Source organism: Labrenzia sp. 011, assembly GCF_003075075.1.
Classification (GTDB): Bacteria; Pseudomonadota; Alphaproteobacteria; order Rhizobiales; family Stappiaceae; genus Roseibium.
Genome location: NZ_QCYM01000002.1, coordinates 1 through 230686, shown reverse-complemented (window position 1 = coordinate 230686; position 230686 = coordinate 1). Strand labels below are relative to the sequence as shown.

Genomic DNA, 230686 nt, shown 5'->3' with positions numbered 1-230686 from the left:
GCCCGGGCAAAAGCGGCCGATGCGGTCAAGGCAGAGGACTTCGAAGGGGCGATGGAAGCCCTATCCATGCTGCGGGCACCGGTCGACCGGTTCTTCGACGACATTCTGGTGAATGCGGATGATCCGGTCCTGCGCATGAACCGGCTCCGGCTCCTTGCGGAGATCCGTGATGCCACCCACGTGGTGGCAGATTTCTCCAAGGTGGCCGGGTGATCGGCTGACACCGAAGCGTATTTCGCACATCGGATACGTCCGGAAGCCTCTGGCGAGGCTCCGGTTGGCGGCCGCTGTTATTCGGCCGCCTGCTGCATCAGTCTTGCCACCGGTTTTTCCTCGATCGGCCAGTGAACGATCGCCGCGAAGATACCGAGGGCGATGCCCAGCCACCAGATGCCGTCATAGGACCCGGTTTCGTCATAGAGCTTGCCGCCCAGCCAGACCCCCAGGAAGGCGCCGATCTGGTGGGAGAGGAAGACGAACCCGAAGAGCGTTGCCATGTAGCGCGGCCCGAACATGACGGCGACCAGGCCGGATGTCGGCGGCACGGTGGACAGCCACAACACCCCCATGACGCCTGCAAAGACCAGCACGGAGAAGGGGGAAACAGGCAGCATGATGAAGGCGAAAATCGCGACGGACCGGCTGAGATAGATCGCCGACAGGAGCAGCGGTTTGGAATAGCGGCCGCCGATATAGCCCGCAATCAGCGAGCCGGCGACATTGCACAGACCAATAAGCGCAATGGCCGTCGCGCCCCATGCCGGATCGAGGCCCAGGTCGGCGATATAGGGCGGCAGGTGGACGGTGATGAAGGCGACGTGAAAGCCGCAGACGAAGAAACCGAAGGTCAGCAGAATGAAGCCGCGGGTGCCGAAGGCCTCTGCCATGGCTGACATCAGTTTCTGATTGTTCGCCGGATTGCTGTCCGAGGGCGGTTCCGACTTGCCTTTGAGCGCGACGGCGAGAAACGGGATCACGGCCACGAGTCCGGTGAACACGATCAGCGTGTCCTGCCAGCCGATATTGGCAATCAGTGCGCCACCCAGCGGGGCGAACAGGAACTGGCCGAGAGAGCCCGACGCGGTTCCGATACCGAAGGCAAGCGACCTCTGCGCCGGCGTTACGGCCCGCCCGAAAGCCGCCAGGACCAGAGAAAACGACGAAAAGGCGATGCCGAGTCCGATGAGCACGCCCGCCGACACATTCAGCGCCACGGCGCTTTCGGCGTCGATCATCAGTATGAGGCCGGCAGCATAGAGAGCGGCGCCGACGGTCATCGTTTTCCAGGTGCCGAAGCGGTCGGACATCATGCCGGCGATCGGCTGGCCGATGCCCCAAAGCAGGTTCTGGACGGCAAGCGCGAAGGCGAACAGCTCGCGGCTCCAGTCCCGGGCCTCGGTCATGGGCTGGAAAAACAGGCCCATCGCGGAACGTGGACCAAAGGATATCAGCGCGATCAGACAGCCGCAGGCGATGATGAGCGGGATGTTCGGACCCGCGCGTGCGGGTGTTTCTGCAGCAGTCATCAAGAGAGTCCCATCGTCAATTTACGATAGGATACGCGGACAGCGACGCTTCGCCAAACGCCTAATTTTGATCGATGGATCAATGAATGGAATGATTGTTTTTGCTGTTTCCATCACGGTCGCAGTCGATTAGCCGCCTAGGAAACATGCGATGACCCCTAAATTAAGTTACTGTAAATAAAGGGAGAAATAAGTATCGACTCGATTTGTCAGGAAAGTGATGGATTTTTAGCCGTGCGCCCATTATATAAGCTCTGAAAGAGCAAAAGGGTGTGGGCCTGTGAGCCCGTTTTCTTTTGCATCTAATATGCTCAAACTGAGTATAATAGCGGCGCGGGCGAGCGAACCCCGGTTCCTGCCTGCAAACATGAGGGAGGTCGTCATGACCATTGCCCAGACATCCGTACCCGATGGCGCACCGATCGCAAATGGGCTGACCGCCCTGGACCGGTTCGGCAGACTGAACCGTCCGGACCTGCGCTATACGCCCGAAGTTGCGGAAGCAACCGCGCCGATCTACGAAAAAGTCAAACATATCATCCCGGCGATCGAATGGCCGGCCCTGGCGCCGACCATTCACGCGATCAATACGCTCAAGAAGGAACGCAATGCGGTCATTCTGGCGCATAACTACATGACGCCGGACATCTATCACGGTGTGGCCGACATCGTCGGCGACAGCCTGCAGCTTGCCATCGAGGCGACGCGGACGGACGCCGATGTGATCGTCCAGTGCGGCGTGCACTTCATGGCGGAAACCTCCAAGATCCTCAGTCCGGAAAAAACGGTGCTCATTCCGGACATGCGGGCGGGCTGCTCGCTGGCGGAATCCATCACCGGGGCCGACGTGCGCGCCCTGCGTGAGCGCAATCCCGGCGTCCCGATCATCACCTATGTCAACACCTCCGCCGAGGTAAAGGCGGAATGCGACATCTGCTGCACCTCGTCCAATGCCTTGCAGGTCGTGGAAAGCTTCGGGGTCGACAGGGTCTTCCTGGTTCCGGACAAATATCTGGCCGCCAATGTGGGCAACAAGACCGATGTGGAAGTGCTGGTCTGGGACGGCGCCTGCGAGGTGCATGAGCGCTTCACGGCGCAGGAACTGCGCGATTACCGCAAGATTGAACCGGACGTGAAGATCATCGCACATCCCGAGTGCCCGCCCGAGGTGGTCGCGGAAGCCGACTTTGCCGGTTCCACCGCACATATGATCGACTGGGTGAAGACCCGGAGGCCGGAAAAGGTGATGATGGTCACCGAATGCTCCATGGCCGACAACGTCGCCAGCGAGACGCCGGGTGTCGACTACATCCGTCCCTGCAATCTGTGCCCGCACATGAAGCGGATCACCCTGGACAAGATTCTCGATGCGCTGGTAGAGATGAAAGAGGAAGTTTTCGTCGATCCGGCCATTGCGGTAAGGGCCCGCACCGCCGTCGAGCGGATGATCAACTTGAAAATCTGATCCCGGTTGGCCTAAACAGCAAGAGTGATCTCTTCCGGGCCGGGCGACAGCCTGGCCCGGAAGTCTTTCGGGCAAAGCCCATTCTGTTTCCAGGAAGTACCCATGGCCATGTCGCTAGAGGATTTTGCACCTGCCCACCTGGGCAAGGATGTGGATGATGTCGTCATTCTTGGAGGCGGCCTCGCGGGCCTGTTCTGCGCGCTGAAGCTCAGTCCGCGCCCGGTGACCGTCATCACCAACGCATCGATCGGCGAGGGCGCGTCTTCAGCCTGGGCACAGGGCGGGATCGCCGCCGCCATTTCCGAACAGGATTCGGTCGAAAAGCATCGCGACGATACGCTGGCGGCCGGTTGCGGCATCTGCGAGGATAAGATCGTCGAGCAGATGACCCGCGAAGGCAGCGCCCGCGTCCACGACCTGCTTTCCTACGGGGTGCCTTTCGATCAGGACCTCGAGGGGCGGCTGAAATTCTCCCGCGAGGCGGCCCATTCCCGCAGCCGCGTGGTGCGCGTGCGTGGCGACATGGCCGGCAGGGCGATCATGGATGCGCTCATCACTGCCGTTCGCAAGACCCCGTCCATCCGTATTCTGGAAGGCTATATCGGCGAGAGCTTTCTCGGCGAAGGCCGCTTCGTCACCGGCGTGCTGGCACGCAAGCGCGGCGGCATCGAACGCCTTGTCTTTCCGGCCAAGGCCGTCGTTCTCGCCTCCGGCGGCATCGGTCATCTCTTCGGGCTGACGACCAATCCGCATGAAGCCAATGGCCACGGCCTCGCCATGGCGGCGCGCGCCGGAGCGGTGATCGCCGATGCCGAATTCGTCCAGTTCCACCCGACAGCTCTGGATGTCGGCAAGGATCCGGCCCCGCTTGCCACGGAGGCCTTGCGCGGAGAAGGTGCGACGCTGGTCAACAAGGCCGGCGACCGCTTCATGCAAGGCGTGCATCCGGATCTGGAGCTGGCCCCGCGCGACATCGTCGCCCGCGCCATCCACAAGGAAATCGCCGAAGGCCGCGGTGCGTTCCTGGATTGCCGCCAGGCCATCGGGGCGAAGTTCAAGGACGATTTCCCGACCGTTTTTGCCGCGGCGATGGCCGCCGGCATCGATCCGGCCAGGGATCTGCTTCCGGTCGCGCCCGCCGAGCACTATCACATGGGCGGCGTTCTGACGGATGCGAACGGCCGCACCTCCCTCGACGGTCTGTGGGCGGCCGGGGAAGTGGCCTCCACCGGTGCGCATGGGGCGAACCGTCTGGCCTCCAACTCCCTTCTGGAAGCGGTTGTCTTCGCGGCGCGCATCGCCGAGGATATCCAGGGGCTCATGCCGACACCGCGCAGCGCCTACTGGAACGAGATGGATGACGAGCCGGGTCTTCCCAGCCAGCGCAACATGGAAGAACGCGAGGCCATCACGGTCCTGCGCACCACATTGTCCAGAAATGTCGGGGTCCTGCGGGACGAGGACGGCCTGAAATCTGCCCTGGAAGAGATTTCGAACATGGAAAAGATCTGCGTGCGCCAGTCCATCAGGAACATGATGGTGACGGGCAAGATCATCGCGGCCGCGGCCCTCAAGCGCCGGGAAAGCCGGGGCGGACATTATCGCAACGACTACCCTGCGGAAGATCCCTCTCTGGCCAGACGGTCCTACACCACTTTGCAGGAGGTCGAGGCGATCACCGCCGAGGCTCTGGAAACGGCTTGAGCAAAGAGGCGTCATGACCTGGAAAAACCTGCCGCAATTGCCGCAACTGATGATCGACGATGCGGTCAAGGCTGCCCTGTTCGAGGACTGGGGCCGGGCCGGAGACGTGACCAGCCAGGCGACGCTGCCGCCCGGCGCCCGGGCGACGGCGGTGATTGCCGCCCGCAAGCCCGGCGTTCTGGCCGGGCTCGGATTCGCGCAAAGCGCTTTCCGGCAGACGGATGCCGCGCTGCGTTTCGAGCCGGTCAGGGAGGATGGCGACCGGCTTGCGGCGAAGGATGTGGTCGCCCGCATCGAAGGCCCTGCACGGGCGCTGCTGTCGGCCGAACGCGTGGCACTGAACTACCTCGGCCATCTGTCCGGCATCGCGACGGCGACATCCCGCTTTGCCGATCTGATCGCACATACGAAAGCCGATATCGTGTGCACCCGCAAGACGACCCCCGGACTGCGGGCGTTCGAGAAATATGCGGTCAGATGCGGGGGCGGCGCGAACCACCGCTTCGGTCTGGATGACGCGATCCTGATCAAGGACAACCACATCGCCGTGGCCGGGGGAGTCGCCAGGGCCGTCGAGGCGGCGAAGGCATTCGCCGGGCATCTTGTGAAGATCGAGGTGGAGGTCGACACGCTGGAGCAGCTTCACGAAGCGCTGGCGGCCGGGCCGGATGTGGTCATGCTCGACAACATGCCGCCCGAGATCCTCAGGAAAGCCGTGGACATCACGGGCGGCAAGGTGCTTCTGGAAGCATCCGGTGGGATCGAGCTCGACACGGTCAAGGCTGTCGCCGAAGCCGGAGTAGACCTGATTTCCTCAGGCTGGATCACTCATTCGGCTCCGGTTCTCGATCTCGGGCTGGATATCGAAATTTCCTGATCAGGCTGCGGTCAGATACAGCCCGCCCAGGGCCGTCAGCGCGCCGATGCCGCGGATGATGCGTGTGGCCGCGGCCGGATCGTTGCGGGTGGCGATATTGGCCCCGTAGCCGATCAGCAGGCCGGCGGCATGGAGCAGGACCGTGGCGAGAACGAAGCCGGCGGCATAGCCGAGCACACCTGCCGCACCCATCTCACCGCCATGGGCGTAGCCATGGCAGAGGCCGAACGTCGCGACCAGGGCAGCCGATGCTCCGAGCGGCAGCTGCACGGCCAGAGCGACCGCCACGCCGAGCACGATCACGGACGTCAGAATGACCGGCTCCACGGAGGGCAGCGGCAGACCGGCGAGCGACAGCGCGAATCCGGCGATCATGGCGCCGACAAAAGCGCTTGGCAGCGTCCAGATCGCGCGGCCACCCAGCAGGGCCGCCCACAGACCGACGGCGATCATTGCCAGAACATGGTCCGTGCCGAAAACCGGGTGGGTGAAACCGGCGGCAAAGGACCCGTGTTCGGACGGGTCCAGGTGTGCGAGGGCAGGAGACGCGGCGAAAAGGCCGATGGCGGCCGCCAGAATTATGCGGAATATCATGAAACGATCCTTCGGTTGGTCACTCCGGCGCCCCGGTATGGGTCACGCCGTTCATGCGTTTCTCTGAAACACGTCCGCACCATGCCCGATTCCGGACAGCATGTGAATTATGTCGATGGTCAAGTCCGGAGGGATCGGGGAAGACGCGTCGGGATCCGAAACGTGTCGCGTTTAAACGGATTCATGGCTGCTGAAAGACGCCGAGGGCAGCGTTTGCATCGCAAATGCGTCCGGGGGTTTCCTGAATTCAAATCAACGCGAGATGCACTAGTTCCAGCCGCCCGCAAGGGTCTTGTAGAAGATGTGCTGGCCGACCTGGCCTCGCTTGGCCATGGACTTCGCCCAGCGCGGCTTCACATAGGTGGCATGATAGTGGGTCGAGGCGTCGACCATCTTCAGATACTGCTTGCCGTCCAGAACTTCCCTTGCCAGCCGCTGCGCGGTTTTCCACGCCACAGGGCTGGAAATCCGGTCCTTGATGCCGTCGCAGGCGAAGGAGAACTGGCAGCGGTTGCGCTTGTGGCGGTTCTGGTAGACGACGCCGCAGATGGACCCGGGATAGGCCGGGTTCTTCACCCGGTTCAGCACCACCTGGGCAACGGCAACCTGACCTTCTTCGCTTTCGCCGCGGGCTTCGAAGTAGATGGCTTCCGCGAGGCAGCGCTGCTCCTTCTTCTCGCTGACCGAGAGGGGCAGGGGCTTTTGCGCCCACCAGTGCGGGTTTTCAGGGTCCTCCGGCGGCGGCAACTCCTGTTCGTATTTCGCCGAGCCGAACAGCGCATTGAACGGCTCTTTCGTTTCCCGAACGCTTTCAGGCGCATAGGCGGAGACGAGCGAGAAACTGGCGGCGGCGGCGTTGCGCGCCATCATCACCTTTTGCAGGTCGAGCGGACCGTCCTCAAGCAGGCCGTCCTTCTTGGCCTTGGCAAGGAGGGAATCCGTCTCCCTGGAATTCAGCGGCTGGGCCTTGACGAAGGAAACGCGGGGAAGATCCTCGTGCTTCTTCTCGGTCGAGATCATGCTCGCCATGGCGTAGATATTGCCGGAAGCCATGTCGACGGTCTCCCAGTCCGGTGCCACCGTGATCAGACGGTCGCCCTTGCTGGTCTTGTTGGTGGTGATCTTGTCCGGCAATTCTGTCGGCCGCACGCTTTCGGCCACATCCTCAAGGCCATAGAGCGGCCTGGTCTCGAATCCCTTGTCGGCGGACGTCAGGGTCAGCATCGGTGTGCTGGCCAGGCTTGGCGGTGGCGTGGTCCCCAGCGCCAGTTGCGGAGTGATCTTTGAAGTGAAATTCGCCGGTTCAAGCGCCATCATCCAGCGCGGCGTCTCAGTCTCGCGCGCATTGACAAGAGCAAAAATGTCCTGCTGGCCGACACTGCCGCCCAGGGCCACATAGACCAGGGGACAGGCAACAAGCACGCGTTTGAGCCGGCGCATACGCGCTCGGACCGGGCCGTATTCTTGTGTCACTTTATGAGAAAACCGCTCTTTGTTGCGGGACCTAGGGCCAGACATACGCAGCCAACTCCAACTCGATACACATCATCCCGAAACGCCGGATGACCGGTGCTGGCACCGGGTTAACGGCAGCACTGAAATTGAAGATGTCCGCTTAACCTTGAAAGAGCGTTAATGAGCGAAGAATTCGCGGAAATTGGTGGAAGTTTTCGCTTCGCTGAAGGAAATATGGTTAATAGCCTTAAGTAGTTATGACCATGACAAGGAAAAATCGGTCCGAAATGGGACTCCTAGCGGCCGCCGACTCGCAAGCCGGGGGCGGGGCGCTCGCTCATCAGCTGGTGGCGGAAACGGAACAGGGCCGCCGGCCGCCCTCCGGTCGCCGTGGAGGTTGCGCCGGTCGGCTCCACCAGATCCGCATTCTCCACCAGACGGCGGAAATTCTGCTTGTGCAGATGCCGCCCGGAAATGGCTTCGACGGAATTCTGCAGCTCCGTCAGGGTAAAGGTTTCCGGCATAAGTTCGAAGATAACCGGCCTGTATTTCAGCTTGCCGCGCAGCCGGGAAATGGCGGTGGCCAGCACCCGGCGGTGATCGAAGCGCATTGCGGCCCCCAGAAACGGCAGCGTTTCGCGCGCAAGTGCTGCGGGCCGTCCGTCCTGCCGGGCCTCCAGCAGAAGCCCGGCCTCATAAAGAAGCTCGTAGCGTTCCAGCGCGCGCTCCTCGTCCCAGCTCGTGCTGCCGGTCCCGAAGGCAAGGCGGATGCGCTCGCTGCGGCTGAGGGGCTTGGGCGCTTCCCCGGCGCTGGGCGGATTGCGTGCCCAGGTGTCGAGCGCAGGCAGGATTTCGCCGTCCAGGAGAGCGGGACGGCCGGCGCGCCAGTCTTCCCAGGGAAAATAGTCATACCAGGAACGCCAGGCGGAATTGTGCCGGGCAAGCATGCTTTCCGAGCCCTGGGTTTGCCGTGTCAGCGCCAGATAGCCGACCGACACCACATGCGGCCCCTCGTCACCGGACAGTCTGTGGCGGCCGCGATCGCCGAAGGTGTAAAGCTGTTCCACATAGCCCAGGCGCAGCGCGGTCTGGTTTTCCACCCAGGAACGCAGGCCGATCTCGAAGGTTCTGTGGTGGATGGGATCGAAGGGGCCGAAAGGCAGGCTGTCGAGAGAATTGTCCTGCGCATCGTTGACGTGAACGATCTGCGGCATGCCGTCGGCGACGGAAACGATGACAGCGTTCAGTCCGATCTCGATGCTGGCTTGCCTGTGCGGCATGGTTTCTCCCGGTGTCCTGGTCAATCAATAATAATACAGGCTGTCCGATCAAACGGACTGATCATCTAGCGGCATCATGAATGGTGTGCCTTCGAAGGCGTTGGCGCCGCGGCCGATGCCGCGGATTGCATCGATCATGCGGCCTTCCCGCCCCAGCAGCCTGTCACCCATCGCGACGATGCGCGCATTGGGAGTCGCGGAAGGGGAGCGCTCGCGCAGCAGGGCGGCCAGACGGTGTTCGCTGGCCTCCGGTCTGAGCGCGCAGGCCGCGACATAGGCGCCCGCCGTCGACCGGCTGATGCCGGCCCAGCAGTGAATGACGAGAGGAGCGCGCCTGTCCCACGCCCGGATGAAGGCAACGAATTCGCTGATATGCTGTTCGCTGGCCGGAACCAGTCCGTCCACCGGGGTGACAATATCGTTGAAGGTCAGGAAGAGGTGCCGCTCCGGCGCAATACCTGCCGGCGTGGGCACATCCATTTCGGCATTGATCAGGGTGACAAGAGACCTTGCACCGGTCGCCGCGATGGTTTCGGGAAGTTTCGAAAGAGAGCACACATGCAGCATGGCAGAACCGGATTGATCGTTGTCACGGATAAACTAGGGCCATTCGCTGCCAAGGTCACCTGCTGGCAGACCGGCTTTCCCGTTTGTTCCCAGCTTCGCGCAGGGCCTCTATCTCGTCGAAACGCTTCATGAACATCTCCTGCGCCCTGGCAACCGGTAGAGGCTGCAGCCCGTAGTGCAGCCGACCGTCGCTGTTCAGCGGGAACCCGCGCGGTTTGCCGAAGATCTTGGCCGCTTCCCTTTCATCGAAACCGGCAAGCTCCACCGCCTCGAAATAGGCGCAGATGATGTCGGCCCGTTTCGCCAGTTTCTTCACGGCCTGGGGAATTTCCGCAGGCAGGCCGAACCGCAGGTGGATGGCTGCCTGCAGGCGCGCCTCGACGCCCTTGTAGGCTTCGCCGATGACGGCCTTGAACGGTGAGATCATGTCACCGATCACATATTCCGGCGCATCGTGCAGCAGCACGGCCTGGCGCCAGTGCGGCGGCAGGTCCGGCTTCAGCATCACCGCGATGTCTTCCACGATCAGCGAATGTTCGGCGACGGAAAAGGCATGGTCACCGTAGGTCTGGCCGTTCCAGCGTGCCACCCGCGCCAGGCCGTGGGCGATGTCGGAAATTTCCACATCCAGCGGCGAGGGGTCCAGCAGGTTGAGGCGCCTGCCGGACAACATGCGCTGCCATGCGCGGGGCGGCTGATCGGTCGGGGCGGAGGGCATCGGTCCTCGTATGTCACGCGGTTCAGTCCGCGGTGGTGGGCTCCGGCCAGTCGAATGTCGCCCAGTCGGGGAGACTTGCCTGAAGGACCGCATCACCGCATTGAAGAGGGATGTCGTTCTCCTTGGCTTGGGCAACCTTGTCAAGACGCAGCAAGGCCAGGGCAATGGTCTTTCCCTCGACCTTCGCACTGGAGCCGAGGGTGCCAACACTCTTGCCGCCGGCGGTGACACTTGCGCCCATGGGGGGCAGGGCGCCGTCGCTCTCCACCGGCAGGAACCGCTTTCGGGCGGTGCCGCGGTGCTGTACGCGCGAAACAACTTCCTGTCCGACAAAACATCCCTTCCTGAAGGAGACACCGTTCAGCTGGTCGAGATCCGCATCGTGGGGAAAGATGTCCGAATAGGCGTAGTCTTTCAGCCCTTCCGGCACTCCGAGGCTTATGCGGTGAGCGTCGTAGGCAGCCAGGCCTTCCTGCGCCGCCGGCAGGTCCGCAGAAGCGGCGGCAACCGACCGCCGTCCGAGAGCGGGCAGGCGCGGGTCGGTGACGGTCAGCAGCGCGTCGGGCATTTCGCTACCGCCTTCACCCAGGGCGAAGACTCCCGTTTCCGCCGACAGCGGCTCCAGCTCAACCTTCGCACGCAGCCGGTAGAAGGTGAGGCGCTTCAGGAGGTCGGCCGCAGCCGCGGCGGGCACGTCGAGCAGATAGGCGTCTGCGGCCTTGTAGATCAGGAAATCGAACTGGATCTTCCCCTGGGGCGTGAGAAGCGCCGCCGAACCAGCCCCCGTGCGGTCGACGGCTTCCATGTCCGCCGTCACCAGGTTTTGCAGGAAATGATGCGTGTCGGAGCCGGAAAGCCGGATCAGGGCGCGGTCGGTCAGAAGCGTGAAGGCAGGAGATGACACAGGCATTCCTTGGAACATGAGTGCGGGATTCTGAAAGTGCAGATAGGCACTTTGCCCTCATAGGACAAGAATTGGAATTGTCATGCGCTCTCTGGTTCTTTTCACGGGGGCCGCGTATAAGCCCGGTGAACCCGAGACGACTGAGCCGAGATACATGCCGGAGGGCCCCATGAGCGCGACCTATGACCTGATCCTGAAGGGTGGAACCGTTGTCAATCAGGATGGCGAAGGCTGTCGCGATGTGGCGGTCAGGAACGGGCGTATTGCCGGGATCGGATCCTTCGACGCGGCATCAGCCGGCGAAGTGATCGATTGCACGGGGCTGCATGTCCTGCCCGGCGTCATGGACACCCAGGTTCATTTTCGTGAACCGGGTCTCGATCACAAGGAAGATCTGGAATCCGGCTCCCGGTCCGCGGTCATGGGCGGTGTGACCGCCGTTTTCGAAATGCCGAATACCAATCCGCTGACGGTCACCGAGGCGGCGCTGGCCGACAAGGTCCGGCGCGGGCATCACCGCATGCATTGCGACTTTGCCTTCTGGGTCGGCGGCACGCGGGAGAATGTTGCCGACATTCCCGAACTCGAGCGCCTTCCGGGCGCGGCCGGCATCAAGGTGTTCATGGGATCGTCCACGGGCGACCTGCTGGTGGAAGACGATCAGGGCGTGCGGGATATCCTGTCCGTCACGCGCCGCCGGGCCGCCTTTCACTCGGAGGACGAGTTCCGTCTTCGCGAGCGCATGGGCGAGCGGGTCGAGAACGATCCGGCGTCCCACCCCGTGTGGCGTGACGAGATCGCCGCGCTGAAATGCACGCAGCGGCTGGTTACCATTGCCCGGGAGACTGGCGCCAAAATCCATATCCTGCATCTGTCGACAGCCGAGGAAGTTGATTTCCTGATCGACTACAAGGATGTTGCCTCCATCGAGGTCACGCCGCATCACCTGACCCTGACCGACGAGGCCTACCACCGTCTCGGGACGCTGGTGCAGATGAACCCGCCGGTGCGTGCCCCGCGTCACGCGGAACGCCTCTGGTGGGGGCTGCAGCAGGGCCTGCTGGATATATTCGGGTCCGATCACGCCCCGCACCTGCTGGAGGAAAAACGCAAGCCCTATCCGGCGTCGCCCTCGGGCATGACCGGCGTGCAGACGCTTGTTCCCATCATGCTGGACCACGTCAATGCCGGACGCCTCACGCTTGCGCGCTTTGTCGACATGACCAGCGCCGGCCCGGCCCGTCTGTTCCAGACCGCCCGCAAGGGCCGCATCGCCCTCGGTTACGATGCGGATTTCACCGTTGTCGATCTCAAGCGCAAGGAAACCATTCGCAACGAATGGATTGCATCCAAATGCGGCTGGACTCCCTACGACGGCAAGCAGGTCACCGGTTGGCCGGTCGGCACGGTCGTTCGCGGCCGGCGCGTCATGTGGGAAGGGGAGTTGACGGATCCCGCGAAAGGGGAGGCCGTTGTCTTTCTGGACGGCATGAAGGGATAATTTCGGGTCGCATCGGGCAACCTTACATTTTGTGACGTGAATAACAGCGCAAAGCCGGATAATATGGAACTTTGTAGATAACGGTACGGAAACCAATGGGTAACCTTGTTTCCTAACCTGATTTACACACGTCACGATTAGAGTTTGAATCGAGCTTTATGAGTATTTCGTTGGGGAGCTCTGGAATGTTGTTGCATAAGTTTTATACTCGGAAACGGCGGGCGAGCACCCTTGTGGGCCTTGCTGGCGCCGCGCTTCTGTCGGTCACGGCCTTGTCGGGAGCCTTGGCGCGCGATGCCGCGTCGGCAACGGATGAAATCCAGAATTCGCAGCCGCCACTTCACATGCTGGTTTCGCTGGATGATCAGCAGATCAAGGTCTATCGCGGCCTCGATCTGATCGAGACCTCGCCGATTTCGTCGGGAAAGCGCGGGCACAGTACGCCGACCGGTGTCTTTTCCATTCTGGAAAAGCGCCGCAAGCATTTTTCAAATCTCTATGACAATGCGCCGATGCCGCTCATGCAGCGCCTGACGTGGTCCGGTGTGGCGATGCATGTCGGCCGGCTGCCCGGATATCCGGCCTCGCACGGCTGTATCCGTTTGCCGAAGCCTTTTGCCCAGTCGCTTTACAAGATGACCGATCGCGGCATGCATGTCGTCGTGACTCGCGAACCCGCCGATCCCGTGCGCGTGTCTCACGCGGTTCTGCCGCAGCCCTATGCACCCGCTACGGAAGTGGCGAGCCTGTCGAGTACCAACCTGGCATCCGACCCCGCCTTGCGTGGTGCGATCCGGGATACGGAGCTGAACGCCTCCCTGACGGTGGGCCTGCCGGAGAATCCGGATTTCGACCAGCCCCTGCGCATGATCATTACGCCGCAGAAGCAGCCGGGACGGATCCAGGTGCTGCAGGAGCTACTCAACCAGATGGGGTTCAACGCCGGTCCCGTTGACGGTGTCATGGGCCGCAAGACCCGCGCCGCCATCAGCTTGTACCAGGAAGGGGCGGATCTGCCGGTCACTGGACGGATCACTGCCGCTCTGGAAGCCCGCATCCACGCGGATGCCGGCTACGAGGAACCGCAGAACGCCGTGCTGCGGGTCCGCCGCAAGTTCCGCGACATCTACTCGGCTCCGGTCAGCGTGAAGGATATCGACCGGGACATCGGCACCCATGTCTTCACCGCACTCGATTTCCGGCAGGGGGATTCCTCGGTGGAATGGATCGCCGTATCCGCCGAGGGCGAACGTGGCGGGGCGCCTGCCGATGTGCTCGACCGGATCGAAATGTCCCCTAAGGTTGCCCAGGATCTCGCGAAGATGCTGACACCGGGGACCTCGCTGACGGTCACCGACCGCAGCTTTGCCCGCAATACAGGCCTCGGCACAGATTTCGTCGTGGTCACCCGCTGAAGCGGACATCTGTTCAACCGCAAGAATATCAGCCCCCGCTTCGGCGGGGGTTTTTATTATCCGGATAAACGGCCGTTTCTCCCGGAACGTCACCAAACTGTCGTCTCTCTGACGTATCGGAAGGCAGTTCATCGCGCGGCTGACACGGGAGAATTTCATGGCGCACGGCACGCTGACGGCTTCGAAAAAACGGCTCAGGAATGCGGTGCACCGCTCTGACGCCACGTCCCGCGACGGAATTCTGGAACGGCTTTTCACCTTCGCCTTCAAGGGGCTGGTCTATCCGCAGATCTGGGAAGATCCGGATGTCGACATGAAGGCCCTGCGGCTCACCCCTGAAAGCCGCATGATCGCGATTGCATCCGGTGGCTGCAATGTCATGTCCTATCTCACCGCCAATCCGGCCGAAATCACGGCGGTTGACCTGAACAGGGCGCATGTGGCGCTCGGACGGCTGAAACTGGCCGCGGCGAAATATTTTCCCAACTACGAAACCTTCTACCGGTTTTTCGGCGAAGCCGACGAGAAGGCCAACGTGGGCGCCTATAACCGTTTCCTGAAGGACAATCTGGATGCGGATACGGTCGCTTACTGGGAAGGCCGCGATGTGGCCAACTGGGGGCGCAAGCGCATCACGCTGTTCTCCCGCGATCTCTACCATCACGGTCTGCTCGGCTATTGCATCGGCGTCGGACATCTGGTCGCCCGCCTTTACGGTATTGATCCGAAATACATGGTCAAGACCAGATCGCTTGAAGAGCAGCGCAGCTATTTCGACTCGGCACTGGCACCACTTTTCGACAAGCGCCTCGTGCGCTGGGCGACATCGAAGAAAATGTCGCTCTATGGGCTCGGCATTCCGCCCGCGCAATATGACGCCCTGGTCTCGGCCAACGCGGACGGCAATATGTCCGCCGTGCTTCGGGAGCGCCTGGAAAAGCTGGCCTGCGATTTCTCCATGCAGGACAATTATTTCGCGTGGCAGGCCTTCGGCCGGGGTTATGCGCCGCAGGCCGGTGAATCCAGCGGGCCATCCGGTCCGCTGCCGCCCTACCTGAAACGCGATCACTTCGAGGCGATCCGCCAGCGTGCCGACCGCGTCCGGGTTCTGAACCGGAATTTCACCGAGCATCTTCAAGGCGTGGATGACGATACGCTCGATGCCTATGTACTGCTCGACGCGCAGGACTGGATGACCGATCATCAGCTCAACGCCCTGTGGACCGAGATCACCCGCACCGCGCGTCCGGGTGCCCGGGTCATCTTCCGCACGGCGGCCGAACCGACCCTGCTGCCCGGCCGGGTTGCCGACCCGATCCTGGACCGCTGGACCTATGAGGAAGCCGAAAGCCTGGAGCTCGGGCGTCAGGACCGCTCGTCAATCTATGGCGGCTTCCATCTTTACGTGTTCAATGGCTGACGGAAGTCGCGGATAGAAGAATGACCGAAACCGTTGAAACCGCGAGGCTGATGGATGCCGTCTATCGCCGTCAGCGTCACTTTTACGACCTGACTCGCAAATACTATCTGCTCGGCCGGGACCATCTGATCGATCGTCTTGCGCCGCCCTCCGGCGGAGCGGTCCTGGAACTGGGCTGCGGCACCGGCCGCAATCTGATTGCGGCCGCGAAGCGCTATCCGGATGCCCGTTTCTACGGCCTCGATATCTCCCGGCAGATGCTGGACACGGCGGAGAGGAATATCGCCCGTGCCGGCCTGAGCGACCGCATCACGCTGATCCAGGGAGATGCCGCCAACCCGGCGGCGACCGGTCCTCTCGGTGTCGCCGCCTTCGACAGGGTATTCTATTCCTATACGCTCTCGATGATCCCCGTCTGGCGCGAAGCCCTGGCCGCCGGTGCCGCACGCCTTGGGGACGACGGGCGTATCCATGTGGTCGATTTCGGCCAGCAGGGAAGATTGCCGCGCTGGTTCAAGGCACTCCTGTTCGCCTGGCTGAAGTCCTTCCACGTGAGCCCGCGCGAGGATCTGGAGGCCGAGCTCGTACGTCTTTCGCAAGGAATGGAGGCGGACCTGACGTTCCGCCATCTTTACCGTGGCTATGCGGAGTACGCGGAGTTGATACCAAAGCCGGTCGGATGAGCCGCGATTCATCGCGGCTGATTTTGGCGATTGCGTCTGGCGTCAGTCCCCTGCCACGAAATAGTGCAGCGTCCCCTCCGGTCCTATGCCGACGCGGTAAAAGGTCCAGGCGCCGAAATCCTGCATTTCGGCGAAATCTCCGGCCGTGACGATACGGAAGAGTTCGACCTTCTGGTCCGGGGTCAGATTGAAGAGCGGATAGCGGGCGAAATACGGCCAGATATACATTTCGTGGGGCGTCCCCGCATCCACATGCAGGAAACCGGCATCAAGGACGTCCGCAAGGATGGCCAGGATCTCGAAGCCTTCGCCGTCGCCGGAGCTGGATTTGAGAAACTCGATCGGATCGCCGATCTCGCCGAAGGACAGGGTAGGGGGAAGTTCGTTGCTCTCAAGGACCATGCGCAGCCGGTCCAGGCTGCCGGCGAGGGCGGCCTGCCGCAGTTGCGCATGCATGCGCGCCACCGGCCTGGGCAGCATGTCGGTGTTGTAGAGCACTTGCGGTTCGTCCGAACCGTCCGCAGGGACGGCTCCGGTGTCCCGCAGGGTACCGGCACCGCCTTCCGATAACGGTACGTCCTGCGGCATTTCAGCGGCCGGACGGATCGTCTCGGTCTGAACGGTCTTTGCCAGGGCCGCACCCTGAAAAAGACAGGCAGTCAGTATCGCAGCCGCGAATAATCGCGCCATTTGGCCTTCTCCCGGTTTCAGTCTCTCAGACATAGCCCGGATCGACCCGGTTTCCCATGCTTCCTTTCGAAAGCGGCCGATCCGGCGTCATTCCTTAAACAATTCGTGCATATGTGGAAACGGGGTGATTGGAATTTTCCATTCTTGTCATGAGACCGCCGGGCCGGTATCGAGGGGCGAAATTGCGTTTCACGACAGATTTGGGGTTCACCGAAGAGGACAGTTTGTGACATTCGTGGAATATGTTCTGATCGGATATTTCGTCGGGGTTCTCATCACGGCGCCGGTCGGCCCGGTCAATGTCATGGCCATTCAGCATGCGGTGCATGGCGGGTTCCGGCAGGGGGTCTTTGTCGGGTTGGGGGCTGTTCTGGCCGACACGATCTTCGCATCCGCCGCAATCTTCGGCATTTCCGCGATCACCAATTTCATCGAAGGCCAGATCAATCTCATCGAAATCGTCGGCGGTGCCCTGCTGATCGTCTTCGGTATCAAGATCTGGAACACCCATCCTCACCTGGACAGGGACGGCAACGGCTGGCACCGGGGATTTCTGGGGGACGCCACGGCCGCGTTTTTCATGGCGATCACCAATCCGGGCGCAGTCATTGCCTTCGTTGCGATATTCGGCGGTCTGGGCGAATTCCGTCCGGCCCCAGGCGACCATATCGGCGCGTTGCTCATGGTTGCGGGCGTGGCCAGCGGTGCGACCTCCTGGTGGGTCGTCGTCTCTGCGGCGGTGTCACATTACAGGGCCCGGATCGACGACCGCTGGCTTGACCGGGCAAATCACATCGCCGGTTTCGTTCTGGTGGCCTTCGGCGCGCTGATCTATCTGAAACTTGCCCTGAGCCTGACGCTTCTGAAATAGAGCCGTTTCAGGAAGGAGCCTCACCCGCGTTGCAATCCGCACAGGTCTGGAATCACAAAGGCCGGACGTGCCGGCCTTTGTCGGGAAAGCGTTTCGCGACCGTTTACTGAAGGACGCGGTTGACCGTGTAATCGCCCTGCAGGATGCGGTCGGGCAAACCTTCGGCCAGTTTGGCGACAGCGTCTTCGCCATAGGCAGCCACAAGGTCTGCAAGGGCCGTGAACATCGCCGCGTGAGCAACCGCGTCTGCATCGACGCCGTTTGCAATGGCTTCTGCCCAAGCGTCGGAGATGAAGCCGAGCGCCGCACGCCTGATGTCTTCATCTTCCGCAAACTCGGCTTCCATCGCCGCTTCGGCATAATCGTCGTTTATCATTCGCTTCCTTACCGGTCCTTCCCCAACGCTTTGGAGTCAACTCCAACGTGTTGCTGCCCGAATCTGATGACTTGATCCTAGCACGGTGGACCGCGCTGATAAGCAACCGTGAACGTAAACTTAACGGCCACCCACAAATTTGATTCAAAAGGTTAACCGACCCGTAACAAATTGAACATTTTCCGCAGGGTTATCGGCCGTAGCGGCTGGTGACGTCGCTGATAATGGTCTCGCCCTCGGTCAGATATTGTGCCATTGCGATACGCGCGGCCTCCGTGCAGTCCCGGTAAGCGACTGAAAAACCGCGATAACCCTGATTGAAACGTTCGATGAACCGGCGCCGCCGCTTCTCGTCCAGCGTTTCGGCGTCCAGGAAATCCTCCATCTGGTCGCGCCAGCTTGGCGTATCGTCCTTGCCGCAGAGCGGACGGAGAAAATGCAGGGCGCCGAAGATTTCGGACAGGCGCATGAGCTGCTGCTCATAGGGAGGCTCGCCGGTTGAAGCCTCCTGTGCGGATACAACCTGACCTGCGCCCGTCAGGCAAACGACCGCAAGGACGGCAAGGCAGGCGGAACGTATGCACAGTTTCATCATGGGCGGATCATGCTCAACGGCAGGGCGCGCTGCAAGCTCTATGAATGATGATCCCAAGAATTGGCCGGAACTGTGCCAGGCGGCCCCGGAACGAGAACCATCGGCATTGTGCAGGGAGGATATTGGGGGAGGGCCTTCGCAGCGGGCGTCGTGTTCCGCCGCGTTGATACAGGTGGGACTCAAGAGCCCTGATCACACCCGTTCAGCAGGCGGCGGACACGCTCCGGTGTGCCCGGTGTGGTCAGCCTGTCGTCCAGACGGTCCGGCGCGACCCACTCCAGGGCGGCGGCATCGTCACCGGCCACGGCAGTCCCGGACAGATAGGCGCCGCAGAAGACGGCGAGAATGAAATGGGCGCAAACGGTGCCGTCAGCGTCGCGCTGGATGGAATCGAAGGTTTCGGCTGGATCTTCCAGGTGCGCCTTCACACCTGTTTCTTCAAGAAGCTCCCGTTCGGCGGCCTCACGCAGGGTTTCGCCCAGTTCCACGAGCCCGCCGGGCAGGCTCCAGTGGTCCTTGTAGGGCGCCTTGCCACGCTTGATCAGCAGCACCTGTCCGTTCCTGTGACACAGGACGCTGACACCGACACGCGGGGCATCTGGATAAAGCCTGGACATGGAGTGCCTTGAGATCGCCTCAGGCGAACAGCGCGTCGATTTCCGCCTGGGCGCCTTCGCCTTCGTGCTGGGTTGCTTCCAGGTCAACATGACCATGGATGACCGCGCCGGCAATGGAAATCAGCGGTTTGATTTCATTGGTGGCCATGTCGGCGATTTCCGCGGCAACGTCCGAAGCGCCCGGTGACTGGCGGAGCCGGTCCTGGATCTGGCAGACCCGCGCGTTGATTTCCGCGACCTGTATTTCCAGATGACTGCGCAAACTGGCGGGGGCGGCCTGATAGGCCAGGATGGCGAGTTTCTTGTCCTTGAAGGTGGAGTTCTCGAAATGCCCGACGTAATCCAGCGGTTTCCAGTCAAGCACATCCCCGGCGCAGTCCGGCATGGCGGGGAGCATTTCCAGAAGCATCATTACTTCGTTGAAGTGATTGAGATAATCCGTGGCAAGACCGGTTTGTGGGTTGATGTTCGCCAGTTCCAGCCTCTCGGCTGCCAGATCTCCGGCGCCCAAAACTGGATGCAAACATTCCATACCCGTCCCCCGATTTTCGACTTTACGCCGTAGGCTACTTCCTTTTTATTTCCAATTACCTAACTTGTCAGGGCCCAATGGAGGGATGTCTGGCAACGGAGAAACACAAGATGTGCGGCCGCCTCGCGCTTACCACACCGCCCGATGCCGTGCGGGCATTTTTCGGCTATGACGACCGGCCGAATTTTCCGCCGCGCTACAATATCGCGCCGACCCAGCCCCTGGCGGTCGTCCGTCAGAACCTCGGCGGCAAGCGGCAGTTCCACCTTGTCCGCTGGGGGCTGATCCCCGCCTGGGTCAAGGATCCGGCAAGTTTCACCCTGCTCATCAATGCAAGGGCGGAGACCGCATCGCAAAAGCCGTCCTTCCGCTCGGCCATGCGCCATCACCGCTGTCTGGTTCCCGCCTCCGGGTTCTACGAGTGGCGGCGGACACCTCAGGGCAAGCAGCCCTTCTGGATCAGGCCGGCGAACGGCGATGTCATGGCCTTCGCGGGGCTGTGGGACACCTGGTCGGATCCCGATGGTGGCGATATCGATACCGGCGCCATCCTGACCATTGGCGCCAACCGGATGATGTCCGCGATCCATGACCGCATGCCGGTGATCCTCAAGCCTGACGCTTTCGATACTTGGCTGGACATTGCCCATGTGGACCGGCGCGAGGCCGAAAAGCTGCTTCGGCCGGTGGAGGACGATTTTCTGGTGGCCACGCCGGTGTCCAGCCGCGTCAACACGGTGGCCAACGACGATGCGGATCTGCTCAAGCCGATGGACATCGACGAATCGCAGGCCGGCACCGGGAAGGACGCCGGAGCGAAGCGGCCGGCCCGGCTGGACCTGGACGACAGTCAACTTGACCTGTTCTGATCCGCTACCGGTGCCGACTGCAGGGCAGATTTGCCGTGCAATCGGGTCGGGACCGCTGTAGGGGAAGGCTCTCCCGGTAAGGATGACGACATGAGCGACAACGACAACTTCGCCCCCTTTGAGCAAGATGCGACGGAAAACGAAGCCCTCGCGGAAGCCTACAATCGCGGCCTCGAGCTTCAGAAGGCAGGCGATCTGAAGGGGGCGGAACAGGCGTTCCGTCACGCATTGACCCTTGACCCGTCGGATCCCGGTGGTGTCAGCATTCGCCTGGCGGCCATCGGCGCGCAGGAGGCCCCGGGAAAGATGCCCGATGCCTATGTCGCGACGCTGTTCGATCAGCACGCGGATGTGTTCGACGACATCCTGGTGGACGCGCTGGGCTACTGCGTTCCCCTGCTCGTGCAGGATCTGATCCGCCGCCTGGAGATCGGGCCGTTCACCCGCCTGCTGGATCTGGGATGCGGCACCGGCCTGACCGGCATGGCTCTGACCGATTGCACTGTCCACCGGACGGGGGTCGACCTGTCCGAGCGTATCGTCGAACTGGCCTACGACCGGCAGGTCTATGACGATCTCTATGTGGGCGAGGCGGTGGAATTCCTGCAGGATTTCGAGGACGAAGACGGCTCGTTTCCGCTTTGGGACCTGATCACCGCCACCGACGTGTTTCCCTATCTCGGCGCCGTCGAACCGTTTCTTGCGGGCGCCGCCGGCCGGCTTGGCCCGGGGGGCTGCCTGGCATTCTCCACCGAAACGCTTCCCGAGGAAGTTCTCGGAGGGCGGGCTTATATGGTTGGCGCGAAAAACCGCTTCGCTCAGGGCGAGACCTATATCCGGACGGCGCTCGACACGGCCGGATTCGACATCCTTGCGATGGAGCCCATCACCGTACGTCTGGAGGAAAACGATCCCGTCCCCGGCCATCTCGTCATGGCGCGCCGCCGCTGACGGCGGTGCATGGGGGGGCGATGGCTGCGACAGTCGTCGTGGTGCGCGGTTCCATGAATTCAGGAAGAGGCCCGAACGCCTTTGCTGTGCAAAGGCGTTCGGGCGATCTCCTGAATTCAGTTTAACGCCACCGGCTTCAGACGATACGTTTCATCTTCAGGTGGGGTTCGCCATCCGACGTTTTCTGCACGGCGACTCCGTCCTGACGAACGACACAGGTCACCCGGCTGCGATGGGCGGAAAAACTGTCGAAAGTCACCACGTCGACCGGTTCGTCGAACTGCAGGGTCACACGAAGATGTCCTGACTGCCCGATACGGGACAGCCCTCTGATGCCTCCGGTAAAGGCCTGCTGCATGTAGAGACCGGTGACCCGGTCGCCAACCGAGAAGGGCAGGTCGGGGCCGGTTGCGGATGCCGCGGCGCAGGCCGTGTTCCAGTCCTTGTAACCGTATTGGGCGGAAAGCAGCTCCAGTGCCTGGCTGTGCGAGAGCACCTGCCCCTTGGCGGTGAGAGCTGCGCGCAGGCGCCTGGCCTGGGTCTTGAGCGCGTCAACGCTGGGAAGCGTCATGGGAAATACCTTTCAGGAATGTCAGGCAATCACAATGGGGCCCGCATTGCCATCAGCCTGCACTTCCTGGTGAAAGGTCGCTCAGCACAGCGAAACGGAGCTTCGCCGGAGGGATTCACCATGGCGGTCTGCCTGCGGGCGGCCGGTTCCCTCGAACCGGCGTCAGGCATAGGCACACAGGCTGGTGCTGTCAACGCGCAAAAAAAGCCGCAGGCGCGGCTTTGGCGGACGTTCCGCGGAGTATCGCGGACGCCGGTCTGCGGAAGCGGGTGTCCCCGCTGCCGCAGATGGTCTCCGGGGCAAGACTGCTCCCGTGGGGGATCAGGCCTGAATGAGCCGCTTCAGGAGCTCGATTTCCTGGGAAAGAACCGGATCCTTGCTCACCATGTCGCCGATCTTGCGCACGGCGTGCAGAACCGTGGTGTGATCGCGATTGCCGAAGCGGCGACCGATTTCCGGCAGCGAGCGCCCGGTCACCACCTTGGCGATATACATGGCGATCTGACGCGGACGGACCAGGACCCTTGCCCGGCACGAGGAAAGAAGGTCCGCCTTGGTAACGCTGAAATGCTTGCAGACGACCTGCTGGATTTCCTCGACCTTGATCAATCTCGGTTCGCCGATCCGCACCAGGTCGTGCAGGGTCTTTTCGGCTAAGTCGAGGGTGACCGGTTGCCGGGACAGCTGGTTATGGGCAAAGAGCCGGTTCAGCGCGCCCTCCAGATCCCTGGCCGAAGCGATCACATAGCGGGCGATATAGTCCGAAACCTCGTCCGGTACGGAAAACCCGGGATGGGTCTTGCGGGCCGAGGCGATGCGCTTGTTCAGGACGTCCAGACGCAGGGCATAATCCGTTGCCTGGATACCGATGACTTCGCCCTTCTGGATGACCTGGCACAGGCCGTCGCCGAGCGTATCGAGATGCTCCGGCGGACGGTCCGCCGCCATGATGACCTGCGAGGGGAATTCCATCAGCAGTTCGAGCGTCTTGCTGAACTCTTCCTGTGCCTGCTTGCCGTGCAGAAACTGAAGGTCGTCGATCAGCAGAAGGTCGATGGATTTCATGGCCTGGCGCAGCACCGGGAAGGCGGGGGTGCGCAGGGCGGGAACCAGATGGTACATGAAGAATTCCGCCGACAGATAGGCGACATGCCGGCCGGTTTTGCGCGCCTGGCTGGCGGCCGCCTGCAGCAGATGGGTCTTTCCGATGCCGGTGGAGGAATGAATATAAAGCAGATTCAGCGTGCCCTCATGGCCGCCGGCCATCTGGCGCACGGCGGCGCAGGCCAGACTGTTGGAGGCGCCTTCCGAGAACGTGTCGAATGTCAGTTTCGGGTTCAGCGCCGCGCCGCTCAGGAATTCGGCTGCGGATTCCTCACCGGTGTCCGCAAGACACGGGATCGAGGCCGTCCCCGATGCGGCACTGAATTGCGGTGTGCCGTTGAAAGGGGCAGGGCGACCGCTGATCCGGCGGGCCGTAATGGCCTTCGGCTCCGGGGAACCTCCGATCTGCCGGGGGCGCAATGCCCCGCGAACGGTTAGCTCGATACGGTTGATGGCGTCCTTTTCCCGTTTCCACAGACCGACAAGCTGCTGCTCGTAATTGCTCTGGATCCAGTTCTTCAGGAAGCGGGTCGGCACGGAAAGACGGACCGCATCGCCCGTGGTTTCCTCGTGGTTGACCCGGCCAAACCAGTTGGAGAAAATATCATCTCCCAGTTCGTTCCTAAGTTCTTTCTTTACGCGATCCCAGGGATCTGACTCCGCTATAACCTGAAGCTGCATGATGGCCTCCTTCATGGGGAGGGCGTGTAACGCCCCTCTGTGCACTGTGTTTGGGCTGCGATTTCCGCTTCGCTGCCCGTTTGTTGTTTTCGGACTTTGGACCATCTGAAGATCTTTTGACCGGTACGGCTTTTTGCCGCCTATGAAATGACATTAACCTTTGATTTACCATCTTTACAAATAGCTTATTCTTATAAGGTCATAGATCGTTCACATAGTAATTTTTGTAGATGTTTTTGGGCTGATATGTAGAATTTACATAACGAATCTTGAACTCCATTAACGTCAAAATGAAGCCAAGTTTTAACGAGGGTGTTTTCCTCTGATTGATTCTCAGATGACTTTCGGTCAGGAGAAAAATTTAGCAAAAATTTAACTTTCAGAAGAATTTTCTCAGAGTTTTCAAAAGACAGATACAAAAATAGTGAGTTTCAACAGGTCTGTTGTCATCGAAATGCTGAATGACAGGTCATTTTTGACAGAGGCCTCGCGGACGCCGATGCCTTGCCGATGAGGCTTTCAACCGGGAATCGGTGCAAACAGGTTCATCCCGCTCGCCGCGCTCTGCGAAGGTGGGGAAAACTTTTGGGCAAAATCAGGGGGATTTGACTGAACGGCCGGAAAAAGGGACGGGCAGGACAGCGGAAAAAGACATTCCGAAACAGGCGTCTGTCCTGAGCGCTGAAGGCGGGCCTTGTCCTGATCCCTTTCCCCCCTCGTGTGGACCTTATCCACACGAGGGGGGAAAGTGTGGCAACAGGGTAAGGCTACCAATTGATCTGTCGCGTCGGACCTGCCGTCACCGGCGACCGGGGCGGCGGCAGAAGAAGATGCGGGAAGCGCAAAGAAAACGCCAGGTGAGGAGACCGGTCCGGCAAGCAAAACCCCGTTCGACCGTGACTGGCAACTCCTCTGAAGCCTCGCGCCGGACAGTCTTCAATCGCGGTCGAACGCGATCCGCTTAATTACTGCCGCTCTCACACGACGCGGCCGGGGCTGAGAAGGTTCTTCGGATCCAGCGCGGATTTGATCCGGCGCATCAGGTCAAGCTCGATCTCCGGCTTCACCTCCGCGAGGAGATTGCGCTTCAGGCGTCCGATGCCGTGTTCGGCGGAAATGCTGCCACCGAAGTCGAGCACGATACCGTGCACGACCGCATTCATGGCATCCCAGCCGGCGATGTAGTCGTCCTTGTCGGCGCCGACCGGCTGGCTGACGTTGAAATGGATATTGCCGTCGCCCATGTGCCCGAAAGGCACCGGCCTGCAGCCGGGAACCAGCTCCTCGACCGCGGCCATGGCCTTGTCGAGAAAGTCCGGGATGACGGCAACGGGAACGGAGACATCATGCTTGATGGAGCCGCCTTCCGGTTTCTGTACCTCGGACATGCCGTGGCGAATGTGCCAGAAGTCCTGAACCTGGGACAGGTTCTGCGCGAAGGCCGCATCCTCCACCAGGCCTGCCTCGAAGGCTTCGCCCAGAATGCTCTCCATCAGGTCGCGCACCGGAAACGCGTCGGACGCGCTGGAAAGTTCCATGAGGATATACCAGGGATGCGTGCCTTCCAGCGGATCGCGGCTCCCCTCCAGATGGCGCAGGCAGAATTCGATGCCGATGCGCGGCATGATTTCGAATCCGGTCAGTACCGGTCCGGCCTGGCCCTTTGCGAGCGAGAACAGCTTGAGAGCGGCCTGGGGATTCGGCAATCCGATAAAGGCGGCTTCCAGCTTCTTCGGTTTGGGAAAGAGTTTCAGCGCAGCGGCAGTAATGATCCCCAGGGTGCCCTCTCCGCCGATAAATAATTGTTTCAAATCATAACCGGTATTGTCCTTGCGAAGGGTCCTCAGGCCGTTCCAGATCTCCCCGGTGGGCAGGACGACTTCCAGGCCCAGGACGAGGTCGCGGGTGTTGCCGTAGGACAGCACGGCGGTGCCGCCGGCGTTGGTGGAAATGTTCCCGCCGATCTGGCAGGAGCCCTGCGAGCCAAGCGAAAGGGGGAACAGCCGGTCGACCTTTTCGGCTTCGTTTTGCAGTGTTTCCAGCACCACTCCGGCTTCCACCGTGATGGTGAAACCGGCCGGATCGACGGACCGGATCTTGTTGAGGCGCGAGAGGGACAAGACGATTTCATCCCCGGTTTCCTGCGGGATTTGTCCGCCCACCAGTCCCGTGTTGCCCCCCTGGGGAACAATCTTCAGCCCCTGTTCGTGGGCATATGTCATGACCGCGCTGACCTCCTGTGCACTGCCCGGGCGCAGCACCATGGGCGTGACGCCCTGATATAGATCCCGCCACTCCGTGAGGAACGGAGCCTGGTCGTCCGGGTTGGTCAGTACATGTGCCGCGCCGATCATTTCGGCGAAGCGGTCGGCATGGGAAGAGCGCTCCATGAGCGGGGTCCTTGTGACGATTGACGGTAAAATTCGGGCGCCAACATAGTGGCTGAAGGCGCTGCCGTCGACGCTTCATTCAGGCAGCTGCTCACTTGAAGGACGAAACCCCTTGTGCCATAGGATGCCAGCCCTCGGGGGCGGTACAGGATCTTTTTCGGAGATGACGATGGCGGAAACGCGCGGACTGATGAACGGCAAACGTGGCCTGATCATGGGCGTGGCAAACAACAAGTCGATTGCCTGGGGCATTGCCAAAGCAGTGGCCGACGCGGGCGCCGAACTGGCGCTGACCTATCAGGGCGATGCGCTGAAAAAGCGTGTCGAACCGCTTGCCGAGCAGCTTGGCGCCTTTGTTGCCGGTCACTGCGATGTCACCGACGCTGCGTCGATCGACGCGGTGTTCAGTGCCCTGGAAGAAAGATGGGGCAAGATCGATTTCGTTGTTCACGCCGTTGCCTTCTCCGACAAGGCCGAACTGACCGGCCGCTTCGTCGATACCTCCTCCGACAATTTCGCCCGGACGATGGACATCTCCTGTTACTCGCTGACGTCCATCACCCAGCGCGCCGAAAAGCTGATGAGCGGCGGCGGCTCGATTCTGACACTGACCTACTACGGTGCCGAGAAGGTGATGCCGCATTACAATGTGATGGGTGTTGCCAAGGCCGCTCTGGAGACCAGTGTCAAATATCTGGCCATGGATCTCGGTCCGCAGAACATTCGCGTCAACGCGATCTCCGCCGGGCCGGTCAAGACCCTGGCTGCCTCCGGCATCGGTGACTTCCGCTATATCCTGAAATGGAACGAATACAATTCGCCGCTCCGCCGTACAGTGACCATCGAGGAAGTCGGCGACAGTGCGCTGTTCCTCTTGTCGGACCTGGCCCGTGGCGTTACCGGTGAAATCCAGCACGTCGATTGCGGCTACAATATTGTCGGCATGAAGGCCGCCGATGCTCCCGACATCTCCGTGGTCAAGGACTGATCGTTTCGGGGCCGTACGCATTCGGCCCCGCTTTCGTCAGACAGGTTCGCATTGCCTGTGGTCGGCGCCCGTCGGTCGGTTTCCCTTGTCTGTTTCAGCTCCGTCCGGAGCTGGTGCTCCCGAATTGCCGGTATGAGAATATGACGATCCTGAGCTCCGCCCCCGACCTGCTTCCGAAGCTTCACAATCCGGAGCTCCTGATCTTCGTCCGTCACGGTCAGACGGACTGGAATGCGGAGGGGCGCATGCAGGGGCAGCGCGACATTCCTCTCAACGCCACCGGGCGGCTCCAGGCCGCCGGCAACGGCGAGCGGTTGAAGGCCTTCCTGGAGGCACAGACCATTCCTTCGGAAGGCCTCGATTTCGTTTCCTCTCCCCTGGGGCGGACCCGCGAGACGATGGAGCTGCTGCGCAGCGCGATGGGGGAGGCGCCCTCTGCCTACAGGCTGGACGACCGCCTCAAGGAAATCACCTTTGGTGACTGGGAAGGTTTTACCCTGGAAGAACTGGCGGACAGGGAGCAGGATCGGGTTCTCCAGCGGCGCGCGGACAAATGGGGCTTCGTGCCCCCGGGTGGTGAAAGCTATGAAATGCTCGTCGGTCGCATCGGGCCCTGGTTGCAGACGGTCGACCGGCCCACGGTGGTCGTCTCCCACGGCGGTGTTTTCCGGGCTGTGCGCGGATTGCTGGAGGGACTGGAGAAATCCGCGGTCCCGCGGCAGGATGTGCCCCAGGACAAGGTTTTTGTCTGGCGCGACAGCCGCTTCGAGGTCATCTGAGACCTAGGCGTCCTCCCTGAAGGAAGACGAAACGGTTTTAGGCGGTTTCGCCAGCGGGTCTTGCCGTATACAGGGCAAGTTCTGCGCCCCGGGGAATGGCGGCGTATGGAAATTATGCCCCGATGTGATCGGATACGGCCGTAACGGCGTAATCTGTATGCCCTCGACGACCATGCTGCAGGATCCCCTGAGACGGTCGGCGTCAGGCCGGGAGAAGACGTCGTGTCCGCGGATGATTTTTACAGTGCCCTGCCGAGTTTTTCGGATTTCAGTTCGGTTGGCGAACTGGACGGCTACCGTCCCGTGCCGGACGACTGGTATGTGCTTGCTGCCGACATCGTGCGCTCGGGAGATGCGGTTGCCGCGGGCCGCTACAAGGAAGTCAACATGGTGGGGGCGGCAGTGATTGCCGCCGTCGTGAACCGCCTGGGGCACGACCGGGTCCCCTTCGTCTTCGGCGGAGACGGGGCCATGCTTGTGGTGCCCGAACAGGATGTGGCGGCGGGCCGCGAAGCGCTGGCCGGAGTTGTCGGCCTTGCCCGCAAGGTCATGGAACTGGAGCTGCGAGCGGCGGCCATCCCGGTGGCGCATCTGAGAGTTCTGGGTGGTGACATAAGGCTGCGCAAGTACCGGCTCAGCCCGGGCAACCATCTGGCAATGATCCTGGGCGACGGCCTTGGTATCGCCGATCGCATCCTGAAGGACCCGCAAGCCTGTCTGCCTTTCGCGATAAGGCAGCAGGATGCCGCACTTCCGCCGCTGGACGGTCTGTCCTGCCGTTGGGAGCCGTTGCCGGCGGTGAACGGTCAGATCGTTTCCCTGATCATCAAGCCTTCCGGCACCAGATCCCTGCCTGAAGTCATGGACGCCGTGGCGGAGAAACTCGGTTTCAACCCGCTGACCGACGACAGCCGGACAAGGCTGGCAGAGAAAAGGCGGTTGCGGTTCAGCTTTCCGCCCGCCAGTCTCCGGCTGGAAGCCCGGATGTCTTCGGCCGGCAGCACGCTGCGCGGCTGGGCGACAGGGCTTTTCGAATGCCTGGCCTTCGTCCTGAGTACTTCCACCGGCTGGCGCATCGGCCCCCTGGAGCCCCAAAGATACATGCGCGAGCTGAGCCTCAACACCGACCACAGAAAGGTCGGCGACAGTCTGCAGCTTGTGCTCGATCTCACCTCCGACCAGCTTGCGGCGGTTGAAAGCTGCCTGGAGACGGCCTTCGGGGCCGGTTTCCTCGTTTATGGACTGCATGTCTCCGACTCGGCGCTGATGACCTGCTTCGTGGAAGATCTCGGCAACAGCCGTCACATCCATTTCGTCGATGGGGCCGACGGGGGGCTTTCGCTTGCGGCCGAAGAGTTCAAGACCCGACAGGTAGCGCAGGCAGCGGCACCGGTTCCCGCCCGCGACACATGACGGTGCATGAAATGACGTGAAGCGGGAGCCGCCTCATCCGCGGATCAGTGATCCAGGCCCAGAACCGCCTTGCGCGGGGCCGGTGCGCTCAGGGGCATGAGGAAATTGTGCTTCAGGATGAGGGCCAGAAGCTCGTCTTCCGGGACGGCTTTTGAAATCAGGAATCCCTGAATATCGTCACAACCGTTCTGCTTCAGCCACTCCAGTTCGCCCGGTGTCTCCACGCCTTCGGCAAGCACGCGGATATCGAGGCTCTTGGCGAGATTGATCAGCGCGCTGGTAAACTTCTGCAGGTCCGGGTCCCTGTCCACGCGCGAGATGAAACTGCGGTCGATCTTGACCCTGTCTACCTTCAGGTCCCGCAGGCTGGAAATGCTCGAGTGGCCGGTGCCGAAATCGTCCAGTTCGATGAAAAAGCCGAGATCCGACAGGCGGGCGATGTTTTCCTTGATCGGCGTGACCGTACGCTCGTCGATCATCACGGCTTCGAGGATTTCCAGGCTTATATGGGCGGGGAGCAGGCCCATGGAGCGGACCTGACGGTCCAGTGCATCTGCGGCCTCGGAGCTTTTCAGGAGATCGGCGGACACGTTCAGACCGAAGTGGATCTGGTGCAGGGTCTTGCCGCTGACATGGGCCGCAAGCCGGATGGCATGCGCGCGGACGGTTTTCTCGATCAGGTTCATGTAACCGGCGTCGATGGCAGCCGGAAGGAAGGAGCCGGGCGTGCGGATGCTGTCGCCGTCGATCCAGCGCACCAGGGCCTCGGCACCGATCAGCGTTCCTGTATGGATGTCGACCTGGGGCTGATACCAGGGGAGGATGTTGCCCTCCTGCAGCGCCTTGAGAAGTTGCTTGGCGGTTTCGCCGTCCTCTTCGAAGGCGTCGCGCATGTCGGAGGTGAAGAAGCCGAGTTTTCCGGGACCGAGTTTCTTGGCCGAACGCAGGGCGAGACCCGCATCCACGAGGGTCTGGTCGCTTACGCCGGTGCCGGGCGGACTGACGAACAGTCCGGCGTTGCTTTCGACCGTCACCTTGTGGGACCCCAGATGCCGTTCCCTGGCCGTTTCGTGAACAAGCCCGGCCGCGAGGTCTTCAAAGGACTGCAGGTTCTTCAGCTGTCGGCGCAGAAGCATGAATTCGGTGCCGCCGGTCCGGCTGATGAAATCGTCCGGCCCGGCAACCTTGGTCAGCTGGTCGGCCACTTGCCTGAGAATGGAATCGCCGCATTGATCTCCGAACAGGTCGTTGATCTTCTTGAAATGACGCAGGTCGAAGACCAGGAGACCGGTGCTCGTGTTCTCGTCTCCAACCGGTAGATTTTGAATGGTCTTCAGGAGCGCGCGGCGATTGGGCAGGCCGGTGAGCGGATCGTGAAATCCGAGACTTTCGATTTCCTGCTGCGTGCGGTCGGCAAGAACATGGCTCAGAGCGACGGCAATGGCGAAAGCGGCAAGGATGACGATACTGCCTGCCAGCCCGGCAAGCGTCACGGCAAACAGGGTTTCCGTCCGCTGTTCCTGCAGATCGCGTTTGAGCACCTCCAGGGCGGCCTGCCACAGCAGGAAGGAAGCGCGAACCAGTTTGGGCTGTTCCGCGATCAGGGGGGCGGCGCTGATGTCCGCCCCTGTGTCGGCCTTGAGGATGGACGTCAGCAGTTTGGCCCCTGCTGCCTGAAAGGCCAGGCTGCTCTTGCGGTAGAGCTGCGCCTGATTCCGAAGCAGCTCCGCGCCGGGTCCGTCCATTTCGGTGAAAAAGGCGGCGGTATCATCTGCGGCTTTGTCCGCGGCTGCCTTGAACTGGCCGGCTTGCACCGGGACAAGCATTTTGTCCCATACATTGATTTTGTCGCGGCTTGCCATGCGGCTGGCATCTTCAACCATATTGGCGGATTCAATGACGACGGACAGAAGCGTGTCCTGTACCAGCCGGGGAAGCCGTGTCATTTCGGGGGAGGTGGATGAATCGATTTTCGCCAGTTGCGAGATGGAGGACGTCAGATTGCGGAGTCGCCGCAGGGCGAGAGGGGTCCCGGGTTCGGAGGTGAAGCCTCCCAGGTCCTCGAGCAGAATCCTGGAATCGGCTTCTCCGCCGAACGCCGCGAGCTGTGTGCGAAAATAGCCGGAAAGATCCGGCACCTGGCCAGTCAGGGCCTTTTTCTGCATTGGCGGACCGAGGGCCTCGATCAGATGCAGCCCGTCCAGGCTGTGATCGATGGCACGCACGTTTTCGATCTTGCTGTAAAACCAGAGCGACGCGAACAACAGGCTGGGGGCCAGCATGAACACGATCAGTCCCGTCAACCACCCCCTGATCCGCACCTGCACGCCCCACGACTAAGTATCATTTGCAATGTACAGTAATGGTGGAGGTTTAAGAATTTGCAAATCTATGGTGGTGGACATGCCTGTTTTATTCAGGGAACCTGCTGGTTTTTCTGAATATTTTCCCGTTCTTGAAGTTGAAACTGTTCTTCAGTCAACATTTCCGGGTTCTGCGGGTGACGGTAATATTCACGGCGCAAACCGCGGGCCGGGGCGTCTCCCGGGGGCGGTGGAAGGACTTGAGCTTCCCTGCAGTATGGCGTATCGCTCGGCGCCTGACATTTTTCACGTGAGATCGGTAGCCGTTCATGTCGCACAACAGTTTTGGGCATTTGTTCCGGGTCACAACCTGGGGGGAGAGTCATGGTCCCGCAATCGGTTGTGTCGTCGATGGCTGCCCGCCTCTGATCCCGCTCACGGAATCCGATATCCAGGGCTTCATGGACCTGCGCAAACCCGGCCAGTCCCGCTTCACGACACAGCGGCGGGAAGCCGATGAAGTGAAGATCCTGTCTGGCGTCATGGTGGATGAGGACGGCATCCAGAAGACGACGGGCACGCCGATATCGTTGATGGTGGAAAACACCGACCAGCGCTCCAAGGACTATTCGAAGATCAAGGACCGCTACCGTCCGGGCCATGCCGATTTCACCTATGATGCCAAATACGGTATCCGCGACTACCGGGGCGGCGGGCGCTCGTCCGCGCGCGAGACCGCCATGCGGGTCGCTGCCGGTGCCGTCGCCCGCAAGGTGGTTCAGGGCGTGAGTATCCGCGGCGCACTTGTCCAGGTCGGTCCGCACAGGATCGATCGCGGCAACTGGGACTGGGACGAGATCGGCCGGAACCCGTTTTTCTCGCCCGATCCCCAGGCGGCTGCCCTGTGGGCCGACTATCTGGACGGCGTCCGCAAGGCGGGATCGTCTGTCGGTGCGGTCATTGAGGTCGTCGCCGAAGGGGTTCCAGCAGGTTGGGGCGCGCCGGTCTACGGCAAGCTCGACACCGATCTCGCCGCGGCGATGATGTCGATCAATGCCGTGAAAGGTGTCGAGATCGGCAACGGGTTTGAGGCGGCAAGCCTGACCGGGGAGGACAATGCCGACGAGATCCGCCTGGACAATGCCGGACGGCCCCGGTTCCTGTCCAACAATGCGGGCGGAGTCCTGGGCGGAATCTCGAGTGGCGATCCGGTGGTCGTGCGCTTCGCGGTCAAGCCGACCTCCTCGATCCTGACCGAACGCAAGTCCATCACCCGTCAGGGCGAGGAAGTCGACGTGAAAACCACCGGGCGGCACGATCCATGCGTCGGAATCCGGGCGGTTCCGGTCGGCGAGGCCATGATGGCCTGCGTGCTGGCCGATCACTTTCTGCGCCACCGGGGGCAGGTCGGCTCCTGAGCCGAGGTGTGCCGGTTACATATTGTTACAATTCTGCAGAGCCGCGTGCTGGACCTCCGTCGGTATTCTCCTAAGTTACTCAGGCATGCAGAGGCTCGAGTAGTTAGGAGTGACGACATGAATGAAATGACACCCGTCCGCCGTATGACGGCGAAGGATTTTCCGCAGGAACTTCTGGACCTTTATGATTTCTATGCGCACGGCAGGATAACCAAGCGCGAGTTTCTCAGTGGGGCCGCGAAATTCGCCGTTGCCGGTGTGACCGCCGCGATGCTGCTTGACCAGCTGTCCCCCGACTACGCCCTTGCCCAGCAGGTGGCTCCCGACGATGCGGATATCGTCACCGAGCGCATCACCTATCCTTCTCCCAACGGTCACGGCGAGGTCAACGGGTATCTGGTGAAGCCGGCCGGGGCCACCGGCAAGCTTCCCGCCGTCCTGGTGGTGCATGAGAACCGCGGTCTGAACCCCTATATCGAGGACGTCGCCCGCCGCCTCGGCAAGGCCGGCTTCATGGCGCTGGCGCCGGACGGACTGACGTCGGTCGGTGGATATCCGGGAACGGATGACAAGGGCCGCGAGCTGCAGCGCACGGTTGACGGCACGAAGCTGATGAACGACTTCTTCGCCGGATTTGAATATCTGCTCCACCGCGACGACAGCACCGGCAAGGTGGGAGCGGTCGGATTCTGCTACGGCGGCGGTGTGGTCAATGCGATCGCGGTGGCCTATCCGGAGATGGCCGCGGCCGTGCCGTTCTACGGACGCCAGCCCGACCCGGCGGACGTGGCGAAAATCCAGGCCCCGCTGATGCTGCAATATGCGGAACTGGACGAGCGTATCAATGCCGGCTGGCCGGCATATGAAGAAGCGCTCAAGGCTGCGGGCAAGGATTATGTCGCCTATGTCTACCCGGGCGTGAACCACGGTTTCCACAATGACACCACGCCGCGCTACGACGAGGAAACGGCAAAGCTTGCGGAAGAAAGAACGATCGAGTTCTTCAAGACCAACCTGATGTAGGGGAGAGTGGCGGCAGCTCGTTCGCGCTGCCGCCGCCTGCCTCCGGCCTGCGTTCGGGCGAGCCGCAACGCCGCCTGATCGAATTCAGACAAACTTGAAGGCGCGGATGCGATCCAGGATTTCGTCGGGGTCGGCGGCAAGGGTATGCAGGTCTATGGCAATCAGCTCCCGGCCATGTTCGCGCCGCGACCGCTTCCAGTTCCGTTTCATGTATTTTTTCCAGAACGGAGCCGACTGGGCCCGGGTGACCGCGTTGTCGAGGGGACGGGTCAGCAGCACGTCCAGCCGGACCTGTTCGACATTTCTGACGGTTTTGCGTTTGACGTCTGTCATCCGGATGGCTGACCAGTCAATGAAACCGATCCGTTCGACGTAAAGACCCTCCTCGTTGGCGCCGAGCTGCGGTTTGCCCCTTTCGATCATCGGATAATGCCAATAGGCAATCACGATGGGAGCCGCTGCGGCCATCGCCAGCAGGTAAATCCCCGTAAAGGCGCTGATTGCGGCGAAAACAACGCCAAGCACGAGGCATCCGTAAAATATGACTTCGCTCTGACTTCGGTTGAAGCTGACCGTGAATGGCATCGCCGCTTCGTGTTCACTGTCTTCCGGTTTTTGCGCCTCTTTCCCAGTCGCCATGAATGACTACCTCTCGAGAGACCTCAGGTATCGAGGATCTCCGTCTCATCAATTTTGATGTCGAACCCCTCCAGCCCCACGTAATGCCGTTCACGCGTGGCCAGGAGGCGAATTGAGCTGACACCCAGATCCTTGAGGATCTGTGCACCCAGTCCAACCTCTCGCCATTGTTCCTGTCTAGCTTGCGCGGAGCTGTGGTCCTCGTTTCCGTCGCCATCGTAATCGGATCGGGTGCGCCTGGACTGCTGGGCGACACCGACCGATCCCTCGCGCAGATAGACGATCACACCCCTGCCGCGATCCGCGAAATGTTTCATGATCTGGTCGAGCGGCCTGTTGCCGCCGAAGACGTCATCGAGAACGGATTCCAGCTGCAGGCGTACCGGCACACTGCGGCCGTCGAGAATGTCGCCGTAGACGATGGCAAGGTGGTGCATCGGATCGTAGGGCGTGGAATAGGTCATTGCATAGGCGGTGCCGGCGGCGGTTTCGACCGGTTGTTCGTTGATCCGCTCCACCAGCCGTTCCGTGCGCTGGCGCCAGGCGATCAGGTCGGAGACGGAAACCATCTTCAGATCGTGTTCGGCCGCGAATTCGGCAACCTGCTGGCCGCGCTTGACGGTGCCGTCGTCATTGACAAGTTCGCTGATGACGCCGACCTGTTCCAGACCGGCGAGGCGGCACAGGTCGACGGCGGCTTCCGTGTGGCCCGAGCGGATCATTACCCCGCCTTCCTTCGCGACCAGCGGGAAAATATGCCCCGGCCGCACGAAGTCGTCGGCCCCGACATTGGAATTGGCGAGCGCCCTGACCGTGGAGCAGCGTTCTTCGGCGGAAATGCCCGTCGACAGTCCGTGCCGGTAATCGACGGAAATGGTAAAGGCGGTCGATAGCGGCGCATCGTTTTCCGCGACCATCGGGTCGAGCCGCAGGCGACGCGCCTGGGCCACCGTCATCGGGGCACAGATGATCCCGGATGTGTGCCGCACCATGAAGGCCATTTGCTCTGGCCTGATCTTGGAAGCGGCAACGATCAGGTCCCCTTCGTTCTCACGGTCGTCATCATCGGTCACGACCACCATTTCACCACGTTCAAATGCACGGATTGCTTCTGCGACACGGGCCTGGGACACGGGATGCTCCTTGGTTGTAGACAGTCCGAGAAAGTCGTTTGGAGTGACCTCGCCGTTCGTGGCGATGGCTATTTTGCGGGCCATGTCCCGCGAGACCCACACATTGGGGTCATTGCATAAAGCCGTTACGGAGGCGGGGGACAGGTTGGCGCGGCGCGCGAAGGCGCTGCGGCTTTCTCCGGTCTGCAAGAGCCATTGATCGAGTCTCATGCGACAGGATATAGCCCTGTTCGACTTCAGTCTCAAGAGAAGTCAGGTTAAAAATTCAGTGTCACTGAACGGAGTGACCGCTTTTCCGGAATTCCGCCACACGCGATACGAAGGCAGGCACCATCCAGCTCTCTTGCAGGTCGTTGTCCGCACATAGTCCCGTCAGGTCTTCACGGAGATAGGATGTAAAATAGGGTTCGTGAAAAAGCTGCGGAAAGACCGACAGAAGTCCGTCATAGGCCGGCACGTCTCCGGTCTGCAGGCTGTCGACAAAGAGGAATGATCCCCCCGGCTTCAATACCTGCGCCACCTCGGCGATCACCTGCCTGCGGATTCTTGGCGGCAGTTCGTGAAACAGGAATACGCAGGAGACGACATCGAGGGAGTTGTCCGCGAACGGCAGGTCCTCGGCCATGGCGGTCACGTAGCTGGCGCGCCTGGATGGGGTCCGTTCCCGCGCGACCTTCAGATAAGGTTCCGACAGATCCAGTCCGGTTCCCCTCAGACGCGGGAAGGCGGCAAGGGCAGGGTGCAGCAGCCCGCCTGTGCCGCAGGCAAGATCCGCATAGGCAACCTTGCGCTGGTCCTTCTTGCGCAGGATCTCCGCAAACGGCACAAGCGCGCGGCGGCGCATGGCGGCCGTTGCGCCGGAAAACAGCACGTCGACCTGGAAATCGTAGAGCCTGGCGCTGTCTTCGGAGAGCCAGCCATCGGTCTGGAAATGAAAATTCTGGCGATAGTAACGCGGCAGGGCGTCCGCAAGGCCCTCTGTGCGACCATTTACTTCCTGATGCGCGCCCGTTGCCCGCCGGCGCGCGACATCCGGCACGTCCCTGAAAAAGGCCCGGCTGGTGGCGATGAGCTCGCGCGGCGACATGGTGCCGTCCGTGGGCATCGGATAAAGACCGTCCTCGACGGCCCGCAGATCCTCGGCAAACAGTCTGACGATATCCGCCAGCATGCGCCGCTGCCCGGGCAGGGGCCCGTCGGGTACGACTTCGGGCGTATCGGGAAGGTCTTTCTGCAGCCGACGGTTCATGCGGCGCATGACTTCGGAGTGCAGCGTGTACAGGGCAACCCGGCTGCCTTGCTGCAGCGTGTAGCGTGAAAGACGGGCAAGAGACAGGAGAGGCGGACGTCCGCGGGAGCCCCGGGAAGGCCTGGAATCATCGTCCGCCGCACGCATGGCTCACTCCCTGTTCAAGACTGCCACCACCTCAATATGGGGCGAAAACCTGAACTGGTCCACCGGTGTGACGCTTTGCAGCGCATAGCCGCCGTCGATCAGGACCTTCAGGTCGCGGGCGCATGTTGCCGGATTGCAGGAAACGGCGACGATGGTCCTGACCTTGGACAGGGCCAGTTGTTCCACCTGGGCCTGCGCACCGGCCCGCGGTGGATCGAAGACAACCGCCTCGAAGGAGTCCAGTTCATCGCGCACGAGCGGGCGGCGCGACAGGTCGCGCCGCTCGAAGGTCACCTTCTTCAGGCCCTGCGGCTTGCGCAGCGCCTTGTCGAAGGCTGCCATGGCCGCCGCATCGCCCTCGACCGCATGGACATTGGCGCGTCTTGCCAGGCGCAGCGCGAATGTGCCGGCGCCCGAATACAGGTCGGCCACCGTCTTGGCCTTGCCGACGCCTGCCAGCACCAGCCGGGACAGGGCCTCTTCCGCAGCAAGCGTCGCCTGGGTGAAGCCGCCGGGCGCGGCCACCAGGCCGACCCCGCCCATGTCGAGCATCGGCGGGCGGATCTCGAGGATCACTTCTCCGTTCACGGACAGGCGGGCGAGATCGAGTTCGACCGATTTTTGCGAAAGGGCGGGAATCTTGCGGTCATAGCCCTTGTCGGCCTTGTCGACGGCAACGTCCAGACCGGCGGTCGTGTTCAGAACGGTCAGGCGCAGTTCGCCCTTTTTCGGCAGGACTTCCGCCGCGAGGGACTTCAGTCCGGGAAGGGCCCTGACGATGGCGGGATCCAGAACCGGGCATTCGCTGATATCGACCAGCCGGTGGCTGGCCTTCTGGTGATAGCCGAGCAGCGTTTGGCCTCCGGCGCGGCTTGCGGTGAGCACGGCCCGTCGGCGTCCGCCTTCGGTCGCGGCAACCGTGTCCGCCACCGGAAACTCGATGCCCCGGTCGCGCAGCGCGTTCACCACAAGACCGCGTTTCCACTCCAGATAGGGCTTGTCCGCCAGATGCTGCATCGTGCAGCCGCCGCAGGCTTCGTAATGCCTGCACACAGGCGCGATCCGCTCCGGAGAGGGACTTTCGACAACCGCGTCCAGGGCGCGGCCGTTTTCGACCCTTGCCCGCACGATTTCCCCCGGCAGCGCGCCCTCGACATAAACCGGGCCGTTTTCGGTCCGCGCGACGCCGTCGCCGCGGTGACCGAGTTCCGTAATTGTCAGCTCTCTCTCACTCATGGCAGAGCGATAGCGTCAAGCGGATGAATGAGCAAGCCGTTTGAGGGCAAGGCGGAAGAGGGGGGGCGGCGGCCCTGAGTCGGGCCTTGGTATATTTAACCTGAGAGAACAGGTGTTTTTCAGGTTGCGAATTGCGCGAAATGCAAACGGGCGTTGATGTGCTCGGGATAAGCACCTAGCATCGATTGCGTCAGGAAAGGACAACAGAGATCTATCGCCCTGACATCTGGGAGGAAAGCATGAAGACAACCTTGACGACACTGGCTGCAATGTCGCTGTTCGCCGGAACGGCGCTTGCGCAAACCGCGGGCTTGCCGGACAATCTGGCGAAACTGGGCGCTTTCAAGACAACGGGGGTCATGGATTTCACCGTTGTCGAACAGACCGGCCCATTTGCCGACGGTATCAGGAAAAATCTCGAGCGGATCACGTTGCCCGACGGGTTCAAGATCGAACTCTATGCGGTCGTACCGGATGCGCGTCACATGGCGGTCGGTCCCCAGGGGATCGTGACCTTCGTCGGTACCCGTAAGACCGAAGTCTGGGCGGTTACCGATCGCAACAAGGACCGGGTGGCGGATGAGGTGAAGAACTTCGCTCCGTCCCTGACCAAGGCGATCCCGAACGGGCCCTGTTTCACCAAGGACGGCTTCCTGATCATCGCCGAACAGAACCGCGTGTTGCTCTATCCCGCAGCCGAGTTCTTTTATGAGAGCCCCGACGTGGTGGCCGTGCCGATCGTTCCGGGTGGCGAGTTAGTTCCGCCGGATGAGGAGAGCTACAACCACACCGCCAGGGTCTGCAAGATCGGCCCGGACGGTAAGCTCTATATCTCGCTTGGCCAGCCTTTCAACGTCTTCGCGCCCGAGAAGATGGACACTTATGCCGAATACGGCATGGGCGGCATCATCCGGATGAACACGGATGGATCCGATCGCGAGGTCTACACCCGGGGAATACGCAACTCGGTCGGGCATGACTTCCATCCGGTGACCGGCGACCTGTGGTTCACCGACAATCAGGTTGACGGAATGGGGGACGACATTCCTCCGGGCGAGCTCAATCATCAGACGGAAGCCGGACAGCATTTCGGCTTTCCCTGGTATGGCGGCGGGAATGTCCGCACCAATGAGTACAAGGATTCCGAGCCGCCGGCAGATGTCGTGTTTCCCGCCGTGGAAATGACGGCCCACGCCGCCGATCTCGGCATGACCTTCTACTCTGGCAAGATGTTCCCGGAGAAGTACAAGAACGCGATCTTTTCGGCCCAGCACGGTTCGTGGAACCGGACGACGCCGGTTGGTGCGCGCGTCATGGTTACCTTCATGGATGACGAGGGCAACGCGACCAGTGAACCCTTCGCCGAAGGCTGGATCGACGAGAACGACGAATATCTCGGCCGGCCGGTGGACGTCGCGCAACTGCGGGACGGATCGCTTCTGGTCTCCGACGATCTGGCCGGTGCGATCTACCGCATCAGCTACGGCGAATGATGCGTATCGTGATCCTGAGCCTCGGCGTGGTCGTCCTCGCCGGGGCCCTTCAGGCCGCTGACTTTCCGAACGGCGATCCGCAAGCCGGCAGAAAGCTGGCGGGGGCGTGCCGGACCTGTCACGGGATTGACGGTTTCGCAAAAATTCCAATCGCTCCGCATATCGGCGGTGAACCGGCCGCCTATATAGATCGTCAGCTCAAGGCCTTTCGCGAGGGGACGCGCGTCCATGAAATGATGAGTGTCGTGGCCAAAAACCTCGATGACGGGAAAATCGCCGATCTTGCGGCCTGGTATGCCGGACATGAGGTCACCGCAACGCTGACCCTGGACGAAAGCGGCGCCCCTCAGGATTGTGTTTCCTGCCATGGCGTTGATGGTATTGCGGTCATCGAGGATGCGCCCAATCTGGCCGGAGAAAGCAGTATCTATGTCGACACCCAGCTGAAAGCCTTTCGAACAGGCAAGCGCACCCACGACATCATGAGCGAGGTCGCCGCAGGCATGAGCGATGCGGATATCCGCGCCGCTGCCGACTGGTACGGATCGGTGAAGATCGAGATTACGCCCCTTGGGCGATAGGGGGCGGGAGATGAGTTGGGGGGCGGCGACCGCGCGTTCAAAGCGGAGTTCGTGATATTTTCAAAGCATATTTGTTGTATGGCGAATAGGGGTTGCCTGGGGAGACGTCTCAGGACTTCTTTCCGTAAAGCAGCCACTCGTTGTTGCCGTCTCCGCCTTTGACGGGCGACGGCAGGAGGTCGCCCGCCTGCCAGCCGGAAATCGTCCCGAGCCAGGTCTGCAGGTCTCTGGCCGTTTCTTCCGCGATTCCCGGTTCGACCAGTCCGCCCTTGCCGATGTTGCCCTTGCCGGCCTCGAATTGCGGCTTGACGAGGAACATGCCTTCCGCGCCGGGAGCGGCAAGGTCGAGCGCGGGCGGAAGGGCAAGTTTCAGGGAAATGAAACTGACATCGGAAACGAGCAGGGTCGGGGTATCGCCGTCAAGATGTGCGCGGGTGAGGTCGCGTGCGTTGAGCCCGTCCCGTGCAACCACCCGGGGATGGCCGAGCAGTTTTTCGTGAAGCTGGTCGTGGCCGACATCGATCGCATGCACCTTCAAGGCGCCGCGTTCCAGCAGAACCTGGGTGAACCCGCCGGTGGAAGCGCCGATATCGAGGCAGATCCTGTCCGCCGGGTCGATGCCGAAGCGGGAAAGCCCCTCGATCAGCTTCAGCGCGGCACGGGAGACATATTCCGCCGCCGGATCGTCCACCTGAAGCGCCGCATCCGCGCCGACCTTGCGCGCGGGCTTGGTGCAGACACTGCCGTCCACCTGCACCGTGCCGCGCAGGATCGCGTCCCGTGCGCGGGCGCGGCTGGCGAACAGGCCGGTATCGACAAGATGCTGGTCAAGGCGTTGTTTGGACATGCGCAGCGGGCTTCAGAAGCAGCCGGCGATGGCGGAGATCAGCCGGTCCGCGAACACCCGTTCGCCGGAATACAGCCACAGAAGAACCGAAAGCGCGACGAGGCTCGTCGCGCCGACGGTCAGTCCGATGTAGAGCGGCATGCGCATCGATCCGGTTTGCTCCGCGGCAGGATCAGCTGGAAGCCGGCGCCTTGCCGATCAGGCGGCGAAGCTTCTTCAGCGCGTTTTCCTCATCTTCACCGTAGGCAATGGTGCCGACGAACCGGTTGTCCGCGTCCATCAGGTAAACGGCCGCCGAATGGTCCATCGTATAGTCACCGTCGTCAAGCGGCACTTTCTTCGCGTAGACCCGATAGGCCTTGATGATCGCATCGATCTGTTCCCGCGACCCGGTCAGCGGTGTGATGCGCTTGTCGAAGGCCCAGACATAATCGCGCATCACCTCAGGCGTATCCCGTTCCGGATCCACCGTCACGAAGGCATAGTTGAGCTTGGCCGCATCCTCGCCGAGAGCCTCCATCCAGCCCTGCAGTTCGGCCAGGGTGGTCGGGCACACGTCGGGGCAATAGGTGAAGCCGAAGAAGAACAGCGACGGTTTGCCGGCGAAGGTCTGGTCCGTGACCGTCTCGCCATCGCCATTGATCAGTTCGAACGGCCCGCCGATGGCGCTGAGCGGTTCGATCAGGGCACCGGAATTCTGGTTGCCCGCCGTTTGCTGATAGACCAGCACACCGGAAACGACGGCCAGGGCGGCAACTGCCGCCCAAGCCACGTACCGGAAGAGTTTCAGTCCAGACATGGGGTGTCCTCTTCCCGCAATGTTTATTTGTTGTCGTGGTCCATCTTGCTGTGGTCCATTTTGCCATGGCCCATCTTGCCGTGGTCTCCGTGACCGCCTTTCATGGATTTGGCGCCCATCTTGGCCACGTCAAGTTCAACAGCCACGTCACCGGCGGTCTCGAATGTAAGCACCACCGGCACGGTGGTGCCTTCCTTGAAGGGCTGATTCAGTCCCATGAACATGATGTGCAGGCCGCCCGGCTGCAAGGCCACGGTTTCCCCGGCCGGAATCTCGATGCCATTTTCCTTTTCACGCATGGTCATGACACCGTCGGTGACGGCCATTTCATGAAGTTCGACCTTGCCGGCCACGTCGGATGCCGCAGCAATGAGCCGGTCGTCTTCCGTGCCGTTGTTGGTGATCTCGATGAAACCGCCGCCGGCCTTGGCTTTGGGCGGCGTGGCGCGGGTCCAGGCGCTGGTGATGGTCAGGTCGCCGACCTTGTAATCCGCGGCCAGGGCGGAAAGGGAAAAGACCGTGAGAGCCGTCGCAGCGGCGATGGATGTCCAGAGTTTCATTTGCAATGTCCTTGATTTCTGAATTGGGGGTGTTTTCAGATCAAGGAAAGGGGAGGGCCCCGGATGGCGGCTGACCGGATCAGGGGCGGATGGACATCGTCCCGGCCTGCCACTGGCCGTTTGATGGTTGTGGCGGGCACAAGCAGCACAGGCAGCGCAGCGGCACCGGAAAGGCCGGACTGAAGGGCGCAGCCATGGGCGCAGACCGGTCCGCAATGGCAGGCGAGCGGATCGTGAAGGCCCGGCAGGGTCTGCTGCTGGCCGGAGGGCTGGCACAGGCTCGTCAGACCCGCGGCCGCTGCCGCGTCGGGCGAGAGGGCCGACACCAGCACGAGCAGGCAGAAACGCATGGCAAAGACAAGCGCGGTCAGCGCCACCATCGGGTGACGCTCCATACGGAACGCTTGCATGGGCGTGATACGCGCGGTCATGCTGCGGCTATAGGCTCAAACGCGCCGCATGTCGAGCGGCGAAAGGGCGCAGTCACGGGCACACTACCCGCTCTTTTGCGGTGTTCCGTCGGCATCGCCATCGGGATCTTGCCCGTTGCCCGCATCCGCCGGATCTCCATCCGCCTCCGCCTCCGCCTCCGCCTCCGCGTCGGTCTCGTCGTCTTCGCTGTCGTCCGCGGAAACGGTGTCGAAGTTGTAGATGTCGTCCTCATAGGCCGGGAAGTCCTCGGGCGCGATGACATATTCTTCCGACTCCGCATCCAGCGGTTCGGCGGAAATGACCGTACCGACCTGGGCTGTGGAAGCGTATTCGAAGTCCGTCTTTTCTTCCGCCGAAAGCGCGTCGCGAGTGAGGACGCGGGTCAGGATGAAGGCGACCATCACCACATTGACCACGACGATCATGATGTAGAGACCGGACGGCCCGGTCCTGCTCATGATCAGCGAGGCGATCAGCGGTCCGGCGATGGAGCCGATTCCGAAGGAAAGCAGCATGCCGGAGGAGGTCTCGACAAAATCCTCGTGGGCCGCGTGGTCGAAGGCATGGGCAACCGCAATCGCATAGAGCGGCTGGCAGAACATTCCCACAATCATGGCGCTCAGGATCGCGAACTGGAACTCCTTGGGCGCAAGGAGCACGATCGCCAGGGCGACGGTGGCCGTTCCGCTCCCCAGTCCGGCCAGGACAAGACGCCGGTCGAGCTTGTCCGAGAGCCGGCCGACAGGCCACTGGGCGATCAGGCCGCCGCCGATGATCGCGGCGGCGTAGAAGGCGGACTGATTGCTCGACAGGCCGATCTGCGATCCGTACAGCGGCGACAGGGTCAGCAGGGCGCCCTGCGAACAGCCGATGAACAGAACGCCGACAAATGCGGCGGGAGAGTTCCTGTAAAGCTGTGCCGGACGGAAGCGCACAAGCGTGATGGGTGCGGGCTGGTTGGAGGTGGTCAGTGCGACCGGCATCACCGCAAGGCTGACCATCACCGAGGCAACGGCGAAGGGCAGGAAGGTGGATATGTTCATCGTGGCGATGGAGACCTGTCCCATCATCAGGGCGCCGAACAGGATGAGAATATAGACGGACATCACCGTGCCGCGGTTTTCGTTCGTTGCGGTCTCGTTGAGCCAGCTTTCCACGATCATGTAGAACCCGGCGAGGCTGAAGCCGGCGATCATGCGGATGATCATCCAGGCATAGGGATCGATGAGCACCGGGTGCAGGATCGCCGCTGCGGACATCAGGGAGACAAGCGCGGCGAAGGCGCGGATGTGGCCGGCCCGCATGATCAGCAGCGGCGCGCCGAGGCAGCCGATCACCATGCCGAAGAAATAGGCGGAGGAGACCAGACCGATCTCGAAATCGGAGAAGTAGTACCTGTCGGCCGCCAGGGGCAGCAGGGTCGTCTGCAGGCCGTGGCCGAAAATCAGAAGGGCAACGGACAACAATAGAGCGGACACGGAAAGAAGCGTCTGAGCCACGGCTGCCTCCTGAAGATCTGGAATAAAACAAAGCGCCGGTTTGAACCGACGCGTTTTATTCTGTCATCCAGCCTTTTCAGGTAAGGGAGCCCGTGTCAATCAGCTTCTCTGCGCCCTCCCCACGCAAACCCGGGCAGGACGCTTTTGTCACTTGCCGTGCCGCTTTGACAGCCGGGAACCGGCTGTTCAGGCCCGCTGCGGCGCGCTCAGGGCCGACGTGCCAAGGGCGGTGAAGACGGTTTTCATGATGCCGTCGCAGTCAAGACCGGCCCTTGCGTACATGGCCTCCGGCTTGTCGTGATCGAGATAGGCATCCGGCAGGGCGAGGGTGCGCACCTTCAGGCCGTTATCCAGGAGACCTTCTTCGGCAAGTCTGGTCAGCACATGGCTGCCGAACCCGCCTGGGGCGCCTTCCTCGACGGTCACGAGGACTTCGTGCGAGCGCGCAAGGCGTCGGATAAGATCCATGTCCAGCGGCTTGGCGAAACGGGCGTCTGCGACGGTGGTCGAAAGACCGGCGGCGTCCAGTTCGTCGGCCGCCTTCAGGCACTCGCTCATCCGGCCGCCGAAACTGAGAAGCGCGACCTTCGTGCCTTCCCTGCGGATGACACCCTTGCCGATCTCGAGGACACTGCCGCGTTCCGGCATCTCCAGGCCGGTGCCTTCGCCACGCGGATAGCGGAAGGAAATGGGACCCTCGTCATAGGCGACAGCAGTTGCCACCATGTGCCGGAGCTCCACCTCGTCGGCCGCCGCCATGACGACGAACCCGGGCAGGCAGGAGAGGAAGGCGGTGTCGAAGGCTCCCGCATGGGTCGGGCCGTCGGCCCCCACCAGCCCGGCACGGTCGATGGGGAAGCGCACCGGCAGTCCCTGGATCGCCACGTCGTGGATCACCTGATCATAGGCGCGCTGCAGGAAGGTGGAATAGATGGTGGCGAAGGGTTTGAAGCCTTCGGTCGCCAGACCGGCGGCGAATGTCACCGCATGCTGCTCGGCAATGCCCACGTCGAAGGTGCGCTCCGGGAAGGCCTCGCCGAAGAGGTTCAGGCCTGTCCCGTCCGGCATGGCCGCGGTGATCGCGACAACCTTGTCGTCGGTCTCCGCTTCCTTGATCAGGGACGTGGCGAACACATTGGTGTAGCTCGGCGCGTTCGCCTTCGGTTTGGCCTGCTTGCCGGTCACCACGTCGAACCTGGCGACGCCGTGATACTTGTCCCTGGCCCCTTCCGCCGGGCCGTAGCCCTTGCCTTTCTGGGTGACCGCATGGATCAGCACGGGCCCCTGATGGGTGTCGCGGACATTCTTCAGGATCGGCAGAAGATGCTCCAGATTATGTCCGTCCACCGGGCCGACGTAATAAAAGCCCAGTTCCTCGAACAATGTGCCGCCGGTCCAGAACCCGCGGGCATATTCCTCCGCCCGGGCGGCCTTTTCGAACAGCGGCTTGGGCAGATTCTTGACGATGTTCTTCGCCGCGCCGCGCAGGGACTGGTAGGTGGGGCCCGAGACCAGTTTCGCCAGATATGCGGACATGGCTCCGACGGGGGGCGCGATGGACATGTCGTTGTCGTTCAGGATGACAATCAGCCGCGATCCGAGATGACCGGCATTGTTCATCGCCTCATAGGCCATGCCCGCGGACATGGCGCCGTCGCCGATCACCGCAATCACATTGTTGTCGCCGCCCTTGAGATCGCGGGCCGCGGCCATTCCCAGGCCTGCCGAAATCGAGGTGGAAGAATGTGCCGCGCCGAAGGGGTCGTAGATGCTTTCCGCGCGTTTGGTGAACCCGGACAGCCCGTCGCCCTGACGCAGGGTGCGGATGCGGTCACGGCGCTCCGTCAGGATCTTGTGCGGATAGCACTGATGGCCGACGTCCCAGATGATCCTGTCGTCGGGCGTGTCGAACACATAGTGAAGCGCGACGGTCAGCTCCACAACGCCGAGCCCGGCTCCCAGATGGCCGCCGGTAATCGACACGGCGTCAATTGTCTCAGTGCGCAATTCGTCGGCAAGCTGCTGAAGATCGGCTTCGTCCAGCCCGCGCAGATCCGCGGGTGAGGCAACCTTGTCGAGAAGGGGCGTATGGGGTTTTGAAGTCACGCTGCAGACGGCTCCGGGAGTTGAAACATGGCGGGCAGGCATACACCAACCGTATATAGGGCGCAAACGCGTGTGAAGGAATGTGCCACAATGCCCATGATTCCGGAGTGCCGCAGGCCGCGATCCTGTCCGTCACCCTTGCCGTCGGGAATCTGCCCGGAACGGAAATGGATTACGCTCTGACGCCAAACGGCGCCGGGTTCACCGCTGCGCCCCTGCATCCGCCAACGGGTCAAGGGAGGCCGTGTGCGGGAGGCCTCGAGCATGGTGACAGCAGCTGCATTTAGGGGTTGGATTGTGAAATTCATGCAACTTTCTTCGAAATTCCCTTTTGTCACCCTTTTGGGTGATGCATCTGTTCCGGATCTGTCTTAATGGATTTGCCGTGGTCGATGGGGCCACGTGCACAGTGATCAACTCGGGGTCGTATTTATGCGGCCCCGTTTTTTTGCGCAGACCGTCTCCAGGGAGCGCGAATCTGTCCGGATCCGGCGCGAAAATCACCCGAAACCGCGCTGGAAACCGTGCAGAACGCAGCCGTCTGGCTCTGCCGTTCTGTGCCGGTTCAGAACAGGCTTGCCAGCTTGTGAACCAGCCTTGCCAGCTGAAGTTGCGTATGCGCACCGGTTTTCTCGTAGATGCGGCGCAGATGCGTCTTGGCCGTGTTGCGCGTGATGCCGAGATGGTCCGCAGTGGCGTTCATCGAACCGGTCATGGTCAGATGTCTTGCCAGATGGGCTTCCGACAGGGACAGGTCGTAATGGTCGTGGAGGATGCTCTCGACATCCTCCGACAGCGGGGTGGTCTCGGCGATGCGGATCAGGAAAAACGGCCGCACGATTTCGCCTGACCCGTAAGCGGGCGGGGCGACGGTTTGAATGGACACCCGTTTGGGGCAGCCATTCCTGCCCGTGATATAGACCGACGGGGTTTTCCGTGGCGGGTTCTCGTGATCCGACACGAGCAACTGCAGCGCGGTTTCGATCTGCCTGTTGTTGACCTGCAGCTTGCGGCCCGCTCCGGTGGCCAGCCCCAGCTCCTCCAGCATTTTCAGCGCCGCCGGGGTCTGGACCAGTATCTCCCGTTCGAAATTGACAAGGATCGCGGGGGTGCCCAGGGCGGACAGCAGGGTGCGGTGAACCTGGATCAGCGACCGCTCCTGTTCCAGCCTCAGATAGCCGTGCAGGCCGGGCGTCAGCGCCTTGACCATCGTCTCGAATGTTTCGAACGCGACGGTGGTGTCGATTGTGTCCGGGGTATGAGCCGTGAACAGACACGCGAACAGGATCGTTGATTTTTCGGTGCGCCGGAGAGGGGCGACGAGACCGGGGGCACCGGACAGCAGCCTGTGCTGCTGCGCCGTCTCCTCCTGGCAGGCGGTGGGTGGTTCGACCCGGTCCGGATCGTGGACGATCCCCCCGTCCGGTGAGGAAGTACCGTCGGCGCATCCCTTGTCGATCGACGTTTTGCAGTAGGGGTGGAACAGGGACGCTTCGGCGAGCAGAAATTGCAGTGCGCTGCGCCCGTTCGACATCCGGATGTTCTGAAAGACCTCTCCCAGCTGCCGGGCTTGCCGGTGTCTGCCGAACGTCCGCGTCGGATTGCCCTGCTGATCGAATTCCGCGAGAAACGCTCTGCAGTTCAGCTGTTCCTCAATCAGTTCCAGAATAGAATGCCACCCATCAGGCTGTGGCGAGCACTCTAGGATGCGAAGAAGTAGTTTTGCTTCGCCTGATTTGCTGAGTTCGGGCATGATGCGCTTTGTCTACTAATAATTACATACGTTCCCGTGAACTCTCAAATATTTCTACCAATGAATGAATATGGGCGCAATGGAAATAATTACGGAAAACTGAAGTGCCGTGAAGAAATGCTCAGCACCCGTGTAAACTTAATCTGCCTTGTCTTGCTTGCCTTGTGCAAAAAGCAAGTGTCCGGCCAGCATTTCATTCAGGACAAGTGTATCGGACGACCAAAGCTGCGGCACAGTGACGCCGACGCTGCAAATCCGGCGCGCCGCCGGCGCATGTCAACTCGCATGAGCGGCAGAAAAACCGGTTTTACTGGGGATCCAGGGCGCCGGTTCCGGTTGCTTCGCCGTTCTGCCCAAGCTGGATTTTCTCGACTTTCGCTTCGGCGGATTTCAAAAGCGCGTCGCAGTGTTTGCGCAGGGCATCGCCGCGCTCGTACATGTCGATGCTCTTCTCGAGTGGCACATTGCCCTGTTCCAGCTCGCGCACAATGGTCTCCAGCTGCTTGAGCGCCTCCTCGAAGGAGAGGCCGGAAATGTCGTTGGCTGCATCGCTCATCGCTGCTGTCCCCGGTTTCGATTTCAGGATTTCGGTTGCACCTGAAGGGAAACTTGCGGTCCACGCAGCACAGGTCAAGGTTTGATTTCAAATTCCGGTCAATGATCCCCGTGCTTTTGCCGTCCGCCCGGGGAGGCTCAGCCGGTCATGAGCGTCAGCACATGGGCGGCAACGGAACGGGCGAGGCCCTCCAGATCGTATCCGCCTTCCAGGATCGAGACCACGTGGCCGTTGCTGTGCTTGTCGGCAACATCCATGATCGCGCGGGTCGCCCATGCGAAATCGGCCTCCACCAGATTGAGGCCGCCCAGGGGGTCGCGTTTGTGGGCGTCGAAGCCGGCCGAAATGATGATCAGTTCGGGCGCATAGCCTTCCAGGCGCGGCAGGATGATGGCTTCGAAGGCTTCCTTGAAACCCGCGCCGTCCTCTCCTGCGGCAAGAGGCACATTGACCATCGTGTTGGCCCCACCGCTTTCAGACGCCGCACCGGAGCCGGGATAAAGCGGCATCTGGTGGGTCGAGCAATACATCACGTCGGGATCATCCCAGAAGATATCCTGGGTTCCATTGCCGTGATGGACGTCGAAATCGACGATGGCGACCCGTCCGATACCGTGGATCGCCTGCGCATGGCGGGCGGCAACGGCGGCATTGTTGAAGAAGCAGAACCCCATCGCCCGTTCTTTTTCGGCGTGATGGCCCGGAGGCCTGGAGGCGGAAAAGGCATTGTTGACCTTTTTGGTCAGCACTTCGTCAACGGCCAGACAGGCAGCGCCCGTGCCGCGGATCACCGCTTCCCAGGTGCCGGGCGACATGGTCGTGTCGGCATCGACCCTGGAGGTGCCTTCCGACGGAGCCTGCCTGTGAAGGCGGTCGACATAGCTCATCGGGTGTGCCCGCGCGATGTCCTCCAGGGCACCGACAGGGGCAATGTCCCGCTCCAGCGACTGGAATTTTTCATGTTCCAGGATCCGGTCGATGGCGCGGATCCTGTCCGGTCGCTCCGGATGGCCGACCGGCGTCAGGTGATCGAGATACGAGGAATGGTGGAGAAAGAGCGTGGACACTGGGGCGTTTCCGGACGGCTTGTTATGGAGATGACCCTTTGAAATGGGCCTTTCGCCAACCCCTTTTGGCGGTTCCCTATGGACCGGGGCCAGCAGGACCTATCAGAGCGGTCGCCGGAGCGTCTGTCAATTGAAGATGGGAGGGGGCCGAAACGGTCAGGTTTCGGCAGCCGGACAAAAAAAGGGCCGGCAATTAAAGCCGGCCCGTTCAAAGGTGCGAGCACCGTAATGCCCGAGGGGAGGTCCGCTGCATCTCAAATCCAATTACAGACTACGTGATTCCGGTAAGCTTTGGCGAGTTTTTACTGTTAATCGTTTGGGTTGCATTGTTGAAAAGCCGAAAATTGAACTGAAATTATCAAGTAGCATTGACGGAATTGCTTAGTCATATTGACAATGCAAGCCGCTGTGCTTGACCTCTTCAAGGAGGGCGGCAAAACGGCGCACGGGATCGACTGGCCGCGCCCGGGGTTGCGTTCCGCAAGGATAGTTCATGCTGGAGTTGCTGATTTTTAAGGCTTTTTATACGGCTGGTGAATTTTCCGCCACATGCGGTTCTCCGGCGCTGCCGGGGGAAAGCCGGAGCGCGGACGGCTTCCGGTTCAGTCGCGCGGCGCCGCTGCCCGGCGCAGGCGGTCGTTGATCGCCTCGCCCAGCCCAAAGTTGGGGATAAGCTGGACCCGGATGGTGCCGGCGCCGCTCGCATCAAGGGTGCGCATCGCCTGAAACAGGGTGGCGGCGGCTTCCGTGAGATCGCCTGACGGGCTGAGATTGACCTCTGCCAGGGCTTCGGACGCCCCGGGGAGACTGTCCGGGCCGAACGAAAGCAGGCCTTCCTCGGGGTGCACGCGTGAGGCGTTCAGGATCACCTTTGCGTCAGGCGCATAATGCGAGGACAGCATGCCCGGTGCTGCCGGGGCGTCCGCACGCATGTCGCTCGATGCCCCCTGAAGCGGTTCTCCGAGAACCTTCTCGATGGCCTGGCGGGAAATGCCGCCCGGACGCAGCAGGCGCGGCGTGCCGTCACCCAGGCCGACAATCGTCGATTCTATCCCGACCTCGCAGGGGCCGGTGTCGATGACGAAGCTCAGGGACGGACCGAGATCCGCGATGACGTCTTGAGCGCTTGTCGGACTGATCCGGCCCGACCGGTTGGCGCTGGGCGCTGCCAGCGGTCGGCCGATCCTGTCGGACAGGTAGCGCATCACCGGGCCGGAGGGAACGCGCAGCGCAACGGTTTCAAGGCCCGCTGTCGCGAGATCGGAAATCGGACTGGTTCTGCTTTTGGGAACCACAAGGGTCAGCGGTCCGGGCCAGAACGCTTCTGCCAGCGCCAGGGCCTGGGCGTTGAAAATACCGTGATCCGTTGCCGCTTCCAGGGAGGCGACATGGGAAATCAGCGGATTGAATTGCGGTCGTCCCTTGGCTTCGAAGATCTTCGCGCAGGCCACTCCACTGGTGGCGTCCGCGGCCAGGCCATAGACCGTTTCGGTCGGCACGGCGACCAGGCCTCCACTCACCAGTGCAGCGCAAACGGCGGCCGCTTCGGGGGTGTCCTGCCAGTCCCGGGTCTTCAGATCGGGCGTCCAACGCTGCATGGCCGGTCTCTTCTTGACGGTTGCTCCGGTTTTCTCACAAAACGCGTGCACCTGCCGCTGCGATATGGGTTGACGTTTACGTCAACAGGGCTACTGTCCTGTCAAACCGCTGTCTCATGCGCCTTTTGCGGACAAGCATTGCCGCCGTCAAGCTTCGAGCAGGGAAAACAACCGGTTGCCAGCTGAGGAGGAGCGGGCCGGCCGGGGATCGACAGGCTTTCCTCGCACACGCGGAGATGCCATAAAATTGAATGATATGAGTATGTTGGAGCATTCCGCGGTCCTTCTGACGCCGGGGGATGCGCTATGGAGGACCTGAATGTATCGCGCCCCGGTCGATGAGATTGCCTTTACCCTGAAACATGTCTGCGGTCTTGAGGACCTGCAAAAAACTGCGCGCCATTCGGAGCTTGGCGACGATCTCGTCGAGGCCATTCTGACCGAAGCCGGCCGGTTCGCCGCCGAAGAAATCGCGCCTCTGAACAGTGTTGCCGATACCTGTGGGACGCCTCTGAAAGACGGCGAGGTCACGACGCCTCCGGGATGGAGGGACCTGTATCATGCCTGGATCGAAGGCGGCTGGAACGGTCTGTCGGCTTCCCCGGAAACGGGCGGGCAGGGCCTGCCCCAGATGCTCTCCGCCGCGGCCCTGGAAATGTGGAATTCCGGTTCGATGGCCTTTGCGATCGGTCCGACCCTGACCATGGGCGCGATCGAGGCCATGGAAAAACACGCCTCTGACGAACTGAAGGCCAGATATCTGGAAAAGCTGGTTTCCGGCCAGTGGATGGGAACGATGAATCTCACCGAACCCCAGGCCGGCTCCGACCTCAATGCGCTCAAGGCCAGGGCGGAACGCAATGGCGACGGGACCTACCGGATTTCCGGCCAGAAGATCTTCATCACCTATGGCGATCATGACCTGACCGACAACATCATCCATATGGTCCTGGCCCGCCTGCCCGATGCACCTGCGGGCACAAAGGGCATTTCGCTGTTTCTGGTGCCCAAGTATCTTGTCAATGACGACGGGTCGCTGGGGGCGCGCAACGATGTCCGGGTCGCCGGCGTGGAACACAAGATGGGCATTCACGGCTCGCCGACCTGCACCATGATCTACGGTGACGACGGCGGAGCGACCGGCTGGCTGATCGGTGAGGAGAACCGGGGCCTGGCCTGCATGTTCACGATGATGAACAACGCCCGTCTCGCCGTGGGCATCCAGGGGCTCGGCGTGGCGGAGCGTGCCTATCAGCATGCCCTGAAGTATGCGGTCGAGCGCAGACAGGGCAGGGCGCCGGGGGACAAGGGCGACGGCATGAGCCCCATCGCCCGCCATCCGGACATCAAGCGCATGCTGCTGGCGATGAAATCCAGAACCCAGGTCGCCCGGGCCATCTGCTACGCCTGTGCCCATGCCATCGACATGGCGAATGTGGCCGGGGATGACGATAACAGAACATTCTGGAGCGAACGGGCCGGTCTGCTGACACCGATCGCCAAGGCGCTTTCCACCGATTTCGGTGTCGAGGTCGCCTCGCTCGGGGTCCAGATCCACGGTGGCATGGGCTACATCGAGGAGACCGGCGCGGCCCAGCATCTGCGCGACGCGCGCATCGCCCCGATCTATGAAGGCACCAACGGCATCCAGTCGATAGACCTTGTCCTGCGCAAGCTGCCCTTGTCCGATGGGGAGCACATCAAGGGATTCATCGCCGAACTCAAGGCCGTTGCCGATGAGGTGGCCGCCAGCAACCGGGCGGAATTCGGCGCGACCGCCGAACGCCTGATGGCGGGCATCGCCGACCTGAGCGAGGCGACGGACTATATGCTGGCGGCCCGCTCCGAAGGCCGCATCGCCGACGCCCTGTGCGGAGCGACGCCTTATCTGCGCCTTGCCGGACTGGCGCTCGGCGGTGTGCTGCTGGCCAGGGGCGCCTTGCGCTCCACAGGCGAGGCGGCGTCACGGCTGGCCGAGCGGACCCTGCTGGCCCGCAATTTCTGCGAGACCACCCTCTGCGAAACCGCCGGTCTGAAGGCGGACATCCTGCTGTCGGCCGAAGCCATTCAGGCCTTCGATGCAGAAGCTCTGGCGTCCTGACGCGCCGTACAGGAGAACCGTATGATCCGGAAATCTAGTGAAGACGGCGTCCAGATCCTGCGTCTGGACCGGCCGGAAAAGAAGAACGCCCTCACGGGGGCCATGTACACGGATCTCGCCGAGGCGCTGGAAGCGGGAAATACGGACGACAATGTGCGCTGCCATCTGTTCTGCGGTCGGCCGGAGGTCTTCACGGCCGGCAATGACATCGGCGATTTTCTGCAATATGCGGGCCGGTCCGGCATGAGCGATGCGCCGGTGGTCCGCTTTCTGCGCGCCCTGGTGTGCAACGAAAAGCCGCTTGTCGCCGCGCTTGACGGCATTGCCATCGGGGTCGGGGCAACATTGCTGATGCATTGCGACATGGTGTTCGCCAGCCCGCGCACCGTCATCCATTCGCCTTTCGTGGACCTCGGCCTCGTGCCGGAAGCCGGGTCCAGCCTGCTCGGACCACGGCAGATCGGTCATGCGCGGGCGTTCGAACTGCTGTGTCTCGGCCGCCCCTTTTCGGCGCGAAAGGCGGAGATGGCCGGCCTCGTCAACGAGGTGGTGGAAGGCGACGTGGATGCCGCCGCCCTGGCCTGTGCCCGGGAGATCGCGGCCAAGCCGCCGGAAGCGATGGCGCTGTCCCGCAGGCTCCTGCGCGGCGACACCGGGCAGCTGTCCGAACGGGTGGAAGAGGAAATCCGGATTTTCGCAAGCCGGCTGAACTCGCCGGAAACCATCGCTGCCTTCCAGGCGTTCATGACGAAAAAGAAGGCATAGGACGGCAACCTGCCGGCCAATGGGGGCTTTGCGGGGTGTCATTCCCCCGCAAGCCGGGAACCGGCAAGCTCCGGGGGGACCTGAAGGGTCGCCGGGCGGCTGCCCCGCAACCGGCAGGCCGGAACGGCATTATTCAGGAGGAGAAACAATCATGTCCCTGAAGGGCAAAACCCTGTTCATCACCGGGGCCTCGCGCGGAATCGGCAAGGCGATTGCGCTGAAGGCGGCGCGGGACGGCGCCAATATCGCGGTTGCCGCCAAGACCGCCGAGCCGCATCCCAGGCTTGAGGGCACGATCTACACCGCCGCCGAGGAGATCGAGGCTGCAGGTGGCAAGGCGCTGCCGGTGGTGCTCGATGTGCGCGACGACGAGGCGGTCAAGGAGGCGATCGACCGGACGGCGGATCATTTCGGCGGTCTGGACATACTGGTCAACAATGCCAGTGCCATTCAGCTCACGCCGCTGGCGCAGACCGACATGAAGCGCTTCGACCTGATGCACCAGATCAACACGCGCGGCACGCTGGCCTGTTGCAAACACGCCATGGATCACCTGAAGAAGGCGGACAATCCGCATATTCTCATGCTGTCTCCGCCGCTCGACATGCAGGAAAAATGGTTCGCGCCATTCACGCCCTATTCCATCGCCAAATACGGCATGAGCCTGGTGGTGCTCGGACTTGCGGGCGAACTTCGTTCCAGCGGCATCGCGGTGAACGCGCTCTGGCCGCGCACGACGATCGCCACCGCCGCCATCAAGAATATTCTCGGCGGCGACAAGCTGATGCAGCAGAGTCGCACACCGGATATTCTCGCCGATGCCGCCCATGAAATCTTCACGTCGCCGTCGAGGGAACTCACCGGCCGGTTCCTGATCGACGACACGTTTCTTGCAAGCCGCGGCGTGACCGATTTCGACAGATACCGCGTCGATCCGGGCCTCGCCCTCGCGCCGGACTTCTTCGTGCCGGACGACAGTGAGGCGCCCTGTGATCTGGGGCCCGTGAAGGCATGACAAAACGTCCGGGCCGTTGCGCGACGGCCCGGTCAGCTCAGCTCAGCGCATTGTCTTCAGGGCGGTCGCCCATTTGGACAGTTCACCAAGCATCAGACTTGCGCCCTCGCCGGTCTTGTCGTTGGGGCTGAAGACCCCGTCATCACCGATATGTTCGGAGAAGAAGGGAACCGGCACGACCTGCGGCAGCGCGACGGCGCTCACATTCGCCAAAAGTTCCCGCAGGACCTGGGATGCCCTGAGACCGCCCGAGATCCCCCCATAACAGATGATGCCCGCCGGCTTGTAGTTCCATTCGCGGTAAAGCACCTGGATGGCATTCACCAGCGAGGCCGGCGGGAAATAGTCGTATTCGGGGGTTACGAAAACGAAGGCATCGGCATCCGCGATCACGCTGCTCCAGCGTTTGGTATGCTCATGGGTATATTGCTGCGCGGCCGGATGGGCGGGTTCGTCCAGGAGGGGCAGGCCGATCTCGGCGAGATCGATGCTGTCCACCTCGAATGAGCCATGTGCCCTTGCCGCTTCCGCGGCCCAGGCCGCGATGGTCGGCCCGACCCGCCCGGGGCGTGTCGATCCGGTGATGACTTTCAGTTTGAGCGTCATGATCCGTCCTTTGGAGAAATGTGTGTAATCTGGTCTCCGGGAGATACTACGGTATGAATTGGAAACCGTTCTGAAGGTAGTCAGGACGGGCCCGAGCGCAAGACGGCACTTTTATGAAACCGAGGTATCCTTGATGAAACCCCTCCCGCGTCATGACAACCCGAGATGTGTGCCCGTCCGCAGGCTGTTGCAGACTGTCGGCAGCAAATGGTCGGTGCTGGTCGTCTCTCATCTGGAATTCGAAGCCAAACGGTTTACCGAACTGAAACGCTCGATCGGTGATATCACGCAAAAGTCCCTGACCGCCACATTGCGGGAGCTGGAGAGGGATGGCCTCGTGGAGCGCATCGTCACACCCAGCATTCCGCCGCGCGTGGACTATGCCCTGACGCCTTTGGGAAGGACGCTGCTCGGGCCGTTGAAAGCCCTCTCGGAGTGGGCGATTGAAAATGAAGCGGCCGTGGCCGCCGCCCGCGAACGGTTCGAGAGGGAAAACGAAGTCGCATGATGCGGCGATTGATTTCCCCGCCCGCCGGTCCGATTTCACCGGCTGGGACGCCGTCTCCGTAAAACTGACAGGTTTGGACGTGGGGTCGGGCGAAAAGGTTGGGGACTTTGCCGGTGACCGCGGATTCCGCGCCAAATCCTGCATATGGTCAAGGCCGGTTTCCGAACGGAGGAATGCGATATGGAAGATGCCATGGACCAGGTCAGTGTTTACGCCCCGCTGCTGATCAACGCGCTCAAGGCCGTCATGGTCCTCGTGATCGGGTGGTTTCTGGCCGGTTTCCTGTCGGCGCTCGTCAAGAGGAGAATTGTCAGCCACCCGCGCATTGACGATACCATCGGCGGATTTGCCGCTTCGGTGGTACGCTGGCTGGTCCTTCTGGTCACACTGATTGCCGTCCTGCAACTCTTCGGCATCCAGGCAACCAGTCTCGTGGCCGTCCTCGGTGCCGGCACGCTGGCGATCGGTCTCGCCCTGCAGGGCACCTTGAGCGACATTGCAGCCGGGGTCATGCTGATCATCTTCCGGCCTTACAGGATCGGCCAATATGTCGATATCGGCGGGACCAGCGGGACGGTGAAGGACCTCAACATATTCGTGACCGAGCTGGTGACGCCGGACAACGTGCAGATCATCATGCCGAACGGACAGGCCTGGGGAACGGTGCTGACGAATTACTCCGCCCATCCCACCCGCCGCCTCGATCTGACTTTCGGAATCGACTATGGCGACGACGCCGACAAGGCCATCCAGATCATTCTGGACGTGGCGAATGCGGACGGGCGTGTCCACAAGGATCCGGAACCCTGGGTGCGCGTGACCAACCTCGGCGACAGCTCCGTGGATCTCGGCGTCCGCATCTGGTGCGAGGCAGCCGACTATTGGGAACTGAAGTTCCACATGCTCAAGTCGGTCAAGGAAGCCTTCGACGCCGGCGGGATTTCCATTCCCTATCCGCATGCGGTGGAGATCAGGAAAGACGCATAAGGGCGGAGCGACTCCGGGGAGAGCCCCGGCCTCAGGCGGGCTCGCTCTCCTTTTTCGGCACGGGGGCTGCCGCATCGTCCTCTGCCGGATCGGCAGCGCCTTCGCCGGCTTCGGACGCGGCATCCGTACTGTCTGTATCCATATTGTCTGTATCTGTCAGGCTGTCCCGTGCTGCGGCATCCGGATCTTCCGGCGGGGCGAGTGCCTCGGGCTGCCCGTTGTCGGGTGATCTGGCGAACATCGGCACGACCGGATCTTCAAACTCGTGATCTTCCGGGTCGGTGTTCATCATCTGCCGTCTCAGGGCGAGCCTGGAAACGTGATCGCGCAGGCCGGGGTGCTGCTCCATCAGGTTCTTGAAGTCCTGCGCCTTGAGGCTCAGCAGCTGGCAATAGCTGAGCGCGTAGACGTCGGCGCTGCGTCGGCCGCCCGTCATCAGGGCGATTTCGCCGAAGACGTCCCCCCGGCCCAGCCGGACGTTGTGTGTCGGCGCGCGCACCTCGACGGCACCGGACGCGATGAAATAGGCCGCATCTCCCCGGTCGCCCTTGCGGATCAGTTTCTCGCCGGGCGTGGCAAATTGTGGCCGCATCGTTTTCTGGATGGCTCTCTGCTGCTTGCGCGGCAGGTCGACGAACAGCGGATGGGCGCTGACCAGCTCGCGGGTCTTCAGCCCGAGGTCGAGTTTCGGGCGCGTGTGACAGGCGCGCCACATCTGCTCCACTTCCCGCAACAGGTTGCGGTGCAGCTCCGTGCCGATCAGCATCTGGCTCTTGGCGTCGTCGTAGGCTTTTTCCTCAAGGCGCACGCCGGCTTTGCGCAGGAACTGGTTTTCCAGCGCGTCCGCATAGTCCGGATACTGCAGACGCAGGGCCTCGATCGCCTGAACGGTTTCTTCCCGGCGGATGTTGAGCGTGTCCTTGAGAATGTCCGAGATCCGGTCCCCCAGCAACGGGCGGATCTGGCGGTCGTTGAACTCGATGAGTTCGTCGGCCAGGATCCGGTAGACGAGCAGAAACTCGAAACGGTCGGCAAGGCGGATGGCAAGCGGCCGGGATATCCGCAAATGCCTTTGTAGTATCTGCGCGACCCGGAAACCGAGCCCGAATTTCAGCGGCTGGCGGGCGGCCTTGTTGTAGCCGGACCGGCCGTCCGCCCGTGTGAGGTCGCCGGTGCGTCCGGTCAGGGCGAGAAAGCGGGAAACCGACCTGCCCGAAATCGTCTTGTCGTGAAAATGCTCCAGGACGAGCTGCTGTTCCCGGTCGGCCAGGGCGACCAGGCCGATGCGGACACGGTCCCAGTCCTTGAGCTCCTCCAGCTTGTTCGTCTCCGCGGCGGCGGCGGCGGATCTCTGGCTGTAGTCCTTGAGGACCTCGCCGGTCACACGCGGCTCTATATGGTATTTCCCGGCGGCGGATTCGATTTCGTGGCGCACGTTGGACAGGGCCAGGGCGAGAAACTGGGTCCGAACGGCTTCGTCACGGGGATTCAGGCGATCCAGGCCGAGGAGGCGGATCAGGGGTTTCAGGCTGGTGCCGTAGACCAGCAGCGTGAAGAGAACGAAGCCGGTTGCCAGTTTGGTGACGAAGTCGGACACCTCGTTGGACAGGCCGGAATGCTCGGAAACGCTGAGTGCCAGTGTGAGGGTGACCGCACCGCGCATGCCTCCCCACAGCATCACGGTCTTGAACCGGTTGTTGACGGACTGGCCGGCGCCCAGGGTGCTCAGCAGCGGCAGCAGCCCGAAAATCACCACGGCCCGCGCCGCCAGCGCGGCAATGATGACCACAAGCAGCAGCAGAATGTCGATGGGGCTGAAGCCCTCCACGAAGCGCGGAATCAGAATCGCCGACAGCAGGAAGATCAGCGATGCGGCCCAGAAGGAAATCTGTTCCCAGACAGAATGGAGGAACTGCCAGCTTGCCGGTTGAATGCGGGCGGGGCCGTAAAGATTGAAGACGGTTCCGGCACACACCACGGCGACCACGGCGGACACATCCGCGAACTGGTCGCTGAACACATAGGTGCCGTAGGGCAGGGCAAGACTCAAGGTAACCTGGGCGAGCGGCAGGTCGCGCATCAGCGGCAGCAGGGCCACGGCAATCCGTGCCAGGACCATCCCGACGACGACACCGCCAGCGAAAGAGCGCAGGAACGCGATGATGGTTTCATTCGCGCTCAGGGCTTGCTGGCCGGTGAGGATCTCGACGAGCAGGACGAAGATCACGATTGCCGCCGCATCGTTCAGGAGGCTTTCACCTTCAACGATGCGCCCGAGCCGTGCCGGCGCCCCGATATCCCGGAAAATGGCGACGACGGCGATCGGATCGGTGGTCGCCACGATCGAGCCCAGCAACAGGCATGCGACCACCGACATGCCGGACAGAGGATAGAGCGCGAAGCCGATGAAGAACGTGGCGACAAAGACGGCGACCACCGCCATGAGAAGGATCGGAGCCATATCCTCCAGAATCCGCCGGATATCGAGCGTGAGCGCGGTCTGGAACAGCAGGATCGGCAGGAAGATGTAAAGGATCATCTCCGAATCCAGCGGCGGATTGACGAAGACATTGGCTATCGTGTTGAAGGCGTCGGTTCGCGGCGTATAGAGCAGATAGGTCGCCAGAATGCCGATCAGGGTGCCCACCATCGCCAGAAGCACGCTGGGAGCGATCCCCAGACGGCGCGCCAGGGGTTGCAGCAGCGATATGGTTATGAGCAGCAGCGCGAAAGCGCCTGTGATCAGGGGTGTTTCCATGAACCTATCGTGCCTTGCGATTGCGGCAATTTCAAACCTGCCTCCACTCGAATTCGCCGGATTGGCCCGCCATCAGGTTGAGCTGCATGAAAGCGGGAAGGTGAACAAAATAAGCAGTCTAGCCTGCCCGGAGGTGTCGCCGGAAGGCTCGGCCGCCATCGACACGCGCGGCGGTTGCGCCAATGCGGGGCCTCATGACGGCTCTTCCTGCAAAACGATAGCAGCCTTTCTGCTTAAGAAGCGTAAAGGCGAGCGTTTTTGGGTGCGAAATTTTTGATGCTGGACGCGGTTGGCCACGCCCTGCGGGCCTGGTGGCTCCTGCGGCCCGGGGAGGGATTCGTGGTCTTGAAAAGCGCGTCCGGTTCCGGGGCTACCGGGCTCTGCCTGCAGCCGTCCCGCCTTGCCTGGCGGCTGCCTTGCGTTCCGAAAGCCAGATACCGCCCAGAACCAGGGTCAGGGCCAGGCCGTGATGCCACCTGAAGGGTTCTCCGAGGATCGAGACTGCAAGAATGGCTGCGAATATGGGAACGAGATTGATAAAGACACCGGCCCGCGCCGGACCGATCAGTTCCACGCCTCGCATGAAGAAGATCTGTGCCAGGCAGGACGGAAACAGCGAAATATAGAGGACAACCAGCCACCCCTGGAGGGTCGGCCATTGCGCCGTGCCGGATGTCAGTTCGAAGACAAGGCCGGGTATGGAGGTAAACGCCGAAATGACCGAGAGCACGGAAAAGAATACGAGTCCGGAGACCTGAGGCCTGTTCCTGAGCGCAAGAGTATACCCCGAATAAAGCACGCAGGCGATCAGCATGACGCCGTCGCCCGGGTTCACGGCGAGCACCAGAAGGGTGTCGAGATGCCCCTGTGAGGCAACCAGTGTCACACCGGCAAGCGTCAACAGGATGCCGAGGACCTGCAGCACCCGGACGCCGGTGCCGAATGCGATAACGGAACCGATCAGTACGAAAATCGGAATGGATCCCTGGATGATCCCGAGATTGACCGCCGTTGTCCGCGTGGCCGCAATGTAGAAAAGGGTGTTGAAGCCGACAAAACCGAAAACCGCCATCAGAACCATGCGCAGCAGATAAGGCCGCATGACGGGCCATTCCGCGCGGATACGTCTCCAGAGGAACGGCACGAGGACACCGACGACAATGACCCAGCGCAGGAAAACCACCACCATGGGGGAAACCTCGCCAACGGCCAGTCGTCCGGCAACGGTGTTGCCACCGAAGAACAGGGCGGTGAGGCCAAGCATCAGTATGGCGTTGCCGTATGTCAGCCCGCCAAGTCGTCTCGCAATCGCAACCATAGGAACCTTTCCGCGAAATGCGGTGTTGATACTGACATCGGTACTGGAAGTTTGAAGGGACCGAAAGGGCCTTCTGTTCAAAATCGAACCCGTCCCTGGGGCGATAATGGTGCGGATTGTTTCTGAAATGGAAAAAGTCATGGGCGAAGCCGGCCAATTGACGCCCGCCGTCTTTCACCCCACAACACAGGCAAAGTGAAAGATCGACTGACCTGCGCCGAAATCGGTTGCCGGTCCGCAAGTCGATCGGTTTTAAAATGGCGGAGCAGCCCGGGGCGTGACCCCGGACCATGCGGATTGCAGGGAGACAAACATGACCGGCCGGATCGATGTCCATGGATTGAAAGTCGCCGAGGTTCTCTTCGAGTTCATCAACACCAAAGCCCTGCCGGAGACCGGCGTCGATCAGGAGCATTTCTGGAAAAGCCTCTCCGCGCTGATCCACGACCTGGCTCCGGTCAACCGGGCTCTGCTGGAAAAACGCGACGCCCTGCAGGCAAGGATCGACGCCTGGCACAAGGCCAATCCGGGCGTTCCGGACATGGGGGCCTACAAATCCTTCCTCGAGGAAATCGGCTATCTGGTTCCGGAAGAGGGCGATTTCGAAGTCGGGACCGCCAATGTCGACCCGGAAATCGGCGAAGTGGCCGGTCCGCAGCTCGTCGTCCCGGTGATGAATGCGCGCTATGCCCTGAACGCGGCCAATTCCCGTTGGGGGTCGCTCTATGACGCGCTCTACGGGACGGACGCCATGGGCAGCCGGCCGCAGGGTGGCGGATATGACGAAGCGCGCGGTGCGGAGGTCATTGCCTTCGCCCGCAAGGCGCTGGACGAGGCGGCACCGCTCACCCATGGAAGCTGGTCGGGCGTCACCGGTCTGGCCGTGGACGGTGGAGCGCTGCAGATCACGACGGAAAGCGGTGCGGCGTCTCTGGCCAACGCGGAACAGTTCGTCGGGTTCTCCGGCGAGGCAAGTTCGCCTTACAAGGTTCTGCTGGTCAAGAACGGCCTGCATCTGGAAATCAATATCGATGCGCGCCATCCGATCGGCCGCACCGACAAGGCCCATATTTCCGATATCGTTCTGGAATCCGCCATGTCGACGATCATGGACTGCGAGGATTCCGTGGCCGCGGTCGATGCGCAGGACAAGGTGGTCGTCTACAGCAACTGGCTTGGCCTGATGAAGGGCGACCTGGAAGAGACCTTCGAAAAGGGCGGTGAAACCGTGACCCGGCGCATGCATGGGGACCGGCACTACACGGCCCCGGACGGCAGCGCCGTGACGCTTCACGGCCGCTCGTTGCTCCTGGTGCGCAACGTCGGTCATCTGATGACCATCGACGCGGTGCTCGACAGGGATGGCAACGAAGTGCCCGAAGGTCTTCTGGACACGATGATCACGTCGCTGATCGCGCTGCACGATATCGGCCCGAACGGGCGGGAAACCAACAGCCGCGCCGGTTCTGTCTATATCGTCAAGCCGAAGATGCACGGCCCGGAGGAAGTGGCCTTCGCCTCGCGGATTTTCGACCGGGTCGAGGATGCGCTCGGCATGGAGCGCAATACCCTCAAGATGGGCATCATGGACGAGGAACGCCGCACCACGGTGAACCTGAAGGAATGCATCCGCCAGGCGAAGGATCGGGTGTTCTTCATCAACACCGGCTTCCTGGACCGGACCGGCGACGAAATGCACACTTCCATGGAAGCCGGGCCGATGATCCGCAAGGGCGACATGAAGGCATCGACCTGGATCACCGCGTATGAAAACAACAATGTGGATGTGGGACTGGCCTGCGGCCTGCCCGGACATGCCCAGATCGGCAAGGGCATGTGGGCGATGCCGGATCTGATGCATGCGATGCTGGAACAGAAGATCGGCCATCCGCTGGCGGGGGCGAACACCGCATGGGTGCCGTCCCCCACGGCGGCCACTCTGCACGCCCTGCATTACCACAAGGTCTCCGTCGCGCAGCGGCAGGCCGAGCTGAAATCCCGTGAAAGCGCAAGGCTGGAGGACATCCTGTCCATTCCCATTGCCGCGCGGCCGAACTGGACGCCGGAGGATATCCAGGCCGAGCTCGACAACAACGCCCAGGGCATTCTGGGATATGTCGTGCGCTGGGTGGAGCAGGGCATCGGCTGTTCCAAGGTTCCCGACATCAACAATATCGGCCTCATGGAAGACCGGGCGACCTTGCGTATTTCCTCGCAGCACATCGCCAACTGGCTGCATCACGGTGTGGTGAGCAGGGACCAGGTCATGGAAACCATGAAACGCATGGCGGCCGTGGTCGACGGTCAGAATGCCGGCGATCCCGATTACCGTCCCATGGCAGCGGATTTCGACGGGTCCGTCGCCTTTCAGGCGGCCTGCGAGCTGGTGCTGGAAGGGACGAAACAGCCGAACGGCTATACCGAGCCGGTCCTCCACCGCCGCCGTAGTGAGTTCAAGGCCAAAACGGCGGTCTGATGCACGGGTGCCGGGCGCGTCTGACGCGCTCCGGTTGCGCCGGTCCGGGCGTTCTGGCCTGACCGGCTGACGATGGGCTGGCAGAGCGGTCTGCCCTTCGTCGGGGCGAATGGTAAATACCTAAAATTTGAGCCAATACGGTGCTGCGGGGAAATATGTTCCCGCACCTGGATAGCCTTTTGATTTCATGGGGTTGTGTTGCTTTACCTTTCGTTATTGATGTCGTCTTTCAGAGAGGGCTCTTTACAACTTCCGTAGGAGAAAAAGGTAGTCTGGATCTTCTGGAGTAAAAGATGCTGACTGTCCTTTCCTGCATTGCTTTCGAGCATGACCCGATTTTTGTTGTCCTGGCTGTATTAATACTGACAGTCGGCGCGGCTCTGTCCATCCATCTTTACACAAGAGTCCGCCGCACGCAGGGGGCGCTCAAATACATGTGGCTGCTGCTGTGCGGTCTGATCGCCGGAGGCGCGATCTGGAGCACCCATTTTGTCTCCATGATCGCCTACGAGAGCCCGTTCATTCTGGGCTACGATCCCGGGATGACCGCAGTCTCGCTTCTCGTTGCGGTGTCCGGCACGACTGCCGGACTCCTGATCAGCAGCCTCTCGCAAAGATCGGCGCTGATCGAGTTGGGCGGGCTGGTGTTCGGCGCGACCATCGCGGTCATGCACTTGATCGGCATCGAGGCAATGAAAGTCTCCGGGTTCCTCACGTTCTCCACACCGTTTCTGGTCACCTCCGTCATCCTGTCCTGTGTATTCGGAATGATCGCCACCAACCGTGTGGCGCGACCGACGACGCGTTTCTGTAAATACGGTGCGGTGCTCAGCTTCATGCTTGCCGTCGCCAGCATGCATTTTGTCGCCATGGCCGGAGTGGAGGTCGTTCCGCTGCGGCTGGACGGCGGCGTCAAGGACCTCGTGTCCAACCAGCTTGTCGGAATAGCCGTCGTGTTCACCATGGCAATCCTCATGCTGTCGGCATTGATCACCTATTCGATCGATTCCGCGAACGCTCAGGATGCCGACAACAAGCTGCATTACATGGCCCATCATGACCCGATGACCGGTTTGCCGAACCGCCGGGCTCTCGACAGGCATCTGGAGGGTCTGCTTTCCAGGACCGGCAATGACAATGCGCGCGTCGTCGTGATGAACTGCAATCTGACCAGATTCATGGAGATCAACGAGGTTCTCGGCTATTCCGGCGGCGACGCATTGCTGCGCCATGTTGCCAGATGCCTGTCCGGAAATCTGGATCCGGGCGAATTTGTTGCCAGGCTCGGCGGGGACGAGTTCGTCATAGTCGGAAAACCTGTCTACAACCGAGGTTATATACTCGAATTCTGCAAGCGGGTGCAGGCGCTCGTCTCCCGGCCGATGACGTGGCAGGACGAGGAAATCTGCATTGGCGGCAGTGCCGGTTATGCCATTTATCCGGATCATGCGTCGTCCGGGGGGCAGCTTCTGGAGGCGGCGGAACGGGCGATGCGCCGTGCCAAGAGGGACGGCGGCAACACCGCCGTCTGCTACGATGCGGATCAGGATCAGCAGACCCGCGACCGCAGCGCTCTGGCCATGGATCTGCGCAATGCGCTGAAAAACGGTGAATTCGAACTCCATTATCAGCTGCAGAACAACGTGGTGACACGGGACGTGACCGGCACGGAAGTACTGCTGCGCTGGAATCATCCGAGGCGTGGCAAGGTGCCGCCGTCAGAGTTCATTCCGATTGCGGAGGAAAACGGGCTCATCCCCGATATCGGCGCATGGGTTCTCCGCACGGCCTGCCTTGAGGCGGCTTCCTGGCAGACACCGCTCAAGATCGCCGTGAACATCGCTCAGATGCAACTTTCCGACGGCAAGTTCCCGAAATTCGTGGAACGCACTCTTAAACGCAGCGGGCTGGATCCGGCCCGTCTGGAACTGGAGATCACCGAAACCGGCATCATTGCCGACACGTCTCAGGCCCTTCAGATCATTCACCAGCTTAAACGCCTGGGGGTCGGTATCGTCATGGACGACTACGGCACCGGATACTCCTCGCTTGCCACCCTGCAGGCATTTCCCTTCGACAAGATCAAGATCGACCGGGACTTCGTCAAGGATCTGGGCCTCAACAAGCAGTCCGAAGCCATCGTGAAGGCGACGATCATCCTGGCTGAGAGCCTCGACATCCCGGTTCTCGCGGAAGGCGTGGAGACGGAGGAGCAGCTCTGTTTCCTGGCCGCGCAGGGGTGTGACGAAGTCCAGGGGTTCCTGTTCGGAAGGCCGATGCCGGTCGACAAGATCCGGCAACTGGTCGCGGGGCCCGAGGCGAACCGGTCCGTGGATGCCACCGCTGGCAAGACAGACAAAATCCGCTTCGTCAGCCAGGTCGCATGATCTCGCGGCCCTCCGCCGGTCCCCGGCGGGAAGACCGACTTCAGCCTTCCTCTGGGCACCGCCTCCGGCTGGCCGGCCTAAAGCGGCAGGGCAGGGCTTTCCTGAAGTCCGAGATGCAGCTCATCGCCCGTATAGGGATTGGCGCGCGCGACCTCTTCGTTGAGGTCGTGTCCGAGCCCCGGCTCGCCTGACGGAATGACGTAGCCGTCCTCCCAGCGGATCGGCGTTTTCAGAAGATCGGCATAGAAACCGTCGAAGGTGCGGATCGATTCCAGCACAAGGAAATTCGGGCTGCAGGTGGCCAGCTGGATATTGGCCAGGGCGACCAGCGGACCGCAGTAGAGATGCGGCGCGATCTGCGCGGAATGACATTCCGCCATGCCGGCGATCTTCTTGCCCTCCAGAAGCCCTCCGACCCGGCCGAGGTTCATCTGGAGAATGGCCGCAGCTCCCGTCTCCAGAACCCTGGAGAATTCGTATTTGGTGCAGAGCCGTTCGCCGGTTGCAACGGGGATGGATGTGTAGCGGGCAACTTCCGCCATGTCCTCGGGCCGTTCCGGCGGAATGGGTTCTTCGAACCACAGCGGATCGTAGGCTTCCAGCCGGCGCGCCATGCGCTTGGCGCCCGAGACGGTGAACTGGCCGTGGGTGCCGAACAGCAGGTCGGCCCTGGTTCCGACGGCGTCCCGGATCGCCCGGCAGAAGCCTTCCGACCGGTCTAGATCCTCCAGGCTCGGCTGATGGCCGTCATAGATCGTGTAGGCGCCGGCGGGATCGAACTTCACCGCCGTGAAGCCCTGGTCGACGGCCTTGAGCGCAACGGCTGCGGCCATGTCCGGATCGTTGTAGACATTCGGCAGGGCCGGGTCCGGATAGACATCGCCGTCGGCCGGGTAGAGATAGGTGTAGGTGCGCAGCCGCTCGTGCACCTTGCCACCCAAAAGTTCGTAGGCGGGCTTGCCGGCCGCCTTGCCGATGATGTCCCAGCAGGCCATTTCCAGCCCGGACAGCACGCCCATCACCGTCACATCCGGCCGCAGCGTGTAGCCGGCGCCATAGGTCTTGCGCCAGAGCTTTTCGATATGATGGGGATCCTCGCCCTCGAACTGGCGCCGGAAGACGTCTTTCGCCATTTCGGCCACGAGATGCGGGCCGAAGGTGGCGTTGTAGATTTCGCCGTAGCCGGTGATACCGCAGGCCGTCACCAGCTTGACGAAGATGAAATAGCGGCCCCCGTGGCGCGGCGGAGGGTTCTGGACGACAAAGGTCTCGATTTGGTCGAGTTTCATTTGGAACCGTTTAGCTTGCGTTGCTGATGGTGATCGATTTCACCTTGGTATATGCGTCCAGGCCTTCCCAGCCCTTTTCGCGTCCGTAGCCGGATTTCCCGTTGCCGCCGAAGGGCAGTTCCAGGCCGCCTGCCCAATAGTCATTGACGGAAACCTGCCCGCAGTCCAGGGCTGCGGCAACACGCATCGACCGGCCCACGTCACGGGTGTAGACACTGGCGACCAGACCGAAGTCCGTGCCGTTGGCGAGCATCACGGCTTCTTCTTCCGTCTCGAAAGTCTGCACGGCCAGAACCGGTCCGAAGATCTCTTCCTGGACGACCGGGTCACCGGGCTCCAGATCGGCAATGATCGTCGGCTCGAAGAACCAGCCCTTGCCGGTCTCCGCATCGGTTGTCATGTCGCCGCCGGTGAGGATATTGGCGCCGCGAGCCTTGGCGGCGTCAACATGAGCCTTGATGCGGGACAGATGCAGGTCGGAATTGATCGCCCCCATGTCCGGGGCGCTCAGGCCATGCCCGGTCCTGATCTTCCGTGCCCGTTCCGTGAGAATGGCAAGGACCTCGTCGCGGATCGAGCTGTGCACGACAAGGCGCGACCCGGCCGAGCAGATCTGGCCGGAGTTGGAGAAAATCGCCCAGTAGGCACCGTCGGCGACCTTTTCCGGATCCGCATCTTCGAAAGCGATCAACGGCGACTTGCCGCCGAGTTCCAGCGTCAGGCGGGTGATATTCGGGGCGGCCATGCGTGCCACATTGACACCGGTCGTGACGGAGCCGGTGAAGGTGAGCTGCTTGATGCGCGGATCCTGGGCCATCTGCGCGCCGACATCGGCGCCCAGTCCGGTCACCACATTCACCAGCCCGTCCGGCACACCGGCTTCCGACAGGAGCTGTGCCATCACCAGCGCCGTGAACGGTGTGGTTTCGGCGGGTTTCGCCACGACGGAACATCCGGCGGCCAGAGCGGGGGCAACACCGCGCGCGAAGGTCGAGGTGGGATAGTTCCAGGGAATGATATGCCCTGTAACTCCGACCGGTTCGCGCACGGTGAAGGCGGTATAGGGCGGGCCCAGATTGACGGACCGGCCATCCAGCTTGTCGGCGGCGCCGGCGTAATATTCGAACAGGCGTGCCGATGCCTGAACGTCGCCGGAGGCCTCCGCGAGGGTCTTGCCGCTGTCGACCACTTCCAGGACCGAAAGCCTGTCGGCATTTTCCCGCAGCACACGGGCGGCGGCGTTCAGGATGCGGCAGCGTTCGGCGGGCGCAACGGCGCGCCAGAGTTTCGCGGCCTTGTCGGCGGCGGCAATGGCCCTGTCCATGTCCGCCCCGGTGCCCAGTGAAAACTCGGCGAAGGCTTCCGCGCGCGCGGGATCGTAACTTGCCATCTTCCTGTCGGAGGCGGGCGTGACCCGGCCGTCGATGAAATGGCCGTCGGGCAGGGACGGCAGCTTTCCCGTTGTCAGATAGTCTTGGGCGATGTCCTGGACCGTCATTGTATGTCCCGTCCTTGGTCTTCGAGTATGAGATCTGCCCCCTTGAGGGCCAGCATCATGGTGGGGGCGTTGGTATTGCCGGAGGTGATGTTCGGAAAGGCGGAGGCATCGACAACACGCAGCCGGTCGATGCCATGGACCTTCAGGCGGCTGTCGACGACGGCCGTCTCGCGGTCCTCGCCCATGCGGCAGGTGGAAACCGGATGGAAGACGGTGCTCGCCCGGCTGCGGAAATCAGCCAGGATGCCGTCGTCGTCCAGGTCGGACAGATGCGGCGCAACGGAGCCTTCCACGAGTGCGCTCAGCGCCTTGCTGGACATCAGCTTCTGGCACAGTCTGCCGCCGTCGATGACTGTCTGCCGGTCCTCTTCCGTCGCAAGGGAATTCGGCCGGATGGCCGGCGCAACCGTGCTGTCGGCGCTCCTGATCTCGATACGTCCCCGGCTGGTTGGCCGCGCCGGCTGGGCGCAGATGATGAAGCCGTTGAAGGGATCGACGGTCAGCCGTGAGCCGCTCCGGGAGGGCACCATCCGGTAGCTGATCGGATTGAAATAGAGCTGCTGGTCCGGCCGGTCGAGGTCGTGGCGCGACCTCAGGAACCCGCCGCACTGGTTCACCGACAGTGAGAGCGGTCCCTTGCGGGTCGCCGCATACTGGAGGGCGGCGAGGGCCTTGCCGAGCAGCGGGCGCAGCACGGCATTGAGCGTCGCTTCCCGGGCACGGAAGGTGAAATTGGCAGCCAGATGGTCCTGAAGATTGCCACCGACATTCTCATTGTCATGCAGCACCGGAATGCCGAGCCCGTTCAGCAGCCTGCCCGGACCGATACCGGAAACCTGCAGCAGCTGCGGCGATCCGATGGCCCCCGCTGACAGGATCACCTCGCGCCGGGCGAAAAGCGTCTCGCCGGTGAGCAGCTCGATACCCTGCGCGGTTTTGCCTGAAAACAGGATGCGCCTGGCCTGGGCATTGGTGCGGACCGTGAGGTTGCGGCGGGCAAGGGCTGGCCGCAGGAAGGCGCGGGCCGACGAACAGCGCCGGCCGTCCCGGGTGTTGATATGATAGATGCCGCCGCCTTCGGGATCGTCACCGTTGAAATCGTCCGACCAGGGCAGGCCGATCTCCCTGACCGCCGCATGAAAGTGCCGGTTCACCTTGTGAATCTGGTTGGTGATGTTCTGGACATGGATGAGCCCCTTGCCCTGCTTTTCGCCGAGCGGGGTCACCTTGGTTTCAAGGCGCTCGAAGGCGGATTTCACGTCTTGCCAGGCCCAGCCGACGGCGCCGGAGCTTGCCCAGTCCTCGAAATCGCCGGGCAGGCCACGGCAATAGACCATGGCGTTGATGGATCCGGATCCGCCCACCAGACGGCCGCGCGGCCAGTAGATACTGCGTCCGCCCAGACCTTCGTCCGGCTCCGTCATGAAGCGCCAGGTCCGCTTCGGGTCGGTGGTGAGTTTGCCATAGCCGAGCGGCAGGGACACCCAGGGAGATGTGTCCGGCCCTCCTGCTTCCAGAAGCAGGACGCTGGTTTGCGGGTCGGTGCTTAACCGCTCCGCCAGAATGCATCCGGCAGACCCCGCTCCAACGATGATGTAATCGACCTTTTCCATGTGCCGGACTGCCATGATGACTGCTGTGGAAGCGAGTTTCCGGGAAGCGCGGCAAAACATGAAACGAAAAATTTTTTGATATAGCCTTGAAAAAATTTGAAAGAGAAAGCTGTTTATATGCGGATGATCCGATGAACGTGCACGAACCGGAGATGGAAAGAATGCGCACACCGGGATACCGGCATGGCCTATAATCTGCCCCCGCTTTCCTGGCTGCGCGCCTTCGAGGCGTCCGCCCGGCTCGGCAATTTCACCCGCGCGGCGGAAGAACTGCTGATCACGCCCGCGGCTGTCAGCTACCAGGTCCGCCAGTTGGAGCAGCAGCTCGGTTATCCGCTCTTCGACCGTGTACACAGGGAAGTGGTTCTGACACGGCTTGGCCAGACCTATCTTCCCAGCGTCGAAAAGGCCTTTTCCGATCTTTCCATCGCAACGGTCTCGGTGTTCGGGGAACGGCATCGCAAGCCGGTCCGGTTCCGCTGCCTGAACAGCTTCGGCCACCTGTGGATGATCCCGCGCCTGAAGGCGTTTCAGGACGCGCATCCGGGAATTGACCTTCAGATGATTTCCGCCTCCTGGGCGGAAGTTCTCAATCCGGACCTGTTCGACATCGACGTGCGCTTCGGGGATGGGGCCTGGACTGATGGAGCAGTGGAATTTCTGCACAACGACCCGGTGATTCCGGTCTGTCATCCCGATCTGGCGCTCGACGCGGGGCCAAGGGAAGTGGACGCTCTCGCCCGGGCAACCCGTCTCGACATCATGGGAGTGGTCGATACCTGGGAAAGCTTCTTCAGGAGTTTCGGTCACGCGGTGCCGTCGCGCAACGGCTTGCAGGTGGACCAGAGCCTGTCGGCTCTGGAGCTTGCCGCCCGGGGGCACGGCCATGCCCTCGTTCTGGAGACCCTGGCACAGCCCTATCTGGAGGACGGGCGCCTGGTCCGCTCGTCTTCCAGGCAGCTCAAGAGCCGGCACAGCTATTTTCTGGTCACCTCCGGACCGCTCCAGGCACTCAGTCCGGACGCGCAGCTGTTCTGCAACTGGATGATCCGCGAAATGAAGGGCTGAGGGGCGAGCAGTCCCCCGCCTGGATCTGGCTTCCGGGGCCGCGAGTGCTGCGGCAGGGGACGAGCGCTTGCGCGGAGTCAGGCGGCTGGAGGGCTCCCGGGCCGGACAGACAAACCGGCCTGCGGAGGCTCAGTCCTCGTCCTGTTCGGGGGCGGGCGGGGAATTTCGCGACGGATGGTCCGGCCCCTTGTAGTAGTAAAGGAACGACCAGCCCGCATAGACGGTGATTCCCAGCGTCAAATAGAACCAGGTGGTGCTGCCGAAATAGTATTCCACACCGGCCCAGGCGGCACAGACGGCCACGAGCAGATATCGTCTCCAGAGCGGATCGAACCAGGGATGTTCAACAGGACCGAACACGGCGTTGCCTTCCTTTCGGGTCTCGGCAGCGGTGCTGCGCTCAACCTGACGTTAGGGGAGGATCAAGAGCTTGCAAACGCACGCGAATACCTTCCCTCCGTAAACAGATTTCATCTTGAAACTGAAATCTGAACAAGGGAAGGTGATGCCTTGGACCGGGCAACATATCAACCTTATTATAACAGCGGTCCAAAGGAGTCGGTGATCGCACATGTTCACAGCGCTTGATCTCCTGACGGCGAATGATTCTCCCGGCCAGCATGCCCCATCCTATTATGCGGCAACCGCCAACTGGCAGACATCGCATCCGTCTCTTCATGGTTCGCAGTCCTGCGATGTCTGCGTGGTCGGCGGCGGCTACACGGGCCTGTCGGCGGCGCTGCATCTGGCAGAACGGGGACTGGATGTCTGCCTGCTGGAAGCCAACCGGATCGGCTGGGGCGCATCCGGCCGCAACGGGGGGCAGGTCGGTTCGGGGCAGCGGGTCGAGCAGACGGTTCTGGAAGAACGGCATGGCAAGCCCCATGCGAAACTGCTGTGGGACCTTGCCGAAGAGTCCAAGGCGCTGGTGAAGCAACTGATTGCCCGGCATGACATCGCCTGCGACTATACCCCGGGGGTTCTCCATGCTGATCACCGCAGGAGCTTCGTCGAGGACACACGGGACTATGTCGAGCATCTGCGTCTGGCCTACGGCTACGAGCACATCCGCTTCATTGACGGCGACGAGATCGGCGAGCTTGTCGGCAGTCCGCGCTATTTCGGCGGTGCGCTCGATACGGGCGCCGGTCATCTCCATCCGCTCAATTTCGCGCTCGGCCTTGGCCGGGCGGCGGAAAGCGCCGGCGCGAAGCTGTTCGAGGAAACCCGGGTCACCGGCATCGAGGGGGAGGGCCGGGGACAGGGGCGTGTCACGGTCAAGACCGACCGGGGGGAAGTGCGTGCCGATCATCTGATCCTGGCCTGCAACGGCTATCTTGGTCGGCTGGATCGGAAGACGGCTGCCCATGTGATGCCGATCAACAATTTCATCGTCGCGACGGAGCCTTTTTCGCCGGACGAAGCGGCAGGGATCATCCGCAACAATGTTGCCGTGGCGGACAGCAAGTTCGTCATCAACTATTTCCGGCTTTCCGCCGACCGCCGCCTGCTGTTCGGCGGCGGCGAAAACTACGGCTACCGTTTCCCCAAGGACATCAGGTCCTTCGTACGCGGACCGATGCTGGAGATCTTCCCGCAGCTCAAGGACGCGGCCCTCGACTATGGATGGGGCGGGACCCTGGCGATTACGCCCAAACGCATGCCGTATTTTGCCCGGCCCGCCGCCAATGTTTTCACGGCTTCGGGCTATTCCGGCCACGGGGTGGCCATGGCCACCCTGGGCGGGCAGATCCTGGCGGAAGCGGTCGCGGGAACGGCCGGCCGCTTCGAGGCTTTTGAAAAACTCGGCATACCGGCATTCCCGGGCGGCGATCGGCTCCGCTTTCCGCTGCTGGTTCTGGCGATGACCTGGTTTTCCCTGCGCGACAGGCTCGGGATCTAGGTTATGGGGCTTACAACGAAATCGGGACGGTTTAAAACGATTTACACTTTCAGTAGAAACCAAAGCTCAGGAAATATAGGTCATTTTGACAGGGGTTGTACGACGGAGAAAAAACGGGAAACCCCGATCAGGAGGGCATGGAAACCCATGTTTCCTCCGAGCGTCCAAGCTTCTCAGGACAGGGAGGCGTCCTGCTTCGCGGCAGGTTCTCCTCATGCAATCACCGTTATCCATGGAGCCATGACCTGATGCTGCAGACTCAATCGGAAACGCGCCGCACGGTTGGCAGTTACTGGGAAGCCAGCATCCCCCAGCCCCGGACCGACCGGCAACTGATCGGCAACGCATTGTTCGATGTTGCCGTGATCGGTGGTGGCTACGCCGGTTTGAGCGCAGCGCTGAAGCTGGCTCAGGCGGGTGTCTCGGTCTGCGTTCTGGAAGCAGAACATGTCGGTTACGGTGCGTCGGGCCGCAATGGCGGTTTCTGCTGCATGGGTGGCACCAAACTCGACTCGCATCAGTTGCTGCGCAGGTTCGGCCTTGAGGAAGCCCGGAAATTCGTGGCCTATCAGGTGGCCGGGGTGAATCTCGTCGCCCAGCGTCTCGACAGCTGGAGCGTCGATGCCGCGCGTCATTCGAAGGGAGAGATCTATCTCGCGCATCGCCCGAAAGACGCCGCCGGACTGCGTTCCGAACGTGATTTTCTCAAGGAGACCTTTGGTATCAAGGCCCGCTATCTGGCAAGGGAGGAACTGGAGGGCGAAGGATATGGCGGTCCCGGATTTCACGGCGGGCTGCATGTGCCCTACGGATTTGCGCTGAACCCGATGGTCTATGTCCAGGCGCTGGGCGAACAGGTGCGCAAGAGCGGTGGCAAGATATTCGGCAAGTCTCCGGTCACATCCCTGAGCCGCGACGGCGACCGCTGGCGACTGGAGACCGAACACGGATTTGTCCGCTCGCGGAAGGTGGTTCTGGCGGGCAATGGCTATGCGAGGGAGGATGTCCCCAAATGGCTGCACGGCCGCACGATGCCGGTGATGTCGTCGATCCAGGTGACACGTCCGTTGAGCGATGATGAACTGGCCGCCCAGGGATGGCGGTCGGAGACGATGGCGGCGGACACCCGCACGCTCCTGCATTATTTCCGGCTGCTGCCGGACCGGCGTTTCCTGTTCGGAACCCGGGGCGGCCTGTTCGAGAACGCCACGGCGCTGACGGCGATGAAAAAGCGGGCCCGCTCCGATTTCGAAACCATGTTCCCCGCCTGGGCGCATGTCGAGGCGGACTACAGCTGGCACGGACATGTCTGTCTTGCCCGCACGCTGATGCCCTTCGTCGGTGAGGTTCCGGGTGCGGCCGGCCTCTATGCCGCGATGGGCTGGCACGGCAGCGGCATCGCCATGGCCTCCATCTCCGGCGAGAAGGTCGCCGGCCTGATCATGGGCAAGCTGCGGCCGCAGGATTTGCCGTTGGCCTTGCAGAGACCGTTCAGGAGATTTCCGTTCCCGGCTTTCCGCAAGCTTTACCTGCAGGGCGCATATTGGTGGTACGGCCTGAAGGATCGATGACCGGACCCGCGCCGGCTTTCTTGAAGATCCGCCCCGCGTCGGATTGTCGATCCGGCCCCTGAGGCTTCACATCCCTCGGCAGTCCTGAAAGGGACGATAACAGCGGCGCTTGAGACAGCACGCTCATGATCTGTGACGAACCACCGCCACATTCACCTCCTTGAGAATTTCAAAGCCGAGTTTGCGGTAAAGGACGATCGCGCCGTGGTTGTCCGCATAGGCATGCAGGAAGGGCGTATCGCCCTGGGCCCTGATTGCCCCGGCGACATGGCGGGAAAGCTTGGAGGCCAGCCCTTGTCCACGGAAATCCGGATGGGTGCAGATCCCGCTGACCTCGGTGAAGCCGGCCACGCTCAAACGGGTCCCGGCCATGGCCGCCAGCCGCCCATCCTGCTTCACACCCCAGAACCGCCCGAGCTCGGGCGTCCCGGCGGTGAAGGGGCCGGGTTTTGTCAGCTCCGCGAGAGCAACCATCTCCGCGATGTCGTTGGCTGTCAGCGGAACAATGCCGGTGTCCGTCCCTGTCGACCCAGCGGGACGCTGCTCCGTCATCAGGACACCAAGCGCCGTGACCTCCGCTTCCAGCGCATCGGGCAGGACAATGTCCTCGGCCTGCAGCAGGTAGACATGATCCTCCCCCGGGGCAATCAGCTCCGCCAGGGCCTCCAGCGCCGAACGGGAATTGTCCCGGGAGGCCGCAAAGGGGGAAACGGCGGGATCGAACCTCTTGGCGAGGGGACCGCCGCGCGAAAAGGAGCTCTGTCGTGACGTCAGTGCCGACCAGACGGTGCGGCTGAACACCTGTGTCATCGGGCGACCTCCTTCGACGGGCCGAAACGGCTCCAATGGGGCAGCGGCGTGTCCGGCTGGCGCCCGGTGAGGGGGGTTTCCGAAAGCGCATCTTCCAGTTGGGCAAGCTGGTCCAGCAGTGGCCCTTCGAGCCCCGCGCAGGCATCCTGCACGGCTAGAAAAGCTGCGGGCCAGAGCGTCGACTTCAAATGTGCCACCAGGCGCGCGCCCGCGTCCGTCAGGGAAATTCGGCTCACGCGCCCGTCCTTTTCGTCGGGCAGCGCCACGACGAGCCCGTCCGCTTTCATCCTGTTGACCATCCGCGTCACACCCGGCTGGCTCTGCCCAAGTGCGCGGGCAAGATCGCCGATGCTCAGGGGACCGTGCCGGTCCAGGGCCGCCAGCACCGGGTTGTGCGGCGTCGGCAGATCCGTATCCCCCAGAACCTCCGCCAGCTCCTGCGTCTGCGCTTGCAATTTCTCCCCGATCCGCTTCAGCCGGCTGCCGAGAGTGGTATAACCGAGCGCGCGGACGACATCTTCAACCATCCGGACCTCCATCAATATAACATTGTATATAACAGGTTATCATTATAGGTAAACCCATCCGTTTTTTGGCGAATTGTATTGAGGTGGACGCAGGCGTGAATTGCCGTTGTCGTCCCGGTGCCGGCTCTGATCTGCAGACCAAGCGTTCTGGTTTCAGCCCCACCGCGGCCCCGGCGCGAGGCCGGGGCTGCGGTGGGGTGGATAACGTCAGTCGAACTCGGGACCGCGGGCGCGATAGGGCGTGATTTCCTTCCAGGCCTTCATCAGGGTTTCCAGCTCGTCGTCGCTATGAGGCGGCATGACGATCTGGAGCTTGACGAGAAGGTCGCCGTGGCCGCCGGTCTTGGTCGGCAAGCCCTTGCCTTTCAGCCGCATGATCTTGCCGCTGGAGGAATTGGCCGGAACCGTCAGGTTGACCGCGCCCGTAAGGGTCGGCGTCCTGACCTTGGCGCCGAGCACGGCCTCGTAAAGGGTTAGCGGCAGGTCCAGGAGCAGGTCCGAGCCCTTCACTTCAAACAGCTTGTGCGGCCGGAAGCGGATTTCGACCATGGCGTCCCCGTTGGGGCCGCCGTTCTCGCCCGGATAGCCCTGGCCCTTGAGACGGATCTTCTCGCCTTCCTCGACTCCCTTGGGCAGGGTGACATTCACCGTCTTTCCGCTTGGCAGGGTGACCTGCGTCTTGCCGGAATTGACCAGGTCTTCCAGGGACACGCGCGCGACGATCTCCGCATTGCGGCCCTTGGTTTTCGGAGGGGCCTTGGTGCGCGCACCGGCAAAACCGGCGCCCGGTCCTGCCCCGGGGCCGGCGCCGGGCCGGGGGCCCGACCGCGCCCGGCCGCCACCGAAGCCGCCGAAGATGTCGTTGAGAATATCGTCGAAACTGCCGCCGGCCGAGGCCTTGAAGCCACGCGTCGCACCTGCGGGACCGGCATCATCGTAGCCCGAAAAGCCGTCGAACCCATGGGCCTGGAAGCGCTGCTTGCCTTCCGCGTCGATCTCGCCACGGTCGAACTGGGCGCGCTTTTCCTTGTCGCCGATGATTTCATAGGCCTGGTTGGCCTCGGCAAAGTTCTTCTGGGCCTCCGGATCGTCCTTGTTCTGATCCGGATGGAATTTTTTGGCCAGTTTTCTGAAGGCCTTCTTGATGTCGCTCTCGCTGGCGGATTTCGCCACCCCGAGAACGCTATAGGGATCACGCATTCGTCTCACCAGGTTTCCAAGATTTTCCTGCCAGCCACCTCACGCCGATACGCCGCGGATGGATGCCCGTTTCCGAAGCGTGTGCTTTTTCGAGGACCGACCTGACAGGACTTATCCTTTATATCGGGATGGAACCGGAAAAAATCCAGATCCTTGTCCCTGGAACAAGGGATAGCCGGTCTGAATCGACCGGTCATCCGGAAGTTGATCGTTTCAATTTACCGCAACATCCCGCATTCGGCTGAAGGCGGGCTGCTCTGGGCCACGGACCCATGCATGAAGATGGAATGGCAGGAAAGGGACCTGCATTTCCCTCATGGGCGCGCCGGATACGGCGCGGTCCGTCCCAATCATTCCATTTTCAACCATGAGTCTGCGACCCGGGACCGAAGATAGTATGTTTTTAGCTGGTTTTGTTGCCTGTTCAAGCGTCTGCGACAGAAAGCGTCGTTACGGCGAATTTCTTTACCACGTCGCGGCAGGCCGTACCGGAATAAAGCTTGATGCCGGCGATGGTATTCGCCGTGGTCTCGAAGGACACGCAGCCGGTTTCCCCAAGGGAGCTCGCATCGAGTTTCGACAGGGTTCCGGAATTGCCGCTGATCGCATTCAGCCAGGGCAGGGTAAGGTCTTCGATCGTGGTGCCCGCCGTCAGCTCCGGTGCGATGGCATCCAGGTTTTCCGCGATCACCTTGCGGTCCTCGTCGTCGATGTCCGCATAGGCGACATCCGAGGACGACTCGATGGAACCGGTCAGAAGTGTGGGGGTGTCGACATTGTTGCTGCCCATCGGCATGGAGACCGTGCTGCAGCCGGCAAGCGTGTTGCCTGCGGTCAGAAGCAGCGCCACAAAAAGTTGGATCTTGAGGTTCCCGGCAGTATATGAACGCATACGAAACATCTTCAGGCAGCTCCCGGGTCCGGCTGATCCTTGCCGTGCTTGAGGCCGCATGTCCCTCGGCAGGTTACAAATGACAGATCTCAAAGATCCTCGCGAAGAGTTAAAAAAAGGTGACTTTACGGAGGTCAAGAACCCGTTTGATCTTTTCGGTAAATGGCTTGAGGACGCAAAGGCGTCCGAGCCGAACGACCCGAATGCGGTGTCCCTGGCCACGGTCGACGAGACCGGACTGCCGAATGTGCGCATGGTGCTGCTGAAGGATTTCGATGAACGCGGCTTCGTGTTCTACACCAATTTCGAAAGCGCCAAGGGACGGGAGCTTCTTTCCGCCGGCAAGGCGGCCATGTGTTTTCACTGGAAGTCCCTGCGCCGTCAGATCCGCATCCGCGGTCCGGTGACGGAGGTCCCCGCGCAGGAGGCCGACGCATACTACCGCTCCCGGCCGCGCGGCAGCCGGATCGGCGCCTGGGCCTCGAAACAGTCCCGGCCTCTGGAGAGCCGCTTCGCGCTGGAAAAGGAAGTTGCCCGATATGCCGCGAAATTCGGCGTCGGCGACATCCCGAGACCGGAATACTGGTCCGGCATGCGCCTTGTGCCGACATCGATCGAATTCTGGCACGACAGGCCGTTCCGCCTGCATGACCGGGTGCTGTTCACCCGCACCGCACCCGATGAGCCCTGGTCAAAAGACCGGCTCTATCCGTGACGTCCGGCGTGTTGCGTGTGAGCGGGAGCCTGATTCCGGACAGAGCTCCGAAGGCGTGTGGGCATTGCGAACGCGTCCGGAGGATTGCCTGAATTCAATTCAGAGCAACCGTTTCCAGCGGAAAAACACGAAGGTTGCGACGACGGAGACGAACATCAGGCCGATCGAGAACAGGAACCCCTGTTCCCACCGCAGCTCCGGCATGTTCACGAAGTTCATCCCGTATATCGAGGCAATCAGTGTCGGGGGCATGAAGATCAGCCCCAGAACGGTGAATATCTTGGCAATCTGGTTCTGCTCGAGGGTCACCAGGCCAACGGTGGCATCAAGCAGGAAGTTCAGCTTGTTGTCCAATGCATCGCCATGCTCCTTGATGGAGTGGATGTCCTGGCCGAATATGCCGCAGTCGGCCGACTGTTCCTCGGACAGGCCGATGCGTTTCGCGTGGGTACTCAGGAAAAGCAGTGCCCGCGCCATGCTTGTGCACACATCGTGCAATTTCGCCACATGCAGTCCGATCCGCCCGATGCGCTTGATGGCAATCTGATAGCTGTCGGTCTTGCGGGTGTTGAGGCCGACGCCGAAGACCTCGACTGATAGCTCGTCGAACTCCCCGGAGGCGCTTTCCATTTCGTCGGCGCAGCGGGAGACGATGGTGTCCAGCATGGCAAACAGGATCGCCGGTCCCACATGCGGGATGCTCGGGTCGGACTGGACCCTGCCGGAAACGATCTGAATGGATTTCGGGTCGCCGTATCGGACCGTGACGAGCTTTTCGGCATTGAGGACGAAAGTGACCGATGAAACCGTCGGATCGATTGTCCGCGTTGCAATCGGCATGTGAACAGTCATCACCACCGCGCCCGGTTCCACGTAGAGCCGCTCGGAGGTTTCAATCGAGGCAATTTCGTCGCGCGTGGGTATTTCCGCGCCCATCAGCTTCTCGGCGGTCTTCTGTTCCTCATCCGTGGGAGAAACGAGATCGATCCACACGGATGTGGGCGGCAACGGCGCACCGGGAGCAAGCTCGATGCGCGCCAGACCATTGGCGGAAGGGCAATAGGCAAAAATCATTTGTGGCAAATCTCCGCAGCGACACATGCGGTGTCGCAATCAGCGGCAGTTTGCCCAACAGGCCCGGTTACGGCAACCGTCTATGCGGCAGCGGAGGCAACAGGCAGCCTATTTGGCCTTCTTGGCTGCCGGACTCTTGCAGCAAAGCGCTGCCGCAGTAAGCGCGGCGATGCCGACAGGCTTGTAGTAATTGATCAATTTGGCTCCATCCGGTGCTTTGGCGATCGGGCGGGCTGCTGCTTCAGACATTGTCTCGGGTCCATTTTTCTGTGCCCGCGGTCTCATGTTTCTGACTTTGGGGCTTGCGGGCACATGTGCATGTCGTATCCAAATAAGGCATTCCAAGGGCAGACTGAGATTCCCTGAATCCTGTTCTTACTTGGATGGCTAAGTATGCGCCTCTTGTTGATACCCGGCCAGTCAAAAAGAATAACAGGATGTAACGATATCGACAGGAAATTGAGAGGTCTGGGTAAGTATTTGTTTACCGGTTATCTTCGCTATCCGGATTCCTGTCAGGGTATCGGGGACACGGACGCCGCGTGAACGGTCGGGACTGTCGGCGTTTTTCCCGCAAGAGCTCCTCGCCATGCCGGACCAGAAAGCGGTCGCGGTGAAATTTTGGCTGGCAGGCAGGGAAAATGAGGTTCATTTTGACAATTCACATTTAAATTAAGACATAATCGTTACGACGGCCCGAGCGATGGATCGCGGGGCATTCAAGTGGGAAAGAGATGAAGCGCTACGCCGCATACAAGTCAGTTTCGGCCCCCGCCAGCCGGACAGCCGGCGCCGTCGGACTGGCCGTGGCCGTCACCGCCCTGCTGGCCCAGCGGTTCGGTGTGATCAATGCGGATGTTTTCGTCCTGTCCCTCATTGCCGCCGCCGCAGTGGCTCTCGTGTCACTCGGCCTGGCCATATCCGCCCTTTACCGCATCTGGTCCTACGGCGGATCCGGCATCCCGGCGGCGTTGCTGGGCGCGCTCTTCGGCGGGCTGGCGCTCGTTCCTTCCGCCATGGTCGTTGGGCTGCTGGTCATCCGGCCGGGCACGAGCGATCTGTCCACGGACCGCGTCGACCCGCCAGACCTGAAAGTGCAGGCGGTGTCCGAAGAGCAGCCTTTCCTCACCTGGATGAACGCGATGGCGCTGGAACACGTCTGGCCGATCCTGTCACCGACGGCCGGTGGCGGTTCCGCGGCAGGCTCCGGTGCCGAGCCGCTCTATCCGGATATCGTATCGCGCAGATACAGGATTGCTCCCGCCCAGTTGCACGCGGCCAGCGCAAAGGCTGTCGAGGCCTTGAACTGGACGGTGGTCGACGAACTGCCGCCCGATCTTCTCGATGCGCCCACCCGGCTTCAGGCGGAGGGCACTTCCGGACTTCTGGGGCTGAAGCATGACGTGACCTTGCGCATTCGTCCCGACCCGGTCGGAGCGCTGCTGGATGTCCGCGCCAGATCGCGAACCCCGCTGAGGGACCTTTCCGGAAATCCGGACCATATCCGGGCCGTTTTCGCAGGCATCGATCAGGTGCTCCTTGAGACCTACGGCGACCTTTCGCGATTGTCCGTCGAGGAAGACGGTCTGTCGCCCGAAGACCTTGAGCCCGTGCCGCTGGAAGAGCCTCGCGAGAGCGCGCCGCTTCCGGGCTTCAAACCCTATTTCGAAGAAGAGGACGCCCCGGTCGCCGATGATCTCGGCCTGACGGATCTGGAAGGGTGAAGGACCGGCTCTTCCCGCGTATCAGGAAGAGCGCAGACGGAAGGTGGCGTTCAGCGCCAGGGCGGGGGAGGCGGCAACCAGACCGCGCTCGGCAAGATCCTCCAGATGGGCGAAAACCGACAGGCCGGCTGCCCGATGCAGGGCAGGGTCCACATCCGCATAGAGGCTGGCGACGATCTGCGCAATTGTGAGCGGCGCCGCGGCCAGTTCCCGCAGGACCGCGGCTTCCCTGCCCAGCCGGTGCCGCTTCAGGTCCCGCACATGGGAAAGCGCGTCGTTGATGACGCCGCCATGGCCCGGCAGGTAGATCTGTTCCCGCCGGTCCAGGAGCTTGTCGATCGAGGCCATATAGTCCCGCATGCTGCCGTCCGGCGGCGCGACGATGGATGTCGACCAGCCCATGACATGGTCTGCGGACAGAAGGACATCTTCTCCGCCAAGGGCGAAGCACAGGTGATTGGCCGTATGACCCGGAGTCTCGACGGCGTGAAGGGAAATCCCGGCCGCGCTGAAGACGTCGCCCTCCCGCAGCTGCCGGTCGGGCGTGTACTCCTTGTCGCCGCTGGCGTCGAGCGGATTGATCTCGTTTTCCATCAGGGCGCGCGCGGCCCGGTGAACGCCGCAGCCGACGATCTGTGCCCCCGTTTTGTCCCTGAGCCGGCGGGCGGCGGGCGAATGGTCGACATGGGTATGGCTGACCACGATGGCCTCGATGGGCGCGCCCGAGGCCGCCTTCAGGATGTTCTCGACATGCGCCTCGTCGGCGGGGCCCGGATCGACGACGGCAAGCCGGCTGGTGCCGAGCAGGTAGGTGTTGGTTCCTAAAAATGTGAATGGCCCGGGATTCCTGGCCGTCAGCCGGCGCAGACCAGGCATCAGTTCAACGGCTGAACCGTAATTCGGGTCGAAATCTCGATCGTGTTTCATGTCTGTATGCGCCGCGCATTGAGGGAAGACAGGGACCGGTGGACCGTGAGCCCGTGTGATGCGCAAGGCAATGGTCACCTCGTCCGTGGTCCGGACACCCGCTCCGCCGCTTGCGGCCGGCATGGTCAGGCATGTCATGTATAGGACGCTCGAATCGGCTAGGGAAGCCCGGCTTTGCCAAGCCGGGCGTTTCTATGGGAAACTGTCTGGCACCTGATCCGATTCATCCTGGCGGAATGCTATGGCGCAAGAAACTGAATGCCGGTTCGAGAGTTTGCTGGACCTGCCGCGCGAACAGGCCTTTTCCCTGTTTGTCGACCGGGCGGATCTCTGGTGGACTTCCTCCTTCGACGGATCGACACCGGGCAAAAGCGAGACGGAAATCGAGCCTTTCGCCGGTGGCTGCTGCTACGATATGGACGCCCAGGGCCGTCGCCGGATCTGGGGAACGGTTCTGTCCATCGAAGCTCCGCTCTATGTGCGACTGGCCTGGCAGATCTCCCGCGACGGCAGTGAAGTTGCCGATCCCGCGGCGGCGAGCCGGGTGATGGTCAACTTCCGGGTGGCAGGGGACGTGACCCGGCTTGAGGTCGTGCACAACGAATTCCTGCGGCATGGAGAGAACGGCGCGGACTATATGGACCTCATGCGCGGGCCCGGAGGCTGGCCGCAAATCATCAAGAATCTGCAAGCTGCCGCGCGAACCTCGCAGCGGGGGTGAAGGCAGCGGGGATACCGGGCGCGCTGCCCGGAACGATCCTTGCGGCATCAAAGAGAACAAAGTGGCTGTGCTGTCGCCTGGATGACATGTTCCTCGTGTTAATTGCAGGATCCACCGACGCCCCGTTTCACCGATTTCGGTCTTGCGCATTTACTTAGGCGCCGAAATAGTGTCTTCCCTTCGGGGCGTGAATTTCTGGCAGGCGATCCTCTACGAATCCATGACCCTATCTCCGTCGTCTTTTGAGGAAAACTCCGAGGCAGACACCACTGCTTCACCGCTCACGCGCATCGGCGAAGCACGGTGGATACTCGTGACTGCCTTCTGCGCGGCTGCCATTGCCGTGATTGCCTATGATGTTCCAATTCTGCCCGCGGCCGCAGGGCTGGCCGTCCTGGCCCTTGTCGCCACCCTGGCGCCGCGGCGGTCCACCAGCCGCAGGTTCAAGGTCAACGCCCAGCGGGAGATCCGCAGGATGTGGCCGGGCACAGGAATGAAGGTGACCGTCGACGCGCTTCCCACCCCCTGCTTCGTGGCCGATGGCCGTGGAATAACCCGTTATGTCAATGCGCAGGCCCAGGCAATCTACAGCGGTGTGAAGCCGGGGGACCCACTGTCGTTTTCCCTGCGCGCGCCTTCCCTGCTGGAGGCCTTCGATCGCGTCTGCAGCATGGGGGGAACCGAGCGGATCAGCTGGATCGAGAAGGTGCCCACCGAGACTTGGTACGAGGCTCATATTGCCCCCATCTACATGCCCGGCACCGGACCCCAGGACCGCAGGCACGGTCTTCCGGATTTCATTCTGGTCGTCATCCAGGATCTGACGGAGAACCGGCGTCTGGAGCGCATGCGCACCGATTTTATCGCCAATGCCAGCCATGAGTTGCGGACGCCGCTGGCATCCCTGACCGGCTTCATCGAAACCATCCAGGGACCTGCCCGCAACGACCCGGAAGCCCAGGAGCGGTTTCTGGCGATCATGCTGGACCAGGCCGGCCGCATGCGGCGCCTGATCGACGATATCCTCTCCCTGTCCCGGATCGAGCTCAAGGCCCACGTCCGTCCGGCAAGCGTCGTGGACCTGTCCGAGATCGTCCGTCACACCAAGGACGCGCTGAGCCCGCTTGCGGCGGATCTGGACGTGGAAATCCGCATCCACGTTCCGGAGAGCCCTGTCAAGATAAAGGGCGAGCGCGACGAACTCATACAGGTGATCGAGAACCTGATCGAGAATGCGCTGAAATACGGCAGTGCCGGCAAATATGTGGATGTCAGCCTGGAACAGCAGTCCGATGCCGATAGTGCGCCCTTCTGGGTTCTGTCCGTGCGTGATTACGGCGAGGGCATTTCGCCGGAGCATCTGCCGCGCCTTACGGAGCGGTTCTATCGCATCGATGTGGAGTCCAGCCGTGCCCTGAAAGGCACCGGGCTCGGCCTTGCAATCGTCAAGCATATCCTGACCCGGCACAGGGGACGGCTGGAGATCGAAAGCGAGCCGGGCAAGGGCGCGACCTTCAAGGTGAAGCTGCCACTGCTCGAAAGCGGCGAAGGCGCTTCCGAAAAGACCGCTACCAAAGAGACGTGAACACGGCTGACCCGGCCGGACGAGATTGTGGCGGTCCAGAAGTTTGCCCGCATGGCGGTATGGCGTCGGCGGCAAGGACCACATGCAGACCGGCCTGCTGCGCCGGTTCCGAGGCAAGACATGCAGCCGCATTCCAAAGCGGAAGCGAGAATGGTTCGCTGTCGTATTTCTGAAACCGTGGGCTGATAACAGGGACTGGCCGGGCATGGCCTGTCCGTTTGCGGGTGGGAGCGTGGCTTTGACGGTCGGCCGCGCGCACGTGGCGGGAACCGGGAATTTTCAAGGAGTTCTCTCGTGGCAAGGAATTTCGCAGCCGGGTCTGTTGTCTGTTGCTCATTGTGTCTGGCCTCGCTTGCCGCAGAGGCGCGGGACCGTCTTCTGATCGTCGGGTCCTCCACGGTGTTTCCCTTTGCGACCGCAGTGGCGGAAAACGTCGGGCGGGAAGGGATGAAATATCCCGTCGTCGAGTCGACCGGATCCGGTGCCGGCTTCACGCTGTTCTGTCAGGGGGTCGGCCTGGATACACCCGATATCACCAACGCCTCACGACGCATGAAGCCGTCGGAGCTGGAAACCTGCGAGACAAACGGCGTGACGCCGGTGGAGGTCCGGATTGGCTATGACGGAATCGTTTTGGCCAATTCGATCCACGGTCCGAAATTCAGCCTGACGATCGACCAGATCTTTCAGGCCCTGGCTGAAAGACTGCCGCGTGACGGAGAGAACCGCGACAATCCCTTCACCAACTGGTCCGACATCGATCCCGCCCTGCCGGACGAGAAGATCGAGGTGCTCGGCCCGCCGCCGACCTCCGGTACCCGGGACGCCTTTGTCGAACTGGTGATGGAGAGGGGCTGCGAATCGGTGAGCGGACTGGAAGGGCACGCCTGCGCCCGGATCCGTCGCGATGGTAGTTTTGTCGAAGCGGGGGAAAACGATGACCTGATCGTGGCCGAGCTCGAAGCCAATCCTCTCAACGTGGGTATCTTCGGCTATTCGTTCCTCATCGGAAATCTGGACAAGATCCAGAGCGCCGCGGTGAACGGTGTCGAACCGGCCTTCGACAAGATCGCTTCCGGGCAATACCCGGTATCGCGGCCGCTTTTCTTCTACATCAAGAAGGAGCATGCCGGTCTCGTTCCCGGGCTGGAAGAATATGTCGCGGCCTTTACCAGCGAAGAGGCCTGGGGGGAGGACGGCTATCTCGCCGCCAAGGGGCTGATACCGCTGCCAGCGGATGCGCGCCGGATACAGGCGCAAGGGGCCGCTGAGCTCAAGGCGCTGCGATTCTAGCGCGGTCTGCTTTCTTCTTCTTCCTTGGCCGGGCAGCCTGTTCCCGGGACGGGCCTGTACTGGTGGAAACAAGTTGCAGGCCCGGGGACGCGTATTGTGTCGCCAATTTGACCGGATTTGCGACAGAAAAACGTCATTTATGAAATTTCACCTTTGTTTTCAATCGCTTGAATTGTCATAAAACTGAAAAGCAACTGTCATAGAACTCTCATCCGAGGGGCCTAGTGTCCCGGCATCGCTCTCGCATAGTCATGCGCAGTGATCCTCTAGAAACCTTGACATTCAAAGGGAGTGGTCAAGTGAAATTTACGACCCTCGTTAGTGCAACTGCCCTGGCCGTTGCTTCCACTGCATTCGTTGGTGCCGCCCAGGCTCGTGACCAGGTTCAGGTCGCCGGTTCCTCCACTGTTCTGCCGTACGCATCCATCGTTGCGGAAGCTTTCGGCGAAAACACCGATTTCCCGACACCGGTCGTTGAATCCGGTGGGTCCTCCGCCGGTCTGAAGCGCTTCTGCGAAGGTGTTGGCGAAAACACCATCGACATCGCAAACGCTTCCCGCAAGATCCGCGAGAAGGAAATCAAGGCGTGTGCCGAAGCCGGTGTGAAGGACATCATCGAAGTCCGTATCGGCTACGACGGGATCGTCTTCGCTTCCCAGAAAACCGGCCCGGCCTTTAACGCCTTCCAGCCGGCCGACATCTTCAACGCTCTTGGCGCCAAGGTGCTCAAGGACGGCGAACTCGTTGACAATCCGTACAACAACTGGGCTGAATTCAACGCCGACCTGCCGGACGTCGGCATCGCCGCCTTCATTCCGGGCACCAAGCACGGCACCCGTGAAGTGTTCGAAGAAAAGGTTCTGGCCGTCGGCTGCGAAGCCACCGGTACCCTGCAGGCCATGATCGACAGCGGCATGTCGGAAGACGACGCTGAAGACGCCTGCATCGACGTGCGTGCGGACGGCAAGTCCACCGACATCGACGGCGACTACACCGAAACCCTGGCTCGCATCGAGTCCAACCCGAACGGTATCGGCGTTTTCGGTCTGGCGTTCTACGAGAACAACACCGACAAGCTGAAAGTCGCGACCATGGGTGACGTGGCTCCGTCCACCGAAACCATCTCGTCCGGCGAATATCCGGTTTCCCGTCCGCTGTTCTTCTACGTCAAGAAGGCGCATATCGGCGTGATCCCGGGTCTGAAGGAATACGCCCAGTTCTTCATCGCCGACGAAATCGCCGGTCCGAGCAGCCCGCTGGCTCAGTACGGCCTTGTTGCCGATCCGGAACTGGCCGCCACACAGGCTGCCGTGGCAGCCGAAGAAACCATGAAGTAATCGAGCCTCGGCTCGATCCGGGGGCGGCGCCACCTGCCGCCCCCTTTCATTTCAGCAATTTCAAATCTTTCGGGGGACCACATGTCCTTGTTCTGGCTCGTCGTGATCGTGCTTGCCATCGCGTCGGTTGGCTACGTTGCCGGGCGCGCGCGCGCCCTGGCCAGCGTCGGGGGGGATATGCGGGATCTGCATTCTCTTCCCTCCTATTATGGGGCAAACGTGGCGATGAAAGCTGCGGTGCCGGCTTTTCTGATCCTCGTTGTCTGGTTGCTGGTGCAGCCTTTCGTCATACACGCCAGCATATCCGGCATGATCCCGGAAGATGCCGTTCAGGAGGGATCGTCCCTCGGGCTGGTGATGGCCGAAGTACGCCGCACTGCCGAAGGGCTCGAGAATGCCGTCGCAAGCGGTCAGATGAACGAAGATTTCGCGAGCAACGCCCGCGCGGATGTCAATGACATCACCGCCCGCCTCAAGGAGGCCGGGCAAATCGTGACGTCCCGGATCACGCAGCCTGTCATGCGGGCCGCGCAGTCCTACCGGGTCATGGTGTCGGCCGGCGATCTCTACATGACGATTGTCGTGCTTCTTGCCGCGATCGCGGGCGCGCTTTGGGGCATCCGCGAAACGACGCATGAATTCAGGGCGCGCAACACCGTTGAGCGCGGCATTCGCGTCATTCTGTTCAGCGCCGCGCTGATCGCCGTCCTGACGACGCTCGGCATCGTTCTGTCGCTGGTCTTCAACACGGTGGAATTCTTCCGGCTTTATCCGGCGATGGATTTCTTCTTCGGGCTCACCTGGTCGCCGAGCTTCTCCGGTCGCGGCGGATCGTCGGAACTTGGGATCCTGCCGCTCCTGTGGGGCACATTCTACATTTCCTTCGTGGCCCTTGCCGTGGCGGTGCCGGTCGGTCTGTTCGCCGCCGTGTATCTGTCCGAATATGCGGGATCGAAGTTTCGGGCGGTGGCCAAGCCGATGCTCGAAATCCTGGCGGGCATCCCGACCATCGTCTACGGCCTGTTTGCCCTTCTGACCGTGGGGCCGATGCTCCTGTCGGTCTTTGGCGACGACGGCCTGGGGATCATGAAGGCGGGCACTGCGGTCATGACCGCGGGCCTGGTCATGGGGATCATGCTGATCCCCTTCGTCAGTTCGCTGTCCGACGACATCATCAATGCCGTGCCGCAAGCCATGCGGGACGGCTCCTACGGACTGGGCGCGACAAAGTCCGAGACCGTGAAGCAGGTCGTCCTCCCGGCGGCGCTGCCGGGGATCGTCGGTGCCATTCTGCTGGCGGCCTCGCGTGCCATCGGTGAAACGATGATCGTGGTGCTCGGGGCCGGTGCGGCCGCGCGGCTCAGTCTCAATCCCTTCGAGGCCATGACCACCGTTACCGCGAAGATCGTCAGCCAGCTCACCGGGGACGCCGATTTCGCCTCTCCTGTCGCGCTGGTCGCCTTTGCCCTGGGGATGACGCTCTTCGTCGTGACCCTCGGTCTGAATATCGTCGCGCTCTACATCGTGCGCAAATACCGGGAGCAGTACGACTGATGACTGATGCAACTCAATCTCCCGAAACCGGCCCCGCACAGACAGGGGCGCCGGTGAAGTCGAAGTCGCTTTACGCGCTCGACAATCTGACCCGCAAGCGCAACGCCGCGGAGAAACGGTTCAAGTTCTACGGTCTCGGTGCGGTTCTTGTCGGCCTGTTTTTCCTCGTGGTTCTGGCCACGGCGATCATCTCCGAGGGAATTCCGGCGTTCACCCGCACGATTGTCGAGGTCGAGTTCACGCTGACGCAGGACCAATACGACACGGCGGAGAAGGAGCTCTTCAAGACCAAGGCCTACGAGCAGTTCTTTATCGGCGCGCTTCAGAAGCAGCTCGAGGAAAGCGGCATGAGTGTCCCGGTCGACGCCGCCGCCATCGAGCGTATCGTCGGCAAGACCGGCGGAACCATCCGGGAATATTTCAAGGCCAATCCGGGGGCTCTCGGCGCGCCGGCGGAATTCGAACTGGCGGCGTCCTCGCGGGTTGACGGTTACATGAACGGCCGTGTCACCCGGGTGGAGATGACCGACAGCCGGTTCCTGCAGGCATCCGATCTCGACATCGTCGACTCGCTGGTCGAGGCCGGTATCATCAAGACGGTGTTCAACTGGAACTTCATCACCGGCGCCGACTCCGGTGTCGACAATCCGGGCGGTGCGGGCATCGGGGCCTCCGTCGTCGGGTCGTTCTTCATGATGCTGGTGGTTCTGTTCCTGTCGCTGCCGATCGGCGTCGCCGCCTCGATCTACCTGGAGGAATTCGCACCGCAGAACAGGTTCACGGACCTGATCGAGGTGAACATTTCCAATCTGGCGGCGGTCCCCTCGATCGTCTTCGGTATCCTGGGTCTGGCGGTGTTCATCCAGTTCATGCATCTGCCGCAATCGGCGCCGCTGGTGGGCGGGCTTGTCCTGACGCTGATGACTCTGCCGACCATCATCATCTCGACGCGCGCGTCGCTGAAGGCCGTGCCGCCGAGCATTCGCGACGCGGCGCTCGGGGTCGGGGCGTCCAAGATGCAGTCGATCTTCCATCACGTGCTGCCTCTGGCCATGCCCGGCATTCTGACCGGCACCATCATCGGTCTGGCCCAGGCGCTCGGCGAGACGGCACCGCTGCTGCTCATCGGCATGGTCGGGTTTGTCGCCCGCGGCTATCCTGACGGAGTGATCGCCGGCTTCATCGATCCGAATTCGGCCATGCCCGCACAGATCTATACGTGGGCGGCCCGTGCGGACTACGCATTTTACGAAAAAGCCTGGGGTGGCATCATCGTTCTGCTGGTGTTCCTCCTCACCATGAACATTCTTGCGGTCATTCTGCGCCGCAGGTTCGAACGCCGCTGGTAAGGAACGATCCGATGAACGAGATGCCGAATTTGGAGCAGGCGAGCGCCATGACAACAAGCAAGATTTCTGCAAACAATGTGCAGGTCTATTATGGCGATACCCATGCCATCAGGGACGTGAACATTGAAATTCAACCGCAGTCGGTAACCGCCTTCATCGGCCCTTCGGGCTGTGGCAAGTCGACCTTCCTGCGGACCCTGAACCGGATGAACGACACGATCGACATCTGCCGGGTCGAGGGGACGATCACGATCGACGGAGAGGATATCTACAACGCCAAGGTCGATCCGGTGCAGCTTCGCGCCAAGGTCGGAATGGTGTTCCAGAAACCGAACCCCTTTCCCAAGTCGATCTACGACAACGTGGCCTACGGTCCCCGCATTCATGGCCTTGCCCGCAACAAGGCGGAGCTCGACGACATCGTCGCCTCCAGCCTTCAGAAGGCGGGTCTGTGGGAAGAAGCCAAGGACCGTCTCGACGAACCGGGTACCGGCATGTCGGGCGGCCAGCAGCAGCGCCTGTGCATTGCCCGCGCGATTGCCGTCAGCCCGGAAGTGATCCTGATGGACGAACCGTGTTCGGCTCTTGATCCGATCGCAACCGCCAAGGTGGAAGAACTCATCGACGAACTGCGCGAGAACTACACGATCGTCATCGTGACCCACTCCATGCAGCAGGCCGCCCGCGTCTCCCAGCGCACGGCGTTCTTCCACATGGGGGTTCTGGTTGAGGAAGGCCCGACGGAGGATATCTTCACCAATCCGAAGGACAAGCGCACGCAGGACTACATTACCGGCCGCTTCGGCTAGGCGAATTGCGAAATTCTGAAAGGGACACAGGATGTCTGAACATACAGTCTCGGCATACGATCAGGAACTGACGGAGCTGGCCGGCAAGGTCGCCGAAATGGGCGGTCTGGCGGAAAAGGCCTTTTCCGATGCCGTGTCGTCGCTGGTTTCCCAGGATCTGGAGCTGGCGAAGGTCACAATTCAAAAGGACGAGCGCCTCGACACCCTTCAGCAGGAAGTCGAGGTCAAGCTGATCGAGATCATCGCGCGCCGCCAGCCCATGGGCCAGGATCTGCGCGAAATCACCGCGGCGACCCGTATCGCCAACGACCTGGAGCGGATCGGCGACCTGGCGAAGAATGTGGCCAAGCGCGTGATTGCGATCGACAGCGACCTGCAGTCGAAGAAACTCGCGATCGGCGTCGAGCACATGACGGAACTCACCCTGTCCCAGCTCAAGCTGGTCCTGGATGCCTATACCCGCAGGGACGCCGAAGCGGCGCGCCGCGTGCAGGAAGCCGACGCCGAGGTCGATGCCATCTATACCTCGCTCTTCCGCGAACTGCTGACCTACATGATGGAAGATCCGCGGGTCATCACCCAGTGCGTCCATCTTCTGTTCTGTGCCAAGAACATCGAGCGTATCGGCGATCACGCCACCAACATTGCGGAGAACGTCTACTACATGGTCACCGGCGAACGTTTGCCGGAAGACCGGGTGAAAATGGACGAGACAACTTTTTCCGCCTAACCGCCTGACCTTTCGTGCGGAAAAACGATCCGGCCGGCGCCCTGGCGCCGGTTGAGGAAATTGGAGCGAAATTGCATGCCGAAGGTGCTCATCGTTGAAGACGAAGAACCGCTGAGCCTTCTCTTGAGGTACAATCTGGAAGCGGAAGGATACGCGGTTGAATCGTGTGTCCGGGGGGATGAAGCGGAGCTCCGCCTGCGGGAAAGTCTTCCCGATCTCCTGCTTCTGGACTGGATGCTGCCGGGCCTGTCGGGCATCGAGCTGTGCCGCCGTCTGCGCGCACGGGAAGATTCAGAGCGTCTGCCGGTCATCATGCTCACCGCACGCGGCGAGGAAGCCGAGCGCATTCGCGGCCTGTCGACGGGGGCCGACGACTATGTCGTCAAACCGTTCTCCGTGCCGGAACTTATGGCACGTGTGCGGGCAATCCTGCGCAGGGCCAGTCCCGAGGTGGTCTCCTCGATGCTGCGCTCCGGCGACATCGAACTGGACCGGGAAACCCATCGTGTTCGCAGGAACACGAAGGAGATCCATCTCGGACCGACCGAATTCCGCCTGCTGGAATTCCTGATGACGTCACCGGGCCGGGTGTTCTCCCGCGAGCAGTTGCTCGACGGGGTCTGGGGCCACGATGTCTATGTGGACGAACGCACGGTGGATGTCCACGTCGGCCGGTTGCGCAAGGCGCTCAACAAGGGCAAGGCGAAGGATCCCATCCGCACCGTCCGCGGTGCCGGCTATGCCTTCAACGACCAGTTCACCACGTTGGGCTGAGCGGACAGCAGGCGCATCGGACCTGGCACTTTCACGGAACACAAAAAGCCCGCCGGATCGGCGGGCTGAATAAACGGATGTTCGGGTGAGGCGTTCAGACACCGGATGGTGGCTTGAAGTCGAACCACCGGAAGTTCCCCGCGTCGTTCAGACGGGCCGGGGTGTGCGCGGACTGTTAGGCCCTGCGCACGGTGGCAGTGGCGTCAGCCTGCCTGCGCCACGACCTTGCGATTGCGACGGTCGGAGACCGGCTGGTAGGCGATCTTGCAGTGGTGGGTGCAATAGGGAACGGCCGGATCGGACTGGCGGCCGCAAAAATAGAAGTCGTCCGTCGCCGGGTCGCCGATCGGCCATTTGCAGGTGCGCTCGGTCAGGGTGAGGATCGTTGCGCGCTGTGAAATCGGCACCAGTTCGGCAATCGGTTCGACCTGCGGCCTGGCTTCGACCGCCGGGGCCGGCGCGAAATCGGCCTTCAGGGCGGTTGCCCCTACGGATTGCGGCTGCGAGGCCGGCCGTTTCGGTGCGGTCGCATTGCCGGTTGCCGGATTGGGGCGCGCACGGCGCGGCTTGGAAGCGGTTGACGTCGTCTTGGCGCGGCCCGACAGGCCCAGCCGGTGCACCTTGCCGATGACCGCGTTGCGGGTGACTCCGCCCAGCTCACCGGCGATCTGGCTTGCGCTCAAGCCGTCGCTCCAGAGTTTCTTGAGAAGCTCAACCCGTTCGTTTGTCCAACTCATTGCCGCACCCTTTTAGTTTGACCGCCTGACGGCCATTAACCTCGTGTTAGGCAGCCAAGCGCGTGCCTAATAGGGCATATCTAGTGCCTCTAGCTGATGTGCCTCACGAGATCTCGTGTCTGACTGCCCAGAGGTTACAATAGTGTTAATTTGTCAGGCAACCATCCGACCCAAACCAGTTGGGGATGAAGCAACTTTTCCCCAAATAAGGAGAGGTCATTGAGATTTTTCGCAAAATCCCGATTTCGGGCAAATGCGCCATTTCCATTGACAGGCATCGGTAGAGGCGTTGTATAAGAATAGCGTTGCGTGCCGCCTTTCCGGGCGGCACGTTGCGTTTTGGCCTTTCCGTACGGTTTTCAGGTGAAAAACCTCAACAGGTGGGAACACCCTGGGGCGGAAAAGGCATTCAAAGGAGACAATCGGGGTTATGTCCGAGAGTGCATTATTCGGAAATTACGCGAGATCGAACCTGACATTCGATCACGGTGAAGGCGTCTGGCTGATCGCGAGCGACGGCCGACGATTTCTCGACTGCGGATCCGGTATTGCCGTCAATGCGCTCGGGCATTGCCATCCGCATCTTGTCGAGGTGCTGCAGGACCAGGCAGCCAGGCTCTGGCACGTTTCGAACCTGCATCAGATTCCGGATGGGGAACGGTTGGCGCAGCGTCTGTGCGCGGCAACTTTCGCCGACAAGGTCCTGTTCGTGAATTCCGGCGCCGAGGCGATGGAGGCGGCGATCAAATGCGCGCGCCGTTACCATTATGACAACGGACAGCCGGACCGTTTCCATATCGTGACCTTCGAGGGGGCCTTCCACGGCCGGACGCTGGGCACCATCGCTGCCGGCGGCCAGGCGAAATATCTGGAAGGCTTCGGACCCAAGGCACCCGGTTTCGATCAGGTGCCGGTCGGTGACCTGGAGGCGCTCAAGGCCGTGATCGGACCGCATACCGCGGCGATCGCCATCGAGCCGATCCAGGGAGAGGGCGGTATCCGGGAAATCCAGACCGACTTCCTGCGCGCCTTGCGCAGGATCTGCGACGAGAACGGCATCCTGCTGATCTTCGACGAGATCCAGACCGGTGTCGGCCGTACGGGCAGGCTGTTCGCGCACCAGTGGTTCGGCGTCGAACCCGACCTGATGGCCATCGCCAAGGGGATCGGCGGCGGCTTTCCGATGGGCGCCTGCCTGGCCACGGCCGAAACGGCGCGGGCCCTGGCGCCCGGGACCCACGGCACGACCTTCGGCGGCAACCCGCTGGCCATGGCCGTCGGCAATGCGGTTCTGGATGTTGTGCTCGGGGACGGGTTCCTGGAGGACGTCAGGAGAAAAGGCCTTGCCTTGAAGCAGAAACTCGCCGGACTGGTGGACGGACATCCCAAGGTCCTCGACGAGGTTCGCGGCGTCGGGCTGATGCTCGGCCTGAAATGTGTCGTGCCCGCCGGCGACTATGTCGCGGCGGCCCGCGAGGCCGGCCTGCTGGCCGTTCCTGCGGGTGACAATGTGGTGCGCATCATGCCGCCGCTGACCATGAGTGAAGATGAAATAGACCTTGCTGTGGAGCGCCTGGACGAGGCTGCCCGTGCAATCGAGGCGAAATTGGTGGAAGGAGCGGCCGAATGACCGCCGGGCAAACCTACCGGAATTTTCTGGATCTGACGGAAATCGAAAGCGACGAGCTGCGCGCCATCCTGGAAACGGGAAAGAAGATCAAGGCGACGCGTGACGGCGTTCACCGCGGCCATGGGCCGCTCGCGGGCAAGGTGCTGGCGATGATCTTCGAGCAGCCGTCGACGCGTACGCGGATCTCCTTCGATGTCGGCATGCGCGAACTCGGCGGCGAGACCCTGATGCTGACCGGTGCGGAAATGCAGCTGGGACGGGGGGAGAGCATTGCCGACACCGCGCGCGTTCTCTCCCGTTTCGTCGATGCGATCATGATCCGCATACTCGATCACGGCGAACTCCGCGAACTGGCTGAAAACGCGACGGTGCCGGTGATCAACGGCCTGACCAAGGTCTCGCATCCCTGCCAGATCATGGCAGACCTGATGACCTTCGAGGAACATCGCGGACCGGTCCATGGCCGAAGCATCGCCTGGACCGGCGACAGCAACAATGTGCTGGCGTCCTGGATCCATGCCGCCCCCCGTTTCGATTTCGAATTGCGCATTGCAACGCCGAAGGAACTGGCGCCGCCGCAGGACCTGATCGATGCTGCCCGCAGCAAGGGTGGTTCCATTCTCGTGACCGCGGACCCATATGAGGCAGTCAAGGGGACCGATTGTGTCGTCACCGACTGCTGGGTGTCCATGGGAGACGATGACAGCGAAACGCGTCATAATCTTCTCAGCGCCTATCAGGTGAACAAGCGGTTGATGGCAGAGGCGAAACAGGATGCCCTGTTCATGCACTGCCTTCCGGCCCACCGGGGAGAGGAAGTCACCTCGGAGATCATGGACGGTCCCAATTCGGTTGTGTTCGATGAAGCCGAAAACCGGCTCCATGCCCAGAAGGGTATTCTGGCCTGGTGTTTCGGCGCAGTTTAAGGCAAGGCCAAAGTGGCACTGAATCTCGATGACCTGGGCATTACGCCTGCAGGGCTGGACGCTGTCCGGCCCTTTGCCGTGGAAGGGCTGGATGTGCGCGGTCGCGCCGTCGCGCTCGGCCCTGTCCTGGAAACCATTCTGGGGCGGCATGACTATCCGGAACCGGTCTCCCGCCTTCTGGCGGAAGCCATCGTTCTGACCAGCCTGCTCGGTACGTCGCTGAAATTCGACGGCCGCTTCACGCTTCAGACGCAGACTGACGGGCCGGTTTCCATGCTGGTGGTGGATTTCGCCTCGCCGGATGCGATCCGTGCCTGCGCGACCTTCAACGCCGAACGGGTATCGGCACTGACGATGGCCGGCGAGGCCACGCCCGAGGCATTGCTTGGCCGGGGTCATCTCGCCATGACCATCGACCAGGGCAAGCACATGCAGCGATACCAGGGGCTTGTGGAGCTGGACGGGGTGTCCCTCGAGGAAGTTGCGCGCCGTTACTTCGAACGCTCCGAGCAGATCCCCACGGAAGTGCGCCTCGGTGTCGGCGAACTCTTCACCCGCCGGGAAGGGGAAGGCCATGCCAGGTCCTGGACCGCGGGCGGTGTTCTGATCCAGTTCCTGCCTGAAGCGCCCGAGCGCATGAGACAGGCCGATATCCACCCCGGTGACGCTCCGGAGGGCACCGGCCAGCACGAAGTCGAGGAAGACGATGCCTGGGTCGAGGCCAAGGCGCTGGTCGATACGGTCAAGGATGTCGAACTGACGGATCCGGAAGTCAGCGTCGAAATGCTGCTTTTCAGATTGTTCCACGAGCGTGGCGTCCGGCTCTTCGAAGCGCAGCCACTTGCCGACCGATGCCGCTGCTCACGGGAGAAGATCGAAAACGTGCTCGCCGGGTTCTCGGCGGAGGAAATCGAAGCGGTAACGGTTGAAGGCAAGATTGTCGTGACCTGCGAGTTCTGCAGCACCAGATACACTTTCGACAGCTGATTATCGCATGCCGGCGGGTCTATTCAGGCCCGCCGGCAACATTTTGTTACACTTTTCCACGTGCCAATACGGATCGCCGACATTAAGTCCTGCTGATATGCTGCAGTGCGAAGCATGCCTGTTTTGCATGCAGACCCCCAATTCTTCACGTGTCTGGTGAGCGGAAAATGTTGCAGTCTTTACATTCAGAAGCCGGAAACCAGTCCGTGGCCGAAGTGCTGCCGCCTGCGGACGCACATGGGCGGAGACGATCCAGGCGCGTCATTCTGGCCCTGCGGGCACTGCTGCAGACCGTTGTCGCGCTCGTCATTCTGTTCGGTGCGGTCAAGGGAATGAACTATCTGGTGGGCACCAGGCCAGAGCTTCCCAAGCGCCCCGTGCAGGAAAAAAGCTATGCAGTCGAAACCGTGACGTTGGTGCGTGGCGATCATGCGCCGCAATTGAATGTCTACGGGGAAACGTCTGCCGGACGCGAGGTCGAACTGCGATCGCTTGTGGCCGGTGAAGTGATCGAGGTGCATCCGAACCTGAAAGCCGGTGGCGCCGTATCGAAGGGCGAGGTTCTGGTTGCGATCGACCGTTTCGACTTCGAGGGCGCCATTACCGAGGCGCAGGCCAATCTCGCCGAAGCCCGGGCGGCTCTCGTGGAAAGCGAGGGACGCGTCAAGCTTGAAACGGCCAACGAGCTGCGTGCGCAGGAACAACTGGAATTCGCCCGCAAGGACCTTGAGCGGGCCGAGGAGCTGCAGGGCAGGGGAACGGTCACGGAACGCACTCTGGACGACCGCAAGCTGCTCGTCTCCCAGCGTCAGCAGACATTGGAACAGACACAGAATTCGCTGGCGCTCGAAGAAGCCAGGGTTCTCCAGCAGCAGGCGGCGATCCGCCGTCTCGAGTGGCGGCTTGAAAATGCGCAGCGCCAGCTGGAAAACACCATCCTGCGCGCGCCGTTCGACGCCATCGTCCGCTCCGAATCCGTCGAAGTGGGCCGGCTCGTCGGTGTCAACGACGAGGTCGTCTCCCTGTACGGCAGCGATGCGTTCGATGTCCGGTTCACCCTGTCGGACAACCAGTACGGACGCCTTCTGGCGGAAAGCGGAACGGTCGTCGGGCGTCCGGTCGAGGTTACCTGGTTTCTCGGCAATGAGCCGGTGACCTACCCGGCCACGGTCACGCGCATCGGTGCGGATGTTGCCAGCACGCGCGGCGGGGTCGATCTGATCGCATCGATCGACAGTTCCGCCACCCAGGTCCCGCTTCGTCCCGGTGCCTTCGTCGAAGTGAGCCTGTCCGACCGGTCTTATACGGACAGTTTCCGCATTCCCGAAGCGGCCTTCTATGGCGAGGGAACGGTTTATGTCGTCAGGGACAGCCGCCTGGAGCCGCGCGAGGTGAACGCGCTGGCGATCGATGACGGCTACATTCTTGTCGAGGGGGCGCTGGAGGACGGCGAAACCCTTCTGGCCACACGCATTCCCGAGGCAGGCGCCGGTCTGCTGGTGAAGGATGTGAACGCCGATCCGGTCGAGCCGGACGACGTGGCCCCGCTTTCGGGAACCGGCAGCACCGGCCAGAGCGGCTGAGGGAGCGTATCATGGCGCCAGACGCAATAAACCGCAGCTTTCTCGAACAGATCGTTCGCCACTCGAATGCGGCCAATCTGATCATGGCCGTCATGGTCCTGTTCGGAGCCTATGGTTTTGCGAAGCTGAACACGCAGTTCTTTCCCACCGTTATGACCGACCGGATCACCGTCTCGATCACCTGGGCGGGCGCAAGCGCGGAAGATGTATCGGCGAACATCCTCGAGGTGATCGAGCCGGAGCTGCGCTTCATCGACGGGCTGGACGAGATCGTCTCCTATGGCCGGGAGGGCGGCGCCGCGGTGCAGATGGAATTCGTCGAAGGCACCAACATGCAGCAGGCGCTGTCCGACGTGGAACAGGCCGTTTCCGGGGTGACCACGCTACCGGTCGACAGTGAAACGCCGGTGGTCTCCGCATCCACGTTCACCGACAGTGTGGCGACCCTGGCCCTGCGCGGCCCCTTTTCGGAACAGGCGCTCAAGGTCTTTGCGCGCCAGATGCGCGATGACCTGCTCGCCCGCGGTATCGACAAGGTCGAACTCTACGGTTACCGGTCACCGGAATATCTGGTGGAGATCCCGGAGCGCGAACTGCACCGGCTGGATCTGACGGTCTCCGATGTCGCCGCGCAGATCGCGGGCAACACAACCGATCTGCCCGCCGGAAGTCTCGACGGCGCCGTCGAGCGGCAGATACGTGCCCTGTCGGAAGCACGCTCGCCCGAAGCCGTCGGCCGGGTCGAGGTCAAATCCTTTTCCTCTGGCGAAAAGACGCTCGTGAAGGATATCGGAACCGTCGTGCGGGATTTCGATTCCAGCGAGAACCAGGGGTTTTCCGGTGGTACGCGGGCGGTTGAAATGCAGATCCTGCGCGCGGAAAAAACCGACACGCTGAAGGCCGCGGCAATCGTCGATGAGTATCTCGCCGAAATCACCCCGCAACTGCCCGGCACCCTCGAAATCCTGAAATACGACGTGAGCGCCGATGCCGTCAGGGGACGTATTTCCCTGCTCATCGAGAACGGTCTTTCCGGTCTTGTTCTGGTCGTTGCCATCCTGTTTCTGTTTCTCAATGCACGGATCGCCCTCTGGGTTGCCGCCGGGATACCGGTCGCGATGATGGCAACGCTCGGCATCATGTGGCTGATGGGGGAGAGCATCAACATGATCTCCCTGTTCGCCCTGATCATGATGCTCGGGGTGATCGTCGATGACGCGATCGTGGTCGGTGAGCACACGGCGACGCGGCAAAGCCTCGGCGACACGCCCCAGGAAGCCGCGATCAACGGCGCGACCACCATGCTGGCGCCGATCCTGGCCGCAAGCCTGACGACAATTGCCGCCTTCCTGCCGATCCTGCTCGTGGGCGATGTTCTCGGACAGATCATGGGCACGCTCCCGGTGGTCGTCGTGGCGGTGGTGATTGCCTCGCTGATCGAGTGTTTCCTGGTTCTGCCCGGGCATCTCTCCCACGCGCTCGGCAACCGTCCGGGCTGGAGCTGGTGGCGCGTGGTTCTGATTGCCGGGGCCCCGGCTTTTTTCCTCACCGCACTTGTCGCGCAGCCGGACATGGCCGTGCCGCCCTATCTCGACCTGGTCGACGATCCACTGCGCAGCCTGAAGGAGGTGGTCGGGACCTTCGCCTTCGAACTCATCGTCGTCGTCGCATGCTTTCTGCTGGCGCTCGGACTGGAAACATTCCTCATGGCGTTGCGCCGCAACGGTCAGCCACGCGAAGACAATCCGCAGCCCGGCTGGTTCCGCCGGACCTTCGACAGGGGCTTTGACTGGCTGCGGGATTATCCCTTCCGGGCCATGGTCTCGGCGGCCGTGCAATGGCGCTATGTCACGCTGGCCATTGCCATTGCCGCCATGATCCTGGCTGTCGGCCTGGTGCGCGGCGGCCGGATCGGCTTCACCTTCTTTCCCTCACCGGAGGCGGAAAATCTCACCGCGTCGATCTTCTTCCATGCCGGTATCCCCGAGGACGAGGCGATTGCCGCGATCCTGCGCATCGAGGAGGCGCTGGAAGAAGCCGAGGCAGAGCTCACCGAAGGTACGGAGCAGAAACTGGTGCTGGCGACCTATGCAACGCTCGGAAAAGCCGGCAACAGCCAGGGCGACAATGTCGCCAACATCACCGTACAGCTGACCCTTTCGGAGGAACGCAGCGTCCGTACCCCGGAAATCGTTCGGGCCTGGCAGTCCTTCGTGCCGTCCATTCCCGGAACGTCCCGGATCGCCATTGCCGAACGCCGGGGCGGACCTCCGGGCCGCGACCTCGACATTCGGCTGACCGGCGCGCCGCTGAAGGAGCTCAAGGCCGCCGCGCAGGAGCTTCAGCAGGAACTGTCCGGCTATCCGGGCACGAGCGCCGTCGAGGATGACCTGCCCTACGGCAAGCCCGAGCTGGTGGTGGAACTGACCCCGCGCGGGCGGGCTCTCGGTTTCACGGTCGAGAGCGCGGCCCGTCAGATCCGCAATGCCTTCGAAGGCAACATCGCGCAGCGCTTTGCCGAAGGCGACGAGGAAGTCGCAGTCCGGGTGAAGCAGGTGTTCGATCAGGACGGGACCGCCGCCTTGCGCCAGCTTTCCCTGAAGACCCCCGCCGGGGATTTCGTTCCCATGACCGAAATCGTCAATCTGACGGATGCGCAGGGGTTTTCCGTCATCCTGCGGCGGGACGGAAGGACCGTGGTCACCGTTGTCGCGGATGTCGACAGCACGGTCACGTCCAACAACAGCATCATCTCCGAGCTCGACAGCGCCTTCCTGCCGGACCTCGCGGAGCGTTACGGCCTGGAGTATTCCTTCGCCGGCCGGGCGGAAGAACAGTCGAACGCCTTTTCGGAACTCCTGACCGGGGTGCTTCTGGCGGTGGCCGGAATCTATATCATCCTGGCGGCGATCTTCGCGAGCTACGCACGGCCCATCGTGGTGATGTCCATCATACCGTTCGGCATCGTCGGAGCGATCGTCGGCCACTATCTGATGGGCTACAACCTGACCATTCTCAGCCTGATCGGTCTGCTTGGTCTTGCCGGGATCCTGGTCAACAACTCCATCATTCTCGTTGCGCGGTTCGAGGAACGCAGGGCGACCGGAGAGGATCTGGACACGGCGGCCGTGAGTTCAAGCTGCGACCGGTTGCGGGCCGTTCTGCTCACCTCGCTGACCACCATCGGCGGCCTGCTGCCGCTGATGTTCGAAACCAGTCTCCAGGCGCAGTTCCTCCTGCCCATGGCCATCACCATCGTTTTCGGACTGGGCACGGCAACGGCCCTCGTTCTGGTGCTGGTGCCGGCCCTGATGAAGATCGGTGACGATATCGGCGGGCTCGTCCGTCTGCGGCCGAAGCGGGCAGGGACCGGGCTCGTCGGCAAGGGGCGCGCGCTCACGCCGGCGGAGTAGGCGGCCGGCCGTGCATGAGCGCCCGTGAAGGCGCGCCTGTCAGGAATTCACAGTGATCGAATGAAATCGGCGACGGCCCCGGCCGCCACCGCGAAATTTCCGTCAAGCGTCGCGGGAGATTTGCCGCGCGGACCGAAATCGTGGCTGCCGTCTTCCAGATAGGTCAAACGGACATGCGCGGGCAGGGACGCATCCTCCAGTTCGGCTCGGGAGCCGAAAGCGTCGCGGTCGCCCTGCAGGATGAGCACAGGTCGCCGGGCTTCTTCCAGCGGTGCCAGACGCCATTCCGCGTCCGGTTTGCCGGTCGGATGGAACGGATAGCCGAAACAGCAGATACCGGTCACGCGGCCGGGCAGGGACGCGCCGCCTCCCAGCATGGCCGCGACGCGCCCGCCCATGGATTTGCCACCGATCAGCAGCGGACTGTCCGTCTCCTGCATCACGGTCTGAAGTGCGGTCTGGAATTCCCCGATCAGCTTGTCCGCGCGCGGCGGCGGCTTTTTCGAACCGCCCGTGCGGCGTCCGGCCATATAGGCGAATTCGAACCGGGCCGTGGCGATGCCTTCCACCGCCAGCGCGGCGGCCAGCTTGTTCATGAAGGCGGAGTCCATCGGCGCGCCGGCGCCATGGGCGAGCAGCAGCGTTGCCGCGGGCGGCGTTTCGGGGCGGGTCCAGAGAAAGGAAGTCATGATGCTGTCATCCGTCGCAGCGGCAATGGAAGGGAAATATGCTAGAAAGCATATCGCCTATAGGGCCTTGGAACCATTGGCAAGCGGTTCCGCAGTGGACAGAGCAACCTTGAACCATGTTTGACCAGATAGACATCAATCAGATCCGCATGGCGTGTTTTGTCGGCATCTTCCTGCTGATGGCCCTGCTGGAAGCCGGCCTGCCGAGACGGCAGCGGACATCCGGCCGCCTGAAGCGCTGGCCGGCCAACTGGGGTCTGATCTTCCTGGATGCGCTCGTGGTGCGGCTGATCTTTCCCATCGGCGGCGCCGGGCTGGCACTCCTGGTCCTGAACAACGGCTGGGGGCTCTTCCCGCTGCTGGGCTGGTCGGGCGTGCTCGCCGGGGTGCTCACCTTTCTGGCGCTCGATCTTGCCGTGTGGTTCCAGCATCTCATGTCCCACAAGATCCCGCTGTTCTGGCGCATCCACCGGGTTCATCACGCCGACAGCGAGGTCGATGCAACCACGGCGCTGCGGTTCCACCCGCTCGAGATCCTGCTGTCCTTCGTCTGGAAGGGACTTGTGATCGCCGCCCTGGGCGGTCCGGTCGCGGCGGTGCTGATCTTCGAGATCGTGCTCAACGGGTCGGCTGTCTTCAGCCACGCCAACCTGCGTCTGCCGCTGTGGGCGGACCGGCTGCTGCGCTACGTGATCGTGACGCCGGACATGCACCGGGTGCATCACTCCGTCTACCGGCGCGAAACGGATTCCAACTACGGCTTCTACCTGTCCATCTGGGACCGTCTGTTCGGCACCTATGTCGACCAGCCGGAAAAGGGTCATGACGGCATGGAGATCGGGCTCGGTCCCGCCCTGACTCCGAAAGCCCATTCCTTCCTGTTCAGCCTTGCCATTCCGTTTCTCAGGCAGGGACGGGGGCCGGACGAAGACGATCGCTGAAGGCTTGCCGGTGCGGGTCAGTAAAAACTGAGCGGAAAATAGCGCAGATAGAGTTCCCGGTAGACGCCCTTCTGGTGCAGCTGGCGGAGGGCGTAGTTGAGCGCGGCGGCCCGTTCCGGGTCGTCCCGCCGGGTGACGATCGCCATGCCCTGGTCGAAATAGCCGGCTTCCAGCCAGGGACCGCCCGCAAAGGAACAGCATCCGTCGGCGGCCTCGCTCGGCAGCCAGAAGGAAAGGCTGAGGCCGTCGCCGAAATGCGCATCGGCCTCTCCGGTCCTGACTGCATCCCTTGCGGCATTTTCATCATCGAGGCTGAGGACGTTCGCCGCGGGCCAGAAACGGGTCACGAAGGCCTCGTAGCGCGAGCCGGCTTCCACGGCGATGGTCTTGCCGCTCAGATCCTGTTCGTTGAAACTCTCTGCCTGATCCACCGGGACCACGAAGCGTGCCGGCAGCTTCAGATAGTCGTCGGTGAAATTCAGGCGCCGCGTCGACGGCAGGCTGCGCGACAGGCCGGAAATGACGGCATCGCCTTCCTCTTCCTCCAGGGCGGGCAGAAGAACCTCGAAATCCTTGATTCTGAGAGAGCACGAACTGCCGAGCTCCTGGCACAGGGCGCGTGCCAGATCGACATTGAACCCGGTCAGCCGCCCCTGCGGGTCGCGGAAGACGAAGGGCGGATAGTCATCGGTCGCCAGAAACTGGATCTTGTCGGGAATGGACGCCGGCCGGTCGTGCACAGCCTTCGGATCCCAGAAATTCGGCACGCGCACCTGGGCGTCCTGGGCGGCTGCCGGTGCTGCCGGCAGGACGGCGCCGGAAACAGCCATCCACACACCCGCCAGAAAGCGCTTGAGGGCGGGGCCGGGAACCCGGGCGATGGACAGTCCAGTGATCACGCAGCATTCCTGAAACGGATTTGAGAACGGCTCGCCGCCATCGGGCAGCCGGGGAATCGCACCCGCAGAATATCGTGCCCCTGTCCTGTTTGTCAGCCAGGAATTACGCCGGATGGCGCGCGCAGGTTTGTGGGGGTGTTTTGCGGGATACTGCGAGGCCGTCCGGCGGTGGCAATCGGCCGGATCCGGTGTAAGCTTTTGCGCTGAATGGCGGGCGCAGGGATTTGCGGCTATTCATGGGAGCAGGGAGGCCGTCCGTCCGGTTCGGACACGCGGTGCACGACAAGGACGGAGCAGGTGGCGGGATCCGATGATCGAACCGTTGTCCGCACCGGAAAATTCAGGGAGCGGGACACAGGATGAGCCGGGCGAACGAACTGGAGGGAAGCTACGACTATGTCATCGTCGGAGCAGGAACGGCTGGCTGCGTTCTGGCCAACCGCCTGACGGAAGACCCGTCCGTGCGGGTTCTTCTCCTGGAAGCCGGTGGTTCGGACAATTACCACTGGGTGCATGTTCCGGTCGGTTATCTCTTCTGCATCGGCAATCCGCGCACAGACTGGATGATGAAGACCGCCGCCGAACCGGGGCTCAACGGACGCAGTCTGGTCTATCCGCGCGGCAAGGTTCTCGGCGGCTGCTCTTCCGTCAACGGCATGATCTACATGCGCGGCCAGTCCGCCGACTACGACCACTGGCGGCAACTCGGCAATGCGGGCTGGGCCTGGGACGACGTGCTGCCCTATTTCCTGAAATCGGAAGACCACCATGCCGGAGAAACCTCCATGCATGGCGGTGGCGGCGAATGGAAGGTGGCCAGGCAGCGGCTGAGCTGGGAAATCCTGCGCGCGGTTCAGGAGGGCGCCCGGGAGTTCGGTGTCGAACCGCGCGCGGACTTCAACGACGGCAACAATGAAGGCAGCGGCTTCTTCGAGGTCAACCAGAAGGGCGGCGTGCGCTGGAGCACCGCCAGGGGCTTTCTGCGCCCGGCCCTGAAGCGCCCGAATCTGAGGCTGATCACCCACGCGGAAACGAGATCCGTCCTGCTTGAGGGCCGGCGCGCCGTCGGTGTGGCGTTTTCCCACAAGGACAAGGACGTGACCGTCAGGGCGGAACGTGAGGTGCTGCTGGCGGCCGGGGCGATCAACTCGCCCAAGATCCTGGAGCTTTCCGGTATCGGCAACGGCGAAGTTCTGGCCGCTCACGGTATCGAGTTGCGCCATGAAAGCCCCGATGTCGGCGGCAATCTCCAGGACCATCTGCAGATCCGCACCGTCTACAAGGTACAGAACACGAAGACCCTGAACACCATGGCCAACAGCCTCTTCGGCAAGGCGGCGATCGCGCTGCAATACGGATTGACCCGCTCCGGTCCGATGGCCATGGCTCCGAGCCAGTTCGGCATGTTCACGAAATCCGACCCGTCGCTGGACATGCCGGATCTGGAGTATCACGTCCAGCCGCTCTCCACCGACAAGCTCGGCGACCCGCTGCACAGCTTCCCGGCCATCACCGTATCGGTCTGCAACCTGCGCCCGGAAAGCACCGGTTCCGTGCATATCCGCAGCCGGGAAACGTCAGACCAGCCCGATATCCGGCTGAATTACCTGTCTGCGGAAAAGGACCGCCAGATTGCGGTCACCTCCGTGCGCCAGGCCCGCCGTATCATGACCGCCCATGCTCTTGCGCCTTACCAGCCGGAAGAGATCCTGCCCGGTCCGGCGGTCGAGAGTGACGACGATCTGCTTGCCAGGGTCGGCGATATCGCCACGACCATCTTCCACCCGGTCGGCACCTGCCGCATGGGCGTGGACGACAGGGCCGTGGTCGATCCGGAGCTGCGGGTACGCGGCCTGGACGGCCTGCGCATCATCGACGCGTCGGTCATGCCGAAAATCGTCTCGGGCAACACGGCTTCGCCCGTGGTGATGATCGCCGAGAAGGCGGCGGACATGATCCGCGGTGCGGCGTGAAAGTCTGAAAATCTGGAGCGGGTGAAGGGAATCGAACCCTCGTCTTAAGCTTGGGAAGCTTCTGCTCTACCATTGAGCTACACCCGCCGAGATATTTGAGCTTTTTGCTCCCACTTGCCCGACCTGTCAAGCGGGCTTTTGACCCGTCGGCATCTTGCACTGCAGCGCCGGAAACGCCATCTTTCGCCCGGCGCATGAAGGCGCATCTCAGGTTGGGTCACAGTCCAGGGCAGGTAAATGCGAAATCGGATCAGGGCGCTGGTCGCCTCGCGCGATTGGGAATACGCGATCGTCGCCATCATCGTCGTGAACGCGGTGACGCTCGGGCTGGAAACCAGCCCCGCCGTCATGCGCGAGATGGGCGGCCTGCTGCTGTTTCTGGATCGCCTGATCCTCGGCATTTTCGTGATCGAGCTCGCCCTGAGGCTCTATGCCCACGGATTGAAATTCTTCAGGGATCCGTGGAGCGTCTTCGATTTCACCATCGTCGCCATCGCGCTGATGCCGGCCAGCGGGGCGTTTTCCGTCCTGCGGTCCCTGCGTATTCTCAGGGCGTTGCGCCTGATTTCCGTCGTGCCGTCCCTGCGCCGTGTCATCGGCGGCCTCGTCGCCGCGCTGCCCGGCATGGGCTCGATCATGGTTCTGATGGCGCTGGTGTTTTATGTCTTCTCCGTCATGGCCACCAAGCTCTATGGCGAGGCCTTTCCGGACTGGTTCGGCACCATCGGCCGCTCGCTCTACACGCTGTTCCAGGTCATGACGCTGGAAAGCTGGTCCATGGGCATCGTGCGGCCGGTGATGGAGGCCTTCCCCTTGGCCTGGCTGTTCTTCGTGCCCTTCATTCTGTGCACAGCCTTCACCGTGCTGAACCTGTTCATCGGCATCATCGTCTCGGCCATGCAGGAAGAGCATGATGCGGAGGCCGACGCCAACCGTCAGGCCATCCATGATGACACGGGGCTGATCCTTCAGGAGATGAAGGCGCTGAGAGGAGAAGTGAAGCAGCTGCGTGCGGAAATGGGACGGAAGGTCTCCTGATGACCCTGCCGGTCGCGAATCACGCCTCGAGCTGTCCGATGAGATCTTCCGGTCCTTCGACCGTCAGGGACACCCCGGTCTCGGTATAATCGCGCGACAGCACGGTCAGGCCGAGCGTCTCGATCTTCCGTTCCAGCTCCGAATTCGCCGCGAAATCCGCACTGACCTGCCGGGTAAGGATCTTCCGGAAGGGCACAAGCCTGGCGTTGTTGATCGCGTCCTGCGCAGCGCCTGAATAGGCGCGGGCGAGCCCGCCGCCGCCGAGTTTCGTTCCGCCGAAATAGCGCACGATCAGCACGGCGCAATTGATCAGCTCGGCACCCTGCAGCACCCGCAGGGTGGGCATACCGGAGGTGCCTGCCGGTTCGCCGTCGTCCTTGCCGCTTTCCTCGATCCGGTCGTCGTCCAGAAGGCGCCGGTGGGCCGTGACGATATGGGCCGCCTTCCGGTGCTCCTTGCGCAGCTCCTCAAGGCGCTGTTCGAAGCGGTCCATCGGAACCAGATGCGCAAGAAAGCGCGATTTCCGGTCTTCCAGAAAGCCTTCGAACTCGCGGGTGATCGTCTTGAAAGCCATGTGGTGTCAGGCGGACATCCTGAAATGCTTGGAGAGCTTCAGTGCCTGTCCCTGGTAGTTGGAGCCGATGCCCTCGCCGTAAAGCCGCTCCGGCCGTTCCGCCATATGCTCGTAGACAAGGCGGCCGATGGTCTGGCCATGCTCGACGATGAAGGGCACGTCGTGGGATCGGACTTCCAGCACCGCCCGCGATCCGATGCCGCCCGCGCCCGCATGGCCGAAGCCCGGGTCGAAGAAGCCCGCGTAATGGACGCGGAATTCGCCCACCAGCGGATCGAAGGGCACCATCTCGGCGGCATAGTCCGGCGGCACATGCACCGCTTCCTGGCTGACCAGGATATAGAACGCATCCGGATCGAGGATCAGTTCCGCCGTCCGGCGGCGATAGATCGGTTCCCAGAAATCGAGCGGGTCGTGCGCGCCGACCTTGTCCACGTCGATCAGGCCGGAATGCTGTTTGGCGCGGTAGCCGATCAGGCTGCCGGGACCGTCGCCCTCAAGGTCGATGGACAGCTGGACACCGTTGCCGATACGCTCGTTGCCACCGCTCATCAGGGTGTGCGCCTTGTGGACCTCTTCCAGCCGGGCATCCGGGATCAGCGAGTGCCCGCGCCGGAAACGGATCTGGCTGAGCCGCGAGCCGGTGCGCACGAGGATCGGGAAGGTGAGGGGAGAAATCTCCGCGTAGAGCGGCCCCGTGTAGCCGGGCGGCACCGTGTCGAAGGCAAGGCCGTTGTCGGTGATCACCCGGGTGAAGACATCGAGGCGGCCGGTGGAACTTTTCGGATTGGCGGTTGCCGAGATGTCGGGCGCCAGCGCCAGGCTTTCCTGAAGGGGGACGATATAGACGCAGCCGGTTTCCAGCACGGCGCCGACCGCCAGGTCCACCGTGTGCAGCTTGAGCTGCTCCAGCCGGTGGGCGACCCTGATCCGGGGGCCGGGCAGGAAGCTGGCGCGCACGCGATAGGCGACTGCGCCCAGGCGCAGGTCGAGACTGGCCGGCTGCACCTGACCACTCACCGGTGGCTCGGGTGCGGAAATCTCTCCGCCGGCGAACATGGCATGGATGACACGCTCGGGCAGTATGCCCTCGGCTGAAAGAGATGCGCTTCCGTTCAGGGGCTGAGCCGTTGTCACATTCATCTGGGTGTCCCGCATGATCTTCTTCCTACCGTCCTTAACGGATGCGGCGGCCCGCGCCAACAGGGTTTCTGGTTCTTTGTCCAAGGTGATTGACCCGCAAGCGGTTTTCGCTTACGACAATTGCGTGTTGTGGTGATTTGGGCCGGCCGGCTTGCAGCCACGTTAAATAAGTTGCTAAAAAGGCCGGAGGTGCAAACCCCGGTCCTTTGGCTGGGGTTTTTTGCATTTGGAGTGGACTGAAGATGACTGAGAACACCAAGACCGGAAGTAAAAACTGGCGCCCGTCAACCACGCTGGTTCACGGCGGGACCATGCGGTCACCCTTCGGTGAAACCTCCGAAACCCTGTATCTCACTCAGGGCTTCGTCTATGACGACGCGCAAGCCGCCGAAGCCCGTTTCAACGGCGAGGACCCCGGTTACGTCTATTCCCGCTACGCCAATCCGACCGTCACCATGTTCGAGGATCGCATCAAGGCGCTGGAAGGGGCGGAGGCCGCCAGAGGCACCGCCAGCGGCATGGCCGCCGTCACGCTGGCGCTGATGGCCTGCGTCAAGGCTGGTGACCATGTGGTCGCCGCCAAGGCGCTCTTCGGGTCCTGCCGCTATATCTGCGAAACCCTGCTGCCGCGCTTCGGTGTGGAAAGCACGCTCGTGGACGGCACCGATATCGAGCAATGGAAGGCCGCCGTTCGCCCCAACACCCGGGCGATGTTTCTGGAAAGCCCGACCAATCCGACCCTCGAAATCATCGATATCGCCGCGGTGGCGCAGATCGCCAGGGAGGCCGGGGCCCGCCTGGTCGTCGACAATGTCTTCGCCACGCCCCTGTTCCAGTCGCCCCTGAGCCTCGGCGCCGATGTGGTCGTCTATTCCGCGACCAAGCATATCGATGGCCAGGGCCGCTGTCTGGGCGGCGTCGTTCTTTCGGACGAGGAGTGGATCTCCGACGAGGTGATGCCGCTGATCCGGCACACGGGTCCGCACATGAGCCCCTTCAGCGCCTGGGTGCTGCTGAAGGGCCTGGAAACCCTGCCGATCCGCGTTGCCCGCCAGACGGAAACGGCCGGACAAATCGCCGATTTCCTCGCCGGACAAAACAAGGTGAAACGGCTGATCTATCCCGGCCGCGACGACCATCCGCAGGCGGAGGTCGCCCGCCGGCAGATGCGCGGCGGGTCCACCATGCTCGCCATTGAAATCGACGGTGGCAAGGAAGCCGCCTTCCGCTTTACCAATGCGCTGGAAATCGTCAGGATTTCCAACAATCTGGGCGACGCGAAAAGCCTCATCACCCATCCGGCGACCACGACCCACCAGTCGGTCGGCGAGGAGGCCCGCGCCGAACTCGGCATCACCGACGGCATGTTGCGCCTTTCGGTCGGCCTGGAAGACCCGCTGGATCTTCTGGAGGATGTGGAGAAGGCGCTGGCGGCGGTCTAGCTCCGCAACGCCTTGACTCCGATCATGACCCGGGCGCCTGCGGAGATGAAGCAAACGCAGGCAAACCCCCAGGCGAAAAACGGGAACCAGCCGGGCAGGAGCGCCATCAGCAGGAACAGCGCGATGGTCTCCGTGCCTTCGGCAAGGCCGCCGAGATAGTAGAGCGATTTCTGCCCCTGGGTGTCAGTCGTGAGCTTGTTCTTTTCCGCCATGATGGCGAAGGCGAGAAAGGCCGAGCCGTTGGCGTAGAAGCTTGCCAGCAGCGCGGCGGCGGCAAGTGCATTGGCGTGCGGGTTCTGGACAGCGAAGGCCAGCGGGATCGCGCCATAGAAGAAAAAATCCAGGGTGATATCCAGATAACCGCCCAGATCCGTCTTCCGGGTGGCCCGGGCAACCGCACCGTCCAGACCGTCGGCGAGCCGGTTGAGGGCGATCAGGATCAGGCCGGCCAGCCAGTAACCGCCGGCAATCGCGGCCGCCGAGCCCATGCCAAGGGCGAAACCGGTCAGGGTCACGGTGTTCGGACCGACACCGCCTGCCGCCAGCAAGCGTCCCATCTGGTTGAGCGGCGGATCGATCAGCGGGCGCAGGCGGGCGTCGAGCATCTGGCGGCGTGTCTTTCGTGAATTGTCTGCCGTCTACATGCAAAATCCAGCTGTAAATCACAAGCAAATCCGGCTCCGGATCAAACAACCCTCTTTCACGCTTGTGTCATTCGCCCTATAAGCCCCTCCTGAATGAAAGGCTCAGAGCCTGAACCCAGAAGGAACAATCGTGTCCGGCAGTTATTGCGCCACTACCGAAGGGATCGAAGTCTCGGTCGAACCGTTTTATCTGGACGATGAATCGAAGCCGGATGAAAGCGAGTTCATCTGGGCTTACATGGTGGAGATCCACAACGGCGGCACCGAGCCGGTGCAGCTCAAGACGCGCTATTGGCAGATCACCGACGCCATGGGCCGGCAGGCGGAAGTTCGTGGTGACGGGGTCATCGGCGAACAGCCGGTGATCGAGCCCGGCGAGACCTTCGAATATTCGTCCCACTGCCCGCTGACCACCGATTCCGGCATCATGGAAGGCTCCTATTCCATGGAACGGCCGGACGGCACCCTGTTCGAGGTCGTGATCCCGGCGTTCTCCCTGGATCTGCCCGACGCCATTCACAGCCTGAACTGATCCGGCGTCAGATACTCGCCAACCCGACCAGAAATCCGATCAGCAGCCACAGGATCCACTTCTGGCGGTCGAAGGCGGTCAGCAGGGTGATGGAAAGCGCGGCGAAAATCACATAGATCGCGTGGCCCGCGAAGCCGGTTCCCAGAACGACGGAAAAGAGTTCCGGGTCCCTGTCCTTGGCAATGTGAAAGTGGTCGTTGGCGAACATCACCAGCGAGTCCGCAAGAATGGCGCAGATCCAGCCGGCCAATGCGATCAGCAGGCGGGTGCCCCAGCGGGATTTCTCCCGGGCTGACTGCATGCGCACTCTTGTGCCCGCAGGATACGCGGGGCGAAGCATGCCGACCTGTTGCCGGTGTCGCCTCAACGGATAGCGCACATTCGCGTGGTTTCTGACAGATCGGATGGTCAATTCCCGGTCTCCGCACAGATCGGTGTCATTTTCAGCTGCGCCCGAAGGCAGGTCAGGCCTCGTGTAGATTCATAAAGTGCGGCCCGCTAGTAGCCCGTTAAGGAAACATGTCCAATTTGAGCTTTCTCACCGGTCCGGGTATCGAACATCGTCACAAGAGCAGAAATTGACCGGTCTGGCCTGCGCCACGGGATCCGTCGGGCACGGAAGCGTCATCTTGAGGAGAGCTGCATGAAGAATGAGCCTGTGGGACGCATATCCGGCGGTCATGTCCCGGTCTTTCGTATTGGGGGACGCACACGAGATCATGTCATGGAGACGGCGCGTGTCCGTGGCAGAGCGGGCGACGCCGGTCTCCGCAAGGAGAAGCGACATGGGTGAAAAGCACAGCGATCTGAAATCGCTCGCGGCAAGGATCGGCTCCGAGATCGGTCTCTCTGACTGGCAAGCGATCGATCAGCTCCGCATCGACGAATTCGCCCGGATTACCGGGGACAGACAGTATATCCATACCGACCCGGAAGCCGCCGCCCGTACGCCCTTCGGGGGAACCATCGCCCACGGCTATCTGGTGCTGTCGCTTCTGTCGTCGATGTTCTACGAGGCGGTCGGCGAGATCGAGGGGACCTCGATGTCGATGAACTACGGTTTCGACACCGTCCGTTTTCTCGCCCCGGTGCGCTCCGGCAAACGGGTTCGCGGCCGCTTCTCCCTCAAGGAATTGGCCGCACGTGCCCCGCAGCAGACCAGGCTGACCTTCGCCGTCACCGTGGAGATCGAGGGCGAAGACAAACCGGCGCTGGTCGCGGACTGGATCGTGCTGATCCAATAGGCGCGGTGAGGGCTCTAGACGGTCCGGTAGCGGGCGATCGCGCCGCGCTCGATGGCGGAAACGGTCAGCTTGTCGAGGCGGAACCGGTCACGAAGCAGCTGCAGAATCCGCAGTTCTTCCTGATGGATCTCCAGATCCGCGGCAGCCACTTCGACTGCAAGCGCATAGGCGGTGTCGTAGAGCTTCACCGGCAGAATGTCGCCGACGAGTTCCAGGACGAGGGACAGGCCGTTTTCTTCCTGAAGAATGTCACCGCAGCGCTGGGCCGCCGGAATGATGCTGTTGCCGTCATAGTCCTTGAACACCGGCAACATCTTGATCATGTCGCCAATGGTGGCCAGTTCCTTGTCGGTCATCGAATTGTCCGACGCCGAAACGATGACCATGACGTAGATGAGGGCTTCCTGAACGCTGATCGGCTCATTCTTAGACACTATGCATTCTCCAGTGACGCCGGTTCAAAGGCTGATCGAAGGCCCGGTGTATAGGCTTGTCGCCAAAGCTTCAAGTCACGGACTTGCGACATTTGACTGCGCGCCCGCCCTCGCATTCCGGCGCTGCCCGCAAGGGCGCACGCGCGGACGGGCGGACTCGGGCTTTCAGGCACATTCAACTTCCCTGCTTTCATGCGATTGCACATGAATGCAGGTTGATCTAGTGTCGCGCCGCAGCCGCCGGCCCAAGGGTTTCCGCGGATGCCGGACCTGCGCCCAACCCAACAAAACAGAAGAACGATATTCGAAAATGACCGACCAATCCCTGCCTTCGCTCGACCTTTCGCAAGAGTTTGTCGAAGCGGCCCGGAAATCGAAAGCCTGGCCGTTCGAGGAAGCACGGAAACTGGTCAAACGGATCGAGAAGCGGGAGTCGGACAAACCGGTTCTTTTCGAAACCGGCTACGGCCCTTCCGGTCTTCCGCACATCGGCACCTTCGGGGAGGTTCTGCGCACAACCATGGTGCGTACCGCCTTCCGCCTGCTGACGGAAGACAGGATCCCCACCCGCCTGCTGTGCTTTTCCGACGACATGGACGGCATGCGCAAGATCCCCGAAAGCGTGCCGGACCGCGCGGCGATGGAGCCCTATCTGCAGATGCCCCTGAGTGCCGTGCCGAACCCGTTCGGCGGCGACTTCGAAAGCTTTGCTGCCCATAACAACGCCATGCTGCGCCGCTTCCTGGACACCTTTGGCTTCGAGTACGAATTCGCGAGCGCCACCGAGTATTACAAGTCCGGAAAATTCGACGATGTGCTGATCCGGGCAACCGAAAGATACCGGAAGATCATGGATGTGATGCTGCCGACCCTGGGGGCGGAACGGCAGGCGACCTATTCCCCGTTCCTGCCGATTTCGCCGACGTCCGGCCGCGTGCTCTACGTGCCGATGAAGGATGTGAATGCGAAGGACGGCACGATCACCTTCGAGGACGAAACCGGCGAAGACGTCACGGTTCCTGTCACCGGCGGCCGCGTGAAGCTGCAGTGGAAGCCGGATTTCGGCATGCGCTGGGCAGCGCTCGATGTGGATTTCGAAATGTTCGGCAAGGACCACCAGACCAACGCGCCGATCTACGACAAGATCTGCAACATCCTGGGCGGCAAGGCACCGGAACACTACGTCTATGAATTGTTCCTGGACGAGAACGGCGAGAAGATCTCCAAGTCCAAGGGCAACGGTTTGACCATCGACGAATGGCTGACCTATGCCGCGCCGGAAAGCCTTGCGCTCTACAACTTCCAGAAGCCGAAGACGGCAAAGAAGCTTTATTTCGACGTCATCCCCAAGGCGGTCGATGAATATTACACCTTTGTCCAGAAGTACCAGCAGATGCCGGTTGAGCAGAAGCTGCAGAATCCTGTCTGGCACATTCACTCCGGCAATATTCCGAAGATCGACATGCCGGTGACCTTCGCCATGCTTCTGAATCTGGTGTCTGCCTCCAACGCGGAAAACAAGGACGTGCTGTGGGCATTCATCTCCCGCTACGCCCCCGGTGTGACGCCCGAGACCCATCCCGAACTGGACGACCTGGTCGGCTACGCCATCCGCTACTTCGACGATTTCGTCAAACCGTCGAAATCCTTCAAGACACCCGACGAAGTGGAACGCAAGGCGCTGGAAGAGCTGGACAGGACCCTTGCGGCCCTGCCGGCAGAGGCGGACGGCGCCGCCATTCAGGACGCGGTCCTCGATGTTGCCCGGTCCATCGAGCGCTATCAGGATCCGTCAAAGAAGGGCCCCGATGGCGGTCCGGGCGTTTCGATCGCCTGGTTCTCCGCGCTGTACCAGCTTCTGCTCGGCCAGGAAAAGGGCCCGCGTTTCGGTTCCTTCGTGGCGCTTTACGGTATTGCCGAGACACGCGAACTGATCCGCAAGGCGCTTGAAGGGCAGCTCGCGGCATAGGGTATCGCTGCATCCTCCATTCGAGGCTTTCAAAGGGCCCCTCAAGGCAGGGGCCCCGCAGCGATCCGTCGCTCAAGGACTTGGGAACGGCTATTGCGGGCGCTGATCCTCGGGCGTGTCAGCACTGAAGGGCGCCTGCTCCGGCTGCTCCGGATCCGCGCGCAGGCTCCACTCGACGATTTCCGGTTCCAGATCCTCCAGGCCGGGCAGGGCGGCGGTCGGGTCGTTTTCCCAGTCAGACTTCGGCAGTTCAGCGAGCCATTCCGACTGCCACTTGCCGACCTTGCGGTCCCGCGCCTTCTGGGCGAGTTCGGTGATGTGCGAGGGGGCGCCGGGTGCCGCGTCGGCCCAGCCATAGCGTACCAGCCGGGCGCTGAGATCGATATGGCCGCGTCGGCAACTCCCGAGAATCTGCCTGGGCCCCAGGTCCTCTATCTTCTCGCAGGTGATCTTGAATTGCCGGATCAGGCCCCGGAGAAACGTTCTGGCCCGCGCACCGCAGGGCCAGCTGCCGCCAAGCCGGGAAATGCAGGTTTCGTCGATTTTCAAAGGCCGGATGTGTGCGAGCGTGACCACAAGCCGGTCCGACTGGATGCGGCCGCCGTCCAGCACCTGGACGCGGGTCAGTTCGACCGGCCCGTCCGGGACCGGTTCCACGGGCGGGTTCTTGAGTTCCAGATAGCGTTTTGACGGTTCCACCCGCTTGAGGCTGCCGCTGACCTTCGGTGCCGAGACGCCGTGGGGGGAGACATTGCGGATATCGCCGGGAAGCGGCGCCGTCGAGGCGGACCGCTCCTGCGCCGGTTTCGCTGCATCCGGGGAGGGGGCCGCGACCGGCGCCGGACCGGAGAGCGCCTTCGCGGCGGTCGTCTCATTGCGGATTTCGGGTGGGTCGCTGAGCATCAGCCAGGCGAAAAGCCCGCCGGTGACGGTCAGAAGAAGTGCTGGCACCACAAGAGGCCGAAGCTTCATTCCAGGTTCTCTCGCTGTTGCCGGTGCGCCTGGACAGTCTCAGGCGCCCGTTCGGTGGCCGTGTGCTCCGCGCATTGGGTCCCGGCCTCTCCTGCCATATTACAGGACATCCTGCAAAGATCGGAAAGCCTTCTTGTCCGGCCGATCCCCTTTGAGTAGTGTCCCAGCCGGTTGAGGGCAGCGGGCCACGGCCGGTGTCGAATACGGATGGAACCGGACAAAAGCATGACATTGATATTCAAGATCGTCCCCAGGCTTCTCTGGCAGGAGGCGGTGAATGCCGGTGTGTTCGCCGGAGCCCCGGTCGATCTTGCCGACGGGTTCATTCATTTTTCCACCGCAGATCAGGTCCGGGAAACAGCCGGCAAACATTTCGCCGCACAGTCGGATCTGCTGCTGGCAGCCTTTGACGCCACCAGCTTCGGCGACCGCCTGAAGTGGGAACCGTCGCGGGGCGGGGCGCTGTTCCCGCATCTTTACGATCAGCTTGACCCTGCGTCAGTGGTCTGGGTGAAGGATCTTCCCCTGGCGGCGGACGGCGGCCATGTTTTTCCGGACCTCGAGCGATGATCCGGCCCTGGCTTGAAAAGGCGGCCCTCAAGGGGCTTCACTGCCTGGACGCGGAGACCGCCCATCGCCTGACCGTGCTTGCCTTGAAAACCGGCCTGATGCCGGGACAGGGGCCTGGCGCCGATCCGCGCCTTGCCGTGAGGCTCTGGGACCTGATGTTTCCGAATCCTCTCGGGATGGCAGCAGGGTTCGACAAGAACGGCGAAGTGCCGGACGCGCTTCTCAGGCTGGGGTTCGGCTATACGGAAGTCGGGTCCGTCACGCCCAGGCCCCAGCCCGGCAATCCGCGTCCGCGGGTTTTCCGCCTGCCGGCCGAACAGGCGGTCATCAACCGTTACGGCTTCAACAACGAAGGCCATGACGCGTTGCGCCGCCGTCTGGAGGCCCGGAAGGCTCCGGGGGGGATCGTCGGCATCAATGTGGGGGCAAACAAGGAGTCTGCCGACCGTGTCGCCGATTATGTCGCGGGCATTCTGGCCTTCGCGGATATCGCCTCCTATTTCACCGTCAATGTGTCCTCGCCGAATACGCCCGGCCTCAGGGATCTGCAGGCGCGCTCCGCGCTCGCCGAACTTCTCGCCGGGGTTATGTCCGCCCGGGACGAATGCACTGCACGACACGGCCGTCGCGTCCCCGTGCTTCTCAAGATTGCGCCGGATGTGGCCGATGAGGACCTGCAGGGCATTGTCGAAGAGGTTCTGGCCAGGAATGTCGACGGGCTGATCGTTTCCAATACGACCATCGGGCGCGAAGGTCTGAGCGGTTCCGCTCTGGCCGGGGAGGCCGGCGGCCTGTCCGGCAGGCTGCTGTTCCGCAAATCCACGATCGTTCTGGCGCGTGCCCGCAGGCTTGCCGGGCCGGATCTGCCGATTGTCGGCGTCGGAGGCATCGACAGTGCCGACACCGCCTGGACCAAGATAACCGCCGGGGCCGATCTTCTGCAGCTCTATTCGGCCCTGTCCTTTCAGGGGCCGGCCCTGATCGGCGAGATCCTGACAGGCCTCTCCGCCAGACTGGACAGGCACGGCCTGTCCTCCTTGCGCGAAGCAAGGGATGTCAATGCAGAGGCCTGGGCTGCGGAGACGGCCTGAACGTTGACCATGGGGCGTCCCGGCTGTGCTCAGCAGGCCGGGGAAAACGGGGGAAGGGTTCGTCCGTTGGTTCCCTCAGGCATCCGCGAAAGTCTGCGCTGCCCGCTTCCGGCAGGCTATAAGCAGGGTAATGCCGCGTATCCCCAGGAACAGCTCCAGGGCCAGCCAGAGGCCGTGATTGCCGAGAATCGGGAAGAGGATGTAATAGGCCGCGATATAGGCCACCAGCGAGATCAGCATCATGTTGCGCATGGTGTCCGACCAGGTGGCGCCAATGAAGACGCCATCCATCTGAAACGCCAGAACGCCCAGTAGCGGCGCCATGACGGCCCAGATCAGATAGGTGTCGCCGAGCTCCCGGACTTCCGGCACGGTGATCATGAAAGCGATCAGGACCGGTCCGAAAACATAGAAGATGACCGCGAGGCCACCGGCCAGGGCAAAGCTCCACAGAGCCGTGAGCTTCAGTGTCCTGTCGAACGCCGGCCGGTGCCGGGCGCCGACCGCACGGCCCGCCAGTTGTTCGGCGGCTGTGGCAAGACCGTCCAGAAAATATCCCGAAATGAGAATGAATTTTTCCAGAACCGCATTGGCGGCCAGCATCGCGTCGCCCTGATCGGCCGAGCGGGCCATGAAAAAGGCATAGGCATAGAGCAGGGCGAAGGACCGGATCATGATGTCCCGGTTCACCGCCATCATGCGCATCAGCAGCTGCCGGTCGAAGATCACTGCAAGGGACGGCCAGGAGCCCCGTTTGACGTTGTTGAGTACCACGACAAGGCCGAGCACCATTGCCGCGAATTCACTGAAAACGGTGGCCAGTGCCACCCCTTCGACACTCCAGTTCAGCCCGATGACGAACCAGACGCTGAGCGCGATATTGATGCTGTTGAGGAAAAGCTGCAGCACCAGGGCAGTTCCGGCCCGCCCGAGGCCGATCAGCCAGCCCAGAATGGCGTAATTGGCGAGCAGGAACGGGGCGCTGTAAATCCGCACGTCATAATAAAGTGTTGTCGCGGCCTGCACTTCGGAACTGCCGCCGAGAAACCACAGGCCCGCCTCGCGGACCGGGACCTGCAGGGCGATGATCGCCAGGCCGCCGATCACTGCGAGGATAAGGGCCCGCAGAAGCGTTGCCCTGATCTCAACGCTGTCCCGGGCGCCCAGAGCCTGTGCGGTCAGCCCGGTGGTTCCGGAGCGCAGGAAATTGAAGCTGGTGAAGGCCAGGTCGAAAATGACACCGCCCATGGCAATGCCGCCGAGCAGGGCCGCATCGCCGAGCCGTCCGATCACCGCCATGTCGACGAGACCGAGCAGGGGCGTTGACAGATAGCCGAGGGTCATGGGAACCGCGACGGCAAGCACCGAGCGGTGTGTTACCGTGAAGGCAAGTCTCGACGGATCATTGAGGGGCGTGGACTGGGTCATGAAAGCTCGTGTGGGCGGAAAGGCCTTCTTGTCCGGCTTTGTCCGTCTCGTCAATCGGTTTTCATGCCATAGCGCACCCTGACACAAAGAACGAGGCTATCTGGCCTTCAAAAGGATGCCAGAACGGAAATCCCGCCATATAGTGCCTGGGATGCCCCTGCCGATTGTCCACCATCCGGCCTATTGCGCCGACCTGCCTGCCAATCACCGCTTTCCGATGGACAAGTTCCGCGCGGTCGCCGAACGGATCCGCACGGAAGGCCTTCTGGACGGCGGCAGTTTCTATCGGCCCCGGCCCGCACCCTTTGAATGGGTCGCCCTGGCGCATGATCCCGCCTATGTGGACCAGGTCTTCAACGGCACCGTCCCGGACAGGATCGCCCGCGAGATCGGGTTTCCCATGCGCGAGGACATCGCGCTGCGGGCCCGCTGCGCGACGGGCGGCACTGTCCTGACCTGTTATCTGGCCCTGGAACACGGACTGGCCTGCAACACGGCCGGCGGCAGTCATCACGCCCGCAAGGCGCATGGAGCGGGCTTCTGCGTGTTCAACGATGTCGCCGTCGCGCTCCGGGTCATGCAGGCGGACGGAGCCATCGGCAAGGCGCTGATTGTCGATCTCGACGTGCATCAGGGTGACGGAACCGCAGATATCTTTCAGGGCGACCCGGACATCTTTACCTTCTCGATGCATTCGGAACGAAACTATCCGGTCCGCAAGGTCCCGTCGCATCTGGACATTGGTCTGCCCGACGCGACTGCCGATTCCGATTATCTGCAACGGCTCGCGGCGGTTCTGCCGGACCTTCTGAAACGGCAGGCCTGGGATATCGTGGTCTATAATGCCGGGGTCGATCCCTACGAACATGACCGGCTGGGTCGTCTGGCGCTCACGCGCGAGGGACTGCACATGCGGGACCGCTTCGTGATCAGCACGGTCGCGGCTGCCGGCATTCCTCTGGCCGGCGTGCTCGGGGGCGGGTATTCGGCCGATATCGAGGAACTCGCCGACCGGCACCTGACGTTGCATCGCAGCGCCAGGGCGATCCTGGACAGCACGGGCGCTCACGCCGAAATGTTCGGGTGACGGCGTTTGCGTTGCGCAGCACGCGCGCCCTGGCCTCCGATCAGAGGAGGCGAAGCAGACCTATGAGTTTCGGCAACCGGGGCTTACCGGTCCCTGCCCATGGACAGGATCCGGGTCAGCAGCCAGATCGGCACGACGACGATCGCACCGATCAAGAGATAACCGCCAAGGCGTCCGATGGCATGGAAGCCCATGTTCCACAGCCGTTCGACGAATTCGACGGTCATGTCGACAAGATCGAGCGGATCCAGGTTCAAGGCCGACAGCACGATGCCGACCACAAAGGAGAGGAACACCAGCCGCAACAGCACCTGCGCGGGCGAGCCTCCCAGAAAACGGCTCAAGCCGGTGTCGGACATAAGTTTCTCCTGAATGACGTCGGTGACGAACTTCTGAGCGAAAGTTAGGAACAATGGGCCCCGATTACAATGTGCAAGCGCGCCGCCACCTCATCGCGGCTGGTCGGCAGGCGCTTCGCGCACCTTCCTGGGGGAGACGCCGAACCAGGTCTTCACGGCTCTGGAAAAGGTGCTCAGTTCGGAGAATCCCAGCAGAAAGGCGATCTCTTTCATCGGCAGTTCCGTACTGCGCAGATATCTTTCCGCAGCGGAGCGCCGTATTTCCTCGCTGAGTTTGCGGTAGCTCGTACCTTCCTTTTCCAGCACGCGCTGCACGGCTCTCTGGGACATGCCCAGCTTGGCCGCGATCTGCGGCAGCGTGCAAGAGCCGTTCGACAGGCTCGAAGCGACCTCATTGGCTATCCTGGAAAGCGGCGATTCCAGCCTGTCGAAGGAGTTCAGCTCGCTGGTGGCGGCCTTCAGGATGATTTCGTACAGATGCGGGTCGTTGCGGCGCAGCTGCCGGGAAAGCAGCGTGCGCGGAAAGGAGATCCGGTTGTGCGGGGCGCAGAATTTCAGGCGCCCCTGATATTTCTTCTGAAAGGCCGAAGTGTTCTTCGGCGGGGACGTCGCCAGTTCGATCAGGATCGGCGGAACATGCATGTCCGTGGCGTGTTCCATCTGCTGGGCAGCCCAGCCGATACGGCCGAACATGTTCTGTTGCCATTTGCCGCGCCCTTCCAGGATGGGCCATTCGACATAGCCGCCTGTATCCGTTTCCTGGAAACTGAGCCGGTAGGCGTTCGAGCGGATCGGCATGAACTTCACCCAGGCCTGACAGGCGTCCCGGAAAGTGGGTGCGCAGGAAAACAGGTAGTCGAAGATCGAAAAACAGCCGATGTCGATGTTGTTGAAAAGGTCGAACATCACCGCGTCGTTGCCCAGGGTTTCGGCAACATGTTCGAAGACGCCAAACCATGCGGATATGGGCACGACACCACGTGGATCTTCGAGACTGGAAAGTTCGAAATTGTAAAGCCGCGCCATATGCGGCCAGTCCAAATTCTCGTTTGAACAGATATCGCGCAAGACCCGGAAAACGTCAGCGCGTGCCCACTCGCCTTCTAACGGCATCTATTTCTCCACCCCAACCGTGCACAACGGTAGACCTGAACTGTGCATGACGACATGAGATGGATCAAGTTTTGTCGTAATTCGCTAACACCTATTGCGTATGAAATAGGCAGAAATATCGATGCCACCCTGCGTGAAGGCAAGGGCGGCATCGTCATTGCCGTCAGGCGGCGTCCTTCTGTTTCTGCTCCGCTTTGGGCGGAAACCTGCCGTAGAAGGTTTCGTTTTCCCGGGCCATTTCCCGCAGCAGGCGGTTCGGTTTGAAACGCGGTCCCCATTTGCGGGTGAATTTCTTGCACAGCTCGAGAAAGGCGGGAGTCCCCATCGTGTCGATGTAACTCAGCGTTCCGCCCGAATAGGGAGCGAAACCGAAACCGAGGATCGAGCCGACATCGGCCTCGCGCACATCCGTCAGGCATTTTTCCTCGAATATGCGCGCGGTCTCCAGCGCCTGCATCACCAGAAGCCGTTGCTTGAGCTCCTCGATATTGAAGCTTTCCGCGGGCTTGGGCTGGCCGGTGACCTCCGAAAGGCCCGGCCACAGGCTTTTTTCCTTGCCCTTGTAGTCGTAAAAGCCCTTGCCGTTCTTCCGGCCGAACCGTTCCCTCTTGACCACCATCTCTTCCAGGATGTTGTCGAGCGGTCCCTCGAGATATTTCACCCCCAGGTCCTTGCGGGCAGCCGACACGATTTTCCAGGCTAGGTCGAGGGCGACCTCATCTCCCAGCGACAGCGGTCCGACCGGCATGCCGGCCATCCTGCCGGCGTTTTCGACCATCGCGGCCGGAACACCGTCCGCAAGCATCATCAGGCCTTCGCGGATATAGGTCATGACCACACGGGACGTGTAGAAACCGCGGCTGTCGTTGACCACGATCGGCGTCTTGCGGATCGCCTTGATGTAATCCAGCGCCATGGCCAGCGCCCGATCCGAGGTCCGTTTGCCGAGAATCACCTCGACGAGCATCATCTTGTCGACGGGAGAGAAGAAGTGGATGCCGATGAAGTTCTTCGGCCGCTTCGAGGCCTGTGCCAGCGAGGTGATCGGCAAGGTGGAAGTGTTCGAGGCGAAGATCGCCCGGGACTTCATCACCGCTTCGGCGTTTTCGGTCACCGTCTTCTTGATGTCGCGATCTTCGAAGACCGCCTCGATCACCAGGTCGCAGTCACCGAGCGCATTGTAGTCGGGGGTCGCGTTGATCCTGGAAAGCAGCTTTTCCTTCTGCCCTTCGCTCGCCCGGCCGCGCTTGATCGCCTTGCTCATCAGCTCGTCGCTATGGGCCTTGCCCTTGTCGGCGGCCTCCTGGTCACGGTCGATCAGAACCACATCGATCCCGGCCTGGGCCGTGACATAGGCGATGCCCGCTCCCATGAACCCGGCGCCGATAATGCCGACCTTCCTGATCCGGTTCGGACGCTGGTCCGCCGGCCGGCGGGCCAGCTTGTTCAGTTCCTGCATGGAAACGAACAGCGAGCGGATCATGTTGGCCGCTTCCGGCGTCTGCAGAACCTTGGCGAAATACCGGCTCTCGACCCGCAGGGCCAGATCCATCGGCAGCTGCAGGCCCTCGACCACCGAACGCAGCAGGTAGCGGGCGCCCGGATAATTGTCGTGGGTTTCCCTGCGGTAGATGGCATTCGCCGCCGGCCAGAACTGGAACCCTGCCGGGGAGTAGACCTTGCCGTTCGGCAGCTTGTAGCCCTTCTTGTCCCAGTCCTTGACCGGATCGAGGCCCGCTTTCAGCATCTTTTGCGCGGCAGCCACCAGCTTCCTGGTCGGGGTGACCTCGTCCACCAGCTTCATCTGCCTGGCTTGCGGCGCGCGCAGGGTGCGGCCCTGCAGCAGGAATTGCAGGCCCTGCTGGGCGTCTGTCATGCGCATGACGCGCTGGGTGCCGCCTGCGCCCGGGAAGAGACCGATCTTGACTTCCGGCAGGCCCATCTTCAGGCCTTCGTCGGCAACCCGCCCGTGACAGGCCAGCGCCAGCTCCGTCCCGCCCCCCATGCAGGTGCCCGATACGGCGGCAACAAACGGTTTGCCGCAGGTTTCCAGCTTGCGGTAGACCTGCGACAGTTTGCGGGAGCCCTCGAACAGCACTGTCGCTGCGGCCTCGGGATCGTTGCCACGCTTGATGTGAAAGTCCTTCAGCAGACCTTCCAGCATGGTCAGGTCGGCACCGCCGGAGAAGGCGGACTTGCCGGAGGTGATAATGGCGCCTTTGATACCCTCGTCGCCTGCAACCTGATCGACAATGGCGTCCAGTTCGTCCATGACGGTGAGATCGATGACATTCATCGACTTGTCCGGCATGTCCCAGGTGATCAGCGCGAAACCGTCTTCGTCGGTCTCAAGGGTGAAATTCCTGTAGCTCATTTGAAGGTCCTCCTCGCGTCCGCGGCGCCTGCCTGCGGATGGGCGCGGTGCCGCGCTGCCGTTCCGGTGCCTGCCGCAATTGCGTCGCCCATGTGTGTGGTCACTGCCGGTGCGAACAGCATTGCCCGGCAATTCCTGTCGATATCGCGTCCCATGATCAGACCCGTTCGATGATGGTCGCGGTTCCCATGCCGGCACCGATGCACAGGGTGACGAGGGCGATGTTGAGATCGCGCCGTTCCAGTTCGTCCAGGACCGTGCCGAGGATCATCGCCCCGGTTGCCCCGAGCGGGTGCCCCATGGCGATCGCACCGCCGTTGACGTTGACCGTGTCGGGGTCGCGATCGAAGGCCTGCTGATATCTCAGAACGACGGACGCGAAGGCCTCGTTGATTTCAATGAGGTCGATGTCCTTCATGTCCATCCGGGCGTTCTTCAGCAGCTTTTGCGTGACATCCACCGGGCCGGTCAGCATCAGGGCCGGCTCGGAGCCGATATTGGCAAAGGCCCTGATCCGCGCGCGCGGCTTCAGGCCGCAGGAGCGGCCGGCAGTGCTGGAGCCGATGAGCACTGCGGCCGCACCGTCCACAATGCCGGACGAATTGCCTGCATGGTGCACATGACGAATGGTCTCGATCTCCGGATGGGCCTGAATGCCCACCGCATCGAAACCACCCATGCTGCCCATGATCTCGAAAGAGGGGTTGAGAGACGCCAGCGACTGCATGTCGGTATCCGGTCGCATGTGTTCGTCGCGGTCCAGAATGGTGATGCCGTTGACGTCCTTCACCGGTATCACGGAACCGGAGAACCGGCCTTCGTCCCAGGACGTCTTGGCGCGCTTCTGGCTCTCGACCGCATAGGCATCGCAGGCGTCGCGGCTGAACCCGTATTTGGTCGCGATCAGGTCGGCGGAAACCCCCTGCGGCATGAAATAGGAAGGGATGGCGACCTGCGGCTCGATCGGCCAGGCGCCTCCGGAAGCGCCGAGGCCGACACGGCTCATGCTTTCCACGCCGCCCGCCACGACCAGCTTGTGCTGGCCGGACATGATCTGTGCGGAAGCCATGTTGACCGCGTCCAGGCCCGAAGCGCAGAAACGGTTGATCTGAATGCCGGGAACCGAAGTGTCGTAATCCGCCGCGAACACGGCCGCACGGGCGATATCGCCACCGGCCTCGCCGACCGGGTCGACACAGCCGAGCACCACATCGTCCACCTTGGCCGTATCCAGGCCGTTGCGGTCGCGGATCGCCTCAAGCGCGGTGGCCGCCAGGCGGACGGCGGGCACTTCGTGCAGGGCACCGTCCTTCTTGCCGCGTCCGCGCGGGGTCCGCACGTGATCGTAGATATAGGCTTCGGGCATCAGATCCTCCTGTGGACCAATCTGAAGTTGGTCGATTTGAAAGTGACCGGGCATCCGGCGGTCCTTCGAGCGCCGGATGCTCCGGATCAGATCCTCCTCATTTGGCGTCCGGCAAGGGATGGCCGGGCATGAGGTCGTAGGGATGTTTCCAGCCGGGCAGGGACTTGATCCGTGCCAGCCATTTCGTGACGTTCGGATAGGCGTCAAGGTCGAAACCCAGCTCGCCGTCATAGAAGAGATAGCTGCACAGGGAGAAGTCGGCGATGGTCGGCTTTGCACCGACGGCGAAGTCGTTGCCGTCGAAATGCTTGTCCATGATGGCAAGTGCCGATTTCGAGCGGCTGTCCAGAAACTTCGTCACGTCGGTTTCACCGGTCTTGGCAATCGTTCGCATGAACCGCAACGGGCCGATCAGTCCTGAAACCTTCTGGTTGTCGAAGATGGTCCAGCGCAGGATTTCCCGCCGTTCTTCGTCATTGTCCCAGCCGAACTTGCCGAATGTCCCGAACAGATAGTCCATGATGACGGCGGACTGGGTCAGGATCTTGCCCTTGTGGTCCAGCACCGGCACTTCGCCCATCTCGTTGAGGGTCTTGCGGAACTCTTCGGTGCGGGTTTCGCCGTTGAAGAAATCCACCCACCTCGGCTTCCAGTCGGCACCGCACAGCTCCAGCATCAGGGCCGCCTTGTAGGAATGCCCGGACTGCGCCATGCAATGAAGAAGGTATTCAGTCATAACTTCAAAATCTCCCTGTCAAATCCGATGGAAGCGTGACTATAGCCGCGCCGACCGGTTTGCGAAGGCCAATTTCGCTCCATTTCGTTCGGGCAGGGGCCGCATCAGTATGCCTCGGCGGACACGGACATGAGGGTGTCCGACCCGGAGGAGATGCGTGCCAGATGGGCAGCGGTTTCCGGCAGGGTCCGCTGCATGAAGACCGTGCCGAAGGCAAGCTTGTTCTCGAGCCAGGCGGCCCGCTCTCCCGCTCCGGCGGCCAGCTGCTCCTGTGCGGTCGCGGCGATCCGCGCCCACATGTAGCCCAGGGCGGCCAGGCCGAAGAGATGCATGTAGTCGTAGGAGCCTGCCCCCGCGTTGTCAGGGTTTTTCACGGCGTTGTTCATGAACCACATCGTTGCGGCCTGGAGATCGTCCATGGCCTTCTTCAACGGCGCAGTGAAGGCGGCAAGGTCTTCTCTGGTCTCGGTTTCCTTCAGGAAGGTGTTGACTTCGTTGAAGAAACCCATGACGGCACGGCCGCCGTTGGCCGGCAGCTTGCGGCCGACAAGGTCGAGCGCCTGAATGCCGTTCGCGCCCTCGTAGATCATGGCGACGCGGGCATCGCGCACGAACTGCTCCATGCCCCACTCGGCGATATAGCCGTGACCGCCGAACATCTGCTGGGCGTTGACCGCATTGGCAAAGCCCGTGTCGGTCAGGACGCCTTTGAGCACCGGCGTCATGAGGCCCATCATGTCGTCCGAGAACTGTCTGGTCTTTTCGTTGTCCGAACGATGCGAAACGTCGCCGTTGAGGGCGGTCCACAGGACCAGCGCCCGCGCCGCCTCATTGAAGGCACGGATGGACATCAGCGTGCGGCGGACGTCCGGGTGCACGATGATCGGGTCGGCCGCCTTGTCAGGGTTCTTCGGCCCGCTCAGGGCGCGGCCCTGCAGGCGGTCCTTCGCATAGGCGGCCGCATTCTGGTAGGCGACCTCGGACTGGGCCAGTCCCTGCACCGCAACGCCGAGGCGGGCCTCGTTCATCATGGTGAACATGGCGCGCAGGCCCTTGTTCTCCTCACCGACCAGCCAGCCCGTCGCATCGTCGTAGTTCATCACGCAGGTGGCGTTGCCGTGAATGCCCATCTTGTGCTCGATGGAGCCGCAGGAAACTCCGTTCGCATCGCCGACCGAGCCGTCCTCGCCGATTCGATTGCGCGGCACGACAAACAGCGAAATGCCCTTGGTACCTTCCGGGGCGCCCTCGATCCGCGCAAGCACCAGATGAATGATGTTTTCCGCCAGATCGTGTTCGCCGGCGGAAATGAAGATCTTGGTGCCGGTGATCCGGTATGAGCCGTCCGCCTGGGGGACGGCCTTTGTCCGGATGAGCCCGAGATCGGTGCCGCAATGGGGCTCCGTCAGGTTCATCGTGCCGGTCCAGGTGCCGGCGATCATCTTCGGCAGATACTGCTGTTTCAGCGCGTCCGTGCCGTGCAGGCTCAGTGCGGCGACCGCGCCGGCGGTCAGGCCGGGATACATGGCGAAGGCCATGTTGGCGGAAGAGGCGAATTCGTTGAAAATCGTCGCCAGCGTGTGCGGCAGGCCCTGGCCGCCATAGTCCGGATCGGCGGAAAGGGTGCCCCAGCCGTTCTCGCAAAAGGCCTTGTAGGCGTCGGCAAATCCCTCGGGTGTGGTCACCGTGCCGTCGTCATGCCGGGTGCAGCCCTGCTGGTCGCCGCTCTGGTTCAGCGGTTGCAGCACCTCTTCGGCGAATTTGCCGCCCTCGCGCAGAATCGCTTCCACCAGATCGAGCGGAGCGTCGGAAAAGCCCGGCAGGTCGGAAAACTGTTCGTAGCCGAAGACGTCCTTCAGGAGAAACAGCGTGTCATCGACGGGCGCGGAATAGCTCGGCATGGAAACCCTCCCAGATCTGCCAACTTCCTTTGACATTACGTTTCCGTAAACGTCAACCTGAGTCCTGTATACCTAGCTTGAATGGCTCGGGCAAGTGGTATCCCAAGGGAAGGGATGACAAAAAAATACGTCCAAAACAGGCCTGGGGGACTGAGTCCGGAACCCCTGGCGCACAAATTCGTGCGTTCCTAGGGCAAATTCCGGAATTTCGCGAACCAGGGTCGTGCCCAGCGGGTCCGTAGACCATGCGGCTGTGGGGCCCGGTCACGAAAAAACCGCCGGTCGGTCGACCGGCGGTTGATGGGCAGCGAACGCTGGGGAAGGGGCTGTGGCCACTGCTTCCGGCACGGCCGGATCGCCTAAGGAGCGGTTCAGCCTTCCTCGGCTTCCTTGTGCTTGAGCATCCCGGAAACAATCTCGACGGTGCGGGAGAGTTCCTCGATCGCCTGTTCGATGTCCTTGCGCTGGTCTTCCAGCACGGCGATCTGTTCGTTGAACTTCGACAGGGCAACCCGGAGCTGGGTGACCTGTCCGTCGCGCAGGTCGTACAGGTCGAGCATGTCCCGGATTTCGGAAAGGGAGAACCCGACGCGCTTGCCCATCAGAACCAGTTTGAGACGTGCCCGGTCCCGGCGATTGTAGATACGGTTCAGGCCGTCACGTTTCGGGTTCAGCAGGCCCCTGTCTTCGTAGAACCGCAGGGTTCTGAGGGTGCAGCCGAATTCCTTCGCCAGGTCTCCGATCGTGAACTGGGTCTTCTTTGTGCTGTCGTCCGCCGCGGATACGACGTCCACCAGATTGTCTTCATTGAGGATAGAAAGCGCTTCGCTCATATCAGTTGGTGCTCATTCTTCAGCCGTTGTCCGGCTCATTGTTGATATTGGTGCGGTTTTTGAAACCGACGCCGGGAGATCCGTTTCGGCAGTGTCGCTGGAGCCGCGGTCTGGTGGTGCAGTGGGCCGGTTTCTTGATAACCTTGTAGCTTACGTTTGCGTAAACGTCCAGTCGCGGCGGTTTCGCGGCAGGAAATGCGTTGACGCCGATACGGCGATTCGAAGCGTCTGCGACGCGTCGCCGGGATGTCCGCGGCGCGAAACGGCCGGTTTTCGCATTTGGCAAGCCCGATTAACGGCCTGTTTACCCTAAACCGACAAAGTCTGTTGAAACGCTGCGTCCGTTCCATCTTCGGGAAATGTCGATGCAGTCTGTTCCATCAGCGGTTGGAAAAAGCCGTAAGCCCAGGGTCAAGATATGCCGGCTTGGAAGAAACACGAGGCAGGAAGCCGCGGTCGCGATGCGTATGAAGGTGACGACTTTTACGGGTCCCCGCGCCGCGAACATGCTCGTGACCGTATCGAACGGCTGACTCGTACCGCAACGGCACTGGGCGGCGGCCGCGAGGCACGCGACGATGAACGGGATGGGGATCTCGACGCCGTGGCCGATGAACTTGACCGGTTGTTGTCCGAAAGCTCCGAGCCGCAGTCTCCCGCCAGGTCCGCCCGTCCAGCCCGTCGGGGGCCGCGCTCCCGTGCTCCGGAGCGCGAAAGCGCGCATGATACCAGGGTGGACGAGGTGCTGGGCGCTCTCGACCGACTGGATGAACAGGTCCAGGGCCTTGAAGGCGGCAGGGGATCTGAGAAGCCCCATGACGCGCACACAGGTTCGCGCTCGCGGCCCGGCCGCTACGCGATCGACAGCCTCCGGGACGAACGTTATCAGGCACCGGCGGATCCCTATTACGATGACGAGGCGGAAGAGGAGCTCCGGGGTGAGGAGGACTACGACCGTGCTCCGCCGCGCCGGGACCGCGCCGCCCGTGAACGGCACGACGCCTCCTTCCATGTCTACAAGGATCTCGGCCGGCGCATTGACGCCCTGAGGGCGCCGCAGGAAAAGGTCCTCGGCCAGGTCCGTGAGGAAATCGGCTCCCTGCGCGATGCCCTTGGCGGCATTTCACAAGGCACCAGTGAAACGGTCAACCGGCAGAACGCGGAGCTGCGGCGGCTCGCCGACATGGTGGAGCGTCTGCGGACCGACAAGAAGACAGACCATCTGGCGCGCGAGATCCGCAAGGAAGTCGCCGAACTCAAGTCCATGGTCGGCCGTACCAACGTGGAAGGCGCCCTTGAGACGCTTGAGCATGGATATGCCCATATCCTGCAACGCCTGGACGAGCTTTCGCGCGCCTCCGTCGACCCCCGGGTGCTGAGCAGCGTGACCGCCCGCCTCGACGAAATTGAAGATGCCTTCGCGGCCCTGCCGCGCTCCGAGCACATGGTGGTGCTTGAGGACCGGATCGTCACGATTGCCGAACGGGTGGAAGAACTGCTGCAGCGCAAGGATCATGCGCAGATTGAGCCCCTGCGGGCGGAACTGCGCGAAGTGCGCGGTTTTGTCGAGCAGATCGATATCAAGGGTCTCGTTGAAGGCATCGACGACCGGATGAAATTCGTTTCCGGACGGCTGGACGATCTGGAAGTCCTGGCGCGCGAGCAGCGTGGCCTCGACAATCGTCTGTCCGCGATGGAAGACCGCATGCCGGAGCCGGAAACCATTGCCCGGCTTCAGGGGCGGCTCGAGGACATCGTGGGCATGATGTCCGACGACCGCGCCGAACCGTCGAGTGACGAGCATCTTGCCCGGGTGGACCGGCGCCTCGATGAAATCGTCGACCGTCTCGAGCGCATGGAACATGCGGAGCCGCTGCCTTCGGCCAATGCCGGTGCATTCGAGGCCCTTGAAAAGCGGCTGGAGATGATTTCCGGCAAGATCGACGCCATCGAGAAGAAAACCGCCCGCCCGCGCCGGACGAATGCCAAGGCGGGGGCCGAACCAGACACCGAGTTTCTGTCCCAGATCCAGGACCGCCTGAGCGATCTGACAGCGCGGCTCGAGCAGCCGTCCGATACCGTGACGACGGCGGATCTCGACAAGCTGCGCGAGGAAATCGGCTCCATGCGCGCCAGCGTCGCCGCGCCCGCGTCGACAGAAGCGCTGGAGCAGCGGATCGCCGATCTGGCGAATGTCGTCTCCAGGGGGGGCGAGATTTCGGATGACGGCCGTTTCGAGCAGCTTGGCGAAAAGGTCGCGGCGCTTGCGGAACAGCTCGAAAGCTCCTCGGCCAGGGGCTTCGATGCCGATCAGTTCTCGCCGGTTCTGGAACGCATAGAACAGGGCCTTAAGCAGACCCGCGCCGATGTTGCCGAAATTGCCCGCGAAGCGGCCAGGGAAGCCGTCGCCAATCTGCCCGAAGTGAAAAACTCGCAATATGACGAGGCCATCCATGCCTTGCAGGGCGACCTTCGGCGCCTGCTGGATGCGGCCGAGGGTGGCGAAGAGCGCACCCGCAACACCTTTGACGGGGTCAAGTCCGTTCTTGGCTCCCTGACGGAGCGTCTGGACAATCTGGAACGCTCGGAACATATCGCGGCGTCTCCTGCCGCTGGCTTCTCACGGCTGAATGCCGGCGATCCGGCTCCTGTCTATACCAAGCCCGTTCTGGCGGGGAATGGGGAAGACGGCGGCAAGGACAACGCGGCCGGCGACAGCGCCCGGCCCGATACGCGCGTGCGGGATCGCAAGGCCGATTTCATTGCTGCGGCCCGCCGGGCGGCGCAGGCGGCCTCCGCGGAGGCTGCGCAGCTCGACAAGAAACCGAAAGACCGCGCCGGAGCGGAGCCCGCCGACGAGGAACGCGGCAAGGCTCGCGTCGGCTGGCTGCGCAACGTCCTGAAGCGGGAAAAACCGGCTGCATCTGCCGACACCGGAAAGGGCGCGAGCGAGGATCTGGAACTCGGCGTCGAGGATATTGCCGACCAGAACTTTCAGGCACAGGACTCGCCAGTGCTGCCGGGCGACCGTCCGGCGCCCGAGTTTGCGCCGTCCTCCGGCGGCCGCCGCCGTACCATTCTCTATGCCGCTGCCGCCGTTGTTCTTCTGATGGGCACCTTGCAGGTCTACCGGATTGCCACCAGCGGATCCGGGGACGGCGAGCAGATCGCTGCCGCAGCAGAGGAAACGGTAGAGACCGTTGAAGCGCTGCCCGGTGATGTCGAAACGGATCTGGCCGCCGCTGCGGCGGAGGCTGCCACCGCCGGGCGTGCCCTTGAGCCGCAGTCGGCATCCGGCACTCGCTCCGGGGCCGCTTCCGAAACGCAACCGGCGCTCGCATCTGCCGCGGCGCCGACGGCGCCTGCAACGGCCCGCGCCCTGTCGGCGCCCCACAGCGACGCCTCCACTGCGCCTGCAGCGACCGCATCCGTGTCCCCGGCGCCGTCCGTCCCGGCATCCGGCAAGGTTCAGGCAGCCTCTGCCACCGGTCCCCAGGCCGCCGACACGGAGCTGACCTTTGCACCGCCGGCCGGAGTGGCCAGCAGCTTCGGAACGGGAGCGCCGAAAAACCCGGCGACCTTCTCCCCGGCTGCAGGCGGCGTTGCCGGACCCGATGTCACCGAAACCGAAACGGTCGTTGCGGGGATAACCCCGAGCGGTCTGATTGCGAACCTGCCGCCCGAAGGGGTCGGCCCGATGGCCCTGCGCAGTGCCGCCGCCAGCGGCGATCCTGCGGCAGAGTTTCTCATCGGCGTGAAATACACCGAAGGCAGCGGCGTTCCCGCCGATCTGGAAACGGCTGCCGTCTGGTACCAGAAAGCCGCCGAAAAGGGGCTGGCGCCGGCCCAATACCGTCTGGCCAGCCTGTATGAAAAGGGACGCGGCGTCGAAAAGGACCTGGCCAAAGCCAAGGCCTGGTACATGAAGGCGGCGGAAGCCGGCAACGCCAAGGCCATGCACAATCTCGCCGTTCTGTTTGCCGAAGGCGGCGGCGGAGAGCCCGATTATGCTGCCGCGGCCAAATGGTTCGAGAACGCCGCCAATTTCGGCGTGAAGGACAGCCTGTTCAACCTGGGCATCCTCTACGCGGGCGGTATCGGCGTCGATAAGGATCTTGTGGCCAGCTACAAGTGGTTTGCCATCGCCGCCGACCAGGGTGACCCGGAAGCCGCCAAGCGCCGCGATGATGTCGCCAACATGATGAACCAGGAAACGCTGGCCGACGCCCGGCTTGCGGTGGAGAGTTTTGCGCTGAAGACGCCGGATGCGGCCGCGAACAAGGTCACCATGCAGTCGGAATGGGCGGACAGCGCATCGCTTCCAGCTTCCCAGGCGGCGGTCAAGACGCTCGACAATACATCGATGATCCGTGAGGCGCAGGACAAGCTGAACTATCTCGGCTTCGAGACAGGTACGCCGGACGGCCAGATGGGCCCCCGCACGCGCAGCGCCATCCGCGCCTTCCAGCGCAGTCTCGGCCTGCCGGAAACCGGTGAAGTCGACGCTCGCCTGCTCGAAGAGTTGAAAAGTCAGGCAATTTGATCCCAAAGCGCCTGAGATCGGCATAAAATCGCCGCACCGAACGGAAGTCTCCCGTTGGCTGGTTGACACGTCGGCACGCACGGGTCTTTAACCATTTTGATCTAAACATCATGCAGTCCTGTCTGCAGTCTGTTCCGGCGTGATCCAGTGCAATTATATCTGCCCATAGCCGAGATTCCGGTGAATATCTTCGTGATATTCGGCATGGGCGGTGCCGTGGGCTTCCTGTCGGGCCTGTTCGGCATCGGCGGCGGTTTCCTGCTGACGCCGCTTCTGATCTTTTCCGGAATTCCCCCGGCGGTCTCCGTTGCAACCGTCACCACCCAGGTCGTGGCCTCTTCCGCATCCGCCGTCGTCACCTACTGGCGCCGCAAGGCCATTGATCTCAAGCTCGCGACCATACTGTTGGCCGGCGGTGTTTTCGGATCCCTGATCGGCGTGGTCCTGTTCGAGGTCCTGCAATCCGTCGGACAGCTCGATCTCGTCATCTCCCTTTCCTATGTGACCTTTCTGGGCGCCATCGGCAGCCTGATGCTGTTTGAATCGGTTCGTGCGATCCGGCGGCGCAAGTCCGGCGTGGCGCCGAAGGCCCGCAGGCCCGGCCAGCACAACTGGATTCACGGCCTTCCCCTGAAGGTCCGGTTCCGCCGCTCCAAACTTTATGTGAGCGTCATCCCCGTTGTCGGTCTGGGCGCGATCATCGGCTTTCTGGGGACGGTTCTGGGCATCGGCGGCGGCTTCATGATGGTGCCGGCGCTGATCTATCTGCTGCGGGTCCCGACCAACATCGTGATCGGCACCTCGCTGTTCCAGATCCTCTTCACCATGGCCGCGGCAACCATCTTTCATGCCATGGGCACCAAGACGGTCGACATCGTTCTGGCCATGACGCTGATGATCGGCGGTGTGATCGGTGCGCAGTTCGGTGCTCGCATGGGACAGAACCTGCGCGGCGACCAGCTGCGGCTGCTGCTGGCGCTGCTGGTGATGGGTGTCGGGCTGCGTTTTGCCATCGACCTGCTGCTGGTGCCCGAGGACTTCTATTCCATCGCCATCCGCAAGGGGGCGGGCGCATGAACGGCCGCAGATTCCTACAGCCGCTGCTTGCCGCCGCCGTGCTGTTTGCGGCCTGCCATGCCTCCGGCGCACAGAACAACAACGACCTGGTCACCTCCCTGTCTTCGGACGTGATCTCCATCCAGTCGAACTTTACCGGCACGGAAATCGTGATCTTCGGGCAGGTCCAGAACATCGAGCGCCAGCCGAACGATCCGAGCAGCCTCGATCTGGCCATCGTGGTCGAAGGCCCGCCGCAGGATATCACCACACGCAGGAAGGGCCGCTTTCTCGGCGTATGGGTCAACCGGGAGGCGGAGCGCTTCCAGGAGGTTCCGTCCTTCTATGCGGTGGCCAGCAATACCAGGATCGGGGCCCTGGCCGACCGTGACATCCTCGACGATCTGGGCATCGGCCTCAATCACATCAATCTTGCCGTTTCCGGTGCCTCGAATGTGCCGCTGGCGGACCGCGACGATTTCCGCAAGGCCTTCATCCGCCTGCGTGAGGAGGCCGGTCTCTATTCCGAACAGGAAAGCTCCATCCGCTTTCTCACGAACACGATGTTCCGCACAAACATTCCCCTGCCGGCCAATATCCCGGTGGGCGAATACAAGGTGAAGAGCTTCCTGTTCGAGAAGGGTGACGTGATTTCCAGCACCGAGGAAACCATGGCGGTCGCCAAGATCGGTTTCGAACAGATCACCTTCAAGCTGGCCCAGCAATATCCGCTGGTCTACGGTTTTCTGGCAGTGGGCCTGGCCATTTTCACCGGCTGGCTGGCAGGCGTGATTTTCCGCAAGGATTGAAGACGGCGCACGAGCGGGCATTCCGCTTGGGTTCAATGCGCTTGGCGGCCGCACGTGGCACGGTGCCGTTCCTGCGGACGGACCTGCCGGTTCGGCTCAGTCCCCCACCAGCCGTGAAGCGGTGAAGGGAAACAGGCGGTCGTTGCCGAGCAGGAAGACGGAGAACTGGCGGCGGCGGAAGATCATGCTGTAGGCCGCGTCGGTCACGTTGAGACCGCCGGTGAGGGCACCGAAGGCGGGCAGGACCAGACGGGTGCCATCGGTCGCGAAACAGGACCGGCGGATGGACCGGCCGAAGCGACGCACGCGGGCGGCCGGATGCAGGTGGCCGCAGATTTCCCCTTCCGTTTCCTCCGAACCGATTTTCTCGATCGGCTCGTGACGGAAGGTGAGCGGCCCGAAGGATATCTCGTCGACGGTTTCGCCGCAGAGCCGCACTGGTGCGACCGGATCGTGATTGCCGGTGACCCAGATCCATTCGCGGCCGAGCTGCAGGGTGGTCAGCATGGCGCGGTAGGGAGCAGGCAGGCGGTCGGAGCCTTCTGCGTCGTGAAAGCTGTCGCCGAGGCAGATGACCCGCGCCGGATCGAAGGCGTCCATCACGCCGGCAAGTTTTTCCAGCGTGGCACCGGTATCATAAGGCGGCAGCATCACGCCGCGCCGGGCATAGCTGGACGCCTTTTCCAGGTGCAGGTCGGCAACGACAAGGGTATTTTCGTCCGGCCACCACAGCACGCCGCTGTCGTGCAGGCCGACAAGCTGGCCGTTGATCGGAATGTCATGACACACGGGCGCAGCCGTATAATTGCGCAAATGTGACGTGAGTGCACTCATTCCAAGGCCTCCAGAACCAGCTCTTCCGCCGCCTCCTCCAGAATCCTGTCCATGGCTTCCCCGTAGACAGGCTCTTTTCCTATCTCCAGGAGAATGGGCACGGCGAGGGGGGAGACGTGCGGGAGGCCAGTATGCGTGATTCGTCCCCGGATCCGGGCAAGAAGTTCTCCCAGACGGGAGATATCCAGAAGTCCTTCGGACGCGTCGTTCCAGGTGGCCCTGAGCAGGATGTGGTCCGGTTCATGGGCGCGCAACACATCATAGATCAGGTCGGATGACACGGTGACCTGACGGCCCGTCTTCTCCTGGCCCGGATGACGGCGCTCGATAAGCCCGGCAATCACGGCACAATTGCGGAAGGTGCGCTTCATCAGACTGGACTCCGCCAGCCAGGCGTCCAGATCGTCGCCGAGAATGTCCTGTTCGAACAGCTCTTCCAGCGAAATGCGACCGGAGGAAAACAGCGCGGACAGGTCGCGCAGGCCCCACACGGCAAGCGCATAGTCGTTGGCGACGAACCCCATGGGCTGTGCGCCCATCCTTTCCAGCCGTCTGGTCACGAGCATCCCCAGGGTCTGGTGGGCGAGCCTGCCCTCGAAGGGATAGCAGACCATGTAGTGCTTGCTGGCGCGGGGAAAGGTCTCCACCAGCAGTCCATCCTGTTGCGGCAGCACCGATTTGTCTTTCTGGATTTCCAGCCAGTCGCGCACCTGAGCGGGAAGGTCTTTCCAGCTTTCGGGATCGGAGAGCATCGCCCGCACGCTTGCCGCCAGATAGGTGGAGAGCGGAAACTTTCCGCCCATGTAGGAGGGGATCATCGGATTGTCGGTTTTCGCCCGCGAGACATAGGCCTCGTTTTCCCGGATCGCCTCGAAGCGCAGAACTTCGCCGCCGAACAGGAATGTATCGCCCGGTGCCAGCTGTTCGATGAAATATTCCTCGATCTCCCCCAGCATCCGTCCGCCGCGGCCGACGGGAGCGCGTCGTCCGTCGGCCCTGGATTTCACCAGCCTTACCTTCAGCATGGGGGCTTCGACGATCGTGCCCACATTCAGCCGGTATTGCTGCGCGATCTTCGGATGGGCGATCCGCCACAGGCCGTCCTTGCCTTTCCGCAGCTTGGCGTATTGCTCGTAGGTCTTGAGCGCGTAGCCGCCGGTGGCGACGAAATCCAGCACCTTCTCGAAGGTCTCCCAGTCGAGATGGCGGTAGGTTTGCGAGGAGCGGATCTCTCCGAAGGTGGCCAGGGCGTCCAGCGGATCGGCGCAGGCAAGCCCCAGAAGATGCTGGGCCAGCACGTCGAGCGCACCCTTGCGCAGGGGCGGGGTGTCCTGCTCGCCGCGCCGGGACGCGGAAAGGGCCGCCTGGCACTCCAGCACCTCGAACCGGTTGGCCGGGACCAGGACGGCCCTGGACGGTTCGTCCATGCGGTGATTGGCGCGGCCGATCCGCTGTGCCAGACGGCTCGCCCCCTTCGGCGCACCGATGTTGATGACCAGGTCGATGTCGCCCCAGTCGATGCCCATGTCGAGGGAGGAGGTGGCGACCACGGCCCGCAAGCTTCCGGCGGCCATCGCCGCTTCCACCCGGCGCCGCTGGCCGACATCGAGGGAGCCGTGATGCAGCGCGATCGGCAGCGTATCGTCGTTGATGCGCCACAGTTCCTGAAACACCATCTCCGCCTGGCTGCGGGTGTTCACGAACAGCAGGGACACGTTGTGCTGCTTGATCAGGCCGTAGATGTCCCGGATTGCATAGCGCGAGGAATGACCGGACCAGGGGAGGCGCTCCTCGGAGTCCAGAATGGAGATGTCAGGCCGGGCGCCGCCCGTTACCTGGACCAGATGAGACAGCGCCCGTGCCTCCGTGTCGGGCTGCTCCACCAGATAGGCGCGCAGATCGTCCGGTTCGGCGACCGTCGCCGACAGGCCGACTGTCCGGAGGCCGGGGGCAAGACGCCGGAGCCGCGCCAGCCCCAGGGCCAGAAGGTCGCCGCGCTTGGAGGTGACCAGCGCATGCAGTTCGTCCAGAATGACGGTCTTCAGCGAGGCGAACAGCCGCGCGGACACCGGATCGGACAGAAGCAGGGCGATCTGCTCCGGCGTGGTCAGAAGAATGTCCGGCGGATTGAGTTTCTGCCGCTGGCGCTTGTGGGACGGCGTGTCGCCGGTGCGGGTTTCCAGGCGGACCGGCAGGTCCATGTCCGCGACCGGCGCTTCCAGATTGCGGGCGATGTCGACGGCGAGCGCCTTCAGCGGCGAGATATAGAGCGTGTGAATGCCGCCGCCTGCCGCGCCGGGCTTGCGTGTGCCGCGCCGTTCCAGTTCGACAAGGCTCGGCAGGAAGCCGGCAAGGGTCTTGCCCGCCCCGGTCGGAGCGATCAGCAGGGTGGAATGACCTTGCGAAAGATGGTCGATCAGTTGCAGCTGATGCGCTCTTGGGGTCCAGCCCCTGGAGGCGAACCAGCTTCGGAACCGATCGGGAAGGTGGGGTGCATCCATGCCCCCTTTCTAGGGCACGGTCTGCGAAAAGGCGAGAGGAGGGTGATCGGAATGTTCCCTTTGTGTTCCGGAGCTCCCTTCAGCTGATCTCCCGCCGGCCTGTTGGAGCCGCAGGTGAGGTCAAGGCATGGCAAATCGGAAAATCGGACCTATGTAGCGACCAATGGACGATCCTCTCACTCTCACGCCGGAAGGCCTCTATTGTCCGGACGCCGGCGCTCATATCGATCCCGTGCGGCCGGTCGACAAGGCGATCATCACCCACGGGCATGCGGATCATGCCCGCTCCGGCCACGGCGCCGTGCTGGCGACCCGGCAGACACTCGAGATCATGGCGACCCGGTATGGCGAGGATTTCTGCGGCCAGACGCAGGCCATCGGTTATGGGGAAACCCTGCGCGTCGGCAACGTCGCGGTCTCCCTCCACCCGGCCGGCCATGTACTCGGTTCTGCGCAGGTGCTGCTTGCCGCCTCCGGGCAGCGCACGGTCGTCTCGGGAGACTACAAGCGTCAGGCCGATCCGACCTGCGCGCCCTTCGAACCCGTTCCCTGCGACACCTTCGTCACCGAAGCCACATTCGCCCTGCCGGTGTTCCGTCATCCGCCGGCGCGCCAGGAGGTGGAGAAACTGTTGTCGTCATTGGATCTGTTTCCCGGACAGACCCATCTGGTCGGTGCCTACGCCCTTGGCAAGGCGCAGCGGGTGATCGCCGAACTGAGAGCGGCAGGCTACGGCAAGGTGATCTACCTCCACGGCGCTCTGGAGAAACTGACGGCCTACTACGAGAGCCAGGGGATCCGCCTCGGACCGGTGGAACCGGTCGGCACACGCGGCAGGGAGCTGCAGGGGGAGATTGTTCTGTGCCCGCCCGGCCAGCTGAACGACCGCTGGGCGCGGCGCTTCGGCGATCCGGTCACGGCCATGGCCTCCGGCTGGATGCGGGTGCGTGCCCGTGCCCGCCAACGCGGCGCCGAGCTTCCCCTGATCGTTTCCGATCACGCCGACTGGGACGATCTCTGCCGCACGATTCTGGAAACCGGGGCCGAACGGATCTGGGTCACCCACGGGGCGGAGGAAGCACTTGTGCACTGGTGCGAAATGAATGGACGAAACGCCCGCCCTCTCCATATGATCGGCTATGACGACGGCGAGGATGCCGACACGGTACGGGACGCCCAGAACGTAAGTGAATTCGAAAGAGAGTGAAAAACTTGCACCATATGAGCATGCCGGAACAGATTTTTCACAAGGGGGCTCGCACTGCCCGCGCGGGAGGCCGTCATGGCGGATGAAGGTATTTTTCCGGGCGCTGGCGAGGGAAATGGCGGCAACGGCTCGGGCCCGGGGGAGACCGGAGAGGCCGAGGAGGCGATTGCCCAGCTGTTCGATGATTATCTGGCGGGATTCAACGATTATGACGTCGACCGCATCAGCGACTGTTTCGCCCTGCCGGCAATCATCTGGCAATTCGAGAAGGGGCATGTTTTCAACGATGAGGAAGAGCTGGTCGAAAACATCGAAGCCCTTTTGAAGGCACTGGAAAAGGAAAAGGTGACCCAGTCCGATTTCCATGTCGTCTCCAGCCATGTCAGCGGCGCCGCTGCGCTGGTGACACTCGACTGGGTGCAGGAAACCGCCGACGGCGAAGCCGTCTTCGAGTTCACCTGTCACTACCAGCTCGTTCAGAACGGGACGGACTGGGTGATCGCCGGCATCGTCAATGACTGATACCCGGGTATGAGGTTCAGCTTCGGAAGGTCTTGATGCCGTCAGTCCTCGCACCGTGTATCTTTGCCCTCTGCGCAGTCCTGGCCGGGTCGGTTCAGGGAGCGCCGCTTGCTGGCGCACCGCCGCGCGGCGCCCTGACGCCGGCGCCTAAGGTGCTGAGGGAATGTTCTCTTCCGAAGATCGAGGCAGGAAGGAACCTGCTGCAGACGGACTGTCGATACACGGACGGCATCGTCATTGCCGCAAGCAACGTCACCCTCGACTGCCAGGGGGCCCTGATCACCGGCATGCACCGGCGCGCGATCATCATCCGGCCCGGCCTGAAGAACGTTACCATTCGTGATTGCCGTCTCGACGACACGGGCGGAATTCTGATCGAGGGTCAGACGCCGCAGGACGATCCGGCAGCCCGGGACCGGGCCCGGGCGACGTCGTCGGAAGATGTGGTACTGGAGCATCTCACCATTACCCGGTCCTATATGACTGGAATCTTTGTCGATCACTATGTGGTCGGGGCGACGATCCGCGATTCCATCGTTGCAGACGGCCATCATGTGGGCATCTACCTTGAGCACGGATCGCAGAGGAATACCGTTTCCGGCAATCTGATCCGAAACAATGGCCTGTTCACCAACAGGGGGATCCGGCGCATCGGCCCGACGCGCCGAGAAGGCCTGTCCATAGACGGGTCCGCCTATAACCTGGTCGAGAACAATATTTTCGAGGACAACGCCTTCGGCGGCATCTTCCACTACAGGAACTGCTGGGAATTTCATACCACCAATCCGGAAAGCCGCCCGCGCCTTCAGGGCTCGAACGGCAACATCATCCGCGGCAATGTCTTCCGCAACATGGATATTGGCATCTGGGTGGCGTCGCGTCAGGCGCGTGATCTGGTGATGTGGGATTGCGGCGACACGAGTCCCTATGACAATCCGGTATCTCTCGAGCTGATGATGAAGGACCGGCCCTGGGGACAATCCGACGAACTGCTCGGTTATCGTTTCAACCCCGAGCTGATCGCCGGCCTTGTCGACAAGCGCGCACCTGCGCCGCTCTGGCCGTTCCCGATGGCGCTTCACCTCTTCGAGGATTTCGCCAGGGACAATCTCTATGAAGGGAATTGCTTCGAAAATCTGAAAACCGGTATCCGCATCGAGGATGACGGCAATGCCGTGAAGGACAATCTGTTCCTCGGCGATTTCGAGTATCTGTATCTGGGCAGTCCGTTCCGGGCGGCTCTTCTGGATCACCCGGTCACGGGAACGCAAGTCATCGGCAACAGGAACCTGTCACCGGCCGGCAGAACCCTTCTGGAAAACAGCTTTCTCGCCGAAGGCGAGCACAGTCACACCGTGATGGACCAGCCTGCAAACACTGCGGAAAAAGTGCCCTCCGGTGCCCGCTGCCGGCCCGGCGGCGGTTGAGCACCCTGCGTTCAGGTGAACGCAGGGTATCCGGTCAGCTTTTCGCCTTGGTCGCCTTGCGCTCGGAGCGGGTCGGCTTGTTTTTCTTAGGAGCCTTCTTCTTGCCCGCGGCCGGCTTGGCAGATGCCTTGCTGCGCGGCTTGCGGCGCTCGCCATCACCGGTCTCCGGTGCACGGGGCTTGCGGGCCGCAGGCTTGTCGCCGCCGTCCAGATCCCGGGCGAGGGCGTTCATGTCGAGCGGTTCATAGGCGGGATGACTGGGGACCGCGTCCCCGTCGTCGGGCCGGCGGCGCGGCTTGCCGCGCGGGGCCTCGAAGTCACGCTTGGGCCCGCGTTTCGGCCGGCCGGACTTCAGCGTGTCTTCCTTGCCCATGGTTTCGTAATCCGGCGCGTCGGACTTGTACGGGCGCCGCTTGGGCGGTCCGCCGCGTCCGCGCCGGTCATCATCTTCCTTCGGCGGAGCCGGGATCTTGCCGCCACGGGCATCCAGAAGGGTGATGGTGACATTTTCCTCGCCGGAACCGTCACGCTTGATCACCTCGGAGAAACGCTCGCCGTGGCTGCCGGCGATCTCGAAATAAAGCTGGTTCTGGAAGATCTTGATCGCCCCGACTTCCTTCTTGGTGACGTGGCCCGCCCGGCAGATCAACGGCAGGATCCACCGCGGTTCCGCGCGCTGGCGGTGTCCGAGCGAGAGCGAGTACCAGACACCGTCCTCGAACTTGCCGGTAATCTCGGCGGTGCGGCCGCCACGTGATCCGGCATCCCGTCCCTTGAGGGAGGTCTCGTTGAGTTCGGCGACATCTTCCGGGGCCGGCAGGCGCGACTGGCGCAGCTTGACGAAGGCGGCGGCAAGCTGTTCCGGGCTGTGCAGTGCCAGAAGTTCCTGGGCGATCGCCCGGTCCTCATCCTCCAGCTCCACGCTGAGGGCAGGATCGGCCAGCAGCCGTTCCTTGTCTTTCGCGCGGATGTCGTCCGCGGTCGGCGCGCCCTTCCAGGTCGCCTTGATCCCGGCGAACTGCAGCACGCGTTCCGCCTGACGGCGGCGCGGGAAGGGAACCATGAGAACGCAGGTGCCCTTGCGCCCGGCGCGCCCAGTACGGCCGGACCGGTGCAGAAGGGCGGATTTGCCGGTGGGCAGATCCGCATGGATGACGAGATCGAGATTCGGCAGGTCGATGCCGCGGGCGGCCACATCGGTGGCCACGCAGACCCGGGCTCGGCCGTCCTTGATGGCGGCCAGGGCGCTGGAGCGCTGCTCCTGGCTGAGCTCGCCGGACAGCGAGACGATGGAAAAGCCCCGGTTGGCAAGACGCGATGTCAGCCGGCTGACGGCTTCACGTGTGGAGCAGAAGACGATCGCCTTTTCGGAATCATGCAGCCGCAACACGTTGATCAGCGCATTTTCGCGCTCGTTCGGAGAAACCGGATGGGCGATATAGTCGATATCACCATGCTGCTCGCGGGCGTTGATGGTCGACAGCCGCACCGCATCCTTCTGGAAGCGTTTGGCAAGTTCGGCAATCTGCTTGGGTACCGTCGCGGAGAACATCAGCGTCCGCCGTTCCCGGGGGGCGGCGTCGAGGATGAATTCCAGGTCCTCGCGGAAGCCCATGTCGAGCATTTCGTCGGCTTCGTCGAGAACGACGGCGCGGATCTCGGAAAGATCCAGGGCGCCGCGCTCGATGTGATCGCGCAGGCGGCCGGGAGTGCCGACGACAATATGGACGCCGCGATCGAGGAAGCGCCGCTCGGTCCGCGGATCCATGCCGCCGACGCAGGATGTGGTGACCGCATCGGCTTCGGCGTAAAGCCAGGCCAGTTCTTCCTTCACCTGCAGGGCAAGTTCACGGGTCGGCGCAATGGCCAGCGCGATGGGAGCGCCGGCCCGGCCGAGCTTTTCCTCGCCGCGCAGCAGGGTCGGGGCAAGGGCCAGACCGAAGGCAACGGTCTTGCCGGAGCCGGTCTGGGCGGAAACGAGGAGGTCGGCTTCGGGCGGAATGTCCTTCAGGACGCTTTCCTGCACGGGAGTGAGGCTTTCATAGCCTCGTTTCGCCAGCGCGGCCGACAGGGCCGGGGCGATAGACGTCAAATCAGTCATAGGAATCTTTCAACTGCTCCGGATCTTCTGCATGCCAGTCAGCAGTCTACCGGATCGGGCTAGAATTTCATCAGCCACGGGATGGGCGCGGCTTATACAGGCAAATACCCGTCCCGTCCATCCCGCAGACAAATTGATTTCCATCGCAACCATGCGCGGTCATTTTGCCGGACGGGCTTGAAATCGCAAGACCCGCCCGCAAGTTCTATCTGCATGCAGGCATTTTCCCGACTTCTGGACAGACTTTCCCTTGAACCGCGGCGGGTCGCCAAGGAGGCGCTTCTGGTGCGCTATTTCAGGGAGACCGCCGATCCGGACCGGGGATATGCCCTGGCGGCTCTGACCGGCAGCATCAGCTTCAAACACGCCAGGCCGGCCCTGTTGCGCACGTTGATCGGCGCGCGTGCGGATGCGCGGCTGTTTGCTCTGTCCTACGACTTTGTCGGCGACCTGTCCGAGACCATCGCGCTGATGTGGCCAGAAGGGGACGGCAACGGGGAGGAGGCGCGGGAGCAACCGGAACCGGTCCTTGCCCTGTCCGATGTGGTCCTTCGGCTGGAAGCCGCCGGCAAGACGGATGTTGCGGGATTGCTGGCCGCATGGCTGGACCGGCTGGATGAAACCGGGCGCTGGGCCCTGCTGAAGCTGGTCACCGGAGGTCTGCGCGTCGGGGTCTCGGCACGCCTCGCGAAAACCGCGGTCGCCCGCCTGGGGGATCTGGAAGTCTCCCAGGTGGAGGAGGTCTGGCACAGGCTGGCACCGCCCTACGAGGCACTGTTTGCTTGGGCCGAGGGCAAGGCAGGCGCTCCCGACAGCGACGATCCTGCTCCTTTCCGTCCCGTGATGCTGGCTCATCCTCTGGAGGAGGGCAAGGGCCGGGAGCTTCCGGGCGCCGGGGACTTCGCCGTCGAGTGGAAATGGGACGGCATCCGCATCCAGGCCTCCGCCGGCCGCGCCGGCGACGGTGACACCGTGCGGCGCCTGTACAGCCGGACCGGTGAGGATATTTCCCGGGCCTTTCCGGATGTCGTCGATGCGCTGACATTCGATGCCTGTCTTGACGGTGAGCTGCTGGTGATGTCAGAGGGCAGGGTCCACCCGTTTTCCGATCTTCAGAAGCGGCTCAACCGCAAGACGGCAGGGCCAAAGCTCCTCAGGGAGTATCCGGCCGGAATCCGGGCCTATGATCTGTTGTTCCTGAAGGGGGAGGATCTTCGCGATCTTCCTTTCGCGCAGCGCAGGCAGCGGCTGGAAGCGTTCCTTTCAGAGCTGGATGACCCGAGGATCGACCTGTCACCCATGGTTCCCGTGGTGGACTGGACGGCCATCGCTGCCGCGCGGGCTGAACCTGGGAAGCATCTCGATGCCGCCAATGCGGAAGCGGTGGAAGGCGTGATGCTCAAGCGCTGGGATTCGACCTATGTGACCGGACGCCCGAAAGGCCTGTGGTACAAATGGAAGCGTGACCCACTTCTGGTGGATGCGGTGCTGATGTACGCGCAACGCGGTCACGGCAAACGCTCCTCCTTTTACTCCGACTATACCTTCGGGGTCTGGAGGCAGCGCGAGGGGGAAGACGAACTGGTGCCGGTCGGCAAGGCCTATTTCGGGTTCACCGACGATGAGCTCCGCGAAATCGACCGCTTCGTGCGCAACAACACGGTCAACCGCTTCGGGCCGGTGCGGGAAGTCGCCCATGGAGCGGACCGGGGGCTGGTGCTGGAAGTCGCCTTCGAGGGGCTGAACCGCTCCACGCGGCACAAGTCCGGCGTTGCCATGCGGTTTCCGCGCATATCCAGGCTGCGATGGGACAAGCCGCCGTCGGAAGCGGACAGGCTCGAGACCCTGGAAGCTCTGCTGCCCGCAACCGGTGCGCGGTGATACCATCGGGCCGGAATCGGGATCGGTGCGGTGGCAATGTACCGGAGGGACGGCAAGATGCCGTGCGCAGGACGGCCCGATTGGCAAAAAACCACGTTCAGCCGTGCTTTGGCCATGGAATCGTGGCAAGCATCAGGCAAGGAACACTTGGCAAGCTTGCGTTGCCGGAAACTTTAAGAGGCGTTCATGACCTTCTGCAAAACCCTGTCGGCTTCCATTGCGGGAAGCGTGCCGGTGCTGGCTTTTCTGGCTGCGGCGGCCATCGCCCAGGATACTGTCGATCCGAAAACGTCCCAAGCCGTGACCGACGGGCAGCCCGGCCGCTATTCGCTTGTGGCCGTTGATGGTGAAATCCTGAGAATCGACCGGCAGAACGGCACGGTCTCCGTCTGTGTCGAGCAGAGCGACGCCTGGCGCTGCAATCCGGTTCCCCTGGCTGAGGAAGCCTATCTCGCCGAGATCAACGAACTTTCGGAAGAGGTCGATCGGCTGGCGGCCCGTATCGAAGAGCTGGAAGACGGTGATACGGACAAGCTACTGCCCCCTGGCTCGGCTCTCGACAGGCCGAAGTCCGGCGATGAGGGCAAGGATCTGCCCCTGAAGCTGCGGGAGGAGGACGAGGAAGAACTCGACAAGGTCCTGACTTTCACCGAAAGCGCCATGCGCCGCTTTTTCGGCATGGTCCGCGACCTTCAGAAGGATTTCGAGGGCGAGAGCGAAGACAGCGCCAACTGACGCGACACGCTTTAGGAGTTCACACCCTAGTCGATCAGCATCTTGTTGATGCTTTGATGTGCCTCTGGAGGCAACTCGACGGCGGTGCGTGTCGACAGGTCCATGGTCAGCGCCACGACGTCCAGGGTCGCCGCAAGGCGGCCTGTCCGGCTTTCGAACAGATGATGGCGCATCGTGAATATCTTCGCGCCGACCCCGGTGAAGCCCGTTGCAATCGCCACGGTGTCGCCGGTTTTCAGCGGTGTGACCCAGGTCAGTTTCATTTCCGCCGCGACCCGGCCATAACCCTTTTCGTTCAGATAGGCGTGGGTCATCGGAGTCCGTTGCCAGACATGGGCGACGCCATCCGTGCAGCAGGACAGGGCATATTGATCGTCCGCCTTGCCGTCGACGCCGATATCCCGAGGCAGAACGGTTCCCCGGTAGCAGATTGCCGCGCCCTTGGCGGTAAGGCCTGAAAGGGTCGCACGCAGTCCGGACGGACCGGTCTGAATACCCCTGGGAGTGGCCTCCGCGAGCATCGTGCACTGGAAATCCTTGAATCTCTGGCGCAGGGTCTTGGCGGAATTCGCGCTGGGCTCATAGCCGTCGAGCGCCGTGGCCGCAAGGATGCCGGTGCCGGCATTGCGCATTTCATGCACAACCGTCAGCATGTGAGGTCCATCGAATGCAACGCAGGAATGAACAGTTATAAGATCGCCGGTGCGAAGTTCCGCGTGGTAACGCACATGGCGGACCCGGCGTGCGCCGACGAGGGTCTCGCTCAGACCGGACGCCAGCCGGAACTGACGGTCGGCCTCTTCGAACCGGCTGAAATAGAACTGTACATTCAAGTGATCGTTTTCGTCGCATTCCCAGCGGTTTACGAATGAAAATAAAGTTGCCTGGAGTGTCATACTTAAATTTCGTGCGCTCAGCGATTTTGATTATGTCTACATTTTTGACAAATTCATTTGTTGCCGTCTTTGCGTTAATTATCAACTAGAAAAGCACTCTGTGGAAAAAATGTATGGTTGGGGCCGGTCTAAGCGTAGGGTCCTCAGGAGTTCTTCTGCGGAAGGTTTCGAATAAACCTTAAGTTGCCGTGACCGGAATTGCTCCGGGCCTGAGTTTATACTTAGCGGTAGGCGGGGCGGCCTCGGGGCCGGACATTATGTCATGATACGGCAAAATAAAGAATGTCGGCTAAAAGCATGGTTTGACTTGCGTGCATTCATTGTTGCAAACATACTTGAACAATGCCGCGACGCGGGGTGGAACCCGGCCGGTCAAGCGGCTTCGCAGCGCACAGGGAGGCTGGTGCGTTCGGCAATTCAGGGTAGTGAAGCGGCGAAAAGACCGTTGAGGGAGGAAAGTCAGCGTGTCGGTGACATCGTATCGGTTTATTATCGCGGATGACCATCCGCTGTTCCGGGGCGCTTTGCGTCAAACGCTCGAAACGCAGTTTCCCGAAGCGTTCATCGAGGAGGCCGGTGCGCTCGAGGATGTCACCGCCAGCCTGGAAAAGGACGGCGATGTCGATCTGATCCTTCTGGATCTGACCATGCCGGGAATGCGCGGCTTTTCAGGGCTGATGTATCTGCGCGCGCAGTATTCCGGCGTTCCGGTCGTTGTCGTTTCCGCGAACGAGGACCCGCAGGCCATCCGCAGGGCCGTTGAATTCGGAGCCTCCGGGTTCATTCCCAAGTCACATGGCATCGAGGTGATCCGCCAGGCCATATCCGAAGTCATGTCCGGAAACATGTGGACGCCGCCGGATGTCGATCTGACCGCAGATGACGGCAGCGGCGATCTGGTGCAGCGGCTTTCGACCCTGACGCCGCAGCAGGTGCGCGTCCTGATGATGTTGTCCGAAGGCCTTCTGAACAAGCAGATCGCCTACGAACTGTCGGTTTCCGAGGCCACCGTCAAGGCGCATGTTTCCGCCATCCTGCAGAAACTGGGCGTGGAAAGCCGGACCCAGGCCGTCATCGCCGCCTCGAAGATCGAAGCCGGACAATGGCAGATCGGCGGCGAGGCGCAGCAAACCGCGCAGGCCTGACGCGGCCCGTTTCTTTCCGCCCGAAAAATATTTCGAACTGCCCCTGAGATCGCCCGGAAACGCTTGTCCGGGATGGAAAAGGCGTGCGTCGTGAACGGGTTGGACGCTTTGCGATGCCGAAGGTGCACGCTGCGCAGAAGAGCAGAACATCAAGAATACCAGCAGATTCGCACCATCGTTTTTACCGGAATTTCAGGGAATGCCGCTATCCCGTGACGCGGGGGGCCCATACGGCATGAAATCAACGGGTAGCGATTGTGAGATGAAATGGGGCTGAGTGCCAATTGGAAACTGATCCTTTGGACAGTCTGCATGGCATTTCTGTCTCCGGGTTCCCAGGGCAGGAACCGCAACTGGCATCAGTTGATCGGACCGAATGGATCGTCAGGGGACGAGACCGGCCGTGCGCTGGTTCTGGCGTTCGGCTATCCGGTGGTCGAGGAGCTGCTGGCCCGGCGGGTTCGTGCAGCGCAGATTGCCGGCATCCTTCGTCTGACGCCTTTCATCGTTGCGGCCACCATCATCAACGCGGTTGTTGTGGCTCCGGTGTTCCTGCAGTTCCTGCCGACACCCTACATCGGCACCTGGATGGCAGCCATCGCCATCCTGCTTGGCGTCACCCTGTTCAAATGGATAATGATCAAGGGGACGCCGATTGAACTTGCCTCCAGCAGGGACCTGACCAGGACCGTTCGCTACGCGACGATCTTCGGTTTCCTCTGGGCGGTCGTGCCGATTGCAGCATTTGCCAACGGCAATACCGCCGGAATGTGGATCGCTTCCTGCGTGACGACGGCGATGATTTGCAGCGGCGGCTTTGCCCTGGCGACCGTTCCCCAGGCAGCCTTTCGCTGGGTGGCCATCCTCTTTCTTGCCTCGTCGATCACACTCGCCATCCATGGCCATGCCTACATGTGGCCGCTGTTCTTCCTTCTGTTGAGCTGCACGCTCGTGGTCATCGGCAGCGTCACCGCCTCCGGCTGGCTGTTCGCCTCGCATTTTCTTGCCGAGGCGGAGCTGAAACACAGGGGTGAGCTGATTGCCCTACTGCTCAACGAATTCGAGGAAAAAGCCAGCGACTGGATCTGGGAAACGGACGCGGCCGGCTGTCTGCGGAATGTGTCGGGCCGGTTCCTGCATGCCAGCGGGCGTTCCCGGCAGGCGCTTCACGCCCTTCGCATGGTTGATCTGGCCTCTTCGCTCGACGACGGCGATGCACGCGCGGCGGTGGCGGACCTGGAAAACGCCCTGGCTTCGCAGGAAGCGTTCCGGGATATCGTCATCGGTGTCGATGTCCAGGGCGAAGGCCGCTGGTGGTCGCTGACGGCCCACCCGGTCTTTGACGACACGGGCGCGTTTGCGGGCTATCGGGGCGTTGCCTCCGATATTACCGAGGCCCGCCGGGCCAGTGCCCTCGTCTCCCACCTTGCGGAACACGATTCCCTGACCGGAATCGGCAACAGGAGCTGGTTCCTGAAGCAGTCCGAATTGCTTCTGGAGGAACAGCGCCGGTCATCGACTGCCAATGTGACCCTGTTCCTCATCGACCTGGACAATTTCAAGGTGGTCAACGACACCAGCGGACATCCGGCCGGCGATGAATTGCTCAGGCAGGTTGCGAAGCGCTTTGCCCAGCTCGGCGAAGGCAGCACCATGCTGGCGCGCTTTGGCGGTGATGAATTCGCCGCGCTTGGCCGGTTTGTCAGCGACGAGGCAGCCAGGGCGTTCGCCGAGGACCTCGTCAATGTGACGCGCAAGCCCTTCCGGATCGGCCGGCGGGATTTCGCTGTCGGCGCGACGGTCGGCTTTGCCCGCCTGGGAGACGGCGGCGACACGATCGACGACCTGATGCGCAAGGCGGATATCGCCCTCTACAAGGCCAAGGAGGGAGGCCGGGGCAGGGCGCTTGAGTTCGAAAGCGAGATGGAAAGGGAGGTGCGCGAGCGCCGCGCGCTGGAATCCGATCTGCGCGAAGCCTTCGATCTGGGCAAGTTGAATGTGGATTTCCAGCCGATTGTCGATGCCCGGTCCGGCAAGGTGGTTTCCAGCGAGGTGCTGGTGCGCTGGCTGCATCCGACAAGGGGAGAGGTCCCCCCGGATACCTTCATTCCGATCGCCGAGCATGCCGGCCTCATCCTGCCGCTCGGAAGCTGGGTGCTGCGCAAGGCCTGTGCCGCTGCCGCGCAGTGCCCGGAGCTGGAAAGCGTCGCGGTCAATCTGTCTTCGGTACAGTTCATGGACCCCCATCTCGTCGAGCACATCATGTCCGTGCTGGCGGAAACAGGATTCCCGCCCGAGCGTCTCGTGCTGGAAATCACCGAATCCGTTTTCCTGCAGGACTACGGTTCCGCCTCCCGGAAGCTGGAGACATTGCGCGGTCACGGTATCCGGATTGCCCTGGATGACTTCGGCACGGGCTATTCCTCATTGTCCTATCTGCGGCAGTACAAGTTCGACAAGATCAAGATCGATAAGTCCTTCGTGGACGAGATCGGCGAACGCAGCGATGGTCTGGCCATCATTTCCGCCGTCATTGCTCTTGCGCATAATCTCGGACTTGAAGTCACGGCCGAAGGGGTCGAGCATCAGTTGCAGGTCGACGCCCTGCGCACGCTCGGCTGCGATACCATGCAGGGCTATTATTTCGGCAAGCCGCAAGCCAGCCCGGTGCAGATCGCAAGGATCAGAAAAGAGGACTGGCAGAATCGCACACCGAGCACGGCGCCCCGAAACCCTTCGGCACTCGGAACGGCCGATCCCCAACCGGACGCGATGGAAGGTCTGAAGGTCGACCGCTTCTGAACGGCTTCCCGGCTTGTCAGGCCGAGCGGACAGCCGAGACGCGCTGGTCCTGACCGGGTACGGGAAGCTGCCTATTCCGCCGCGTGCCCTGCCTGAAAACGGGCCAGATAGGCCCGCAGGGCGGCAGGCTTGACCGGCTTGTTGAAGAAGGTGATGTCCTTTTCGCCGGCTTCCGTGCGAACCGACCGGCTGCGATCCGCAGTAATCAGAAGCGCCGGGATCTGGGCGCCGAATTTCCACCGCAGTTTCAGGATCGCCTCGATGCCGGTGCCGTTGTCCAGGTGATAGTCGGCCAGGATAACATCCGGCGTCACTGAAGCCTGGCTCAAAAGCGCGGCTGCTTCGACATCGTCGGCGGCGGCGATGACATGGCATTTCCAGCTGGACAGCAAATGGCGCATGCCGCTCAGGATGTCCGGTTCGTTATCGATCGCTACCACGACGAGACCGTCCAGATGGCCGGAAATCGCCGGAGCCTGCTGGACGGGGGGCAGATCAGGCAGGGCGGTCGAACGCGGCAGCTCGACGGAAAAGCAGGAGCCGCGATTGGCTTCCGAGCGCAATTCCACCGGATGATCCAGCACATGACTGATCCGTTCGACGATGGACAGGCCGAGCCCGAGACCCTTTGCCATCCGCATTCCGTCGTCCAGCCGGTGGAATTCCTGGAAGATGGCTTTCTGCTTGTTCTTGGGGATGCCCATTCCCGTGTCGTGAACCTCCACAAGCACACGATTGCCCCGCCTGCGACAGCCGACCAGAATCTTGCCCTGCTGGGTGTATTTCAGCGCGTTGGACACAAGGTTCTGGAGGAGGCGGCGCAGAAGACGCCTGTCCGTCCGCACACTGAGGTCGGTCGGCACGATCCTGAGGTCCAGCCCCTTTTCCTCGGCGACTGGCCGGAAATCCAGAGCCAGGCCGCGAAAGAGTTCATCGAGACGGAACACGGTCGGCTCCGGTTTCAGGGCGCCTGTATCCAGGCGTGAGATGTCGAGCACGGCTCCCAGAATGTCCTCGACCGATTCCAGGGCCGATTCCACGTTGCTTGCGAGATTGCCGTCACCGCCGTCCTTGAGCTTGTCGACCAGCACGGAAGCGTAGAGGCGGGCGGCGTTCAGCGGTTGCAGGATGTCATGCCCGGCCGCAGCCAGAAAGCGCGTCTTGCCGATATTGGCTTCTTCCGCCGCCCTTGTGGCCTCGACAAGGCGCTCGTTCACGTGAGTGAGCTCCTCGGTTCGCTCCCGGACCCGCCGTTCGAGGGTTTCGTTGGCCCGCGCGAGCGCTTCTTCCGCCATGACCCGCTCCGTGATGTCGGTATAGGTCGTCACGATGCCGCCATCGGGCATCGGGCTGATCCGGACTTCGAAGACGGACCCGCTCGATGTCAGTTTTTCCTGGAACGTTTCCTGGATCATGACCAGTTTCTCGAGCCGGTCCGCGACAATCGCCTCCACAGGGCCCGGCCCGTGCTCGCCGCGTTCCGCGTTGTAGCGCAGGATTGCGTCGAGGGAGGTGCCGACCTGGCCGTATTCCGCGGGCAGGCCGAGCAGGTCCCGAAACTGGCGGTTCCAGCAGATCAGCCGCAGATCCTGATCGAAAACGCCGATGCCCTGACGCACCTGGTTGAGCGCGGTCTGAAGCAGGTCCCGGTTGTATTGAATGGCGATGGACGCATCGTCCAGCAGCTTGACGGCCCCCTTGGTCGAGGGATCGTGCCGTTTCAGCATCAGCGTCAGCACCAGGCGCGACGACGCCGCGCCGATCGCGCTGGCCAGAATCTGTTCCGAGAACCGCAGCAGATTGGCGTCGGCCAGCGTGTTGGGATCGAGCTGGATCCCCCTTTCGCTGGCGAACCGCTTGAACGAACGCTCGGTGCGTTCTTCGCCGAGATAACGGGCAACCGTCGCCTGCAGATCGCCGGCCTTAACCGATGTCCGCCAGTAGCGCAGATTGGGCGAGGGCGTCAGTTCCGCCGGAACGAAGACATTTGCCTGAAGGGTTTCAGCCGGAAGCGGCTTCCTGAGGAAGGAGGCACCCACGAACAGGATGATGTTGACGAACAGGCTCCAGAGCGTTCCGTGTATGAAGGGATCGATCTCGATCCCCAGTAGCGACTGGGGATTGAGCATGCTGATGCCGAAGGGGCCGGTCTGCAGAAAGCCGCCGGTGATCAGGCCGCTTTGTGCGAATGTCGGCAGCAGGAGCGTATAGGCCCACCACAGAAATCCGCCGCTGAGTCCGGCGAGAGCACCGAGGGATGTCGCCCGGCGCCAGAACAGCGCGCCGACAAAGGCCGGTGCGAATTGTGCGATTGCCGCGAAGGACAGCAGGCCGATGGAGACCAGGGCGGCGGTGTCGCCGGCTGCCTTGTAATAGGCATAGGCCAGCAGCAGGATTGCGAAAATGGCCAGGCGCCGGATCGTGAGAAGCTGGCTGCTCATGTCCTTGCCGCCGGAACGGATGATTTCCTCCTCCCCGTGCCGCCGCAGCAGCAGCGGAACGACGATGTCGTTGGAAATCATGATGGCCAGCGCGACGGTCGCCACGATCACCATGGCGGTTGCGGCCGAGAGGCCGCCGATGAAGGCGAACAGGGCCACCCAATGCTGGTTGGCGTCGATCGGCAGGGCCAGCACGAAGGTGTCCGGATTGACATCCTGGCCGAAGCGCAGCAGCCCGGCGGCCGCAATGGGAATGACGAACAGGTTGATCAGAACCAGATAGACCGGGAACATCCACACGGCGCGGCGCAACTCGGCGTCGGAATTGTTTTCCGTCACCGTGACGTGAAACTGGCGCGGCAGAAGGAGAACCGCAAAGGACGAGAGAACCGTCATCACCAGCCAGTTGCCGGTGTTGGGCGGCTTCTCGAACACGGCGGCCACCTCGGGGGCTTCTGCTATGGCCCGGACCAGATCAACGGGGCCGTCGAACAGGGCAAAGGTGACCCAGATTCCGACCGCCAAAAAGGCGATGAGCTTGACGACGGCTTCTGCGGCAATTGCCAGCATCAGCCCTTCCTGGTGCTCGGTCGCGTCGATATGGCGGGTGCCGAAGGCCCAGCTGAAGATCGCCATGCCGAGCGCGATCAGCAGCGTGATGTCGTCGAAGACCGGAGTAAAGATGTCGCCCGGAGACGTCAGTGGCCCGATCATGGTGGTGATCGACAGGGAGACTGCCTTGAGCTGAAGGGCGATATAGGGAATGATTCCGATCACCGCGATCAGGGTTGCCACAGCGGCCACCGACTGGCTCTTGCCGTAGCGCGACCCGATGAAATCCGCGATCGAGGTGATGCTCTCGGCCTTGGATATCTTGATGATCCGGCTGAGCAGCGCATATCCCAGCGCGAAGACGATCAGCGGCCCGATATAGATGGTCAGGAACTCGGCGCCATTCCGGCTGGCGTTGCCGACCGAGCCGAAAAAGGTCCAGGAGGTGCAGTAGACCGACAGCGACAAGGCATAGATGAACGGTCTGCCGCCGGTTCTCGACGAATAGCGGCGCGGTGTGCGGTCGCCATAGCTGGCGATGGCGAACAGCAGCAGGATGTAGGCCGTGGCGGCCAATATCACGATCCATCCGTGCATGCTGATACGGTGTCCCGTCCTCCCGATCGGGTTGATATCTTCCGCGCGCCTCTCGCGGGTGCGCTTGTCGCGTCCGGCGTCCGGCCGGGCTTTTCACAATCCGATCATAGCTTTTGCGTTCTGTCTATCCACCTTGCGACCAAGACAGGGCCTTGCACGGCCGTCGACGCTGCTGCGAAGCACCGGAATTGATCACCGCCGTTGATGTCTTCTTCACATCCTTTGATAATTCACCGAGCGGCAAACCGGCTATGGTTTGCCGCCGCGAATCAACGCGTTTCTCCGCGGATCGGGAGGCTGCGACCGGCAACCACTCGCCTTACTCCGGACCGCCTTTGCCCTGGCGGGCCCCGGAAAATGTCAGTTGTTACCATGAAAGGTTCCAGCCCGTTGACCAGCCTGATCGATCGCCTCAGCCCGGAAGCCAGGAATGCGCCGGAAAGCGGAATTGTCGAAGTTTTCAATGCGGGGCGGGGCAGGGACGATCTGATCCCCCTGTGGGCAGGCGAAGGGGATCTGCCCACGCCGGAGTTCATCTGCAGGGCGGCCAGCGATTCCCTTGAGCGGGGAGAAACCTTCTACACGTATCAGCGCGGCATTCCGCCGTTGCGTGAGGCGCTGGCAGCCTATCACCGGGACACCTATGGCAGAGAATTCGCGCCGGAGCGCTTCTTCGTCACCGGGTCCGGTATGCAGTCCATTCAGCTTGCCGTCCAGGCGGTGGCGGGCGCGGGCAGCGAAGTCATCGTGCCCACCCCTGCCTGGCCGAATATTTCCGCGGCGGTCGAACTGCGCGGTGCCCGAGTGGTCTCCGTGCCCATGCGCGAGGAAGAAAACGGCTGGCGCCTGCATATCGAGGATGTCGAGGCGGCAATCACGCCGCGCACGAAGGCGCTTTTCCTGAATTCGCCCTGCAATCCCACCGGCTGGGTCGCGGATGAAGCGGTGCTGAAGGCGTTCCTGGATCTTGCCCGCAGGCATGGATTGTGGATCATCGCCGACGAGATATACGCGTTCTTCTACTACGGCGAAGGCCGGCGGGCGCCGTCGTTTTACGATATCGCCGATGACGACGACGACCAGATCATCTTCGTCAATTCCATGTCCAAGAACTGGGCGATGACCGGCTGGCGGGTGGGCTGGATTTCCGCGCCCGCCGTTCTCGGCCAGGTGATCGAAAATCTCATCCAGTATTCCACCTCGGGTGTTCCGTCCTTTTCCCAGTGGGGCGCTGTGGCCGCGCTGACGGAGGGCCGGGACTTTCTGGGCGAGCAGGTGGCGCGTGCTGCAAGGGGGCGGGAATGCGTGCTCTCCGGTCTGAAGGGTCTGAACCGGGTGAAGGTTCTGCCGCCGCAGGGCGCCTTTTATCTATTCTTTTCAATCGATGGTGTCACCGACACGCGCCGCTTCGCCCTCGATCTGGTGCACCAGACCGGCGTCGGCCTGGCACCCGGTACGGCTTTCGGTCCGGGCGGGGAAAACTATCTGCGGCTCTGCTTTGCCCGGCGGGAAGATCATCTCCAGGAAGCGGTGCGGCGTATAAGTGCTTGGTTGCCAGAGTTTTAGACGTTTGATGGGTTGCTGGTATACGTAAAAGCCCGTAAACCTTGAAAGAACGTGAGTGCCACCAGGGTAACCCAGATGCCGCGCGACAGTGTTTTTGATCACGACGAAGAAACTGCGGGTGAATCGGAGGCACGACTTGCAAGTGTCTTCGATACGGCTGCCGACGGCATGGTGGTGATCAATGATCGCGGTCTGGTCCTCGCATTCAACAAGGCCTGCGAAAGACTGTTCGGCTTCGAAGCCGCGGAGTTGCTCGGGTGCAATGTCAGCAGGATCATGCCGGACGAATATGCGGCCGTGCACGACCACTATCTGAACAACTATCTCGAGACGGGCGTCAAGAAGATCATCGGTATCGGCCGGGAAGTGCAGGGCCGTCACAAGGACGGAACGGTGTTTCCGATAGAGCTGTCCGTCGGCGAGGCATCCACGCCGGTCGGCCGCCAGTTCATCGGCATCCTGCGGGATCTGCGGCCGCGCAAGCAGATTGAAGACAGGCTTTCCAAGACGCAGGCGCAACTGCTGCACGTGACGCGGATCAGCGCTCTCGACGAAATGGGCGCGGCCATTGCCCATGAGCTCAATCAGCCCCTGACAGCCGTGCTCCTCTATCTGCAGACGGTGTCGCGCAAGGCAAGAAGCGACGACACGCTCGACCCCTTCATTCTCGATGTGATCGGAAAGGCGGTTCGCGAAGCGGAGCGCGCGAGCGAAATCATCCAGCGCATGCGGCAACTGGTCGAGAAAAAGGCGCCGGAGCGCCAGATGGTCGATGTGGCGGAACTGGTCAGAAACTGTCTGGAGATGGCCGAACTGGGCAGCGGCGACGGCTCCTCCTTTCTCCATTCCGAACTGGAAGACGACCTGCCGCTGCTGCCTGCCGATCCCGTGCAGATCCGCCAGATCCTCATCAACCTTCTGCGCAATGCCCGCGAAGCGGTTGCGGACCTGCCGGTCAGGGAAGTGACCTTGTCGGTCGGCCGAAACGAAGACAAGCTCGAGTTTCGGGTGCAGGACAACGGTCCGGGCGTTCCGGACGAACTCGTTGAGGGCCTGTTCCGGGCCTTCACCGGCGTGAAGGAAAAGGGGGTCGGGCTGGGTTTGGCGATTTCCCGCTCCATTGCGCAAAATCACGGAGGCGATCTGAAGCTTGAGGAGGCGCCGAAAGGATGCGGGGCATCCTTCCTGCTGACGCTGCCGGTCGACCCGCCGAACGACGGCGCGCTGCAGTCGCGGACCGAACAGACCACTGATGACCACCTGGGTGAGGAATAGACACAAATGGAAGCTGACCCCGAAGCCATTTACATTGTTGACGATGACCCTGCGGTTCGCGACGCGCTTTCGGTCCTGTTCAACATGGAAGGATACGTGGTCGAGACATTTTCGGACGGCGATACCTTCGTAAATTCGGCAAGCAAGGCGGTGCCGGCGTGTGTGATGCTGGATGTCCACATGCCCGGCCGGTCCGGTATCGAAATTCTCAAGGCGCTGAACGCGGAGAACTACCCGGCTCCGATCTTCATCATCTCCGGGCAGGGCGATATTCCCATGGCGGTCGAAGCCATCCGCAATGGCGCCTTCGATTTTGTCGAGAAGCCTTTTTCCGCTGAAACCGTGCTCGAGCGGGTCAAGGAAAGCATCGCCGCGATGAAGCAGCGCCAGCCGCATGACAGCGCGCTTTCGTTTCACGGCGCCGAAATGTTGACGCGCCGCGAGCTGGAGGTCCTGAAGGAAATCACCAACGGCGCTTCCAACAAGGAAGCTGGCAGAACGCTTGGCATCAGCCCCAGGACGGTGGAGGTACACCGGGCGCGAATCATGGAAAAACTCGGCGCGCGCAATGCTGCGGACCTCGTGCGGATCGTATTGGCAGGCAGAACGGACGGTTGAGACGTCCGGCTGCGCTGTTCTATAGGTAATAATGCGAATACGAAGTTACACGTACAGCTGTTGACACCATACTCCCATAGTCTGATACCTCGGACCCGGTATGTCGCCGGGATACGGGGAATGTAGTCTGTTGGTCGTTCATATTATTGAAGATGATGTCGCCGTCGCCGATGCGCTTGCCCTGGCGCTCGAGGGGCTCGACCGGCCGTCCAGAGTCTATCCGGACGGAGAATCCTTCATATCGGGTGCTGAAATTTCCGCCGGGGACTGGGTCATTGTCGATCTCGGCCTTCCGGGAATGAGCGGAACGGAAATCGTCCGCATACTCGAACGCATGCCGCGCCCGCCGAAGGTCCTGGCGATCTCGGGAAAATCGCAGGCGAAACTGACGCAGCACCTGAAGGAAATACCGGAACTGAAGATCCTGAGAAAACCATTGTCGATTGAGGCAATTGCCGCGGCGATGGAGTAAAATCAAAGAGCGTTCAGGCCGCAATGGCGCCACGCCTGGACGGTCTCCTGAGCCGGGTCCGGATGCTGTCCGTCCGGCTGCGATGTCGTGTCCCTGCGTCATTGCAACCCATATGTAGTTCCGCTTACGCAGTCGCCCGAATTTCTCCAGAAAATTAAAGTAGTTAGATTCACGGTTGCAAGCTGCTGGTGTCGGACGGGGCGCCAGGCGGGAACAGACGGATTTCCTCACTTTTGGTGCGCAAGTTGCAGCACCGGCAGCCGACGCAACCGCTGTCATTGCAAATCTGAGACCGTGCAATTCTGCACGAAGGAGGGACACATGGCATATTTCGAGGTTGGTACCCGGGGGCAGGGCGCAGTTGCCACGAGCGGCGGAGCGCCTGTGTGCGCGACCGCCCGGACATCCTTTTCGGATTTCGGCGGCAAGGCGGTTCACTACGACCCCCATGCGGTCATCTACTACGAGGGTGATCCGGCCAGGCGACTTTACGAACTGCTTCGTGGCTCGGTAATGCTATACAAGCTGCTTCCCGACGGCCGTCGCCAGGTGGTCGAAGTGCTGCAGCCGGGCGACATCTTCGGTCTGGCGAATGGTGAGGAGAATGACTGCACGGCGGAGACGCTGACGGATGCCCTCGTTCAGGAAGTCGAACTGAGGCAGGTCGAGCAGTCGAATGAGCTACAGAGAACCCTGGCCCGATGCCTGTCCAACCAGATGCGCGGGCTGCATGAACATGCGGTTCTGCTGGGACGCAAATCCGCCGTGGAACGGGTTGCGAGCTTCCTCATGCATCTCGTGCCTGATCGCGGCGGTCTCGACTGTACCGGGCCGACGAACCCGGATGATGACAGCTGCGACCTGCGCCTGCACATGACCCGCCAGGAAATTGCCGACTATCTCGGCCTGACCATCGAGACCGTCAGCCGCGTCATTTCCGATCTGAAGCGCCGCGGCGTGATTCGCGTGGACAAGGCGGACAGGATCCACCTCAACAGGATCTGCAGCCTGTGCCAGATGACCGGCATGCACTGAAGGTCGTAGGAACTGTCTGAATTCGAAAGCCGCGGCAACACCGCGGCTTTTTGGTCTCCGGCACCGGCAGGGTCCCTTTTGCCCCCCCCCCGTCAAGGCGGTCAGACCGCCGCCGAATGGCGGGCCTTTCCGGATGCCTGACTGTCAGCCAGATAGGCATCGAAGGCGGCTGCCGCGAGCCGCACATAGGGGCGCCCGGCCTCGGTGACCTCTACCTTCGCATTGTCGTTCGCCCCGCGGTCAAGACGGACAAGGCCGTCGGCGGCGAGCTCTTCCAGGGCCCTGAGTGCGTCGGCGAGATCCTGCGGCGTATGGCCGAATTCCTGGCATACGGGCGTCAGGTCACAGGCATAGTTGGTCATCAGATCCTCGATGATCCGGGCGCGCATGCGATCATCCGCCGACAGGGCGAGCCCCTTGGAGACAGGCAGCTTTCCTGCCTCGATGCTGCGTTGCCAGTTGCCCACATCCGTCTGGTTCTGGATATATCCCGCCGAAAGCCTGCCGATGGACGAGACGCCGAAGCCGATGAGCTGTTCGCCCTGGTCCGTGGTGTAGCCCTGGAAATTGCGTTTCAGGGAGCCGTTCGCAAGTGCGATCGCCATGCTGTCATCGGGACGGGCGAAGTGATCCAGCCCGATGGCGATATAGCCGGCGTCCTGGAGTTCGCGGCGGGCAAGTTCCGCAAGCGACAGGCGCTCGGCGGGTCCGGGAAGCGCGGCTTCGTCGATCAGCCGCTGGTGCTTGCGCATCCAGGGAACATGCGCGTAACCGAACAGCGCGATACGACCGGGCGCAAGCGACAGGGTTTTTTCGACCGAGTCCAGAATCGTGTCCGGTGACTGGCCCGGAAGGCCGTACATCAGGTCGAAATTCAGATCGCCGATACCGGCGGCACGCAGGTCGGCGGTTGCTCTGGCAACAACGTCGAATGGCTGGATTCGTCCGATGGCCTTCTGTACTTCGGGATCGAAATCCTGAACGCCCAGACTGGCGCGGTTGACCCCCATCGTGGCGAGTGTCGCGGCCAGCTCCGGCGTGACCAGTCGCGGATCCAGTTCGATCGCGTGTTCCATGTCCGGCGCGAAATCGAGCAGAACCCGCATGAGACCGGTCAGTTCGATCAGGCTGTCCTTCGGCAGCAGGCTGGGTGTGCCACCGCCCCAGTGAATATGGCGGACAGGCCCCGATCCTCTCAGATGTTCGCCAACGAGCATGATTTCCCGCGCCAGCGTCGCGGCATAGGACTTGAGCGGGGCCTCGCGTCGTGTCGCCTTGGTATGGCAGCCACAATAGTGACAGAGTTCCCTGCAAAAGGGGACATGCAGGTAGAGCGACAGCGAGTCGTCGGGCGTCAGATCGGCGAGCCAGCCGGCATAGGTTTCGCCCGTCACGCCGGCATGAAAATGCGGTGCTGTCGGGTAGCTTGTGTAGCGTGGCACATTGCGCAGAGCGTGCGGAATCGGATCTTTCATCATGGATCGATTGTCCCGGCAATCCGCATTTGCCGCCTTGATTTTTCTCAAGCCGGTCTGGGATCAAACCCTAAGGCAAGGTGTCCGCAACGCTCGTCGGCGGCCCGGCCCGCGTTCACGTTTCTTCTTCATGTTGATTGGTGCAATCAACCATGCAAAAGATAGTCAATAATCCTATAGGGTTCACGATCCGAAACCCTGCATCTGTCAATGGTTCCCCATGTCCTTCTCCGCGCTCGATACTTCCGGCGGCCGCCTGGTGGTCACGCTCCTGTTCGCTGTCCTGGGCGGAGGTGCCTTCCATCTCATGGGTCTGCCGGCAGCCTGGCTTTCCGGTGCGATGGTCTTCGTCTCGGTCGCCACGCTGGGCGGAGTGCGCACCCACATTCCGGTGCGGCTCCGGGAGGTGATGTTCTTTCTGATCGGAATTTCGATGGGCGCGGGCGTCAACCCGGATGTGGTGGATCGGGCCGGTGAGTGGCCCGTGTCCATGGGCATGCTGGTGGTGGTCATGATCTGTGTGACCTATGCCGGATACGCGGTCCTGCATTTCGGTGCCAAATGGACGAAGGAAGCAGCCTATTTCGGCGCGTTGCCGGGAGCGCTTTCCTACGTCATGGGCCTCGCCACGGACCGCGGCGCGGACCTGCCGCGCATCGCCTCGAGCCAGTCCCTGCGTCTGTTCATTCTGGTTGCGGTCGTCCCGTTCGCGGTCGTTGCGTCCAATGGAGAGGTGGACGGGGCGGCGGGCGCCGGGGCCGTATCCGGCCCGATGGATTTCCTGCTTGGGCTGCCCCTGTGTCTGGCCGCAAGCTGGCTGGCCATCAAGCTGCGCATTCCGGGAGGCAGGATGACCGGTGCCTTCTTCATGAGCGCCGGGCTCAATGCCAGCGGCGTGCTGGTCCTGATACTGCCGGACTATGTCACGCTGCCCTGTTTCATGATGATGGGCGCCTTTATCGGCTGCCGGTTCGGCACCATGACCCTGCGCCAGTTTGTCAGCGTGCTCGGTGCGTCTCTGGCGGCCTTCACCGCCGCCTTCCTCACGTCGCTACTGGGTGCATGGATCGTGGCCGAACTGGTGCACATTCCCTTCGGTCAGGCCCTGCTTGCCTACGCACCGGGAGGTCTGGAGGTCATGACGATTCTCGCCTATATGCTCGATCTCGACCCGGCCTTCGTCGCAGCGCACCAGATCGCACGCTTCACCGGCATGGTTCTGGTGCTGCCTTTCCTTACGGCGTTGTTTCTGGGCAAGAAATGAACGCCGGCTTTCCGGTCTCCGGCGCGCGCCTCTATGCGCTGATATAATGCAGCGTGTCGAAACTCCTGCGCCATTCGGCCACCCGTCCGGCCATGGCTTCGGGATCGTTTGAGCGCAGCGCCTCGGCAATCAGCCTTGCCAGCGCCGGCATGTCCTTTTGCGTCATGCCCCAGCGGACCAGCTCGGGCGTGCCGAAACGCAGACCGTTCATGTCCCCGTCGACCGGCGCGACCGGCAGGCCGATGCCGCAGGCCAGGAATCCCGCCTTGCGCAGTTTCTTTGACGCTGTCTGCCCACCGCCGAAGGCTGCTGCCTCCAGCGCGAACTGGTGGGAGGCGGTTATGCCCTTCGAGGTGGAAAAGACGGGCAGGCCATCGGCTGCCAGGGCTTCGGCCAGCGCAGCGGCGGTGGCCGCCATTTCGGTCGCGTAAGCCTTGCCATGGTCGCGCCAGTCCAGCAGCGTGATGGCGAGCGCCGCCGCCTTGGCAACGTCGAAATTGGCGGTCAGGCCGGGAAAGGCGATCGCATCGAGCTTCTGCGAGAGATCCCGCTCGTTGGTGACGATCAGGCCACCCGCCGGACCGCCCAGGCTCTTGTAGGTGCTCATGGTCATCATGTGGGCCCCCTCGGCCAGCGGATCGGAAAAGACGCCGCCGGCGATCATGCCGCACTGATGGGCCGCGTCGAAGAGCACCTTTGCTCCGCTCTCGTCGGCAATGGCGCGGATGGCGGCCACCGGGTGCTGGTGGAGATTGAGGCTCATGCCGATGGTGATGAGTTTGGGACGCACCTTCAGGGCCAGCTCCCCCAGCCCGTCCAGATCGATCGTGTAGCCGTCCGGATCGACGGGCGCTTCGTGGATCTCGAGCCCGTAAAGGCCCGCGCAGCCCGGAGCGTGGTGGGTCACATGCCCGCCGACCGAGGCCGGCGGCGCGATGATCGCATCGCCCGGCCTGGTGGTCGCCATGAACCCGTAGAGATTGGCAAGGGCACCCGAGGCGACACGGATTTCCGCGTATGTCGCGTTGAAGATCTCCGCAGCAAGTTCCGCGGCGATCACCTCGATCTCCTCGATGGCCTCCAGGCCCATCTCGTATTTGTCGCCCGGATAGCCCAGGGAGGGGCGTGAGCCCAGGCCACTGGCGAGCAGGGCCTCCGCTTTCGGGTTCATCACGTTCGTCGCCGGATTGAGATTGAAGCAGTCCCGCTCGTGGATCTTGCGGTTCTCCTGCGCCAGCGCTTCGATGCGCAGGGCGATCTGCTCCGACGACAGGGCCTCCGTGCGGCCGGTGATGTCATCGATACGGGCAGCGGCCTCAGCAGGCAGCCAGGGGCGCAGGTCAAGAGCGGTCATGGTTCACCTCCGGTAAAATCATTGCTGCAGACTGGACAGGAGCTTGCAGGATCGCAAATCAGATTTTAGAAATTCAAGGGCTAGAAAAATTGGGTCTTGTCATGTCCGTGTCTCCGCCGTCTCCCCGGTTCCCCTCCCTCAATGCGCTGAAGGCGTTCGAAGCCGCCGCACGGCTGGGGGGCTTTGCCCCGGCTGCCGAGGAGCTTCATGTGACCTCCGGCGCGGTGGCGGCCCAGATCAAGTCCCTGGAGCAGGAAATCGGCGCGGCTCTCTTTGTGCGCCAGGCGCGGGGTGTCCGGTTGACGCCTCTGGGGCAAAGAGCCCTGCAGGGCTTCGTCGCGGCCTTTGACGTGCTGGGAGACGCCGTGCGTGATCTCAGGCGCGATGCGGCTCCGCAAAAGGTGCATGTCGCCGCGCTGCCGGCCCTGGCTCAGCTCTGGCTGGCGCCAAGGCTGCCCGCCGTTCGCGACCGTCTGGAGGGTGTCGATATCTCGGTGACCGCACTGGAGCGGCCACCGAACCTGAAACGCGTCCCGTTCGATCTCTGTCTCTTTTATGACTCGAAGCCGCTCCGGGACAGGGTGCGGCTTGCGGAAGATGAACTCCTGCCGGTCTGCACGCCGGAGATGGCCAGGACGCTTGCAAACCCGCAGGACCTGAAGGAAGCCGTGTGCCTGACGGACACGGCCTGGGCTGCAGACTGGACAGCCTGGGCGGAAGAGGCCATGCCGGGGGAAGGATTCGCGCCGCGCGGCCCGGTATTTTCCCTCTATGCGCTCGCCCTTCAGGAAGCCCTCAGCGGCGCCGGTGTGCTGATGTCCCGCAGGTCTCTGGTCGCCCCTCATCTGGCGTCCGGTGCGCTGGTGGCACCGTTTGCGAAAACGGTGCCCGCAGGGGAGGCCATCTCTCTCTGGCTGTTGCCATCCGCTCACCGTGGCAGTGCTGCTGAACAGGTCATGGAGGCATTGACGGCGATGGCGGGAGACCCGACCGCCTGAAGCGCCTGCCCTCGGAATGCGCTCCTGTCGGGGAGAACATGACGCAGCGGATTCTTTTTTGAACCTGTCGGGACTTGAAACGTTTGCCATGAAAGCAATACCGATGGAGAGATCATGCCGAGCCCCGGAAACACCGAAACCCGCAGATCATCCGCTCCGGTCAGCTTCGCCACCCTCGTGGCGCTGATCGCCCGTCTCGCGATGCCGCCACAGGTGGACGAACGGGAACAAGAACGCGGGGCCGATCCTGGGGCCGCCGATCCTGTGGACTGACGGACAGCGTTCCGGCCCGCACCGGCTGCTGGCCGGGATCCGGAAAGCTCCCCGGCGAACAGAACGCGGTTACGTCATAGCGCCTTCGGATCTTTCGGGCGGGCTGGTTCGGTGGCGCGGCCAGATCGGCTTGCTCAGTCAAATATCTTTGCAAGGATGCCGCGCGGAACGCGGCACCCATGATTCTGCAGGACGCCTCAGGACGAGCGTCAGGCCGCCGTGGCTGCGACGACGATGATCTCGACCGTATAGTCCGGGGTGGCCAGCCGGGATTCACCACAGGCGCGGGTCGGCGGATTTTCCGGGTCGACCCAGGCATCCCACACGGCGTTCATTTCGTTGAAATCATCCATCGAGGCAAGCCAGATCGTTGCCTGAAGAAGCCGGGACTTGTCGGTGCCAGCCTCGGCCAGCAGCTTTTCGATCTTGTCCAGGATCACCCTGGTCTGGTCCTCGACACTTTCGCCGGGGTTGCCGACCTGGCCGGCCAGCCAAACGAGGCCGCCGTGAATGACGGCCTGACTCATGCGCGGGCCGACATTCAGCCTCTTGATATCGGACATGTCTGATTTCCTTCCGTGTTGACAAGATCGCGACCGCTCAAAGGAGACGGCCCGGATTCAAGGCCTGGACGACATCGCTCCCCAATTCGGAGTTCCGGCCCAGACAGAGATCCGCCGTGAGCTGTGATAGGGCCGGAGCCGTCTGGACGCCATACCCTCCTTGTCCCGCCAGCCAGAAAAATCCGTCCGCATCGCCCGCGAAGCCCACGACCGGCGTCCGGTCCGGGACGAAACTGCGCAATCCCGCCCAGTTGCGTTCCACACGGGTCACCGGCATGGTCACGGCCTGTTCGAACCGGTAAAGGCCTTCGGCAAGCACCATGTCGTCCGCCCATGCGTCATGGGGTTCGACCGGATCCTCGTCTGCCGGAGAGACCATCAGCTTGCCGGCGTCCGGCTTGGCGTACCAGCTTTCAGACGCGCTCGCGACCAGTGGCCAGCCGGTGACATCCACACCCAGCGGCGCGGGCACGATGGCGGCGGAGCGGCGCATGGGGACAAGGCCAACCTTTCTGACACCCGCCAGGCCGGCAATCTCGTCTGCCCAGGCGCCGGCGGCGTTGATCAGGACAGGGGCCTCGAACGCCCCCTTCGGTGTTTCCACCCGCCATTTTCCCGCCGACCGGATGATACGCTGCGCCGGGGCCGACAGGACAAACCGCGCGCCGTGGGTCCTGGCAAGGCGCGCGGCGCCCTGCAGGAAGCGGTCGACATCGATGTCCTTTGCAGCGCGCTCGATGGCCGCGGCGGCGATCCTGTCCTTCCGCAGCAGAGGAAACAGCGACACCGCTTCGCCGGCGGTCAGCAATTCCATGCCCGCCGCGCCCTGCAGATAGGCATCGAACGCGTCCCGCTCGTCTTCCGTGGCAATCAGCAGCTCCCCGCGCGCAGACAGAAGGCTGTGGTCCGAAATCCCCTCCGGGGTTTCCAGCACCGGCTCAGAGGCAGCGTTGAGAGCTCTCAGGGTCGCATTGCCATAGTTGCGGATATAGATCGCCGCCGAGCGCCCGGTGGAATGGCGCCCGAGCGCATCCTCCATGTCCAGCACCGTGATGGAGGCCTCCGGAGCAAGGCGTGCCGCCGCACCCGTTCCGGCAATACCGCCGCCAATGATCAGATAGTCGGAAACTTCGATCATGCGTCCTGATAGCCTTTCAGGACCTGTGTCAGGTTCCCGCCGAGATCGTCGCTGAGATAGCCGCCTTCCTGCACGAAGAGCGTCGGAAGACCGAGGCGGGCGATGGCGCCGCCGATCCGGCCGAACCCCGGAGTGCTGATGGCAAGGCCCTTGAGCGGATCGTTCTCATGGGCGTCCAGACCGAGTGCGACGACCAGCACATCGGCGCCGAAGGCGCGGATATGGGCGAAGGCCGTTTCCAGCGTCTTCAGATAGGCGTCGTCTCCCGTGCCGCGGACCAGTGGCAGATTGAGATTGCAGCCCCGCCCGGCGCCTTCGCCGCGCTCATGGGCGTGTCCCCAGAAGAACGGATAGAACCGGATCGGGTCCGCATGGATGGAAACGGTCAGAACATCGCCGCGCTCATAGAAGATGCCCTGGGTGCCGTTGCCGTGATGAACGTCGATATCGAGAATGGCAGGCCGTTTCCCGGCCGTCAGCAGCCGTTCGGCGGCAATGCCGGAATTGTTCAGAAAACAGAACCCGCCGGCGAGATCCGCGAAGGCATGATGTCCGGGGGGGCGCGACAGCACATATGCGGCCGGTTCGCCACCGGCGATCAGGTCCGCGCCTGTCACGGCGCATTGGGCCGACCAGTAGGCCGCGTCCCATGTCCCGGCCGCAATCGGGCAACTCGTGTCGGCCTGGTGAAAGCCCGCCTGTCCGACCGCCGAGCGCGGGTAGCTGGCGGTGCGCCGGTCCGGATGAATGTTCGGGATCACCTCGTCCGCCGCACCGTCAATACGTCGCCAGCGCTCGTGAATCGTCTGCAGAAAGACCAGATATTCCGCCGAGTGCAGGGCCGCGATCGGTCCCATGCCATGATCCTCCGGCGCCTCGAAACGGCACCCGGCGGCTTCCGCGCCCGCCTTCAGAACGTCTATGCGCCGGGGTTGCTCCGGATTTGCCAGGCGCGTGCCATTGGCCATGAAGTGTTTGGGATCATGCGCTCTCTGGCGGTCGTCGAATACAGCTCTCATGAGCAAGTCCTCAAATTGGTCAGGGCCGGACCTTGCAGGTCGAGGACGGTCTCGCCCTCCCGGGGCTCGAAGCCCAGGCGCTGATAGAACCGGCGGGCATCCGCACTGTCGTGATAGACGGCGAGTTTCACGAAAGTGACGTTCCAGTGTCGTGGTGCATGATCGGCGACAGCCGCCAGGAGACGCTTCCCGAGACCGGCGCCGCGTACGGTCTTGGCCACCCAGAGATCCGAAACGTAAAGGCCCGCTCCGCCCCGTGTGGTCGAAAACAGGGGGGAGGCCAGCACCGCGCCCACGGTCTCCGCCTGCCGGGTGGCGATCAGGGCGAAAAAGGCCGGCGGATCGCGGAACCCGTGACGCAGCAGATCGTCCGGACCGGTGGCGTGTAGGTCTCCGAGCTCCTGCGAGAGGCGTTCGAGGGCAAAGTGAAGCCTTTCGACGTCGTCATGCCCGGCCTGTCTGATCTCTATCGCGCTCATGGTCAAAAGGCTGTCCTGTCCGCACCCTTCAGTGCGAGCATTTTCCGGGCGTCATCGGGAGAAGCGAGGCTGCGGCCGAGCGCCTCCGCAATATCCCGGATTCTGGCGACCTGTTCCGCATTCGATTGGGCGAGCCGGCCCTTGGCGATGTAAAGATTGTCCTCCAGCCCCACCCGCACATGACCGCCCATGCCGGCCGCCATGGCCGCGAAGGGGATCTGCTGACGCCCGGCCGCCAGCACCGAAAACAGGAAGTCCTCGCCAAACAGTTTGTCGGCCATGCGCTTCATGTGCTGCAGGTTCTCGGGATCCGCGCCGATACCGCCCAGAACGCCGAAGACGAACTGGATGAAGAACGGGGGCTTGACCAGGCCCCGGTCGGCAAAGTGGCGCAGCATGTAGAGATGGCTGACGTCATAGCATTCGAACTCGAAGCGTGCGCCGCGTTCTTCTCCCATGCGCACAAGCACCTGGCCGATATCCCGCGGCGTGTTCTTGAAGACGAGGTCGTCCGAATCGAGCAGAAAGGGTTTTTCCCACGCATGCTGCCAGGTGTCGAAACGGCTCGCCAGCGGATAAAGCGCGAAATTCATGGTGCCCATGTTGAGGGAACACATCTCCGGCTCCGCCTGCAGCGGGCCCTCGAGACGCTGCTCCAGACTCATCACCGCGCTGCCGCCTGTCGTCAGGTTCAGGACTGCATCGCAGCCGGTCTTGATCCGCGGCAGAAAGGCCATGTAGTCCCGGGCGCTGGCAGAAGGCTGGCCGGTATCCGGATTGCGGGCATGCAGATGCAGGATGGCCGCACCGGCTTCGGCCGCATCGATCGACTGCCGTGCGATTTCTTCCGCCGTCACCGGCAGGTGAGGGGACATGCTGGGTGTGTGAATCGAGCCGGTTATGGCACATGTGATGATGATTTTTTCTGACATTTCTTGTGACTAGCTGGCCTGGGCCCGTTGTTGAGACATCCTGTCCAGAAACTGGCGCAGAGACAGGTCGAGACCTTCAATGATCTCCGCCACATGGTCCGGCGTTGCGGTCATAGGCGGGGCGACCAGGAAATGATCGCCGTGATAGCCGCCGCGCGTCCGCCGGGAATAAATGATCAGTCCGTTGTCATAGGCGATGTCGACCAGCTGGTTGTAGGCGTTCACTTCCTGCGGCAGCGGCCGCATGCTCGCCCTGTCCTCGACCAGTTCGAAGGCCAGCAGCAGCCCCTTGCCGCGCACGTCGCCGATGAGCGGATAGCGGGCCATCAGTTTCTCCAGCTCGCCCTTCAGCAGCGCTCCGGTGACGGTTGCGTTGCGGCAAAGGTCTTCCCGTTCGATTTCCTCCAGCACAGCCAGGCCGGCCGCACAGGCCAGCGGGTTGCCGGCATAGGTGAATCCATGCAGAAAGCCTCCGGCGTCGAGCACGTTGGCAACGATATCCCTGTGCGCGATCATGGCCCCCAGCGGCACGTAACCGGCGGCAAATCCTTTCGAAATGACCAGAATGTCGGGGGTGGTGTCCCAGTGCTCGGCGGCGAAGAACTTTCCTGTCCGCCCGCCGCCGGACATGACTTCGTCATGGATCAGCAGCACGCCGTATCGGGTACAGATCTCCCGGATGCGCCGCATGTAGCCTCTGGGAGGAACGAGCGCGCCCGTGGAGGCACCGCCCACAGGCTCGACGATGAAGGCAAGGATGGTTTCCGGACCTTCGGCGAGAATCTTCTCCTCCAGCATGTCGGCATAGTGAAGGCCGGTCGCCTCGTCCTCCGGATCGAGGCCGTCGAGATAGGCGCGTGGAGCCGGAATTTTCGGCATGGGCCGCATCATCGGCTCGAAGGGGGCGGTCAGGGGTGCATAACCGGTCAGCGCCAGCGCGCCGAGGGTGCAGCCGTGGTAGCTCGGCTCCCGGGAAATGACCCGGGTCCGCTGTGCCTCGCCTGTCGCGATGGCATTCTGGCGCGCCAGCTTGATCGCGCTTTCCACCGCCTCCGATCCGCCGGATACGAAGAACACCTTGTCCAGCCCCTCCGGTGCGAGGGCTGCCGTTCTAGCGGCCAGTTTTTCCGCCGGTTCCGTTTCGAAATGCAGCCGGTAGCCGAAGGTCGATTTCTCCATCTGCCTGCGCATGGCTTCCAGGACGCGCGGGTTCGAATGACCGATGTTGCAGACCATGGCGCCGGAAGAGCCGTCCAGATAGCGCTTGCCGTCCACGTCCCACATGTAGACGCCCTTGGCCTGATCGAGCACCGGCCGCCTTTGCCGCGACTGATAGAAGAGGTGCGATTTTTCAGGTGAACTCATGCGGAAGCTCCCGGCAGCGCGGCACAGTCTCGTGGACGGAAACGGACGGAAACCGTTTCTCCTTCCTGAAAGGGACGCTCGTTGATCATGTTGATTGCCTGAAGTTGTCGGTCCCCGATGCGGACAAAATAGCGGGCTGCCTGCCCCTGGTAAACGACGGCTTCCACCACCCCGTCAAGGGCGAGGCGGCCCTCCATGGCTTGCGAGCTATCGGCCAGCAACAGCTTTTCGGCCCGGATGACCAGCTTCGCCGGCCCGGGTCCCTCCACATGTGGCGCCCTGTCTTTCGGCACGGTGATCCGGCCGAAAACGGGCAGCTCGAGGGACAGGCCGTCCGCGGTAAGCTCCGTGCAGGTCGCGTCGAGGATGTTGGAGATCCCGAGAAATCTGGAGACGAATTCACTGGCCGGTGTGTTGTAGACTTCTTCCGGCGTGCCGATCTGCTCGATCCGGCCATCGGACATGACGACCACCCGGTCGGACATGGCCAGAGCCTCCGACTGGTCGTGGGTCACGAAGACCGTGGTGATCCCGATCCGCTGCTGAATGCGTTTCAGCTCGACGCGCATGTCTTCGCGCAGATTGGCGTCCAGCGCGGAAAGCGGTTCGTCGAGCAGCAGCACATCCGGCTCGATGACAATGGCCCGGGCCAGCGCAATCCGCTGCTGCTGGCCTCCGGACAGTTGCTTCGGGTAGCGCTCGGCCACATGGGGAAGCTGCACGAGATCGAGAACGTCCCGTACCTTGCGGTCCATGTCGGCCTTCGTGAGGTTTCGGTATTTCAGTCCGAAGGCCACATTCTGCGCGATCGTCTTGTGCGGAAACAGGGCATAGTTCTGGAACACGAGACCGAGATTGCGCTTGTGGATCGGCACATCATTGACCTGCTGCCCCTTGATCGTGATCTCCCCTTCCGTTGGGTCGATCAGCCCGGCGATCATCCGCAGCGTCGTGGTCTTGCCGCAGCCGGACGGGCCGAGAAGGGTGACGAAACTGCCTTCCGGAATGTCCATGGACATGCGATGGACCGCGGTAAACGATCCGAAACGCTTGACGATATTGGTCAGGGAAACTGCGCCCACAACCGAACTCCGAAAATGTGAGGAAGGATCTCCCGCCCGGCGGCTCCGGACGGGAGAAAGGTTGGTGTCGGACGGTCAGTAGCCCTTCTGGATCCGGCCGAAGGTCTTGGACCAGGCCTGCTCGTGCGAATTCCAGTATTCCGGATTGGCGAAGGTCAGACCGTCGAGCTTGCCGGTGGGATCGAACGCGGGCAGGGTGGGGATCTTGTCGCCGAGATCGACCTTGGTCGGGTCGAGCGCCGGCGGATAGTTCTGCCCTTCGGCCACGGCGATGGATGTTTCCGGCGCCAGCATGAAGTTGAGCAACTCCTCGCAGGCCTCCATCGGCGACCCCTTGATCACGAAGAGACACTCCTGCCAGCCGAAGCCGTTGGGCGGGTCGATATAGCCGATGTCCTTACCCTGCTCCTGCAGCGCATAGATCCGGCCGGACCAGCCCTCGGTCACATAGATCTCTTCCTCGGCGAGCAGACTCATCAGTTCCGCGCCCGATTGCCAGTATTTCAGCAGCAGGTCCCGGTTGGTGCGCACCGCCTCCCAGACAGCGTCCATGTCGGTTGCGTCATTGGGATCCTGATCGGTCTGGAGCGAGGCGTACCAGACCCGTGTCCGCCAGTCGGACCATCCGCCGATCTTGCCCTTGTAGGCCGCGTCGATCAGGAGCTTCGCGCCTTTTTTCTTGGCTTCCTCGTCGGAGATATACTTGCGGTTATAGGCAATGCCGGTGGTGCCATAGTCATATGGCACGCAGGAAAGCGTGCCGTCGGTCACGTTGCGGAACACGTCCGTCAGCTTCGGGATGACATATTTGAGGTTCGGAATGTTCGCTTCGTTCAGCGTCGAATTCAGGCCGAGATTGGCGTAGCGCGCATAGTCGAAAACGCCCGACAGATGGGCGATATTGTATTCGCCCGCCTGGCTCGCCTTTACCCGCGAGAGATATTCGTCGCCGCCGCCGAAGGTGCCGTCGACAACCTTGATGCCCGTCTTCTTCGTGTAGGGATCGAAAGCGTACTTGCGGAAGGCTTCCGAGACGACGCCGCCCCAGCCGTCGAAGCGGACCTGCTCCGTGGCCGCGAGGGCCTGACGGGCAAAGGGCGTGTGCAAGCCATAGGCAAGACCGGCGGCGCCGATCAGTCCCAGGAACTTGCGCCGGTCGAGATCGCCGTTGAGATAGCGTTCGCGCATGCGCTCGTAGCGTTTCGTATTGTCCATTTTTCTGTCCACTCTGGTTCTGTTTATCAGGTCTTGTTGCTTTGATCGCGCGGTTCTAACCGCCGCGCTGCATGGCCATTCGCCGGGCGATTGCCAGTCCCAGGAGCGGCAATCCGACGGTAAGAAAGATCATCACGGTGCCAAGCGCGTTGATTTCCGGCGAAATGGAATTGCGCAGCATGGCGAAGATCTGGGTCGGCACGGTTTCCACCCCGCCCGGCTTCCAGAAGAGGGTTCCGGTGATGTCGTCGAAACTGATGGTGAAGGCGAAGAGCATGCCTGCGAAGACGGCGGGCGCCAGCAGAGGCAGGGTGATCTGGAAAAAGGTCTGCACCGGGCTTGCCCCCAGACTGAGGGCGGCTTCCTCGTAGTCCCGCCGTATGCCGACGAGGCGGGCCTGGACCACCAGGATGACGAAGGGCAGCGTGAAGATGACATGGCCCATCAGGAGCAGGAAGAAGCTCTTGTTGATGGACAGGAAATTCAGGAAAAGCAGCAGAGCGACGGCCAGCACCACTTCCGGCACCAGGATGGGGGCGATCAGCAGCGTCGAGATCAGGTTGCGGCCGGCCACATTGTAGCGCACCAGGGCCAGGCTCGCCAGAACGCCCAGTGTCGTGGAGATCAGTGCCGTCAGCGCTCCCAGGACGATGGACGTCCTGAAGGCTCTCAGGATCGCATCATTGTGGGCCAGTTCGACAAACCAGCGGAAAGACAGTCCGGTCATCGGAAAGCTGCCGAACTGGCTGGCGTTGAAGCTCAGCAGCACCACGACGGCCACCGGCAGGAACATGAAGAGATATACCAGCACCGTATAGACGCGGATCAGCGGCCAGCCCATCAGCCCAGCCCCTTCATCAGCTGTCCCATGCCGAGGTAGTGGTTGTAGATCAGCACCAGCGTTCCCAGGACGGCCAGCAGCATCAGCGACAGGGCCGAACCGAGCGGCCAGTTGAGCTGGGTGATGATCGCCTCGAAAACCAGATTGGCATACATGGCGTCCGTCGGCCCGCCGAGGATCAGCGGGGTGATATAGGTTCCCGCACTGAGGACGAAACAGAGCAGCCCCCCGGCGGCGAGGCCCGGCAGGGACAGGGGCAATGTCACTTCGCGGAACGCCTGCCAGCGGGTGGAACCGAGCGAACAGGCGGCATCTTCCAGGGAAACGTCGATCCCCTCCAGGGCGACATAGACGTTCAGCACCATGAAGGGCAGCAGGAAATGCACGAGCCCGAGGATGACCGTCGGTTCGTTGTAGAGCATCTGGACCGGTTCGGAAGTGAGGCCGAGAGTGAGCAGCACCCAGTTGACCGCGCCGGAGACGCCCAGGATGTTGATCCACGACATGGTGCGGATGATGTAGCTGATCCAGAAGGGCAGCATCAGCAGCAGAAGCAGCAGCGCCTTGTTGCCGTCCGAACGGGCAATGAAATAGGCGGCCGGATACCCCAGGACGGCGCAGGCAGCAGTCGTGATCGCCGCGATCCGCAAGGTGCTGAAGAGAATGTCCCGGTAGAACGGGTCGGTGAGCGCCTCGTTCCAGTTGTCGAGATAAAAGCCCACCTGATCGGCGCCCGATGCGGTGCGCAGCCAGAAGGAATAGACGACGATGAACGCAAGCGGGACAAACAGCAGCAGCCCGATCGCCGTCAGGGCCGGAGACAGGAGGATCCAGGGTTGTCGTCTTTCGCGTGCTTCAACGCTCATGCGGTGGTTCCGGCCAAAATCCATTGTCAGAAGTACTTGACTTCAGGGTCGCAGCCGCGTCTTCATAGATCAAATAGATAATCAGAATTTCAGGTATTGATAAGATCTATGACAAAGGGATTGCGGCCGATCCACGCCGAGCGACTGGCGCGTGAGCTGGACTGGAACCTGCTGAGAACCTTCATCGTGCTCGCCCAGTCCAGCAGTGTGACAGCCGCCGCGGAGAAGCTGCGGCTCAAGCAGCCGACCGTCTCGAGCGCCCTGAAACGGCTGGAAGACCGGCTCGGCCGCAAGCTGATCAACCGCAAGCCGGGCCTGTTCGAACTTACCGAGGCCGGACAGCTGTTGTTCAGGGAGGCGATCGAGATCCAGGGCTCGGTCCTGCGGCTCGGTACCCTGATGCGCGAAGTGACCGACGAGGTTCGCGGCCACGTCGAGATCGCCATGGCCAGCCATGTGGTCTGTCCGCTGTTCGATGACACGCTGCGCGAGTTCCACCACAAGCACCCGGCCGCGACGCTGTCCATCAATGTGTCCGCCAGCAAGGATGCATTGGACGCGGTCTCCTCGCGGCGCGCGTCGCTGGCCGTCTGTCTTGTCCGCGACCGCAATCCGAAACTGGAATATCTGCGCCTCTTCCGGGAATTCTTCGGCCTGTTCTGCGGCCCGCCGCATTCCCTCTTCGGGCGGGAGAACCTGACAAAGGCGGATCTGGCCGGCCAGTTCGCGGTGAGCTTTGTCACGGACCGCATGGAGGATGCGTTGCGGCCGGTGACGCTGATGCGCGCCGCTGCCGATCTCGAGGACCGTATCGTCGGGACTTCGGCCAATCTCGAAGAGGTCCGCCGCATGATCGTTGCCGGTCTGGGGATCGGCCCTCTTCCCGTTCACGTTGCGGCCCGCGACGTGAGGGACGGCCTCCTGTGGCAGCTCCCGCCCTACGACAAGCTGCCGGAGATCGACGTGCATGTGGTGTGGAATCCGAAGGCAAAACTCAATCGGGCGGAAAGGGCGCTGCTCGATCTGGTGCTCGGGAAAATCCGCGAAACGCCGATCGGCGAGAGAACATACGGCGGAAGTGCGGGCGCGTGAAGTCGTTCCTTCCCGGACGCTCCGGAGACGTCCTGACCGGATCTGGAAAGCCGCGCCGGACCTGCCTCGGTCGTTGTCTGCACGGGAGTCTTGACCTGTGCCGACGTCACCCCTATGTGTCGCTTCGCGTGGGACGACCCGCGCCTGAGAACCATTCCGGGACGGCCCGGTCCTGGATTTAGGACTGGGTATGGCTTGGATTTATCTCGTTTCCGCAGGTTTCCTGGAAATCGTTTGGGCGTTCTTCATGAAGAAGTCCGCCGGGTTCACATTGCTTGTGCCCGGCGCGATTACCATCGTCACGATGATCGCCAGCTTCACTCTGCTTTCGCTGGCCATGCGGACGCTTCCCTTGGGCACTGCCTACACCGTATGGACCGGCATCGGAGCAGTCGGAGCATTCGCTGTGGGAATTGTTGTTCTGGGAGAAAGCGTGACCTTGATGCGCCTGCTGGCGGCGGCGCTGATCCTGGTCGGCATCATTCTCATGAAGTTTTCGGGTCCGAACGGCTGAAATCCTCGCTTTCCGTCGCCGCAGTCCCTTTGGTGGCTTTTCTCGATCCACTGCATTTTCACGGCTTTTCTGTCTGACCGGGACAGGGAAGGCGTGTGCGGGATTTCCGCATGTATGCGGTACTGGGCGACCGCTGTCCCTGCTCAAGACCGCCCCTGCTGGAGGCGGCAACGGAGTGAGTCGCGGCATGTCCGGACGCAGATGATCTGGCCCGCCGCGGAGGGGCATGCAAGGTGGAGATCTTCGGGATGGACGGATGTTTCAACCGGCGTGTTTGCACGGCGAGGTGGAGCGCCTTTCGAAGGCAACCTGTCTGCAGACCTGACGGCTTTTACAATTGGCGTTGTACATTCCCCGCAATATGGCGCATGATGGCGTCGTTGCCGGATCGTTCTGGGCGCATGGACCCTTTCCGATAATATCCCGGACCGCTGAGCCGGTGGCCTGCGTCCTCCCTATGATCCGTTTGATCAAACACATCCCCTGCATACGAACTCGCGCGGAGCATGAATCCAGCGCGAAGCGGTCGTTGTCGGGCGAATACAAGCTAGAAACTTAATCGATTTCTTCCTCTGCGCGCCCGGGTTTCCGGGTGCGGAGGCGGCCGTCGTCGCGTGCCTTTGCGGCCATGTGTCGGCGTTTACTCCCAAGGAGCCATTATGACCGTAATTCCTTTCGCGAATACAGTGAAAGCCAGACCTGTCCTGCATTTGTCATTTGCAAGGAAGGGGCTGGAGCCACCTGTCGCACCGGTTTCAAAACCGGCTGAAACCGCGATTGCGACGGCGCTGGTCTATTGCGAAGGCAATTTCGGCAAGATCGACGGCAAGACGGCCAACGGGCTCGTGCGCCACTCCGAAAAATATGAAATCACCTCGATCATCGACAGCACGCAAGCGGGCCGCGATGCCGGTGAGCTGCTGGACGGGAAGGCAAACGAAATTCCCGTCTTCGCCAGTCTCGACCAGGCGCTGGCCGGTTCGTCCCGCAAGCCCGACTATTTCATCTATGGCATGGCGCCGGCGACAGGAATGTTGTCGCCAAAGGAGCGCAAGATCGTTCTTGCCGCCCTGGGACACGGCATGAATGTGGTCAACGGCCTGCATGAATTTCTCGGGGACGACCCGGAGTTCGTGGCGGCCGGAGCTGCCGGCAACGCCATGATCATCGATGTCAGAAAACCGCGCCCCAAGAACGACCTGAGACTGTTCAGCGGCGCCATTCACGACGTCACCTGTCCGCGGATCGCTGTTCTGGGAACCGACTGCGCCATCGGCAAGCGCACGACCGCAAGCATCCTGACAAGGGCGCTGATCGCGCGCGGCGTGCGTGCGGTCATGGTGTCCACCGGCCAGACCGGTCTGATGCAGGGCGGGCGCTATGGCGTCGCGCTGGATGCCGTGCCTTCGCAGTTCTGTTGCGGCGAACTGGAAGCGACGATTGTCGATGCCTGGAAAGGCGACGATCCAGACGTGATCATTGTCGAAGGTCAGGGGGCGCTGAGCCATCCCGCCTTCTGTACGTCGGCCTTCATCCTGAGGGGCAGCGCTCCGCAGGGTGTCATTCTCCAGCACGCGCCCCATCGCGAGAACCGTTGCGACTTCGAGCACATGAAGATGCCCGAGCCGAAATCCGAAATCGACCTGATCGAGGCCTTCTCCGACACCAGGGTCATTGGCCTGACGATCAATCATGAGAACATGAACGACGCCGAGATCGGCGCGGCCATCTCCGCTTATGAGGCCGATCTGAAAATTCCCGTCACCGATGCGCTGGCGCGCCCGGACGACCGTCTGGTGGACATGGTCTTTTCGTCCTTTCCGGAACTTGAAAGGAAGCACACCGCTTCGATCCAATGAGTGCACCGCGCCTGGAAGTCGATCTGGAGAAGATCCGCCACAATGCCTCCGCCCTGGTCTCGCAGCTGCGCGGCCACGGTATTTCCGTCACCGGCGTCACCAAGGCCTGTCTCGGCGAACCGCGCTTCGCTAATGCGTTGCTTGGGGCGGGAGTGAGGGGCCTCGGCGACTCACGTATCGAAAATATCGAGGCAATGCGCCGGGCGGGCATCACGGCGCCCATGACCCTTATTCGCTCGCCCATGCCAAGCCAGGCCGGTCGCGTGGTTGCCCATGCAGACATCAGTTTCAACACGGAACTTGACGTCATCAGCGCCCTGTCGACAGCCGCCCAAAGGGCGGGCAGGCGTCATGGCGTGGTGCTGATGGTGGAGATGGGCGACCTGCGCGAGGGCATCATGCCCGGAGACCTCCAGGAAACCGTGCGGGCGGCGCTGCGGTTTCCGAATATCGACCTTAAGGGCATCGGCACCAATCTGGCGTGCCAGAGCGGCGTATCTCCGGATGCCGGGAACATGTCCGACCTGTCGCGCCTGGCAGATTTGCTGGATGAAGCCTTTGGCCTTGTCACGAGGCTTGTGTCGGGCGGCAATTCCAGCAATCTGAAGTGGGCGCTCTCTTCAGAAAAGGCCGGCCGCGTCAACAATCTCCGCCTGGGCGAGTCGATCCTCCTGGGACTGGACCCCCTCGATCGCCAGCCGATTGAAGGTCTCTATACCAACGCGATCTCCCTTGTTGCGGAGGTCATCGAGGCCAAGACCAAACCGTCCCGGCCCTGGGGAACCATCGGGCAGGCGGCCTTCGGCACCATGCCGGTCTCCGGGAAGGACGGCGGCAGCGACTTCCGTACGATACTGGCGCTGGGCCGGCAGGACATCGACCCTCTCGGCCTGACCGCCGCACCCGGCATCGAGGTTCTGGGGGCAAGCAGCGACCACCTGATGGTGGATACCGGAAGGTCCTATGTGACTGCAGGGTCCGAAATGACCTTCCAGCTCAATTACAGCGCGCTGTTACGCGCCATGACATCGCCGTTCGTCACCAAGACCTACAGCTTGCCCGCCGGGCAGGGGGCTTTCGAAACCCGAATGGTGCCCGGCCCGCGGTCATCGGAGGAACTGCATCAATGGCATTGAACTTTCCGAACCAGAGCAGAAGCTTCGACCCGGGGCGGCAATCCATACGGTTTACGGGATACGACGGTGTCTTCGAGATCTCGGTCTTCGTGCAGGTCGACCTCCTCAGGAGGGTGACCGACAAGCCGATGTCCGACGAAACGCTTTGTCTGGCTGCCTTTGATGGCATGCGCAAAAAGGTCGAGGGACATGTCAGCAAGGCCTATTCCCGGCGCCGCGGTGCCACGCTCATTCTGACGGCCGACGACATCAAATAGGCGCGCGGCACGCCAGGGAAAACCGGACAGTCGCAAGAGTGTCCATTGCATCCGTTTCGGAAAGGCAGGAGCCGGCCTGACCGCAGGACTTCGACAGATACGGCTCACACCACAGGAGACAACCATGGCGAAATCACAGAAACGCAGCAATCGCGAGATCAGGAAACCGAAGAAGGCAGCCAAAGCGGTCGAACCGGCGGCGTCGTCGTCGTCGTCATCATTCCTGAACAAGGGCATTTCCGCGTTTGCCGGCGGCAGCAAGAAGAAGTGACACCAGCGTAGCGGCGTCCCGTAAAAGCGCCGTTGCCTCCGAAAGGCATCCGAGACCGGGACCCCGGTCCCGCGAATGCCGGCGTTTCCTGCCTCGACCCCTAAGGCGGGCAGGGCATGCCGTTGGAAATTTGCAAATTCAGCCGGCGAATCGTGCCCGAACGCGCCACGGCGCGGGAACGAAGGCGCTGGTGTTCTACCCGCCAGTTGCCCATGATACTCAGGTCTTCGCAAAACCTCCGGCGCGGCTTTAGGACGATGGTCAGGCAATGGGCTTCGATCTTCCCCCTTGCCACCGGCCGGCACCCCCGCCAGGCCGCATTTCAGCTCCGCCTGCGACACAATGCACCGGCAATGCGGCAATCTGCACAAGCGCAATCCCGACCACGGCTTACTAAAGGGTCTTGATATGAATCAACGCGGCTCCGTACGAGTCGTGCGACAGGTCGTGCCATCGTTGGCACCTTGTAACGATATGAAAGACTGGGGCGCTAAAAATGGCACAAAACAAGGCCAAAATGGTCTCGCTCGAGGAAGGCGGATTCGCGATCTTCCTCGTGCTGCTTGCATTTGCCTGCCTTATTGTGGCGGGCAAAACCTTTGATCAGGTGATGGCATTTCATGCAGGTATCGGCGCGCTGGTCGCCGCTGTCGGCGTGTTTTGGATCTTCAAGACCTATTTCGACGATGGCGGGGAACCGATCCCGCAGGAAATCGACGGAAAACCGAACTACAATCTGGGCCCGGTGAAATTCGGCTCGGCGGCGGCGATGTTCTGGGGACTTGCCGGCTTCAGTGTCGGTCTTCTGATCGCCCTGCAGCTCGCATTTCCCGCGCTCAACTTCGACCTGCCGTGGACCAATTTCGGTCGTATGCGTCCTCTGCATACATCCGCCGTGATCTTCGCCTTCGGCGGCAACGTTCTGCTGGCGACATCCATGTATGTGGTTCAGCGCACCAGCCGGGCCCGCATGCCCGGCAAGATCCTGCCCTGGTTCGTGATTATCGGTTACAACGTCTTCATCGTGATCGCCGGTACCGGCTATCTGCTCGGCGCTACGCAGAGCAAGGAATATGCCGAGCCGGAATGGTACGCCGACCTTTGGCTGACCATCGTCTGGGTGTGCTACCTGCTCCTGTTCCTCGGCACCCTGTGGAAGCGCAAGGAGCCGCATATCTATGTGGCCAACTGGTTCTATCTGGCGTTCATCGTCACCATTGCCATGCTGCATATCACCAACAACCTGACGATCCCCGTGTCGATCTATTCGACCAAGTCCTACATCGTCTGGTCCGGTGTGCAGGATGCCATGGTCCAGTGGTGGTACGGCCACAACGCGGTGGGCTTCTTCCTGACCGCCGGCTTCCTGGCCATCATGTATTATTTCATCCCCAAGCGCGCCGAACGGCCGGTCTATTCCTACCGTCTGTCCATCGTGCACTTCTGGGCGCTGATCTTCATCTACATCTGGGCCGGTCCGCACCACCTGCATTACACCGCTCTGCCGCAATGGGCCTCGACGCTCGGCACGACCTTCTCGATCATCCTGTGGATGCCCTCATGGGGCGGCATGATCAACGGCCTGATGACGCTCTCGGGCGCCTGGGACAAGCTCAGGACCGATCCGGTGCTGCGCATGATGGTGGTTTCCGTCGCCTTCTACGGCATGTCGACCTTCGAGGGGCCGCTGATGAGCCTGCGCTCCGTCAACTCCCTGTCGCATTACACCGACTGGACCATCGGCCACGTGCATTCCGGTGCGCTCGGCTGGGTGGGCTACATCTCCTTCGGTGCGCTCTACTGCCTCATTCCGTGGCTGTGGAACAAGAAGAGCCTCTATTCGCTGAAACTGGTGAACTGGCACTTCTGGCTGTCGACCCTCGGGATCGTTCTCTACATCACCGCCATGTGGGTGTCCGGGATCATGCAGGGCCTGATGTGGCGCGCATACGATCAGCTCGGTTTCCTGGAATACTCCTTCGTGGAAACAGTCGAGGCGATGCATCCCTTCTACATAATCCGGGCCCTGGGTGGCGCGCTCTTCCTGCTGGGCGCAATAATCATGGCCTATAATCTCTGGATGACCGTCCGTCATGGCGAGGCTGAAGAAGCCGAAGCCACGCCGGTCGGCTCCCTGGCTCCGGCCGAATGAGGGAGGGACGATAATGTCAGCTTGGAAAAAACACGAAGTCTTTGAAAAGAACTCCTTCGTCCTCCTGATCGGCATCCTGATCGTGGTCGCCATCGGCGGCCTGGTCGAGATCGCACCGCTCTTCTATCTGAAGAGCACGATCGAGAAGGTCGAGGGCATGCGGCCCTATACGCCGCTGGAGCTTGCCGGGCGCAACATCTTCATCCGCGAGGGCTGCTACACCTGCCACTCGCAGATGATCCGGACGATGCGCGACGAACTGGAGCGTTACGGCCATTACTCCCTGGCGGCCGAAAGCATGTACGACCACCCCTTTCAGTGGGGGTCGAAACGCACCGGACCGGACCTTGCCCGCGTCGGCGGAAAATATTCCGACGACTGGCATGTGGAGCATCTGACCGATCCGCGGTCCCTGGTTCCGGCGTCCATCATGCCCGGCTATCCGTTCCTGGCGGAAAACCGGCTGAATATCCGCGACATCGAGGCGGATCTGTCCGTGAACGCGTTCCTGGGCACGCCCTATACGCAGGAGCAGATCGAAAACGCGATGGCGGATGTCCGGGGTCAGGCGATGCCTGACACCGACGCGGCCTACGAGTTCGAGGAACGCTGGCCGACGGCAAAGATCCGCGCATTCGATGGCGATCCGAAGGACGTCACGGAGATGGATGCTCTTGTCGCCTATCTCCAGGTGCTGGGCACCATGGTCGACTTCTCGATCTATGACGACAAGGCAAACGCGAGGTAAGGCAATGAACGAGACATATACCGCTGTTGCGGCCTTCGCGCAGACTTGGGGCCTCATCTATTTCATGATCCTGTTTGGCGTGGTTCTGGCCTACGCCCTGTGGCCGAAGAACCGCGAGAAATTCGACGAGGCCGCAAAAATCCCGTTTCGGGAGGACTGATCCATGGCAGACATGCACAAGAATGAAATCGACCGGATCTCCGGCGTCGAGACGACGGGCCACGAGTGGGACGGCCTGAAGGAACTGAACAATCCGCTGCCCAGATGGTGGCTGTACATGTTCTATGCCTGCATCGTGTGGGCGGTGGTCTACTGGGTGCTCTTCCCGACCTGGCCGATGATCTCCGGCTATACCAAGGGGGTGCTGGGATCCGACCAGCGGACGGAGGCGATCGCCGCCTTCGACGAAGGCGTCGCCGGCCGTTCCGTGTTCGCCGACAAGATCATCGCGGCGTCTCTGGAAGACATTTCCCGGGATCAGGAGCTGCTGCAGTTCGCGCTGGCCAACGGACAGGCCGCATTCGGCGACAACTGCGCTCCCTGCCACGGGTCCGGCGGGACGGGAGCCGAGGGCTATCCGAACCTGCAGGACGATACCTGGCTGTGGGGCGGGACTCTGGACGATATCCACACCACGCTGCTTTACGGCATCCGCTCTGAAAATGACGAGGCCCGTATCGGCGAGATGCCGGCCTTCGGCCGCGATGAGCTGCTGAGCCGCGACGAGGTTACCCAGGTCGCCAATTTCGTCGCTTCCAGGGCCGGTCTGGAAACCGAGGACGGCGTCGATCTGGCCGCGGGGCAGACGCTTTACGTGGACAATTGCGCCGCCTGCCATGGCGATAACCTGGAAGGCATTCAGGAAATGGGCGCCCCCAGCCTGATGTCGGCCAACTACCTCTATGGCAAGTCCCTGGACGACATCAAGGCGCAGGTCCATTCGCCGCGCAACGGCGTGATGCCGGCCTGGGTCGACAGGCTGGATCCGGCGACGATCAAGTCGCTCACGGTCTATGTCCACTCCTTCGGGGGCGGTCAATAAGCCGCGGCCCTGCGGCAAGGCGCGCAATGGGCGCATGAGTTGATCCGGCGCAAAGTCAGTCCGCTTGCGCCGGATTAGTGTTTGAGATGCGAGAGGGCTCGGAGCCCTGCTTGCATTCGTCAGATCCTGATGGGGCGGGATCATCATCGACAGAAGGACGGACGGGTATGTCTACGGACACCGAAACCCAAGAGGGCGGGCAATCGGACGAGTGGTTCGCGTCAGCCAAGAAAATCTATCCCATGGCGACCCACGGCCTGTTCCGCAGGATCAAGTGGACGCTGCTCTTCATCACGCTCGGAATCTACTATTTCCTGCCGTTCATCCGCTATGACCGGGGACCGGACGCGCCTGACCAGGCCGTCCTTGTCGACCTGGTCCACAAGCGGGCCTACTTCTTCTTCATCGAGATCTGGCCGCAGGAGGTCTATTATCTCACCGGCCTGCTGATCCTGGCGGCCGTGGCGCTGTTCCTGATGAACGCCGTCGCAGGCCGGATCTGGTGCGGTTATCTGTGTCCGCAGACGGTCTGGACCGACCTGTTCCTCTGGGTCGAACGCAAGATCGAGGGCGACCGTCGGGACCGGATCATTCTGGACAAGGAGCCCTGGACCTTCGGTAAGCTCGCCAAGCGGGCGACAAAGCACTTCTTCTGGCTGATGATCGCCTGGTGGACGGGCGGCGCCTGGGTTCTCTATTTCAGCGATGCTCCGACGCTTGTCTGGCAACTGCTCACCTTTCAGGCGCCGCTTGTCGCCTATACCTGGATCGCGATCCTGACGGCCACCACCTATCTGCTTGCCGGCTTCATGCGCGAACAGGTCTGTATCTACATGTGCCCCTGGCCGCGTATTCAGGCGGCTCTGACGGACGAAAAGGCCCTCAATGTCACCTATCGCTGGGACCGGGGCGAACCGCGCGGCTCTCTCAAGCAGAACAACAAGCTGATCGAGCAGGGCCTTCCCGCAGGGGATTGCATCGACTGTTACCAGTGCTTTCAGGTCTGTCCGACCGGAGTGGATATCCGCAACGGCCTGCAGCTCGACTGCATCCAGTGCGGTCTGTGCATCGATGCCTGCGACAACGTGATGACCAAGGTCGGCAAGCCCACCGGCCTGATCGCATACGACACCGATGAAAACATTCAGCGCAGGATCGAGGGCAAGGAATCGATCTATGAAATTGTGCGGGCCAGGACGGTGATCTATGCGGCGATCATTGCCCTTGTCGGCGCGATCATGCTGTTTGCACTGATCAACCGGGACTTCGCCGACATCAGCGTCCTGCATGACCGGAACCCGGTTTTTGTGGAGCAGTCCGACGGCACGGTCCGCAACGGCTACACGGTGCGTCTTGCCAACAAGCGCCGTCATCCGCGCGATTTCGTACTGAACGTCGAAGGCATGCCCGCCAACACCAGGGTGGAAGCCGTCGGTGTGGAGAACACCTTCGCCGGACGGCCGGTCATCGAGGTCGGGCCGGATACCACCCGTGAGGTCCGTATTCTGGTAACATCGCCACCCTGGGAAAAAATGCCAAGTTCGACACCTGTGACCTTCCGCATCACCGACAGTGTGATGGGCGAGGTGGTGACCGCGAAAGACAATTTCAAAGCACCGGACAAGCCTTGAGGAGGATTATATGGCAATGGTTCAATCCGGCATGAAGGATCCAAAGGCGATTACCGGAAGGACGGTGCTTGTCTGGCTCCTGTCTTTCTTCGGTGTGGTCTTCGCCGCGAACGCTGCGTTCATCTATCTTGCGCTCGGATCCTACCCGGGTGTGGTCGAGGAGCGCCCCTACGAGGCAGGCCAGACCTATAACGAGGAACTGGCGGCCGCCAGGATGCAGGCGGATCTGGACTGGCAGGTGTCGGGCGAAGTCATCCAGGACGCCGAAGGAACCGGCCGTCTGGTCGTGACGGCGGCCGATGCGGACGGCAATCCGCTCTACGGCGTCGAGGTTCGTGCCCTTCTGCGGCGTCCGGTCATGGCAACGGGAGATATCGAATCCTTCCTGAAAGCGGATGGCGGCGGACGCTACACGGCCGACCTGGAAAAGGTTCCGCCGGGAAACTGGACGCTGGTCCTTGAAATCGAACAGGACGGTGTGCGGAAATTCAAATCCGAGAACCGTATTTTCCTCAAGGAGTAAGGCAATCGACGTGACGGTTCATCAGCGCGATTGGCAGGCTTTCGTAACGCCCGGCAAGGACGGTGCCGTACACATGGATCTTGCTGTCGACGGCATCACCTGTGCCGCCTGCATGGGAGACATCGAGCGTGGCCTGAAGCGCCTGCCGGGCATCCGCACGGCGCGCGTCAACCTGACCAGCCAGCGTCTTGCGGTGGACTGGGTGGAAGACCAGACCGGAGCCGACGAGATCGTCGCAGAGCTGACCCGGCTCGGCTACAAGGCCCATCCTTTCGATCCGGCGAGCCAGAAGGACCGTCAGGACCGGACGGGCAAGGAACTTTTGCGCAGCCTCGCGGTCGCGGGCTTCGCCGGCATGAACATCATGCTTCTGTCCGTCTCCGTCTGGTCGGGCAACGCAACCGGTATCGAACCGGAGACCCGCGATTTTTTCCACTGGCTGTCGGCCCTGATTGCCCTGCCGACGGTGGCCTATGCCGGGCGGCCTTTCTTCAGGAGCGCCTTCCGCGCCCTGGCCTCCGGACGTCTGAACATGGACGTGCCGATCATGATCGGTGTGGTCCTGGCGGTGGCGCTGTCCGTGGTGCAGACGGTTCAGCACCAGCATCATGCCTATTTTGAATCCGCCGTCATGCTGCTGTTCTTCCTGCTCGTCGGTCGATATCTCGATCACAACATGCGCGGACGGACCCGGTCCTTCGCCGAAAACATCGCCGCTCTCAAGGCGGAAGTCGCAGCGCGGATCCTGCCTGATGGCAGCGTGCGTGAAGTCCCGCTCTCCAAGGTTTCTGCGGGGGATCTCGTTCTGGTGTCTGCCGGGGAACGGGTTCCCGTCGATGGCGTGGTGGAAACGGGCATGTCCGAGATCGACCAGAGCCTCGTGACTGGCGAAAGCATTCTGGTGGCGGTGGACCGCGGGCAGCGTGTCTATGCGGGAACTTTGAACGGCTCCGGTTCACTTCAGGTGCGTGTCGAGGCGGCGTCCGGAGCAACGCTGCTGGATGAGGTGAACCGACTTCTGGAAGCCGCTTCCCAGGCGAAATCGAAATATGTCCGCATTGCCGACCGGGCCGCCCGGCTTTACGCGCCGCTGGTCCATGGTGCGGCCGGACTGACCTTCCTGGGATGGTTACTTGCGGGCATGGAATGGCAGCCGGCTCTGGTGATCGCCATCTCGGTGCTGATCATTACCTGTCCCTGCGCGCTCGGTCTTGCCGTTCCCGCCGTTCAGGTGGTGGCGTCGGGCCAGCTCTTCCGCCGTGGGGTACTGCTGAATACCGGTGACGCCATCGAGCGCATGGCCGATATCGACACCATCCTTTTTGACAAGACCGGCACGCTCACTCTTGCGGATCCCGAGCTTTGCAGTCCGTTCGACTTGCAGGATCCTGTCGTCCGTCTGGCCGGACGCCTGGCGCTGGCCAGCCGCCACCCGCTGTCCACGGCCCTGGTGAGGGCCACGGGAGCCATCACGCCCTTGCCCGAGGTGAAGGAAGTTCCCGGTGCCGGTCTGGAGACGATGGTGGAAGGCGCTACCCTGCGTCTCGGCAGCCCGCAGTTCTGCGGTGCGTCGGCTGAGCAGATCGAGGACGCCCTGAGGGAGGTGCCCGGCGCATCGCTGCTGGCGATCCGGTTCGGCGACGGACCGGTGCAGCTGCTGCCGTTCCGCCAGAGCCTGCGGCCGGATGCCCGCGCGGTCATCGACCGCCTGAAAGCCGAAGGCTACGCGCTCGAGATCGTCTCCGGAGACACGGAACCTTCCGTGGCCGGTTGCGCGGAGGCGCTCGGCATTGCGCACTGGCAGGCCGGCATGAAACCGGCGCAGAAGATTGTCCGTCTCGAGGATCTGCAGCAGTCCGGACACAAGGTGCTGATGGTGGGGGACGGCCTGAACGATGCACCGGCGCTCGCTGGCGCGCATGTCTCCCTGTCCCCGGTCTCCGCGGTCCATCTCAGCCAGGCGGCGGCAGATGCGGTTTTTCTTGGCGATCGGCTGCAACCCGTGGCCGATGCGTTGCGTCTGTCGAAAAGAGCCCGCGCAGCCATCGAGCAGAACCTCTGGATCTCCGGGCTCTACAATGTGATCGCGGTGCCGGTGGCTGTCGCCGGTTTCGTCACGCCGCTGATGGCGGCCGTTGCCATGTCGGCGTCCTCGTTGATCGTGACCGCCAACGCCCTCAAGCTTCGCTGGGGGGAGGGGCGTCCCGAAACCGGAGCCGGGCCCGCACACCTCCCGGCGGAAAAGGCGGAAGGGTAAGACAGTCATGGATGTGCTGATCTATCTGATCCCGATCGCGTTTTTCCTGGGAGCTCTCGGCCTGGGCGCTTTCCTGTGGTCCCTGAAAAGCGGCCAGTTCGACGATCTGGAGGGCGCCAAATGGCGCATTCTGGACGACGACGACCTGCCGGACGACTGATATCCCCCGAAAACAGGAGAAGGCTGGCTTGATTGATGAGGAGCGGATGAACCAGTCGCGCCTTGACAGTCCTGCGGGACGGACCTAGCGATGCGTGCCCTGGCAATTTTAACGGGATCAAGGCAATGGAACGCTTTCCGGCCGCGCACAAGGCAGGCTATGCGGTTTATTCAAGAGCATCGCTTGTCCTGTATGATGCGCTGGTGCTCGGCCTGTCCAACCGGTTCCTCTGGCGTTGCCCGAGCGCGCGCATGACTGCCCTCTACGATCGGCACCTGTCTGCCGATCACCTGGATGTCGGCGTCGGCACCGGATTTTTCCTGGACCGGGCGTCATTCCCCGCTTCAGACCCGCAAGTCACTCTGCTGGACCCGAATGCGCACTGCCTTCAAAAGGCGTCCACACGTATCCGCCGCTACGGCCCGCGCAGCGTCCAGGCCGATGCACTCGTCCCCTGGCCGGCCTCTCTTGGCCGCTTCGGTTCCATCGGACTCAACTATGTCCTGCACTGCCTTCCGGGAAGCATGTCCGCAAAGGCGGTGATCTTCGATCACCTGCTGCCGCATCTCGGGGAAGGCGGGTGTGTATTCGGCGCGACGATCCTTCAGGGCGACGCGCCGCGTTCCGTTGCGGCCCGCCAGCTCATGGGCATCTATAATCGCAAGGGGGTGTTTTCCAATGAGAACGACACGCTGGAAGTCCTGGAGGCGGAATTGTCGCGCCGGTTCGCGCTGATCGACATCAAACAGGTCGGCTGTGTCGCGCTGTTCTCGGCAAGCGCTCCGAAGCGCTAAGCGTTTCAGGACAGAAGGTTGGACAGCACCATGCCGGAGGCCAGCAGCAGAAGGCCGATACCGGAAAAAAGCAGAAGGTTATCCCGAATCCTGTCGCCAGAATCAGGACCAGCCGGCTCGCGCTCATGCGAACGCGGGTCGTCCTGATCGTATGTTTCTGGGTCCCGGGACATGGTGCGTACAATCGTTGACAAAGGTCTCTCACCTGTTGCTGTGTCTCGGCCCAGAATGGCGTCTCAGCCTTGAAAGACCCGTTAACACCACCGCCGCAAAAGGATTAATTCCACGCAACATTACCGGTCGGTGAAGACGGAACGGTCGTTTGAATGTGTTCCGTAAATCCCTGCGCAGGTGCCGCAGCGATCACAGGCCGATGGACAGCATTGCACTGCCTTCGCTGTCAGGCAAACCGCAGGCCCCTTGTCCGCTGGGGCTGGTTAACTGCGGTTGGCATAACCCATTGTTCAGACTTTCATGTCAAGACTTGGCGAAACATGGAGGATTTGGTGAGCCTGGATCTTGCCTCACTGACGTTCCTGCTGGTCGAGGACAGTGCCTATATGCGCACGATCCTGCGGACCATGTTGCAGGGTTTCGGCGCACGCCGGATCGTCGAAGCCGAGGACGGAGCGTCCGGGCTCGAGGCGATGGACCGTGCCAATCCGGATATCCTGATCCTGGATTGGGTCATGCCCATTCTGGACGGGGCGGACATGGTTCGCATGATCCGCAGTCCGAACAACCCTTTCGCCTATATTCCGATCATCATGGTCACAGCCCATACGGAGCGTAGCCGTATCGTGGAAGCCCGCCGTCTGGGCGTGCATGAACTCCTGTCCAAGCCCATATCGGCCAAATCTCTGTATCAGCGCGTGTCGAGCGTGATCCTGCATCCCCGGGACTTCATAAAAACCGCGACCTATTTCGGGCCGGCACCTCGGGAGATCCGCAATCGCCAGAAAATCTGGCAGGCCGGCCAGGGGCCTGACCCGGACGAGGCCGAGGGCGACCAGAACGTTCAAAACGCAACGTCTATCGGATAATGTTGATATCTGAAAAGCTGTTCGGGTCTGTTTGTCCGCGCTCAGGCGGCGGATTGCGCGCTCGCCGCGTAGGCGTTGTTGCGCGCGTTTTCGGATCTTGATTCCGCCGCATCTGCAAATTGCGCCAGCACATCCAGATCGACGGTATAATGGTCGAGCAGGAATTGGGAGAGCACATCAAGCGGAAGGTGCTGATAGCCTTCTATCGCTGACATCAGAGCTTCAAGAGTGTCCAGCCGTTCACGCAGCTTGATCATGGGATTCCGTTGAGCTGTTTCAATTCAAACTGGAATAACATAGTTAATAATGCGTAAACGTTGTTTAAGCAAGGCTGACGTGAAACGTAATTGGTGTGCTCTGCCAGCATTCACAACCTTTTCGCGTAAATTGCGGAGCCTGCTGGTAAAATTCGCCGGAAAACGTCATCTTTGCGCTGCAAATCAAGGGAATTACTCATGGCCAGGGTCATCTACGTTCTGAACGGACCGAATCTCAATCTGCTCGGCAAGCGGGAACCTGAGATCTATGGACACCGGACGCTGGATGACGTGCGCCTGATGTGTGAAGCCGAGGCTGAAAAATCGGATTTGCAGGTTGTTTTTCGTCAAAGCAATGCGGAACACGAGCTGATCGACTGGGTTCATGAAGCCCGTGAATCCGCGCATGGGGTGATCATCAATCCCGCTGGCTATTCCCATACGTCCGTCGCCTTGCTGGACGCCCTTTCGGCCTGCAGCTTTCCGGTGATCGAGGTGCATATCTCGAACATCCACAAGCGGGAGAGTTTCCGACATCATTCCTATGTGTCCGCCAGGGCGGATGCGGTGATCGCTGGGTGTGGTGTGGACGGCTATCAACTCGCCATGCAGCATATGGCAACATTGGTCGCAACTGCCTGACGCCTGTGCCCCGTCAGGTAAGGCGCGGCCGACCAGGAGTTCACACCCTAGTAGCCACTGCGCCTGAAAAATTCCTGCACGATCGTTTCGGTCAGGATTTTTACGTCGAGCGACAGGGATTGCCGTTCAATATATGCCAGATCGTGTTTCAGGCGCATCCGGGCGGCATGCCGGTCCTTCGTTTCTCCCCGGAATCCCTTGACCTGGGCCAGCCCGGTAATGCCCGGACGGACCCGGTGGCGGTCCATGTATCTGGTATCGAACATCTCGTAGGGCACGCCGGCGGCAAGCATGCCGGGAACATGGGGGCGGGGCCCGACAAGCGACATTTCACCTTTCAGGACGTTGATGAGCTGCGGCAGCTCGTCGAAATTGCTGCTGCGGAGAAATCGGCCGATCCGGGTCACGCGAGGGTCGTTGTGAACAGTCTGGCAAATGCCGGAAGTATCGCACATGTGCAGATGCATGGTACGGAACTTGAGGACCGTGAAAAGCGCGCCGTCCAGACCGTATCTTTGCTGCAGGAAAAAGACCGGCCCGCGGCTGGTCGATTTGATGGCAACAGCGATGAGGGCGAAAAGGGGCAGCAGCAGGATCAGGCCGAGCGAGGCTCCGGTCAGATCGAGTGCGCGCTTGGCAAATTTGCCCGCCAATTGCCCGTATTTCCGGTGTCCTGACAGCGCGCGGTTGTAGCTCTGGACGGTCCGTCTGGCCGGTAGGCGGAGAACCTCGTGGCGGGCAAATTCGATTGCCTTCCGCGGGCTCTCTTTTGCATCATATAAAGCGGTTTCGTCGGTCAACTTCGCCAGCCTCAACCCAATAAACGGGAATTAAGGGGTTGCAAAATCCATAGTATCCGGTCGCTTTCGCTCGCGCTATGGCATGGTAAACAAATGATTAACAAGAAACGGAAAATTTTAGTCCGTTAAGGATTTGGATACCATGTGGCCGCTGGTTGGACAACATCAAGAAAGCGTGCTTGTCGTTAAATATCGGTAACATTTCGCACGGGAATACAGGGAAAATGCAATCCGGCGTTTAAGGCCGGGTGTAGTCCTCGGATGCCACAGCCGGACAGGACCCGGCCAGGCCGCGTTTGCCGCTGCGCTTCGACGGTCGGTGAGCCGCCGCGACGGGCTGGTGTCGCGGCGATCCGTCCCATGCGGGATGGTATCAGTAACTGCGTCCGACGCTGGTGTACTCGAACCCGTGCGCGTTCATGTAGTCCTGGGTATAGATATTACGCAGATCGACGACCCTGGGTGTTTTCAGCAGGGACTTGACTCGTTCGAGATCCAATGCCCGGAACTGGTCCCATTCCGTCACGATCACCACCACATCCGCATTCTCGATGGCGTGGTAGGGGCCGTCGCAGAACAGCACGTCGCTCATCATGTGACCGGCTTCTTCCATGCTGGCCGGGTCGTAGGCACGGATTTTCGCGCCCGCAGCCTGCAGTTTCTCGACGATGTCGATGCTCGGAGCTTCGCGCATGTCATCGGTATTGGGTTTGAAGGCAAGTCCGAGAAGCGCCACGGTCTTGCCGTTGACATCGCCTCCCATGAAGTCGATGACCTTGTCGGCCATCTTTTTCTTGCGGGCCGCGTTCACCTCGATCACAGAATCGATGATCTTCAGGCTGGAACCGGCGTCTGAGGCAATCCTGGACAGCGCGAGCGTGTCCTTGGGAAAGCAGGAGCCGCCATATCCCGGACCGGCATGCAGGAACTTCGAGCCGATGCGGTTGTCCAGTCCGATGCCTCTGGAAACCTCCTGCACATTGGCGCCGACCTTTTCGCACAGGTCGGCGATTTCGTTGATGAAGGTGATCTTGACGGCGAGAAACGCGTTCGCCGCATATTTGATCAGCTCGGATGTCCGGCGTTTCGTGACGATGATCGGCGTCTCGTTGAGATAGAGCGGACGGTAGAGTTCCCGCATCACCTCGACGGCTTCTTCGCTTTCCGTCCCCACGACAACCCGGTCGGGCCGCTTGAAATCGTTGATCGCGGCGCCTTCACGCAGGAATTCCGGGTTGGAAACCACGGCGAACCTGGCCTCCGGATTGGTCCGGCGGACAATGGCCTCGACCTCGTCGCCGGTTCCCACCGGAACGGTCGACTTGGTCACGATCACCGTGAACCCGTTGATCAGCCCGGCGATTTCCTCCGCCGCCGAATAGACGTAGGAAAGATCCGCGTGTCCGTCGCCCCGGCGGGTCGGCGTGCCCACCGCAATGAAGACCGCATCCGCCTCCCGGATGGCGTCATCCGGTTCCGTGGTGAAAAACAGCCGCTCTTCCGCGACGTTCTTGGCAACGAGGTCCTGGAGCCCCGGTTCGAAGATCGGGATCGTGCCGGCATTGAGGGCGTCGATCTTGCCGGCGTCCTTGTCGATACAAGTCACCACATGGCCGAAATCGGCAAAGCAGGTTCCCGAAACCAGACCGACGTAACCGGTCCCAATCATTGCAACGCGCATGGCAAGTCCTAAAGTTTTTCAGTGTCCTTGTCGGCCGGGCGGAGCTGCATTGGACCGCCGGAGCCGGAAACTCGATTCGAGCGCGTTGGTACCGGCTTTTGCCCCGGCAATCAATCGGCTTGCCCGAAGATCAGCCGGACGGCCTCTCTATTGGCGAAATGCCGCACCATCGGGCGGTAAACAGGGCGATCGTCCGGGTCACCCGTTTCAGCGACGGCAGGTTCACGCATTCGTCGATACCGTGAATGTTGCGGGTGAGCGGACCATAGGTGAGGGCGGGAGTGTCGCAGTGGTTCATGTAGAGCGCGGCATCCAGGTAGCAGGCCATGATCGACCGGCGCAGCGCGGAGCCGGTCACCTGTTCATGGGCGGCGGAAAGCACCTCTTCCGCCGCCGAACCTTCCTCCAGCCGGTATCCGGCCTGACAGGTGCCGATCCACTCCAGCTTCGGCGCGGCCTTCGCCAGGCGCGGATCCTCGCGGCAGAGGCTTTCAAGGGCCTTTTCGAAGTCCGCGATCCTGTCCGCCACTTTGTCTCCCGGATAGAACCCGATGCGGCCTTCGAGCTTGCACTCGAAGGGGATTGAGGCCGGCCATTCCCCACCGTGAATGGTGCCGATATTGAGGCTGGCCGGATTGCCCAGGAGGTCAAAGCCGGGATGGCGGTGTTTCTCGCCGTTCCAGCGTGTTTCCAGCGCCTTCAGTCCGTCGATGACGAGAAATGCGGCTTCAATGGCGCTCAGGCCGGAGGCCGGCTCGCGGGGATGGGCGGACACGCCCTGAACCGTGATCCGGAACTTGATGACACCGGAATTGGCGAAGATGACGTCCTCATCCGTCGGCTCGGGAATAAGGACGGCATCGGCCGATGCGCCGCGAAGGATGGCCGCGGCCGTGCCGTTACCGGTGACTTCCTCGTCGATGACGGACTGGAATTCCAATGGCGCCCGGAGCTGGAACCCGGCCGCCTCGATCGCCTCCACCGCAAAGAGATTGGCCGCAAGCCCCGCCTTCATGTCACCGGCGCCGCGCCCGTAAAGCCAGTCGCCCTCGCGGACCGCGGCAAACGGTGGATGTGTCCAGTGATCCGGATTGGCGGTCGGCACCACATCCACATGGGCGTTCAGGATCAGCGAGCGGCCGGATGTGCCGGTCGGCTGTTTGCGGCCGCTGACATTGAAGGTGCCCGCGTAGTCGATGGTTGCCGGTGAATAGGCCGGATGGTCTTTCAGCGCTTCCGCGTCGACCGGATAGGTCTCGACCTCGAACCCCCGCGCCTTCAGCGCTTGCGCCACGATACCCTGAACGCCTGCTTCCGCTCCGCGCAGGGACGGGGCGCGGACGATTTCCTGCAGGAAGGCAACCTGTTTTTCAAAGGAGGTGTCTACCGCATGCGTGATTGCGGCGATGGCATCTTCGGGAAGGGGGGTGGGCATGGCGATCCGTATCGGAGAGGTCAGGCGGGATGATCTTGCGCCCGCACCCTACCAATCAGGTCCGGTTCGTCAAACCCTGCGGCGCGCGTGCGACCGCGCAATCGTCCCCCGTCAGACGTGGCGCCGGGAGCCGATCCCGGATTTCCGTTTCGCGACGCCCCGGGAGTTCGCTTGCAGCATGGCCTGCAAGGGAGCGCGCCCTAAACCGTCAGAAAGCGCCGGACTTCGGTTTCCGACAGATCCGCCCCGGTTCCCGACAGAACGATTTCGCCCCGGTCCATTACCGCGTAGTCGTCGGCCAGATCCCGGGCGAATTCGAAATATTGCTCCACCAGCACGATCGCCATTGTGCCCTGGTCGCGCAGCCAGGAAATGGCGCGGCCGATATCCTTGATGATCGAGGGCTGTATGCCTTCGGTCGGCTCGTCCAGCACGAGAAGCTTCGGCCTTGTGACCAGAGCCCTGGCGATGGCCAGCTGCTGCTGCTGTCCCCCGGACAGATCGCCCCCGCGCCGGCTCAGCATATCCTTCAGCACCGGGAAGAGTTCGAAGATGGTTTCGGGAATGAACCTGTCCCGCCGCGCGATCGGCGCGTAGCCGGTTTCAAGGTTCTCCTTCACCGACAGCAGCGGGAAGATTTCCCGGCCTTGCGGGACAACGGCGATACCCTTTCTGGCGCGGGCGTGTGCGGGCAGGGAGGAGATGTCCTCGCCTTCCCAGACGATCCTGCCGGAGGAAATGCCATGCTGCCCGGCGACCGCGCGCAGGGTGGAGGTCTTGCCGACCCCGTTGCGGCCCATCAGGCAGGTGACCTTGCCGACTTCGGCGCTGAGCGACACCTTCTTGAGGGCCTGGGCCGCGCCATAGTAAAGATCGATATTGTCAACTTGCAGCATGATTTCTGACCTAACGGACATAAGCCCTTGGAGGGCGTTCCGGACTCTGTTTTTCAACGCGGCTTCGCGGTTGGATGAAGATGGCAGTCATGCGGAGTCTTCACCGTCCCAGATAAACTTCGACGACCCGATCATTGGCTGAGACGTGGTCGAGGGATCCCTCGGCAAGCACGGATCCTTCATGAAGGACCGTGACCTTGACACCCAGGGAACGAACAAACACCATGTCGTGCTCGACCACGACGACTGAATGGTCATTGGCGATATCCTTCAAGAGTTCCGCGGTTTCGGCGGTCTCGGCATCGGTCATGCCGGCTGCCGGTTCGTCGACAAGAAGCAGTTTCGGGTCCTGGGCCAGCAACATGCCGATTTCCAGCCATTGCTTCTGGCCGTGACTGAGATTGGCGGCCAGATCGTCGCGTTTGCCACCAAGACGGATCAGGTCGAGCAGATGCTCGATCCGCTTCCTCTCGCCGCCGGATATGACATGAAACAGGGTCGCGAACGGTCCGCGCGGCGCCTTGAGCGCGAGCTCCAGATTGTCCCACACCGTATGACTCTCAAAGACAGTCGGTTTCTGGAACTTCCGGCCGATGCCCATTTCGGCGATGGAGGCTTCGTCCTCGCCGGTGAGGTCGATGGTGCCGTCGAAATAGACCTCGCCGCTGTCCGGCCTGGTCTTGCCGGTGATGACGTCCATCATGGTGGTCTTGCCGGCACCATTGGGGCCGATGATGGCGCGCATTTCGCCCGGCCCGATGGTCAGCGACAGTTCGTTCAGCGCCTTGAAACCGTCGAAGGAGACCGACACGCCGTCGAGATAAAGAAGACTGGATGCTCTGGCCATGGTCCTACTCCGCTGGCTGGGGGTCGGTCGCCTTCGGCGCCGGGGTCGCATGGGTCACATTTGCCGGTGCGGATGGCGAGTGCGGCGGTGCATCGGGAGCTTCGCCGGAGCCGGCTTCCAGGGCCTGCGAAATCCTGCGCTGCCGCAGCGCCGTCCAGCCCTGACTGAAGGTGCCCACGATGCCCTTGGGCAGGAACAGGGTGACGAACACGAAGAGACCACCCAGCGCGAACAGCCAGATGTCGGGCAGCGCGCCGGTGAACCATGTCTTGGCGAAATTCACCAGAACTGCGCCGAGGACCGCGCCCACCAGCGTGCCGCGTCCGCCGACGGCGACCCAGATCACCACTTCGATCGAGTTGGCCGGGTCGAATTCGCCCGGATTGATGATGCCGACCTGGGGCACATAAAGCGCGCCGGCGATACCGGCCATCATGGCCGAAAGGGTCCACACGAACAGCTTGTAGTGTTCCACCCGGTAGCCGAGAAACCGCGTGCGGCTTTCCGCGTCGCGCACGGCCACAAGGACCTTGCCCAGCTTTGAACGGGTGATCGAACGGCAGATGATGAAACAGATTACCAGCGCCAGCCCCGAGGCCACGAACAGCCCGGCGCGGGTCGTGTCGGCCTGGATGTTGAAGCCCAGGATATCCTTGAAATCAGTCAGGCCGTTGTTGCCGCCAAATCCCATGTCGTTGCGGAAGAAGGCAAGCAGAAGCGCATAGGTGAGCGCCTGGGTGATGATGGACAGATAGACGCCGGTGACGCGCGAGCGGAAGGCGAACCAGCCGAAGACAAAGGCCAGGAAACCGGGCACCAGCAGCACCATGAGGGCGGCGAACCAGAACATGTCGAAGCCGTACCAGTACCACGGCAGCTCCTGCCAGTTCAGGAACACCATGAAATCGGGCAGATTCGGATCGCCATAGACGCCGCGCGTGCCGATCTGGCGCATCAGATACATGCCCATGGCATAGCCGCCGAGGGCGAAGAACGCGGCGTGGCCGAGCGAGAGAATGCCGCAATAGCCCCACACGAGGTCCACTGCCAGCGCAAGCAGGGCATATGTCAGATATTTGCCCATCAGCGTGAGCGCGTAGTTCGGCACGTGGAAGGCGGAGCCTTCCGGAACCAGGAGGTTTCCGGCGGGGATCAGGATGATCACCGCGGCCATGATCGCCAGGAAGATACCGGCACGGGCATCCATGGCGCGGAAGAGAAACGAGGACATCATGCTTCAACTGCCCGGCCCTTGAGGGCGAAGAGGCCCCGTGGACGCTTTTGGATAAACAGAATGATGATCACGAGCACGAAGATCTTGCCGAGCACGGCGCCGGCATAGGGCTCGAGGAACTTGTTGACGATGCCAAGGGTCATGGCCCCGACCAGCGTGCCCCACAGGTTTCCTACCCCGCCGAAGACCACCACCATGAAACTGTCGATGATGTAGCCCTGGCCGAGATTGGGGGAGACGTTGTCGATCTGCGACAGGGCGACGCCGGCGATGCCGGCGATGCCGGAGCCGAGACCGAAGGTCATCGCGTCGACCCAGGGGGTGCGGATGCCCATGGAGGCGGCCATGCGCCGGTTCTGCGTGACGGCGCGGGTGTAAAGCCCGAACGGCGTCTTCTTCAGCACCAGCATCAGACCGGTGAAGACCAGCATGGCGAAGACGATGATCCACATGCGGTTATAGGTGATGGTCATCTGACCGATCTCGAAGGCCCCCGACATCCATTCCGGATTGCCGACTTCCCGGTTGGTCGGTCCGAAAATGGAGCGCACGGCCTGCTGCAGGATCAGCGAGATCCCCCAGGTGGCGAGCAGTGTCTCCAGCGGGCGTCCGTAAAGCCAGCGGATCACGCCGCGCTCGATGGCCACACCGATCAGGCCGGAGGCCAGGAAGGCCAGGGGCAGGGCGATGAACAGCGAATAGTCGAAGAGGCCGGGGGCCGAAGTGCGGATCAGTTCCTGCACCACGAAGGTGACATAGGCGCCGATCATCACCATTTCGCCATGGGCCATGTTGATGACCCCCATGACGCCGAATGTGATCGCCAGGCCGATGGCCGCCAGAAGCAGCACCGATCCGAGCGACAGGCCGTACCAGATGTTCTGCGCCGCGTCCCAGGCGGCAATGGATTTGCGGATCTTGGTTATGGCCTGGGTAGCCGCGTCGCGCACCGCGCCGTCGGCGGAGGACTGAACCCCGATCAGCAGGGACAGGGCGTCCCGGTTGCCCATGTCAGAGAGGGTCCGGACGGCTTCCAGTTTCTGCGCATCGTCAAGATCGGAATTCAGCACCGCGGCGGCCCGGGCCTCTTCCATGACCTTGCGCACGCCGTCGTCGGTCTCCGCTGCCAGCGCCGCATTCAGCGCGTCTATGCCTTCCGGATCCTGTGCCTTGAAGATTGCCTGCGCGGCCGCCTGGCGAACCTGCGGATCCGCCGCCATCAGGGTAAGCGATCCGAGGGCGGAGCGCAGCACCCGCCGCAGCTTGTTGTTGACCTTGATCTTGGTCACCTCGCGGCGGCCCGCCTCTCCGGCGGGTTCCAGCGTCAGAGGATCCGTGAGCGCGTAGCCCTTGCCGGCCTTATGGGCGATGAACACCATGCGGTCCGACTTGCGAAAGTACAGGTCGCCTTCGCCGAGCGCCTCCAGGGCGGGAGCGACCGCAGGGTCGCCGGTCGCGACGAGCTCGCCGATCTGTTTTTCGGTCTCGGCGTATTTGCCCTTCGCCAGATCGTTGATCAGCGGGCGCAGGGCTTCCGCGTCCGACTGGGCGAAACTCGGCCCGCTCACGGCGCAGGCCATCAGGCCGATAAACAGAAGGAATGATTTCAGAAGGGACATCGTGTCCGCCTTGCGAGGGTTGGTTTTCTTGGCGCTTGAGGGGTTTGGAAGACCGCCCCCGGGCCCTCTCCAGTCGGAAGGAAGGTGAGGGAACGCAGAGCCGGGATCGGAAACGATAGTCGGGACGGGCTTGATGAAAGCCCGTCCCTGCCGTGTCTTTCCGTCAGGAGCCGGAACCGCCGCACTTGCCGGTCACGGTGTTGAAGTTGCCGCAGGACAGGGGCGCGCGCCAATCGGAAATCAGGTCCTTGGAACCATCCAGGTAATCGGACCATGCGTCGCCGACCACCAGGCCGGAGGTTTCCCAGACGGTCTCGAACTGGCCGTCATCCTGGATCTCACCGATCAGCACCGGCTTGGTGATGTGGTGGTTCGGCATCATCGCCGAGTAACCGCCGGTCAGGTTCGGGACGCTGACGCCGACGATGGCGTCGATGACCGCATCCGGATCGGTGGTGCCGGCCTTTTCGACCGCTTCGACCCACATGTTGAAGCCGATGAAATGGGCTTCCATCGGATCGTTGGTCACCCGGTTGTCGTCACCGACATAGGCCTGCCAGGTTTCGATGAACTCGGCATTGGCATCGGTGTCGGCGGACTGGAAGTAGTTCCAGGCGGCCAGATGGCCGACGAGCGGCGCCGTGTCGAGACCGGCAAGCTCCTCTTCACCCACGGAGAAGGCGACGACCGGAATGTCTTCAGCCTTGATGCCGGCGTTGCCCAGTTCCTTGTAGAAGGGAACATTGGCGTCGCCGTTGATGGTGGAGACCACGGCGGTCTTCTTGCCTGCCGAACCGAAGGTCTTGATGTCGGACACGATCGTCTGCCAGTCGGAATGACCGAACGGCGTGTAGTTGATCATGATGTCTTCTTCGGCCACGCCCTTGGACTTGAGGTAGGCTTCGAGGATCTTGTTGGTCGTGCGCGGATAGACATAGTCGGTGCCGGCCAGAACCCAGCGCTCGACGCCTTCCTCGTTCATCAGGTAGTCGACGGCCGGGATGGCCTGCTGGTTCGGAGCCGCTCCCGTGTAGAAGACGTTGCGCTGGCTTTCTTCGCCTTCGTACTGGACCGGGTAGAAGAGAATGGAATTCAGCTCTTCGAAGACCGGCAGGACGGATTTGCGCGAAACGGACGTCCAGCAACCGAAGACGGCATCGACGCCGTTGACTTCGATGAGCTCACGCGCCTTTTCGGCGAACAGCGGCCAGTCGGACGCCGGGTCGACCACGACAGCCTCGAGCTTCTTGCCGAGAAGGCCGCCCTTCTTGTTCTGCTCTTCGATGAGCATCAGCATGGCGTCTTTCAGCGTGGTTTCCGAAATCGCCATCGTGCCGGACAGCGAATGCAGGATGCCGACCTTGATGGTGTCTTCCTGGGCGGCCGCGCCGCCGATGATCGTGGAGGCCATCAGGCCTGCCAGAGCGAGTTTCGTGAAGGTCTTTTTCATTGAGTTCCCCTTGTGCATGACGCCGCCGGTTCCCATGCCGGCGGTTGGCGGCTGAAAGGAGTGCCGCTGTCGGGGACGGATCGTGCGCCGGAACGATCGCGCTGCAACATACGTCAATTGACGTAACCGGGGTTTGCGAGGGGGCGGGATAACTTGCCGACACCCGTGGCCGCCCGGCAGCCCGCGCGGACCTTGCCTCGCCATGCGAAGGCCCCGCTCAATGCGCGCTGTCGGCGGAAAGACAGCAAACGTTGGGACACTGCTCTGTTGTGTCGCACCCTCCTTGCCTTTCAGGGTAAAGGCCGACACTACATAGAGGAGATGGTGCGCTGCACTCGACCGAACAACTGGTGTGTTCCCGGAGTTTCCTTCCGAAAGGCTTTCTCCTCATGAAAATATCACGCATCCTGTTTGCGCTCGTCCTGGTGTCGGCTGCGGTTGGTGGTTGGATCTATTTCGCCCGGATCGAAAACGCGGCTCCACCGACAACGGCTGTTGTCACCCGCGGCACGGTTGAGGAAACGGTGCTGGCCTCCGGCACGATGGAGGCAAAACAGTTGGTCAGCGTTGGTGCCCGGGTGTCGGGGCAAATAGAGACGCTGGCGGTTGCCCTTGGTGAAGAGGTCGAGAAGGGCGACCTGATCGCTCTGATCGACAATCAGGACCAGCAGAATGACGTGCTGACTGCCAAAGCGAGCCTGGCTAACATCGAAGCGCAGATCGCCGCAAAAAAGGCCAGCTTGATCAAGGCCGAGCGCGTTCTGGAACGGCAATTGAAGCTGGTTACTTCCGATTACGTCTCCAAGGAGGACGTCGACGCGGCGCAGGCCGAAGTCGATGTCTTCAAGGCCGAACTTGCCGCTCTGGAAGCGCAGAAGGCGAGCGCCGAGGTCAGTGTCTCGACCGCGCAGATCGCGTTGGACCGAACCAGGATCACCGCGCCGATCTCGGGGACCGTAGTGGCGATTGTCAATGACGAAGGTCAGACCGTGAACGCCACGCAGAGCGCGCCGACAATAGTCAAGATTGCCGAGCTGGACATGATGGTGGTGAAGGCGGAAATTTCCGAGGCTGACGTGGTGCATGTGAAACCGGGCCAGCAGGTGGTCTTCAGTATCCTGGGCGAACCTGATCACCTATTCACCGCCACCGTGCGGGATGTCGAACCCGCGCCCTCGGAAATCGAGGAGAGCGACACGATTTCGACCGATGAAGCGATCTATTACAACGGCTTGCTTGAGGTGGACAATCCCGGCCACCTGCTGCGTATCGGCATGACCGCGGAAGTCTCGATCATTCTCGACAAGGCCGAAAATGTACTGACTGTGCCATCCTCGGCGCTCGAAAAGGGGCCGCAGGGCTACACCGTAAAGCTTTACGATCCAGCCAATGGCGCCACCAGCGAGCAACGGGTCGAGGTCGGGCTGAACAACAAGGTCATCGCCGAAATCAAGTCGGGGCTGAGCGAAGGCGACATTGTGGTCACGGGCACCGATGTTGCCGCGAGCAAGACACCGCAAGACAACATTCGCATGCCTCCGATGAGGCTCTGACGATGGACGAACCCCTGATATCTGCGCGTGGAATTTCACGCAGCTTCCAGGCAGGCAAAGAGACAATCACCGTCCTGCGCGATGTCGACGTTGACATCTGGCCGGGCGAGATGGTGGCGATCATCGGTGCCTCTGGTTCGGGCAAATCGACGCTGATGAACATCCTCGGCTGCCTCGATCACGCCAGCTCGGGCAGTTACAGCTTCGCGGGCCAGGATGTGAGTGAACTCGATCCAGACGAGCTTGCCCAGCTGCGGCGTGAGCATTTCGGCTTCATCTTCCAGCGTTACCAGCTGCTGCCTGATCTCGACGCGGTGGGCAATGTCGAAGTGCCGGCGATCTATGCCGGTGAGAGCCGCGCGGCCCGACGCGAACGCGCCGCTGACCTGCTGGGCCAACTCGGCCTTGCCGAGCGGCTGGACCACCGGCCCGGCGAACTTTCCGGCGGACAGCAGCAGCGGGTCTCGGTGGCACGCGCATTGATGAATGGTGGCGAAGTCATTCTGGCCGACGAGCCGACCGGGGCGCTCGATACGTCAAGCTCGAAGGAGCTGATCGAGCTGCTGCTGGAGCTGAATCGCAAAGGCCACACGATCGTCATGGTCACCCATGACCCCGAGGTTGCCCGGCACGCGCATCGCACGATCGAAATCCGTGACGGGCGGATCATCTCCGATACGAAGACGGCCCGCGAGGATATCGGCAATGACGGGCGCCTGGAGCGCGCACCTGCGGAACCACGCGCAGGGGCCGCTCTGTTGCGCATGCGCGAGGCTGTCGACATGTCGCTAAAGGCTCTGCTGGCGCACCGGGTGCGCTCGATGCTGACGATGCTGGGAATCATCATCGGCATCGCCTCTGTCGTGCTCGTGGTGGCGTTAGGAACCGGGACGCAGGAAAAGGTACTCGACAACATCTCCTCGCTCGGGACCAGCACGATCACGGTACGCTCTGGCACGGGCTTCGGGGCGCGCGACGTCAACAAGGTGCAGACGCTGATGCCTTCTGATGCAGATTTGCTGGCGCTGCAACCCTATGTCGACAGCGCCTCACCGTCGGTCGCGACAAAAAGCACGGTTGTTTATCGCAGCACATCCTCTGATTCCGCGATCAACGGGGTGGGCGGGGACTATTTCCAGGTCCATAACTACGTCACCGTGACCGGTGCCACATTCGGCCCCGAGGATGTCACGGGGCGCACCCAGGTCGCGGTGATCGATGAGGATACGCGCGACACTTTCTTCGACGCCGATGTCGACCCGATAGGCAAGGTCCTGCTCCTGGGCGGCGTTCCGGTGCGGGTGATCGGCGTGGTGCGTTCGAGCGGCGCAAGCTTCGGGCCGGAATCGCTCAATGTCTGGGTGCCCTACACCACGGTGATGGCGCGGATCTCGGGGCAGGATTTCCTCGACAGCGTCGCGGTGCGAGTGAGCGACGATTATGACACCACATTTGCCGAGAGCGAGATCACTGATCTGCTGATCAATCGCCACGGCACCAAGGATTTTTTCCTGGTCAATTCCGACACGATCCGCGAAACGATCACCTCGACGACCGAGACGCTGACCCTGCTGGTGGCGCTGATCGCGGTGATTTCGCTGATCGTCGGAGGAATCGGGGTGATGAACATCATGCTGGTCTCCGTGACCGAGCGCACGAAGGAAATCGGCGTGCGCATCGCGATCGGGGCGCGGCGCTCCGACATCGTGGCGCAATTCCTGATCGAGGCGGTGCTGGTTTGTCTGACCGGCGGCGTGCTGGGGATCGCCAGCGCGCTGATCGGTGGGCAGTTGGTAGGGTACTTCTCGGCCGATGTGCGGTTGAGCTTCTCGGTGACGGCGATCGTGGTGGCCTTTCTTTCGTCGACCCTGATCGGAATCACCTTCGGCTTCCTGCCTGCACGCTCCGCGGCTAGGCTCGACCCGGTGGTCGCACTCAACCACGCGTGAGAGTAACGTGGCGATCCCGCGCGACCAGGGGCCTCGTTTTATCACGGGACACCTGTGACCACCCTGCGCAGGTGCAACTGGTACAGAACCTGCATTCCTTGCATCCCGATGACGAACAAACCGGGTTTCACGGAGCGTGCGCCCGGTCGCGGCAATTTTGTGACGAAAAAGCAGGCGTATGCCTAAAAAACAATCAGTTCCATGACCGCCCGCCAGCGTATCCTGCCGGTGCGGCGGCAGTACAACAAGTGGGTCAACAACCAGACCCTGGAAGACTACGCCCTGCGGTTCACGGCCAAAAGCGCCCGCAGGTTTTCCTCCCGCGCGATCTCCCAGACGGCCATCGGCGCGATCTCCTTTCTGGCGCTGGAGGCGATCGGCGGCGCCATCACACTGTCGCACGGCACCGCAAACGCCTTTCTGGCAATTCTGGTCGGCAGCGTCGTGCTGCTCGTGGTCGGCCTGCCGATCGCCCGCTATGCCATGCGCTACGGCGTCGATATCGATCTTCTGACCCGCGGCGCCGGTTTCGGCTACATCGGCTCGACGGTGACGTCACTGATCTATGCCAGCTTCACATTCATCCTGTTTGCGATCGAAGCCTCGATCATGTCGAGCGCGCTGGAGTTCGCCTTCGGCTTGCCGCTCTGGCTCGGTTATATCGTCAGTGCGGTGGCCGTCATTCCGCTGGTGACCCACGGGATCACCTGGATCAGCCGGTTTCAGATCGCCACTCAGCCATTCTGGATAGTGCTGAACATCCTGCCCTTCGTCTTCATCGCCTTCACCGACTGGCAGGCAGTCGGGACCTGGCTGGAATTCACCGGCATCGATCCGCTGACGCAGGCGCCGAAATCAGGGCCAGGCGGCTGGGAAAGCGTCAATCTGGTCAGTTTCGGGGCCGCTTCGGCGGTCATTCTTGCGCTGATGGCGCAAATCGGCGAGCAGGTGGACTTCCTGCGGTTTCTCCCCGCCCGCGACTTCGGCCGCCGCCGCCACCGGCTGGCGCTTTTCCTGGCGGGGCCAGGCTGGGTCGTGCTCGGCGCGCCCAAGATGATCGCCGGATCCTTCCTCGCCGTGCTCGTGCTGTCCCATGGCGTGCCCGTGCAGCATGCCGATGAACCGTCGCGCATGTACGCGATCGCCTTCGGCTACATGATTCCCAACGAGACCATGGTCCTGCTGCTGATGGCGGCTTTCGTCGTTGTCGCCCAGCTCAAGATCAATGTCATGAACGCCTATGCGGGCTCGCTGGCCTGGTCGAATTTCTTTTCCCGTCTGACCCACTCCCATCCGGGCCGGGTGGTCTGGCTGGTCTTCAATGTGGGCATCGCCCTCCTGCTGATGGAACTCGGCATCTACCGGCTGCTGGAGGAAACGCTCGGGGTGTTTTCCATCGTCGCCATGGCGTGGCTGTCCGCGATTTCGGCCGATCTGTTCATCAACAAGCCGCTTGGCCTGTCGCCGCCGGGCATCGAGTTCAAGCGGGCTCATCTTTACGACATCAACCCGGTCGGCACCGGCTCGATGCTGCTGGCCGCCGGCATCGCGCTTGCAGCCCATTTCGGCCAGTTCGGCGAGGCCGCTGCAGCCCTGGCAACCTTTCTCGCCATGGGGATAGCCTTCATCGCCGCACCCGCGATCGCCCTGGTCACCGGGGGCAGGTTCTATCTGGCGCGCAAGCCGCGCAAGAGCTGGCAGGACCTGGAGCAGATCGCCTGTTCCATCTGCGAAAATCCCTTCGAACCGGAGGACATGGCCTATTGCCCGGCCTATCAGGCGCCGATCTGCTCGCTGTGCTGCACGCTGGATGCCCGCTGCCACGATTCCTGCAAGCCCAGTGCCCGGTTCACCCACCAGGTCGGCACCGTGGCAGCCTATGTCCTGCCCGAGTCGGTTCTGGTCTATTTCCGCACCCGCCTCGGTCGCTATGCCCTGACCTCCATCCTGTCCATCGCGGCGATCGGTGTGGTGTTGTGGATCATCTATGGTCAGGCTGTCAGCCGCCTTGGGGATCCGACAGGCATCATCGGCCAGACAGTCGGTCTGATCTTCTTCGTCTTCGCCATCGTCGCCGGCATTGCCTGCTGGTTCCTGGTGCTGGCCAATGACACCCGCCGGGTGGCGGAGGAGGAATCCGCGCGCCAGAACGCGCTCCTGCAGAAGGAAATCGACGCCCACAGCGTCACCGATGCCGCGCTCCAGAAAGCCAAGGAAGACGCCGAGGCAGCCAATCTTGCCAAGAGCCGCTATGTGGTCGGCCTCAGTCATGAACTGCGGACGCCCCTCAATGCGGTGATGGGCTATGCCCAGGTGCTGGAGCGCGACGAGACCCTGCCGCAGGCGCGCAAGCCCGCCGTCAGCACCATTCGCCGCAGCGCGGAGCACCTGTCGGGCCTGATCGACGGTCTTCTGGACATTTCCCGGATCGAGGCCGGCCGGCTGCAGATCTATTCCAACGAAATCAACGTGCACGAATTTCTCGACCAGATCGTCGACATGTTTCGCATGCAGGCGGCCGCCAAGGGCCTGGGGTTCGATTATGTCCGGGCCGCCAATCTGCCGGTCTTTGTCCGCACCGACGAAAAACGCCTGCGCCAGATCCTGGTCAATCTGCTGTCCAACGCCATCAAGTTCACCGATGAGGGCAGGGTCTCACTCTCGGTCGGCTACCGCTCCCAGGTGGCGTCTTTCGTGGTCGCGGACAGCGGCCCCGGCGTGGCGCTGGACGAACAGACGAAGATCTTCGAACCCTTCGGCCGCAGCAAGGCGGCGTCCGGTGCGCGCACTCCCGGCCTCGGGCTGGGGCTGACCATCACCAAGCTGCTGGCCGAATCCATGGGCGGAGCCATCGCGCTGTCCAGCGAGCCGGGCAAGGGGGCCTCTTTCGAGATTCGTCTCATGCTTGCCGCCGTCGACCGGCCCGTGGATACCGTCCGGCTGGAACGGCAGGTGCGCGGCTACGAAGGCGCGCGGCGCACGATCGCCGTCATCGACGACAATTGCGATCACCGCGCGCTCGTCAGCGACATCCTCAAGCCCGTCGGCTTCGATGTGGTGGAAGCCGAGCACGGCGCGGCCTGTCTGGAGCATGTCCAGGGACTGAACCCGGATCTCTATCTTGTCGATATCCTGATGCCCGGCATGAACGGCTGGGAGCTGGTGGAAACCCTGCGGGCGCGGGGGGAAGCCGCTCCGGTCATCATGCTTTCGGCCAATATCGGCGATCAGGCCTTGCGCCCGGACGGCCCGGTCCATCACAATGCGACGCTCGCCAAACCCTTCACCATCGGCCAGCTTCTCGATCTTCTGCAAAAGCACCTGGATGTTGTGTGGACGGAAAATCCGCAAGACGTTGTTGCCGCTCCGGAACCCGTCAGCCGGTTGCGTTCTCCCGGTGCCGAACATGTGGCGGATCTGATATCGCTGGCGGAAATCGGATATGTGGAAGGCATTGAAGCCAAGCTGAGCGAACTTGCGCACACACCGGAGAACGGACCGCTGATCGACACGCTGCATGGACATCTCAACCGTTTCGATTTTGACGCCTACAGGCAGGTGCTGGGCGGATTGGAGCCCCATGACGGATGAGCGCCGCGATACCGTCCTGGTGGTGGACGACAGTCCGGAGACGCTCGGCTTCGTCACCGAGGCGCTGAAGAAGACCGGCATCGCCGTTCTGGTAGCGACCAGCGGCGAGGCGGCCCTGTCCGTTTGCGACAAGGTGACCCCGGACACCATCCTCATGGATGCGGTGATGCCGGGGCTGGACGGTTTCGACACCTGCCGCAAGATCAAGGACAATCCGGCTCTCCGCCATGTGCCGGTGATCTTCATGACCGGGCTTTCGGAAACCGAGCACGTGGTCAGGGCTCTGGAATCGGGTGGCGTCGATTTCCTCACCAAGCCGATCGACGTCGACGAACTCAAGGCGCGTATCAAGGTTCATCTGAAAAACGCGAGATCCGTCCAGAGCGCTCATGTGGCGCTCGATGCGGCGGGCCGTCATCTGGTGGCCGTATCGACCGATGGCAGCGTGCTGTGGTCGACGCCGCAGATCCGCAATCTTCTGGCGAGAACCGGCGCCGCGGAGGCCAGCCTGTTCCGTCTCGGTCAGGCGCTGGGTGAATGGCTGGACAATGCGGCGCTCGCGGAGGATCGGCACAAGAGCTTCATGCTGGGCCTGTCGGAAGATCTTGCGGTCCAGCTTCATCCGCTCGGCCGGGTCGGTCCGGACGAAAACCTTTTCCGGGTGACGGCCGAAGACGAAGCGGGTCAGATCAGCGCCCTGCAGCAGCGCTTCGCACTGACACAGCGCGAGGCCGAAGTGCTGATCTGGATCGCCAAGGGCAAGGCCAACAAGGACATCGGCGAAATCCTCGGCCTGTCGCCGCGCACGGTGAACAAGCACCTGGAGCAGATCTTCATCAAGCTCGGGGTCGAGAACAGGGCGTCCGCGGCGGTCAGGGCCGCGGAGGTGATCTACGCGCTTTAGGCGGGCAAGGCTCCGTGTCGCCGTCACGCGCGGAAAACCGGGGCCGGTTCACCATCTAATTGCGAAACGTCAGGCTGCTTTCGGCTACGATCTTGCCCTTGAGGGCTTCGACCATCTTCGTCCAGTCGACCGAGCGACTGTCATGGGAAGGCAATGCGTCCGGGGCTGAGTTGAGAGCAAAAACTGTGATCGTGTACATGTGTTCGGCCGCACCCGGGGAACACGGCGGGGTGTAACCTGTAAAGTTGCCATCCTTGTCGGCCCCCTCCTGCCCAAGGGAGGCGGGATTGCCTCTGGGGATCGCGCGTGTTTCGGGCGGAATGTTCCAGAGCAACCAGTATTGGCTGGGTGCATCGCGCCCCTCGACAGTGTCTCGCGGGTAATGATGCATGATCAGGGCAAAGCCCTGCGTGTTAGCGGGAACCCCGGTCCATTCCAGGGGCGGCGAGGCACCGTCGCCGCCGTCGCGGGAACATTTGAGATCCGCGGGAAGACGCCCGCCCTCTTCCAGGGCGGGGCTTGTCAGCGTGAACGGGGTCCCGGCGAGGGCCGGGCCTGCGATGGCGGCCTGAAACGCGAGAAAAACATGGAGTGCCACGGTCCGGACGGGCATTCTCATCGACAGAATTCTCCGGTCTTGACCTCACCGCCGTTGGTGACGGTTTTGGTCTCGAAATTGTAGCAGTCGGGCCTGTCGGCAGGGCTGTAGCGAATGTAGTAATCCTCACCCTCGTAGCTGTAATCCATGCTGCGGCTGCCATCTTCATTCTGGGTGAAGACCAGATTGTCGACCCCGCCCGCAGGCGGCCTTCCGGGAGCAACACCACGGCCAGTGGCCGCGTCGACCAGCGGCGCCGTGCGGGGCAACTCGCGCAGGTCGCCGACCTCTCCCATCAGGCACTGTACGATGTAGGGGGCGTCCTTCGAGGTGTGATAGCGGTACCCGTAGGTTTCGTCTGCCTGTCCGTTGCACACGTCCAGAACACCTTCGACGATCGCGGTGCCATCGGGGTTGTTGTCGCCATAGATCGGGAAGCCGTCGAAGGCCCAGCCGATGATGGCATCGTCTCCGGCATTCTCCATCTGCGCAATCATGCAGACGGGTTTCATGTGGTAGTGATAGTCGTCGCCACGGCCCGCATGGCCTCCGCAAACGTCAAGCTGCTGGGTCTGGAACGTGTCGTGCCGGCTCTGGTAGTGATGGAGGTCCGCCTCCGTCATCTCGCCACCGCCCGTATAGTCGAAAATCGGCACGCCATTGACGGCCACGCCAAGCGCCGCGTCACGTGTCTGCGGCGTGTCACCCAGAACCGGCTCAAGCGGGATAGGCGCGTCATATTGCCTGGCGGGCACGGGAACCTGTTCGTTCGTGCCGACGATGCCTGTCATCAACTCGTGGTCCGGGTAGGTGTCGGAGGAGATGATCGCCTTGCCGTTGTCGCATGTGACGGTAACCGTGTCGGAAAACCCGGCATCGGCGACGGAAGCGATGACCGTATCGCAACGGGCCTTTGCGTCATGGACGTGGTCGTCGTGAGCCTGCGCAGCTGCGACATGTCCTGCGGCGGCACCAAGGAAAAAAGCAACGGCGCCGAGGCGTCCGGCGGAGGGGAGCTGTTTCATGCGGTTTTCTTTCGAAAAGGTTCGGGACCGGTATCGGCGACGGTTCATTCGACCGTCAGACGGCATAAAATGGTGTTGTCGGTTTTCAGGTCCGGTCCCCAGATCAGCTCCGCTGACGCGTCCCAGTCGATATGGTCATAGCCATCTTTCGGACCGACCTCGCGAACGCTGTGCTCTGTGGCGGCAGTCCAGCCGGAGGCATCGAAGTCCGCTGTGTTCCAGCCTTCCGGTTCTTCCGTGATTGCGAAGCCGCAGGCGCCTTCGCCTGCTGTCGGTTCGCTCTCCCCGGCACAGGCCGGATCGAGCGGGGCCTTGTGTACAACGAGGCACTGCCAACCGGAATCGGACACCGCCACAAGCGCCCCGTCGGCGTCATGAATCTGCAGGATGGCTCCGCCGTCGCCCAGTTGCTGGCGAGGGGTGCCGATATACTCGAGGCCGGTATCGTTTTCCTTGAAATCCTTCATTGTCAGGCCGATCACGAAGGGTCGCTCTGCCTCGAAAGTGAAGCTTTCCGCATTGAAAGACCGCTCCGTGGTGATCGGCACACTGTCTTCGGCGACCTGCCGGCCATCGACGCTCATGGAGAACCAGTTGTCGACCCAGACATCGGCGGAGAAGGTTTCGGCCTGGGCGGCGCTGGCGAGAAGGGTGCTGGTGGTCAGCATTATCAGCGTTTTGAGCATGATCGGTTTCCCTAGTTTTCTGGAGGAGTCGCTTCCTTTTGAGATAACAATCCGGCTTTGCGGTGAATTGATCCCAAGTATACAAATTTGTAAGGAATTTGCATTTTGTCCCGGCGGCTTTGGGCCGCTAAGAATGGGACACGTCATGTTTGAGAGATCCCCTCTTCAGGGGAAGCCCGCTCCGCAAAATTTAAGGCCGATGATGAAGATCCTGCTGCTGGAAGACGACCCGGAGATCGGTGAGTGGGTGCGCGACGGGCTGAGCCGTGCCGGGCATGTGGTCGACTGGCTGGAAAATGGGCGCGATGCGCTGGTTCGGGCGACGACCCAGTCCTATGATTTGCTGGTCCTCGACCGAATGACGCCGGGTCTTGACGGGCTGTCCGTGCTTCGCGCCCTTCGGGCGGCGAAAAACGGCGTGCCTGTTCTGCTGCTCACGGCGCTGGGCGATGTGGATGACAGGGTGGAAGGTCTGCATGCGGGGGCGGATGACTATCTGCGCAAGCCCTTCGCCTTTTCGGAGCTCGATGCGCGGGTCGCCGCTTTGGGGCGGCGCCATGCCGAGGTTGCCGGTGCACCGAAGACCAGCCTCACCGCCGGGGACATTCAGCTTGATCTTCTCAGGCAGCGCTGCCAGCGGCAAGGCAGGCCGGTTAATCTCAACCCGAAGGAATTTCGCCTGCTGGAAACCTTCGTACGCTCCAATGGGCGGGTCCTGACACGCACCATGCTGCTGGAAAAGGTTTGGGACATGAATTTCGACCCCACCAGCAGTGTCGTGGAAACGCATGTCAGCCGTTTGCGTGCCAAGATCGAGAAACCCTTTGGTGACACCGTGATCAGGACACGGCGCGGTGCGGGATATGTCTTTGAACCGACCTCCTGACCTGAGCGCTGTCCTGCGCATGTCGGCCGTACGTCAGGCCGTCACCATCACGCTGGCCTTTCTTCTTATCGTCCTGGTGGCCGGAGCCATCGTGATTGCCGCGTTCGAACGGGAGACCCGGAGGCGGATCGAGGATGAGCTGCATAGCCGGTTCGCGGAAGTGCGCGACGACATTGAGCGCCTTGGTTATGATCCGGCCCGTTATCCCGAAGCAAAGAACGAACGGATCGAATTCCGGCCGGGAGACAGTGACATCAGATCCGGAATTCACAATGCCCCGAAGTTCAGGTGGGCGTTCTGGGACCGCGGCACGACACCGCCAGAGACAGATGCGCCGCTGGACGATCTTGAACACTGGATGTATTTCGCAGGTCCGGTCAGGGGCGGTCAGCTGATTGTCGCCACCGACCTTCGCCGTCAGGACGATTTCCTGCAGATCATGCTGAAAACCATGGGCCTCGTGGGACTGGGCGCGGCGCTTTCTGCGTTGTGCCTTGGCGTTTATCTCGGCGCGCGCACGCAACGCCGTATCAACGCCATCTCCCAGGCCCTGAGCGATTTCGGTGCGGGCGACTTGTCCGCAAGGGTTGGCGGAAGTCCCCGCCATGACGACCTTGGCGATCTGTCCCGCCAGCTTGACACGACGCTCGATCAGCTCGACGCGCTGATCCGGCAATCCCGGAATTTCGCCGGCAACATCGCTCATGATCTCAAAACGCCGCTCTCGCGCCTGCGGATCAGGCTGGACCGCGCCCTGATGGCGATCGAGGACGGTGGCGACAGTGCCCATGCCATCGAGGCGGCCATCGCTCAGGCTGAACGGATCACCGCGATCTTCGACGCCTTCCTCCGGATCGCCAAGCTCGAAACCGGCACGGCACGGGCAAGCTTCGCGCCTGTGGATCTGGGGCACCTCGTGGACGAGATCTTCGAAACATATCGTCATGTGATTGAAGCATCTGGCCGGACCCTGGCACTCGACAAGGATATGCCCGAAACGGTTTCAGGGGATCGTGTTCTGCTTGCTCAGGCAATGGCCAACCTTCTGGAAAACGCGATCCGCCATACGCCTGGGCACACCCATATCAGCCTTGTGGCACATGGCGCCGCAATCGGCGTGGCAGACACCGGGCCCGGCATCCCCCGTGACGCGTTCGAACGCGTCACGCAACCGCTCTATCGCCTTGAACGCAGCCGAACCTCCGACGGCTCCGGTCTGGGACTCGCCCTGGTCAAGACTATCGCCAATCTTCATGGCGCTGATCTGGTGTTCTCGGAAAATCCGCAGTTGCCTACGAAAAAGGGGCTCTACGTTCACATTGAAATGTCGCAATGACCCGCCGACCCCTCGACCGGCAGCCTTCCCGCCAGTTGTCGTCGTTCATGGACATAACCCGGAGGCGTGGCCTGAGGAGGTTGGCCTTGCCGGGGGGGATGAGGAGGTCAGTCGCTCAAGCTTGAGCGTCGGAAGATCCGGGATCTGCGACGGCAAGCCCTTTCGTCGAAATCGTTTGCTCAGCGGATATGGCGGCAGAAACAGGTTCGCTCCGCGGCCGGTCGAATTGCACTCAAGCGATCGCTCTTCGCGAAAACGTGCCGAATGGCGGTATGAGGCCAGGACGACAAGCTGATCTGAAACAGCCTGTCGTCGTCTGGTGAATTGCGATCCGGGGCCGGCTTACCGCGTGAAACTCTGTGCATTGCCGGCATCCACATTGAGGATGTTGCCGGTCGATTTCGCCGAGACGTCGGAAGCCAGGAAACACACGGCTTCCGCGACATCTTCGGGAAGCACGGAGCGTTTCAGCATCGAGCGCTTGCGGTAGTGTTCCTCCAGTTCGTCCGGCTTCATCGAATAGGCGGCGGCGCGCTGCTCGCGCCATTCGCCGGTCCAGATTTTCGAGCCGCGAAGAACGGCGTCCGGATTGACCGTATTGACCCGGATCTGGTGCTCCGCGCCCTCCAGCGCCAGGCAGCGGGCGAGGTGAATTTCCGCAGCCTTGGCGGTGCAATAGGCCGAAGCGTTGGGAGAGGCTGCAAGCCCGTTCTTCGAAGCGATGAAAACGATGTTGCCGCCCATTTTCTGCCGCTTGAAGAAACGGAAACCCTCGCGCGAAACGAGGAAATACCCCTTGGCCAGGATGTCCATGTTGCGGTTCCAGGCGGCCAGATCCGTATCCTCGATGGGGGCCGAGGAGGAAATCCCGGCATTGGAGACGATGATGTCGACGCCTCCATACTCGATTCCCGCCTGCCGATAGGCTTCCGCGACCGCGTCTTCGTCCGTAACGTCGAGCCTGACCGTGCGCACCATGTCGGGACTGAAAGCCTCCGCGAAGTCAGCGCGGGCCGTGTCGAGGGACGGCTCGTCGATATCTGCAAGCACGACACATGCTCCCTCGCGCATCAGGCGCGCGGCGGTCGCCCGGCCTATGCCGCCGCCGCCGCCCGTGATGAGGGCGACGCGTCCGGCCAGCGACTTGGGCTTCGGCATGCGTTGCAGCTTTGCCTCCTCGAGCAGCCAGTATTCGATATCGAAGGCTTCCTGTTCCGGCAGACCCCGATAGGTGGAGACGGCGGAGGCGTCGCGCATCACGTTGATGGCGTTGACATAGAATTCGGCCGCGATCCGGGCCGTTGCCTTGTCGGCGGCGAAGGTAAACATGCCCACGCCCGGCATGAGATAGACCACGGCATTCGGATCGCGCACCGGTGGAGAGTCGGTGTGGCGGCAGCGATCGTAATAGGCCTGATAATCCGCACGATAGGCATCGAGGGCGCCGGGCAGGGCATTGACCGCCGCATCCAGGTCCGGCTGCGCCGGATCGAAGTCGATCATGAGCGGCCGGATCTTCGTACGCAGGAAATGGTCGGGGCAGGAAGTCCCGAGCGGCGCCAGGTCCGGCATGTGTCTGGAATTGACGAAATCCAGCACTGCCGGTGAATCGACGAAGTGGCCCACCTTGTAGTTCCCCTCCCGGGAAATCATTCCGCGGATCTGCGGCATGAGGAGCGAGGCGGCGGAGCGGCGCTCTTCGGCAGAAAGCGCCTCATGCCTGGGGCCGCCGAAGGCGGGCGTTCCGCTGGTCTCTTCCTCCAGCCATGCAATGGCGCGATTGATCGTGTCGATGGTGGTTTCGTAACAGGACTTCGGGCTGTCGCCCCAGGTGAACAGCCCATGGCTTTCCAGAATAACGCCCCTGGCTTCCGGGTTTTCCTCGCAGAATTTTTCCAGCCACAGGCCGAGTTCGAATCCCGGCCGCTTCCAGGGCAGCCAGCCGATGGCGTCACCGAAAATCTTCCGGGTCAGTTCCCGTGAATCTTCGGCTGCCGCGATGGCGATGATCGCGTCGGGATGCATGTGATCGACATAGGGGTAGGGGACGAAGGCGTGCAGAGGCGTGTCGATGGAGGCGGCGCGCGGGTTGAGATTGAAAGTGCAGTGGGGCAGGTAGCCCACCATCTCGTCTTCGTGCTCAATACCGCGGTAGAGCTTCTTCAGGGCCTGAAGCTTGTCCATGTAAAGAGTGGCGAACCCCTCCAGGCGGATCGAGGCGATGTCCCCACCGGATCCCTTCACCCACAGGACTTCGGCCTCCTGACCGGTAAATGGGTCCTTTTCGCTGATTTTCGACGAGGTGTTGCCGCCGCCGTAATTGGTGATGCGCTTGTCCGATCCCAGCAGATTGGAGCGGTAGACCAGGCGCTCGGGCTCGCTCATGCCTGACGCTTCTGCGTCACTCCAGAGATTTTTCAGCAGGTTCGCGCTCGTATTCGCCATGTCAGCAATTCCTCCCATAGGCATGCACCCTCGTAACAGGCGCTAATACTGGTAGGTTGATGATGAATGTCAATCTCCAAAAGATGTAATTTGATCATAATGCGCCGCACAATGCTCTATGTGCATTGCGGTATGACGGAAATTATTCAAATTATGTTGCAATTCCTGTTTTCGTGAGTAACTTAAATCAAATAGGGCTGCTGTTGTGATTTCTGGGAGGAATGTCGTGAGCGACCTGGTTCGTCGAAAGCGTATCATCGAATTGCTGCGCGACCGGCCATTTGCATCGGTTCGCGATCTTCAGAAACGCCTGGGCGTCTCTGCGGCCACCATTCGGCGCGACATCGACAAGATCGACAATATGGGGGCGGCCCGAAAGGTCTATGGCGGTATCTCCGCCCTTGATGGCCCCGCCGGGGCGGCCGCCTATGCCCGTCCCTATGACGAAAACCGCGACCTCGCAGTCGAGTCCAAGAACCGCATTGCCGAACGGGCGGCCCTGATGGTTGCGGACGGCGACTCGGTGATCGTGAATGGCGGCTCAAGCTGCTTTCAGCTGGGCGTGAGGCTCGCTCACCGGAGTATCCGTCTCTATACCAATTCCATGCCCCTGGCCGCCTATCTGGGGGAGAATGGCAAGTGCAGTCTGACCGTGGCCGGCGGAGAGCTGCATCGCGAGCCCCTGGTCATGTTTGCGCCTCATGAGCAGAATGTCTTCTATGCCTCGAAGTATTTCATCGGCGCGCAGGGGATCAGTTCCGAAGGGGTGCTTGAATCCCATCCCCTGATGGTGCGCTCCATTCAGGAGCTGGCGGAAAACGCGGACCAGATCGTGCTGCTCGCCGACAGCCGGAAGTTCTCCATCCATGCAAGAAACGTCGCTCTGCCGCTGTCTCGCATCGGCACGCTGATTACCGACGACGGCATTTCGGACAAATGCGCGAAGCTCGTGGAAGACGCCGGTGTGACGCTGGAAATCGTTGCGGGAGGCGAGGGATGAGCGGAGCTCTTGCGGTATTCGACTTCGGCAAGACCAACACCAAGCTGTTCGTCTTCGCGCAGGACGGTACGCTTCTTGACGAGAGACGCAGCGCCCCGGCGTGGACGGACTTCCGTGGCCGCGCCGTGCTTGATGATGCGGCGCTGCTGGTTTGGCTGAAGGAGCAGCTTGCTTGCGTTGTCAGTCAGCATGACGTGGCAAATGTGATGGTCTCGGCCCATGGCTGCACCTTTGCGCTGACGCGGGGCGGTGAACTGCTGCATCCGATTCTGGATTACGAGCAGGAGGTGCCGGAAACCGTCTCGGCGGAGATTGATCCGAAACTGCCGGCATTTTCGGAAAGCTTTACCCCCTGGCTGCCGCTCGGCTTCTCCATTGCGCGCCATATGTACTGGCTGCAGATGGACGAGCCGGACATCTTCGCGCAAACGGATGCGGTCCTCTGCTTCCCGCAGTACTGGATATGGCGGCTTACCGGCCGCACGCTGGCGGAATGTTCCTACCTGGGCGCGCACAGCCAGCTCTGGGCGCCGCTCGAGAGGGACTACAGTTCGCTTGTGGACCGGCTTGGCTGGCGGGCGCTCTTCCCCGAGATCGTCCCTGCGGGTGCCGTCGTCGGAAAAACGGCGGTGACGCTCAAGGACGGCAGCACCCGGGAGCTGGACGTCCACAACGGTGTGCACGATTCCAATGCCGCGCTCTCCTATTACCGGATGACCGGGCTGGAACACTTTACGCTGGTGTCCACCGGCACCTGGGTCATCATCATCAATCTGGACTGCCCGCTCGACGCCCTCGATGGCGAGCGCGACATGATTGCAAATGTCACCGTGAAGGGCGAGCCGGCACCGTCGCTGCGCTTCATGGGCGGGCGTGAATATGACCGCATCAGCGGTCAGTGGAACAAGCCGATTGCCCAGGCGACGGTCGAGCGCGTGATCGAGCGCGGCGTCTTCGCGCTGCCGTCCTGGGCGGCCGGCGGACCTTTTCCCGAAAACGAAGGCCATGTTCTGGGCGGTGAGGTTGAAGGGGAGGAGCGGGCAGCCGTTGCCGCGCTTTATGTGGTCATGATGACCGACCTGTCGCTCGATCTGATCCGCTCGCAGAATCTTCTTGTCGTCGATGGCGGTCTTGCGCGCATCGACCTCTTCAACGGCATGCTGGCACAGCTGCGCCCGCGCCAGACCGTGGTGCGCTCGGCAATGGCCGAGGGATCCGCCACGGGAGCGGCCGCTTTGGCATTCGATGCCCTGGGGCTGGCCCCCTTCCGCGACGAGACGGTCCCGGTTCGCCCTAGCGCGGTGAAGGGGCTGGAAGCCTATCGGGATCGCTGGCGTGAGCTTGCCGAACAGGCACGTGACGACGCGCGGGCGAACAGGATGATGCCGGGAAAGGGCGAGCGATGAACAGGCCGGAGCCATATGTGAGCATGAAGGGCATGTCCAAGTCCTTCGTAGGCATCAAGGTGCTGAAGGATGTGGACTTTGACGTGCGGCAGGGCGAGGTGCATGCGCTGCTCGGCGAGAATGGTGCCGGCAAGTCGACCCTCATCAAGATGCTGGCAGGTCTTTACAAGCCGGATACCGGGACCATCGTTGTCGATGGCGAAGAGCAGAAATTTGCCTCCACAAGCGACGCCACGTCGGCGGGGATCGCGACCGTCTATCAGGAACTCCTGCTGTTTCCCGAACTGACGGTGGCGGAGAATGTCTTCCTGGGAAACTACCCGCGCAAGGCGGGGGGCTGGATCGACTGGGCGACCGTGCGCGCCCGGACGCGAGACCTGCTCGACCAGCTCGACAGTCACGACCTCGATGTCGACACCAAGGTGCTCAATCTCTCGGTGGCACAGCGTCAGCGGGTGGAAATCGCCAAGGCGCTGAGCAAGAACGCGCGCATTCTCATCATGGATGAGCCGACGGCCTCGCTGGTGGAGTCCGATGTTCAGCGGCTGATGGAAGTGGTGACACAGTTGCGGGACCGGGGCGTTGGCATCGTCTATGTCAGCCACCGCATGCCCGAGATATTCGCTCTCGCCGACCGGGTGACCGTTTTGCGCGACGGCACCCATGTGGGCACCCGCGATATCGGTGATGTGGACGAGCAGCAGCTTGTTTCGATGATGGTCGGGCGCTCCATCGAAAGCCTGTTCCCGAAGGCGGACGCGGAAATCGGGGAAACCGTGCTTGAGGTGCGGAACCTCAATCACGGGCGCCATGTCCGGGACATCTCCTTTTCGCTGCGGCGGGGCGAAATACTCGGTATCGCCGGGCTGGTCGGAAGTGGACGGACGGAGCTTGCCCTGACGCTGTTCGGCATGACGCCCGCCACATCCGGTGAAATTGTCCTCGAAGGAGAGCCCGTGCACATCGCTTCGCCCCGGCAGGCGCGAGATCTCGGCATCGCCTATGTGCCCGAGGACCGCGGGTTGCAGGGGCTCGTGAAGCCGATGGCGATCCGAAAGAACGTCTCCATGGCGATCATCGAGAAGCTGTCGTCCGGCATCTTCATCCGGGCCGATGCGGAAGCGAAAATCACGCGCGATGCCATCGAACGTTTCGGTATCCGCAGCCGCAATATCGATCAGGCGGTGGGCGAACTGTCCGGCGGCAATCAGCAGAAAGTCGTCATAGCCAAGTGGCTGGCGACCAATCCCAAGGTGCTGATCCTGGACGAGCCGACCCGTGGCGTCGATGTCGGTGCCAAGGCCGAGATCCACAGCATCATGGGGGAACTGGTGAAGCAGGGGGTGGCAATCATCATGATATCGAGCGAGCTGCCGGAGGTGCTGGGCATGAGTGACCGGGTTCTGGTCATGAACAGCGGCGAGGTCACCGACGTGATCGACCGCAGCAAGGCGTCGCCCGAACGGGTTGGCGCTGCCATGACGGCACACAGGCTGGAGGAGACGGCATGATGAGCGAAGCGGTTGCACAGCCGGCGCGCAGGCTCCGGCGCCAGAATTTCGCGCAGCGTCTGTTTGCCGAATATGGCCAGGAATTGGTGGTTCTGGCGGCCATCGCCGTCCTCTTTGTCGTGGTGACCCTGGTCAATCCACGCTTCGTCAACCCGAACAATCTGGTGACGATCTTTTCCGGCAATGCCTATATCGCCGTGGCGGCCATCGGCATGGCCATGGTGATCATGACCGGCAATATCGACGTGTCCGTCGGCGCGCTGATCGGGGTGCTGGCGACCATCGCGGGAACGCTGGCGGTTTCCGGGTATCCGATCTGGGTCGCCCTTGTTGCTCCCATGTTCGTCGGCATGGCGATCAACGCGGTCATCGGCGTTCTGGTGGCCTATGCCCGCATCCCTGCCATCGTGGTGACGCTTGGGGCGCTCTCCATCCTGCGGGGCGGCCTGATCAGCGTTACGGGCGGCACCTGGATCACCGACCTTCCCCCCGACTTCCTGATCGCGCAGAAGCGCTTCCTGTCCGTACCCGTGCCGCTCCTCTTCATGATCGTGCTCACGGTTCTGGCCTTCCTGTGGATGCGTTACACGGCGTTCGGCCGGTCGATCTACGCAATCGGCGGCAATCGGGAGGCCGCGGTTGCAACGGGTATTCCCGTGGAGCGCAGGCTGGTCACGGTCTTTGCCATCCACGGGGCCTTTGCCGGTATCGCGGCGATCCTGTTCGCCACCCAGCTTCAGGTCATCCAGTCGACGGTTCCGCCAAATCTCGAACTGACCATCATCACCGCGACCGTCATCGGCGGCGTATCCATTCTCGGAGGGTCGGGCACTGTGATCGGATCGACGCTTGCGACCATCCTCTTCGCCACCATCGGTTCGGCGCTGATATTCGTCAATGTCTCCGCGTACTGGTTGCGCGCAGTCATCGGTCTTCTGATCCTTGCCACGGTGCTGGCGGATATGTGGCGCCGCCATGGGCGCAATGGAGCGGCGGCATGAATTATCGCGCGCTTCTTCGCCACGAGACGTTTCTCGCAGTGCTGCTGGCCATCGTCCTGGTCGTGCTGGCCTGGCAGTCGGACCGTTTCTTCACCGTTGCCAATCTGCTCAACCAGGGGCGCCTGATGACGGAGATCGGGTTGATAGCCATCGCCATGACATTCGTCATCGCCACCGGCGGGATCGACCTTTCCGTCGGCTCCATACTGGGGCTGGTGGCGATCCTGCTCGGCGTCTTCTGGCAGAATGTCGGCCTGCCCCTGCCTCTGGCCATTGTCGCGGCCATCGCGGCGGGCACGCTTGCCGGTCTCTTCAACGGGCTGATCATCACGCGGTTCAAGGTTCCGCCACTGATTGCCACACTGGCAACGCTCGCGCTGTACCGCGGCCTGGCCGAAGGCATCAGCCAGGCGCGCTCGGTGCGCGGCTATCCGGAGTGGTTTTACGTTCTGGGGCAGGGGGAAGTCCTGGGTATTCCCACCCAGCTCTGGATCCTGCTGATCGGCGCGCTCATCGCCTCGATCATCCTGGCCTATACCCGCTGGGGACGGACGGTCTATGCGATCGGCTCCAACGAGGTCGCGAGCCGGTTCTCCGGGCTGCAGGTGGAGAAGACCAAGATCGCGCTCTATATGGCGTCCGGTTTCGCAGCATCGGTGGCCGCGGTCATATTCGTATCCCGCGTTTCCACCACCCGGTCCGACATGGGAACGGGCATCGAACTCGATGCAATCACGGCCGTCGTTCTCGGCGGCACCTCGATCTTCGGTGGCCGCGGGACGGTTCTGGGCACCTTCATCGGATTGTGCCTTATCCAGGCACTCAAGAACGGGCTGTCTCTCGCGGGAGTGAAGGGAGACGGCACGATCATGCTGATCGGCGCGGTTCTGATCCTCGCGATCCTGATCAGCAACGTCTTCGAGAGGAGCGGATCTCGATAATTAGGAGGGTTGTCGGCACCGCCGCTCGCTGGGCCGACGTCAAGTGGAGGAACTTCAAATGGGTAGGACTTTAGTATCTGCGCTCCTGGTCTTGTCGCTGTCGACAAGCCTCTCGCAAGCGCAATCGACATGGACAGGCGGCGACGATCTGCCGACCAGTCCGCTCGCCTGCGACGGCACGCCGGCCGAGGCTGCGGCGCAGCCCTATGACGGCGGCGAGCCGAAGAACGCTCCGGACCGCAAGGGCAAGGAGATCACCGTGGTCGATGTGCCCAAGCTCGTGGGCATCGGTTACTTCAATGCGACCTCGAAAGGCATTGCCGAAGCCGCGGAAGCAATCGGCAACATGGATGCCAAGACAGACGGGCCGAGCCGCGCCAACATCGACGATCAGATCACGCTGATCGACAACTACATCACCTCCGGCGTGGACGGCATCCTGTTTGCCGCAAACGATCCGGTGGCCATCTCGCCGGTGCTGAAGAAGGCCCTCGACCAGGGCATCCTCGTTGTGGGATACGACGCGAATTCCCAGCCCGATGCCCGCCAGTGGTTCGTCAACCAGGCGGAGTTCAACGGCATCGCCAAGACGATGATCGATTCCATGGCCGCGGAAATCGGCGAGGATGGCTCCTTCGCGATCGTCACCTCGACCTTCTCGACGCCGAACCAGGCACGCTGGATCGCCGAGATGGAAGCCTATCAGGCCAAATGCCATCCGAACATGGAATGGCTGGAAACCGTCGAGGCGCAGGAAGACAACATCCTGTCCTTCAATCAGGCCAACACGCTGATCAACAAGTATGGTGACGATCTCGATGGTATTTTCGGCATGACCAGTGTCGCAACGCCGGCGGCTGCCGACGCGGTGACGCAGGCAGGCGAATGCGGCAATGTCGCCGTCGTCGGACTGGCAACACCCAACGCCATGAAGCCCTATGTTGCGGCCGAATGCGTGAAGTCGGTCGTGCTCTGGAATCCGGTCGATCTCGGCTATGCGGCAGCCCATGTCCTGCGTGCCGCGGCTGACGGAGACCTGAAGCCGGGGGACACCTCTGTCGAAGCGGGCCGTCTCGGGGAACTTCAGGTCATCAATGGCTCTGAAATCCTGCTGGGCGCGCCCTTCGTCTTCACCAAGGACAACATCGGCAACTTCGATTTCTAAGACCATGCGGGGAGGGGGCGGTGTCCGTGCTCTCCCCGCACTCCGCTTTCCAGCAACCGCCAGGTCTCAACTGCGCGAAAGGACGGCTATGACAGTTTCGGACAATGGCGCAGGCGAATTGGAAGCGCTCAGAAGGCTCTCCGCCACACTCGGTGACGATCTGGCGCTCATCCAGGGCGCCGGTGGCAACACATCGCTCAAGATCGGCGACACCTTGTGGATCAAGGCCTCCGGTACCTGGCTTGCCCGGGCGCGGGACCGCGACATCATGGTGCCGGTTGAAATGCACCCGCTTCTGGATGCGGTCCATGCGGTGGATCCGGCCGCTGAGAAAGCCGAACAGTTCATCATTGCAGCGCAGGCCCCGCCAGGCCTGCGGCCTTCGATAGAGACGACCGTCCATGCGCTGATGCCCCAGCGCGTTGTGCTGCATGTGCACTGCGTCAACACGATTGCAATCGCGGTTCGCAAGGATGCCGAGGGGCTTCTGGAACCGCGCCTTCGGGGGGTGAACTGGGCGCTGGTTCCCTACGCCCGCCCGGGCCTGCCGCTCGCCCACGCCATCCAGTCGGTCAGTGGCAACAGGCCGGATATCCTGATTCTCGCCAATCACGGGCTGGTGGTTGCGGCGCAGACCGTGGATGCGGCAGCCGTCCTTCTGAATGACGTGGTCGAAAGGCTCGCCTCGCGGCCCCGGACCTTTGCGGAGCCACGGATCGAACGGCTTCAGGCCCTGGCGTCCGACACGGCCAACCTGGCCTACAGGCTGCCCCGAACCCCGGAAGCGCATGGTATCGCGACGGACGAAATCAGCATCGCCCATGCCCGCCAGGGCAGTCTGTATCCTGACCATGTCATCTTTCTGGAGGAGGGCGCTCCCGTCGCCGGGGCCGGCGAGACACCGGCCGAGGTGGCCGCGCGGCTTGGCAAGGCACCGCCATTCATCGTCTTTCCCGGGCTCGGAGTACTGATGCGCGAGGACGTCCCCCTCAACGGCGACCTGATGGTGCAATGTCTGGCCGATGTGGCGGCCCGGATCCCCGCCGGGGCCCCACTGCGGGTCCTGAGTGCGCGCGAGCATCTCGACCTGACGGATTGGGACGCTGAAAAGTACCGCCAGGAGCTGGCGCGCGCGACCTCTTCAGCCGAGGCGCGCGTACCATGAGAGAGGGGCTTGTCATCGGCATCGATCTGGGCACTTCCGGTGTGCGGGCAGTGGCGATGCGCGGCGATCGCGTTGTGGCGGGCGTCGGGTCTTCTGCGTTTTCCGGCAGCGGCTGGCGCACACCGGATGCATGGTGGCATGCGGTCGAAGAGGCGCTCGACAAGCTCCTGGCTGGTATCGATCGCGATGCCGTGTGCGCGGTGGCGGTGGACGGTACGTCGGGAACGATGCTCGCCGTTGACGACCATGGCAGGTCCGTGGCGCCCGCGTTGATGTACAATGATGCCGTCGAGGACGCAGACGTCATTGCCCGGATCGGCGCCGTGGCGCCTGCCGGCAGTGCCGCGCACGGGGCGACATCCGGCCTCGCGAAGGCGCTGATCCTTCAGAAACAGGCGAATGTCGCCAGGTTGCTGCATCAGGCCGACTGGATCGCCGGACGTTTGCTCGGCCGTTTCGACACGTCCGACGAAAACAATGCCTTGAAGACAGGGTACGATCCCATCACCGGAGCCTGGCCGGACTGGCTGGCGACGACCGGCCTCGATTGCGCGCTGCTGCCGCATGTGGAGCGTCCCGGTACGGGCCTGGGCCGGGTCACGGAACAGGTGCGAAAGCGGTTCGGCTTTCCGGACCATGCGCTCGTGGTCGCCGGTACCACCGATGGCTGCGCCTCCTTTCTTGCGACCGGTGCCGACCGTGCGGGCGACGGGGTGACGGTTCTCGGGTCCACACTGACGCTGAAGCTCCTCAGCGACAGGCCGGTCTTCGCCCCGGAATACGGGATCTACAGCCACAGGATCAACGACCTGTGGCTTGCAGGCGGTGCCTCCAATACCGGCGGGGCGGTGCTGGCGCAATTCTTCTCCGGCGAACAGCTCGAAGAGCTCTCCGGCCGCATTGATCCCGCCACGCCGTCGGGGCTGGATTATTATCCGCTGCTCCGGCCGGGAGAACGCTTTCCGGTCCGGGACGAGGCGTGGCCGCCGCGTCTGGCGCCGCGTCCCGATGACGATGCGCTGTTTCTGAAGGGCATGCTTGAAGGCATCGCCGAGATCGAATGCATGGGCTACGCCCGGCTCGGTGCCCTGGGGGCGCCGGTCCTGGGCAGCATCCGCACCGTGGGGGGAGGCGCCGCCAACGACACCTGGACGTCCATCCGCCGGCGCAAGCTCGGGGTTCCCTTTGCCTCCGTGGCGTCGGATCAGGCGGCTGCCGGCACGGCGCGCCTGGCGCTGATCGCGCTTGGGGCGGCGCAATGAGCGGTCCGGTGACCATGGACGGCGTCGGCGCTCTGGCGGACCGTTTCGACGTCTTCCTGGTCGATCAGTTCGGCGTGCTGCATGACGGCGAGCGACCATATCCGGGGGCTGTCGAGGCGCTGGAGCGTCTGACAACGGCGGGCAAGCGCTGCCTGCTGCTTTCCAATTCGGGCAAGCGCGCGGCGCCGAATGAGGCGCGGCTGGAACGGCTCGGCTTCCGGAAGGGGAGCTGGACAGCTTTCCTCTCGTCCGGAGACGTGGCCTGGAAATATCTTCAGGCGGAGTATCGCGACGGCCTGTCCAGAAAATGTCTTCTGATTTCGCGAGATGACGACCGCTCTGCCGTTGAAGGCCTTCCTCTCGCCCTTACGGCCAGCGGAGAGGATGCGGATGTCATCCTGCTCAGCGCCAGTGAGGGAGACCGCTACGGCCTTGATCATTACCGGCAGCTTCTGGCGCCGGCGGCGGAGCGGGCGGTGCCGTGCCTTTGCACCAATCCGGACAAGATCATGCTCACGGCATCGGGGCCACGCTTCGGCGCCGGACGCATTGCCGAACTCTACGAGGAAATGGGAGGACCGGTCACCTGGATCGGCAAGCCCTTCCCGCAAATATATGCCGCTGCGCTTGAATTGCTCCGGCATCCGGATCCCACGCGGGTGATCTGCATCGGAGACAGCGTCGAGCATGACATTGCAGGAGGGCAGGCTGCGGGTCTGAAGACCGCGCTTGTGGCGACCGGGATCATCGGGACCGCTACGCAGGAAGACAGACGTCAGCTGTTCCGGGAGCACGGGGCGACGCCCGACTACCTGCTTCCCGGGTTTCGCTGGTAAGTTGGAGGAGGGATAGGATGGCGGGTCTCATTGACACTGCGACGATCGACGACATGAACGCCCGGGACCGGGCCGCGCTTCAGGACGACTTCGAGGCGCTGGGGGCCCGGCTTGCGCGCAGAAACATCGATATCGGGCGTTTGCTGGACAAGGTAAAGGCCTTTGCCATTGCAATCCCGTCCTGGGGTGTGGGCACGGGGGGAACGCGCTTCGCCCGCTTTCCGGGGCCCGGTGAACCGCGGGACGTGTTCGACAAGCTTCACGACTGCGCGGTAGTACAGCAACTCACCCGTGTGACGCCGTCGGTCTCCCTGCATATCCCCTGGGACAGGGCCGATCCGAAACGGCTGCTTGAAACCGCCGGTGCGCTGGGGCTCGGCTTCGATGCCATGAACTCCAACACCTTTTCCGACGCCGCCGATCAGCGCCATTCCTACAAGTTCGGCTCGCTCAGCCACACGGATGCGGCCGTGCGGCGCCAGGCGGTCGACCATAATCTCGACTGTATCGAGATCGGCAAGGCCATCGGCTCGAAGGCGCTGACGGTCTGGATCGGCGACGGGTCCAATTTCCCGGGGCAGAGCAATTTCGCCCGCGCCTTTTCCCGCTATCTGGACTCCATGGGCGACATCTATGCGGCGATCCCGGAGGACTGGCGCCTGTTCACCGAGCACAAGATGTTCGAGCCCGCCTTCTATTCGACCGTGGTGCAGGACTGGGGCACGAACTACCTCATCGTGCGGGAGTTGGGGCCGAAGGCCTATTGTCTTGTCGATCTCGGCCACCACGCGCCCAATGTGAACATCGAGATGATCGTCTCCCGCCTGATCCAGTTCGGCAAGCTGGGCGGCTTTCACTTCAACGACTCGAAATATGGGGACGACGATCTCGACGCCGGCGCCATCGATCCCTACCGGCTGTTCCTGGTCTTCAACGAACTCGTGGATGCCGAACAGCGCGGCGTCGAGGATTTTCGCCCGGCGCATATGCTTGACCAGAGCCACAATGTCACCGACCCCATCGAAAGCCTGATGCTGTCTGCCATCGAAGTGCAGCGGGCCTATGCCCAGGCGCTGCTGGTGGACCGTCAGGCGCTGGAAGGTTTCCAGGAGGAAAACGACGCGCTCATGGCCTCGCAGACCCTGAAGGCCGCCTATCGTACCGATGTGGAGCCTCTGCTCGCCATGGCGCGTGTACAGGCCGGGGGCGCGGCCGATCCGGTCTCTGCCTATCGCGCATCGCGCTACCGGCAGAAGGTGGCCGCAGAGCGCCCGCAGGCGTCCGCGGGCGGCGGCGGAATCGTGTGAGGAAAACGTCATGCGCGACCCGATCGCCTTTTCGCACCACCAAGGCGGGCCGGTGACCCCGGGACGGGCCAGTTGCAGCCGGTCATTCGGATGAATTCACCAATACAGGGCTCATTGACAGGAACAGGATGAAGAAAATGCAGGAACTGCGTGAAGAGATGGTGAGGATCTGCCGGCGCATGAATGCCAGCGGCATCAATCAGGGAACAGCCGGCAATGTGTCGGTACGCACGCCGACGGGCTTCCTCATCACGCCCTCCAGCATGCCTTACGACGACATGACGGCGGAGGATATCGTGGAGATGGATTTCGACGGCACCTATGCGGGGCGCCGGCCGTCTTCGGAATGGCGCTTTCACCGCGACATCCTGAAAGCGCGGCAGGACGTGAACTCGGTGCTGCACTGCCACTCGGTCTACGCCACGACGCTGGCCTGTCACCACAAGACCATTCCCTCCTTCCACTACATGACCGGCATTGCCGGCGGCACCACGGTCCGCTGCGCCCGCTACGCGACCTTCGGCACCCAGTCCCTGTCGGATGCGGCCCTGGAAGCGCTGACCGGCCGGATGGCCTGCCTGCTCGGTCAGCATGGCCAGATATCGCTGGGCAAGGACATGGCCTCTGCGCTGTGGATGGCCATCGAGATCGAGACGCTGTCGCGGATGTATGTCCAGGCCCTGACCCTCGGCGAGCCGCCCATCCTCTCCGATGAGGAAATGGAACGGGTCATCGCCCAGATGACACGCATGAGCTACGGCATGGGGCCGGAAGAAGAGGGCGAAAACGACATTCCCCGGCAGAGGACGGAGGTGTAGGGGAAGTGGTGTGACCGGCTATCGGTTAAACGGAGCCGGTCGCTGGACTTCGGACCAGGTATCAAGCGGCAGGTGTTTGCGTCATGCGCTGCCAGGATGCTGATGGAGTTGCTTGTCCGTGAAACCGGTTCACTCCATTGCTCGTCTTCAGGTTGGAGCTGATGTTAATCGCAAGTAGACCAAAAACTTGGTGGCAAGTCTGCTCAGGCGTCTCTCCCCGATTGGAGAAACCGCTAGATTGTTTTCACTCAGATTTTACTGAGGATTTTTGTTTAGGTTCTCGATGAGGTCAGGGTTCTCAGTTATATATTGTTCTATCCATTCGTTTTTTTCGCCGGGTACAAACAGAGATTCGTTATTACCTTGTTCTAATTTTAAGGCCTCTGGTAAAATCGGATTGTTTGAATTTTCTCGCGCATACGTCACCCACTCGTCGATGGCGTCAACTTTGTTCGCGACGTTGTCTATCTTTGAATTGTACATCGTTAGCGCAGTGTTTGCTTTTGAGATCTGATTTGAAATTTCAGAAAGGTTTGCTTGCAAAGATGCGGTCTTGGTCTCAAAATTTTTAATGTTGGCTACTGTCGTATCTATA

200 protein-coding genes, 1 tRNA gene and 1 riboswitch (1 of these 202 cut by a window edge) are annotated in these 230686 nt (G+C 62.1%); of the genes, 107 read left to right on the top strand and 94 right to left on the bottom strand.

Translation table 11 applies throughout. From position 1 onward, the window contains the following. On the top strand, window positions 1–213 hold the 3' portion of the coding sequence (gene glyS / locus DCO57_RS03855; RefSeq protein ID WP_116697535.1) for a glycine--tRNA ligase subunit beta. The gene continues 1875 nt to the left of window position 1, outside the view; only the last 213 of its 2088 coding nucleotides appear in the window; its start codon lies beyond the left edge, outside the window; it ends in the stop codon at window positions 211–213. 77 nt (window positions 214–290) lie between these two features. On the opposite strand, the gene DCO57_RS03850 is transcribed toward glyS, so the two are convergent. Then, on the bottom strand, window positions 291–1526 hold the full coding sequence (locus DCO57_RS03850) for an MFS transporter (protein ID WP_116697534.1): 1236 nt from the start codon (window positions 1524–1526) through the stop codon (window positions 291–293). 382 nt (window positions 1527–1908) lie between these two features. On the opposite strand from DCO57_RS03850, the gene nadA reads away from it, so the two are divergent. The 3 genes from nadA to nadC all read left to right on the top strand — a co-directional run bounded on the left by nadA (window position 1909) and on the right by nadC (window position 5572). Next, window positions 1909–2991, top strand: coding sequence for a quinolinate synthase NadA (gene nadA, locus DCO57_RS03845; RefSeq protein WP_116697727.1), 1083 nt, complete (start codon window positions 1909–1911; stop codon window positions 2989–2991). A 102-nt stretch (window positions 2992–3093) separates the two neighbouring features. Then, window positions 3094–4695 (top strand): L-aspartate oxidase, encoded by a 1602-nt coding sequence (locus tag DCO57_RS03840; protein ID WP_116697533.1) that lies wholly within the window; start codon window positions 3094–3096, stop codon window positions 4693–4695. Window positions 4696–4708: 13 nt separating this feature from the next. Further along, window positions 4709–5572 carry a carboxylating nicotinate-nucleotide diphosphorylase gene (gene nadC / locus DCO57_RS03835; protein ID WP_116697532.1) on the top strand — a complete coding sequence of 288 codons (864 nt, stop codon included), beginning with the start codon at window positions 4709–4711 and terminating at the stop codon, window positions 5570–5572. Here the strand turns inward: nadC and DCO57_RS03830 are convergent, their stop codons facing one another. The 6 genes from DCO57_RS03830 to DCO57_RS03805 all read right to left on the bottom strand — a co-directional run bounded on the left by DCO57_RS03830 (window position 5573) and on the right by DCO57_RS03805 (window position 11096). Next, a complete protein-coding gene (locus DCO57_RS03830; protein WP_116697531.1) occupies window positions 5573–6166 on the bottom strand; it encodes a HupE/UreJ family protein in 594 nt (197 codons plus the stop codon). It lies immediately after the preceding gene. Window positions 6167–6433: 267 nt separating this feature from the next. Continuing rightward, on the bottom strand, window positions 6434–7606 hold the full coding sequence (locus DCO57_RS03825; RefSeq protein ID WP_244287874.1) for a cell wall hydrolase: 1173 nt from the start codon (window positions 7604–7606) through the stop codon (window positions 6434–6436). 311 nt (window positions 7607–7917) lie between these two features. Continuing rightward, a complete protein-coding gene (locus tag DCO57_RS03820; protein WP_116697529.1) occupies window positions 7918–8901 on the bottom strand; it encodes an NAD regulator in 984 nt (327 codons plus the stop codon). A 48-nt stretch (window positions 8902–8949) separates the two neighbouring features. Next, window positions 8950–9468 carry a tyrosine phosphatase family protein gene (locus tag DCO57_RS03815; RefSeq protein WP_116697528.1) on the bottom strand — a complete coding sequence of 173 codons (519 nt, stop codon included), beginning with the start codon at window positions 9466–9468 and terminating at the stop codon, window positions 8950–8952. 55 nt (window positions 9469–9523) lie between these two features. Beyond that, window positions 9524–10186: an HD family hydrolase gene (locus DCO57_RS03810; RefSeq protein ID WP_116697527.1), complete on the bottom strand. Its 663-nt coding sequence runs from the start codon at window positions 10184–10186 to the stop codon at window positions 9524–9526. Between the two features lie 22 nt (window positions 10187–10208). Beyond that, on the bottom strand, window positions 10209–11096 hold the full coding sequence (locus DCO57_RS03805; protein ID WP_116697726.1) for a folate-binding protein YgfZ: 888 nt from the start codon (window positions 11094–11096) through the stop codon (window positions 10209–10211). A 163-nt stretch (window positions 11097–11259) separates the two neighbouring features. Here DCO57_RS03805 and DCO57_RS03800 point away from each other — a divergent pair, with 163 nt between their 5' ends. From DCO57_RS03800 to DCO57_RS03785, 4 genes are all read left to right on the top strand, one after another. Then, the gene (locus tag DCO57_RS03800) at window positions 11260–12591 is read left to right on the top strand and encodes a dihydroorotase (RefSeq protein ID WP_116697526.1); all 1332 of its coding nucleotides are present in this window, start codon (window positions 11260–11262) and stop codon (window positions 12589–12591) included. Window positions 12592–12776: 185 nt separating this feature from the next. Beyond that, window positions 12777–14006 carry a L,D-transpeptidase family protein gene (locus tag DCO57_RS03795; protein ID WP_116697525.1) on the top strand — a complete coding sequence of 410 codons (1230 nt, stop codon included), beginning with the start codon at window positions 12777–12779 and terminating at the stop codon, window positions 14004–14006. Between the two features lie 157 nt (window positions 14007–14163). Continuing rightward, window positions 14164–15426: a DUF3419 family protein gene (locus tag DCO57_RS03790; RefSeq protein ID WP_116697524.1), complete on the top strand. Its 1263-nt coding sequence runs from the start codon at window positions 14164–14166 to the stop codon at window positions 15424–15426. A gap of 20 nt (window positions 15427–15446) precedes the next feature. Next, complete coding sequence (locus DCO57_RS03785) at window positions 15447–16109, top strand: class I SAM-dependent methyltransferase (RefSeq protein WP_116697523.1); 663 nt, start codon at window positions 15447–15449, stop codon at window positions 16107–16109. Window positions 16110–16151: 42 nt separating this feature from the next. On the opposite strand, the gene DCO57_RS03780 is transcribed toward DCO57_RS03785, so the two are convergent. Beyond that, window positions 16152–16799: a hypothetical protein gene (locus DCO57_RS03780; RefSeq protein WP_165814626.1), complete on the bottom strand. Its 648-nt coding sequence runs from the start codon at window positions 16797–16799 to the stop codon at window positions 16152–16154. Between the two features lie 226 nt (window positions 16800–17025). On the opposite strand from DCO57_RS03780, the gene DCO57_RS03775 reads away from it, so the two are divergent. Further along, window positions 17026–17670 carry a LysE family transporter gene (locus DCO57_RS03775; RefSeq protein ID WP_116697522.1) on the top strand — a complete coding sequence of 215 codons (645 nt, stop codon included), beginning with the start codon at window positions 17026–17028 and terminating at the stop codon, window positions 17668–17670. A 103-nt stretch (window positions 17671–17773) separates the two neighbouring features. Here DCO57_RS03775 and DCO57_RS03770 read toward each other — a convergent pair whose 3' ends face one another. From DCO57_RS03770 to DCO57_RS03755, 4 genes are all read right to left on the bottom strand, one after another. Further along, window positions 17774–18046 (bottom strand): hypothetical protein, encoded by a 273-nt coding sequence (locus DCO57_RS03770; protein WP_068407121.1) that lies wholly within the window; start codon window positions 18044–18046, stop codon window positions 17774–17776. Window positions 18047–18236: 190 nt separating this feature from the next. Continuing rightward, window positions 18237–18641 (bottom strand): TIGR02301 family protein, encoded by a 405-nt coding sequence (locus DCO57_RS03765; RefSeq protein ID WP_244287873.1) that lies wholly within the window; start codon window positions 18639–18641, stop codon window positions 18237–18239. A gap of 179 nt (window positions 18642–18820) precedes the next feature. Next, window positions 18821–19258, bottom strand: coding sequence for an NUDIX domain-containing protein (locus DCO57_RS03760; RefSeq protein ID WP_116697521.1), 438 nt, complete (start codon window positions 19256–19258; stop codon window positions 18821–18823). A gap of 19 nt (window positions 19259–19277) precedes the next feature. Then, a complete protein-coding gene (locus tag DCO57_RS03755) occupies window positions 19278–19781 on the bottom strand; it encodes a hypothetical protein (RefSeq protein WP_208977774.1) in 504 nt (167 codons plus the stop codon). Between the two features lie 119 nt (window positions 19782–19900). Here DCO57_RS03755 and DCO57_RS03750 point away from each other — a divergent pair, with 119 nt between their 5' ends. Next, window positions 19901–20659 carry an SOS response-associated peptidase gene (locus tag DCO57_RS03750; RefSeq protein WP_116697519.1) on the top strand — a complete coding sequence of 253 codons (759 nt, stop codon included), beginning with the start codon at window positions 19901–19903 and terminating at the stop codon, window positions 20657–20659. 90 nt (window positions 20660–20749) lie between these two features. After that, complete coding sequence (locus DCO57_RS03745; RefSeq protein WP_116697518.1) at window positions 20750–21610, top strand: methyltransferase; 861 nt, start codon at window positions 20750–20752, stop codon at window positions 21608–21610. A 136-nt stretch (window positions 21611–21746) separates the two neighbouring features. On the opposite strand, the gene DCO57_RS03740 is transcribed toward DCO57_RS03745, so the two are convergent. From DCO57_RS03740 to DCO57_RS03730, 3 genes are all read right to left on the bottom strand, one after another. Beyond that, window positions 21747–22181 carry a glyoxalase superfamily protein gene (locus DCO57_RS03740; RefSeq protein WP_116697517.1) on the bottom strand — a complete coding sequence of 145 codons (435 nt, stop codon included), beginning with the start codon at window positions 22179–22181 and terminating at the stop codon, window positions 21747–21749. A 321-nt stretch (window positions 22182–22502) separates the two neighbouring features. Continuing rightward, window positions 22503–23966, bottom strand: coding sequence for a chromosomal replication initiator protein DnaA (gene dnaA / locus DCO57_RS03735; RefSeq protein ID WP_116697723.1), 1464 nt, complete (start codon window positions 23964–23966; stop codon window positions 22503–22505). Window positions 23967–24943: 977 nt separating this feature from the next. Continuing rightward, the gene (locus DCO57_RS03730; protein ID WP_116697516.1) at window positions 24944–26356 is read right to left on the bottom strand and encodes an FAD-binding oxidoreductase; all 1413 of its coding nucleotides are present in this window, start codon (window positions 26354–26356) and stop codon (window positions 24944–24946) included. A gap of 169 nt (window positions 26357–26525) precedes the next feature. On the opposite strand from DCO57_RS03730, the gene fabI reads away from it, so the two are divergent. From fabI to DCO57_RS03715, 3 genes are all read left to right on the top strand, one after another. After that, window positions 26526–27344: an enoyl-ACP reductase FabI gene (gene fabI, locus DCO57_RS03725; protein WP_116697515.1), complete on the top strand. Its 819-nt coding sequence runs from the start codon at window positions 26526–26528 to the stop codon at window positions 27342–27344. Between the two features lie 140 nt (window positions 27345–27484). After that, entirely contained in the window at window positions 27485–28123 is a 639-nt protein-coding gene (locus tag DCO57_RS03720; RefSeq protein ID WP_116697514.1) for a histidine phosphatase family protein, read from the top strand. 222 nt (window positions 28124–28345) lie between these two features. After that, entirely contained in the window at window positions 28346–29536 is a 1191-nt protein-coding gene (locus tag DCO57_RS03715) for a DUF3095 family protein (RefSeq protein ID WP_208977773.1), read from the top strand. A gap of 44 nt (window positions 29537–29580) precedes the next feature. Here DCO57_RS03715 and DCO57_RS03710 read toward each other — a convergent pair whose 3' ends face one another. After that, window positions 29581–31839, bottom strand: coding sequence for a bifunctional diguanylate cyclase/phosphodiesterase (locus DCO57_RS03710; RefSeq protein ID WP_208977772.1), 2259 nt, complete (start codon window positions 31837–31839; stop codon window positions 29581–29583). Window positions 31840–32168: 329 nt separating this feature from the next. Between DCO57_RS03710 and aroC the strand changes: the two genes are divergently transcribed. Together aroC and yghX are read left to right on the top strand one after the other, a co-directional pair. Then, a complete protein-coding gene (aroC, locus tag DCO57_RS03705; RefSeq protein WP_116697513.1) occupies window positions 32169–33257 on the top strand; it encodes a chorismate synthase in 1089 nt (362 codons plus the stop codon). A 117-nt stretch (window positions 33258–33374) separates the two neighbouring features. Next, window positions 33375–34280 carry a YghX family hydrolase gene (gene yghX / locus DCO57_RS03700; protein WP_116697512.1) on the top strand — a complete coding sequence of 302 codons (906 nt, stop codon included), beginning with the start codon at window positions 33375–33377 and terminating at the stop codon, window positions 34278–34280. A gap of 84 nt (window positions 34281–34364) precedes the next feature. Here the strand turns inward: yghX and DCO57_RS03695 are convergent, their stop codons facing one another. The 4 genes from DCO57_RS03695 to DCO57_RS03680 all read right to left on the bottom strand — a co-directional run bounded on the left by DCO57_RS03695 (window position 34365) and on the right by DCO57_RS03680 (window position 38684). After that, a complete protein-coding gene (locus DCO57_RS03695; RefSeq protein WP_116697511.1) occupies window positions 34365–34919 on the bottom strand; it encodes a hypothetical protein in 555 nt (184 codons plus the stop codon). Between the two features lie 23 nt (window positions 34920–34942). Beyond that, window positions 34943–36262: a 3,4-dihydroxy-2-butanone-4-phosphate synthase gene (gene ribB, locus DCO57_RS03690; protein WP_116697510.1), complete on the bottom strand. Its 1320-nt coding sequence runs from the start codon at window positions 36260–36262 to the stop codon at window positions 34943–34945. A 61-nt stretch (window positions 36263–36323) separates the two neighbouring features. Then, complete coding sequence (locus DCO57_RS03685) at window positions 36324–37448, bottom strand: class I SAM-dependent methyltransferase (protein ID WP_116697509.1); 1125 nt, start codon at window positions 37446–37448, stop codon at window positions 36324–36326. Between the two features lie 3 nt (window positions 37449–37451). Further along, complete coding sequence (locus DCO57_RS03680) at window positions 37452–38684, bottom strand: class I SAM-dependent RNA methyltransferase (RefSeq protein WP_116697508.1); 1233 nt, start codon at window positions 38682–38684, stop codon at window positions 37452–37454. Window positions 38685–38923: 239 nt separating this feature from the next. On the opposite strand from DCO57_RS03680, the gene DCO57_RS03675 reads away from it, so the two are divergent. Together DCO57_RS03675 and DCO57_RS03670 are read left to right on the top strand one after the other, a co-directional pair. After that, a complete protein-coding gene (locus DCO57_RS03675; protein WP_116697507.1) occupies window positions 38924–40177 on the top strand; it encodes a PQQ-dependent sugar dehydrogenase in 1254 nt (417 codons plus the stop codon). Further along, a complete protein-coding gene (locus DCO57_RS03670; protein WP_116697506.1) occupies window positions 40174–40758 on the top strand; it encodes a cytochrome c in 585 nt (194 codons plus the stop codon). The genes DCO57_RS03675 and DCO57_RS03670 overlap by 4 nt, the downstream gene beginning before the upstream one ends. 109 nt (window positions 40759–40867) lie before the next feature. Here DCO57_RS03670 and DCO57_RS03665 read toward each other — a convergent pair whose 3' ends face one another. The 11 genes from DCO57_RS03665 to DCO57_RS03615 form a co-directional block, all read right to left on the bottom strand. After that, window positions 40868–41605 carry a TlyA family RNA methyltransferase gene (locus DCO57_RS03665; RefSeq protein ID WP_116697505.1) on the bottom strand — a complete coding sequence of 246 codons (738 nt, stop codon included), beginning with the start codon at window positions 41603–41605 and terminating at the stop codon, window positions 40868–40870. A gap of 12 nt (window positions 41606–41617) precedes the next feature. Then, window positions 41618–41746: a hypothetical protein gene (locus tag DCO57_RS24045; RefSeq protein ID WP_268952625.1), complete on the bottom strand. Its 129-nt coding sequence runs from the start codon at window positions 41744–41746 to the stop codon at window positions 41618–41620. Between the two features lie 31 nt (window positions 41747–41777). After that, the gene (locus tag DCO57_RS03660; RefSeq protein ID WP_116697504.1) at window positions 41778–42404 is read right to left on the bottom strand and encodes an SCO family protein; all 627 of its coding nucleotides are present in this window, start codon (window positions 42402–42404) and stop codon (window positions 41778–41780) included. A gap of 23 nt (window positions 42405–42427) precedes the next feature. After that, complete coding sequence (locus DCO57_RS03655) at window positions 42428–42964, bottom strand: copper chaperone PCu(A)C (RefSeq protein WP_116697503.1); 537 nt, start codon at window positions 42962–42964, stop codon at window positions 42428–42430. Window positions 42965–42999: 35 nt separating this feature from the next. Next, window positions 43000–43395 (bottom strand): hypothetical protein, encoded by a 396-nt coding sequence (locus DCO57_RS03650; protein ID WP_133192622.1) that lies wholly within the window; start codon window positions 43393–43395, stop codon window positions 43000–43002. 63 nt (window positions 43396–43458) lie between these two features. Beyond that, complete coding sequence (locus DCO57_RS03645) at window positions 43459–44895, bottom strand: MFS transporter (RefSeq protein WP_116697501.1); 1437 nt, start codon at window positions 44893–44895, stop codon at window positions 43459–43461. 186 nt (window positions 44896–45081) lie between these two features. Further along, window positions 45082–47043, bottom strand: coding sequence for a 1-deoxy-D-xylulose-5-phosphate synthase (gene dxs, locus DCO57_RS03640; protein WP_116697500.1), 1962 nt, complete (start codon window positions 47041–47043; stop codon window positions 45082–45084). Between the two features lie 523 nt (window positions 47044–47566). Then, window positions 47567–48535 (bottom strand): hypothetical protein, encoded by a 969-nt coding sequence (locus tag DCO57_RS03630; protein WP_133192621.1) that lies wholly within the window; start codon window positions 48533–48535, stop codon window positions 47567–47569. Between the two features lie 526 nt (window positions 48536–49061). Then, window positions 49062–49310: an exodeoxyribonuclease VII small subunit gene (locus DCO57_RS03625; protein WP_116697497.1), complete on the bottom strand. Its 249-nt coding sequence runs from the start codon at window positions 49308–49310 to the stop codon at window positions 49062–49064. A 137-nt stretch (window positions 49311–49447) separates the two neighbouring features. Further along, complete coding sequence (locus DCO57_RS03620; RefSeq protein WP_116697496.1) at window positions 49448–50377, bottom strand: histone deacetylase family protein; 930 nt, start codon at window positions 50375–50377, stop codon at window positions 49448–49450. 602 nt (window positions 50378–50979) lie between these two features. Beyond that, window positions 50980–51975 (bottom strand): L-threonylcarbamoyladenylate synthase, encoded by a 996-nt coding sequence (locus DCO57_RS03615; RefSeq protein WP_116697495.1) that lies wholly within the window; start codon window positions 51973–51975, stop codon window positions 50980–50982. A gap of 319 nt (window positions 51976–52294) precedes the next feature. Between DCO57_RS03615 and DCO57_RS03610 the strand changes: the two genes are divergently transcribed. The 3 genes from DCO57_RS03610 to DCO57_RS03600 all read left to right on the top strand — a co-directional run bounded on the left by DCO57_RS03610 (window position 52295) and on the right by DCO57_RS03600 (window position 55856). Further along, window positions 52295–54076: an acyl-CoA dehydrogenase gene (locus tag DCO57_RS03610; RefSeq protein ID WP_116697494.1), complete on the top strand. Its 1782-nt coding sequence runs from the start codon at window positions 52295–52297 to the stop codon at window positions 54074–54076. A gap of 21 nt (window positions 54077–54097) precedes the next feature. Next, the gene (locus DCO57_RS03605) at window positions 54098–54841 is read left to right on the top strand and encodes a crotonase/enoyl-CoA hydratase family protein (RefSeq protein WP_116697493.1); all 744 of its coding nucleotides are present in this window, start codon (window positions 54098–54100) and stop codon (window positions 54839–54841) included. A gap of 151 nt (window positions 54842–54992) precedes the next feature. Further along, on the top strand, window positions 54993–55856 hold the full coding sequence (locus DCO57_RS03600) for an NAD(P)-dependent oxidoreductase (protein ID WP_116697492.1): 864 nt from the start codon (window positions 54993–54995) through the stop codon (window positions 55854–55856). Between the two features lie 42 nt (window positions 55857–55898). Here the strand turns inward: DCO57_RS03600 and DCO57_RS03595 are convergent, their stop codons facing one another. Further along, the gene (locus DCO57_RS03595) at window positions 55899–56462 is read right to left on the bottom strand and encodes an NADPH-dependent FMN reductase (RefSeq protein WP_116697491.1); all 564 of its coding nucleotides are present in this window, start codon (window positions 56460–56462) and stop codon (window positions 55899–55901) included. Window positions 56463–56595: 133 nt separating this feature from the next. On the opposite strand from DCO57_RS03595, the gene DCO57_RS03590 reads away from it, so the two are divergent. Together DCO57_RS03590 and DCO57_RS03585 are read left to right on the top strand one after the other, a co-directional pair. After that, window positions 56596–56970 (top strand): helix-turn-helix domain-containing protein, encoded by a 375-nt coding sequence (locus tag DCO57_RS03590; RefSeq protein ID WP_116697490.1) that lies wholly within the window; start codon window positions 56596–56598, stop codon window positions 56968–56970. 180 nt (window positions 56971–57150) lie between these two features. Next, window positions 57151–57957 carry a mechanosensitive ion channel domain-containing protein gene (locus tag DCO57_RS03585; RefSeq protein ID WP_116697720.1) on the top strand — a complete coding sequence of 269 codons (807 nt, stop codon included), beginning with the start codon at window positions 57151–57153 and terminating at the stop codon, window positions 57955–57957. Window positions 57958–57988: 31 nt separating this feature from the next. Here the strand turns inward: DCO57_RS03585 and DCO57_RS03580 are convergent, their stop codons facing one another. After that, window positions 57989–60715 (bottom strand): cation:proton antiporter, encoded by a 2727-nt coding sequence (locus DCO57_RS03580; RefSeq protein WP_116697489.1) that lies wholly within the window; start codon window positions 60713–60715, stop codon window positions 57989–57991. Between DCO57_RS03580 and DCO57_RS23245 the strand changes: the two genes are divergently transcribed. Further along, on the top strand, window positions 60714–60992 hold the full coding sequence (locus DCO57_RS23245) for a hypothetical protein (RefSeq protein WP_133192620.1): 279 nt from the start codon (window positions 60714–60716) through the stop codon (window positions 60990–60992). The two genes, DCO57_RS03580 and DCO57_RS23245, sit on opposite strands and share 2 nt — an antisense overlap. A gap of 93 nt (window positions 60993–61085) precedes the next feature. Here the strand turns inward: DCO57_RS23245 and DCO57_RS03575 are convergent, their stop codons facing one another. Then, window positions 61086–62033, bottom strand: a complete 948-nt coding sequence (locus DCO57_RS03575) for a DMT family transporter (RefSeq protein WP_205756073.1) — start codon at window positions 62031–62033, stop codon at window positions 61086–61088. 313 nt (window positions 62034–62346) lie between these two features. Here DCO57_RS03575 and DCO57_RS03570 point away from each other — a divergent pair, with 313 nt between their 5' ends. Together DCO57_RS03570 and DCO57_RS03565 are read left to right on the top strand one after the other, a co-directional pair. After that, window positions 62347–64509, top strand: a complete 2163-nt coding sequence (locus tag DCO57_RS03570; RefSeq protein ID WP_116697488.1) for a malate synthase G — start codon at window positions 62347–62349, stop codon at window positions 64507–64509. A 293-nt stretch (window positions 64510–64802) separates the two neighbouring features. After that, window positions 64803–66896: an EAL domain-containing protein gene (locus DCO57_RS03565; protein WP_116697487.1), complete on the top strand. Its 2094-nt coding sequence runs from the start codon at window positions 64803–64805 to the stop codon at window positions 66894–66896. A gap of 77 nt (window positions 66897–66973) precedes the next feature. Here DCO57_RS03565 and DCO57_RS03560 read toward each other — a convergent pair whose 3' ends face one another. Genes DCO57_RS03560 through DCO57_RS03550 form a run of 3 tightly spaced genes read right to left on the bottom strand, consistent with a single transcriptional unit; the run spans window position 66974 to window position 71296 of the window. After that, on the bottom strand, window positions 66974–68185 hold the full coding sequence (locus DCO57_RS03560) for a mandelate racemase/muconate lactonizing enzyme family protein (RefSeq protein ID WP_116697486.1): 1212 nt from the start codon (window positions 68183–68185) through the stop codon (window positions 66974–66976). Window positions 68186–68195: 10 nt separating this feature from the next. Further along, on the bottom strand, window positions 68196–69683 hold the full coding sequence (locus DCO57_RS03555) for an aldehyde dehydrogenase family protein (RefSeq protein ID WP_116697485.1): 1488 nt from the start codon (window positions 69681–69683) through the stop codon (window positions 68196–68198). Next, the gene (locus DCO57_RS03550; protein WP_116697718.1) at window positions 69680–71296 is read right to left on the bottom strand and encodes a GMC family oxidoreductase N-terminal domain-containing protein; all 1617 of its coding nucleotides are present in this window, start codon (window positions 71294–71296) and stop codon (window positions 69680–69682) included. Before DCO57_RS03550 ends, DCO57_RS03555 begins: the two co-directional genes overlap by 4 nt. Before the next feature lie 183 nt (window positions 71297–71479). On the opposite strand from DCO57_RS03550, the gene DCO57_RS03545 reads away from it, so the two are divergent. After that, entirely contained in the window at window positions 71480–72364 is an 885-nt protein-coding gene (locus tag DCO57_RS03545; RefSeq protein WP_116697484.1) for a LysR substrate-binding domain-containing protein, read from the top strand. A gap of 129 nt (window positions 72365–72493) precedes the next feature. Here the strand turns inward: DCO57_RS03545 and DCO57_RS03540 are convergent, their stop codons facing one another. Further along, window positions 72494–72724, bottom strand: a complete 231-nt coding sequence (locus tag DCO57_RS03540) for a hypothetical protein (RefSeq protein ID WP_116697483.1) — start codon at window positions 72722–72724, stop codon at window positions 72494–72496. Window positions 72725–72935: 211 nt separating this feature from the next. Here DCO57_RS03540 and DCO57_RS03535 point away from each other — a divergent pair, with 211 nt between their 5' ends. Together DCO57_RS03535 and DCO57_RS03530 are read left to right on the top strand one after the other, a co-directional pair. Then, entirely contained in the window at window positions 72936–74267 is a 1332-nt protein-coding gene (locus DCO57_RS03535) for an FAD-binding oxidoreductase (protein ID WP_116697482.1), read from the top strand. A gap of 248 nt (window positions 74268–74515) precedes the next feature. Beyond that, window positions 74516–75838 (top strand): FAD-binding oxidoreductase, encoded by a 1323-nt coding sequence (locus DCO57_RS03530; RefSeq protein WP_116697717.1) that lies wholly within the window; start codon window positions 74516–74518, stop codon window positions 75836–75838. A 123-nt stretch (window positions 75839–75961) separates the two neighbouring features. Here DCO57_RS03530 and DCO57_RS03525 read toward each other — a convergent pair whose 3' ends face one another. The 4 genes from DCO57_RS03525 to DCO57_RS03505 all read right to left on the bottom strand — a co-directional run bounded on the left by DCO57_RS03525 (window position 75962) and on the right by DCO57_RS03505 (window position 79267). Continuing rightward, complete coding sequence (locus DCO57_RS03525; RefSeq protein WP_116697481.1) at window positions 75962–76648, bottom strand: GNAT family N-acetyltransferase; 687 nt, start codon at window positions 76646–76648, stop codon at window positions 75962–75964. Continuing rightward, entirely contained in the window at window positions 76645–77175 is a 531-nt protein-coding gene (locus DCO57_RS03520) for a MarR family transcriptional regulator (protein ID WP_116697480.1), read from the bottom strand. Before DCO57_RS03520 ends, DCO57_RS03525 begins: the two co-directional genes overlap by 4 nt. Before the next feature lie 207 nt (window positions 77176–77382). After that, complete coding sequence (locus DCO57_RS03515; RefSeq protein ID WP_116697479.1) at window positions 77383–78375, bottom strand: DnaJ C-terminal domain-containing protein; 993 nt, start codon at window positions 78373–78375, stop codon at window positions 77383–77385. Window positions 78376–78799: 424 nt separating this feature from the next. Continuing rightward, the gene (locus DCO57_RS03505) at window positions 78800–79267 is read right to left on the bottom strand and encodes an RT0821/Lpp0805 family surface protein (RefSeq protein ID WP_208977771.1); all 468 of its coding nucleotides are present in this window, start codon (window positions 79265–79267) and stop codon (window positions 78800–78802) included. Window positions 79268–79346: 79 nt separating this feature from the next. Between DCO57_RS03505 and pdxH the strand changes: the two genes are divergently transcribed. Beyond that, complete coding sequence (pdxH, locus tag DCO57_RS03500) at window positions 79347–79982, top strand: pyridoxamine 5'-phosphate oxidase (RefSeq protein ID WP_116697477.1); 636 nt, start codon at window positions 79347–79349, stop codon at window positions 79980–79982. Between the two features lie 99 nt (window positions 79983–80081). Here the strand turns inward: pdxH and DCO57_RS03495 are convergent, their stop codons facing one another. Together DCO57_RS03495 and DCO57_RS23470 are read right to left on the bottom strand one after the other, a co-directional pair. Further along, the gene (locus DCO57_RS03495; protein WP_116697476.1) at window positions 80082–81056 is read right to left on the bottom strand and encodes a magnesium transporter CorA family protein; all 975 of its coding nucleotides are present in this window, start codon (window positions 81054–81056) and stop codon (window positions 80082–80084) included. Window positions 81057–81164: 108 nt separating this feature from the next. After that, on the bottom strand, window positions 81165–81305 hold the full coding sequence (locus DCO57_RS23470) for a hypothetical protein (protein ID WP_165814624.1): 141 nt from the start codon (window positions 81303–81305) through the stop codon (window positions 81165–81167). A gap of 485 nt (window positions 81306–81790) precedes the next feature. Between DCO57_RS23470 and DCO57_RS03490 the strand changes: the two genes are divergently transcribed. Then, window positions 81791–82780: a DUF1499 domain-containing protein gene (locus tag DCO57_RS03490; protein WP_116697475.1), complete on the top strand. Its 990-nt coding sequence runs from the start codon at window positions 81791–81793 to the stop codon at window positions 82778–82780. A 21-nt stretch (window positions 82781–82801) separates the two neighbouring features. On the opposite strand, the gene DCO57_RS03485 is transcribed toward DCO57_RS03490, so the two are convergent. Then, window positions 82802–83707 (bottom strand): MBL fold metallo-hydrolase, encoded by a 906-nt coding sequence (locus DCO57_RS03485; protein WP_116697715.1) that lies wholly within the window; start codon window positions 83705–83707, stop codon window positions 82802–82804. 241 nt (window positions 83708–83948) lie between these two features. Between DCO57_RS03485 and DCO57_RS03480 the strand changes: the two genes are divergently transcribed. The 9 genes from DCO57_RS03480 (at window position 83949) to phoB (ending at window position 93859) form a co-directional block, all read left to right on the top strand. Next, the gene (locus tag DCO57_RS03480) at window positions 83949–84428 is read left to right on the top strand and encodes an SRPBCC family protein (RefSeq protein ID WP_116697474.1); all 480 of its coding nucleotides are present in this window, start codon (window positions 83949–83951) and stop codon (window positions 84426–84428) included. A gap of 169 nt (window positions 84429–84597) precedes the next feature. Continuing rightward, on the top strand, window positions 84598–86013 hold the full coding sequence (locus tag DCO57_RS03475; protein WP_244287872.1) for an ATP-binding protein: 1416 nt from the start codon (window positions 84598–84600) through the stop codon (window positions 86011–86013). Window positions 86014–86307: 294 nt separating this feature from the next. After that, complete coding sequence (locus DCO57_RS03470) at window positions 86308–87306, top strand: substrate-binding domain-containing protein (RefSeq protein ID WP_116697473.1); 999 nt, start codon at window positions 86308–86310, stop codon at window positions 87304–87306. Window positions 87307–87605: 299 nt separating this feature from the next. Continuing rightward, window positions 87606–88643 carry a substrate-binding domain-containing protein gene (locus tag DCO57_RS03465; protein ID WP_205756072.1) on the top strand — a complete coding sequence of 346 codons (1038 nt, stop codon included), beginning with the start codon at window positions 87606–87608 and terminating at the stop codon, window positions 88641–88643. 81 nt (window positions 88644–88724) lie between these two features. Further along, window positions 88725–90197, top strand: coding sequence for a phosphate ABC transporter permease subunit PstC (pstC, locus tag DCO57_RS03460; protein ID WP_116697471.1), 1473 nt, complete (start codon window positions 88725–88727; stop codon window positions 90195–90197). After that, entirely contained in the window at window positions 90197–91546 is a 1350-nt protein-coding gene (gene pstA, locus DCO57_RS03455; protein ID WP_116697470.1) for a phosphate ABC transporter permease PstA, read from the top strand. Before pstC ends, pstA begins: the two co-directional genes overlap by 1 nt. Window positions 91547–91557: 11 nt before the next feature. Further along, window positions 91558–92355, top strand: coding sequence for a phosphate ABC transporter ATP-binding protein PstB (gene pstB, locus DCO57_RS03450; RefSeq protein ID WP_116697469.1), 798 nt, complete (start codon window positions 91558–91560; stop codon window positions 92353–92355). Window positions 92356–92386: 31 nt separating this feature from the next. Beyond that, window positions 92387–93085, top strand: a complete 699-nt coding sequence (phoU, locus tag DCO57_RS03445) for a phosphate signaling complex protein PhoU (RefSeq protein ID WP_116697468.1) — start codon at window positions 92387–92389, stop codon at window positions 93083–93085. A gap of 75 nt (window positions 93086–93160) precedes the next feature. Beyond that, entirely contained in the window at window positions 93161–93859 is a 699-nt protein-coding gene (phoB, locus tag DCO57_RS03440) for a phosphate regulon transcriptional regulator PhoB (RefSeq protein ID WP_116697467.1), read from the top strand. Between the two features lie 203 nt (window positions 93860–94062). On the opposite strand, the gene DCO57_RS03435 is transcribed toward phoB, so the two are convergent. Beyond that, window positions 94063–94596 (bottom strand): GcrA family cell cycle regulator, encoded by a 534-nt coding sequence (locus tag DCO57_RS03435; RefSeq protein ID WP_116697466.1) that lies wholly within the window; start codon window positions 94594–94596, stop codon window positions 94063–94065. Window positions 94597–95026: 430 nt separating this feature from the next. On the opposite strand from DCO57_RS03435, the gene DCO57_RS03430 reads away from it, so the two are divergent. The 5 genes from DCO57_RS03430 to DCO57_RS03410 all read left to right on the top strand — a co-directional run bounded on the left by DCO57_RS03430 (window position 95027) and on the right by DCO57_RS03410 (window position 103135). Continuing rightward, window positions 95027–96226 (top strand): aspartate aminotransferase family protein, encoded by a 1200-nt coding sequence (locus DCO57_RS03430; RefSeq protein WP_116697465.1) that lies wholly within the window; start codon window positions 95027–95029, stop codon window positions 96224–96226. Next, complete coding sequence (argF, locus tag DCO57_RS03425; RefSeq protein WP_116697464.1) at window positions 96223–97152, top strand: ornithine carbamoyltransferase; 930 nt, start codon at window positions 96223–96225, stop codon at window positions 97150–97152. Before DCO57_RS03430 ends, argF begins: the two co-directional genes overlap by 4 nt. Before the next feature lie 12 nt (window positions 97153–97164). After that, complete coding sequence (locus tag DCO57_RS03420) at window positions 97165–98139, top strand: Hsp33 family molecular chaperone (protein WP_116697463.1); 975 nt, start codon at window positions 97165–97167, stop codon at window positions 98137–98139. Window positions 98140–98345: 206 nt separating this feature from the next. Next, on the top strand, window positions 98346–99722 hold the full coding sequence (locus DCO57_RS03415) for an HlyD family efflux transporter periplasmic adaptor subunit (RefSeq protein ID WP_208977770.1): 1377 nt from the start codon (window positions 98346–98348) through the stop codon (window positions 99720–99722). Window positions 99723–99733: 11 nt separating this feature from the next. Further along, on the top strand, window positions 99734–103135 hold the full coding sequence (locus tag DCO57_RS03410) for an efflux RND transporter permease subunit (RefSeq protein WP_116697461.1): 3402 nt from the start codon (window positions 99734–99736) through the stop codon (window positions 103133–103135). 47 nt (window positions 103136–103182) lie between these two features. On the opposite strand, the gene DCO57_RS03405 is transcribed toward DCO57_RS03410, so the two are convergent. After that, complete coding sequence (locus DCO57_RS03405; protein WP_116697460.1) at window positions 103183–103824, bottom strand: alpha/beta family hydrolase; 642 nt, start codon at window positions 103822–103824, stop codon at window positions 103183–103185. 116 nt (window positions 103825–103940) lie between these two features. On the opposite strand from DCO57_RS03405, the gene DCO57_RS03400 reads away from it, so the two are divergent. Then, complete coding sequence (locus tag DCO57_RS03400) at window positions 103941–104765, top strand: sterol desaturase family protein (RefSeq protein WP_116697459.1); 825 nt, start codon at window positions 103941–103943, stop codon at window positions 104763–104765. 17 nt (window positions 104766–104782) lie between these two features. Here DCO57_RS03400 and DCO57_RS03395 read toward each other — a convergent pair whose 3' ends face one another. Then, the gene (locus DCO57_RS03395) at window positions 104783–105664 is read right to left on the bottom strand and encodes a transporter substrate-binding domain-containing protein (protein ID WP_208977769.1); all 882 of its coding nucleotides are present in this window, start codon (window positions 105662–105664) and stop codon (window positions 104783–104785) included. Window positions 105665–106023: 359 nt separating this feature from the next. On the opposite strand from DCO57_RS03395, the gene DCO57_RS03390 reads away from it, so the two are divergent. After that, window positions 106024–107637: a GMC family oxidoreductase N-terminal domain-containing protein gene (locus DCO57_RS03390; RefSeq protein WP_116697458.1), complete on the top strand. Its 1614-nt coding sequence runs from the start codon at window positions 106024–106026 to the stop codon at window positions 107635–107637. Between the two features lie 13 nt (window positions 107638–107650). Here DCO57_RS03390 and DCO57_RS03385 read toward each other — a convergent pair. After that, window positions 107651–107724: transfer RNA gene (locus DCO57_RS03385), tRNA-Gly, on the bottom strand. 150 nt (window positions 107725–107874) lie between these two features. Here DCO57_RS03385 and DCO57_RS03380 point away from each other — a divergent pair. Then, entirely contained in the window at window positions 107875–108675 is an 801-nt protein-coding gene (locus DCO57_RS03380) for an ion transporter (protein ID WP_116697457.1), read from the top strand. A gap of 19 nt (window positions 108676–108694) precedes the next feature. On the opposite strand, the gene DCO57_RS03375 is transcribed toward DCO57_RS03380, so the two are convergent. Continuing rightward, window positions 108695–109249, bottom strand: coding sequence for a YigZ family protein (locus DCO57_RS03375; RefSeq protein ID WP_116697456.1), 555 nt, complete (start codon window positions 109247–109249; stop codon window positions 108695–108697). Between the two features lie 6 nt (window positions 109250–109255). Next, on the bottom strand, window positions 109256–110392 hold the full coding sequence (locus tag DCO57_RS03370) for a 2'-deoxycytidine 5'-triphosphate deaminase (RefSeq protein WP_116697712.1): 1137 nt from the start codon (window positions 110390–110392) through the stop codon (window positions 109256–109258). A 119-nt stretch (window positions 110393–110511) separates the two neighbouring features. Further along, window positions 110512–110591: riboswitch (SAM riboswitch) on the top strand. Window positions 110592–110634: 43 nt separating this feature from the next. Here DCO57_RS03370 and DCO57_RS03365 point away from each other — a divergent pair. Beyond that, window positions 110635–111834 (top strand): O-succinylhomoserine sulfhydrylase, encoded by a 1200-nt coding sequence (locus tag DCO57_RS03365; RefSeq protein ID WP_116697455.1) that lies wholly within the window; start codon window positions 110635–110637, stop codon window positions 111832–111834. Here the strand turns inward: DCO57_RS03365 and DCO57_RS03360 are convergent. Then, on the bottom strand, window positions 111831–112439 hold the full coding sequence (locus DCO57_RS03360; protein WP_116697454.1) for a CDP-alcohol phosphatidyltransferase family protein: 609 nt from the start codon (window positions 112437–112439) through the stop codon (window positions 111831–111833). The genes DCO57_RS03365 and DCO57_RS03360 overlap by 4 nt on opposite strands. A 169-nt stretch (window positions 112440–112608) precedes the next feature. Here DCO57_RS03360 and apaG point away from each other — a divergent pair, with 169 nt between their 5' ends. Beyond that, window positions 112609–113010 (top strand): Co2+/Mg2+ efflux protein ApaG, encoded by a 402-nt coding sequence (apaG, locus tag DCO57_RS03355; protein WP_116697453.1) that lies wholly within the window; start codon window positions 112609–112611, stop codon window positions 113008–113010. A gap of 7 nt (window positions 113011–113017) precedes the next feature. Here the strand turns inward: apaG and DCO57_RS03350 are convergent, their stop codons facing one another. Continuing rightward, entirely contained in the window at window positions 113018–113311 is a 294-nt protein-coding gene (locus DCO57_RS03350; protein ID WP_116697452.1) for a hypothetical protein, read from the bottom strand. A 484-nt stretch (window positions 113312–113795) separates the two neighbouring features. Between DCO57_RS03350 and DCO57_RS03340 the strand changes: the two genes are divergently transcribed. After that, on the top strand, window positions 113796–114254 hold the full coding sequence (locus tag DCO57_RS03340; RefSeq protein ID WP_116697450.1) for a MaoC family dehydratase: 459 nt from the start codon (window positions 113796–113798) through the stop codon (window positions 114252–114254). 14 nt (window positions 114255–114268) lie between these two features. Here DCO57_RS03340 and DCO57_RS03335 read toward each other — a convergent pair whose 3' ends face one another. Continuing rightward, window positions 114269–114640, bottom strand: a complete 372-nt coding sequence (locus DCO57_RS03335; RefSeq protein WP_116697711.1) for a tellurite resistance TerB family protein — start codon at window positions 114638–114640, stop codon at window positions 114269–114271. A gap of 358 nt (window positions 114641–114998) precedes the next feature. Between DCO57_RS03335 and DCO57_RS03330 the strand changes: the two genes are divergently transcribed. Beyond that, window positions 114999–116657 carry a lysine--tRNA ligase gene (locus DCO57_RS03330; RefSeq protein ID WP_116697449.1) on the top strand — a complete coding sequence of 553 codons (1659 nt, stop codon included), beginning with the start codon at window positions 114999–115001 and terminating at the stop codon, window positions 116655–116657. Between the two features lie 90 nt (window positions 116658–116747). Here DCO57_RS03330 and DCO57_RS03325 read toward each other — a convergent pair whose 3' ends face one another. Further along, window positions 116748–117629, bottom strand: a complete 882-nt coding sequence (locus DCO57_RS03325) for a thermonuclease family protein (protein ID WP_116697448.1) — start codon at window positions 117627–117629, stop codon at window positions 116748–116750. 225 nt (window positions 117630–117854) lie between these two features. Between DCO57_RS03325 and DCO57_RS03320 the strand changes: the two genes are divergently transcribed. Then, entirely contained in the window at window positions 117855–118199 is a 345-nt protein-coding gene (locus tag DCO57_RS03320) for a DUF952 domain-containing protein (protein WP_116697710.1), read from the top strand. Beyond that, complete coding sequence (locus DCO57_RS03315; protein WP_116697447.1) at window positions 118196–119290, top strand: quinone-dependent dihydroorotate dehydrogenase; 1095 nt, start codon at window positions 118196–118198, stop codon at window positions 119288–119290. Before DCO57_RS03320 ends, DCO57_RS03315 begins: the two co-directional genes overlap by 4 nt. 75 nt (window positions 119291–119365) lie before the next feature. Here DCO57_RS03315 and DCO57_RS03310 read toward each other — a convergent pair whose 3' ends face one another. Next, window positions 119366–120772 carry an MATE family efflux transporter gene (locus DCO57_RS03310; RefSeq protein ID WP_347876547.1) on the bottom strand — a complete coding sequence of 469 codons (1407 nt, stop codon included), beginning with the start codon at window positions 120770–120772 and terminating at the stop codon, window positions 119366–119368. Window positions 120773–120869: 97 nt separating this feature from the next. On the opposite strand from DCO57_RS03310, the gene DCO57_RS03305 reads away from it, so the two are divergent. Continuing rightward, a complete protein-coding gene (locus DCO57_RS03305) occupies window positions 120870–121805 on the top strand; it encodes a histone deacetylase (protein ID WP_116697446.1) in 936 nt (311 codons plus the stop codon). A gap of 83 nt (window positions 121806–121888) precedes the next feature. Here the strand turns inward: DCO57_RS03305 and DCO57_RS03300 are convergent, their stop codons facing one another. From DCO57_RS03300 to DCO57_RS03270, 7 genes are all read right to left on the bottom strand, one after another. Continuing rightward, a complete protein-coding gene (locus DCO57_RS03300) occupies window positions 121889–122164 on the bottom strand; it encodes a DUF6460 domain-containing protein (protein ID WP_116697445.1) in 276 nt (91 codons plus the stop codon). Window positions 122165–122254: 90 nt separating this feature from the next. Next, entirely contained in the window at window positions 122255–123277 is a 1023-nt protein-coding gene (locus DCO57_RS03295; protein ID WP_116697444.1) for an AraC family transcriptional regulator, read from the bottom strand. A 163-nt stretch (window positions 123278–123440) separates the two neighbouring features. After that, a complete protein-coding gene (locus DCO57_RS03290) occupies window positions 123441–125651 on the bottom strand; it encodes an FAD-dependent oxidoreductase (protein ID WP_116697443.1) in 2211 nt (736 codons plus the stop codon). A gap of 157 nt (window positions 125652–125808) precedes the next feature. After that, window positions 125809–127017: an acetyl-CoA C-acetyltransferase gene (locus DCO57_RS03285; protein ID WP_116697708.1), complete on the bottom strand. Its 1209-nt coding sequence runs from the start codon at window positions 127015–127017 to the stop codon at window positions 125809–125811. A 97-nt stretch (window positions 127018–127114) separates the two neighbouring features. Continuing rightward, window positions 127115–127753 carry a glutathione S-transferase gene (locus DCO57_RS03280; RefSeq protein WP_116697442.1) on the bottom strand — a complete coding sequence of 213 codons (639 nt, stop codon included), beginning with the start codon at window positions 127751–127753 and terminating at the stop codon, window positions 127115–127117. Between the two features lie 104 nt (window positions 127754–127857). Then, complete coding sequence (locus DCO57_RS03275; protein WP_116697441.1) at window positions 127858–129654, bottom strand: acyl-CoA dehydrogenase C-terminal domain-containing protein; 1797 nt, start codon at window positions 129652–129654, stop codon at window positions 127858–127860. A 371-nt stretch (window positions 129655–130025) separates the two neighbouring features. Further along, window positions 130026–130487: a MerR family DNA-binding transcriptional regulator gene (locus tag DCO57_RS03270; RefSeq protein WP_116697440.1), complete on the bottom strand. Its 462-nt coding sequence runs from the start codon at window positions 130485–130487 to the stop codon at window positions 130026–130028. A gap of 418 nt (window positions 130488–130905) precedes the next feature. On the opposite strand from DCO57_RS03270, the gene DCO57_RS03265 reads away from it, so the two are divergent. The 3 genes from DCO57_RS03265 (at window position 130906) to DCO57_RS03255 (ending at window position 136895) form a co-directional block, all read left to right on the top strand. Further along, window positions 130906–135030, top strand: a complete 4125-nt coding sequence (locus DCO57_RS03265; protein ID WP_116697439.1) for a peptidoglycan-binding protein — start codon at window positions 130906–130908, stop codon at window positions 135028–135030. Window positions 135031–135177: 147 nt separating this feature from the next. Next, window positions 135178–136107 carry a sulfite exporter TauE/SafE family protein gene (locus DCO57_RS03260; protein ID WP_116697438.1) on the top strand — a complete coding sequence of 310 codons (930 nt, stop codon included), beginning with the start codon at window positions 135178–135180 and terminating at the stop codon, window positions 136105–136107. Then, window positions 136104–136895, top strand: coding sequence for a TIGR02186 family protein (locus DCO57_RS03255; RefSeq protein WP_116697437.1), 792 nt, complete (start codon window positions 136104–136106; stop codon window positions 136893–136895). The genes DCO57_RS03260 and DCO57_RS03255 overlap by 4 nt, the downstream gene beginning before the upstream one ends. A gap of 96 nt (window positions 136896–136991) precedes the next feature. On the opposite strand, the gene pdeM is transcribed toward DCO57_RS03255, so the two are convergent. Continuing rightward, on the bottom strand, window positions 136992–137729 hold the full coding sequence (gene pdeM / locus DCO57_RS03250; RefSeq protein ID WP_116697436.1) for a ligase-associated DNA damage response endonuclease PdeM: 738 nt from the start codon (window positions 137727–137729) through the stop codon (window positions 136992–136994). Next, the gene (locus DCO57_RS03245; RefSeq protein WP_116697435.1) at window positions 137726–140230 is read right to left on the bottom strand and encodes a ligase-associated DNA damage response DEXH box helicase; all 2505 of its coding nucleotides are present in this window, start codon (window positions 140228–140230) and stop codon (window positions 137726–137728) included. Before DCO57_RS03245 ends, pdeM begins: the two co-directional genes overlap by 4 nt. Window positions 140231–140393: 163 nt before the next feature. On the opposite strand from DCO57_RS03245, the gene DCO57_RS03240 reads away from it, so the two are divergent. From DCO57_RS03240 to DCO57_RS03230, 3 genes are all read left to right on the top strand, one after another. Beyond that, window positions 140394–141437, top strand: coding sequence for a ligase-associated DNA damage response exonuclease (locus tag DCO57_RS03240; protein ID WP_116697434.1), 1044 nt, complete (start codon window positions 140394–140396; stop codon window positions 141435–141437). Between the two features lie 75 nt (window positions 141438–141512). Then, the gene (locus tag DCO57_RS03235; protein ID WP_116697433.1) at window positions 141513–141959 is read left to right on the top strand and encodes a DUF4440 domain-containing protein; all 447 of its coding nucleotides are present in this window, start codon (window positions 141513–141515) and stop codon (window positions 141957–141959) included. A gap of 35 nt (window positions 141960–141994) precedes the next feature. Further along, window positions 141995–143386 (top strand): right-handed parallel beta-helix repeat-containing protein, encoded by a 1392-nt coding sequence (locus DCO57_RS03230; RefSeq protein ID WP_116697432.1) that lies wholly within the window; start codon window positions 141995–141997, stop codon window positions 143384–143386. A 34-nt stretch (window positions 143387–143420) separates the two neighbouring features. Here the strand turns inward: DCO57_RS03230 and DCO57_RS03225 are convergent, their stop codons facing one another. Beyond that, complete coding sequence (locus DCO57_RS03225; protein WP_116697431.1) at window positions 143421–145487, bottom strand: DEAD/DEAH box helicase; 2067 nt, start codon at window positions 145485–145487, stop codon at window positions 143421–143423. A 213-nt stretch (window positions 145488–145700) separates the two neighbouring features. On the opposite strand from DCO57_RS03225, the gene DCO57_RS03220 reads away from it, so the two are divergent. Further along, window positions 145701–147368 (top strand): cisplatin damage response ATP-dependent DNA ligase, encoded by a 1668-nt coding sequence (locus DCO57_RS03220; RefSeq protein ID WP_116697430.1) that lies wholly within the window; start codon window positions 145701–145703, stop codon window positions 147366–147368. Window positions 147369–147554: 186 nt separating this feature from the next. Further along, a complete protein-coding gene (locus tag DCO57_RS03215) occupies window positions 147555–148103 on the top strand; it encodes a hypothetical protein (RefSeq protein ID WP_205756071.1) in 549 nt (182 codons plus the stop codon). Between the two features lie 26 nt (window positions 148104–148129). On the opposite strand, the gene DCO57_RS03210 is transcribed toward DCO57_RS03215, so the two are convergent. After that, window positions 148130–148936: a thioesterase family protein gene (locus tag DCO57_RS03210; RefSeq protein WP_208977768.1), complete on the bottom strand. Its 807-nt coding sequence runs from the start codon at window positions 148934–148936 to the stop codon at window positions 148130–148132. A gap of 527 nt (window positions 148937–149463) precedes the next feature. Between DCO57_RS03210 and DCO57_RS03205 the strand changes: the two genes are divergently transcribed. Both DCO57_RS03205 and DCO57_RS03200 read left to right on the top strand, forming a co-directional pair. Next, entirely contained in the window at window positions 149464–150144 is a 681-nt protein-coding gene (locus DCO57_RS03205) for a response regulator transcription factor (RefSeq protein ID WP_116697428.1), read from the top strand. 312 nt (window positions 150145–150456) lie between these two features. Beyond that, window positions 150457–152946, top strand: a complete 2490-nt coding sequence (locus DCO57_RS03200) for an EAL domain-containing protein (protein WP_208977767.1) — start codon at window positions 150457–150459, stop codon at window positions 152944–152946. Between the two features lie 71 nt (window positions 152947–153017). Here the strand turns inward: DCO57_RS03200 and DCO57_RS03195 are convergent, their stop codons facing one another. Then, complete coding sequence (locus tag DCO57_RS03195) at window positions 153018–156536, bottom strand: PAS domain-containing hybrid sensor histidine kinase/response regulator (protein WP_116697426.1); 3519 nt, start codon at window positions 156534–156536, stop codon at window positions 153018–153020. A gap of 357 nt (window positions 156537–156893) precedes the next feature. Here DCO57_RS03195 and DCO57_RS03190 point away from each other — a divergent pair, with 357 nt between their 5' ends. From DCO57_RS03190 to DCO57_RS03170, 5 genes are all read left to right on the top strand, one after another. Then, entirely contained in the window at window positions 156894–158102 is a 1209-nt protein-coding gene (locus DCO57_RS03190; protein ID WP_244287870.1) for a pyridoxal phosphate-dependent aminotransferase, read from the top strand. Between the two features lie 75 nt (window positions 158103–158177). Continuing rightward, a complete protein-coding gene (locus DCO57_RS03185; RefSeq protein ID WP_116697425.1) occupies window positions 158178–159377 on the top strand; it encodes a PAS domain S-box protein in 1200 nt (399 codons plus the stop codon). A 6-nt stretch (window positions 159378–159383) separates the two neighbouring features. Then, a complete protein-coding gene (locus DCO57_RS03180; protein ID WP_116697424.1) occupies window positions 159384–159995 on the top strand; it encodes a response regulator in 612 nt (203 codons plus the stop codon). Between the two features lie 130 nt (window positions 159996–160125). Beyond that, window positions 160126–160467 (top strand): response regulator, encoded by a 342-nt coding sequence (locus DCO57_RS03175; RefSeq protein ID WP_116697423.1) that lies wholly within the window; start codon window positions 160126–160128, stop codon window positions 160465–160467. A 321-nt stretch (window positions 160468–160788) separates the two neighbouring features. Then, window positions 160789–161502 (top strand): helix-turn-helix domain-containing protein, encoded by a 714-nt coding sequence (locus DCO57_RS03170; protein WP_116697422.1) that lies wholly within the window; start codon window positions 160789–160791, stop codon window positions 161500–161502. 101 nt (window positions 161503–161603) lie between these two features. On the opposite strand, the gene hemN is transcribed toward DCO57_RS03170, so the two are convergent. Further along, entirely contained in the window at window positions 161604–162980 is a 1377-nt protein-coding gene (gene hemN / locus DCO57_RS03165) for an oxygen-independent coproporphyrinogen III oxidase (protein ID WP_116697421.1), read from the bottom strand. A 217-nt stretch (window positions 162981–163197) separates the two neighbouring features. Here hemN and DCO57_RS03160 point away from each other — a divergent pair, with 217 nt between their 5' ends. Beyond that, window positions 163198–164241 carry an AbrB family transcriptional regulator gene (locus tag DCO57_RS03160; RefSeq protein ID WP_116697420.1) on the top strand — a complete coding sequence of 348 codons (1044 nt, stop codon included), beginning with the start codon at window positions 163198–163200 and terminating at the stop codon, window positions 164239–164241. 31 nt (window positions 164242–164272) lie between these two features. Here the strand turns inward: DCO57_RS03160 and DCO57_RS03155 are convergent, their stop codons facing one another. Then, window positions 164273–165595, bottom strand: a complete 1323-nt coding sequence (locus tag DCO57_RS03155) for an aminotransferase class I/II-fold pyridoxal phosphate-dependent enzyme (RefSeq protein ID WP_116697419.1) — start codon at window positions 165593–165595, stop codon at window positions 164273–164275. Between the two features lie 101 nt (window positions 165596–165696). Here DCO57_RS03155 and DCO57_RS03150 point away from each other — a divergent pair, with 101 nt between their 5' ends. After that, window positions 165697–166593 (top strand): LysR family transcriptional regulator, encoded by an 897-nt coding sequence (locus tag DCO57_RS03150; RefSeq protein ID WP_116697706.1) that lies wholly within the window; start codon window positions 165697–165699, stop codon window positions 166591–166593. Between the two features lie 114 nt (window positions 166594–166707). After that, on the top strand, window positions 166708–166866 hold the full coding sequence (locus DCO57_RS23465; protein WP_165814623.1) for a hypothetical protein: 159 nt from the start codon (window positions 166708–166710) through the stop codon (window positions 166864–166866). Window positions 166867–167075: 209 nt separating this feature from the next. Here DCO57_RS23465 and DCO57_RS03145 read toward each other — a convergent pair whose 3' ends face one another. From DCO57_RS03145 to DCO57_RS03100, 10 genes are all read right to left on the bottom strand, one after another. Continuing rightward, window positions 167076–167429: a RidA family protein gene (locus tag DCO57_RS03145; RefSeq protein ID WP_116697418.1), complete on the bottom strand. Its 354-nt coding sequence runs from the start codon at window positions 167427–167429 to the stop codon at window positions 167076–167078. 37 nt (window positions 167430–167466) lie between these two features. Then, window positions 167467–168567, bottom strand: a complete 1101-nt coding sequence (locus DCO57_RS03140; protein ID WP_116697417.1) for an FAD-binding oxidoreductase — start codon at window positions 168565–168567, stop codon at window positions 167467–167469. Continuing rightward, window positions 168564–169586, bottom strand: coding sequence for a histone deacetylase family protein (locus DCO57_RS03135; protein WP_116697416.1), 1023 nt, complete (start codon window positions 169584–169586; stop codon window positions 168564–168566). Before DCO57_RS03135 ends, DCO57_RS03140 begins: the two co-directional genes overlap by 4 nt. After that, entirely contained in the window at window positions 169583–170065 is a 483-nt protein-coding gene (locus DCO57_RS03130) for an N-acetyltransferase (protein WP_116697415.1), read from the bottom strand. Before DCO57_RS03130 ends, DCO57_RS03135 begins: the two co-directional genes overlap by 4 nt. A 2-nt stretch (window positions 170066–170067) precedes the next feature. Next, window positions 170068–170997: a 3-keto-5-aminohexanoate cleavage protein gene (locus tag DCO57_RS03125; protein ID WP_116697414.1), complete on the bottom strand. Its 930-nt coding sequence runs from the start codon at window positions 170995–170997 to the stop codon at window positions 170068–170070. Between the two features lie 9 nt (window positions 170998–171006). Next, on the bottom strand, window positions 171007–172362 hold the full coding sequence (locus DCO57_RS03120) for an aspartate aminotransferase family protein (RefSeq protein ID WP_116697413.1): 1356 nt from the start codon (window positions 172360–172362) through the stop codon (window positions 171007–171009). Further along, a complete protein-coding gene (locus tag DCO57_RS03115; RefSeq protein WP_116697412.1) occupies window positions 172359–173444 on the bottom strand; it encodes an ABC transporter ATP-binding protein in 1086 nt (361 codons plus the stop codon). The genes DCO57_RS03120 and DCO57_RS03115 overlap by 4 nt, the downstream gene beginning before the upstream one ends. A 75-nt stretch (window positions 173445–173519) precedes the next feature. Beyond that, window positions 173520–174659 (bottom strand): extracellular solute-binding protein, encoded by a 1140-nt coding sequence (locus tag DCO57_RS03110; RefSeq protein WP_116697411.1) that lies wholly within the window; start codon window positions 174657–174659, stop codon window positions 173520–173522. Window positions 174660–174714: 55 nt separating this feature from the next. Further along, window positions 174715–175500: an ABC transporter permease gene (locus DCO57_RS03105; RefSeq protein WP_116697410.1), complete on the bottom strand. Its 786-nt coding sequence runs from the start codon at window positions 175498–175500 to the stop codon at window positions 174715–174717. Then, window positions 175500–176366, bottom strand: a complete 867-nt coding sequence (locus DCO57_RS03100) for an ABC transporter permease (protein ID WP_116697705.1) — start codon at window positions 176364–176366, stop codon at window positions 175500–175502. The genes DCO57_RS03105 and DCO57_RS03100 overlap by 1 nt, the downstream gene beginning before the upstream one ends. 108 nt (window positions 176367–176474) lie before the next feature. Here DCO57_RS03100 and DCO57_RS03095 point away from each other — a divergent pair, with 108 nt between their 5' ends. From DCO57_RS03095 to DCO57_RS03025, 16 genes are all read left to right on the top strand, one after another. Further along, window positions 176475–177458 carry a LysR family transcriptional regulator gene (locus DCO57_RS03095; protein WP_116697409.1) on the top strand — a complete coding sequence of 328 codons (984 nt, stop codon included), beginning with the start codon at window positions 176475–176477 and terminating at the stop codon, window positions 177456–177458. A 190-nt stretch (window positions 177459–177648) separates the two neighbouring features. Continuing rightward, on the top strand, window positions 177649–177972 hold the full coding sequence (locus DCO57_RS03090) for a multidrug efflux SMR transporter (protein WP_116697408.1): 324 nt from the start codon (window positions 177649–177651) through the stop codon (window positions 177970–177972). Between the two features lie 659 nt (window positions 177973–178631). Then, complete coding sequence (locus DCO57_RS03085; RefSeq protein WP_116697407.1) at window positions 178632–179831, top strand: DUF1611 domain-containing protein; 1200 nt, start codon at window positions 178632–178634, stop codon at window positions 179829–179831. Next, on the top strand, window positions 179828–180967 hold the full coding sequence (locus DCO57_RS03080; protein WP_116697406.1) for an alanine/ornithine racemase family PLP-dependent enzyme: 1140 nt from the start codon (window positions 179828–179830) through the stop codon (window positions 180965–180967). The genes DCO57_RS03085 and DCO57_RS03080 overlap by 4 nt, the downstream gene beginning before the upstream one ends. Beyond that, window positions 180958–181224: a DUF1488 family protein gene (locus tag DCO57_RS03075; RefSeq protein WP_116697405.1), complete on the top strand. Its 267-nt coding sequence runs from the start codon at window positions 180958–180960 to the stop codon at window positions 181222–181224. Before DCO57_RS03080 ends, DCO57_RS03075 begins: the two co-directional genes overlap by 10 nt. 124 nt (window positions 181225–181348) lie before the next feature. Further along, window positions 181349–181495 carry a hypothetical protein gene (locus DCO57_RS23460; RefSeq protein WP_165814622.1) on the top strand — a complete coding sequence of 49 codons (147 nt, stop codon included), beginning with the start codon at window positions 181349–181351 and terminating at the stop codon, window positions 181493–181495. Window positions 181496–181991: 496 nt separating this feature from the next. Beyond that, window positions 181992–183647, top strand: coding sequence for a cytochrome-c oxidase, cbb3-type subunit I (ccoN, locus tag DCO57_RS03070; protein ID WP_116697404.1), 1656 nt, complete (start codon window positions 181992–181994; stop codon window positions 183645–183647). 13 nt (window positions 183648–183660) lie between these two features. Continuing rightward, window positions 183661–184395, top strand: coding sequence for a cytochrome-c oxidase, cbb3-type subunit II (ccoO, locus tag DCO57_RS03065; protein ID WP_116697403.1), 735 nt, complete (start codon window positions 183661–183663; stop codon window positions 184393–184395). 4 nt (window positions 184396–184399) lie between these two features. Next, window positions 184400–184555, top strand: a complete 156-nt coding sequence (locus tag DCO57_RS03060) for a cbb3-type cytochrome c oxidase subunit 3 (RefSeq protein ID WP_116697402.1) — start codon at window positions 184400–184402, stop codon at window positions 184553–184555. A gap of 3 nt (window positions 184556–184558) precedes the next feature. Then, the gene (ccoP, locus tag DCO57_RS03055) at window positions 184559–185437 is read left to right on the top strand and encodes a cytochrome-c oxidase, cbb3-type subunit III (protein WP_116697401.1); all 879 of its coding nucleotides are present in this window, start codon (window positions 184559–184561) and stop codon (window positions 185435–185437) included. Window positions 185438–185679: 242 nt separating this feature from the next. Beyond that, window positions 185680–187068, top strand: a complete 1389-nt coding sequence (ccoG, locus tag DCO57_RS03050; RefSeq protein ID WP_116697704.1) for a cytochrome c oxidase accessory protein CcoG — start codon at window positions 185680–185682, stop codon at window positions 187066–187068. 10 nt (window positions 187069–187078) lie between these two features. After that, window positions 187079–187591, top strand: coding sequence for a FixH family protein (locus tag DCO57_RS03045; protein ID WP_116697400.1), 513 nt, complete (start codon window positions 187079–187081; stop codon window positions 187589–187591). Between the two features lie 10 nt (window positions 187592–187601). Then, the gene (locus DCO57_RS03040; RefSeq protein WP_116697399.1) at window positions 187602–189848 is read left to right on the top strand and encodes a heavy metal translocating P-type ATPase; all 2247 of its coding nucleotides are present in this window, start codon (window positions 187602–187604) and stop codon (window positions 189846–189848) included. Window positions 189849–189855: 7 nt separating this feature from the next. After that, entirely contained in the window at window positions 189856–190008 is a 153-nt protein-coding gene (gene ccoS / locus DCO57_RS03035; protein WP_116697398.1) for a cbb3-type cytochrome oxidase assembly protein CcoS, read from the top strand. Between the two features lie 125 nt (window positions 190009–190133). Further along, the gene (locus tag DCO57_RS03030; RefSeq protein ID WP_116697397.1) at window positions 190134–190802 is read left to right on the top strand and encodes a class I SAM-dependent methyltransferase; all 669 of its coding nucleotides are present in this window, start codon (window positions 190134–190136) and stop codon (window positions 190800–190802) included. A gap of 506 nt (window positions 190803–191308) precedes the next feature. Beyond that, window positions 191309–191845: a response regulator gene (locus DCO57_RS03025; protein ID WP_279629127.1), complete on the top strand. Its 537-nt coding sequence runs from the start codon at window positions 191309–191311 to the stop codon at window positions 191843–191845. Between the two features lie 41 nt (window positions 191846–191886). On the opposite strand, the gene DCO57_RS03020 is transcribed toward DCO57_RS03025, so the two are convergent. Further along, window positions 191887–192102, bottom strand: a complete 216-nt coding sequence (locus DCO57_RS03020; protein WP_116697395.1) for a hypothetical protein — start codon at window positions 192100–192102, stop codon at window positions 191887–191889. 198 nt (window positions 192103–192300) lie between these two features. Between DCO57_RS03020 and aroQ the strand changes: the two genes are divergently transcribed. After that, window positions 192301–192744, top strand: coding sequence for a type II 3-dehydroquinate dehydratase (aroQ, locus tag DCO57_RS03015; protein ID WP_116697394.1), 444 nt, complete (start codon window positions 192301–192303; stop codon window positions 192742–192744). Between the two features lie 47 nt (window positions 192745–192791). Here the strand turns inward: aroQ and DCO57_RS03010 are convergent, their stop codons facing one another. The 8 genes from DCO57_RS03010 to urtA all read right to left on the bottom strand — a co-directional run bounded on the left by DCO57_RS03010 (window position 192792) and on the right by urtA (window position 202706). Next, window positions 192792–193397 carry a sugar transferase gene (locus DCO57_RS03010; RefSeq protein ID WP_244287869.1) on the bottom strand — a complete coding sequence of 202 codons (606 nt, stop codon included), beginning with the start codon at window positions 193395–193397 and terminating at the stop codon, window positions 192792–192794. 520 nt (window positions 193398–193917) lie between these two features. Continuing rightward, window positions 193918–195225 carry a UDP-glucose/GDP-mannose dehydrogenase family protein gene (locus DCO57_RS03005; protein WP_116697392.1) on the bottom strand — a complete coding sequence of 436 codons (1308 nt, stop codon included), beginning with the start codon at window positions 195223–195225 and terminating at the stop codon, window positions 193918–193920. A gap of 130 nt (window positions 195226–195355) precedes the next feature. Beyond that, the gene (locus DCO57_RS03000) at window positions 195356–196660 is read right to left on the bottom strand and encodes an ArgE/DapE family deacylase (protein WP_116697391.1); all 1305 of its coding nucleotides are present in this window, start codon (window positions 196658–196660) and stop codon (window positions 195356–195358) included. Window positions 196661–196860: 200 nt separating this feature from the next. After that, window positions 196861–197556, bottom strand: a complete 696-nt coding sequence (gene urtE / locus DCO57_RS02995) for an urea ABC transporter ATP-binding subunit UrtE (RefSeq protein ID WP_116697390.1) — start codon at window positions 197554–197556, stop codon at window positions 196861–196863. A 100-nt stretch (window positions 197557–197656) separates the two neighbouring features. Beyond that, the gene (gene urtD, locus DCO57_RS02990) at window positions 197657–198403 is read right to left on the bottom strand and encodes an urea ABC transporter ATP-binding protein UrtD (RefSeq protein WP_116697389.1); all 747 of its coding nucleotides are present in this window, start codon (window positions 198401–198403) and stop codon (window positions 197657–197659) included. 4 nt (window positions 198404–198407) lie between these two features. Next, window positions 198408–199637, bottom strand: a complete 1230-nt coding sequence (gene urtC, locus DCO57_RS02985) for an urea ABC transporter permease subunit UrtC (protein ID WP_116697388.1) — start codon at window positions 199635–199637, stop codon at window positions 198408–198410. Beyond that, window positions 199634–201256 (bottom strand): urea ABC transporter permease subunit UrtB, encoded by a 1623-nt coding sequence (urtB, locus tag DCO57_RS02980; RefSeq protein ID WP_116697387.1) that lies wholly within the window; start codon window positions 201254–201256, stop codon window positions 199634–199636. Before urtB ends, urtC begins: the two co-directional genes overlap by 4 nt. A 163-nt stretch (window positions 201257–201419) precedes the next feature. After that, on the bottom strand, window positions 201420–202706 hold the full coding sequence (gene urtA, locus DCO57_RS02975; RefSeq protein WP_116697703.1) for an urea ABC transporter substrate-binding protein: 1287 nt from the start codon (window positions 202704–202706) through the stop codon (window positions 201420–201422). A gap of 389 nt (window positions 202707–203095) precedes the next feature. Between urtA and DCO57_RS02970 the strand changes: the two genes are divergently transcribed. The 4 genes from DCO57_RS02970 to DCO57_RS02955 all read left to right on the top strand — a co-directional run bounded on the left by DCO57_RS02970 (window position 203096) and on the right by DCO57_RS02955 (window position 210703). Next, window positions 203096–204259, top strand: a complete 1164-nt coding sequence (locus tag DCO57_RS02970) for an efflux RND transporter periplasmic adaptor subunit (RefSeq protein WP_116697386.1) — start codon at window positions 203096–203098, stop codon at window positions 204257–204259. Between the two features lie 2 nt (window positions 204260–204261). Then, window positions 204262–206208: a MacB family efflux pump subunit gene (locus DCO57_RS02965; protein WP_165814621.1), complete on the top strand. Its 1947-nt coding sequence runs from the start codon at window positions 204262–204264 to the stop codon at window positions 206206–206208. A gap of 201 nt (window positions 206209–206409) precedes the next feature. After that, a complete protein-coding gene (locus DCO57_RS02960; RefSeq protein ID WP_116697384.1) occupies window positions 206410–209799 on the top strand; it encodes an ATP-binding protein in 3390 nt (1129 codons plus the stop codon). After that, on the top strand, window positions 209789–210703 hold the full coding sequence (locus DCO57_RS02955) for a DNA-binding response regulator (protein ID WP_116697383.1): 915 nt from the start codon (window positions 209789–209791) through the stop codon (window positions 210701–210703). The genes DCO57_RS02960 and DCO57_RS02955 overlap by 11 nt, the downstream gene beginning before the upstream one ends. 55 nt (window positions 210704–210758) lie before the next feature. On the opposite strand, the gene DCO57_RS02950 is transcribed toward DCO57_RS02955, so the two are convergent. Genes DCO57_RS02950 through DCO57_RS02940 form a run of 3 tightly spaced genes read right to left on the bottom strand, consistent with a single transcriptional unit; the run spans window position 210759 to window position 213012 of the window. After that, window positions 210759–211322, bottom strand: coding sequence for a YbhB/YbcL family Raf kinase inhibitor-like protein (locus DCO57_RS02950; RefSeq protein ID WP_116697382.1), 564 nt, complete (start codon window positions 211320–211322; stop codon window positions 210759–210761). Beyond that, window positions 211319–212326 carry a YHYH protein gene (locus DCO57_RS02945; RefSeq protein WP_116697702.1) on the bottom strand — a complete coding sequence of 336 codons (1008 nt, stop codon included), beginning with the start codon at window positions 212324–212326 and terminating at the stop codon, window positions 211319–211321. Before DCO57_RS02945 ends, DCO57_RS02950 begins: the two co-directional genes overlap by 4 nt. A 44-nt stretch (window positions 212327–212370) precedes the next feature. After that, entirely contained in the window at window positions 212371–213012 is a 642-nt protein-coding gene (locus tag DCO57_RS02940) for a PEBP family protein (protein ID WP_116697381.1), read from the bottom strand. Window positions 213013–213214: 202 nt separating this feature from the next. Here DCO57_RS02940 and DCO57_RS02935 point away from each other — a divergent pair, with 202 nt between their 5' ends. Together DCO57_RS02935 and DCO57_RS02930 are read left to right on the top strand one after the other, a co-directional pair. After that, window positions 213215–213898, top strand: coding sequence for a response regulator transcription factor (locus tag DCO57_RS02935; protein WP_116697701.1), 684 nt, complete (start codon window positions 213215–213217; stop codon window positions 213896–213898). Then, on the top strand, window positions 213882–215234 hold the full coding sequence (locus DCO57_RS02930) for an ATP-binding protein (protein ID WP_165814619.1): 1353 nt from the start codon (window positions 213882–213884) through the stop codon (window positions 215232–215234). The genes DCO57_RS02935 and DCO57_RS02930 overlap by 17 nt, the downstream gene beginning before the upstream one ends. A gap of 342 nt (window positions 215235–215576) precedes the next feature. Here DCO57_RS02930 and DCO57_RS02925 read toward each other — a convergent pair whose 3' ends face one another. Further along, a complete protein-coding gene (locus DCO57_RS02925) occupies window positions 215577–217679 on the bottom strand; it encodes a bifunctional rhamnulose-1-phosphate aldolase/short-chain dehydrogenase (RefSeq protein ID WP_116697379.1) in 2103 nt (700 codons plus the stop codon). A gap of 226 nt (window positions 217680–217905) precedes the next feature. Between DCO57_RS02925 and DCO57_RS02920 the strand changes: the two genes are divergently transcribed. From DCO57_RS02920 to DCO57_RS02870, 11 genes are all read left to right on the top strand, one after another. After that, entirely contained in the window at window positions 217906–218679 is a 774-nt protein-coding gene (locus DCO57_RS02920; RefSeq protein ID WP_116697378.1) for a DeoR/GlpR family DNA-binding transcription regulator, read from the top strand. Further along, on the top strand, window positions 218676–220085 hold the full coding sequence (locus tag DCO57_RS02915) for an FGGY family carbohydrate kinase (RefSeq protein ID WP_116697377.1): 1410 nt from the start codon (window positions 218676–218678) through the stop codon (window positions 220083–220085). The genes DCO57_RS02920 and DCO57_RS02915 overlap by 4 nt, the downstream gene beginning before the upstream one ends. Beyond that, window positions 220082–221596: a sugar ABC transporter ATP-binding protein gene (locus DCO57_RS02910; protein WP_116697376.1), complete on the top strand. Its 1515-nt coding sequence runs from the start codon at window positions 220082–220084 to the stop codon at window positions 221594–221596. The genes DCO57_RS02915 and DCO57_RS02910 overlap by 4 nt, the downstream gene beginning before the upstream one ends. Further along, the gene (locus tag DCO57_RS02905; RefSeq protein WP_116697375.1) at window positions 221593–222597 is read left to right on the top strand and encodes an ABC transporter permease; all 1005 of its coding nucleotides are present in this window, start codon (window positions 221593–221595) and stop codon (window positions 222595–222597) included. Before DCO57_RS02910 ends, DCO57_RS02905 begins: the two co-directional genes overlap by 4 nt. Continuing rightward, a complete protein-coding gene (locus DCO57_RS02900; RefSeq protein WP_116697374.1) occupies window positions 222594–223538 on the top strand; it encodes an ABC transporter permease in 945 nt (314 codons plus the stop codon). Before DCO57_RS02905 ends, DCO57_RS02900 begins: the two co-directional genes overlap by 4 nt. Window positions 223539–223596: 58 nt before the next feature. Then, on the top strand, window positions 223597–224703 hold the full coding sequence (locus DCO57_RS02895; protein ID WP_116697373.1) for a substrate-binding domain-containing protein: 1107 nt from the start codon (window positions 223597–223599) through the stop codon (window positions 224701–224703). A gap of 88 nt (window positions 224704–224791) precedes the next feature. Beyond that, window positions 224792–225868: a class II aldolase/adducin family protein gene (locus DCO57_RS02890; RefSeq protein WP_116697372.1), complete on the top strand. Its 1077-nt coding sequence runs from the start codon at window positions 224792–224794 to the stop codon at window positions 225866–225868. Next, the gene (locus DCO57_RS02885; protein WP_116697371.1) at window positions 225865–227130 is read left to right on the top strand and encodes an FGGY-family carbohydrate kinase; all 1266 of its coding nucleotides are present in this window, start codon (window positions 225865–225867) and stop codon (window positions 227128–227130) included. The genes DCO57_RS02890 and DCO57_RS02885 overlap by 4 nt, the downstream gene beginning before the upstream one ends. Continuing rightward, complete coding sequence (locus tag DCO57_RS02880) at window positions 227127–227966, top strand: TIGR01459 family HAD-type hydrolase (protein ID WP_116697370.1); 840 nt, start codon at window positions 227127–227129, stop codon at window positions 227964–227966. The genes DCO57_RS02885 and DCO57_RS02880 overlap by 4 nt, the downstream gene beginning before the upstream one ends. A 17-nt stretch (window positions 227967–227983) precedes the next feature. Continuing rightward, window positions 227984–229273: an L-rhamnose catabolism isomerase gene (rhaI, locus tag DCO57_RS02875; protein ID WP_116697369.1), complete on the top strand. Its 1290-nt coding sequence runs from the start codon at window positions 227984–227986 to the stop codon at window positions 229271–229273. 128 nt (window positions 229274–229401) lie between these two features. Beyond that, the gene (locus DCO57_RS02870; protein ID WP_116697368.1) at window positions 229402–230091 is read left to right on the top strand and encodes a class II aldolase/adducin family protein; all 690 of its coding nucleotides are present in this window, start codon (window positions 229402–229404) and stop codon (window positions 230089–230091) included. Between the two features lie 255 nt (window positions 230092–230346). Here DCO57_RS02870 and DCO57_RS23455 read toward each other — a convergent pair. Continuing rightward, on the bottom strand, window positions 230347–230686 hold a 340-nt coding region (locus DCO57_RS23455; protein ID WP_165814618.1), incomplete at its 5' end, for a hypothetical protein.

What these genes read in the sequence shown, in the direction of transcription:
- DCO57_RS03365 (WP_116697455.1), top strand. Translation starts at nt 110,635, where the DNA reads ATGACTGAGAACACCAAGACCGGAAGTAAAAACTGGCGCCCGTCAACC.
- DCO57_RS02940 (WP_116697381.1), bottom strand. Translation starts at nt 213,012, where the DNA reads ATGCTCAAAACGCTGATAATGCTGACCACCAGCACCCTTCTCGCCAGC.
- DCO57_RS03560 (WP_116697486.1), bottom strand. Translation starts at nt 68,185, where the DNA reads ATGAAACTCGACCAAATCGAGACCTTTGTCGTCCAGAACCCTCCGCCG.
- DCO57_RS03760 (WP_116697521.1), bottom strand. Translation starts at nt 19,258, where the DNA reads ATGTCCAGGCTTTATCCAGATGCCCCGCGTGTCGGTGTCAGCGTCCTG.
- DCO57_RS03290 (WP_116697443.1), bottom strand. Translation starts at nt 125,651, where the DNA reads ATGAGCTACAGGAATTTCACCCTTGAGACCGACGAAGACGGTTTCGCG.
- DCO57_RS03660 (WP_116697504.1), bottom strand. Translation starts at nt 42,404, where the DNA reads ATGTCTGGACTGAAACTCTTCCGGTACGTGGCTTGGGCGGCAGTTGCC.
- DCO57_RS03020 (WP_116697395.1), bottom strand. Translation starts at nt 192,102, where the DNA reads ATGATCAAGCTGCGTGAACGGCTGGACACTCTTGAAGCTCTGATGTCA.
- DCO57_RS03295 (WP_116697444.1), bottom strand. Translation starts at nt 123,277, where the DNA reads ATGCCGTTAGAAGGCGAGTGGGCACGCGCTGACGTTTTCCGGGTCTTG.
- DCO57_RS03190 (WP_244287870.1), top strand. Translation starts at nt 156,894, where the DNA reads ATGTCAGTTGTTACCATGAAAGGTTCCAGCCCGTTGACCAGCCTGATC.
- DCO57_RS03600 (WP_116697492.1), top strand. Translation starts at nt 54,993, where the DNA reads ATGTCCCTGAAGGGCAAAACCCTGTTCATCACCGGGGCCTCGCGCGGA.
- DCO57_RS03825 (WP_244287874.1), bottom strand. Translation starts at nt 7,606, where the DNA reads ATGCGCCGGCTCAAACGCGTGCTTGTTGCCTGTCCCCTGGTCTATGTG.
- DCO57_RS03610 (WP_116697494.1), top strand. Translation starts at nt 52,295, where the DNA reads ATGTATCGCGCCCCGGTCGATGAGATTGCCTTTACCCTGAAACATGTC.
- aroC (WP_116697513.1), top strand. Translation starts at nt 32,169, where the DNA reads ATGTCGCACAACAGTTTTGGGCATTTGTTCCGGGTCACAACCTGGGGG.
- DCO57_RS03505 (WP_208977771.1), bottom strand. Translation starts at nt 79,267, where the DNA reads ATGCGTTCATATACTGCCGGGAACCTCAAGATCCAACTTTTTGTGGCG.
- DCO57_RS03790 (WP_116697524.1), top strand. Translation starts at nt 14,164, where the DNA reads ATGGCGCACGGCACGCTGACGGCTTCGAAAAAACGGCTCAGGAATGCG.
- DCO57_RS02900 (WP_116697374.1), top strand. Translation starts at nt 222,594, where the DNA reads ATGAATTATCGCGCGCTTCTTCGCCACGAGACGTTTCTCGCAGTGCTG.
- DCO57_RS03535 (WP_116697482.1), top strand. Translation starts at nt 72,936, where the DNA reads ATGTTCACAGCGCTTGATCTCCTGACGGCGAATGATTCTCCCGGCCAG.
- ccoG (WP_116697704.1), top strand. Translation starts at nt 185,680, where the DNA reads ATGGCGACCCACGGCCTGTTCCGCAGGATCAAGTGGACGCTGCTCTTC.
- DCO57_RS03280 (WP_116697442.1), bottom strand. Translation starts at nt 127,753, where the DNA reads ATGACTGAATACCTTCTTCATTGCATGGCGCAGTCCGGGCATTCCTAC.
- pdxH (WP_116697477.1), top strand. Translation starts at nt 79,347, where the DNA reads ATGACAGATCTCAAAGATCCTCGCGAAGAGTTAAAAAAAGGTGACTTT.
- DCO57_RS03655 (WP_116697503.1), bottom strand. Translation starts at nt 42,964, where the DNA reads ATGAAACTCTGGACATCCATCGCCGCTGCGACGGCTCTCACGGTCTTT.
- DCO57_RS02880 (WP_116697370.1), top strand. Translation starts at nt 227,127, where the DNA reads ATGAGCGGTCCGGTGACCATGGACGGCGTCGGCGCTCTGGCGGACCGT.
- rhaI (WP_116697369.1), top strand. Translation starts at nt 227,984, where the DNA reads ATGGCGGGTCTCATTGACACTGCGACGATCGACGACATGAACGCCCGG.
- DCO57_RS03650 (WP_133192622.1), bottom strand. Translation starts at nt 43,395, where the DNA reads ATGACCGCGCGTATCACGCCCATGCAAGCGTTCCGTATGGAGCGTCAC.
- pstA (WP_116697470.1), top strand. Translation starts at nt 90,197, where the DNA reads ATGACTGATGCAACTCAATCTCCCGAAACCGGCCCCGCACAGACAGGG.
- DCO57_RS03820 (WP_116697529.1), bottom strand. Translation starts at nt 8,901, where the DNA reads ATGCCGCACAGGCAAGCCAGCATCGAGATCGGACTGAACGCTGTCATC.
- DCO57_RS03795 (WP_116697525.1), top strand. Translation starts at nt 12,777, where the DNA reads ATGTTGTTGCATAAGTTTTATACTCGGAAACGGCGGGCGAGCACCCTT.
- DCO57_RS03320 (WP_116697710.1), top strand. Translation starts at nt 117,855, where the DNA reads ATGACATTGATATTCAAGATCGTCCCCAGGCTTCTCTGGCAGGAGGCG.
- DCO57_RS03670 (WP_116697506.1), top strand. Translation starts at nt 40,174, where the DNA reads ATGATGCGTATCGTGATCCTGAGCCTCGGCGTGGTCGTCCTCGCCGGG.
- pdeM (WP_116697436.1), bottom strand. Translation starts at nt 137,729, where the DNA reads ATGAGTGCACTCACGTCACATTTGCGCAATTATACGGCTGCGCCCGTG.
- DCO57_RS23465 (WP_165814623.1), top strand. Translation starts at nt 166,708, where the DNA reads ATGCCGAGCCCCGGAAACACCGAAACCCGCAGATCATCCGCTCCGGTC.
- DCO57_RS03225 (WP_116697431.1), bottom strand. Translation starts at nt 145,487, where the DNA reads ATGACTGATTTGACGTCTATCGCCCCGGCCCTGTCGGCCGCGCTGGCG.
- DCO57_RS03185 (WP_116697425.1), top strand. Translation starts at nt 158,178, where the DNA reads ATGCCGCGCGACAGTGTTTTTGATCACGACGAAGAAACTGCGGGTGAA.
- DCO57_RS24045 (WP_268952625.1), bottom strand. Translation starts at nt 41,746, where the DNA reads ATGCCGCTCTACATCGGACTGACCGTCGGCGCGACGAGCCTCGTCGCG.
- DCO57_RS23470 (WP_165814624.1), bottom strand. Translation starts at nt 81,305, where the DNA reads ATGTCTGAAGCAGCAGCCCGCCCGATCGCCAAAGCACCGGATGGAGCC.
- DCO57_RS03740 (WP_116697517.1), bottom strand. Translation starts at nt 22,181, where the DNA reads ATGACGCTTCCCAGCGTTGACGCGCTCAAGACCCAGGCCAGGCGCCTG.
- DCO57_RS03305 (WP_116697446.1), top strand. Translation starts at nt 120,870, where the DNA reads ATGCCCCTGCCGATTGTCCACCATCCGGCCTATTGCGCCGACCTGCCT.
- DCO57_RS03615 (WP_116697495.1), bottom strand. Translation starts at nt 51,975, where the DNA reads ATGCAGCGTTGGACGCCCGATCTGAAGACCCGGGACTGGCAGGACACC.
- DCO57_RS03720 (WP_116697514.1), top strand. Translation starts at nt 27,485, where the DNA reads ATGACGATCCTGAGCTCCGCCCCCGACCTGCTTCCGAAGCTTCACAAT.
- DCO57_RS02950 (WP_116697382.1), bottom strand. Translation starts at nt 211,322, where the DNA reads ATGAGAATGCCCGTCCGGACCGTGGCACTCCATGTTTTTCTCGCGTTT.
- DCO57_RS03595 (WP_116697491.1), bottom strand. Translation starts at nt 56,462, where the DNA reads ATGACGCTCAAACTGAAAGTCATCACCGGATCGACACGCCCCGGGCGG.
- DCO57_RS02965 (WP_165814621.1), top strand. Translation starts at nt 204,262, where the DNA reads ATGGACGAACCCCTGATATCTGCGCGTGGAATTTCACGCAGCTTCCAG.
- DCO57_RS23460 (WP_165814622.1), top strand. Translation starts at nt 181,349, where the DNA reads ATGGCGAAATCACAGAAACGCAGCAATCGCGAGATCAGGAAACCGAAG.
- pstC (WP_116697471.1), top strand. Translation starts at nt 88,725, where the DNA reads ATGTCCTTGTTCTGGCTCGTCGTGATCGTGCTTGCCATCGCGTCGGTT.
- DCO57_RS02960 (WP_116697384.1), top strand. Translation starts at nt 206,410, where the DNA reads ATGACCGCCCGCCAGCGTATCCTGCCGGTGCGGCGGCAGTACAACAAG.
- DCO57_RS03375 (WP_116697456.1), bottom strand. Translation starts at nt 109,249, where the DNA reads ATGGCTTTCAAGACGATCACCCGCGAGTTCGAAGGCTTTCTGGAAGAC.
- DCO57_RS03275 (WP_116697441.1), bottom strand. Translation starts at nt 129,654, where the DNA reads ATGCCGAGCTATTCCGCGCCCGTCGATGACACGCTGTTTCTCCTGAAG.
- DCO57_RS03005 (WP_116697392.1), bottom strand. Translation starts at nt 195,225, where the DNA reads ATGCGCGTTGCAATGATTGGGACCGGTTACGTCGGTCTGGTTTCGGGA.
- DCO57_RS03815 (WP_116697528.1), bottom strand. Translation starts at nt 9,468, where the DNA reads ATGCTGCATGTGTGCTCTCTTTCGAAACTTCCCGAAACCATCGCGGCG.
- DCO57_RS03140 (WP_116697417.1), bottom strand. Translation starts at nt 168,567, where the DNA reads ATGATCGAAGTTTCCGACTATCTGATCATTGGCGGCGGTATTGCCGGA.
- DCO57_RS03680 (WP_116697508.1), bottom strand. Translation starts at nt 38,684, where the DNA reads ATGAGTGAGAGAGAGCTGACAATTACGGAACTCGGTCACCGCGGCGAC.
- DCO57_RS03485 (WP_116697715.1), bottom strand. Translation starts at nt 83,707, where the DNA reads ATGAAACACGATCGAGATTTCGACCCGAATTACGGTTCAGCCGTTGAA.
- DCO57_RS03315 (WP_116697447.1), top strand. Translation starts at nt 118,196, where the DNA reads ATGATCCGGCCCTGGCTTGAAAAGGCGGCCCTCAAGGGGCTTCACTGC.
- DCO57_RS03630 (WP_133192621.1), bottom strand. Translation starts at nt 48,535, where the DNA reads ATGTCGAACGGGCGCAGCGCACTGCAATTTCTGCTCGCCGAAGCGTCC.
- DCO57_RS03575 (WP_205756073.1), bottom strand. Translation starts at nt 62,033, where the DNA reads ATGGTTGCGATTGCGAGACGACTTGGCGGGCTGACATACGGCAACGCC.
- DCO57_RS03525 (WP_116697481.1), bottom strand. Translation starts at nt 76,648, where the DNA reads ATGACACAGGTGTTCAGCCGCACCGTCTGGTCGGCACTGACGTCACGA.
- DCO57_RS03800 (WP_116697526.1), top strand. Translation starts at nt 11,260, where the DNA reads ATGAGCGCGACCTATGACCTGATCCTGAAGGGTGGAACCGTTGTCAAT.
- ribB (WP_116697510.1), bottom strand. Translation starts at nt 36,262, where the DNA reads ATGAGACTCGATCAATGGCTCTTGCAGACCGGAGAAAGCCGCAGCGCC.
- DCO57_RS03750 (WP_116697519.1), top strand. Translation starts at nt 19,901, where the DNA reads ATGTGCGGCCGCCTCGCGCTTACCACACCGCCCGATGCCGTGCGGGCA.
- DCO57_RS03300 (WP_116697445.1), bottom strand. Translation starts at nt 122,164, where the DNA reads ATGTCCGACACCGGCTTGAGCCGTTTTCTGGGAGGCTCGCCCGCGCAG.
- dxs (WP_116697500.1), bottom strand. Translation starts at nt 47,043, where the DNA reads ATGCCTGCCCGCCATGTTTCAACTCCCGGAGCCGTCTGCAGCGTGACT.
- DCO57_RS03840 (WP_116697533.1), top strand. Translation starts at nt 3,094, where the DNA reads ATGGCCATGTCGCTAGAGGATTTTGCACCTGCCCACCTGGGCAAGGAT.
- DCO57_RS03350 (WP_116697452.1), bottom strand. Translation starts at nt 113,311, where the DNA reads ATGCAGTCAGCCCGGGAGAAATCCCGCTGGGGCACCCGCCTGCTGATC.
- DCO57_RS03240 (WP_116697434.1), top strand. Translation starts at nt 140,394, where the DNA reads ATGGACGATCCTCTCACTCTCACGCCGGAAGGCCTCTATTGTCCGGAC.
- DCO57_RS03215 (WP_205756071.1), top strand. Translation starts at nt 147,555, where the DNA reads ATGACCTTCTGCAAAACCCTGTCGGCTTCCATTGCGGGAAGCGTGCCG.
- DCO57_RS03590 (WP_116697490.1), top strand. Translation starts at nt 56,596, where the DNA reads ATGAAACCCCTCCCGCGTCATGACAACCCGAGATGTGTGCCCGTCCGC.
- DCO57_RS02935 (WP_116697701.1), top strand. Translation starts at nt 213,215, where the DNA reads ATGAAGATCCTGCTGCTGGAAGACGACCCGGAGATCGGTGAGTGGGTG.
- DCO57_RS03730 (WP_116697516.1), bottom strand. Translation starts at nt 26,356, where the DNA reads ATGGAGCGCTCTTCCCATGCCGACCGCTTCGCCGAAATGATCGGCGCG.
- DCO57_RS03090 (WP_116697408.1), top strand. Translation starts at nt 177,649, where the DNA reads ATGGCTTGGATTTATCTCGTTTCCGCAGGTTTCCTGGAAATCGTTTGG.
- DCO57_RS02890 (WP_116697372.1), top strand. Translation starts at nt 224,792, where the DNA reads ATGACAGTTTCGGACAATGGCGCAGGCGAATTGGAAGCGCTCAGAAGG.
- ccoP (WP_116697401.1), top strand. Translation starts at nt 184,559, where the DNA reads ATGGCAGACATGCACAAGAATGAAATCGACCGGATCTCCGGCGTCGAG.
- DCO57_RS03085 (WP_116697407.1), top strand. Translation starts at nt 178,632, where the DNA reads ATGACCGTAATTCCTTTCGCGAATACAGTGAAAGCCAGACCTGTCCTG.
- DCO57_RS03220 (WP_116697430.1), top strand. Translation starts at nt 145,701, where the DNA reads ATGCAGGCATTTTCCCGACTTCTGGACAGACTTTCCCTTGAACCGCGG.
- DCO57_RS03585 (WP_116697720.1), top strand. Translation starts at nt 57,151, where the DNA reads ATGGAAGATGCCATGGACCAGGTCAGTGTTTACGCCCCGCTGCTGATC.
- DCO57_RS03180 (WP_116697424.1), top strand. Translation starts at nt 159,384, where the DNA reads ATGGAAGCTGACCCCGAAGCCATTTACATTGTTGACGATGACCCTGCG.
- DCO57_RS03400 (WP_116697459.1), top strand. Translation starts at nt 103,941, where the DNA reads ATGTTTGACCAGATAGACATCAATCAGATCCGCATGGCGTGTTTTGTC.
- DCO57_RS23245 (WP_133192620.1), top strand. Translation starts at nt 60,714, where the DNA reads ATGAACCTATCGTGCCTTGCGATTGCGGCAATTTCAAACCTGCCTCCA.
- DCO57_RS03360 (WP_116697454.1), bottom strand. Translation starts at nt 112,439, where the DNA reads ATGCTCGACGCCCGCCTGCGCCCGCTGATCGATCCGCCGCTCAACCAG.
- DCO57_RS03530 (WP_116697717.1), top strand. Translation starts at nt 74,516, where the DNA reads ATGCTGCAGACTCAATCGGAAACGCGCCGCACGGTTGGCAGTTACTGG.
- DCO57_RS02955 (WP_116697383.1), top strand. Translation starts at nt 209,789, where the DNA reads ATGACGGATGAGCGCCGCGATACCGTCCTGGTGGTGGACGACAGTCCG.
- DCO57_RS03370 (WP_116697712.1), bottom strand. Translation starts at nt 110,392, where the DNA reads ATGAATGTGACAACGGCTCAGCCCCTGAACGGAAGCGCATCTCTTTCA.
- DCO57_RS03565 (WP_116697487.1), top strand. Translation starts at nt 64,803, where the DNA reads ATGCTGACTGTCCTTTCCTGCATTGCTTTCGAGCATGACCCGATTTTT.
- DCO57_RS03405 (WP_116697460.1), bottom strand. Translation starts at nt 103,824, where the DNA reads ATGACTTCCTTTCTCTGGACCCGCCCCGAAACGCCGCCCGCGGCAACG.
- DCO57_RS03515 (WP_116697479.1), bottom strand. Translation starts at nt 78,375, where the DNA reads ATGCGTGATCCCTATAGCGTTCTCGGGGTGGCGAAATCCGCCAGCGAG.
- DCO57_RS03695 (WP_116697511.1), bottom strand. Translation starts at nt 34,919, where the DNA reads ATGGCGACTGGGAAAGAGGCGCAAAAACCGGAAGACAGTGAACACGAA.
- DCO57_RS03325 (WP_116697448.1), bottom strand. Translation starts at nt 117,629, where the DNA reads ATGAAGCTTCGGCCTCTTGTGGTGCCAGCACTTCTTCTGACCGTCACC.
- DCO57_RS03155 (WP_116697419.1), bottom strand. Translation starts at nt 165,595, where the DNA reads ATGACCGCTCTTGACCTGCGCCCCTGGCTGCCTGCTGAGGCCGCTGCC.
- yghX (WP_116697512.1), top strand. Translation starts at nt 33,375, where the DNA reads ATGAATGAAATGACACCCGTCCGCCGTATGACGGCGAAGGATTTTCCG.
- DCO57_RS02905 (WP_116697375.1), top strand. Translation starts at nt 221,593, where the DNA reads ATGATGAGCGAAGCGGTTGCACAGCCGGCGCGCAGGCTCCGGCGCCAG.
- DCO57_RS03550 (WP_116697718.1), bottom strand. Translation starts at nt 71,296, where the DNA reads ATGGAAAAGGTCGATTACATCATCGTTGGAGCGGGGTCTGCCGGATGC.
- DCO57_RS03245 (WP_116697435.1), bottom strand. Translation starts at nt 140,230, where the DNA reads ATGGATGCACCCCACCTTCCCGATCGGTTCCGAAGCTGGTTCGCCTCC.
- DCO57_RS03160 (WP_116697420.1), top strand. Translation starts at nt 163,198, where the DNA reads ATGTCCTTCTCCGCGCTCGATACTTCCGGCGGCCGCCTGGTGGTCACG.
- DCO57_RS02970 (WP_116697386.1), top strand. Translation starts at nt 203,096, where the DNA reads ATGAAAATATCACGCATCCTGTTTGCGCTCGTCCTGGTGTCGGCTGCG.
- DCO57_RS03000 (WP_116697391.1), bottom strand. Translation starts at nt 196,660, where the DNA reads ATGCCCACCCCCCTTCCCGAAGATGCCATCGCCGCAATCACGCATGCG.
- DCO57_RS03805 (WP_116697726.1), bottom strand. Translation starts at nt 11,096, where the DNA reads ATGCCTGTGTCATCTCCTGCCTTCACGCTTCTGACCGACCGCGCCCTG.
- DCO57_RS03135 (WP_116697416.1), bottom strand. Translation starts at nt 169,586, where the DNA reads ATGAGAGCTGTATTCGACGACCGCCAGAGAGCGCATGATCCCAAACAC.
- DCO57_RS03235 (WP_116697433.1), top strand. Translation starts at nt 141,513, where the DNA reads ATGGCGGATGAAGGTATTTTTCCGGGCGCTGGCGAGGGAAATGGCGGC.
- DCO57_RS03830 (WP_116697531.1), bottom strand. Translation starts at nt 6,166, where the DNA reads ATGATATTCCGCATAATTCTGGCGGCCGCCATCGGCCTTTTCGCCGCG.
- DCO57_RS03685 (WP_116697509.1), bottom strand. Translation starts at nt 37,448, where the DNA reads ATGCGTGCGGCGGACGATGATTCCAGGCCTTCCCGGGGCTCCCGCGGA.
- DCO57_RS03580 (WP_116697489.1), bottom strand. Translation starts at nt 60,715, where the DNA reads ATGGAAACACCCCTGATCACAGGCGCTTTCGCGCTGCTGCTCATAACC.
- DCO57_RS03520 (WP_116697480.1), bottom strand. Translation starts at nt 77,175, where the DNA reads ATGGTTGAAGATGTCGTCCGCGCGCTCGGTTATACCACTCTCGGCAGC.
- DCO57_RS03200 (WP_208977767.1), top strand. Translation starts at nt 150,457, where the DNA reads ATGGCATTTCTGTCTCCGGGTTCCCAGGGCAGGAACCGCAACTGGCAT.
- DCO57_RS03130 (WP_116697415.1), bottom strand. Translation starts at nt 170,065, where the DNA reads ATGAGCGCGATAGAGATCAGACAGGCCGGGCATGACGACGTCGAAAGG.
- DCO57_RS03270 (WP_116697440.1), bottom strand. Translation starts at nt 130,487, where the DNA reads ATGAGCGAAGCGCTTTCTATCCTCAATGAAGACAATCTGGTGGACGTC.
- ccoO (WP_116697403.1), top strand. Translation starts at nt 183,661, where the DNA reads ATGTCAGCTTGGAAAAAACACGAAGTCTTTGAAAAGAACTCCTTCGTC.
- DCO57_RS03495 (WP_116697476.1), bottom strand. Translation starts at nt 81,056, where the DNA reads ATGATTTTTGCCTATTGCCCTTCCGCCAATGGTCTGGCGCGCATCGAG.
- DCO57_RS03340 (WP_116697450.1), top strand. Translation starts at nt 113,796, where the DNA reads ATGGGTGAAAAGCACAGCGATCTGAAATCGCTCGCGGCAAGGATCGGC.
- DCO57_RS02910 (WP_116697376.1), top strand. Translation starts at nt 220,082, where the DNA reads ATGAACAGGCCGGAGCCATATGTGAGCATGAAGGGCATGTCCAAGTCC.
- DCO57_RS03330 (WP_116697449.1), top strand. Translation starts at nt 114,999, where the DNA reads ATGACCGACCAATCCCTGCCTTCGCTCGACCTTTCGCAAGAGTTTGTC.
- aroQ (WP_116697394.1), top strand. Translation starts at nt 192,301, where the DNA reads ATGGCCAGGGTCATCTACGTTCTGAACGGACCGAATCTCAATCTGCTC.
- urtA (WP_116697703.1), bottom strand. Translation starts at nt 202,706, where the DNA reads ATGAAAAAGACCTTCACGAAACTCGCTCTGGCAGGCCTGATGGCCTCC.
- urtC (WP_116697388.1), bottom strand. Translation starts at nt 199,637, where the DNA reads ATGATGTCCTCGTTTCTCTTCCGCGCCATGGATGCCCGTGCCGGTATC.
- DCO57_RS03555 (WP_116697485.1), bottom strand. Translation starts at nt 69,683, where the DNA reads ATGACGGTCCAGGACATCGCCCAAGACTATCTGACAACGGGAAAGCTG.
- DCO57_RS03195 (WP_116697426.1), bottom strand. Translation starts at nt 156,536, where the DNA reads ATGCACGGATGGATCGTGATATTGGCCGCCACGGCCTACATCCTGCTG.
- pstB (WP_116697469.1), top strand. Translation starts at nt 91,558, where the DNA reads ATGAACGAGATGCCGAATTTGGAGCAGGCGAGCGCCATGACAACAAGC.
- nadA (WP_116697727.1), top strand. Translation starts at nt 1,909, where the DNA reads ATGACCATTGCCCAGACATCCGTACCCGATGGCGCACCGATCGCAAAT.
- DCO57_RS03410 (WP_116697461.1), top strand. Translation starts at nt 99,734, where the DNA reads ATGGCGCCAGACGCAATAAACCGCAGCTTTCTCGAACAGATCGTTCGC.
- phoU (WP_116697468.1), top strand. Translation starts at nt 92,387, where the DNA reads ATGTCTGAACATACAGTCTCGGCATACGATCAGGAACTGACGGAGCTG.
- DCO57_RS03255 (WP_116697437.1), top strand. Translation starts at nt 136,104, where the DNA reads ATGAACGGCCGCAGATTCCTACAGCCGCTGCTTGCCGCCGCCGTGCTG.
- dnaA (WP_116697723.1), bottom strand. Translation starts at nt 23,966, where the DNA reads ATGCAGCTTCAGGTTATAGCGGAGTCAGATCCCTGGGATCGCGTAAAG.
- DCO57_RS03545 (WP_116697484.1), top strand. Translation starts at nt 71,480, where the DNA reads ATGGCCTATAATCTGCCCCCGCTTTCCTGGCTGCGCGCCTTCGAGGCG.
- DCO57_RS03390 (WP_116697458.1), top strand. Translation starts at nt 106,024, where the DNA reads ATGAGCCGGGCGAACGAACTGGAGGGAAGCTACGACTATGTCATCGTC.
- DCO57_RS03120 (WP_116697413.1), bottom strand. Translation starts at nt 172,362, where the DNA reads ATGAGTTCACCTGAAAAATCGCACCTCTTCTATCAGTCGCGGCAAAGG.
- DCO57_RS03100 (WP_116697705.1), bottom strand. Translation starts at nt 176,366, where the DNA reads ATGAGCGTTGAAGCACGCGAAAGACGACAACCCTGGATCCTCCTGTCT.
- DCO57_RS03780 (WP_165814626.1), bottom strand. Translation starts at nt 16,799, where the DNA reads ATGGCGCGATTATTCGCGGCTGCGATACTGACTGCCTGTCTTTTTCAG.
- DCO57_RS03125 (WP_116697414.1), bottom strand. Translation starts at nt 170,997, where the DNA reads ATGTCAGAAAAAATCATCATCACATGTGCCATAACCGGCTCGATTCAC.
- DCO57_RS03145 (WP_116697418.1), bottom strand. Translation starts at nt 167,429, where the DNA reads ATGTCCGATATCAAGAGGCTGAATGTCGGCCCGCGCATGAGTCAGGCC.
- DCO57_RS03435 (WP_116697466.1), bottom strand. Translation starts at nt 94,596, where the DNA reads ATGAGTTGGACAAACGAACGGGTTGAGCTTCTCAAGAAACTCTGGAGC.
- DCO57_RS03810 (WP_116697527.1), bottom strand. Translation starts at nt 10,186, where the DNA reads ATGCCCTCCGCCCCGACCGATCAGCCGCCCCGCGCATGGCAGCGCATG.
- DCO57_RS02895 (WP_116697373.1), top strand. Translation starts at nt 223,597, where the DNA reads ATGGGTAGGACTTTAGTATCTGCGCTCCTGGTCTTGTCGCTGTCGACA.
- DCO57_RS03075 (WP_116697405.1), top strand. Translation starts at nt 180,958, where the DNA reads ATGGCATTGAACTTTCCGAACCAGAGCAGAAGCTTCGACCCGGGGCGG.
- DCO57_RS03430 (WP_116697465.1), top strand. Translation starts at nt 95,027, where the DNA reads ATGTCCGAGAGTGCATTATTCGGAAATTACGCGAGATCGAACCTGACA.
- DCO57_RS03030 (WP_116697397.1), top strand. Translation starts at nt 190,134, where the DNA reads ATGGAACGCTTTCCGGCCGCGCACAAGGCAGGCTATGCGGTTTATTCA.
- DCO57_RS03285 (WP_116697708.1), bottom strand. Translation starts at nt 127,017, where the DNA reads ATGCCCGAAGCCTATATCTACGATCACGTGCGGACCCCGCGCGGACGC.
- DCO57_RS03625 (WP_116697497.1), bottom strand. Translation starts at nt 49,310, where the DNA reads ATGAGCGATGCAGCCAACGACATTTCCGGCCTCTCCTTCGAGGAGGCG.
- ccoN (WP_116697404.1), top strand. Translation starts at nt 181,992, where the DNA reads ATGGCACAAAACAAGGCCAAAATGGTCTCGCTCGAGGAAGGCGGATTC.
- DCO57_RS03095 (WP_116697409.1), top strand. Translation starts at nt 176,475, where the DNA reads ATGACAAAGGGATTGCGGCCGATCCACGCCGAGCGACTGGCGCGTGAG.
- DCO57_RS02945 (WP_116697702.1), bottom strand. Translation starts at nt 212,326, where the DNA reads ATGAAACAGCTCCCCTCCGCCGGACGCCTCGGCGCCGTTGCTTTTTTC.
- DCO57_RS03230 (WP_116697432.1), top strand. Translation starts at nt 141,995, where the DNA reads ATGCCGTCAGTCCTCGCACCGTGTATCTTTGCCCTCTGCGCAGTCCTG.
- hemN (WP_116697421.1), bottom strand. Translation starts at nt 162,980, where the DNA reads ATGATGAAAGATCCGATTCCGCACGCTCTGCGCAATGTGCCACGCTAC.
- DCO57_RS02885 (WP_116697371.1), top strand. Translation starts at nt 225,865, where the DNA reads ATGAGAGAGGGGCTTGTCATCGGCATCGATCTGGGCACTTCCGGTGTG.
- DCO57_RS03380 (WP_116697457.1), top strand. Translation starts at nt 107,875, where the DNA reads ATGCGAAATCGGATCAGGGCGCTGGTCGCCTCGCGCGATTGGGAATAC.
- phoB (WP_116697467.1), top strand. Translation starts at nt 93,161, where the DNA reads ATGCCGAAGGTGCTCATCGTTGAAGACGAAGAACCGCTGAGCCTTCTC.
- DCO57_RS03170 (WP_116697422.1), top strand. Translation starts at nt 160,789, where the DNA reads ATGGCATATTTCGAGGTTGGTACCCGGGGGCAGGGCGCAGTTGCCACG.
- DCO57_RS03570 (WP_116697488.1), top strand. Translation starts at nt 62,347, where the DNA reads ATGACCGGCCGGATCGATGTCCATGGATTGAAAGTCGCCGAGGTTCTC.
- DCO57_RS03060 (WP_116697402.1), top strand. Translation starts at nt 184,400, where the DNA reads ATGAACGAGACATATACCGCTGTTGCGGCCTTCGCGCAGACTTGGGGC.
- DCO57_RS02915 (WP_116697377.1), top strand. Translation starts at nt 218,676, where the DNA reads ATGAGCGGAGCTCTTGCGGTATTCGACTTCGGCAAGACCAACACCAAG.
- DCO57_RS03770 (WP_068407121.1), bottom strand. Translation starts at nt 18,046, where the DNA reads ATGATAAACGACGATTATGCCGAAGCGGCGATGGAAGCCGAGTTTGCG.
- DCO57_RS03745 (WP_116697518.1), top strand. Translation starts at nt 20,750, where the DNA reads ATGAGCGACAACGACAACTTCGCCCCCTTTGAGCAAGATGCGACGGAA.
- DCO57_RS02925 (WP_116697379.1), bottom strand. Translation starts at nt 217,679, where the DNA reads ATGGCGAATACGAGCGCGAACCTGCTGAAAAATCTCTGGAGTGACGCA.
- DCO57_RS03105 (WP_116697410.1), bottom strand. Translation starts at nt 175,500, where the DNA reads ATGGGCTGGCCGCTGATCCGCGTCTATACGGTGCTGGTATATCTCTTC.
- DCO57_RS03480 (WP_116697474.1), top strand. Translation starts at nt 83,949, where the DNA reads ATGGCGCAAGAAACTGAATGCCGGTTCGAGAGTTTGCTGGACCTGCCG.
- DCO57_RS03850 (WP_116697534.1), bottom strand. Translation starts at nt 1,526, where the DNA reads ATGACTGCTGCAGAAACACCCGCACGCGCGGGTCCGAACATCCCGCTC.
- DCO57_RS03605 (WP_116697493.1), top strand. Translation starts at nt 54,098, where the DNA reads ATGATCCGGAAATCTAGTGAAGACGGCGTCCAGATCCTGCGTCTGGAC.
- DCO57_RS03665 (WP_116697505.1), bottom strand. Translation starts at nt 41,605, where the DNA reads ATGTCCAAACAACGCCTTGACCAGCATCTTGTCGATACCGGCCTGTTC.
- DCO57_RS03080 (WP_116697406.1), top strand. Translation starts at nt 179,828, where the DNA reads ATGAGTGCACCGCGCCTGGAAGTCGATCTGGAGAAGATCCGCCACAAT.
- DCO57_RS03265 (WP_116697439.1), top strand. Translation starts at nt 130,906, where the DNA reads ATGCCGGCTTGGAAGAAACACGAGGCAGGAAGCCGCGGTCGCGATGCG.
- DCO57_RS03490 (WP_116697475.1), top strand. Translation starts at nt 81,791, where the DNA reads ATGAAGCGCTACGCCGCATACAAGTCAGTTTCGGCCCCCGCCAGCCGG.
- DCO57_RS03785 (WP_116697523.1), top strand. Translation starts at nt 15,447, where the DNA reads ATGACCGAAACCGTTGAAACCGCGAGGCTGATGGATGCCGTCTATCGC.
- urtB (WP_116697387.1), bottom strand. Translation starts at nt 201,256, where the DNA reads ATGTCCCTTCTGAAATCATTCCTTCTGTTTATCGGCCTGATGGCCTGC.
- DCO57_RS03335 (WP_116697711.1), bottom strand. Translation starts at nt 114,640, where the DNA reads ATGGTCATCGTTTCGGCGTCGGACAATTCGATGACCGACAAGGAACTG.
- DCO57_RS03765 (WP_244287873.1), bottom strand. Translation starts at nt 18,641, where the DNA reads ATGATGAAACTGTGCATACGTTCCGCCTGCCTTGCCGTCCTTGCGGTC.
- DCO57_RS02870 (WP_116697368.1), top strand. Translation starts at nt 229,402, where the DNA reads ATGAAGAAAATGCAGGAACTGCGTGAAGAGATGGTGAGGATCTGCCGG.
- nadC (WP_116697532.1), top strand. Translation starts at nt 4,709, where the DNA reads ATGACCTGGAAAAACCTGCCGCAATTGCCGCAACTGATGATCGACGAT.
- urtD (WP_116697389.1), bottom strand. Translation starts at nt 198,403, where the DNA reads ATGGCCAGAGCATCCAGTCTTCTTTATCTCGACGGCGTGTCGGTCTCC.
- urtE (WP_116697390.1), bottom strand. Translation starts at nt 197,556, where the DNA reads ATGCTGCAAGTTGACAATATCGATCTTTACTATGGCGCGGCCCAGGCC.
- fabI (WP_116697515.1), top strand. Translation starts at nt 26,526, where the DNA reads ATGGCGGAAACGCGCGGACTGATGAACGGCAAACGTGGCCTGATCATG.
- argF (WP_116697464.1), top strand. Translation starts at nt 96,223, where the DNA reads ATGACCGCCGGGCAAACCTACCGGAATTTTCTGGATCTGACGGAAATC.
- DCO57_RS03045 (WP_116697400.1), top strand. Translation starts at nt 187,079, where the DNA reads ATGGCAATGGTTCAATCCGGCATGAAGGATCCAAAGGCGATTACCGGA.
- ccoS (WP_116697398.1), top strand. Translation starts at nt 189,856, where the DNA reads ATGGATGTGCTGATCTATCTGATCCCGATCGCGTTTTTCCTGGGAGCT.
- DCO57_RS03150 (WP_116697706.1), top strand. Translation starts at nt 165,697, where the DNA reads ATGTCCGTGTCTCCGCCGTCTCCCCGGTTCCCCTCCCTCAATGCGCTG.
- DCO57_RS03110 (WP_116697411.1), bottom strand. Translation starts at nt 174,659, where the DNA reads ATGGACAATACGAAACGCTACGAGCGCATGCGCGAACGCTATCTCAAC.
- DCO57_RS03675 (WP_116697507.1), top strand. Translation starts at nt 38,924, where the DNA reads ATGAAGACAACCTTGACGACACTGGCTGCAATGTCGCTGTTCGCCGGA.